Source organism: Dokdonella koreensis DS-123, assembly GCF_001632775.1.
Taxonomy (GTDB): Bacteria; Pseudomonadota; Gammaproteobacteria; order Xanthomonadales; family Rhodanobacteraceae; genus Dokdonella; species Dokdonella koreensis.
Genome location: NZ_CP015249.1, coordinates 805,215 through 1,035,900, shown reverse-complemented (window position 1 = coordinate 1,035,900; position 230,686 = coordinate 805,215). Strand labels below are relative to the sequence as shown.

Sequence of the window (230,686 nt, the reverse complement as noted above, 5' to 3'; positions counted from 1 at the left end):
CTGACCTCCCCGGCCCCGCCCGTCTCCGCCTTCACGACTACCTTTTCCCATGGCACAGATCACCTTGATTGAAGCCGTCACCCAGGCGCTGGCCTGGGAGATGAAGCACGACAGCAGCGTCGTCGTCCTCGGCGAGGACGTCGGCATCAACGGCGGCGTGTTCCGCGCGACCCAGGGACTGCTGCAGCAGTTCGGCGAAGGACGCGTCATCGACACGCCGCTCGACGAGACCACGATCGCCGGCCTGACGGTCGGCCTGGCCGCGCAGGGCATGAGGCCCATCGCCGAGGCGCAGTTCGAGGGTTTCATCTACGCGATGCTCGAACAGATCATCTGCCACGCCGCACGGCTGCGGAACCGCACGCGCGGCCGGATGAGCATTCCGGCCGTGTTCCGCGCCCCGTGGGGCGGCGGCATCCGCGCGCCCGAGCACCATTCCGAGGCCAACGAAGCCCTGTTCACCAACGTGCCCGGCCTGCGCGTGGTCCTGCCTTCCTCGCCGGCGCGTGCCTACGGCCTGCTGCTGGCGGCGATCCGCGACCCCGATCCGGTGATCTTCTTCGAGCCCAAGCGCATCTATCGCCAGTACAAGGAAGAAGTGCCCGACGACGGCGAGGCCCTGCCGCTCGACGTCTGCTTCGTCCTGCGCGACGGCAGCGACGTCACGCTCGTCACCTGGGGCGCCCAGGTCAAGGAAACGTTGGAGGCGGCCGACGCGCTCGCGAAGGAAGGCATCAGCGCCGAGGTGATCGACGTCGCCACGCTCAAGCCGCTGGACTTCGACACGATCGCCGAATCGGTCGCCAAGACCGGCCGCTGCGTGATCGTCCACGAAGCGCCGCGCACCGCCGGCTTCGGCGCCGAGATCGCCGCACGACTGGCCGAGCATTCGATGTACGACCTGCTCGCGCCGGTGGAGCGCGTGACCGGCTACGACACCCACATCCCGCTGTTCCGGCTCGAGATGAAGTACCTGCCCGGTGCCGACAAGATCGTCGCCGCCGCCAAGCGCACGCTCGCCGCCAGCTGATCGACGGAAAGACGACCATGAGCGAAACCAAGACCTTTCACCTCCCCGACCTCGGCGAAGGCCTGCCCGATGCGACCATCGTCGAGTGGTTCGTCAAGGAAGGCGATACCGTCCGCCTCGATGCACCCCTGGTCTCGATGGAGACCGCCAAGGCGGTCGTCGAAGTCCCCTCGCCGTACTCCGGTACCGTCGCCCGCCTCTACGGCGGCAACGGCGACGTGATCGTGACCGGCGCGGCGCTGGTCGACATCGCGATCGATCCGGCCGCACCGCAGCGCGCCGAGGCCGAGGCGACCGGCCATCACCACGGGCCGCCGCCCGCGACACCGCCGAAGCCCGCCACCGGCGCGCCGGCACCGGCCGCACCGGGCCGGGTCGTGGCCTCCGACGAAGGCGGCGAGATCCGCGAGGGCGGCGCCGCGCCACGCGCCGATTCGGGCACCGTCGTCGGCGCGATGGAATCGGGCGACCATGTCCACAGCGAAGCCCTGACCCAGGTCGGCGGCGTGAAGGCCGTACCCGCGGTGCGCGCCCTCGCGCGCAAGCTCGGCGTCGATCTGGCCCGTGTGGCACCCGGTGGCGCCGGCGGCATCGTCACCGCCCAGGACGTCAAGCAGGCCGCTGCCGCCGGCACCGCGCGTGCAGGCGCTGCGCCCGCGCCCTCACGGGCCGCATCGCCGCCGGCAGCCGCCACGGGTTCGGCGCCGCCCCCGGCCACAGCCCCGGCACAGCGTACGACGCTGTCGGCCGCCGGCAAGCCGATCCGCACCACGCCACCGTCCGTCACCGCCACCGGCCAGCCCGAGCAGCTCAAGGGCGTGCGCCGCAACATGGCGCGCGTCATGGCCGACGCCCATGCCAAGGTCGTGCCGACCACGCTGAGCGACGATGCCGACATCCATGCCTGGCTGCCCGGCAACGACATCACGGTCCGCCTGATCCGCGCCCTGGTCCGCGCCTGCAAGACCGTGCCGGCGCTCAATGCGTGGTTCGACGGCGAGAACCTGACCCGCACGCTGCACCCGCACGTGGACATCGGCATCGCCGTCGACACCGACGACGGCCTGTTCGTGCCGGCACTGCGCAACGCCGACGCGCTCGACCCCACCGGGTTGCGCACCGCGATCAACCGCCTGCGCACCCAGGTCGAGGACCGCAGCATCCCGTCCTCGGAGTTGTCCGGCTACACGATCAGCCTGTCGAACTTCGGCGTCTTCGCCGGCCGCTACGCCACGCCGGTGGTCGTGCCGCCGTGCGTCGCCATCGTCGCCGCCGGCAAGGGACGCCACCAGATGACGCCGGTCATGGGGGGTTTCGAATCCCATCGCGTCATCCCGCTGTCGCTGACCTTCGACCACCGCGCCGCCACCGGCGGCGAGGCCGCGCGCTTCCTGAAGGCGATGCTGGACGACCTGGCGCTGGCGAGCTGACGCAAGCGGAAACTGTTCGCCTGGCCGGCGCTCGTTGCCAGCCCGCGCCAGGCGCAGTGGGTCTGGTATTTCCCGATCTGGCGAACGCGTCGTTGAGGCTTGGGCCGCTGGCCGATAGCAGTGGCCCACAGCTTGACCTGCCTGCCCGCGTCAGGCGGCGTGCTCGCCCCAGAAGCAGCGGGGCCTCCAGCGGATCCACCGATCAACGGGAATTCGTTCGTACGCGGGCGCTGCGGACCCTCATGCTGTGAACGACGCGCTGTTCATCGACGGCCTGGAACTCCAGGACATACGGCCGGCACCCGAATGGAGCTCGGCCTCTTGCAGCCCCTGCCAAACCGGGCGGCCAACCGTTTCGACACCGCCTGGGCTTGCGCCTATCATGGGCGGCCTGATTGACACCCATCGAGGAACTTCCATGTTCAAACCGCTGCTGCTGACCGCCTCGCTGCTGATCCCGGCCTTCGCCTTTGCGCAAGGGCCCGCTCCGGCCGCCAAGCCGGCCCCCGAGAGCAAGACGACTGCTCCGGCCGAGAAGGCTGCCCCCCCGAAGGTCCTGTTCAAGACGACGCTGGGCGACATCACCGTCGAGCTCTATCCGGACAAAGCCCCCAAGACCGTCGAGAATGTTCTCGAGTACGTCCGCAGCGGTTTCTACGACGGCACGATCTTCCACCGCGTGATCGGCAACTTCATGATCCAGGGCGGCGGCTTCACGCAAGACCTGAAGCAGAAGCAGACCCGGGCGCCGGTCGCCAACGAGGCCAACAACGGCCTCAGCAACCTGCGCGGCACGATCGCGATGGCACGTACCGGCGACCCGCACTCGGCGACCGCGCAGTTCTTCATCAACGTCGTCGACAACCGCAACCTGGACTACGTCAGCGACCAGAGCCCGATGACCTGGGGCTATGCCGTGTTCGGCAAGGTCGTCTCCGGCCTCGACGTCGTCGACAAGATCAAGGCGGTCCAGACCGGCGCGCAAGGGCCGTTCCGCAGCGACGTGCCGGCGACGGCCGTCGTGATCGAGAAAGCCGAGGTCGTGCAGTAACCCTTCCGTTGACGCAGGCAGGCTGAATCGGCCACTTCTGGCGCTTCGCCTGCCTGCACGGTCCATCGCGGACGACGGGCGGAGATCCGTCCCTCGCAGCAAGCCCCGGCCGGATCTACGGTGCCGGCCGGCAACGGGCCGGGCTCGCGATGCGCCGGATCGTTGTTCGCTTCCAATTCCCCGACGGGAATTCGCACGGAACGTGTCCGCGATGTGCGAAAACCGGTCCGTTGCGGATCCGATCACCTGCCTTCGGACAACCGTACGATGACGTCGCTCTTCATCTCGGACCTTCACCTGGACGCCGCGCGTCCCCGCGTCATCGACCTGTTCGCGGACTTCATCGCGACCGAAGCGAATGGTGCGGATGCGCTCTATATCCTGGGCGATCTTTTCGAGGCATGGATCGGAGACGATGCCGGGGACGAAACCGGCGACCGGGTCGCGGACATCCTGGCCAGGCTCAGGCGATCAGGCGTTCCTTCGTTCTTCATCGCAGGCAACCGCGATTTCCTGCTGGGGGACCCGTGGGCCCGGCGCGCCGGCGTGACCCTGCTCGGCGATCCCGCCTTGATCGATCTCTATGGAACGCCCACCCTCCTGATGCACGGGGACACGCTGTGCACGGGCGATACGCAGTACCAGAAGGTCCGGGCCATGTTCCACGCCCCCGCGTGGCAACGCAGCTTCCTCGAAAAACCGGCCGAGGAGCGTCGCTCGTTCGCGGTGCAGGCGCGCGCCGAAAGCCAACGCTACACGCGCGACCCGACCCATGGCGCGATCATGGACGTCGATGCCGGTGCGGTGCAGGCCACGATGCAGCGGTTCGGGGTGTCCCGGCTCATTCACGGACACACCCATCGGCCGCAGATCCATCGGCTCGACCTGGATGGCCTCGTCGCCGAGCGCATCGTTCTCGGGGATTGGTACGAACAAGGCAGCGTCCTGCGCGTCAGGCCCGATGGCATGTCTTTGGACGTGCTGCCGATCTAGGCGATGTCGGTCGACGCTGGGCGCTCATCACCGGCCATCCAATGACTCGCCGAGGGCGTCCCTGTCGCCACGCCCCCGGAAGGTGGACACCGACAGGGCTGCCTGCGCGCCAAGGACACCGCGGAGCATCATCCCCTCCAAAGCGGATCGGTGCTCGGCTGCTCGCTCACTGACGCTCGCGTTTGCGTCGTCAAGCTCAGGCGCATCGCGACATCGAACGCCTGCGCAGGCCCGCCATCGTCGGACGTAGGCCGGCGTGCGCCAGTGACACCGGCCAGCGCCATTGGTGCACGCACGAACGGCGCCGCGCCTTCGGGTGATGGACGCCTACTTGGCGACGACCCGCTGCGGCCCGGTCAGGCTGTCCTTTGTCCCGTCCTTGTTGATCAGGCCGATCGAGTACCAATAGGTCTGCCCAACCACAGCCGAGGTATCCCGCCATTGGTAGGCGTTGGCATAGCCTGCCTCGAACGTGCCCGCCGGAATCGTCTCCTTGCTGATGCGCACGAACGGGCCCGCCTCGCTGTCCCCGCGGTAGATCACGTAGCCGTAAACGGCCTCTTCGTTGGCGACCGACCACTTCAGCAACGGTCCCCGGCCTGCCGGCGGCGGCGCATTCGTTTCACGCACCTTGGCCTTGAGGATCTCGCGGATGTCATTGGCACCGCGGGCCTTCGGATCGGCCATCAGGCGCTTCTGTTCGTCCGTCAGCGTCTCCTCCGGCTCGGGGGCAGGATCGACGCCGGGCGGCAGCGCGGTGGCCGTCAGGCGAATCGGCAGGTACTGCTTGTGTTCGGGCAGCTCGACCGTGGCCATGGCCTCCAGCGGCCCGAATCCGACGCCCTTGCCGCCAGTGATCCGAATCCGCTTGCAGCCGGCTTGCGCCGGCGCGCAATCGACCAGGTCCGCCTTGCCACCCTTGAAACCTTCGAGCTTGACGCTGCCGCTGCGGAACGGCTTGCCGCTCGGGTTCTTGAGCGGAATGAAGTAGTCGCGATCCGCATCGGTGCGGACGACGCCCAGGTCGAAAGGCTCCTTCTCCGGCGCGATCGCGCCGATGATGTTTGCGCTGATCGTTATCGCCGTCTTCGTCTGCTGCGGTGAACTGAGCGAGACCACGATGCGATCGGCGGAGCGCGCCCCCCAAGGCGCCGAGGCTTTGTAGGCGACGCGGACGGTGCGGCCGTCCTTGCCGATCGCGGCATCGATGAATTCCGGCGCCTCGACGATGCCGGTCGCGCGCAGATCACCTGCTTCACGACTGGAGAGCACGACCTCTCGCGTTGGAAGCGGCCCACTGAGGACGATGTCACCGAAATTGACGGACGGACGCGGATCATCCAACACGCTGCCGACGAAGCCCTGCGCATATGCATACGTAGGCACCTGCTTCGTTTCGCCGGTGTCGAGCAGGAACATGCGATTGGTCAACCCGACTGCCAGATCCGGCTGCACCTGCACTTTCAACTTGACGCTTTCTCCCGCTGCCAGCGAGGCGTTGGACGGAGAGATCGAATCGGTCGCATTGCTCGGCAGAATCCGCGCGATCCGCACTCGCTTGTCGCCGGCGTTTCTGACATCGATCGTGCACTCGGCCGGAGAGAACGCGAAAGTCTCACCGAACTTGCAGTTCTCGACCACCAACTGAGGCGTAGGGGATTCTGCGGCGGACGCCGCGAACAACAGCGGGGCAATCAAAGTTAGCAGCATGGCTCCAACGGTCTCGACGGTAGTGAGCAGGTGGACTGACGTCCGGAAATGGCGGGATTTCGGCAAGCACGAACAACGAAAAAAGCCCACCCGTTTCCGGATGGGCTTTCGTTTCTCTCTGCCCTAGAGCAGTGCGAAACTGCTTACTCGACCGAGAAGCTCTGCAGCGACACCGGCAGCGCGGTGTAGGTGACCGAGAAGTCACCACAACGCGGCGGCGTGGTCGTCGGCAGGCCGGAGTCGGACGTCACGATCAACAGATAGTTCGTGCCATTCTGCAGACCCATCGACTGGATGTTCAGAGGGACACCCGGAGCGCCGCCACCCATCGGCGGGCTGCTGCAGGACGCGGCAACGACGATCTCACGCTCAGCACCGGTGACCGTGATGGGACCGGTTTCACTGTTGTTGTAGGTGAACTGGTAGACCACGCTCGGGTGAGCGGCGACGGCGCCGCCCAGCGGAATACCCGACTGACCACCACACGTGGTGCCGGTCAGGGTCCGGTTCGGGACCTGCGGATGGAGGCTGGTCGGAGTTTCGCAAGTCTGTGCGAAGGCAGCCATCGGAAGGCCGGCCATCACGAGTGCTGCAAGCAGAGCGCGCTTCATTGTCAAATTCCTCATTTTGTTATGTTGACTTAAATCTTAAGTCCGGCAATTACGGCGAGCCGATGAACGTCGAGCGACGCGAATCGAACTGGTCGAAGCTAACGATGCGATTTGCCTGCACCGAACGGAAGTTCGGGGATGCCTGGGCAAGGCCCAGAGCTGCCGAATCGACACCGCCCCAGGTCGTGTTGTTGGCGGAAACCGTCTGGCTCGGCGTGGCTTCGTTCGTATTGTTGACCCACACCTTCACGCCGCCAGCGCCCGACCCGTCACCCGCCAGACCGGCGCCCTTCGACCAATCGATCTCGATGCGGTGCACGCCACCGGTGCCGCCCGTGAGCGGAACGCTCGACGAAACGAAGCCACCGATCGCGGTCGGATTCGACCCGGCGACCAGGATGCCCAGCGACTTGGACGTACCGGCTGCATTGCCGAAGACCGTCAGCTTGACGACTTCGGAAACACCAGAGGCCGGCGTATCCGTGATAGCGGCAAACGCGCGGACCGGCTGGCTCGAGTTCAGGCTGGCCAGTGCATCAACATTGATAAGGAACTGTGCGCGGTAACGCTCTTCACCAGCCGGCGTATCGTCGCGCACGAAAGCCGACGCGGAACCGAGATTGGCGGTGATCTGCGCGTCCAGCTTGCAGTTGGTGCTGGCAAAGCCAGGAGTGCTGGTCGCCAGCGAACCACCAACGGCCGACTGACCGGACCACGCACCCGGAAGCGCCGGACACTGCGCCATCGCGCTACCCGCAAAAGCGAAACCGACCAGACCCGCGACGGCCAGCGACAGCGACTTCATCTTCGCATTGACTTTCATTTGGAGTCTCCAAGGAGTTGTCGGGCGGGGCCCACGCCCCTTCCCCTGATTGATGAAAACCGTCAACCAAGCCCGATCGCTCGCGAGAATAGGAGTTCAGCCTATGTTTCGTCAAGCGCTCGAGCGTGGGTCCGGCAAGTCCTGACCGGTGTTGTGACGAAGTAGGTTTTCCCTCACCCCCGTCTCAACGGCAACCCCGCCAAAGGTTCGCCTCCGGCCCACGTCAATCAGTAACGCAGCGTCGTCACCGTTCCGGACACGCCGGGAGAAGAATTCTTTCGGCGCTTTGCCAGTGCTCGTCCCTGGAGTTGCAGATTCCCTGTAACCGACTGAAAAACAGGAGCTTTCCCATCATGCCCAGTCTGGGCCCACCATTGCCCGCGTAGGGCGCGCCGAGCACGCCGTGTATCCATCCGCGCGTGTCCGTACTGGGAAGCAGGCAGCTCACCCTGGGTTTGCGGGGATCATCGGGCAGCCGTCCTGGTGCCTGAGAGGGCTATCTCTCTCTTCCGACCACTCTGGGATAGGCCGGCGCGGGTGCGCGAGATCCGGCGGTTCGCGGTGGGTGCCGGTGTGGTGCAGCGGCGGTTGGCGATTGGCGCACAACAAAAACCCCCGCCGGTGAGGCGGGGGTCGGCTTTGAGGCCCTTGGCGATGACCTACTCTTGCATGGCTTAAGCCACACTACCATCGGCGCGGGTGCGTTTCACTTCCGAGTTCGGGATGGGATCGGGTGGGACCACACCGCTATGGTCGCCAAGGAACTGGCGGAGACCGCGCCCGAGGGCGCCCGTCTCACATAGGGGACTTGGGACGTAAACAAGCGTTCGGGCCTGCCGGCAGAACATGCCGTTGGGGCTGGAAGCGTCTTGGAGTTATATGATCAAGCCGCACGGATCATTAGTATCGGTTAGCTCGGCATTGCTGCTATACACACCCGACCTATCAACCATGTAGTCTTCATGGGTCCTTCAGGGGGCTCAAGGCCCCGGGAGATCTCATCTTGAGGCGCGCTTCCCGCTTAGATGCTTTCAGCGGTTATCGCTTCCGATCGTAGCTACCCGGCTGTGCCACTGGCGTGACAACCGGAACACCAGGGGATCGTCCACTCCGGTCCTCTCGTACTAGGAGCAGCCCCTCTCAAATCTCCAACGCCCACGACAGATAGGGACCGAACTGTCTCACGACGTTCTGAACCCAGCTCGCGTACCACTTTAAATGGCGAACAGCCATACCCTTGGGACCGGCTACAGCCCCAGGATGTGATGAGCCGACATCGAGGTGCCAAACTCCGCCGTCGATATGAACTCTTGGGCGGAATCAGCCTGTTATCCCCGGAGTACCTTTTATCCGTTGAGCGATGGCCCTTCCATACAGAACCACCGGATCACTAGAACCTGCTTTCGCACCTGCTTGATCCGTCGATCTCGCAGTCAAGCGCGCTTTTGCTCTTACACACACTGCGCGATGTCCGACCGCGCTGAGCGCACCTTCGTGCTCCTCCGTTACACTTTGGGAGGAGACCGCCCCAGTCAAACTACCCACCACACGCGGTCCCCGACCCGGATTACGGGCCTAGGTTAGAACGTCAAGCACATCAGGGTGGTATTTCAAGGATGGCTCCACCAGAACTAGCGCCCTGGTTTCAACGCCTCCCACCTATCCTACACAGACGAACTCAACGTTCAGCGTGAAGCTATAGTAAAGGTTCACGGGGTCTTTCCGTCTTGCCGCGGGAACGCTGCATCTTCACAGCGATTTCAATTTCACTGAGTCTCGGGTGGAGACAGCGCCGCCATCGTTACGCCATTCGTGCAGGTCGGAACTTACCCGACAAGGAATTTCGCTACCTTAGGACCGTTATAGTTACGGCCGCCGTTTACCGGGGCTTCGATCAAGAGCTTCGCCTTGCGGCTGACCCCATCAATTAACCTTCCGGCACCGGGCAGGCGTCACACCCTATACGTCCACTTTCGTGTTTGCAGAGTGCTGTGTTTTTGATAAACAGTCGCAGCGGCCTGGTCACTGCGGCCCCCGATCGCTCAGCTCCGCACGGAGCCACGATCAAGGGCGCACCTTCTCCCGAAGTTACGGTGCTATGTTGCCTAGTTCCTTCACCCGAGTTCTCTCAAGCGCCTTGGGATTCTCACCCTGCCTACCTGTGTCGGTTTACGGTACGGTCCTCGTGATCTGAAGCTTAGAAGTTTTTCCTGGAAGCGTGGCCTCAGTGACTTCGTCCTGATAAGGACTCGTCTCGGTGCTCGGTGTAGAGGATCCCGGATTTGCCTAAGATCCACACCTACCGCCTTTCCCCGGGACAACCAACGCCCGGTACACCTAGCCTTCTCCGTCACTCCATCGCAATCACGAGCGGTGCGGGAATATTAACCCGCTTCCCATCGACTACGCGTTTCCGCCTCGCCTTAGGGGCCGACTCACCCTGCGCCGATTAACGTTGCGCGAGGAAACCTTGGGCTTTCGGCGGGGGGGCTTTTCACCCCCCTTATCGTTACTCATGTCAGCATTCGCACTTCCGATACCTCCAGCAAGCCTTACGACTCACCTTCACAGGCGTACGGAACGCTCCTCTACCGCTCACACCAAAGGTGTGAACCCCGAGCTTCGGTACATGGCTTAGCCCCGTTAAATCTTCCGCGCAGGCCGACTCGACCAGTGAGCTATTACGCTTTCTTTAAAGGATGGCTGCTTCTAAGCCAACCTCCTGGCTGTCTATGCCTTCCCACATCGTTCACCACTGAGCCATGATTTTGGGACCTTAGCTGCGGGTCTGGGTTGTTTCCCTTTTCACGACGGACGTTAGCACCCGCCGTGTGTCTCCCAAGCTTGCACGTGTTGGTATTCGGAGTTTGCAATGGTTTGCTAAGTCTCAATGACCCGCTAGCCATAACAGTGCTCTACCCCCAACAGTGATACTTGAGGCGCTACCTAAATAGCTTTCGAGGAGAACCAGCTATCTCCGGGTTCGATTAGCTTTTCACTCCTAATCACACCTCATCCCCTACCTTTGCAACGGGAGTGGGTTCGGGCCTCCAGTCCGTGTTACCGGACCTTCACCCTGGGCATGACTAGATCACCCGGTTTCGGGTCTACAGCCTGCGACTATGCGCCCTATTCAGACTCGGTTTCCCTTCGCCTCCCCTATACGGTTAAGCTCGCCACAAACTGTAAGTCGCTGACCCATTATACAAAAGGTACGCAGTCACCCCACGAAGGGGCTTCCACTGCTTGTACGCATACGGTTTCAGGATCTATTTCACTCCCCTCTCCGGGGTTCTTTTCGCCTTTCCCTCACGGTACTGGTTCACTATCGGTCGGTCAGGAGTATTTAGCCTTGGAGGATGGTCCCCCCATGTTCAGACAGGGTTTCACGTGCCCCGCCCTACTCACTTTCATGGCACAAGCCCTTTCGTGTACCGGGCTATCACCGTCTATGGCCGGCCTTTCCAGACCGCTCCACTAGAACTTGCACCACTTTTGGGCTGTTCCCCGTTCGCTCGTCGCTACTGAGGGAATCTCGGTTGATTTCTTTTCCTCCAGGTACTGAGATATTTCAGTTCCCTGGGTTCGCTTCCAGACCCTATGTATTCAGATCTGGATACTCCTCGCGGAGTGGGTTTCCCCATTCGGACATCCCCGGATCAATGCTTGTTGCCAGCTCCCCGGAGCTTTTCGCAGGCTGCCACGTCCTTCATCGCCTCTGACCGCCAAGGCATCCACCGTATGCGCTTTGTCGCTTGACCATATAACTCCAAGTCGCCTCAGAGTCCTACAGCCTCGACGTTCGCTTTACTTGCCTCAACGACACATTCTGGATCGGCAGATCCAAAACGCTTGTTTACGTCCCAAGTTGTCAAAGAACACAGACCGACCTCAACGTCGGACTGCTTCAAAATTCTTAAGTGCGCGCTTATTCAGAGAAGCTGGTGGAGCCTGTCGGGATCGAACCGACGACCCCCTGCTTGCAAAGCAGGTGCTCTCCCAGCTGAGCTAAGGCCCCACAAAATGGCCGCTGTACCGGGCTTGCCGAGTGGTGGGTCTGGGAGGACTCGAACCACCGGCCTCACCCTTATCAGGGGTGCGCTCTAACCACCTGAGCTACAGACCCATCTTGATCGGCGTTCTCGTCCGTCAGTCATGCACCGCATGACCGCGAACGGGTGTGCTCTGAATAGGCAGGTGTCTTGTGTGGACGCCTTGGGCGGATCAGTCGTACTCGAAAGGAGGTGATCCAGCCGCACCTTCCGATACGGCTACCTTGTTACGACTTCACCCCAGTCATTGACCACTCCGTGGCAAGCGTCCCCCTTGCGGTTAGACTACCTGCTTCTGGAGCAACCAACTCCCATGGTGTGACGGGCGGTGTGTACAAGGCCCGGGAACGTATTCACCGCGACAATGCTGATTCGCGATTACTAGCGATTCCGACTTCACGGAGTCGAGTTGCAGACTCCGATCCGGACTGGGATCGGCTTTCTGGGATTGGCTCCACCTCGCGGTATTGCAACCCTCTGTACCGACCATTGTAGTACGTGTGTAGCCCTGGCCGTAAGGGCCATGATGACTTGACGTCATCCCCACCTTCCTCCGGTTTGTCACCGGCAGTCTCCTTAGAGTTCCCACCTTTACGTGCTGGCAACTAAGGACAAGGGTTGCGCTCGTTGCGGGACTTAACCCAACATCTCACGACACGAGCTGACGACAGCCATGCAGCACCTGTGTTCCGATTCCCGAAGGCACTCCCGCGTCTCCGCAGGATTCCGGACATGTCAAGGCCAGGTAAGGTTCTTCGCGTTGCATCGAATTAAACCACATACTCCACCGCTTGTGCGGGCCCCCGTCAATTCCTTTGAGTTTCAGTCTTGCGACCGTACTCCCCAGGCGGCGAACTTAACGCGTTAGCTTCGACACTGAGCACCAAAGTGTGCCCAACATCCAGTTCGCATCGTTTAGGGCGTGGACTACCAGGGTATCTAATCCTGTTTGCTCCCCACGCTTTCGTGCATGAGCGTCAGTACTGGTCCAGAAGGTCGCCTTCGCCACTGGTGTTCCTCCCGATCTCTACGCATTTCACCGCTACACCGGGAATTCCACCTTCCTCTACCGTACTCTAGCTCGCCAGTATCCACTGCCATTCCCAGGTTGAGCCCAGGGCTTTCACAGCAGACTTAACGAACCGCCTGCGCACGCTTTACGCCCAGTAATTCCGAGTAACGCTTGCACCCTTCGTATTACCGCGGCTGCTGGCACGAAGTTAGCCGGTGCTTATTCTTTGGGTACCGTCATCCGCACGAAGTATTAATCCGTACGCTTTCTTCCCCAACAAAAGTGCTTTACAACCCGAAGGCCTTCTTCACACACGCGGCATGGCTGGATCAGGCTTGCGCCCATTGTCCAATATTCCCCACTGCTGCCTCCCGTAGGAGTCTGGACCGTGTCTCAGTTCCAGTGTGGCTGATCATCCTCTCAGACCAGCTACGGATCGTCGCCTTGGTGGGCCTTTACCCCACCAACTAGCTAATCCGGCATCGGCTCATCTCGTCGCGTGAGGCCTTGCGGTCCCCCACTTTCACCTCTCGGTCGTATGCGGTATTAGCGTAAGTTTCCCTACGTTATCCCCCACAACGAGGCAGATTCCGATGCATTCCTCACCCGTCCGCCGCTCGCCGCCAGGGTTGCCCCCGCGCTGCCGCTCGACTTGCATGTGTTAGGCCTGCCGCCAGCGTTCACTCTGAGCCAGGATCAAACTCTTCAGTTAGATCTTGCAACCACCAGGTTTCCCCAGCGGCTTGTTCTTTCTGAAAGTCAACCCAAGCATGTAAAGCTTGCTGCTTTGAACTTGCTTGGACGCTTTCTTGGTATCGATGGACTTCTCCATCCCAAGGCGCCCACACAAGTCACCTGCGCGCACTGTCAAAGATCAATCGCTTGCGGAACCTTCTTCGTCCCGCTCCTCATGACGTTTCGTCCGAGGGAGCCGTGCATCATACAACCAAATTCCTTTCCGTCAACACCCGCCGCTCACTTTCTTCGCCCTCCCGGGCGTCGCTTCCTTGTGCGGCCTTCCTGCCACCCCGCCCGGCCTCGCGGCCTGTCCTGCAGGGGGCGCGCATCCTAACCAGACACGATCGTTTCGGGAAGGGGGAAGACGAAAAATTTTTCGACGCGCACCAGAACGGCCGGGCCTGCTGCGTTCCGCTACCGAACCGCTAGTCCTCGCAGCAGGCCAGCTCGGCAGGCACACCGCGCGCTTCGCTCCTGCATCTGCACGCATCGGCCGCCACGGACGCACGCCTGTCCGGCGGCACGGGGCGCGCGCCGGCCACACAGCGCATGCCGACCTGGTAGGGCACCAGCACCGCAAGGAACGGGACCTCGTCGGGAATCTCTTCGAGCGGAACGAATACCTGCATGACCGGCACCTCGCTGAAACCCGGGGACGGGCGCATGTATTCCATTCTTCCCCTGAACCCCAGCCATGGCGCGATCGGGCAAGGCCCGGGGCCAGATGAGGCGATTTGCAGGCTCGGGCTGAACTCAGCCGACTTCGATCATCTCGAAATCGGACTTGGTCACGCCGCAGTCGGGGCAGGTCCATGTCTCGGGCACGTCTTCCCAGCGAGTGCCCGGCGCGATGCCGTCGTCCGGCCAGCCCTCCGCTTCGTGGTAGAGAAAGCCGCAGACCACGCACATGAAGGTGCGATACGGCGGTTCGCCTGAAGGCGGAAGTGCGAGCGAGGACATGAATGATCGAAACCGGAACCGGGAACGGCGGCATTGTGGCAGTGCACCGCAGTCGATCCAAGAGCGATCCGGCGCCGAACGGCCGCACCGTCGCTACACTGGCGCCATGCACATCCCTCTCCCGCGCGGCCTGTACGCGATAACCGACGGCCCCCGGCACGACCTCATCCACGCCTGCGAGTCGGCCCTGGCCGGCGGCGCCCGGCTGCTGCAGTATCGCGACAAGACCGGTGCGTCGGCGCGCCGGCGCGACGAGGCCCGGGCGTTGCGCACGCTCTGCTCGGCCCATGGCGTGGCCTTGGTCGTCAACGACGACGTCGAACTCGCGCGCGAAGTCGGGGCAGACGGCGTGCACCTGGGCGAGGACGACACGGTGATCGCCGCGGCACGCGCGATCCTGGGGCCCGATGCGATCATCGGCGCCTCGTGCTACGACTCGCTCGAACGCGCCCGGCGCATGGCCGCCGCCGGCGCCGACTACCTGGCGTTCGGCGCGTTCTTCCCGTCGCCGACCAAGCCGGCGGCGCGCAGGGCGACGCCCGAACTCCTGGTCGCGGCGCGCAGCCTCGGCCGTCCGCTGGTGGCGATCGGCGGCATCACGCCGGACAATGCGGCGCCGCTGGTGGCGGCGGGCGCCGACCTCATCGCCGCCATCAGCGCCGTGTTCGGCGCGAGCGACGTGCGCTCGGCGGCCAGCCGGTTCGCCTCCCTGTTTTCTCGAACGATGGACACCCCATGAGCTCCAATCACGCACTCTTCCAACGCGCACTCGAGCGGATACCCGGCGGCGTCAACTCACCGGTACGCGCCTTCCGGTCGGTCGGTGGCGAACCGTTCTTCACGGCACGCGCGGACGGCGCCTGCCTGTGGGACGTGGAGGGCAAGCGCTACATCGACTATGTCGGCTCGTGGGGGCCGATGATTGCAGGTCACAACCACCCGCACGTACGAGCGGCCGTGGAGCGCGCGATCCAGAACGGCTTGTCGTTCGGCACGCCCTGCCCGGCCGAGGTCACGATGGCCGAGACGATCACCAGGCTGATTCCGTCGATCGACGTCGTGCGCATGGTCAACTCCGGCACGGAAGCGACGATGTCGGCCATCCGCCTGGCCCGCGGCCATACCGGGCGGGCACGCATCGTGAAATTCGAAGGCTGCTACCACGGCCATGCCGATGCATTCCTGGTGAAGGCGGGATCGGGCGCGCTGACGCTCGGGACACCGACCTCGCCGGGCGTCCCTGCTGCGCTGGCCGACCTCACTCTCACGCTGCCGTTCAACGACTTCGAGGCCGCCACGGCACTCTTCGACGCGTTCGGCGTCGAGATCGCCGGGCTGATCGTCGAACCGGTTCCCGGCAACATGAACTGCATCCCGCCGCGCGAGGGCTATCTGCAGCACCTGCGCGCCCTCTGCTCGCGGCACGGCGCATTGCTGATCTTCGACGAGGTCATGACCGGCTTTCGCGTCGCGCTCGGCGGCGCGCAGGCGCACTACGGCGTGACGCCGGACCTCACCACGCTGGGCAAGATCATCGGCGGCGGCATGCCGGTCGGCGCGTACGGGGGACGCCGCGAGATCATGCAGCAGATCGCGCCGGCAGGCCCGGTCTATCAGGCCGGGACCCTGAGCGGCAACCCGGTCGCGATGGCCGCCGGCCTGGCGATGCTCGAGCTGATCCAGCAGCCGGGCTTCCACGAGGAGCTCGCTCGGCGCACGCGCCTGCTCACCGATGGCCTGCAGGCGATCGCCGACGGCGAAGGCATCGCTTTCAGCACCCAGCGGGTCGGCGCGATGTTCGGACTGTTCTTCACGGCGCAGAAGGTCGAGACCTATGCGCAGGCGACCGCGACCGACACGGCCGCGTTCAACCGCTTCTTCCAGGCCATGCTCGAGCGCGGCGTCTTCCTGGCACCCTCGGCCTACGAGGCCGGCTTCGTTTCGAGCGCGCACGACGAGCAGATCATCGCCGAAACGCTGGAGGCGGCCCGGGGCGCGTTCCGCGCCGTCAAGAACGGCTGATCGCCTCGCCGCGGAAAGAGTTCAGCGCGACGAGGACGTTCGCCACGGCACCCAGCGCCGCCGAGGCGCGTCGCGCGACCCGCACGCGGGGCGCGCCGATGCCCGCAGCTCCCCGTACTGGCGCCGGCCGAACGCCGGCGCCGGCTCTTTTCATTGGATGAACTGGCGGACCGCTTCGTCCAGGCGCCGCAGTCCGTCGTCGAGATCGTCGCTGCCGATCGTCAGCGCCGGCACGAAGCGAAGCACGTCCGCCCCGGCCTGCAGCGTCAGCAGACCGTTCCGGGCGGCATGGTCGAGCAGTTCGCCGGCGCGACCGGCGTAGGCCGGCGCGAGCACCGCGCCCAGCATCAATCCCTGCCCGCGCACCTGCGAGAACACCGCGTGCTCGTTGCCGATCCGCTCGAGGCCGACCTGCAGCGCCACCGACTGGCGCTCGACCTGCGCCAGGAGTTCAGGCGCCGACAGCCGGCGCAAGGCCACGCGCGCGACCGCGGCAGCGAGCGGATTGCCGCCGAAGGTGGTGCCGTGCGCGCCGAACTGCAGTGTCTGCGCGGTGCGCCCGTTGACCAGCATCGCCCCGATCGGAAAACCGCAGCCCAGCGCCTTGGCGATCGTCATGACGTCGGGCTTCACGTCGTGCCACTGATGGGCCCAGAGCCGGCCGGTGCGTCCCATGCCGCACTGGATCTCGTCGAAGACCAGCAGGGCCCCGACCGCATCGCAGCGCTCGCGCAGCGCCTGGAGAAAATCGCTGGTCGCCGGCACGACGCCGCCCTCGCCCTGGATCGGCTCGACGATCACCGCGGCCACGTCGTCGGTCAGCGTGGCGTCGAGCGCGGCCACGTCGTTGAACGCGCCGTAGCGGAATCCGCCCGGCAACGGCTCGTAGCCCTGCTGGTACTTCGGCTGGGCGGTCGCGGTGACGGCGGCGAGCGTCCGGCCGTGGAACGAGCCTTCGAAGCTCAGGATCACGCGCCGCTCCGGCGCACGATCACGCGCCGCGGCAAACCGCCGCACCAGTTTGATCGCGGCTTCGTTCGCTTCGGTACCCGAGTTGCACAGGAAAACGCGCTCGGCGAAACCGCTCGCGGCGACGAGTTCCTCGGCCAGCCGCAGCGGCGGCTCGCTGTAGAACACGTTGCTGGTATGCCAGAGCTTGGCGGCCTGCGCCTGCAGCGCCGCCAGGATCTCCGGGTCGCCGTAGCCGAGCGCATTGACGGCGATGCCGGCGGCGAAGTCGATGTACTCGCGCCCATCGACGTCCCACAGCCGGGATCCCTGGCCGCGGTCGAGGATCAGTTCGCGCTGCCGGTACACCGGCACGAGGTAGTCTTTTCCCTTGCGGATCAGCGCAAGGCTGTCCGCGCCGGGAGCGGCGGTGGTGTTCATCGGTCGGTTCCAGCCCAGGTCCGCGCGTGAGCACGCGCCCGTGCATTATCCGTCAGCGGGAACCGAAAAAAAGACAGCCGGCCCGCACTGCGGACCGGCTGTTGGAAATGCATCCTTGCCCTGTGGCTCCGTTGGAGAACGTTCGCGATCAGAAGCGCACTTCGGCACCGACCGAGACCACGCCCGGATCGAGCTTGAGGCCCTTCTCGTCGACCTTGTAGTAGTCGTAGTTCAGGCCCACGCTGGCGCGGTTGCTGAAGTCGTAGCCGAAGCCGACGCCGGTGTACCAGCCGTTGGACGTGTCATCGACGCGAACCGGCGCTTCGATGCCGTTGTAGCCGCCCTTGAGGTCGGCGCGGAACAGGCCGCCGCGGCCGCTGACGTACCAGTTGTCGTTGATGTTGAAGTGGCCGTTGACGCCCAGCGTCCAGCCCTTCAGATCGGCCTTGCCGACCGGGCGCGACGCGGACTTCGGGGAGAACGTGCCGAGGTCGGTGTAGCCGCCTTCGACGCCGAGGGCGACGGCCGGGTTCAATGCCCAGCGATAGCCGAGGTTGACGCCATAGGCGGTGTCGTCATCGTCGTACACGCCCTTGTCGAGCTGGGCCTGGCCGACCTGACCGTTGATGAAGAATCCGCCCTTGTCCTGAGCGTGGCTGATGGCCGGTGCGGCAACCAGGCCGGCAGCGGTCAGGGCGATGGCAAGAATCGAGGTTTTCATTTTCTGCTCCAACATTTCGAGTGGATGAGCGACATACGTCGGGGTGGGCGTATGCGTCGGAGAGCTTCGACAGGGGCGATGGCTTCGCGTTCCGGGCTGCTCCGTGCGGCCTAAGCTGGGGTTCAGCCCCAGGATTTCAATACCGAACGGTTTACAAATTGTTCAGGCACCGGGCACGAACGCCGAATCGAGCCCGATCGAATCGGACCGAGGGAAGGACGGTCCCGGGTGCGCCCGCCGCTTCACGGGGCGAGCCGCAGCGCGCGGGTGCCCATCAAGCCGCCCATCGAGGGCGACGGGAAAGACATCCGGGAGCTGATCGGCGACAATGCGCGCCCCTTGCGACCCGCCCGCCGGCCAGGTCGCGCATTCCTGTCGAGTCCGATCAATGCCGAGCCGTACAGAACTCGCCAACGCGATCCGCGCGTTGGCAATGGACGCGGTCGAAGCCGCCAAATCCGGTCACCCCGGCATGCCGATGGGCATGGCCGACATCGCCCAGGTGCTGTGGAGCGATTTCCTCAGGCACAACCCGCAGAATCCCAAATGGGCCAACCGCGACCGCTTCGTGCTGTCCAACGGCCACGGCTCGATGCTGATCTACGCCCTGCTGCACCTGACCGGCTATGCCCTGCCGCTCGACGAGCTCAAGCGCTTCCGCCAGCTGCATTCGAAAACCGCCGGCCATCCGGAAGCCAGCGAGACGCCGGGGGTGGAGACCACCACCGGTCCGCTCGGCCAGGGCCTGGCCAATGCGGTCGGCATGGCGCTGGCCGAGAAGGTGCTGGCCGCGCGCTTCAACCGCGACGGTTTCCCGGTCGTCGACCATACGACCTATGTCTTCCTCGGCGACGGCTGCCTGATGGAAGGCATCTCGCATGAAGCGGCCTCGCTGGCCGGGACGCTTCGCCTCGGCAAGCTGGTCGCGGTCTGGGACGACAACGGCATCTCGATCGACGGCGAAGTGCACGGCTGGTTCACCGACAATACGCCGGCACGCTTCGAGGCCTACGGCTGGAACGTCATCCGCGGCGTGGACGGCCACGCCCCGGACGCGATCCGCGCGGCGCTCGAGGCGACCCGCGGCTCGGACAAGCCCACGCTGATCTGCGCCAGGACGATCATCGGCTTCGGCGCGCCGACCAAGCAGGGCAAGGAAGCCTGCCACGGCGCCCCGCTCGGCAAGGACGAGATCGCCGCCGCGCGCGCAGCGCTCGGCTGGCCGCACGCGCCGTTCGAGATCCCGCAGGACATCTACGCCGCCTGGAACGCGCACGCCACGGGCGCCGAGCGCGAGGCCGAATGGAATGCGCTGTTCGCGCGCTACCGTACTGCGCACCCGGACCTGGCCGCCGAGTTCGAGCGTCGCCTGTCCGGCGCGCTGCCGGATGAATTCGCCGTCGCCGCCGATGCCTGGATCGCCAAGCTCCAGGCCGAAGGCCCGGTCGTCGCCTCGCGCAAGGCCTCGCAGATGGCCCTCGACGCGTACGGCCCGCTGCTGCCGGAGCTAATCGGCGGCTCGGCCGATCTTGCCGGGTCGAACCTGACCCTCTGGAAGGGCTCGAAGGACGTCAATTCCGGCGATCCCGCCGCCAACTACGTGCACTACGGCGTCCGCGAGTTCGGCATGAGCGCGATCGCCAACGGGCTGGCGCTGCACGGCGGCTTCATCCCGTACGACGCGACATTCCTGGTCTTCTCCGACTACGCCCGCAACGCGGTGCGCATGAGCGCCCTGATCCCGACGCGCGCGATCCACGTCTACACGCACGACTCGATCGGCCTGGGCGAGGACGGCCCGACCCACCAGCCGGTCGAGCACCTGGCGAGCCTGCGCTACATCCCGAACAACGCGGTCTGGCGCCCCTGCGACGCCGTCGAGTCGGCGATCGCCTGGAAGGCGGCGATCGAGCGCCGCGACGGCCCGTCCTGCCTGGTCTTCTCGCGGCAGAACCTGGCGCACCAGCCGCGTAGCGCCGAGCAGGTGGCCGATGTCGCCCGCGGCGGCTACGTGCTGTCGGACCCGCCGAGCGCCCGCTTCGACCTGATCCTGATCGCGACCGGCTCGGAGGTCGAGATCGCGATGCAGGCCATGCGCATCCTGGCGGACCAGGGCGTGGCGGCCCGCGTCGTGTCGATGCCCTGCACCAGCGTCTTCGATGCCCAACCGCTGGAGTACCGCGAGGGCGTCCTGCCCGGGTGGTGCCGCAAGCGCATCGCGGTCGAGGCCGGCATCACCGATTTCTGGCGCAAGTACGTCGGCCTGGACGGCGCGGTGGTCGGCCTCGACACCTTCGGCGCGTCGGCGCCCGCCGATGCGCTGTACCGGCACTTCGGCATCACGGCCGAGCGCGTCGTCGACACGGCACGCGCACTGGCCTAGGCGTCCCGGATCCCGGCGTGCCGCCGCTGCGGCCGCCGGGAAGCCGGCGCGACGATCGGCCGCGCCTCGGGGGGCGCGAACCGCGGCGATGCTTGATCGCCGTCGGGTCGCCCGGACCTCCACCGCTCGACAATCCGGACGACGGGAAGGCCGGCGCCTTCCGCCTTTCAAGACAGGTGAACCCGTGGCAGCTTTCAATACCGAACGCGTCCTCAGTGTGCGGCACTGGAACGACTTCCTCTTCAGCTTCACGACCACCCGCGATGCCGGGCTGCGATTCGAGAACGGCCAGTTCATCATGATCGGCCTGCCGGTGGACGGCCGGCCGCTGCTGCGCGCGTACAGCATCGCCAGCGCCAACTACGAGGAGCACCTGGAGTTCTTCAGCATCAAGGTGGCCAACGGCCCGCTGACCTCGCGCCTGCAGCACCTTCGCGTCGGCGACGAGGTCCTGATCGGCAGCAAGCCGACCGGCACCCTGCTGCTGCACGACCTCAAGCCCGCCCGGCACCTGTACCTGCTGGCGACCGGGACCGGCCTGGCCCCGTTCCTCTCGATCGCCCGCGATCCGGAGACCTGGGAGCGCTTCGACAAGGTGGTCGTCACCCATGGCGTGCGCCAGGTGGCCGACCTCGCCTATCGCTCGCTGTTCGAGGACGAGCTGCCGGCCCACCCGTACCTCGGCGACCTGGTGCGCGAGAAGCTCGTCTACTACCCGACCGTCACGCGGGAAGCGTTCCGCAACCAGGGACGGCTGGACGAGCTGCTCGAAAGCGGCCGGCTGTGCGCCGATGCCGGCCTGCTGCCGCTGGACCCGGCCGCCGATCGAGCGATGATCTGCGGCAGCCCGGCCATGCTCGCTTCGCTGTCCGGGCTGCTCGATCGCCGCGGCTTCGCCGTCTCGCCGCGGATCGGCACGCCGGGCGACTACGTGATCGAACGCGCCTTCGTCGAACGCTAGGCGTCGATTCCACGCCGATCCTTGCCCGTTCCGAGCGAGTCCGCCCGGCGGACTGGCGCGCGGCAGAGGGCAGGCGCATGCTTCGGGGCCACGCGGGCCCTGCCCGTCCTGTACCCGTCGGCAACAGGAGTGGCGCCATGATCACGCTGAACGTCAACGGCAAGTCCCTGCAACTGGACGTCCCGGACGATACCCCCTGCTGTGGGCGCTGCGCGACGCGGCGCAACTGACCGGGACCAAGTTCGGCTGCGGCATCGCACAGTGCGGCGCCTGCACCGTGCATGTCGACGGCCAGCCGGTGCGCTCCTGCGTGCTGCCGGTCGCCGCGGCGAAGGACAAGGCGATCACGACGATCGAAGGCGTCGGCACCGATCGGGTCGGCCTCGCCATCCAGGAAGCCTGGCGCCGGCTCGACGTCGTGCAGTGCGGCTATTGCCAGTCCGGCCAGATCATGTCCGCCACCGCGCTGCTCAAGGCCAAGCCGGCGCCGAGCGACGAGGACATCGACGCGGCGATGAGCGGCAACGTCTGCCGGTGCGCGACCTATGTCCGCATCCGCGCCGCGATCCACGAAGCCGCCGCCGCGCTGGCCTGAGGACGCGACCATGACCACGACGATCATCAATGCCAGCCGGCGCGACTTCCTCAAGACCGGTGCCGGGCTGGCCCTGGCCGTCTACGTCGGCCCCGCCCTGGCCGCCGAAGCGATCGGTGGCGCCGACACCACCTTCACCCCCAATGCCTTCGTGCAGATCGACGGCACCGGCCTCGTCACGGTGACGTCCAAGCACCTGGAGATGGGCCAGGGTACGTTCACCGGCATCGCGACCCTGATCGCCGAGGAACTGGATGCGGACTGGGCGCAGGTCCGCGTCGTCGGCGCACCGGCCGATGCCAAGCGCTACGGCAACGCCGCCTGGGGCGGCGCGATCCAGGGAACCGGCGGCAGCAGCGCGATGCCCGGCGCCTGGGACCAGATGCGCCAGGCCGGCGCCACCGCGCGCGCGATGCTGGTCGCCGCCGCTTCGCAGAAATGGCAGGTGCCGGCAGGCGAGATCACAGTGGACCGCAGCGTGGTCAGCCATGCCGCCAGCGGCCGGCGGGCCGGCTTCGGCGAGTTGACCGCGCTGGCGGCGAGCCAGCCGGTACCGGCCGAGGCACCGGCGCTCAAGAAACCGGACCGCTACACGCTGATCGGCAAGCTCAAGCTGCCGCGCACCGACAGCCGCGCCAAGACCGACGGCAGCGCGAAGTTCACCCAGGACGTGCAGTTGCCGGGCATGCAGGTGGCCGTCGTCGCGCACCCGCCACGCTTCGGCGCCGCGGTGGCGCGTTTCGACGCCGCCAAGGCCAAGGCCATCCCCGGCGTGACCGACGTCTTCGTCGTTCCGGCCGAGCGCGGCGTGTTCGCCGGTGGCGTCACCGTCCTCGCACGCGACACCTGGACCGCGATCCGCGCGCGCGAGGCGCTCACGGTGGAATGGGACGATACCGCGGCCTTGCGCGCGAGCAGCGATACGCTCCTCACGGAGTACCGCGCGCTGGCCCGGCAGCCCGGCAAGACGGTCGTCAGCCGTGGCGACGTCGATCGCGCGCTGGCCGGCAAGCGCCTGATCGAAGCCACCTACGAGGTGCCGTTCCTCGCGCATGCGGCGATGGAACCGCTCAACTGCGTCGTCGCCCTGGGCGAGGGCCGCTGCGAGCTGTGGAACGGCGAGCAGTTCCACACGGTGGACCAGGCCGCGGTCGCCAAGCGCCTGGACATCGCACCGGACAAGGTCACGATCAACCAGCTCTATGCCGGCGGCAGTTTCGGCCGCCGCGCCAATCCCAAGTCCGACTACATCCTCGAAGCGGTCGCGCTGGCCGTCGCCGCGCGCGAGCGCGGCCATCGCATGCCGGTCAAGCTGGTCTGGACGCGCGAGGACGACACGCGCGGTGGCTACTACCGGCCGCTGACCCTTCACGCCGTCACCGCGGCGCTGGGCGAGAACGGCCGCATCGCCGGCTGGCGCCACCGCATCGTCGGCCAGTCGATCCTCAAGGGCTCCCCGTTCGAGGCGATGATGGTCAAGGACGGCGTCGACGGCACGACGGTCGAGGGCGTGGACGACCTGCCCTACGCGGTCGAGAACCTGCACCTGGACCTGCACTCACCCGATCCGGGCGTGCCGGTGCAATGGTGGCGCTCGGTGGGTCACACGCATTCGGGTTTCGCGACCGAAGCCTTCATCGACGAACTGGCCGCCGCCGCTGGCGCCGATCCCTACCGGTTCCGGCGCGGCCTGCTGGCGGCGCACCCGCGCGAGCTGGGTGTCCTGGACCTGGCCGCCGAGCGTGCCGGCTGGAGCCGTCCACTCGCGCCGGCCGGCGGCAAGCGCCGCGGCCGCGGCATCGCCGTGCACAAGTCGTTCGATACCTACGTCGCCCAGGTGGCCGAGGTCACGGTCGAGGCCGACGGCCGGTTCAAGGTCGACCGGGTCGTCTGCGCGGTCGACTGCGGCGTGGCGATCAACCCCGACGTGATCCGCGCGCAGATGGAGGGCGGCATCGGCTACGGCCTGTCGGCCGCCCTGCTCGGCGCGATCACGCTCAAGGACGGCGTCGTCGAGCAGTCCAACTTCCACGACTACCGGCCGCTGCGCATGCAGGACATGCCGGCGGTGGAGGTGCACATCGCCGCCTCGTCGGAGAAACCCACCGGTGTCGGCGAGCCCGGCACCGCCGTGGTCGCCCCGGCCGTCGTCAATGCGCTGTTCGCCGCCACCGGACAACGCATCCGGCGCCTGCCGATCGACACCACCCAGCTCAAGGCCTGATGCGATGGCCACGCACGATCGATGGCTGAAACTCATCCGGGCCGCCGCCCTGGTCCCGGCCTTGGCGCTCGCCGGTGCCGCCGCCGGCCCGGCACCGGCCCCCGCGCCTGCCGACGAGCACGGCCTGTTCGAGCCGATCCGCAGCGTCGTGCAGCACCCGCGCTGCCGCAACTGCCATGTCGCCGACGGCCGGCCGCGGCAGTACGACGCCGGCTTCGTGCACGGCCAGAACGTGCAGGGCGGTACCGACGGCCGCGGCATGCCGGGGTTGCCGTGCACGACCTGCCACCAGGACGCCAACGCACCCGCCGCGGCCGGACCGAACGCACCGCCGGGCGCGCCGAACTGGCACCTGGCACCGAAGGAAATGGTCTGGGTCGATGTCGGCGCCCGCGACATCTGCCTGCGGCTGCGCGACCCGGCCAGCAACGGCGGCAAGGACCTGGACCAGATCCTGCACCACTTCGCCGAGGACAAGCTCGTGGCCTGGGGCTGGCAGCCGGGCGGCGCTCGTCGCCCGCCTCCGCTCAGTCATGCGCAGACCGTTGCAGCCGTGAAGACGTGGATCGACGCGGGCGCACCCTGCCCGTCGACCTGAGCGCGCCACGGCAGCCGGCCAGACCGGCGAGCCCGGCGCTGCGGACCCGCAGCCCGCCTGCCGGCACGGCCGCTCAACTCGTGCCGGCCGCCTGCAACCGCCCGGCCACCATGTGCAGCCGGATTGCCGGGCGCGCGAATGCGACCGGCCGGTGGCTGACCAGCACCAGCGTGCCTTCGCCGACCCAGCGGTCGATGCCGGTGGCGACGCGCGCCGCCGTCGCCGCGTCCAGGCCCTCGAACGGCTCGTCGAGCAGGACCAGCGGTGCGCCGCGCAGCAGTACGCCGGCCAGGGCCACGCGGCGCGCCTCGCCGCCGGACAGGCCAGCGCCGTACTCGCCGAGCGGCGTCTCCAGGCCACGCGGCAACCCGTCCAGGAAACCGTCCAGCGCCACCGCTGCGAGGACGGACCGCAAACGCGCGTCGTCGATGCCTGAGTCGCCCAGGCGCAGGTTGTCGGCCAGCGACATGGCGAACAGGTGCGGACGCTGGGGCAGGACGGCCACGCTCGCACGCAGCGCCGCCTCGGTGTAGTCGGCCAGCGGCACGCCGTCGAGGGTGAGCCTGCCCGCGGCCGGGTCGAGCGTCCGCGCGAGCAGCGCCAGCAGGGTCGACTTGCCGGCGCCGGACGGCCCGTCCAGCACGACGCGCGCGCCCGCGGCGATCGCCAGGTCGATCGGCCCGATGACGGTCGGGCGTCCTGCGGGCCGGTGGACGACACCGTGCACCTGCAGCCGGCCGCCGGTCGCGGCAGTGCCGATGCTGCCGTGGAAGGCCACCGCCGGCTCCGCGGCCTCGAGCGCGGCGAGCCGCTCCTGCGCCGCCCGCGTGTGCATCCAGGCATGCAGTGCCGCGGCCGCCGGAACGAACGCTTCCAGCGTCGCGAGGGCGGCGAGCACCGTCATGACCCGCCACGGCGCCGCGACCGCAGCGGCCACCGCCGGACCATCGCCGGCGCGCAGCAGGCTCCAGCCGGCCAAGCCGACCAGCAACACCACGAGCGCCTGCGCACCGGCTTCGAGCAAGCGCTGGCGGAAGCGGCCGTCGATCACGGCCTGGTCCAGGTGCCGCCACTCCTCGCGCCGGGACGCGATCGCGCCGCACAGGCACAGCGTCGTCAGCCCGCGCAGCAGATCCACCAGCCGGTCGCGGCGGCGTCCGGCGAGCGCCGCCAGCCGGCCGGCCCAGCGTTGCGCGAGGTGCACCGCCGCCAGCGGCACCGCGATGCCGGCCGCGACCAGCCACGGCCAGGCCGCACCCAGCAACACCGGGGAAACCGAACCGACCAGCACCAGCGCGACGCCGAGCACCAGCAGCGCCCAGCCGAGCGGCAGCCAGGCGCGCAACGGCGCCTCGTCCAGCGCATCGACATCGGCCGTCACGCGTTGCAGCAGTTCGCCCTCGGACCAGCGTGCCAGCGGCTCCGGCGCCAGGCGCGCCAGCACCGCATAGCAGCGTACGCGCAGGTCGGCGAGCACACCGAGCACGACGTCGTGCGACAGCAGCCGTTCGCCGTAGCGGCCGGCCGTCCGCACGATCGCGCACAGCCGGATCAGCGCGCCCGGCCGGAAGATGTCGAAACTGGCTGCGGCGACGCCAGTGCCCGCCACGGCAGCGGCCGTGATGAACCAGCCCGACAGCGCGAGCAGGCCGAGCGAGGCGAGCAGCGTGAGCGCGCCGAGCACGAACGCCAGCGCGAAGCGCCCCGCATGCGGGCGCAGCAACCGCTGCAGTGACCAGCTGCCGGGATCGGAGCGTCCGCTCATGCAGTGCCTCCGGCGGCCGGCTCGCGCAGCGGCGCATCGCCGGCGACCGCGCCACCCGCCAGCACGATGCGACGATCGATCCAGCCGCCCGCACGCAGCGTCTCGTCGTCGTCATGGGTCGCGATCAGCAAGGTGCATCCCCGGCTGAACGCCGCGAGCGAGGTGCGCAACGCGGCAGCCGTCTGCGTATCGAGCTGCGCCAGGGGTTCGTCGAGCAGCCACAGGTCGGCCTGGCGCGCCAGCGCGCGGGCCAGCGCAAGCCGCTGCAACTGGCCGCCGGACAGGCCGATGCCGGCACTGCCGATCACGGTCTCGGCCTGCTCGGGCAGGGCGGCGACATCGGCGGCCAGGCCGGCGGCAGCGAGTGCCTGCGCCAGGCGCGCATCGTCGCCGCGGTCCAGCCCGACCAGGACGTTGTCGCGGAGGCTGGCGCCGAACCATTCCGGCCGCTGCTCGAGCCAGGCCAGCCGGCGCCACCAGGCCGACCGCGGCCAGGCAGCCAGGTCCACGCCGTCGACAAGGATGCGTCCCGCGGTCGGTGCGACGAACCCCGCCAGCAGGGCCAGCACGCTGCTCTTGCCGGAACCGCTGGCACCGGTCAGCGCGACCCGCTGGCCCGCCGCGATCCGGAAGCTCACGCGGTCCAGGGCCAGGCGGCCATCGGGATGGCGCAGGCTGACCGCGTCGAACTCGATCACCGGCGGCCCGGGCGGGCGCGCGGGCACGGTGGCCGCTGCCGGCAGGGCCTGGGCCGGTGCCCGCCGCAGCAGGTCCTGGATCGGTCCCGCCGCGGCCAGCGCCTGCGCCCGCAAGTGATAGTCCGTCCCGAGCTGGCGCAGCGGCGCGAAGAACTCCGGTGCCAGCAGCAACACGAAGAGCGCCGGCTCCAGCGTCATCGGCTGGCCGTAGTGGCCCACCGGGAAGCGGCCGAGCAGCGCCAGTCCCAGATACAGCGCCACCATCGCGATCGCCGCCGAGGCGAACAGCTCCAGCACCGTGGACGACAGGAACGCGATGCGCAGCACCTGCAGGCTGCGCCGGCGGTACCCGTGCGCGCCCTCGCGGACGCCCTCGGCGCCCCACCCGGTACGGCCGGCAAGGCGCAGGGCCGGCAGGCCGCGCACGAGGTCGAGGAAACGGCCGCCGAGTGTCGCCAGCGCGGCCGCCTGCCGGCGGCCGGCCGCGGCGGCACCGTGGCCGACCAGCACCATGAAGGCGGGAATCAGCGGGGCGGTGGCGGCCAGCAGCAGCGCGGCCAGCCAGCTGTGCGGCACGATCGCCGCCACGACCAGCAGCGGCACGCCGGCCGCCAGCAGGCGTTGCGGTCGGTAGCGCGCGAAGTAGCCGTCGAGGGCATCGACCTGCTCGACGATCACGGTCGCCAGCGCGCCATCGCTGCCGGCGGCAGCGCGCAGGGGGCCCAGGTGTTCCAGCGCGTCGAGCAGGCGGCCGCGCAGGCGCTCGCGCAGGCGCAGGCCGGCGCGGCTGCCGGCCCATTCACGGGTGGCCAGCAAGGCGCTGCGCAGCACCAGCAGCGCCGGCATCAGGACGATCGCGCTGCCCGGCGCGGCCTCGCCGGCGATCCAGCGGCCGGCGACCCCGGCCACCGATGCCGCGAACGCGATCCAGGCCGCCGCAGCCGCCAGACCCGCTGCCGCCGCTGCCCATGTCCAGCGCCGCACGCTGCCGACCTGCGCGCCGAGCCAGGCCTGGGCCGACGCTTCGGTGCTCGCCTCGACGCTCACCGCGGACCGGCGCTCACGCGGCGGCGGCGCTCGTGCCGGTTCGCCCGCGCGGCGGCGGGCACGGCGCGGCGGCGCGCGTCATCGGCCGTCCTCGTCCTCCGGATAGCCCTTCAGCTCCAGCCACATCGCATTGATGATGCCGGCGGCGCAGGCCAGCAGCACGCCGAGGATCCAAGCGAAATACCACATCGGCCTCTCCTCAGTAGTGGGCGTCCGAGCCGCGCACGTGCTCGATATGGACCGGCCCGCGCATCACGCGGAACACCCAGCTGGTGTAGGCGACGATCAGCGGCAGGAAGAACACCGTCAGCCAGAACATCCAGCGCAGCGTCAGCAGGCTGGAGGTCGCGTCCCAGGCCGTGAGGCTGTGCGAAGGCACCAGGCTGGACGGCATCATGAACGGGAACATCGCCACGCCGGCGGTCAGGATCGTGCAGGCCACCGCCACCGAGCTCAGCACGAAGCCCAGGCCCGGCCGCGCCGGTGCCAGCCGCCAGGCGGCGAGCGCACCGGCGAAGGCCAGGGCCGGGATCGCCCACAGCACCGGCATCGCCCGGTAGTTGGCGAACCAGGCGCCGGCGGCGCGCTCGACCGTCTTGGCGACCGGATTGGAATAGGCCTCGGTACCGGCGAACGCGACGATGCGGTAGCCGTCGATGCCGAACGCGACCCATACGCCGGCCAGCGCGAAGCTCGCGCAGAACACCAGCACCGCGATGCCGAACCAGCGCTGCGCGCGCTGCCGGACGTCGCCGGTGGTCTTGATCAGGAGGAAAGCCGCACCCTGCATCACCAGCATCGACAGGCTGATCACGCCGGCCAGCAGGCCGAACGGGTTGAGCAGGCCGAAGAAGCTGCCCTCGTAGTGGACGCGCAGGACCTCGTCGTAGCGGAACGGCACGCCCTGCAGCAGGTTGCCGAAGGCCACGCCGAACACCAGCGCCGGTACGAAGCCGCCGATGAACAGGCACCAGTCCCAGGTGTCGCGCCAGCGCCGGCTGGGAAGCTTGCTGCGGTAGTCGAAGCCGACCGGACGCAGGATCAACGCGAACAGCACCAGGATCAGCGCGACGAAGAAGCCGGAGAACGCCGCGGCGTAGATCAGCGGATAGGCCGCGAAGATCGCGCCGCCGCCGAGGATGAACCACACCTGGTTGCCTTCCCAGGTCGGCCCTACGGCATTGAGCAGTACCCGGCGCTCGTCGTCGTCACGGGCGACGACGCGCAACAGCGCGCCGACGCCGAGGTCGTAGCCGCCGGTGATCGCGAAGCCGATCAGCAGCACGCCGAGGAACAGCCACCAGACCGCGCGCAGCGTCTCGTAGCTCATCAGGAAGCCGATCAGCTCGCTCATGCGTGCTCTCCCGCCTGCACCGCCGCCCGTGAAGGGGCCATCTGGACCGGCCCGCCGACCGGCTCGTCGTCCTCCGGCGGTCCCTTCCGCGCGAACTTCACCATCAGGTACATCTCCACCACCAGCAGCGTCGTGTAGAACACGACGAAGCCGGTCAGGCTGAACAGCAGGTCGCCGACGGTCAGCGACGACACCGACATCCAGGTCGGCAGGACCTCCGACACGGTCCACGGCTGGCGGCCCAGCTCGGCGACGATCCAGCCCATCTCCGAGGCGATCCACGGCACCGGAATCATCGCCACCGCCAGGCGCAGCAGCAGCCGGCTGCGGCCGACGCTGCGCCGTGCCGAGGCCAGGAAGGCCCAGGCGAACACGCCCAGCATGAAGACGCCGCAGCCGACCATGATGCGGAACGCCCAGAACAGCGGGCCGACCGGCGGAATGCCGTCACGGGCGGCCTGGGCGATCTGCGCGTCGCTGGCGTCGACGACGCCCGGCGCATAGCGTTTGACCAGCAGGCCGTAGCCGAGGTCCTCCTGGTAGCGCTTGAGGTCCTCGCGCGCGAACAGGTCGGTCGGGTTGGCCCGCACCTTCTGCAGGGCGGCGTACGCCTTGATGCCGTTGCGGATCTTGGCCTCGTGCTCGAGGACGAGCTCGCGGATGCCGACGATCGGCGTGTCGATCGAGCGCGTCGCGATCAGCCCCATCAACCACGGGATCTCGACCGCGTAGTCGGTCCGCATCGCCTTCGAATCAATGATGCCGACCGCGGTGAACGGCGCCGGCGGCGGATGGGTTTCCCACATCGCCTCGATCGCGGCGAGCTTGACCTTCTGCACGTGGCCGACCTCGTAGCCGCTCTCGTCGCCGAGCGTGATGACCGACAGCACCGAGGCGAGGCCGAACGCCGAGGCGATCGCGAACGAGCGCAGCGCGAACGCGCGATGACGGCCGCGCAACAGGTACCACGCGCTGATGCCGAGCACGAAGCAGGCCGCGACCACGTAGGCGGCCGATACCGTGTGGACGAACTTGACCTGCGCGACCGGATTGAAGAACACCTCCGAGAAGCTGGCCAGCTCCATCCGCAGCGTGTCCGGATTGAAGTGCGCGCCGACCGGGTTCTGCATCCAGGCGTTGGCGACCAGGATCCACAGCGCCGAGAAGTTCGAGCCCAGTGCCACCAGCCAGGTGACCATCAGGTGCTGCAGGCGGCTCAGGCGTTCCCACCCGAAGAAGAACAGGCCGACGAAGGTCGATTCCAGGAAGAACGCCATCAGGCCTTCGATCGCCAGCGGCGTGCCGAAGATGTCGCCGACGTACTGGGAGTAGTACGACCAGTTCGTACCGAACTGGAACTCCATCGTGATGCCGGTGGCGACGCCGAGCGCGAAGTTGATGCCGAACAGCTTGCCCCAGAACATCACCATCTGCCGGTAGACCACCCGGCCGGTCATGACGTAGACCGACTCCATGATCGCCAGCATGATCGCCAGGCCGATGGTCAGCGGGACGAACAGGAAGTGGTACAGCGCGGTGATGGCGAACTGCCAGCGCGACAGCTCGACGACGGTATCGGAGATCATCCTGTCACCTCGAAATTCCGGTCCGGGCCCAATCCCGTCCCGCAAGCTGCCGGGCGGGGGACCTGCCCGGCGTTCGGCTGAATTTCTGGGAAGGCCGCGCAGACGCCTGCGGTGGGCCGATCAGATACCGTGAAATCTACGCCCGCCCTCCCCGCAGCCGATAGTGCCATAGGGTCGCAGTGCAGGAGCGCAGCCCCGGTCACGGATCAGGTGCCACCGGCCCGGCCGGTGCAGATTGGCTCCATCCGAGTGGCTCTTAGCACCCCCTTGGAAGGGCCGTTAAACTAGGCGCCCCTTTTTTGGTCCTTCCGGCAATCCCGCCGTTTCCATCCTGAGGAGTGTTCCATGGCAGTCAAGGTCGCCATCAACGGCTACGGCCGCATCGGCCGCAACATCCTTCGCGCGCTGTACGAGGCCAAGCGCAACAGCGAGATCCAGATCGTCGCGATCAACGATCTGGGCAACGCCGAGACCAATGCTCACCTGACCCGGTACGACACCGCCCACGGCAAGTTCCCGGGCGACGTCGCCGTCGAGGACGGCGATCTGGTCGTCAACGGCGACCGCATCAAGGTGTTCGCCGAGCGCGACCCGTCGAAGCTGCCGTGGGGCGATCTCGGCGTCGACGTGGTGCTCGAGTGCACCGGCCTGTTCACTTCCAAGGCCAAGGCCGGCGCGCACATCGCCGGCGGCGCGAAGAAGGTCATCATCTCGGCGCCCGGCGACAAGGACGTGGACGGTACCTTCGTCTACGGCGTCAACCACGACCGCCTCAGCGCCGCGCACCAGGTCATCTCCAATGCGTCGTGCACGACCAACTGCCTGGCGCCGCTGGCCAAGGCGCTGCACGAGAAGATCGGCATCGTGCACGGCCTGATGACGACCATCCATGCCTACACCAACGACCAGGTCCTGACCGACGTCTACCACAGCGACCTGCGCCGCGCGCGCAGCGCCACGCACTCGCAGATCCCGACCAAGACCGGCGCCGCCGCGGCGTTGGGACTGGTGCTGCCCGAGCTCAACGGCAAGCTCGACGGCTTCTCGATGCGAGTGCCGACGATCAACGTCTCGGTGGTGGACCTGAGCTTCGTCGCCGCGCGCGCGACGACCAAGGAAGAGATCGACGCGGCGATCCAGGCCGCGGCAGAAGGTTCGCTCAAGGGCGTTCTGGGCATCAACACGCAGCCGCTGGTGTCGATCGACTTCAACCACAACCCGCTGTCGTCGATCTACGACGCGACCCAGACCCGTGTCATGGAAGGTACGTTCGTCAAGGTGCTGAGCTGGTACGACAACGAATGGGGTTTCTCCAACCGCATGCTCGACATGACGCTGGCCCTGGTCAACGCCAAGTAGGCCCCCTCCGGCGCCGCGCAGCTGCGCGGCGCCGTCTGGCGCGCCGGCCCCTGCCGCCGTCAGTGCGCGACCAGCAACGGCACGTCGCTGTTCTGGAACAGGTAGCGCGTGGAGCCGCCGAGTACCAGCTCGGTGATGCGCGAATGCCCCCAGGCGCCCATCACGATCAGGTCCGCGTCGGCCGCGTGCGCCGCATCGAGCAGGGCCGGACCGCTGTCCTTGCCGCTGGGGCCGAATTCGCGGAACGACGCGGCAATGCCGTGGCGGTCGAGCCAGCCGTGCAGGTCGAAGCGCGGCAGGTAGTTGAGGCCGAACGGGCTGGCAACCGGCTCGCCGACCAGCACGTCCACCTTCTCGGCCTGCTTGAGCAGCGGCAGCGCGCCACGCAGCGCCAGGATCGCCTCGCGGCTGTCGTTGAACGCGACCACGATGCGCTGGCCGACCCGGTCGATGCGGGCGCTGTCGGGGACGACCAGGACCGGTGCCATCGCGCCGAACACGGTGCGCGAGACGATGCCCCAGCCGGTCGGCGCGTCGGGGTTCAGGATCGGCCGCTCGACGACGAGCAGGTCCGACCAGCGCGAGGCGTGGCACAGTGCCTCGACCGGATCGCCTTGCGCGACCTGCCATTCGCCGGTCGCACCGTAGGCACCGAGCCGCGCCTGCCACCAGGGACCGTGCGCCTCGGCGTCGCGGCACAGCTGCTCGGCATCGCGGACATACAGCGCCACGGCGTCGGGCGACGCGAACGCCGCGGGCGCGATCGGCACCAGGTGCAGGCCGAGCAACCAGGCCTTGAGCCGCTGGGCCAGCTGCAGGCCGACCAGTGCGGCTGGCGAGTCCTCGCCGTAGCGGCGCAGATGGACGACGATTTCGAAATGCTGCATGGCTCACCTCGCAAGATTCCGGTTGTTCCCAGGATACGGCTTCGGGCTGTCCGCAGCATGATCGGCATGAACCGTACCCGAGCATGCGGAAGGCGGCCATGACGTTTCGCACGCGACTCCCCGTCACCGCCGGCTGAGAATCGGCTCGTCGCGGCAGCCCTTCCGGAGGATGTGACATGAGCCTGTTCCTTGCCTTGCTGACCCTGGTCGGCGCCTTCGTCGTGATCGGCGGCGGCCTGGCGCTGCTGCCGGCACTCTTCGGGCTGGCCATCGCGGTGGCCGTGCTCTGGCTGGTGTTCTCGCTGCTGGGCCTGGCGCTGCGCCTGATCGGCCTGGTCCTCGGCGGTGTCCTGTGCCTGGCGTTCGGCCTGGCCGGGCTGCTGTTCGCGGCGATGCTCGGCTTCGGCCTGTTGCTGCCGTTGCTGCTGCCGCTCCTGGTCGTGGCCGTGCTGGTGGCGGTGCTGGTGCGCGCCACACGCCCGCCGGTGCCGCGGCTGGCCGCCGGCGTACCGCCGCAGCACTAGGGCGTGTCATCAATCCCCCGGCAGCGTGCGTCCGGGACAAGGAAGAGGGAGGAAGTGGGCGTCGGTCCACGCCCGAGCGATGACGCAGTCCCGGGCGCACGCAAGAACGGCGCGGCCTACCGAGGGATTGATGACACGCCCTAGTCCCCTGCCCGGGGATCGAGACCAGCCACCAGGCTTGGTTTCGGCCGCGGCGGAGAGTACCGTGGCGCCACGCTGCGGCGCAGCACGCCGCGGACCGGATCCCTCATGGCCGCCCACGCCCCGCCGCTCACGTCCGACTACAGCCTGCGCGAAGAGATCGCCTCGAGCCTGATCCACGGCATCGGCATCGTGCTGAGCATCGCGGGGCTCGCGACCCTCGCGGCGGCGGCCTCGCTGCGCGGCGACGCCTGGCACGTCACCAGCGTCTGCGTGTATGGCGCGACATTGGTCCTGCTCTACACCGCGTCCACGCTCTACCACGGCATCCCCAACCCGGGCGCCAAGCCGCTGCTGCGGCTGCTCGACCACGCGGCGATCTTCCTGCTGATCGCCGGCACCTATACGCCGTTCACGCTGATCAGCCTGCGCGGTCCCTGGGGATGGACGCTGTTCGCGATCGTCTGGTCGCTGGCCCTGGTCGGCATCGCGCTGGAGATGCGCCGGGTGCGCAATCGCGTGCTGTCGGTGGGCCTCTACGTCGGCATGGGCTGGGTCGGCATCGTCGCGGCCGGTCCGCTGATCGACAGCGTACCGGTGCCGGGCCTGTGGCTGCTGCTGGCCGGCGGCCTGTGCTACACGTTCGGCGTGCCGTTCTATCTGTGGCGCAAGCTGCCGTACAACCATGCGCTGTGGCACGTCTTCGTGCTGGCGGGCAGCGTCCTGCAGTTCTTCGCGGTGCTGCTGTACGTGCTGCCGGCCGACTAGAGCAGCAGCGCCAGCGCGAAGACGCCGAGCATCGTGAAGCACAGGGCGATCTTGGCCAGCGTTCCGAACAGGAAACCCAGCCAGGCGCCGAGGCCGACCGCCGTGGACTGCCGCAGCGTGCCGCCGGCGAGCAGCTCGCCGAGCAGGGCGCCGACGAACGGCCCCAGCAGCAAGCCCGGCAAGCCGAAGAACAGGCCTACCACGGTGCCGATCGCCGCGCCGAACAAGGCCCATCGGCTCGCGCCGACACGCCGCGCGCCGAGGATGCTCGCCAGGAAATCCACCAGCAGCGCCAGTACCGTCAATACGCCGAGCAGGATCAGCGTCGCCCAGCCGATATGGACGAAATCGCCGGCCCAGGCGGCGACCAGCATGCCGGCGAACACCAGCGGCACGCCCGGCAGGGCCGGAAGGAGGGTGCCGGCGAGGCCGACCAGGATCAGGGCGGCGGCCAGCGCGTAGAGGACGATTTCGGTGGTCATTGCCGGCCGCCGGAAGGGGGCCGCCAGTGTAGCCGGCGCCGTTGCGTGTCGCAGCGCCCGCGGCGCCGGGCTGGACGGCGATGCGGCCGACGACGGCAGATCCTTCGGGCCTGGAGGCGTGCGATCAGCCGGCCGGCGATGCGGCCGACGACGGCGATGCGCCGGCCTGCTCCCGCGCGCGCAGCCACTGTTCCAGCGCCTCCGGCGGAAGTGCCGGCGCGAACAGGTAGCCCTGCGCGGCCTGGTAGCCCTGGCGCTGCAGCAGCGCGCATTGGCGCTCGGTCTCGACGCCCTCGGCGACGACGCACAGGCCGAGGCTGTCGCCGATCCGCTGCACGGCGCGGGTCAGCTCGCGCGAGGCGCCGTCGCCTTCCAGGTCGTGCACGAAGCTCTGGTCCAGCTTGATCTCGTCGACCGGCAGCCGCCGCAGCACGCCGAGGCTCGAGTAGCCGGTGCCGAAATCGTCGACCGAAAGCCGTACGCCCTGCGCGTGCACCGCGTGGATGACCCGCATCGTGTCGGGCCCGGCGTCGAGAAACGCGTTCTCGGTGATCTCCAGCGTCAGGTCCTTTCCGCACAGCGAGGACGCCGCGAGCACCTCGGCGATCTGGCGCGGCAGGTCGAAGTTGCGGAAGCTGGTCGGCGAGAGGTTGACCGAGATCGTCGGGATCGAGAGGCCGCGCCGCCGCCATTCGGCCAGCTGGCGGCAGACCTCGCGCAGCGCCCACTGGCCGATCTCGGCGATCAGGCCGCATTCCTCGGCCAGCGGGATGAAGCGGGCGGGCGAGATCTCGCCCAGCTGCGGATGCCGCCAGCGTGCCAGCGCCTCCACGCCGTGCACGCGGCCATCGCCCAGACGCACCTGCGGCTGGTAGCAAAGACGCAGCGCATCGTTGCGCAGGGCCTCGCGCAGGGCCGTCTCGAGCGCGATGCGCTCCTGCGCGAGCAGGTTCATCTCGTTGCTGAAGAAGCTGAAGCGGTTGCGACCGGCGGTCTTGGCCTGGTACATCGCCATGTCGGCGCGCCGCAGCAGCAGGTCGATGTCGTCGCCGTTGTCCGGGAACAGGCTGATGCCGATGCTCGCCGACGGCATGACGCCGATCTCGCCGAGCGGCACCGGCACGCGCAGGGCGTGCTGGATGCGCTCGACCATGTCGGCTGCGCCGCGCGCGTCGCAGCCGGTCAGCACCACGACGAACTCGTCGCCGGCCAGGCGCCCGACGATGTCCGATCCGGAGACCAGGCCCTGCAGGCGCCAGGCGATCTGCCGCAGCAGGTCGTCGCCGGCGGGATGCCCGAGGGAGTCGTTGACCTGCTTGAACCGGTCCAGGTCGATGAACAGCACCGCCAGCGCATCGCCGCTGCGGGCAGCCCCGGCGATCGCCTGCTCGGCGCGGGCGTGCAGCAAGCTGCGATTCGGCAGGCCGGTCAGGGCGTCGTAGAACGCCAGCTGCTGGATGCGGGTGCGCGATTCTTCGCGCTCCAGCGCCAAGGCGCACAGGTGCACGCTGACGCTGACCAGGCGCTTGTGGAACCGGCTCGGCGCGCATCGCTCGCGATAGTAGAACGCGAACGATCCCAGCACGCGGCCGTTGCTCGCCTTGATCGGGCTGGACCAGCACGCGCGCAGGTTGTGCGGCAGGGCCAGGTGCTTGAAGTCCGCCCAGAGCGGATCGGTGGCGATGTCCTCGACCAGCACCGGCTCGCCGAAGTAGGCGGCGGTCCCGCACGATCCCACGCCGGGGCCGATCGGCACGCCGTCGAGCGCGGCGCTGTAGCTGTCGGGCAGGCTGGGGCCGGCCAGCGGGCGCAGCCTGCCCTCCCCGTCGATGCCGAGGATCGATGCGATCACCTCCGGCGCGATGCGCTCCACCTCGCGGCAGACCAGGGTCATGAGCTCGTGCACCGGCGCCTCGCGGACCATGGCCTCGAGCACCTTGTGCTGCAGCACCTCGTGCATCTTCGTGTCGGTGATGTTGGTCATCACGCTGACGGTATTGGCGAGCGCGCCCTGCGCGTCGTAGATCGGGTTCACGACGATCGAGCACCAGAGCGGATGCCCCTGGCGGTCCAGGACCAGCTCCTCGGAATGGCGGCTGCCCGAGCGTGGCGGGAAGGCCTGGGCCATCGCCGCCGGCGCTTCGTCGCGGTACGGCATGCGCAGCACCTGTCCGTAAAGGAGCCCCACGGCCTCGTCCGCCGGATAGCCGAGCAGGCGGACGAGGCCGGCATTGACGTAGACGATCCTGCCTTCCCCGTCGGTGATGATGACCGCGTTGTCGGTCTCGTTGACACCGAGCGACAGCAGGTGCAGCTGCTCGCGATCGTGGCGCTCGCGGGTGACGTTGCGGATGAACGCGGTGTAGATGACGCGCCCGGCCAGCCGGACGCGGGAGATCGACATCGCGCCCCACAGCACGCTGCCGTTCTTGCGCGTCACCTGCAGCTCGCGGCGGCCGCCGTCGCGGCCGGCCTCGGCGTATGCGTCGTGGAAGCCGCGGATGTCGGTCGGCACCAGGACCGCGACGTCGCGTCCGAGCACCTCTTCGCGCTCGTAGCCCCAGAGCCGTTCGGCGGCGGCGTTGAACAGGATGACCGCGTCGCCTTCGTCGATGGCGACGACCGCGTCGTTCGCCTGCTCGAGCGTCTGGCTCAAGGTCTCGTAGGCGTCATGCAAGAATGGCGACAGCGTCTGCTTGCTCATCCACCGACTCCTGCATCCTGGCCGTCGTCTGTATGCCGGCGGCTGGGGAGCGCCGGTGCACCGTCGCGATCACCGGGCGGCAGCAGCCCGGCGATTCGATGGTACCCATCCGATGAAGAACTTGAAAATACATCAATCGGGGCGGCTCCCCGGCGTCCGCCGGGTCCGGCCCCGGCAAGGCCGCCGCGGATGAGCGCCGCAGCCCTGCCCGCGGTCGCGGCCCTGCCGCTGCTGGCAGGGCCGCGGCTGCGGCTGCGCCAGTTGCAGGCAGCCGACCTGCCCGCCCTGTTCGCGGTGTTCTCCGACCCGGCGGTCATGCGCTATTGGAGCCATCCCCCGTTCGCCACCCCGGACGACGCCCGCTGGTACCTGGCCGACATCGAGGCCGGACGCGTGAACCGGACGCTCTGGCAATGGGGCATCGCCCGCAACGAGGACGACACCGTGATCGGTACCGTCACGGTGTACGCGGTGGATGCCGGCAACCGGCGCGCGGAGATCGGCTATGCGCTGGGCTCGGCCCACTGGCGGCGCGGCTATGCGGAGGAAGCGCTGCGGACCGTCCTTGCCCACGCGTTCGGTCCGCTCGGCCTGGCGCGCATCGAGGCCGACATCGACCCGCGCAACGGGCCGTCCTGCCGGCTCGTGGAGAAGCTCGGCTTCCGCTGCGAAGGCCTCCTGCGCGAACGCTGGTACGTCGGCGGCGAGTTCGCCCATTCGGCCCTCTACGGCCTGCTGGCGCGCGAATTCGCCGGTGGAGCTTCCGGATAGCCGCGGCGGCCGGCGCCGGCCGCTTTTTGCGCACCCGGTCAAGGAATGCGGCCGGCGCCGCCGGTAGCGTCCATACGCCGGCGTCCGGACAGGGACGGCCGGCGATCGCGCTCGTCCTCTGGGGAGAATCCGATGCTTCGATCACTATCCACCGTTGCCCTGCTGGTCCTGCTGGCGCTGCCCGGCGTGGCGTCCGCCGTCACCGGCGTCGCCTTCGTCCACGGCGCCGGCCGCCAGACCGATGCGCTGAACGACTACTGGAAAGCGGAGTTCGTCGACTCGGTGCGCCAGGGCCTGCCGAACCCGGCGAACACCCTGGTCGTCAACTGCGACTTCGAGCAGTACATGTGGGACAGCCGGGCCGCCGGTTGCCTGGCGGGCCAGCTGCACGGCTTCATCACCAGCCGCGGCATCACGGACCTGGTCGTCATCACCCATTCCAATGGCGGCAACGTGATGCGCTGGATCCTGTCGAATCCGACCTACGACAGCCGCTATCCGGCGATCATCCAGCGCATCCGCTGGGTCAACGCGCTGGCACCGTCCAGTGCCGGCACGCCGCTGGCCGACGCGGTGATCGCCGGCAACGTGTTCGAGAACGCATTGGGCTGGCTGCTCGGCTACCAGAACGACGGCGTGCGCATGCAGCAGGTGAGCTGGATGGCCTACTACAACCAGAACAACCTGTTCGGCACCGGCGGCCGGCCGGCGCTGCCGAAAGGCTTCTGGAACGTGGTCGGCACCGACGTCGGCTCCGGCGTCTTCAGCGGCAATGCCTACTGCGGCGGCTACGCGCAGAGCGTGGGACTGGAATTCACGCAGAACTGGCTGGCGGGCTGCTCGGACGGGTTCCTCAATTGCACCAGCCAGAACGCCGCCGGCCGTCTGTGGTTCTACGACTACCAGTCCACCGCAAGCGGCTACGTGCTCAACCACAACCAGAGCCGGCGCGCCTGCTTCGGCCTGGACACGATCCTGCGCAACGACCTGTGAGGACCGCCATGATGAAGACGACCCGCTTTGCATGGCCGGCGCTCCTCCTCGCCGTGGCCGCCCAGGCCCAACCGGCCGCCACCCTGCTGCCGGCCGCGGCCGGCGATCTCGTCGCCGGTCGCGCCGTCGCCGTCGAGCGCAGCGTGCCGGCGACGCTCGAGCGTGCGCCGCTGACGTACGCCCAGCCGCTCGCAGCCGGCGACGCCCTCGCCGGCGTGCCGGCGATCCACGTCGCCGAAAGCCGCGAGTACTGGCAGCGCGTCGACGGCGTGCAGCTTGGCCAGGGCTATGCGCTGGCACTGACTGCGCCGGGGGCGCTGGTCCTGCTGAGTCCGGCCGCCTCCGCCGCCCCGCTGGCCACGGCCCGAATGCGGATCGTGCGCGGCGCCGAACGGACCAGCCTCGACCGTGCCGGTGAAGCACTGGTCGACGCTGCGGCGTTGCGCGAAGCCGGCATGGCGGTCGCCGCCGGCAGCATCGGCTTCCGCCTGCGGCCCGGCTACGAGGCCGATGCCCGGCTGCAGGTCGACGGTGCGCAAGGCGACTACCTGCTGCACGTCACCGAGCCACGCAGTCCCCACCGGCTGACCCTGGCGGCGGCGCGCGATACCGTGCATGCCGGCGACGAGCTCATCGTCGACCTCGCCTTGCTCGGCGGCGCGCAGGTCGTCCAGGCCGCCGGCCTGCTCGTCGCGCCCGATGGCCGCAGCTGGGACCTCGCCGTCTCGCACGCCGGAAACGGTGTCCAGGGCCGGGTGTCGGTCCCGTCGACGGCCGGCGCGCAGCCCGGCCTGTGGGAGGTCCGCACCACGCTCGCCGCGAGCGACGGGACGCGCGCCTTCCAGCGCGATGCGCGCACGGCGCTGGCCGTGACGGTGCCGACCGCGCGCATCGCCGGCGCCGCGCCGGCGCGTGACACGAAGGCCGGACGCAGCGCCACGACGGTGGCCATCGATCTCGACGTCGCCAGCGCCGGCCGCTACGAGGTGCGCGGCATCCTCTACGGCACCGATGCCGGCGGCCGCCTGGTGCCGGCGGCGCTGGCGCAGTCGGCTGCCTGGATGGAGCCCGGCGCCCGGCGGCTGGACCTGGCGTTCCCGCCGTCCGCCGGCGGCCTGCGGGCGCCGTACGAACTGCGCGACCTGCGCCTCACCGACCAGGGCGTGCCGGCACTGATCGAACGGCGCGCGCGCGCGCTGGCGCTCGACCGCTAGGAAAGCACCGCCGCCGGCCCGGCGCGACCGCCCGAGGCGGTCCGCAAGGACGGCGGCGGCCTGTTCGACACGCACGAAGCGCAGTCCCGGGCCGGTGCCGCAGCGGCACCGGCCGCAGGTTCCGCCGGGCCGGTCAGCCGGCGACCGGCCCTCGCGCGGACGTCGCGATCAACGCCGTCTCCGCCCGCTCATGGAGCGACGACGGTCAGCGTCGCGGTCGCGGCCTCCGCATGGCTGCCGGCGTCGGTCACGAGGCCGCCCGCGGGGATCGTGTTCGTGAGATCCCCCACGGCCAGGGCGGCGACCTGGACACTGATCGCGCACGACCCCGCGGCCGGTATCACGGCTCCCGCGCGCAGGGTCACCGACGTGCCGGTCTGTGCCAGGCCCGGGCCGCCGGTGCAGGTCGTCGACGCATTGGCCGCCGACACCAGGCCGTCCGGGAACGCATCGACCAGGTCGGCCGTCAGCGTGGCCGCCGCCGCAGTGGCGTTCGTCAGCGTGATCGTCAGCGCCGTCGGCGTGCTCGTGGCGACGGTCGAAGGCGAGAAGGCCTTGGCGACCGTGGGAGCAACGACGGTCGAAGCCGCCTCGAAGTCGTCCGCGAAGATCGCCTCGCTGCGTCCGACGAGCAGCGTGTAGTCCTCCACCTGGCCGCTGCGGTAGCGGCCGCAGGCGCCGTCGGGCCAGAACATCGCGAACGTGGACGGCGAATACACCTTCAGCACGCGCATCCGCGTCGGGCCGGGCACGGCGTCCTCCGGCACGGTGATGTCGTAGACCACTTCCATGCCGTCCTGTCCGGTCGAGCCGACCAGCGCGCCGACCCAGTAGATCTCCTGCGCCTCGTCGAGGATGCCGTTGCGGTTCCAGTCGATGAACACCGTGTACGTATTGGCGTTGAACGACCAGCGCGCGCGGCCCTGCAGGCGGATCGTATGGGTCTGGCCGATGGTCACCTGGCCGGTGAGACCGGTGAAGTCCTCGTAGCCGTCCGCCGCGTCGGCCGCGGAGGGATTGTCGATGCCGGCGAAGCCGACCCGCGTGATGGGCTCGGCCGCATTCATGCTCACCGCGCAGTAGTGCTCGGTGCTGGGATTGTCCGGCAGCATCCGGAACTCGGCCGAGCCGCGGTGATCGTTGCCCGAGAAGTCGCTGACGCTCAGCGACCAGAGGCCTTCGGTCGGCACCACGGCGCCGACGCCGGCGCCGGATATCTGCGTGTCCGGGTCGAGGACGAACTCGAACACGCCGTCCGCGTCGGCGAACAACTGCCGGTCGTTCATCAACTCACCGGTATTCTCGGCCGGATCGCCGAGGTTGATCCTCACCCGCCCGCCGGGCGCCAGGTCCTGGATGCGGACCTCGACACCGGACGCCGCGAACTGCGCGATCGGCAGTTGCACGGGTTCGGTCTTCACCACCACCACTTCGTTCGGGTCGCGGATCACCGCCAGCGGCGCCGTGGCGACGTTGCCTTCGCCGTCGGTGGCCGAGACGACGTGCTCGCCCAGCACGGAACGGAGCCTCAGCGCGTTGATGCGGAAGGAGAACGCACCACCGGCATCGGTCGTCGCTGCGAAACGCCGGATGCCCCCTTCCGGATCGGTGGCGACCAGGTCGACGGCCGCAGCCGCCGCGAAACCGCTGCCGGATACCTCGACGCCGCCGGCCCAGTACCAGTATTCGACGATCTCGCTGACGTCCAGGACGATCGCCGGTGCCGCCGGCTCGCCGGCCCGCACCGGTGTCCCGACCGACAGCCAGCCGGCGAGGGCCAGCAGCAGGAGCGCGAGCGCCTGCGCGGGCCGGGTGCGCGCGACGGGCCTGCCCGATACGGCGGCGGCCCCTGCCCGCGCGGGCGTCGCCCGCCCTGAAACGATCGCCCGTCGATTCACTGTTGTTGCCATGATTTCCACGATGTCTGCCCCGTGCTGATGGAGAACCGGATGAGTCGCCGCGAACGCCGGCGCGCCGATCGGACGCGACGCATCCGCGGCCGGTTCCATTGTCCCGAGACGGGCGGCCCTGTCCCTCGCGCACGGTTGCAGCGCGGTTTCGGTCTCCTAACCGGACGCCAACACGACGCCAACCCCATGGTTGGCGGAACGATTCACCCGCCGCCGGGGAGATGGGCGGCCAGCGGCGCCGACTGCAGATCGGGCGGAATCGTCCGCCCGCCGGCCAGCGCACGCGCGCGCTGCAATGCCTCGGCCCAGGCCTGGCCGCGCCCGAGCGCCTGGTGCAACCGGACCTGGAGCAGGACGCCGTCGAAACTCTGCCCGGCCGCCGTCGGCAGGCGGCCGACCACGGCGCTGGCGGCCTCGGGACGGCCCTGCGCCACCAGGTACGGGACCATCGACACGGCCACCTGCAGCATCTGCGCCGGCACCTCGCGCGCTTCGGCGTCGGCCAGGGCCGCCGCGAATTCCCGCTCGGCCGCCGCCTCGCCGGCGCTCGCCACCAGTTCGGCGCGCGCCAGGCGCAGGCCGAGCGGCATACGGCCGTCCAGCGTGGCCGCCAGCTCCGGCGGAACCGCACCGAGGGCCGCCACGGCCTCGCTTCGGCGCTCCAGCGCGAGCAGGGCCCGCTGGCGCAGCAGGACCGTCTCGGCGGCACTGTCGGGCTCGAGCGCCGCCAGCTTGCCGATCGCAGCGGCGGCCGGCGCCAGCACGGCGCTTGCGTCGCCCCGGGCCCAGGCGACCTGTGCGCGCACGCTGTCGCGGCGGCCGTCCAGCCGGGCATGGGCGGCCAGGTCGAGCGTGTCGAGTTCGGCGAGCACCGGCGCCACGTCCGCATGGCGCCCCTGGGCGAGCAGCAGGGATACGCGATCGATCACCGTCTCGGCCCGGTTGAGCGGATCGCCGATGCGCGGCAGCAAGGCCCAGGCGGCCGTGCTGGCCTGCGCCGCGCGGTCGTAGTCGAGCAGTGCCAGCGCGGCATTGACCAGGGCCGAATAGCCGTGCGCGCGCTCGTTGACCGCGCCGAACGGTTCGAGCTGCGTGATCGCTTCGGCGAGCAGGGACACCGCCGTCCCCGGACGGTCGCGCAACAGCTGCGCGGTGCCGTAGGTCAGGTTCATCCGCGCCAGGGCCAGGCGGTCGCCGGACTGTTCCAGCAGCACACGCGCCGCGCCGAAGTCGTCCAGCCCCTGCTGGACCCGGCCGAGCGTGAGGCGGGCGCCGCCGCGGCCGCCCAATGCCTTGCCGTATTCGAGCAGGTGCTGGCGGCGATCCAGCGATTGCAGCGCGGCATCGAACTCGGCCTCGGCCTCGGCGGCCCGATCGCGCATCATCGCGATCGCCCCCAGGCCGTAGTGCAGGCGTGCGCGCAGCAACGGCGTGGTCGCGGCCGACTCGTCGGCGAGCAGGCCACGCAGCTCGCGCCCGGCCTCGTCCAGCCGGCCGGCGCGGAACGCCAGCATCGCGAGCTGGTAGCGCAGCTCCGGCTGCGCCGCGGCCAGGGCCGGCGCGCCGGTCAGGATCCGCTGTGCGGTCGCGAGGTCGTTCTCGAGCATCGCCGCCTGCGCGCGCTGGATCGTCTCCTCCACCGCCGGGTCGCGCGGCGGCGCCGCCGGTGCGGCCAGGCCCAGCCGCGAGAGCAGGCCGTCGGCGCTCGCGCGGAACGCCGCCAGCACTTCGTCGGCCTCGCTGGTGGCGGTGTGCTCGGTGCCGGCGGCGTCGACCGCCTTCAGGCTGACGCGCCAGCCGCGCGCGCTGCGATCGGCACGACTGGCGACGACCCAGCGGGCGCCGGCCTGGCGCGACAGGCTGCCCGCGTCCGCACCGGACGCAGCCGCGCCGAGCAGGGCCAGCGTGGTCTCGCTCGGCGCCACCACCAGGCCGGCCGCGCGCAGGCGCTCGGCGACGACGTCCATCGCCCCGAGCCGGACCCAGGCGTGGTCGCCGCCGCTGCCGACCTCGACCGGCAGCACCAGGATGCCGGCCGTGGCCGCGGCCGGCGAAGCCGCCGGCTGCGGCCACGGCGACGGCCGCATCACCAACCAGGCGGCAACGACCAGGACCGCCAGTGCGGCCGGCAGCAGCCAATGGCGGCGCAGTGCCGACGGGCGCGCCGGCGGCCGGCGATCGACGACGGGCGGCTCGCCGGCGACCGGCCCCACGGCCGGCGGCACCGGCGGAGCACCGGCCGCGGCCGCCTCCACCGGGTCGGCCACGACCTCGCAGGCCCAGTGATAGCCGAACTTCGGGATCGTGCGGATGCAACTCGGCGCGCCGCTGCCTTCGCCGAGCAGGCGGCGCGCGCGCAGGATGGTCTGGGTCAGCTGCGCTTCGGAAACGTCCGCCCGCCCCCACACCGCCGCGCCCAGCTCGTCACGTCCGACCGCGCGCGCGCGATGCTCGACCAGATAGGCCAGGCAATCGAACACGCGCGCCGCCACCGTCAGCGGCATGCCGCCCTGGTGAAGCTCGCGCGTGGCGGGGCACAGCAGGAAGTCCCCGAATCGATAGGCGGTACGTATGGTCATGCCCGCTCGGCGACGGCGTCGATGCAGGCGATGACTTTAGCCCAAGGGCGCCGTCGCACGCGAAGCCGGTCCGGCCGGTCCCGCGCGCCAGCGACGCGTCAGGCGACCGCGCGCAAGGGCGCGCCCGCCGGCATCTGCCGCAGCGGCTCGACCGGCTGGTGGCGTGCGATCACCTCGAGCAGGTCGGCGAACACGCCGGCCGCCGTCAGGTCGATACCGGCACCGGGCCCGGCCACCGTGAGCGGCGCCGCGCGGTAATAGCTGCTCGACAGGCGCAGCGCGTTCTCGCACGGCAGCAGCCGCGCCAGCGGATGGCTGAGCGGCACGCGCTCGGCGCGCAGCTGGGCGATGCCGCCCTGCCAGCTGGCGCGGTAGATCCAGCACTCGCCGGCCGCACGCGCAGCCTCGGCGGCCCGCTGCCAGGGCGCGTCCTGGTCTTCCAGCGTATCGAGCAGGCGGCCGGCATCGGGCTCGCGCAGCCGCTCGGCGTCGACCAGCGGCTGCAGGTGGATCTCATCGAGATCGATCGCGACGCCCAGCGCGCGCAGCAGGATCACCAGCTTGCGCGCCGCATCGGCGCCGGAAAGATCGGCCCCCGGATGCGGTTCGGCGTAGCCGAGTGCCACCGCCTCGCGCACCGCCGCCGAGAACGGCACGTCCTGCTGCAGGCGGCCGAGCACGTAGGAGAGCGTGCCCGAAAGCACCGCCTCCAGCGTCTCCACCCGGTCCCCGGCCGAGGTCAGTTCGCGTAGTGTCCGCAGCAGCGGCAGCTGCGCGCCGACCGTCGTCTCGTGCAGCAGGCGCGCACCGGATTGGCGCTGCGCCTCGGCGATCGCCCCGGCCAGCGGCGCCGCCGCGGACGGGCCGTGCTTGTTCGGCGTGACGATGTCGATGCCGGCGGCGAGCCAGTCCGGATAGCGCGCGGCCACGTCCGCACTGGCGGTGCAATCGACCAGCACCAGCGGACGCTCCGGGCGCGCCAGCAGGTCGTGCGACCACTGGGCCAGCGTGGCCTCGTTCGCGGCGGCCAGGCGCGCGCCGACCGCGGCCGGCTCGATACCGGCCGCATCGACCACCGCCTTGCGCGAATTGACGGCGGCGACCACGCGCAGGTCGAAGCCCCGCGCGCGCAGCGACGGGCGCTGCTCGGCGACCAGCTCCAGCAGCCGGCGGCCGACCCGCCCGCTGGCACCGATCACCGCGAGATGGATCGGTACCGGCGCATCACCCGCGATCAACAGCCGGTGCAATGCACGCAATGCCGGCTGGCCGTCCGCGGCCGCCAACGCGATGCGCACGCAGCGCTCGCGGCGCGACCACCACAACGCCAGCGGTACCAGGTCGCTGGCCGCCAGGGCCTCGCGACAGCGGTGCGGCAGCGACGCGCCGGCCGTATCGTCGAACACGCTGAGCAGCGCCACCGGCACCGCGGTCTCGGCGCCATCTTCGGACACGGCGACCACCGCGGCAGGCGCGTCGGCGTAGACGTCGTCGCCCTGGTCGAACGCCGCGGCGGCGGTCAGCGCGCGCGCGCCGCGCGCCAGCGACAGATCGTGGCGCAGCGCCAGCCCGCGCAGCGGCTCGCTGACCTCACCACCGATCCGCGTGCTCTGCGCATCGCTCGCGAAGCTGTTGACGATCGTCAACGGCACCGGCCGTTCCAACAGCGGTTCGAGGGTGCGGGCATGGATGACGCTGGCGCCGGCATGGGCGAAGCGGTTGGCATCGGCCAGCGACAGGTGCCGCAGCAGCCGGGCGCCGGCCACCAGGCGCGGGTCGGCGCTGTAGCAGCCGGCCACGTCGGTCCAGATCTCCAGCGGCCAGCCGAGGGCGGCGGCGAGCAATGCGGCGCTGTAGTCCGACGCGTTGCGGCCGAGCGTCGTGGTCCGGCCGTCCGGCGACGCGCCGGTGAAACCGGGCACGATGCGCAGCAGGCCCTGCCAGAAGCCGGCGCCGCGCGCCGCGATCGCCGCCGACGTCGCCGTCCGGTCGACCTCGGCGTTGCCGTGGCGGCCGCTGGTCCGCACCAGCACTTCCGCCGGCACGATCGCCGCGGCGACGCCGCGCGCCTGCACGACGCCCAGCAGCAGCCAGGCCGCCAGCTTCTCGCCGCTGGCCAGCAGGATGTCGCGCGCCGCGGCGTCGCCGGCGGCGAGCGCGGGCAGGCTTTCGTCGAGCTGCCGGCCGATGCGTGCCGGCGTCCACGGCAGGTCGCCGTCCGGGGCCGCGCCGAGCTCGGCGGCGATGTCCGCGTGGCTGGCGACCAGCGCGCGCGCGGCAGCGGCGGCGGCCGCGGCGTCCTGGACGGCCAGCTCGGCGATCCCGGCCAGGCGGTTGGTGACGCCGGCCATGGCCGACACCACCACCGCCACCGGGCCTTCCGAACGGGCCACGACCACCGCGTCGGCCGCCCGCGCAATGCGGGACGCGTCGCCGAGCGAGGTCCCTCCGAATTTGACCACCTTGCCGACCATCCGGGAGCCTCGCATCGTTCGAATAAGGACGTTTAGACGTCTATACGTCCAAAACGAGGCGCGCATTCAAGCACCCGCGGCGGCCCAAGTCAACAAAACCCGGGGCGAGCGGCCACGGCGGCGCCACGGCCGTCGCCGCCGGGACACAGGAAACCGCGGGTGGGAGCGGGGTGCCGGCCGGGCCGGCGGGGCGATCAGCCGGCGGCGGCGAAGGCCGCCAGGGCCTGCCGGTGCAGGGCCGGCGGGCCGGCGAGCGCGCTGCGCGTGTCCAGGCCGACCGGGGCGCCGTCGAGCGCGGTGAAGACGCCGCCGGCCTCGCGCACGATCACGACCAGGGCGGCGATGTCGAGGATGTTGAGGTCGGACTCGATCACCAGGTCGATCGCGCCGCGGGCGAGCAGGTGGTAGTGCAGGAAGTCGCCGTAGCCGCGGATGCGGCCGCTGCGGCGGACCAGGTCCGCCAGGACGTTCCAGCGCGCGTCGGCGGCCAGCGACTTGAGGTTGCCGGTCGAAACAGCCGTCTGCGGCCCGAACGCGTCGGCGTCGCCGACACGCAGCGGCTGCGGTGCCGACGCGGCCAGCCGCGTGTCGGCCAGGAAGGCGCCGCCGCCGCGCAGCGCCCAGGCGCGCTCGCCGTACTCGCCGGCGTCGGAAACGCCGAGCACCAGCTCGCCGCGATGCATCAGCGCGATCTGCGTCGAGAAGAACGGATAGCCACGCACGAAGGCCTTGGTGCCGTCGATCGGATCGATCAGCCAGAGCCAGTCGCCCTCGCCTTCGCGCCCCTCTTCCTCGCCGTAGAACGCGTGGTCCGGGAAGCGCGCGCGCAGCACCCGCTTGATCGCCGCCTCCGCCTCGCGGTCGGCCTCGGTGACCGGCGTGAGATCTTCTTTCGTGACGACCGCGAAGTCGCGCCGGCGATAGCGCGGCCCGATCACGGCCGCGGCCGCGTCGGCGGCTTCGAGGGCCGCGGACAAGGCCTGTTGCAGGAAGGAATCGGCCGGCATCGGCGACGGGGCGCTACAGCAGCGGGAACAGGCGGCCCTGCACGACCAGGTGCGAGGACCCGTCCGGCTGCGCCTGGCCCACGTAGCGCAGCGCCTCCTGGACACGGACGTCGTCGTTGCGTGCCGCCAGGCGCGCCTCGGCACCGAAGCGGTCGCTGCCGACGTCGAACATGCCCTCGACCGCGAGGTTTCCCTGCCCATCGTCGCGGACGACACCGCCGATGCCGCCGTCGGGCTTGGACGAGAAGTCCACCAGGATGTCGGAGAACCGGGCCTCGGCATGGCCCGAGACGCCCGCATCGCTCCAGCGCCCGGCGCCGTTGGCACCTTGCAGCCGGCCCTCGGCGATCCGCGCCTGGTTGAGGACGCCGTTGAAGGTGCCCAGCAGGTTCAACGCCGGGATGTCCAGCGCGGGCGCGGCCAGTTGCGCGGCGAAGCGGAAGCGCACGTCGCGCAGGTCGATGCTGCGATCCGGCAGGCGGGTCACCAGGCCGGCGGCCTCGACGTCGGCGCCCTTGATGCGGATGTCGGCCGCCACGCGGCCCCGCAGCAGCGGCCCCTTGGCGATCGTCCAGGACAGCTCGCCGAGGTCGCGGCCGAAGACGCTGACGCCGTCGGCGTGCCCGTCCCAGACGCTCCCGCGCACACCGCTCAGCACCACCGGTGCGAACCGGTGCCCGCCCCAGCGCCAGGCCAGCTCCGCCGGCATCGTCCAGACGAACACGCCGGCGACGACGCACAGCAGAACCACCAGGAGGATCAGGACTTTGAAGATGCGCATGGGAATCGGGCAAGACGAACGATGGACGAAGAAGACCGCGGGCCGGAGATCCCGCCGCAGCGATCCGGTGACCTTACCTCAGGGGGCGTCCTGCAATGTTACCCGCGCGTTCACGAGACCGACGCCCTCGACGCGGTCGGCCGAGAAATCGCTCGCCTGGATCCCGTAGTCGCGCGCCAGCCGCTCCAGCCAGGCGACGACGTCGTCGAAGGCGGCGTACTCGAAGCTGACGCGCACGCTGCCGCTGGCGACCGGCTCGACCCGGCGCAGGGCGCTCTCGAGGCCGTCGCTGCGCGCGGTGGCGTCCGCCAGCGCGAGCAGCGACTTGCCCTCGCGATCGGCCCGGGTCCGGGTGCCGGCGGCGCGCAGGCTGCCCAGCTCCGCCGCCGCGCCACGCACCTGCACCAGCTGCGCCCGCCCGGCCTCGACCGCCAGCGCCAGCTCGGCATGCTGCCGGCCCAGCGGATGCCAAACCAGCGCCCATACCAGTGCGATCACCGCGACGAGACCGCCGACCGCCAGCACCTGCCGCTCCCGCGATGCGCGGGCACGCCACCAGGCAGCGATCATGCGCCACCTCCGCTGATGCGGATGCGCGCGTCGACGCCGGCCTGGCCGCCCGCGGGATCCTGCCCGGTCTGGCTGGTGCCGGTGATCTCGGCGCGCAACCCCGGCAGCGCCGCCAGGCGCTCGCGCAACAGATCCAGCGTCTGCACGTCCGGTGCGCGCAGGCCCAGTTCCAGGGCGCCGTTGCGGTACTCGAGGCCGCGCGTCTGCACGCGCGTGCCACTGGCCAGCACCGGCGCGATCTTCGCCAGCAGGCCGAGCAGTCCATCGCCGCTACCGCCGCGCAGGCCCTGCAGCCGCAACTGCAGCAACTGGTCCGGCTGGACGCCGGCCAGGGCATCGCCGTCCAGTTCGGGCAGCGCCTGCCGGACGCTCTCGCGCATCGCCGCCTGCAATTGGTCGGACTCGCGTTGCAGGCGCATCACGCCCAGGCCGCGCTCGGCCAGGCCCAGCAGCAGCACTACCGCGGCCAGCGCCGCCGCGAGCCGCCAGCGGCGCCCGCCGGCCGCACCGCGGTGCGCCGGCGCGAAGTCGCCCTCCAGCAGGTTCGCCGGTATCCGCGCCAGCCCTGCGGCGAGGAACGCCAGCACGTCGCGCTGGCGCTCGTGGTAGCGGCCGGCGCCCGCCAGTACCGGCGCGCCGGCGCTGCGGAAGTCGTACACCTGCAGCTCGGACGCCGGAACCCCGGCCTGGCCGAGCCAGTCGGCCAGGCCGTCGGCAGGGCAGGCCATGCCCGCGTCCGGCGCCACGCGCAGCACGGCGCGGCCCGGCTCGACCAGCGCGGTGGCGGGCGCCAGTGCCAGCGTCTCCGGCAACAGCACATCGGGTTTGATGCCGCGCGCGGCGAGCTGGTCGAGCCAGTCGCGCAGGCGCGCCCGCGCGACCACCAGCACACCGAGCCGGTCGGCTTCCGGCCCCGCCAGCGGCACCGGCACGAACTGCTGCTCCTCGACCGGCGCCAGCAGCAGGTCCTCCACCGCGAACGGCAGCGCCCGCAGGAGCTGGGCGCGACTGCGCGCCGACAGCGTCACGCCGGCCAGCAGCACGTCTTCGGAAGGCACCAGCACGACGATCTGGCGCGCCTGCGCGACGATCGCCGGTGGCGGATCGCCGGCCACGCCCGCGCCGGACCTGCCGAGCCAGGACACCTGCCCGTCGGGACTCAAGCGCAGCAGCAGGCGATCGGACGTAGCGGAAGCCATCGGCAAGAGATTTCGGGTGGAGCGGCCGGCGCACCGCACGCGGCCAGACAGGCCGGCATGATCCCACAGGAGGCCGGTCGAACACGATATTGAGGCTTTGGCAGCGATTGCTTGACATCGCCGCGGGCAGACTGCCGCGCCCTTCGTGCCGTGAGAACCCGCAACCGATGACCCGCTCCACAACCGGCGGCGGCCGCGCCGTCCGCCCGGCACCGCCCCTGCGGACCTGGCGACCGGCCGCTTTGGCCGCCGTGCTGGCCGCCGCACCGCTGGCCGGCGCCCAGGTCCCGCCCGACGGCGGACTCGCTCCGCCACCACGTATGGATTCCGCCGAAGCGGCCACGACGACCGCCGCCGCTTCGACATCGCCGAATGCCGGCAGCGCGGCATGCACCGTGACCATCGATCCGGCCAGCCGGACCTCGGTCAGCAATGCCTATTTCGGCGTGTTCCTGCCGCAGTCGCTGGCAGCCATCGGCTGGACCGGCACGATCACGCCCTGCGCCGCCGGCACCACGACGGCGGCCTACCTGGCGGCGACGATCGAGCGCGTGAATTTCTACCGTGCCCTGGCAGGGCTGCCCGGCACCGTGGCGTTGATGGACGCCACGGCGGTACAGGGCGCGCAGGAGGCGGCCCTGATGTTCGCGGCCAACGGCCAGATCAGCCACAGCCCGCCGGACGGCTGGCTGTGCCATACGGCGGCCGGCGCCGGCGCTGCCGGGGCCTCCAACATCGCGCTGGGGCTGGCCGGCCCCGACGCGATGGTCGCGTACATGGACGACTACGGCAGCGGCAACGGCATGGTCGGCCACCGCCGCTGGATCCTCTACCCACCGCAGGCGCAGATGGCGTCCGGCAGCATCGACGGCAGCGCCAGCTGGCCCTCCAATGCGCTGCGCGTCATCGGCGGTTTCGGCAACCGTCCCGCCACGCCCGGCGGCGTGGCCTGGCCGCCGGCCGGCTACGTGCCGTGGCAGCTGCTGCCCGGCCTCTCCAACCGCTGGTCGTTCTCGTGGCCGGGCGCGAACTTCGCCCAGGCGACCGTCACGATGACACGCGACGGCCAGGCGCTCGGCAGCGTGGGCTACGAGCCGCTGGCCAACGACATCGGCTATGCCGACAACACCCTGGTCTGGCTGCCGCAGGGCATGAACTACGGCCAGCCGGCGCGGGATACGGTCTACCGCGTGACGATCAACGGCGCCAGCGGCAACGGCATCCCGGCCAGCCTGTCCTACCAGGTGGTGGTGTTCCACCCCGACGGCCCGCCGGAAACCCTGTTCGGCAACGGCTTCGACGGCTGAGCGCGGCGGCGAGGCCGCAGCGCCGGATGCCGGCCGGGATCAGAACGGGATGTCGTCGTCCTCGAAGGTGTCGGGCGGCTGGTTCGAGGAGGCCGGCGGTGCCGAGCGCGCCGGCGCGGCACCACGGGCCGGGCCGCGCTCGCGGCCGTAGCCGCCACCGCCACCACCCCCGCTTCCGCCGCCACCGTAGCCGCCTTCACCGCCACCGCCGCCGGCACCACCGCCGCCGAGCATCTGCATCTCGTTGGCCACGATGTCGGTGGTGTAGCGCTCGACGCCGTCCTTGTCGGTGTACTTGTTGGTCCGCAGCGAACCCTCGATGTAGACCTGCCGTCCCTTCTTGAGGTACTCGCCGGCGATCTCGCCGAGCTTGCCGAACAGCACCACGCGGTGCCATTCGGTCCGCTCCTGGTTCTCGCCGGTCTGCTTGTCGCGCCAGGATTCGGAGGTGGCCAGGCGGATGTTGGTGATCGCCGCACCGCTGGCGGTGTAGCGGGTCTCCGGATCGGCGCCGAGGTTGCCGACGAGAATGACCTTGTTGATACCACGTGCCATGAACAGAAACCTCCGGGAATGCGGCGCGCAGTGCGCGCTGGACGAGGCGCAGGATAGTACCGCGAAAGCGGCCGGGCACAGAGCGCCGCCTTTTCGCCGCGGGCCGTAGGAAATCGCCCCGGGGCCGCCCGCCGGCGGACAGCACGGCGCCCGTTTCGCCGTTGCGTTCTGCTGCGCCGCACGAAAGAATGCGGCCGCCGGACGCGCACCGGCGCGCCGGCCGCCTCGATGCGGCACGGCGCGTACGGCCGCGGTCGCGCGCCCCTCTCACGCCAGCCCCCCGAGGATTCGACGAACACGTGAACAGCACCCCTGCCCTGCTCCCGGCCGACGCGCCGTGGATCGTGATCAAGTTCGGCGGCACCAGCGTCTCGACGCGGCCGCGCTGGGACACCATCGCGCGCATTGCAGGGACCCACCGAAAACAGGGAAAACGGGTGCTGATCGTGGTTTCGGCGTTGTCGGGCATCACCGACCAGCTCAAGGCGATCGGCGAGGCCTGCGCCGACGCCGCGCGCTGCCGCGCGTTCTACGTCGGCATCGTCGAGCGCCATCACGCGCTGTTCGACGACCTGGAGCTGCGCTCGCGCAACGCCCTGGACGGCTGGCTGGCGCGCCTGGACCAGCTGCTCGGCGATCCGCGGCGACCGGCCGGCGTGCTGTCCTGGCAGGCCGAACTACTCGCGCACGGCGAGCTGCTGTCGAGCACGCTGGGCGCGCTGTACCTCAATGCCACCGACCTGGCCACGCACTGGATCGATTCGCGCGACCACTTCCGCTGCGAGGCGCTGCCGAACCAGAGCGAATGGGGCCGCTGGCTGTCGGCCTCGGTCGAGGCCCGGCCGGACCCGGCCGCCGCCGCTGCGCTGGCCGCGCGCGGCGATGTCTTCATCGCGCAGGGCTTCATCGCGCGCAATGCCGAAGGGATGACCACGGTCCTCGGCCGTGGCGGCTCGGATACCTCGGCCGCCTACTACGGCGCCCTGCTCTCGGCCGAGGCGGTCGAGATCTGGACCGACGTGCCCGGCATGTTCAGCGCCAATCCGCGCCAGGTGCCCGATGCGCGGCTGCTGTCCCGGCTCGACTACGCCGAAGCGCAGGAGATCGCGACCACCGGCGCCAAGGTGCTGCACCCGCGCTGCATCCACCCGCTGCGCGAAACGCGCGTGCCGCTGCGGATCAAGGACACCAACCGGCCCGACCTGCCCGGCACCGCGATCGGCTGGAGCACGGTGCAGACGGCGCCGAGCGTCAAGGCGATCAGCTCGCGCAAGGGCATCACCCTGGTCTCGATGGAGTCGATCAGCATGTGGCAGCAGGTCGGCTTCCTGTCCGACGTGTTCGCCGCCTTCAAGGCGCACGGCCTGTCGGTGGACCTGATCGGCTCGGCGGAGACCAATGTCACCGTCTCGCTCGACCCGTCCGACAACCTGCTCAATTCCGACGTGCTGGCGCGGCTGTGCGCGGACCTGGAACAGTTCTGCCGGGTCAAGGTGATCGCGCCCTGCGCCGCGATCACGATGGTCGGGCGCGGCATGCGCGCGATGCTGCACAAGCTCTCGGCCGTGCTCGCCGAGTTCGGTGCGCTCGACGTGCATCTGATCTCGCAGTCGTCAAACAACCTCAACCTGACCTTCGTCGTCGAGGAAGGCCTGGCCGACACGCTGATCCCGCGCCTGCACGCACTGCTGATCCGCGCCGAGGCGATGCGCGTGGACGACGGCGCCGTGTTCGGCCCGAGCTGGCGCGAGCTGGCCGAAGGCGCGGCCACCGCCGCGCCGGCCGCCTGGTGGCGCCGCCGCCGTACGGCGCTGCTGGAGCTGGCCGCAGCCGGTACCCCGCGCTACGCCTACGACCTGGACCAGGTCCGCACCCAGGCGCGCGGCCTGACCGCGCTCGGCGCGGTCGACCGCTGGCACTATGCGCTCAAGGCCAATCCGCAGGCCGACATCCTGCGCACGCTGCACGCCGAAGGCTTCGCGTTCGAATGCGTCTCCTTCGCCGAGGTGGAGCACGTCCGCCGCACGCTGCCGGATCTCGCACCCGAGCGGATCCTGTTCACGCCGAACTTCGCGCCGCGCGAGGAGTACCGCGCCGGACTGGCCGCCGGCGTGCGCGTCACGCTGGACGCGCTGCACCCGATCACCGAATGGGGTGCAGATTTCGCCGGCCACGACATCCTGCTGCGCGTGGACCTCGGCAGCGGCCGCGGCCACCACGACAAGGTCAAGACCGGGGGCGCCCAGTCCAAGTTCGGCGTCGCGCTGGACGAGATCGAGACCTTCCGCGAGCACGCGCGCCGGCACGGGGCGCGGATCGTCGGCCTGCACGCGCACCTGGGCTCGGGCATCCTGGACGCCGGCCACTGGCGTGGCGTCTGCGCGCAGATGGCGAGCCTGGCCGAGCGCTTCAACCGCATCGAGATCCTCGACCTCGGCGGCGGCCTCGGCGTGCCTTCGCGGCCGGAGGACGTGCCGCTGGACCTGGCCGAGCTCGGCGCCGCGCTGGCCGAGGTGCAGCGCGCCTATCCGCAGTTCCGGCTGTGGATGGAGCCGGGACGCTACCTGGTCGCCGAAGCCGGCGTGCTGCTGGCCCGCGTGACCCAGGTCAAGCGCAAGGGCGAGGTGCACTACGTCGGCATCGACACCGGCATGAACTCGCTGATCCGGCCGGCGCTGTACGAGGCCTGGCACGCGATCGTCAACCTCTCGCGCCTGGACGAGCCGCCGACCGACCTGGTCCAGGTGGTCGGCCCGATCTGCGAGACCGGCGACGTGCTGGGCCACAACCGCCGGCTGCCGCCCTGCCGCGAAGGCGACGTGATCCTGATCGCCGAAGCGGGCGCCTACGGCGCCGCGATGGGCTCGCGCTACAACCTGCGCGAGCCGGCGGCCGAGGTGGTCGTCTGATCGGCGCGCGCGCCCGGCTGCACCTGGTCGCCGCCGCGATCCCGGCCGGCATCGCGGCCCTGTGGGTGCTGCTGCTGGCCGGGGGCCCGCTCGGCGCGGCCCTCCGCCGCGTCGCCCTGGTCGCGGTGCCGGCGGTGGCCGCCACCGGGCTGGCGGCCTGGCTGCGCTGGTCGGCCCTGGAGCGGCGCGCCCGCAGCGGCAGCGGCGGCTGGCAGACCGGCATCGGCATGGCGGCGCTGAGCCATGCGCTGTTCGGCCTGCTGCTGGCGCTGGCCCTGATGCTGGCGACGGGACCGGCCTACTGGATCCACGGCGGCGGCTGGAACCTGCCGCTGCAGGCGCTGTTCTTCTCGCTGGCCTCGCTCGGCGCGGTCGGCATTCCCTCGTTTCTGTTGGCCGCGTGGCTCGCGCAGGACACCGCCGCGCGGCGACGCAAGGAGCTTGCCCGTGACCCTGCCTGACCCGCGCGCGGCGCGTGCGTTCCGCTTCGTCGGCCGCGACTACGTCGACGGCGAGGTGCGCCTGACCTATGCGTTCGACGACGGCCCGGACCTGGTCGAGCGCATCGGCTTCCCCGGCGCGCCGCAACCGGCACCGGACCGGCGCGCGGCGTTCGAGCGCGCGCTGGACCTGCTGCTCCTGGTCGCCGGTGTCAGCTACTACAAGGCCGGCATACCGCGGCAGCTCGCGATCGAGGGGACGCTGCCGGCGACACCGACCGCAGCCCTGCTGGAGGACCTCTACCGGCACGGCCTGGGCGAGTTCGCCTGGCACAACCGCCTGGACCTGCGCGACCGGATCGCCTTCCCGGCCGTCGCCGGCGACGGCGCCGCGGCACCGGCCCTGCACCTGCCGCGCCGTACCCTGGTACCGATCGGCGGCGGCAAGGATTCACTGGTCAGCGTGGAACTGCTCAAGCGGGCCGGCGAGCCGGCCACCGCGGCATGGATCGGCACGTCCCCGCTGATCGAGGCCTGCGCCGCGCGCACCGGCCTGCCGACGCTCAACATCACCCGCCAGGTCTCGCCGCTGCTGTTCGAATACAACCGCGCCGGCGCCTGGAACGGCCACGTCCCGGTGACCGCGATCAACTCGGCGATCCTGGTCGTCGCGGCGATCCTCTACGGCTACGACGCGATCGCGTTCTCGAACGAACGCTCGGCGTCGAGCGCGACGCTCGAGTACGAGGGCCAGGCCGTCAACCACCAGTGGAGCAAGAGCTGGGACTTCGAGCGCGGGTTCGGCGAGGAGGTCGCGCAGCGGATCGCCGCCGACCTGCACTACTACTCCCTGCTGCGTCCGCTGTCCGAGCTGGCCGTGGCCGAGCGCTTCGCGCGCGAGAGCCGCTACGACGCGGTGTTCTCCAGTTGCAACCGCAATTTCCGCCTCCTGGGCCCGAAGCCGGCCGACCGCTGGTGCGGCCAGTGCCCCAAGTGCCATTTCGTGTTCCTGGCGCTGGCGCCGTTCATGCCCAAGCCGCGCCTGCTGGGGATCTTCGGCGGCAACCTGCTGGACCAGCCGGAGCTGGCCCCGGGTTTCGACGCGCTGCTGGAGTATCGCGACCACAAGCCGTTCGAATGCGTCGGCGAGGGCCGCGAGTCGCGCGCCGCGCTGGCGTTTCTCGCACGCCGCGCGGAGTGGCGCGAGGACGCCCTGGTCGAGCGCTTCACCACCGAGATCCGGCCGCAGCTGGCCGCCGGCGAGCTCGCACTCGAACCGCTGCTGGTGCCGTCCGGCGAGCACCGCATCCCGGCCGCCCTGACCGCCCTGGCCGAGTGCGGCTGACGATGCGCATCGCCGACCTCGCCGGCCTGCGCGTGGCGATCTGGGGCTACGGCCGCGAAGGCCGGGCCGCGATCGCCGCCCTGCGCCGGCGCCTGCCGGCGCTGCCGCTGACCGTGCTGTGCCGGGCCGACGAAGCGGCGCAGGTCCGGGCCGACCTGGCGGCGGCACCCGCGCAGCCGCAGGCCGAGCCGACGCGGATCCTCACCGCGGCGCCGGATGCCGCCACGCTGTCGGCCTTCGACGTCGTCATCAAGTCGCCCGGCATCAGCGCCTGGCTGCCGGACCTGCTCGACGCCCGCCGCAACGGCACGCGCTTCACGTCCGGCACGGCGCTGTGGTTCGCCGAGCATCCCGAGGCGCGCGTGGTCGCGGTGACCGGCACCAAGGGCAAGAGCACCACCACCGCGCTGATCGCGCATCTCCTGCGTCGCAGCGGCCGTCGCGTCGCGCTGGCCGGCAACATCGGGCTGCCGCTGCTGGACCTGCTCGACCCCGCCGAGCCACCCGACTGGTGGGTGATCGAGCTGTCGAGCTTCCAGACCGGCGAGGCCGGCGAGGTCGCGGTCGGCCTGGTGACCAACCTGTACGAGGAACACCTGGACTGGCACGGCGATCGCGCGCGCTACGTCGCCGACAAGCTGCGCCTCGCCGATGCCGCGCGCGTGCTGGTGGTCAACGGCCTGCAGCCGGAACTGCAGCGGCTGACCGCGGCCCACCCTGCGGTCCGCTGCTTCGGTACGCCCGAAGGCTGGCATGTCGCGGCCGGCGGCATCGCCTGCGGCTCGCGGACACTGGCCGCCTCCGGCGTGCTGGCGCTGCCGGGACGCCACAATGCGCTCAATGCCTGCGCCGCCCTCGCCACGATCGAGGCCGCCGGCGAGGACGCCGTCGCCGCCGCGGCCCACCTGGGCAGCTTCCGTCCGTTGCCGCATCGCCTGCAGCCGCTGGGCGAGCGCGCCGGCCTGCACTTCGTCGACGACAGCATCGCGACCACGCCGCAGGCCACGCTCGAAGCCCTGCACAGCCTGGCCGATCCCGGCCGCGCGACGGTGATCGTCGGCGGCCACGACCGCGGCCTGGACTGGCAGCCGTTCGCCGCGGCGATGCACCGGCAGCCGCCGCAGGCGATCGTCGTCAACGGCGCCAGCGCGGCACGCGTGGGCGCACTGCTGCGCGAGACCGGCGGCGGCTACCGCCTGCGGATCGTCACGACGCTGGCCGAGGCGGTGGCTGCCGCGCGCGAGGAAACGCCGGCCGGCGGCACCGTGCTGCTATCGCCCGGCGCGCCCAGCTTCGACCAGTTCCGCGACTATGCCGAGCGCGGACGCGCCTTCGCGGCGCTGGCCGGCTTCGACCCGGACACGATCGGCTCGATCGAAGGCCTCGGCATCGCCTAGGTGCGACCGGCGCTGCCACGCCGAAGCAACGAGCAGCCGCAGCATCGGCGCCGGCCAGGGATGAATGCCGCGGGCGCCGATGCGCCCTTCGTCAATGCGGATACCGAACACCACGCCGCCCAAGCGCAGGTGCGGCGCCCCCCGGTTGCAGCGGCGATGTACGCGCGACCAGGCGCGTCCACCGCACGTCGGCGGCTGCCTCGCGCACGCCCGCTCCGCGCGAAACCGCCGGGCTCCGGCTTGACAGGCCCGGCCGGCTGTCGGAGGGTGCGCGCACGAGGCTCGGCCCGGATCGGCCGATCCCACCAGGACGGCCGGGCGTGGATTCCGAGGATTTCCCGACATCGACGGCCGGCGCCGAACGCGCCGGCTATCGCAATCAGCTGGCGATCGCCGATACGTTCTCGCGCTCGGCGACGAGCGGCTACCTGTACCTGATCGGGGCGGTCGCGGCGATCCTGGCCTCGGACATGCACGCCGCCTATCCGGTCGCCGCCGGCGCCCTGCTGGCGAGCTTCCTGCTGCTGGCCCTGGTCCGCCAGTCGATGCGGCCGCCGGCAGCGGACGGCGACGGCGGCGCCTGGGTCCGGCGCTACACCGGCGTGATGGCGCTGAGCGCGCTGCTGTGGGGCGGCATGCAGGTCTGGATCCTGCTGGACGACTATTTCCCGGCGCCGGTCCGGACGCTGTCGCTGTTCGGCACGATCGCCTATGCGACGGTCTTCGCCCACCTGTACACGACGATCCTGCGCATCGCGGTCGCCGGCATCGCCGCGATCTTCCTGCCGCCGCTGATCGTGCTGTGGACGATGCCCGGCCTGCACATGCTGGCGGCCGCATTCGGGCTCTACGGCGGCTACCTGGTCTTCGCGATGCTGCGGTCGCGCCGCGACTACCTCAAGCAGCTGGACCTGCACGAGGCACTGCGCGAACAGCGCGACCGCTACGCGCGGCTCAGCCGCACCGACGCGCTGACCGGCCTGGCCAACCGCCGCCACTTCGCCGCGAAACTGGACGCGGCGATCGCGCAGCCGGGCACCGATGTCGCGCTGCTGCTGCTGGACATCGACCACTTCAAGGCGATCAACGATGCCCACGGCCATGTCGCCGGCGACGCCGCGCTCAAGGCGGTCGCCGAGCGGCTGCGCATCGCGTTCGGCGACCACGACGCGGTACTGGCCCGGATCGGCGGCGAGGAATTCGGCGTCGTGCTCAAGGGCGCCGTGGCGGCCGGCGCGCTGTCCCAGGCCGAGCGGATCCGTCACGCGCTGGCGGGCGATCCGCTGATCTGCGACGGCCGCTCGCTGCCGGTCACGGTCAGCATCGGCGCCGGCCTCTACGATCCGGTGCGGCACGCCGACGGCGATGCGTTCTATCGCGCGGTCGATCTCGCGCTCTACGCCGCCAAGGCCCGCGGCCGCAACCGCGTGCAGCCGGCCGCCGGCGCGACCGGCCAGGAGACGGCGGCCGAAGGCGCGTAGAATCGGCTTCCGCCTGCACGGCATGACGGCTTCAGGTTCCGATGCTGCAACTGATTGGTTTCGACGGCGACGACACGCTCTGGCACAGCCAGGACTACTACGACGCGGCCCAGGCCGAGTTCGAGCGCATCGTCGGCGCCTACATCGACCTGGCCGACGCGCGCGTGCACGAGCGCCTGCTGGCGATCGAGACCGGCAACATCGGCCTGTTCGGCTATGGCGCTAAGGGCATGACGCTGTCGATGATCGAGGCGGCCTATGACGTCACCTGCGGCCGCATCAGCGCCGCCGACCTGCACCGGCTGGTCGGCCTCGGCAAGGAGGTGCTGGCGCATCCGGTCGAGCTGCTGCCGGGCATCCGCGAAGCGGTGGAGGCCGTCGCCACCACGTACCGCGTCGTGCTCATCACCAAGGGCGACCTGATCCACCAGCAGGCCAAGGTGGTGCGCTCGCACCTGGCCGACCTGTTCCACCGGATCGAGATCGTGACCGAGAAGGACCCGCACGCCTATGCGCGCGTGCTGCGCGAGTGCGAGGTCCCGCCCGGCGCGTTCGCGATGGTCGGCAACTCGCTGCGCTCGGACATCGCGCCGGTCGTCCAGCTCGGCGGCTGGGGCATCTACATGCCCTACCACTCCACCTGGTCGCTGGAGATGGACACGGCGTTTTCCGCCGAGGATGCGCGCGTGGTCCAGGTGACCGACGCGCGCGGCATTCCCGAGGCCGTCGCCCTGCTCGACCGCACCGCCGCGACGCCCTGACCGCGACCGGCCACCGCGGCCGCCCGGGATGCCGGCTGCCGGCGGCGGCCGCGGCAGCCGGTCGGCCGCTGCGTCATAATCGGTGCACAAGCCACCGTCCGGGGCGGCTGCAGGCGGTACGGCCGGCCTGCGTGGGGCGCCCGGTGGCAGGCCGTCCATCGTCAGGGGATCTCCATGCTCCGCATACCGAAGGCCGCGCTCGTCGCGTCGCTGCTGCTTGCCGCGCTGCCCGCGCCCGCGATCCAGCCCTACCAGCCCGACCCGGCCACCGAGGCCACGCGCCGGATGCCGGCCCGCAGCTTCCACGACGACGCCCTCGACGTGACGCCGTCGCTCGGGCTCGATGCCGTTCGCGACGCCGTGCTGCAAGCACGCCTGGCCGGTTTCACGCAGCGGCACGGCACGGCGTGGGAATTGCGCTGGGATACGCGCGGCGACCGGCCGAACGTGGTCCAGGGCAGCGGCGTGCCGCTGATCCCGGGGCGCGGCAACACGCTGTCGCCGGCCGCGTTCGGCCTCGCGCCGGACGCGGTGCCGGACCGCGAACAGGTCGCGCGCGAGGGGCGCCGCTTCATCGACGAGACCGCCGAACTGCTCGGCGCGCGCGGCCTGGACCTGCGCCTGGACGAGGCGCGCAGCAGCGCGTTCGGCGACGGCAGCCCGCGCTGGTTCCTCGAGTACGCGCAGTATCACGACGGCGTCCGCGTCGAAGGGGCCTTCGTCTACCTGCGCATCGCGCACGGCAACATCGTGCAGTTCGGTGCCGAGCGGATCGGCGAAGTCGCCCTCGACGCGACGCCGACGCTGACCCGCGACGCCGCCTTCGCGGCGGCCTGGCGCGAGCTGGGCTTTCCCGCCGATACGCGGCTGGCCGAGACGGTCGAGGCCGGCACGCTGGCGATCCATCCGCGCCTGCCGGCCGGCGAGCAGCCGGGCATGGCGTTCTCCGGCGCACGGGGCAGCGGCTACGCCCACCTGCTGGCGTGGCGCTACGTCTTCCGCCTCGAAGGCGACGGGGCGACCTGGCAGGTGCTGGTCGACGCCCATGACGGCCACGTCGTCGAGGCGCGCGACCTGACCGTGTATGCCGACGCGACGGTCACCGGTGGCATCTACCCGAACACCAACACCGATCCGGAGATCGTCGTCCCGTTCCCGTTCACCGCCGTCACCAACAACGGCGCCAAGGTCACCGACAGCGAAGGCGTCTACGACTACACCGGCGGTACGGCCACCTCGACGCTCAACGGCCGCTACTTCCGCATGAGCGATGCCTGCGGATCGATCTCGCTCAGCAACACCAGCACCGGTAACCTCGACTTCGGCAGCGGCTTCGGCACCGACTGCACCACGCCCGGTTCCGGCGGCGCCGGCAATACGCATGCCTCGCGCAGCGGCTTCTACCACCTGACGCGGATCAACGAGAAGGCGCGCTCGATCCTGCCCGACAACAGCTGGCTGCGGACCACGGTCACCGCCAACATGAACATCAGCCAGACCTGCAACGCGTCCTGGAACGGCAGCTCGCTGAACTTCTTCAAGTCCGGCGGCGGCTGTTCCAACACCGGCGAGATCGCCGCGGTGTTCCTGCACGAATGGGGACACGGCCTGGACAGCAACACCGGCGGCGCCGCCAACGAGTACGGCAGCGGCGAAGCGGTCGGCGACACGTTCGCGTTCCTGGAAACCCGCGACAGCTGCATTGGGCCGAACTTCCGGCCCGGCCGGGTCTGCTTAGGCTGCACCACGTGCACCGGCGTGCGCGACGTCAACGATTTCAGCCTGCTCGGCTCGCGCACGCTGGCCACGCCCGCCAACGTCACCGCCTCGTCAGGCATCAACTGCGGCGCCTATGTCGGCCTGACCGGCGTCGCCTGCCCGTACGTCGCGTCCAACGGCGCGCCGTACCGCGGACCGATGGGCTACGAGGGGCACTGCGAGAGCTACATCGCCTCCAGCGCCAACTGGGACCTGGCCCACATGCTGATCGACGCCCACGGCGAGGAGAAGGGCTGGCGGCAGATGGACCAGATCTGGTACGCCAGCCTGACGCCGTCCAAGAGCGCCTACCGGGTGGAAAGCGGCGGCCAGTGCAACACCGCCGCGACGGTCAACGGCTGCGGGGCCACCAACTGGTACACGGTGTTCGTCGCGGCCGACGACGACGACGGCAATCTCGCCAACGGCACGCCCAATGCCTGCCGGATCTGGGACGCGTTCAATGCACACGGCATCGCCTGCGGCACCCGCCCGGCCTGCTCGGCCAGCGCCGCCGATTTCGCACTGGCGGTACCGGCCGCCGCACAGGCGGTGTGCGCCGGCACACCGGCCACCTATCCAGTCGAGGTGATCGCCGAGGGTGGCTTCAACCAGCCGGTGACGCTGGCGGCCACCGGGCTGCCGGCCGCTGCCAGCGCGAGCTTCGCACCGAACCCGGTCTCGCCGGGCACAACCTCGACCCTGACGATCGCCACCGGCACCGCGACGCCGCCCGGCAGCCACGCGATCACGGTCAACGGCACCGCCGCCGGCAGTCCCGGCCACAATGTGGCGGTCGCGCTGACGGTCTCGGCGCCGCTGTCGGCGCCGCCCGTCCTGCAGACGCCGGCCGACGGCGCCAACGGGGTCGCCACGCCAGTCGCCTTCACCTGGTCAGCGGTACCCGGCGCAACATCCTATGCAATCGAGGTCGCCACCGACCCCAGCTTCGATACCTCGGTCGCCAATGCCAGCGGACTGGTCGCGACGACCTGGACGACATCGGCGCTCAGTGGCGGCACCACCTACTACTGGCGCGTGCGTGCCACCAATGCCTGCGGGACCGACGCCCTGTCGAGCGCGTCGCGCTTCACCACCACCAGTCTGGTCTGCCGCGATCTCAGCCTGCCGATTCCGGACGAGGGCCAGGTGAGCGACGACATGACGATCTCCGGTACGCGATTGCTCCAGCGCCTCAATCTGCACATCAAGACGACTCATTCGTACGTCGGCGACCTCACCTACACGCTCAGCCACGGCGGCCACGACGTCGTCGTGATCCATCGCCCAGGCGTGCCGGCATCGACCTGGGGTTGCGATGGACAGGACATCGACGCGATCCTCGACGATCTGTCGACGGAGCCGGCCGAAAACATGTGCAACGCCACGCCTCCGGCAATCGCGGGCGTCCTTCGCCCTAACCAGTCATTGGACCTGGCCTTCGGCGGTCAAAGCATCGGCGGCACCTGGACGCTGACCGTTGCCGACAACGCCAGCGGCGACACGGGCGTGCTCACACATTGGTGCATCAGCCCAGCCTTCATTCCGGACTATACGGTCGGTGGCATGGTCGGCGGCCTGACTGGCACCGGCCTGGCCCTGCAACTCAACGGCGGCACCGCACTGCGAATCGAAGGCAACGGCAGCTTCGTATTCTCGGAGCGGATCAGCACCGGCGGCGCCTATGCGGTGACCATCGCCACCCAGCCGGTCGATCCCGAACAGGCCTGCACGGTCGCCAGCGGCAGCGGCACCATCGGCACCACCGATGTCACCGACGTCGTGGTGACCTGCCGGACCGACGTCACCGACCGCCTGTTCGCCGACGACTTCGAAGCCAGGCCCTGATCGCAGGCACCGGTACGAGGCGGGTCCTCGTACCGGTGCGGCGGACATCACCTCGCGGCGGAACACCGGCCCGCTGCCGGCGTGGTGGCCGATTCGTCGACACGATCACGAAGATCGGTCGAACCGGCACGACGCGTTTAGCCGGTGTTTGCGCAGGCTCGGCCAGGATGCGCCATGCCCCTGCGCACCGACACCGCATTCACCTTCGGTCTGGAGGAAGAACTCTTCCTCGTCGACCCGGACAGCCGCTGCGCGGTCTCGCGCATGCCCAAGCGATTCCTGTCCGACTGCCGGCGTGCGCTCGGCCAGCACATCGGTCGCGAATTGTTGCAGTCGCAGATCGAGATCGTCTCGCCGGTGTTTTCCGATGCCACCACGGCGGCGGCGACGATGACGCGGTTGCGGTGCGAGCTGGCGCAGACCGCGCAGCGGCACGGCCTGCGCGTGCTCGCCGCCGGCACCCAGCCGTTGACCGCCTGGCGCAGTCAGGTCGTCAGTGCGAAGCAGCGCTACGAACGCCTGCTCGACGACTACCAGATCCTCGGCCTGCGCAACCTGGTCTGCGGCCTGCACGTCCACGTCGGCGTTCCCGACGGTATCGACCGGGTGCGCCTGATGAACCGCCTGCTGCCGTGGCTGCCGGTGTTCCTGGCGCTGTCGGCCTCCTCGCCGTTCTGGAGCCGCCAACCGACCGGCCTGCAAAGCTACCGGCAGGCCGCCTACGACGAATGGCCGCGTACCGGCATCCCGGACCTGTTCGAGGACCAGGCCGGCTACGACGCCTTCGCCGACCTGCTCGAACGCGGCGGCGCCATCGACGGCCGGCAGTCGATCTGGTGGGCGATCCGCCCCTCGCACCGCTTCCCGACGCTGGAGCTTCGCATCGCCGACAGCTGCACCCGGCTCGAGGACAGCCTGGCGCTGGCCGCGCTGTTCCGCTGCGTCGTGCATGCGCACCTGCACGGACCGGACCCCGACACGCGCCAGGGCGCCACGCTGCGGCGGCTGGTCGACGAGAACCGCTGGCGTGCCAAGCGCCACGGCGTCGCCGCCGACTTCCTGGACGCCTCCGGGGAACGGCACGGCGTCGGCGCCTGGATCGACCGGGCCAGCCCGGACATCGAACGGTCCGCGCACGCGCTCGGCGCCGGCGACGTCCTCGCGCCGATCCGCCGCATCCTCGCCGGGGGCACCAGTGCCGACCGCCAGCTGGCGCTCTATCGAGCGGCGCGCGACGCCGGTGCCGGGCGGGTCGCGGCCCTGCGCGGCGTCGTGGACTGGCTGATCGAGGCGACGACACCGGCCGCCGGCTTGCCACCGCGCGAGGGCTTGGACGACGATACCGGCCGGGCCGCCCGCGCCGCCGCCGCGCCATCCACCTGTCCATGACCGGATCCGAGACTCCCCGCAAGCTGATCATCGGCGTTTCCCCGCGCATCCTGCGCCAGGTGCCGCAGGAACTGGGCTTCCGCGGCAAGACGCTGCAGTACCTGGAGCAGTCGGTCGCGCAATGGGTCATGGCGCTCGGCGCCATGGTGGTGATGGTGCCGACGGTCGAGCGCGACAGCCTGATCCGGCGCGCGCACATCGACATCCCCGACATCGTCGCCGCGCTGGACGGCCTGATCCTGCAGGGAGGCGCCGACATCGATCCGGCCGCCTACGGCGAGGCGCCGACCCATACCGTGGGCGCGATCGACATGCTGCGCGACCGCTTCGAGCTGGAACTGCTGCGCGGGTTCGCCGCTGCCGGCAAGCCGGTGTTCGGCATCTGCCGCGGCATGCAGCTGATCAACGTCGCCTTCGGCGGCACGCTGTACCAGGACCTGCGCGCCGACGGCGCAACGCGCGCCAACCACGTGCATGCCGATCTCTACGACGAGCACGTCCACGCGCTGCGGCTCGATCCGGGAACCTGGGCCGGCCGCATCTACGGCGACCTGCACGAAGGCCGCGTCAACTCGATCCACCACCAGGGCGTCAAGGCGCTCGGCCGCGGCGTGGTCGCCGGCGCCTGGTCCGACGACGGCGTGGTCGAAGCGATCCGTGTGGACGGCCCGGCCTTCGTCGTCGGCGTCCAATGGCACCCGGAATTCCACGACGGCCGCAATGCGGACCTGCTGCCGGCCGACCCGCTGATGCAGGCCTTTCTCGACGCCGCCGCGCAGGCGCGCCGGTGAACCGGCCCGCGGCGTCGCGGACGGGCCGCCGTCGCGCCCGCCGTGGCCGACTCGGCCGCCGCACGCTATATTGCTTCGCAATGACTTCTGAGCCATGGGTGGCGCCTCGTTGGTGCCGCCCCGATGCCTTGTGACCTGAGCTACCGCAGAGCCCCCTCGTGAGTCCACGCGAACGTCCCCGCTATCGGCCCCGCTACCGGTTCGGCGCGTTCGCGGTCGATCCGGCCACGCGCGAGATGCGCCGCGACGGTACGGTGCTGACGGTCTCGCCGAAGGTCTTCGACTGCATCGTCCACCTGATCGCCAACCGCGACCGCGCGGTTGGGCACGGTGAACTCGGTGCCACGGTCTGGAGCCGGGCCGACGTCACCGATACACAGATCCGCCAGCTGATGCGCAAGGTGCGGCGCATCCTCGACGACGACGGCGAGCAGCAGGCGGTGATCCGGACGATCGCGCACTTCGGCTTCCACTGGGTCGCGCCGACGATCGAAGAGGATGCCGCGCAGGCGGCCCGTGAAAGCGAGCCGCTCGCGGCCGCCCTCTCTCCGCCGCCGCGCAACACCGCGCGCGTACGGCGCTGGTTGGTCCGGGCCGCGCTGGCCTTGGCGGCCGGCACGGTGACGCTCGGCAGCGTACTGTGGCACCGCGATCGCGATCAGTCAGCGCAGGGGCCGGCGTTCGCCCGGGCTGCCGGCGCGACCGGTGTGCTGCCGACCGAAGTGACCAGTCCCGGTGACAGCGCCGACTCGACCTGGATGCGCCTGGGCCTCATGGATTTCGTGGTCGGCCGGCTGCGTCAAGCCGCCGTGCCGGTGATACCGAGCTCCGACATCGTGGCGCTGAGCCGCGACGGTGGCGATGCCGGCGAGCTGGCCGCCCGCGTGCGCGGTGCCACGGGCGCGACGGCAATCGTCGCCACCTCGGCGATGCGGCAATCGAACGGCTGGATGGTCCGGCTGGTGCTGCACGATGCGCAAGGCAGCGAACGTGTCGCCCGGGCTTACTCGCCCGACGCTCTGCTCGCGGCCCAGGCGGCGGCCGATCAGTTGATCGCTTACTTCGGGAAGAACCCGCCGCTTTCCGTCGGCGACGCCCCACCACCCTCCACGGCTCAGTTGCTGCAACGCATCGAGGCGGCACTGCTGGCCGATGACTTCGCCGGAGCGCAAACATTGATCGAAGGCGCTCCCGCCGCCGTTCGCGAGCTTCCCGAGATTCAATTGCAGTTGGCGCGGATCGACAATGCGAACGACCGCGACGCAGCCACGCGCGAACGGCTGACCAAGCTGCTGACCACCGTTTCAGCCGAGGACGATCCGGTCCTGCGTGCCCGCGCACTGAACCTGATGGGCTTTCTCGACACCGTCGACGTCGAGGCCTCGGTCCGCAGCTACGACGAGGCGATCGACCTGCTGGACCCGCTCGACAACCCGGTCTACCTGGGCTCCGCACATCTCGGGCGGGCGATCACCTACGCGATCGCCGATCGCAGCGCGCTCGCGCGCGCGGACTACGAGCGCGCGCGGGTGTTGTTCACCATGGCCAATGATTCCCTCCAGTTGGCCCGGGTCGACAACGCCGAGGCGGGCCTCGACGCTGCCAGCCATCGCGCCGCCGAAGCACTCCCGCTGCTGGAGCGATCGATCCGTACGGTGGAGCGTTTCGGTGCGACCGAACGGCTGATCACACCCGTCATCAACCAGATTCAGGTCCACCTGCAACTCTTGCAGGCCGCGCCGGCGCTGGCCCTGTATGAACGCATGCGGCCGAAGCTGGCCGGCGCCACGAGCAAGGAGTCGCTCAACTACCTCGACTTCACGGGTGCCCTCGGCCTGATCGCGAACGGCCGCCTGACCGAGGCGCGCACGCTGCTGGCAGCAGTCGCATCTGCGGCCGATCCAGTCGAGGAAGCAGGTCTGCGCGCGATGATCGAGGGGCAGCTCGCCCAGCTCGCGTTGGTCCAAGGCCGCTTCGATGTCGCGGCTGAGCAGTCCGCCCGCGCCCTGGACGCGCTGGCGGGCGTGCGCGGCTTTTCCACGACCCGGGTCGATCTGGCATTGACGCGCCTGCGTGCGCTGCGCGGAGCCGGCCGTCGTGCCGAGGCGGAGGCCGAGACGGCCGACCTGACGCGGCGGCTCGGCGCCCAGACCGTGCATGAAACGGTCTTGCGCGTGCACCTGGCCGAAGCCGAGCAGTGCTGGGCCGACGGCCAGCACGAGCGCGCGATTGCGATCTACGACACGGCCACGGCCACGGCCGAACGCGAAGGCACGCCCTACCACATCCGCATGGTGGCCGAGTCCTATGCCGGCGCCCTGCTCGACGCCGGCGATCCGGCCCGCGCCAGCCTCGTCACGGCGCGGCTGGGGCGGTGGGGGGCGGAGGATTTCGACGTCGCCCTGATGCAGGTACGGCTCTACCACGCGCTCGGCCAGCCGGAGGCCTGGCGAACCGCGCTCGGGACCGCCCGCGCCCTGGCCGGCGAGCGACCGATTCCACTGGCCGTGCAGGTGCCGCCGGTCGCCGGGAGCGGCCTGGTCCAGCAACCCTGACGGCGGCGGCGGTGCGCAAGCAACGGGCCTAACGGTCCAATGGCCCGGAAAGCTCACCTGACGGTTTGCTCATCGGTCCCGCCCGACCGCATCCGGCACGCTTCGAAACCTCCTGGAAACAATGCGTTGTAAACGCCAACCACGGCCTGTCGACGGACCGATCATGTCCGCCGCTTGCAGGCCGAGCGTGTCGGCTCCTAGGTTCGATACCCGTCCTACGGCCCGTCCCGCAGGCGACCATCGAACCCACGAGGATCTTCCGTGACTCTTCGCACGCCCTCCCGACGCGCCGCCAGTGGCCCGTCGTCCCTGCCGGTCCTGGCGCTCCTGATCGCGCTGCCGGGCGCGGTGCCGGCCGCGCCGGCCGGCACCGGCCTCACCCTGACGGTGGGCCTGACCCCGCATGGCGACAGCTCGACCTGCGGCAGCGCCAGCCATGCCCAGGTCAATGTCGGCGACGTCGTCGACTTCTGCTACACCGTCACCAATACCTCCCCGACACCGCTGGCCTACTCGACCCTCGAGGACAGCGCCAGCGGCCGCCTGCTCGACCACGCCGCACTGGCGCTGGCTCCCGGCGCCAGTCAGGTCCACCACCATCGGATCGTCGCGCGCACCAGCGCCACCCATACCGTCACCTGGACCGCCCAGGACGACCTCATCCGCTACGCTTACGACGACACCCAACCGCTCGACTTCGTCGACGTCCGCAGCACCGGCACCGCATTCGACATGAACGCCTGGGGCGGTGAGCGCGAGATCGTGCTGCCGTTCGCGTTTCCGTTCTACGGAGTCGCGAGTGACCGCCTGTGCGTCTCCAACGGCGGCTTCATCAAGGCGCTCGGCTCACGCTGCGACGGGCAGATCCTGTTCATCGATGACAACAGCCCGCTGCAGACCGGGCGCGCGCCATTCGACGCCAACGGCTTCATCACGCCGTTCTGGGACCTGCTCAACAACATCCAGGGCGGCGTCTGGTGGCAGGTGCGCGGCCAGGCACCGGACCGCCGGCTCGTCGTGCAGTGGGATCGCGGGCACGTCTTCTGGGGGGTCAACTGGACATCGACCGGCGAGACGCCGGGGCGGCTGAGCGCCCAGGCTGTGCTCGGCGAGGACGGCTCCATCGCATTCCAGTACCAGAACACGATCTTCGGTCATGAATTGCTCGGCAACTACGACCCGGAAGGCTGGGACAACGGCGGCTCGGCGACGATCGGCCTGACCGCCGACCGGCGATTCGGCGCGGCCGCATCGCCGTATTCCTACAACACGCCGATGCCGCGCCCGGCGCCCTCCTCGATCCGCTGGACCCGAGGCGGCGCAGCGACGGTGCTGGCGGCCAGCGCCACGGTGACGCTCGACGTCGGTGGGCCGGTCATCGCTGCTTCGCCCGTCACGGTCGCCGCTACCGCTCCGCTCGGGAGCGGCGCACCGGTGACGGCCACGCTGACGATCGGCAATGCCGGCGACCGCACACTGGACTGGTCGCTGGTCGAGGGCGACTCGGCAACCGGCTACCGGCCACCGCCGATCGCCGCGCCGGCAGCGCGGCCCATCGCCGAGCGGTTGGCCGAGTACCGGCGCCAGCACGACACGCTGGCGGCCGAAGCCGCCGCCCGGCCACCGGTAGCCGTGCCGCCCACGGCCGTCACCGGCGCCGCCGGCTGCGGTCCGGAAGTGCCGGGCCTGATCATCCACGACGACGATTCGGCCGAAGACGCATTTGGCAGCAATTCGACGTCGACCACGCTGCTCGACAAGTTCACGCCGACGTTCTATCCGGCTACGTTCACGACCGTGTGCACCGCCCTGACGCGCGACGGCAGCCCTACCGCGCAATTCGCCTACGAGGTGGCTGTCTTCGACGACAACGGGCCCGACGGCGGCCCGGGCGACCTGCTCGGCACGGTAGCCGCCACCGCCTCCACCCCGACCTATCCCAACTATGCATTCAACCGCGCAGACCTGAGCTCGCTCGGCATCACGCTCGACAGCGGCAGCGTCTACATCGGCGTACGCCTGCCGGCCGGCGGCTATGCGTCCCTGGACCGAAGCGCCAGCGATGCCTTGTCGCGCAACGAGCCCGAAGCGAGCTACTACCGGGTCGCCGACGGCAGCTTCTTCCCGCTCGTCACCAACTCCGGGCCGATCCGCTCGCTGCTGGTTCGCGCCGAGCAGACCGCACCGGGCTGCACGAATCTGGCCGACGTCCCGTGGCTGTCGTTGGCGGCCACGTCCGGCAGCATCGCCGCCGGTGCCTCTCCAACCACGATCGACCTCACGCTGGACCCGACCGGCCTCGCCGAAGGCGTGCACACGGCGAACCTGTGCATCGCCAGCGGCTACGAGAGCGTGGCGGTTCCGGTGGCGCTGGCAGTCGGGAACTTCGTACCGGCCGCGGCGCTGGACACCGCGCCGGTCGACCTTACGCTCGAGATCGGCACCTCCGGCAGCCGCACGCTGACGCTGGCCAATGCCGGTCAACCCGGCAGCCTGCTGCACTACCGCCTTACCGAGACGGCAGGCAGCTGCGACGCGCCGGGCGATGTGGCCTGGCTGCGCGCCGCACCACTGCAGGGCCAGATCGCCGCTGGCGCATCGGCGGCCCTCACGCTCGACGTCGACACCGCCGGTCTTGCGCTCGGCGACCACGCCGCATCGCTGTGTATCGCGACCAGCGATCCCGACCAGCCCCGAATCACCGTGCCGATCGCGCTGTCGATCCGCGTGGTCGACGCGCTGTTCGGCGACGGTTTCGACATCGAACACCACCCGCCCGGCATCTACACCTCGCGCGAGGCGTTCCTGCCGCACGTCCAGACCGGATACTACGAAGAAGGCTTCACCGGTGTGCCGGCCAACCAGGAGATCTTCGCGCCGCTGACGTTTTCCGGCGCCGGCTTTTCCTACAGCATCTACACACAGAGCGGCGCTCACGCCGGCCTCTACAACTTTCCCGGCGTGATCTCGCACAACAACAGCGCCGATCAGATCGTCATCACGTTCACGACGCCGGTGACGGCGGTCGGGGGCTATTTCTGGGAGAGCAACGGCTACGGCGACGGTTCCGGCGGACCGATCTGGCTGAGCTTGAGCGACGGCAGTTTCGTGGCGCTCGGCAACACCAACCAGGCGCTTTCGTTCCGCGGCTTCACCAGCCGCGTGCCGATCACCAGCCTGATTGTCGATTCGCCCAACAGCAACTCGGCGTGGGCGAAGCTCGACAACCTGATCGTTGGCCGCAAGCGATGAACTGAATCCGCCTCCGCCGCATCCCGCGGGGTGCGGCGGCCGATCCATCCGGCCGGCACCCCGCTCCGATCCATGCCCTGTGGCCCTACCGCTAGCGGCGTCGCCGCCGGTTGCCGAGGCATACCCATCAGGCCCTCTTTTCGGAATCCACCATGCCCATATCGCCCCGTCCGTCCCACTCCGCGCCGGCCCGTGCAGCCGCAACGCCCTCGCCGCGCATTCGAGCCCACATCCAGCCGCTGGCCGCCGCCGTGCTGCTGGCCCTCGCGACGCCTGCGGTGCTCGCGGCGACGCTCCCGGTCACCAGCTGCGCCGACGACGGCGGCAGCGGCACGCTGCGCAACGTCGTGGCGGCGGCCAGCGAGGGCGACACGGTGGATCTCACCGGGCTGGCCTGCCCATCGATCACGCTGACCGGCGGCCAGATCGCGGTAGCGCGCAACGCGCTGACGATCATCGGCCCGGGCCGCGATGCACTCGCCATCGACGGCAACGCACTCGGCCGGATCTTCTTCCACAGCGGTAACGGTACGCTGGCCCTGACCGGCCTCACGCTCACCAACGGCCGCGCCGACGCGGCCGTGGACATCGCCGCAGGCGGTTGCGCCGCTTCGGCCGGCGGCGCGCTCGCGCTGACCGACTCGACCGTTACCGCCTGCATCGCCTCCAGCAAGGCCGGCTCCGGCGGTGTGGCCGGGGGCGGCCTCTACGCCCGCAACGGCATCACCGCGCTGCGCAGCACGATCTCGAACAATGTCGCCACCGGCGTCGTGCCCGGCGGCGCTGCCGTCAACGTCGCCGGCGGCGGCCTCGCCACCGGCCTGAGCGGCACGATCACGCTGACCGACAGCATCATCAGCGGCAACCGCGCCGAGACCGGCGGCGCCACGGCACTCACGCAAGTCAGTGGCGGCGGTGTAGTCACGCGCAACCTGACGGCGACCAACAGCATCATCACGAACAACTTCGCCGGCTGCGACACCGCATCGACGGCCTGCATCGCCGCTGCGGGCGGTGGCGTAAGCGTCAGCACCTACGGCGCGCAGATGACGCTGACCGGCTGCACGATCGCCCACAACACGATCCAGGCCTCCGGGCAGGCGCTCGGCGGCGGCATCTACGTCGCCGCCAACGGTTCGAACCGCACCGTCAGCCACTCCCAGATCGACGGCAACACGGCCTTCAGCGAGGCCGGGCAGGCCGCCGGCGGCGGCATCCACAACTTCGGCGGATTGTGGACGCTGAGTGCTTCGTCCGTCAGCGGCAACGCCGCCGACATCGGCGGTGGCGTGTTCGCCGACTACAACGCACTGACGATCACCAACAGCACGATTTCCGACAACACAGCCGGCAACGCCGGCGCGCTATTCCAGGGCAACCGCTCCGGTTACTACATGCAGACGATGCCGCTGCGCGTGAGCAACAGCACGATCACGGCCAATGTCGCCACCGCCGCAACGGCGACCGGCGGCGTCGGCGGTGGCATCGTCGATACACAGGCAGTGGGGGCCAGCCAGTTCCAGAGCACGCTGATCGCGGGCAACCAGGCGCCCAACGCCAACCCGGTGCGTGCCGACCTGATCGCCTTCCGCGGCGAGATCACCGGCGCCAACAACCTCATCGTCAACGCGGCCGGCACGACACTGCCTGCCGGCACGCTCAGTGCCGATCCGCTGCTCGGCCCGCTGCAGGACAACGGCGGCCTCTCGCGGACGCGGGCGCTGCTGCCCGGCAGCCCGGCCATCGACGCCGGCAACAACGGCCAGAACCTGGCGACCGACCAGCGTGGACCAGGCTTCTCGCGCGTGACCGGCCCCGCCGCCGACATCGGCGCCTTCGAGTACCGCCTCTTCCTCGCCCCGACGCTCGGCCTCGCGTTCGCGCCCGACGCGATCCTCGGCGGCGAAACGTCCACGCTGACGATCACGCTGACCAATGCCAACGACGTCGCCGCCCGACTCACCACCGACCTCGTGGGAGCGCTGCCCGCGCCGGTCGTCATCGCCGAGCCGGCCGAGGCCACCACCTCGTGCACCGGCGGCAGCCTGACGGCCACACCCGGCGCCGGCAACTTCGCGCTCGCCGCGGGCGCGACAGTTCCGGCCGAGGGTTTCTGCACGGTCAGTATCGCGGTCACCGTCAACGCCAGTGGCGTATTCACGCAGACGCTCAACGCCGGCGCCCTGCAGACGACCGTCGGTGCCACCACCGATCCCGCCAGTGCGACACTGACCGTCACCGCGCCGAACCTGCCGCCGGTCGCCGCAGACGATGCCTACACGGTCGTTCTCGACAGCGTGCTCAAGGTCGCCGCGCCGGGCGTGCTCGCCAACGATACCGACCCGAACGCCGACCTGCTGACGGCGGCGCTGGTGGCCGGCCCGAACCATGGCACGCTCTGGCTCGATGCCGCCGGCGGCTTCGTCTACCGGCCCGATCCGGGCTTCCTCGGCACGGACGGCTTCACCTATGCCGCCGGCGACGGCCAGGCGACGACGCCGGCGATGGTGACCTTCACCGTCGTCCGGCCGCCCAACGACGCGCTGTTCGACGACGGTTTCGACGCCCCCTGATCCCAGGCGATGCGCGCCCCGCCGGCGACGGCGGGGCGCGCGGTCCGGGGGGCGATGGGGCGGACCGACAGCACGAACGCCCCGCTTCTGGAACAATCGTTCCCCCTGGCGGACGCCGATGCTCCTTTGGCGGGAATGATTCGACACTTCATACCGGGCCCGAAAGGCAGCTCGACGCCCGACCCCGCGAAGTACCGTCGTCGCGCCGGACGGAGCCGTCCCTGATGCGCCGATCCGGCATCGCCGGCACCTCGCTGCTGGCCTGGCGCAACCTGGCGCACGACCGCGCACGGTTTGCCGCGACGATCATCGGCGTGGTCTTCGCGGTGATGCTGATGGGCGTGCAGCTGGGCCTGCTGGTCGGGTTCACGCGCACGACCTCCGGCCTGGTCGACCATACCGACGCGGACCTCTGGATCACCCCGGCCGGCACCACCAACCTCGACATCGCCGGCCGCCTGGAGCTGCGGCGGCGGCACGAGGCCCTGGGCGTGCCGGGCGTGGCGCGCGTCGATCCGCTGATGATGCAGTTCGGCTTCTGGACACGCCCGGACGGCGGCAGCGAGAGCGTCGGCATCGTCGGCTTCGACCCGGCCACGGGCCAGGGCGCGCCGTGGAACCTCGCCGAGGGCGCGATCGCCGACCTGCAGCAGGACGACGCGGTCGTGATCGACCGCCTCTACGCCGGCAAGCTCGGCGTGCGCGCGATCGGCGATACCGTCGAGATCAACCGCCGGCGCGCGCGCGTGGTCGGCTTCACCCAGGGCATCCGCACCTTCACGCAGAGCCCTTACGTGTTCACGCATCACCGCAATGCCCTGCGGCTGGCCGGCTTTCCGGACACGCAGACCACCTACCTGCTCGTCCGCACGACCGCCGGTGCCGATGCCGAGGCGGTGCGCCGCGCACTCAAGCAGCGGCTCGGCGCGGTCGACGTCTGGCACGCGCGCGACCTGGCGCGGCAGGCGCAGACGTACTGGATGATCACGACCGGCGCCGGATCGGCACTGCTGCTGGCGGCCTCGCTGGGCTTGATCGTCGGCATCGTCATCGTCGGCCAGACGCTGTACGCGACGACGATGGACCGGCTGCCCGAGTACGCCACCTTGCGCGCGATCGGCGCACCGAACGCCTACCTCAACCGCGTCATCCTCAAGCAGGCGGCGATCAGCGCCGTGTTCGGCTACACCGGCGGCATGGCGGCCGTGCTCGCGGTCGTCGCGCTGTCCTCGCGGACCAACGTCGCCGTGGCGATGCCGCCGTGGCTGGCGCTGCTGCTGGCGATCCTGACGATCCTGATGTGCGCGCTCGGCGCGGTGGTGTCGGTACGGCGGCTGATCCGCATCGATCCGACGACGGTGTTCCAGTGAGCGGCGGCCACGTCGTGCGCCTGGCCGGTGCCCGGGTCGTCTACGGCCACGGCGCGACCGCGTTCGAGGCGCTGCGCGGCATCGACCTGACGATCCGTGCCGGCGAGCTGACGCTGCTGCTCGGCCCGAGCGGCTCGGGCAAGACGACGCTGCTGCAGGTCATGGGCTGCCTGCTGCGCCCCACCGGCGGCGAGGTCGAGCTGTTCGGGCAGGCGCTCGCCGGCCGCGGGCCGGAGGCCCTGGCCCAGCTGCGGCTGCGCCACGTCGGCTTCGTCTTCCAGCACTACAACCTGTTCCCGACGCTGCGGGCCTGGGAAAACGTGGCGATCGCGCTCGACCTCAAGCAGGTGCCGCGGGCGCGCCAGCGCGCGGTGGCGGGCGACCTGCTCGAACGCCTCGGGCTGGGCGATCGGCAGGCCCATTTTCCGGCGGAACTGTCCGGCGGGCAGAAGCAGCGCGTGGCGATCGCCCGCGCCCTGGCCGGCCGGCCGGAACTGCTGCTGGCCGACGAGCCGACGGCGGCGCTGGATGGGCGCACCGGCCAGGAGGTGGCCGGCGTGCTGCACGCCCTGGCACACCAGGACGGCTGCGCGGTGGTCGTCGTCAGCCACGATCCGCGCATGGAGCGGTTCGGCGATCGTATCCTGCACCTGGAGGACGGCCACCTGAAGGACGACCGCCGTCCGCCCCGGCCGCCCGACCCTCCGCTTTCCCCGCCTTGAACGAACCTCGTCGTCCCATGCGCCCGACCCTCATCGTCTTCCTGCTCGCGCTCGCCGGCTGTGGCGGGGCCCCGGCGCCCGCGCCGGCCACCGCGGACGCCGGCACACGCGTCGCCGCCGGCGGCCTGGTCGAGCCGGCGAGCGAGGAGCGCGTCATCATTCCGCAGCTGTCGGGGCGGCTGGCACGCGTGCTGATCGACGAGGGCGACAGTGTCGTCGCCGGCCAGTTGCTGGCCGAGATCGAGAACAGCGAGTACCGCGCCGCCGTGGCCGCGGCCGAAGCGCAGGTCGCGCTGCGCAGCGCAGAGCACGAGCGCCTGCGCAACGGCGCACGGACCGAGGAGATCGACCAGGCCGCGGCCGTGCTCGCGGCGGCGGCGGCACAGGAGCGGCTGGCCGCGGCCGAAGCGACGCGGCGCCGGTCCATCGCCGAGCGCGGCCTGATCAGCATCGAGCAGCGCGAGCAGGCCGACGCCCAGGCAGCCGCGACACGCGCCGAGCGCGAGCGTGCCGCGGCGGCCCTGGCGCTGCTGAAGGCCGGTGCGCGCCGCGAGGACCTGGCTGCGGCCGAAGCAGCGCTGGCGGCGGCCGTTGCCGACCGCGACCGCGCCGCGGCGCTGCTCGAGAAGAGCCTGATCCGCTCGCCGATCGACGGCACCGTGCTCAAGCGCGACCAGCGCGAGGGCGAGACCGTGGTGGCGCTGGCGCCGATCCCGCTGGCGCGCATCGGCGACCTGCGCCGGCTGCAGGTGCGCGCCGATGTCGACGAACTGGACATCGCCCGCATCCGGGTGGGCCAGGACGCCTACGTCAGCAGCGATGCATTTCCCGGGCAGCGCTTCGCCGGCCGGGTGGCCCATGTCAGCCGGCGCATGGGACCGCGCAACCAGACCTCGGGCGATCCGGCGGAGAAGCAGGACGCGAAGATCCTCGAAGCGCTGATCACACTGGACGGCCAGCCGCCGCTGCCGGTCGGCCTGCGCGTGGACGTGTTCGTCGCGACGCCGGCGCGAACGGCCGGCGAACGGCCGCCGCCCTGACGGACGGCGGCCGCGGTCGTACCCTATCCGCTGCGGCCTACGGCTTGGCCAACTCGACGTCCTGGGTGATCAGCAGGCCCTTCGGCGTCACCCGGACGCGCTGGTCGAAGCGCTTGAACCACTGCTCGTAGAGCGCATACAGGCGCAGCTGGCTGTCGATCGCGTCGCGCTGCTCCTCCGGCATCGCGTCGGCGAAGCGCCGCGTGGCGTCGCCGATCACGCCGTAGAGCCGGCCGCTGTAGCGGAAGCCGAGCAGCTGCGCATCGGTGGCGGCCGGTTCGGCCAGCCAGGTGCCGAGGTCGGTCGCCGCCGCGCCGGTGCCGAACGCCAGGGCCAGCGCCTTGGGTGCCAGCGCCGCCTGCGCGAAATCGACGAAACCGGCCGCTTCCGGCGGCAGCGGCAGGTCGACCGGCGCGCCGCCGGCGGTCAGCTGCACGTCGCGCAGCGTCGGCACGGCCAGTTGGGCCATGCTGACCAGGGTGGCCGGATCGTCGCTGGCGATCAGCAGCTTGCCGGCGAAGTCGGGCTTGTCCTGGCCTTTCCACGTGAAGCGGTCCAGGCTCAGGCGCAGGCCGGTCAGGTCGCTGAGCGGCGGCGGCACGGTCTGGTCGAGCTTCTGCTGGAGGTCCTGCGCGCCTTCGTTGACGAAGGCGAGCGCTTCGCAGCGATACGGTGCGGCCACGATCGCATCGACCTGCTTCTCGACGAAGGCCTTGGCCTTGAGCACCGGCAGCGAGAAGCTGAGGTCGAGCAGCGCATCGCCGGTCGCCGCGGACCCGGGCGGCGACACCGCCAGCCCCTGCAGGCCCTGCACGAGCGCCGGATCGAGTTCGAGCAGGCTGTGCATCGTCATGTGGCCGGCGTCGAGCACGGTATAGCCGAAGCTCGCGCGCGGCGCCTTGGCGACGATCGCGTCGAGCTCGCCGCGGCAGGTCTCGTCGAGTGCCGGCGGTGCTTCCTCGGCCAGGCGCGCAAAGGCCTGGTAGCCCGGATCGCGGTCGATCAGCGCGACGATGCGGCGCAGGTCGACGTAGCCGCTGCCGTACGGCAGGTAGCCTTCGGCCTGGTTCAGCGCGGTCAGGGCGCCGGACGCCGCCAGCGACTGCTCGGGCCGGTCCAGGCCCAGCAGGCGCCGCTTGAGCGCCTCGTCGGCTTCGGCCGGCGCCACCGTCAGCACCAGGTGCGTGCCCTGGATCGCCATCAGGCCCTGCACCTTGCCGCCGTCGACGATCCACAGGTCCTGGTCACCGATGCGGCCGGTACCCAGCGTGGTGCCGGCCTTGGCCTCGACCCGGGCCACGGTCGCGCGGAACGCCTCGGCATCGGCCAGCTCCAGGCGCAGCACCGGCACCAGGCCGACGCCGTAGATCGCCGAGCGGACCTTCGTGCCGAAGCCGATCTCGGCCCATTTCTCCGGCGTGTCGCGCGGCGCGATCTCGTCGAACAGCGCGCGTACCACGCGCGCGGCGTCGGCGTGCTTGGGATCCTTCTCCAGCTCGCCCACGATCGGGCGGACCTGCTCGAACATCAGCGGCCAGAACGCCTTCATCTGCGTCGCGAACACCTCGACCGTGGCGTCGGGCAGGACCTCGACGTTGGCCGCGACATAAGGCGTATCGGCCGGCACGTAGCCGAGCGGATCGGCCGGATCGGTCTTCTTGCCGCAGGCGGCGAGCGCGACCAGCGCACAGGCCAGCGCGAGGCGTTTGCTAAGGATGCCCATGAAGTTCTCCCTGATCGGATGAAAAAAGTGTCAGCGGTCCAGCAGCGTGGCCAGGGCCGCCATGCGTACGAACACGCCGTTGGCGACCTGGTCCAGAATTCGCGATTGCGCCCCGTCGGCGACCTCGTCGGCGATCTCGATGCCGCGATTCATCGGCCCCGGATGCAGCACGATCGCGCCGGCCGCCGCGCGCGCCAGGCGCGCCGGGTCCAGCCCGTAGCGGGCGTAGTAGTCGCGCTCGTCGGCGATCATCGCCGAGGCCATGCGCTCCTTCTGCAGCCGCAGCATGATGACGACGTCGACACCGGCGATCGCCTCGTCGAAATCGTCGTGGAGCGCGCAGCCGGGAAAGTCGGCCGGATCCGGCAGCAGCGGTGCCGGACCGCACAGCCGGATCTGGCGCACGCCGAGCGCGGCGAGCACCTCGGCGTCGGAACGCGCCACGCGCGAGTGGCGCACGTCGCCGCAGATCACCACGCGCAGGTCCCCGACCCGCGGCTTGGCGTCACGGATCGTCAGCGCGTCCAGCAGGCCCTGTGTCGGGTGCGCATGGTTGCCGTCGCCCGCATTGAGGATTGCGGCGCGGCGCGCGTGACGCGCCAGGCGCGCCGGCGTACCGTTCTCCTTGTGGCGGACGACGAACGCATCGCAGCCCATCGCCTCGAGCGTCGCCAGCGTGTCCTCCAGCGTTTCCCCCTTGCTGGTGGACGAGCTGGCGATGTCGAAGTTGACCACGGTGGCGCCCAGGCGCCGCGCCGCCAGCTCGAAGCTGGTGCGCGTGCGGGTGGACGGCTCGAAGAACAGGTTGACCACCGTGCGGCCGTCGAGCAGCGCCGTCGGCGCGGGGCCGGCGGCGAAGCGCTGCCGCAGGTCGGCGGCACGGTCGAGCAGGCCGAGGATCTGCGCCGGTGCCAGATCGCGCAGCGTGATCAGGTGCGGCAGGTCGCCGGCGGTAGCGGTGGATCGGGTCATGGGGCGCTCGGAAGGTCCGGAATGTCGGGGGCGGCCATCCAGGCCTCCAGGATGATCTGCGCGGCCAGCGCATCGAGCGCCTTGGCGTCCTTGCGGCGCGCGGTGCCGCGCGCGCGCTGGTCGGCGAACCGGCGGCTCGCTTCGCGCGAGGTATAGCGTTCGTCGGCGGTGAAGACCGGCCGGCCGTAGCGGCGCTGCAATGCCGCGGCGAAGGCGCGGGCGCCGCGCGTGGCCGCCTGCTCGCCGCCGTCGAGCGTCAGCGGCAGGCCGACCACGAAGGCGTCCGGGGTCCAGTCGCGCACCAGGGCGTCCAGCGGCGCCCAGTCCGGGCCGCCGCTGCCGTTGCCGATCGTCGCCAGCGCACGCGCGCTGGCGGCCAGCCGGTTGCCGACCGCCACGCCGATCAGGCGGCTGCCGTAGTCGAAGCCGAGCACGGTGAGGAAGGATTCAGGCGTTGCCGACATAGCCGGCCAGTTGCACCAGGTCGCTGACGCCGAGAATCGCGGCGGCGGCCTGCCAGCGCCGGTCCAACGGCGTCTCGAACAGGATCTGCTCGCTGGCCGGCGCGGTCAGCCAGGCGTTCTCGCGCAGCTCCTGCTCGATCTGACCGGCGCTCCAGCCCGAATAGCCCAGCGTCACCAGCGACTGGCGCGGACCGTTGCCCTCGGCGATCGCCGCGAGGATGTCGCGCGAGGTGGTCACGCTGATGCGCTCGGAAATGCGGAACGAGGACTCCCATTCGCCGTGCGGGGAGTGCAGCACGAAGCCGCGCTCGGGCTGCACCGGGCCGCCGATCAGGACCGGCGCATCGTTCACGTCGGTCAGGTCCGAGCGCATCGACATCTGGTCCAGCAGGTCGCCGAGCCGGTATTCGGACAGCCGGTTGATCTGCAAGCCCATCGCGCCGTCCTCGCCGTGCTGGCAGACGAACGTGACGCTGCGCGCGAAATTCGAGTCGCGCAGGGCCGGCATCGCGATCAGCAATTGGTTGGCGAGTCCGCTCGTTTCGTGCATGGGCGCATTGTACGGCGCCGCATCGGGGACAACCATGCGCCGGCGAGCCGTTCACGCCCCGGACAGCGGGGCCGCACGGCGCAGCCGCAGCGGCGCCTCACTGCGTGCGCAGGACGTCGCCGGGCAGGAACTGCCAGGTCCGGGTGATGTACAGCTCGTCGATCTTCTCGTCGGTGTCGGGAACGACCGGGAACGGCGCGGCCAGGTGGATGCTGCGTTCGGCCGCCTCGTCCAGCGCCTTGTGGCCGCTGGACTTGATGACGTCGACGCTGCGCAGGCTGCCGTCGCGCCCCAGGCCGACGGTGAGGATCACCTCGCCCTGCAGCTTGTTCCTGCGCGCGTCGTCCGGGTAGTTGAGATTGCCGATGCGCTCGACCCGCGCGACCCAGGCCCGCATGTAGGCGGCATAGGCGTATTCGCGCGTATTGGCCGAGATGTACTTGCGCTTGGGCCGCTTGGCGTAGCGCTGCGATTCGCGCTGCAACTCCTCGGCCAGCCGCGCCATCTCCAGCCGGCGCTGCAGCGCGTCGCGCTGGGCGGCCTCGGGCACCGGCGGCGTCTCGTGCGCTTCGCGGTCGGTGCGCACGCTGAAATCGGACTGCTGGCGCGTCAGCATCTCGTCGGGCCGCGCCGGCGTCGGCCGCGGCGCCGCATCCTCGGTGGGCACCGGCGCGATGCCTTCGGTCGCCTTGGGCACCGGGCTGGACAGGCGCTCGCTGGGACGCAGCGGCTGCTCGGCGTCGCCGCCGCCGCTGTTGCTGGCCTGGGCGAGGAAATCGGCCTTGTCCGGCCGCTCGCCGCTGGCGGACTGCACCAGGATCACGTCCAGCGACGGCAGCCGCGGCGCGGCCTTCTCGTAGTCGAACGTGAGTCCCAGCGCGACCACCGCATGCGCCAGCACCGAGAACAGCAAGGTGACGCCGAGCCGGTCGGCGATGCCGGGCGCGGCCATCAGGGCCAGGTCGCCTCGAGCCGGTCGAACAGCTGGCCGGCGATGTTGATGCCGTATTGCGCGTCCAGCTCGCGGATGCAGGTCGGCGAGGTGATGTTGATCTCGGTCAGGTAGTCGCCGATCACGTCCAGCCCGACGAAGACCAGGCCGCGGCGCCTGAGCTCCGGCGCCACCTGGGCGGCGATCCAGCGGTCGCGCTCGGACAGGGCGACGCCCACGCCCTTGCCGCCGGCGGCCAGGTTGCCGCGGAACTCGTCGCCCTGCGGGATGCGGGCCAGCGCGTACGACACCGGCTCGCCGTCGATCAGCAAGATGCGCTTGTCGCCGGCGTCGATCTGCGGGATGAACTTCTGCGCGATCGCCAGCTGCCGGCCGTTGCCGGTCAGCGTCTCCAGCATGACGTTGAGGTTGGGATCGCCGTGGTGCGAGCGGAAGATGCCGCGACCGCCCATGCCGTCCAGCGGCTTGAGGACGACCTGGCCGTGCTCGGCCACGAAGCGCTTGAGTTCGCCGGCATCGCGCGCGACCAGGGTCGGCGCGATGCACTGGGGGAATTCCAGCGCGAACAGCTTCTCGTTGGCGTCGCGCAGGCCGCGCGGATCGTTGACCACGCGGGCGCCGCCGCGCTGGGCCAGTTCCAGCACCATCGTGTCGTAGACGAACTGCTCGTCCACCGGCGGGTCCTTGCGCGCCAGCACCAGGTCGACCGTGCGCAGGTCGCGCCATTCCCGGTCGCCCAGACGGAACCAGTCGTCCGGGTCGTCCTGGACCACGAGCGGCGCCAGCCGCGCGTACGGAACCCCGGCGCGCAGCGCCAGGTCGCCCTGGGTCATGTACAGCAGCGCCCAGCCGCGCCGTTGCGCCTCGAGCAGCATCGCGAAGGTCGAGTCCTTCTTGACCCGGATCGCGTCGATCGGGTCCATCAGGACGGCTAGGGTCGAGGGCATGGGTGCTCCACGGTGGGCCGTCGGCCGGAAATGGGATGAATACACGGTTTCCCGTCATCACCCCGGGCATATACTACATGGCGCGATCGCGAGGGGGGGACGCCGGCCGGACAGGGCAATGCCCTGCTTTTTGTCGTTCTTTCTTGCGCTTACAAAAGAAACTTGACAGTCTCGCTAAGCGACGGTTAAGAAGATCGACTCGGCTAGGTGGTTGGGGAATCCGCAGGTGGACGAGGCAAGAACTGACAACCTGGGCGGCCTGAAGGTCATGGTCATCGATGACTCCAAGACCATCCGCCGTACCGCCGAGACCCTGCTCCGCAAGGAAGGCTGCAACGTCATCACCGCCACCGACGGCTTCGAGGCGCTGGCGAAGATCTCCGACCAGCAGCCGCACATCATCTTCGTCGACATCATGATGCCGCGCCTGGACGGCTATCAGACCTGTGCGTTGATCAAGAACAACCAGTTGTTCAAGTCCACGCCGGTCATCATGCTCTCGTCGAAGGACGGCCTGTTCGACAAGGCCCGCGGTCGCATCGTGGGGTCCGAGCAATACCTGACCAAACCGTTCACCCGCGAGGAACTGCTGGGCGCGATCCGCCGGCACGTGGACCTCAAATGAGCGTATTGGCCATTCGACGCGATGGGGGCACGCGATGGCACACATTTTCATCATCGACGATTCGCCGACGGAGATCCGTGTGCTCACGGGCTTCCTCGAGAAAGCCGGTCACCGGGTCAGCAGCGCGCCCAGTGCCGAGGAAGGAATCGCCCAGGTGCGCCGCGCACGGCCCGACCTGGTGATCATGGACATCATCATGCCGGGCATGAACGGCTTCCAGGCGACGCGCCAGCTGAGCCGGGACACCGCCACGTCGGACATCCCGATCGTCATGGTGACCACCAAGTCGATGGAAACCGACCGCATCTGGGCGCTGCGCCAGGGCGCCAAGGCGTTCATGACCAAGCCGGTCGGCGAGAAGGAACTGCTCGGCCAGATCGACGGCCTGCTGTCGGCCTAGAGGAACCCACCTACGATGTCCACGCCCGCCAACGCCTTCTTCAGTCCGTTCGAGGCCCTGGCCGAGTACGAGCGGCGCAGCCTGGCCCACGCCGCCGGCGCGCCCGAGCAGGCCGAGGCACCGGGCCTGTGGCGCGGTATCGGCTTCCGCGTCGGCCAGCGCTACCTCGCCAGCACGATCGGCGAGGTCAACGAGATCCTGACGCTGCCGCCGATCGCGATCGTGCCGGGCACCCGCTCGTGGCTGCTCGGCGTGGCGAACGTGCGCGGCAGCCTGGTGCCGGTGATCGACCTGAAGGATTTCGTCGAGGGAACGTCCACCCACCTCACCGAGAACAGCCGCGTGCTGGTCGTGCGCCAGCAGGCCGGCCGCGTCGGCCTGCTGGTCGACGAGGTGCTCGGGCAGCGCAGCTTCGCCGACGAACTGCGCAGCCAGGCGATCGGGGAGGACGATCCGCGCTACGAGCGCTTCGTCCGCGAGCGCGTGCCGCTGGGCGAGGTGCTGTGGGGCATGTTCAGCATGGCCGCGCTGGTGCGCGCACCCGAGTTCCAGCAAGCGGCGGCGTGAAGGCCACGGCGCCAGGCACCGAATACCGGGTTGCGCCGCGGCGGCGGCGGACCATGGCGGGACGTTTTTGCACGACCGGCGGCCGCTGTGCCGCTTCACGGAACGACGGACCGAGCCGGCGGTCCGCGATCGCGCCAGGCAGGGCAAGGGGGCGTACGGATTTCCTGATGACGCTGATCTGGCCGTATCGAGATTCACGTTGAGGTAGAGAATCGATGAGCACTACTAGCGGCACCCTGGCGGCGAAGGAACGGAGCGGCAACTGGTGGCAGATCGTCCTGCTGGGCCTGCTGCTGGCGTTCGTGATCTTCAACTTCGGCTGGATGTACATCAAGAACGGTCAGGACCGCCAGGCGGTGGCCTACACGACCGAGATCCAGGTCAAGTCGCAGGAGCTGGCCAAGTTCGCCTCCGAGGCGGCCGGTGGCAACCTCGACGCGTTCAACCAGCTCGACGCGCGGCGCAAGGAGATCGACGCCCGCGTGCGCTACCTCAACGACGGCAACCCGGAAACGGGCATGCCCGGCTACAAGGACGAGGAAGGCGCATCGGCGGCGCTGCTCAAGCTGACCGAGGGCTGGCGCGTGCTGGCGGCGAAGGCGGCCGGCATCCTGAGCCGCAAGGAACTGGTGCTCGACGCGACCGCCACCGCCGGTGACTTCAACACCCGCATGCCGGTGCTGAACTCGCGCATGAACGAGGTCGTCAACATCCTGACCGACCGCAACGCGCCGGCCTCGCAGGTGTACATCTCGGCACGCCAGATGCTGCTGGCCGACCGCATGATGCGCCGCCTGCAGGAAATCCTGGCAGGCGGTCAGAGCGAGGCGGCGGTCGGCGGCTTCCAGCGCGACGCCCGGCTCTACGGCACGGTCCTCTCCGGCTTGATCAACGGCGCGCCGGAGCTGTCGATCCGTCCGCTCGACAACGCCAACGCGCGCACCATCCTCGACGACGTCAACGAGCAGTGGGGCATGCTCGGCAATCCGGTCCAGCGCATCATCGACGCCGGTCCCGGCATCGACGAGGTCAAGGCGGCCTCGATCGACGCGTCCAACGAGAGCGGCAACGTGCTGCTGCGCGCCGCGGAGCTCGCCACCGCGATCGAGCGGCTGCCGAACGAGCGGATGCTGCCCAATCCGATCATCGGCGCCGTGGCCGGCGTGGCCTCGCTGCTGATGCTGCTCGTCCTCGGCTTCAGCCTGATCCGCGACCAGCAGAAGCGCTACCACGTCACCGCCGAGCTCAACCACCGCAACCAGGAGGCGATCCTGCGCCTGCTCGACGAGATGGGCTCGCTGGCCGAAGGCGACCTGACCGTCAAGGCCACCGTCACCGAGGACATCACCGGCGCGATCGCCGACTCGGTCAACTTCGCGGTCGAGGCGCTGCGCTCGCTGGTGACCACGATCAACGAGACCGCCGTGCAGGTGGCCGCCGCAGCCCAGGAAACCCAGGCCACGGCGATGCACCTGGCCGAAGCCGCCGAGCACCAGGCGCAGCAGATCACCTCGGCCTCGGCCGCGGTCAACGAGATCGCCGTCTCGATCGACGAGGTCTCGCGCAACTCCTCCGAGAGCGCGGACGTCGCCCAGCGCTCGGTGGCGATCGCCACCAAGGGCGTGACCGTGGTGCGCCAGACGATCGACGGCATGGACTCGATCCGCGACCAGATCCAGGAGACCTCCAAGCGGATCAAGCGCCTGGGCGAATCCTCGCAGGAGATCGGCTCGATCGTGGAACTGATCAACGACATCGCCGAGCAGACCAATATCCTGGCGCTCAATGCGGCGATCCAGGCGGCTTCGGCCGGCGAGGCCGGCCGCGGCTTCGCGGTGGTCGCCGACGAAGTGCAGCGGCTGGCCGAACGCTCGGCCGGCGCGACCAAGCGAATCGAGACCCTGGTCCAGACGATTCAGTCGGACACCAACGAGGCGGTCAGCTCGATGGAGCAGACCACCGCCGAGGTGGTTTCCGGGGCCCGGATGGCCGAGGACGCGGGCCTGGCGCTCGGCGAGATCGAGAAGGTGTCCAACGACCTGGCCGAGCTGATCCAGAACATCTCGACGGCGGCGCGCCAGCAGTCGATGGCGGCGACCAACATCTCGGCCACGATGAACGTCATTCAGGAAATCACGACGCAGACCTCGGTCGGCGCCAGCCAGACCGCCGAATCGATCGGCAACCTGGCCGAACTCGCCGCCGACCTGCGGCGGTCGGTCGCGGACTTCAAGCTGCCGGGCTGATCCCGGCGGCCGGGAGAGCCGGCAGCCCCAAGGAGGCATGATGATTGCATCAAGATCGATCATGCGCAGCGAAGGCGACTTCCCTGCCCGTCGCCTAGAGAACGAACGATGAAGCTGCAAGACGACATCGAATTCACGAGCCTCGGCTGGATCAAGCACGAGCTGGACTCGACCCTGCGCCAGGCGCAGGAGGCGCTGGAGGCCTACGTCGACACGCCGGCCGACAGCAGCCTGATGCGCATCTGTGGCGGGCACCTGCACCAGGTGCAGGGCACGCTGCGGATGATCGAGCTGTACGGCGCGGCGCTGGTCGTGGAGGAGATGGAGCAACTGGTCCAGGCCCTGCTCGACGGCACCATCGGCGAGCGCGACGAGGCCTACACGGTGCTGATGCGCGGCGTCGTGCAGCTGCCGGACTACCTGGAACGCCTGCAGGGCGGTCACAAGGACATCCCGATCGTCCTGCTGCCGCTGCTGAACGACCTGCGCGCCTGCCGCGGCCAGAAGCTGCTGTCCGAGTCGGCGCTGTTCGCGCCGGACATGGCGGTCGCGCTGCCCGCCGGCGCTGCCGGTGCGATGCAGCCGCTGCCGCTGGACCAGCAGCGCCAGGCCGCCTCGCGCCTGCGGCTGGCCTACCAGGCCAGCCTGCTGCGCTGGTTCCGCGGCGAGGACGAGGCGGCGGCGCTGCAGCGCCTGCTCGGCGTGCTCGACCGCCTGCGCGAGCTGTCCAGCCGCGTCGAACCGCGCCGGCTCTGGTGGGTGGCGGCCGCGGTCGTCGAAGCGCTGCAGGACCGCGCGCTCGACGTCAGCGTCGCGCTGAAGCTGCTGTTCGGCCGCATCGACCTGGAGATCAAGCGGTTCGCCGATGCCGGCGAGGACGCCCTGCACGAGCGCGCCCCGCGCGAGCTGCTGCAGAACCTCCTGTACTACGTCGCCAATTCCGGCGGCCGCGGCAGCCGTGTCGAGGAGGTCCGCACCACCTACCAGCTCGACGGCCTGCTGCCGAGCGCGCGCGAGGTCGAGCACGCCCAGGGGGCGATGACCGGGCACAACCGCAACCTCCTCGATACCGTCTCGGCGGCGATCAAGGACGACCTGCTGCGGGTCAAGGAGGTCCTCGACATCTTCCTGCGCACGCGCGATGCCGACCCGGCCGCACTCGGCGCCCAGACCGAGATCCTCGATCGCGTCGGCGACACGCTCGGCATGCTCGGCCTCGGCGTACCGCGGCGCGTGGTCGGCGAGCAGCGCCAGATCATCGACGAGATCGCCAGCGGCAAGCGGCCGGTCGACGAGAGCAACCTGCTGGACGTCGCCGGCGCGCTGCTCTACGTCGAGGCTTCGCTCGACGACCACATCGAACGGCTCGGCGCCGGCGGCCCCGGCGAAGAGGACGGCATCGAGGGCAAGGAGCTGCCGCGTGCCGAGGTGCGCAAGATCCTCGACGCGCTGATGCGCGAGGCGGCGATCAACATCCAGCAGGCCAAGCACGACATCGTCGCGTTCATCGAGTCGCCCTGGGACCACAGCCGCGTCGAGCTGATCCCGCGCCTGCTCGAGGAAATCGCCGGCGCCCTGCGCATGCTGGGCCTGGACGCGGCCTCCGACCTGATGCCGGGCGTCGTGCGCTTCGTCGAGGTCGAGCTGATCCGCCACCGGCGGATCCCGACCGTCGAGCAGATGGACAAGCTGGCCGATGCGCTGGCCTCGATCGAGTACTACCTGGAGGCGACCCGCGAGCAGCGCAGCGGCCGCGAGCGCATCCTCGACGTCACCCGCGACAGCCTCGCCTCGCTCGGCTACTGGCCGGTCCCGCCGCCGGCGGACGAACCGGCTGCGCCGGGCACCGGCGTCGAGGATGCCGCGGCCACCGGCGCGGCGCCGGAACCGCATGCGGCGGTCGCGAGCGGCCATGCCGACGGTGCGGCACCGGTCGAGGACTTCGTCGCACTGGAACTCGATACCGCGGTGGAGATCGCGCCCGGCGACGACCTGCGCGACCTGATCCTCGGCGAGACCCACACGCCCGAACCGCACCGCCACGAGATGGCCGGGTTGCGCCTGGTCGACACCGCCGCCCCACCTGCCGCGGACGGGCAGACCTGGATCGAGATCGAAGAGGAAATCGAGGAAGAGCTTCCGGCCGTCGAGCCGCTGGCGCTCGGCTTCCAGAGCATGGCCTCCGAGGACATCGACGACGACATCCGCGACGTCTTCCTCGACGAGGTGCAGGACGAGATCGACAGCCTGCAGCAGGTGCTTCCGACCTGGAGCGGCAACCTAGCCAATCTCGACGCCGTCAAGACGATCCGGCGCTCGTTCCACACGCTGAAAGGGTCCGGCCGCCTGGTCGGCGCACTGACGCTGGGCGAGTTCAGCTGGAAGATCGAGAACATGCTCAACCGGGTGCTCGATCGCTCGATCGAGCCCTCGCGCGCGGTGTTCGCGCTGGCCAGCACGGCGATCCAGACGCTGCCGGACCTGCTCGCCGCGCTGCGCGGCGAGGCGGCCGCGCTGGTCGACCTGGCCGGCATCATGGACACCGCCGACCGCCTCGCCGCCGGCGAGGAAGCCTGGTTGCCGCCGGCCACGACACGACGCAGCGTCAAGCGCACCGTGCGCCGCCGCGTACCCGCGGTATGGCCGCATCGCGACGAGACACCGGATGCGCAGGGCGCTTCCGGCGATGCCACCGCTTCCGCGCCGCCGCCCGCGGCTGCGCCCGCCATCGACCCGGTCCTGTACGAGATCCTGCGCAACGAGACCGATACCCACCTGGAGACGGTGGAGACCTGGCTGGCGGCCGGCGACCCGCCGCGTCCGACGCCGGACGACCCGGTGCAGCGCGCGGTGCACACCCTTCACGGCGCGATCGCGATGGTAGACATCCCGGCGCTGACCGCCGTGCTGGGACCGCTGGAAGGTTATCTGAAGCGCCTCGGCGCCGAAGCCCGGCCGCTGCCGCCGGAAGGCCGCCTGGCGCTCGGCGAGGCCTGCCGCATCACGCGCGAGGTCATCGCGCGGATCGGCGTCGGCAACCTGGCCGTGCCCGATACCGCCGGGCTCGCCGATCGCCTGGCCCGCCTGCGCGATGCCCTGCCGGAACCGAGCTTCGACCTGCTGCATGCCGGCCTCGACGATGTGACTCCCGAGGTCGCGACGACCGCCACCCCGGACGAGGACATCGTCCTGGAAACGGTTCCGGACGCCGACGACGGCGCCGGGGAGGCCGAGCCCGAGGCCGACACGGCCCGGGACGCCGCGGAACTGCATGATTTCACCGACATCCTGATCGCCCAGTTCGGCGATCAGGCCACCCCGGACGCCGGCCCGTCGGCCGAGGCGTCCACCGAGGCACCCGGTATCGGCGCCTCGCAGCTGGAAGCGTTCCTGGCCGCGGATCCGACGCAGGTACACGCCGTCACCCCGCCATCACCGGCCTACGAGGCCGGCGACCGGCCGGCGACGGGCGACACGCTCGCCGACGAGATCCAGCAGCTCCTGGCCGAATCGGCCGAAGCCCCCCTCTTCTCCGACGACCTGCCGGCCGGACCGCCGGTCGCGGCGGCATCCGATGACGCCACCGCAGCGCACGATGACATCGGCACCGCGGCCGATGCGCCGTCGTGGCAGTCGCTGCCCGCGGAACCGCCGATCGAGCCGCAGCCGGACGAGCTGCCGGCCTTCGCGTCCGATCCGGTGGCGGCGATCGAACCGGTGGAACCGCCTGCCGGCGTCGTCGCACCGGCCGAGCCGGTCGCGGACGCGGCTCCCGCACACGCCGGGCGGGCCTGGTGGGATGCCGAGCGCGAGACGCCGGCGATCGCCGAGGACGCGCAGCCGGAAGGCGCGCTCGCGCTGGAGGACACCGACGAGGACCTGCTGGAGATCTTCGTCCAGGAAGCCAGCGACATCCTCGATCATTCCGACGCGCTGGTCGCGCGCCTGCACGAGACGCCCGAGGCGTTCGACCTGCTCTCCGGCCTGCAACGCGACCTGCACACGCTCAAGGGCGGTGCGCGGATGGCCGGCCTGACGCCGATCGGCGACCTCAGCCACGCGATGGAATCGCTGCTCGAGACCATCCATGCCGGCACCCGGCGCATGGACCGCGCGGCGATCGAATCCTTCGAGCGCGGCTTCGACCGCCTGCACGGCCTGGTGCAGCGCGTCGGCCAGCGCCAGGCGATCGCGATGCCGCATCATGCGATCGCCCGCTTCGAGCACCTGGCCGCCGGCCAGCCGCTGGCACCGGCGACGGCGGACGCCCCGGCACCGGCGGTACCCGCTGCGCCGCGGGCACCGGTGCCCGCGCCGGCCGCCGCTCCGTTCGTCGCCGAAGACGACGAGACGATGCGCGCGCCGCAGGAAATGATCCGCGTACGTTCCGAGCTGGTCGACTCGCTGGTCAACTACGCCGGCGAGGTGTCGATCTATCGCTCGCGCCTGGAGCAGCAGATCGCCTCGTTCCGCTTCAACCTGGTCGAGTTCGAGCAGACGGTCAACCGCCTGCGCGAGCAGCTGCGCAAGCTGGAGATCGAGACCGAGGCGCAGATCATCGCCCGCTACCAGCGCGAGAACGAGGAGAGCGGCGCCGCCACCTTCGACCCGCTGGAACTGGACCGCTTCTCGCAGCTGCAGCAGTACTCGCGCGCGCTCGGTGAGTCGGTGTCGGACCTGGTGTCGATCCAGGGCCTGTTCGACGAGCTGACCCGCCAGTCCGAAACGCTGCTGTTGCAGCAGTCGCGCGTCAGCTCGGACCTGCACGAAGGCCTGATGCGCACGCGCATGGTCACGTTCGATTCGCTGGTCCCCACGCTGCGCCGCACCCTGCGGCAGGCCGCGCAGGAACTGGGCAAGCGCGCGCAGCTGCGCGTGGAAGGCGCCCAGGGCGAAATGGACCGCAACCTGCTCGAGCGCATGAAGGCGCCGTTCGAGCACATGCTGCGCAATGCGCTGGCGCACGGCATCGAGTCGCCCGAGCAGCGCCAGGCCACCGCGAAGCCGGCCGAGGGCACCGTCAACATCGCGCTCAGCCGCGAAGCGACGGAAGTCGTCCTGAAGGTGTCCGACGACGGCCGCGGCCTGGACCTGCCGGCGATCCGCCGGCGCGCGATCGAGCGCGGCCTGCTCAAGCCCGACGCGCAGCTCTCCGATCGCGACCTGCAGGGCTTCATCCTCGAGAGCGGCTTCTCGACCACCGACCAGATCACCCAGCTGGCCGGCCGCGGCGTCGGCATGGACGTGGTCGCCAGCGAGATCAAGCAGCTCGGCGGCACCCTGGCGATCGAATCGCAGGCCGGCCGCGGCACCGCCTTCACGATCCGCCTGCCGTTCACGCTCGCGGTCACCCAGGCGATCCTGGTACGGCTGGGCGAGGCCACCTATGCGATCCCGATGTCCTCGGTGCAAGGCGTGGTGCGGATCGACCGCGAGGAGCTGCGTGGGCGGCTGCTGGCCGGCAATACGCGCTACGGCTTCGGCGGCGAGGATTTCCACTTCCACGACCTGTCGCACCTGCTGGGCGTTCCCGGCGGGCGCAACATCGACGACACCCAGTTGCCGTTGCTGATGACGCGCACCGGCGACCAGCGCGCCGCGATCCGCGTCGACGCCGTCATCGGCTCGCGCGAGGTGGTCGTCAAGTCGGTCGGACCGCAGATCAGCTCGATCCCGGGCATCTTCGGCGCGACGATCATGGGCGACGGTTCGGTCGTGATGATCCTGGACCTGGCGCCGCTGGTCCGCCGCGCGGTCGCCCTGCGCGAGGACCTGGGCGCCGACGGCAGCACCGTGCTGCCCGACCTGATGATCCCCGAGGCGCAGGCCGAGGTACGCCAGCAGCCGCTGGTCATGGTCGTCGATGATTCGATCACGATGCGCAAGGTCACCACGCGCGTGCTCGAACGCGCGAACCTGGAAGTCGTCACCGCGAAGGATGGCCTGGATGCGGTCGAGAAGCTGCAGGACCGCGTCCCCGACCTCATGCTGCTCGACATCGAGATGCCGCGCATGGACGGCTACGAGCTGGCCACCTACATGCGCAACGACACCCGGCTGCGCGAGGTACCGATCATCATGATCACCTCGCGTACCGGCGAGAAGCATCGCCAGCGCGCGCTCGAACTGGGCGTGCAGCGCTACCTCGGCAAGCCGTACCAGGAGGCCGACCTGATGCAGAACGTCGTCGAGGTGCTGAGGCTCGATCCGTGATGGCCACCGAAGCGCACGTGCCCGTTGCCCTGCTGTTCCAGACCGACGAGCTGGGACGCCACCTGCGCAACGTGCTGCAGGACCTCGGCACGCCGATCGTCTACGAATCGACCACGCACGCGATCGACCGCGGCTCGCTGGAGCAGTCGGGTGCGCGCGTGGTCGTGGTCAACCTCGATTCGGAAATCGACGGCGACCTCGACCGGGTCTACGAACTGCTCGGCAGCGGGCCGTATCGCGTCCTCATCAACGAGGGGCATGTCTCGAGCCGGCTCTCGGGCTGGGACCAGGCACGCTGGGTGCGCCATCTGGCTGCCAAGATCCTCGATGCGCCCGAAGCCACCGATCCGCCACGCCCGGCCGGTGCCGAGCCGGTGCCCGGCCCGGCCGCACACGCGGTCCAGGACCTGCGCATCGACATCGCTCCCGCAGCTGGTGGCGATCCGTCGCCCGCCGAAGCGCCGGACGACGCGCCGCTGCCCGAACCGACGGCCTGGACGGATGCATCGTCCGGTATCGCCGACACGGCTCTCCTGACCGAAGCGCCCGTTTCGCCGCCGCCAGCCGATCTCCCGCAGCAGCTGGAGGCTTCGGCGCTCGACGAGCCGTTCCTGTTCGAGGACCTGCCGGCGATCGCCGACGCGGCGGCCGAAGAGGAACGGCTGGACGTCTTCCCGAGCCCGGAAGGGTACGAAGACGACGCCACGGCCGAGACCGGGACCGTCGACGCCGCCGGCGAGGCATCGCCATTCTCCGACGAAGACGCGCAGCTGCTCGCCGACTTCACGCTCGACGGCTTCGACGACACCCCCGCATCGCCCGTCGCGCCGCGACAGGAGGACGCAGCGGTCGACCTCGACGATTGGCTGAGCCGTGCGATGGCCGACGAGACCGCCGGCACGATCGAACGCCCGGTGCTCGACGAGGACGACGCCGAAGCCGATTCGGCACCGCTCGCGCACCTGGACACGCAGCCGGTCTACTCGGACAGCTTCCAGGCCGAAGCCGGTGTCCCCGGCACCGACACGGCGGAACTGCCGGCGGTGCCCGACTGGGACCTGGTCTCCTTCGAGGTCGACGACGAGGTGGCGACGGCCGCCCCGTTCGGCATCGAGAAGATCTCCGCGGCCGAGTACATGTCGGCCGCGTCGCCCTATCCGCCGGCGGCCCCCGAAGCCGAATCGGCCGAAGAAGCCTCGACGCTGGAACTGGTACCGATGGAGGACGCGATCGCCCCGCAGGCCGCGCGCGTCGACCACGAGGTGTGGCTGGACGCCGACGCCCTGGCACTGTCCGCCAAGGCGGCGCGGCCGGCCGACGCGAACGCCGCCATCCGCCGCGTCGTCGCGCTGTGCGCCTCGATCGGCGGCCCGGAAGCGATCCGCGAAGTGATCGGCGCGATCCCGCGCGACTACCCGGCGCTGTTCGTGCTGGTCCAGCACATGGGCGAGGAGTTCATCGACCTGCTGGCCCAGCAGCTCGCACGCGCCACCGAGCTGACCATTCGCGTGCCGGGCCACGGCGAGCGCGTCGCGCACGGCGACCTGCTCATCGTCCCGCCGCACCGCGATCTGCGGATCAAGGCCGACGGCACGGTCCTGGTCCAGCCGCAGACCGTACCGACCTCTCACCACCCGTCCATCGACCAGATGCTGGCGGTCCTCGCCGCGGACTTCGGTGCCGACGCCCTGGCCGTGGTGTTCTCGGGCATGTCCGGCGACGGCGTGGCCGGCTGCCGCGCCCTGGCCGAGGCCGGCGGCGAGATCTGGGTACAGGATCCGGCGACCTGTGTCGTCAGCGAGATGGTCGACAGCGTGAACGACGCCGGCCTGGCCGGTTTCCAAGGGTCGCCGACGGCCCTGGCCGAGCACCTGGCCGCGTTGCGCGACGCCGACCCGGCCCCCGCCCAATGACCGCCGCCGCCCCCTTGCATCCCTCCCGTCCGTCGATTGAGGAAATCCGCTCCCATGGCTGACCTGCCCCGCGAGATCCGCGGCGTCATGATCCCGGTCAGCAACGGCCGCGTGCTGTTGCCGAACGCGACCGTCGCCGAGGTCATCACCTATGCCACGCCGGAACGGATCGCCGACGCGCCGGACTGGCTGCTCGGACGCCTGGCCTGGCGCGGATGGCGCCTGCCGCTGTTTTCCTACTCGATGCTGACCGAGGCCAGCCAGGCCGAGGGCTACAGCAACGCCAAGGTGGCGGTGCTCAAGGCGCTCGGCGGCCAGGCGCGCATGCCGTTCCTGGCGCTGCTGACCCAGGGATTCCCGCGGCTGGTCACGGTGACGCAGGATCTGCTGATTCCCAGCGGCGACGCGCGCGAGCGCCGGACCGGCGTGCTGGCCGAAGTGCTGGTCCGCGACGACCATGCGCAGATCCCCGATCTCGAGGCGATCGAGACCCTGGTCGCCCGCGCCCTGGCGGCCTGACCGGCGGCCGCGGCGAGCGGTGGAGCATCGCCCGCTATAATCGCCGGGTCCCGGCCCGGAACCTCCCGCTCTTGAGTTCACTCGCTCCTACCGCCGCCCCCCGCTCCATCCGCGGCATCGCCGACGTGCAGGCCCTGGCCGCACCGGGGATGCAGGCGGTCGACGCGCTGATCCGCGGCCGCCTCGCTTCGGACGTCGTGCTGATCAACCAGATCGCCGAGCACATCGTCGGCGGCGGCGGGAAACGGCTGCGGCCGATGCTGCACCTGCTGGCCGCCGAAGCGGCCGGCTACGACGGCGGCGACCAGGTCCAGCTCGCCGCGCTGATCGAATTCATCCATACCTCGACCCTGCTCCACGACGACGTCGTCGACGAATCGGACCTGCGCCGCGGCCGCAAGACCGCCAACGCACTGTGGGGCAACGCCGCCAGCGTCCTGGTCGGCGACTTCCTGTACTCGCGCTCGTTCCAGATGATGGTCGAGCTGGACAGCATGCGCATCATGCGCATCCTCGCCGACACCACCAACCGCATCGCCGAAGGCGAAGTGCTGCAGCTGCTGAACATCGGCAATGCCGATACCGGCGAGCAGGCCTACCTGGACGTCATCGAGCGCAAGACCGCCGTGCTGTTCTCCGCGGCGACGCGGCTGGGCGCGGTGCTGGCCGGGCTGCCGGCACCGCAGGAAGAAGCGCTGGCGCGCTACGGGCTGGACCTCGGCTTCGCGTTCCAGATCGCCGACGACGTCCTGGACTACGTCTCCGACGCGGCGACGCTCGGCAAGAACATCGGCGACGACCTCGCCGAGGGCAAGCCGACGCTGCCGGTGATCCGCGCGATCGCGCGCAGCGAGCCGCAGCAGGCGGCCTTGCTGCGGGCCGCGATCGAATCGGGCGATACCGGTGCCCTGGAGGCGATCGTCGCGGCGATCCGCGACTGCGGCGCGCTCGACTACGCGCACGCCCGGGCCGTCGACTACGCGCGCTCGGCGCAGGCGGCGCTGGACGTCCTGCCGCCGTCGCCGGCACGCGAGGCGCTGGCGGTGCTGGCCGACTACGCGGTGGACCGCCGCTCCTGAGCGGCCCGCTCGCGGCGGAACGCGCGCGTTCCGCCGCGGCCAAGCCGGCACGCCGACGCACCGCTGAAGGTGCCCGTCGGCGCGGCCCGGCTCCGCTGGGCTATCCTGCCGCGATGGAGACCACGCTGCTCAAGGCCGACGCGCTCGGCCGCATCGAACTGTGCCGCGACGGCGACCGGCGCTGGATTCGCCGTGACACGCGCGCGGTGCATCCGCTGCTGCGCCCGTTCGCGCAGCGTGCCGCCGCCCGCGAAGCGCGCGTGCTGGCCGCGCTGGCCGGCATCGACGGTGTTCCCCAGCTGATCGGCGCGGACACCGGCTGCCTCGACCGCAGCTACCTCGACGGCCAGCCGATGCAGCTCGGGCAGCCGCGCGATCCGGCGTTCTATCGCGCCGCGCACCGGCTGCTCAAGCAGGTGCGCGCCCGCGGCGTCGCCCACAACGACCTGGCCAAGGAACCCAACTGGCTGGTGCTGGCCGACGGCCGGCCCGGCGTCCTCGATTTTCAGATCGCCTGGCTCAGTCACCGGCGCGGCCCCCTGTTCCGCCTGCTGGCGCGCGAGGACCTGCGTCATCTGCTCAAGCACAAGCGCAGCTACTGCCCGGCCGCGCTGACCCCGATCGAGCGGCGGGTCCTGCGCCGGCGCTCGTGGATCACCCGCATCTGGCACGCCACCGGCAAGCGCGCCTACAAGCTGATCGCCCGCAAGGTGTTCGGCTATTGGGACAACGAGGGAAACGGGCGCGTCCGCGACCCGGGGCCGCGCTGACCGTTCCGCTGCGGGCAGCCGTGGACGCCGCCGCGCCCGGCCGTCACCGCGGATCGGCGATTCGCCCGAGCAGGCCCGGTGGGAATCCATTGCGGCGCATCGCCTCGATCAGGTCCTCCGTCGGGTAGCCGGCCGACGCCAGGCGAACCACGCCGGCGGCGGGGTCGAACACGCCGAACTGGCAGCCGCTTGCACCGCCACGCGGCTGCCCGACCGAACCGGGGCAGATCAGGGCCTGCCGCACGCCGGCGAGGTCGATCGTGCCATCCCCGCAGAAGCGGTCGCCGCGACCGTCGCGCAGGTACGCGCCGGCCAGGTGGCTGTGACCATGGAAGCACATCCGGTGCTGCAGGCCCTGCAGGCAGTCGAGCTGCTCGACAGAGGTCATCTGGTAGACGTAGGTCGAGAACGCGCGCGGATCGCCCGGCGCGCCGTGCACGGCCATCCAGTCGCCGTCGGCATGGCGCAGCGGCAAGGCGCCGAGCCAGTCGCGATGCGCCTTCGACAGCCGGTTGCGCGTCCATTCCACCACCCAGCGCGCGTCGTGCGAGAACGGCGTCGGCAGCGTTTCGCCGGCCACCGCCTCGTCGTGGTTGCCACGGATGACGACGGCGTCGAGCCCGGCCAGCAACTCGATGCATTCGGCCGGAAACGGCCCGTAGCCGACACTGTCGCCCAGCACGAGAAAGCGCGTGATGCCGGCGGCCCGAAGTACCGACAAGGCCTGCTGCAACGCCGGCAGGTTGGCGTGCACGTCGGCCAGCAGGCCGATCGGCGCCTGCTGGCGCGGAGCCGCCACCGGCTTCTCGCGCGGGGGACGCAAGCCGGCGGCGAGTGCCGCCAGGCGTCCTGCATGCGCGTCGTTGACGGCCGCGATCGCCTCCACTTCGTGCAGCAGGCCGATGCTTCCTGCCGGGCCGAGACGGGCGATGCAGGCCATGGCGATCGCCTGGCCGACGCCACGCGCCTCGTCAGGATCGCCGCGCCGGCAGAACGTGCGGTCGAGGAAGGCGGCCAGCGGGCCGAAGCCGCTCCACGGGTAGAGGTCGTCGTCCAGATAGCAGACCCGGCCGTCCGCACCGACGCCGAAGTTCGTCAAGTCCTCGTCGAGCCGGTAGCCGTGCTCGCGTGCATCCAGGTAGCGTTCGGCCACACCGGTCCAGGTCCGCTGCAGGGCGGCGGCATCCGATGCACGCCAGTGCCGCAGCGAAAGCAGCCGGGGCGCGGCGTTGACCGCCAGCACCTGCGTTCCCGCCGCAAGCAGATACCAGGCCTTGCCGGGCGGATAGATGCCCAGGGCCCGTTCCCGCTCGATGCGCGCGGCGACCCAGCGCTCGCCCTGGCTGCGCGCGAAGGCATGTTCCGAACGCACCTTGACCACCAGCGTGTCGCTGGCATAGACCTGCGTCGACAGCCGCCCCGTGAACTCGCCGTCGCGCTCCATCGTCTTGCGCGTGCCGAACGCACGCCGTACCTCGGCGGTATCCGGCGCGAGGCCGGATACCGTGCCGGCGAGCTGCAGCCGATCGTCGATCGACGCCATGCCGCCGCTCGCCCTGCGTCGATGCCGGCCTACGGCACCAGCGGCTCGAGCTGCGGGATGGCCGAGCGCACGGCACTCCAGCCCAGGCCGAGGTTCGCCTTGCGGCCGGTGATGAGCACCACCAGCGAGTTGGGCTTGTTCGGCAGGATCATCATGAAATGATAGGTCTTGTCGGTCGTCATCTGCACTTCCTTGAGCAGCCGCACGCTGGCGCCGCCGCGCTGCGAGGCGAGCATGTCTTCCACGGCACGCACGGTCCGGCCGCGGAACATGTCCACCGCTGCCGCCGCAACGGCGTCGAGGTAGCCCTGGGTGAAGTACGGCACCTTGTGCGCAACGGCGAGCAGCAGGCCCGATTCCAGGTCGACCAGCGCACAACCCAGGCCGTTGTCGACGTTGTTGACGATGTCGTTGCAGATGTCGTTGAGTTTGCTCATGAAGCGTCCTCTTGCGATGGCTGGAGGGAAAAGGCTCCGGATCTCCGGAGAAGGATGGGAGCGTCGCCGGCATTCAGCGGCCGGTGACGCCGAGCGTGTTCTCGATGTCGCTCATGCACGAGCGCACCGCGAACAGGATCGAGCCGAGGGCCGCCTCGCTGGTGGTCTGCACACACAGCAGCAGGCCGGCACCGGGTAGCGGGATGTCGAACACCAGCAGCCTGCCGAGGCTGCCGTTGATGATGATGTCGGTGCACTCGCCACTGGCGGTCTCGGCGACCATCGAGCCGCCGAGCGCTTGCAGCGAACTGGCCATCGCCGCGACGCGTGCCGCCGAAATCGCCCCTTGCCGCTGCGCGCAGGCCACCTCGAAGCCGTCGTGGGTGGCGATGACGGCGGCCAGGATGCTGCTCTGGTCGGCGAGCAGCTCCTGCAGGCGACGGGTTATCAGGGCCGCCTCGACCTTGTTCCGGACTTTCATGCGCTCCTCCCCGATGAGCCGGCAGGGAACGCTCCGGCGAAAGGTACCGGGCGACGCCGCGGCGCGAAGCACGGCGCGAGATGCGCAGCGCGCACAGCGGCCGGCCGCGCGCGGCGAATCCTCGATTGCGCGGGAACCGCAGGCATCGGGTATCGACCGAGTGCGCGCGGCGTGGATGCCGCTCGATCAGAGAAGCGCGAACGCGAGGAATCCGCAGGCGGCGCGCCGTGCACGGGCGGTCGGCGATGCGTTGCGATCGGACCGCGAATCGCAAACGCCTGCGTATTCCCTTCGCGAAGGCTCGCCGCCCACGCCCGTCCCATCCACGACCTCATCGACTTGCCGACCTTTCCTCGCACTTCGACCAACCGCGCATCGATCCTCGCGCGCGGCAATTGCGTATCCGAAGTCGGCGCGATCGCCACGCGCATCCGGAGTCCGTGAGCGAATGACGAGCAAACTCCATGCCGGCAGCGATCGCGATGCGCGTCTCACTTGGAAATCCGGGGAACGAGATGGCGTTCGCAGATGCGGCGAAGTGCTGACAGCTTCTGACAATCAACGTCAGGTCGATCGTGTCCGCTCGTGACGAACGCAGTGCGCGCGGCCGGCGCGCACCGATGACGAACGCTGCGCGTCAGCGCCGCTCCGGCAGAGCGAATACGATCGGTACCAGTCCGGAACCTTCCGTTGCGACGCCCGCTTTCTGCGGCGGCCGGAAGCGCCAGAGTTTCACCGCATCGCGTGCCGCGCGATCCAATCGTGGCCAGCCGCTGCTGCGCGCGATCTCGATGCGACGCACGCCGCCGTCGACGGCCACCCATACCCGCAACACCACGGTGCCCTGCTCGCCGCGACGCAGTGCGTCAGGCGGATAGTGCGGCTCACGCACGCGCTCGTAGGCGAGCAGCCCGTCGACGGCGCTGGACGACGCGAGCGATGCCGTCGTGTCGACGACGGCCGGCGATACCGCCGGCACAGGCGATATCGTGTGAGATTCCGCGAGCAGCGGTGCGTCGGCAACGACGATCGGCGCAGCCGGCGCCGCGGGCACCACCGGCGTTGGACGCGGACGTGGGACCGGTTGCGGCGGTGGCGGCAACGGCACGACCGGCGGCGGCGCCACCGGCTCGATCCAGTACAGGACGGGCGCCGCGGCCGACGGCAGCTTGTCGGGCAGCATCGCCGGGATGCAGGCGAGCGCCAATGCCGCCACGTGCAATACCGCGGTCGCGCTCAGACTGCCGGTGCGCGACCAGTCCCATCCGGTCGCCGTCGCTCGTATCGTTGCATGCATCGCCTGCCCCTCCATCGAACCCCGTCAGGCGATTGCAACGCGGGCGGAACGCCGGCGGGGTTGGCGGATGTCGCATGCGCGCGTGGCGGCGCGGCGCAGGCTCCGGCAGCGGCGGCAAAAAAGGTTCTTCACCCATTCGCAGGGCCATACGGCTTTTGCTCCTGCTTTGGATTTGGCCCTTGGCTTTTCCGCCCTAAAGCAAGCCGAGCATCGCAGGGCGGCGAGGCCGCAGAGGCGCCCCGTGTTTGAGCGAAGCGAGTTGGGGCGCCGTGCCTCGTCGTCCGAGAAGCGCAGGGAACCGATCCGGCGTAGCCGGATCGGCTTGCGCCGGGCGAGAGGGCTTTTGGTTCCTTTTGGCCCATTCAAAAGGGACTCGGCCGCGTAGCGGACGAAAGCTCTTGATCTTGCTTCTGCTCCTGCTTTGCTCCGTGCCGGCAATCCTCAAAAGCCACAGCGAAAGCTAAGAGCAAGAGCTTCCGCACGCTGCGCGCGCGGGTGACTTTTGCGGCCCGCCATCCATGGCGGCCGCCCTTCGGGCCGTCGCTGCGCGACGTCAAGAATGTCTCCAGGAAATTCTTTGTCTTGGCAAAAGTAACCAAAACCGTGGTCGCCGGCGCGAGCCGCCGCGGCTGCGCCGCGCCGGTCCCCTGCGCTTCTCGGCCGGCCAGGCACGCTGCCCCAACTCGCTTCGCTCAAACACGGGGCAGCTCTGCGGCCTGGCCGACCTGCGATGCTCGGCTCGCTTTAGGCGCCAACAGCCAAAGCAACGGCAACAGCAACAGCAACAGCAACGAGCGCGGCAGCTGATTGATTCCCGCGCATGGCGAAGAACCAAAAAAAAGGCCCGCTCGAGCGGGCCTTCGGAAACCGGCGGCCGCATCGGCGGCCGACCTCGGAATTACTTCAAGTGCTGCCAGAGGAAGGTATAGGCCAGCGCCTGCATGAAGGCCGCCTGCCGGTTGTCGGCAGCACCGCCGTGTCCCCCTTCGATGTTCTCGTAGTAGGTCACGTCGTGGCCCTGCTCGCGCATCCGCGCCATCATCTTGCGCGCATGGCCGGGATGGACACGGTCGTCACGCGTGGAGGTCGTGAACAGCACCGGCGGGTACTTCACGTCCTTGCGCACGTTCTGGTACGGCGAGAACGTACGGATGTACTGCCACTCCTCGGCCTTGTCCGGATCGCCGTATTCGGCCATCCACGAAGCGCCCGCCAGCAGGTGGCTGTAGCGCTTCATGTCGAGCAGCGGCACCTGGCAGACCACCGCGCCGAACAGCTTCGGGTACAGCACGGTCATGTTGCCCATCAGCAGGCCGCCGTTGCTGCCGCCCTGGATGCCCAGGTGCGCGGGCGAAGTGATCTTGCGCGCGATCAGGTCCTCGGCCACGGCCGCAAAATCCTCGTAGGCACGCAGGCGGTTCTGCTTGAGCGCCGCCTGGTGCCAGCGCGGGCCGTACTCGCCACCGCCACGGATGTTGGCGACGACGTAGACGCCGCCCTTCTCGAGCCAGGCGCGTCCCGCGACCGCGGCGTAGCCCGGCTGGAGCGAGACCTCGAAGCCGCCGTAGCCGTACAGCAGGGTCGGATTGGCGCCGTTCTTGCGCAGATCGCGCGGTGCCACGATGAAGTACGGGATGCGCGTGCCGTCCTTGGACTTCACGAAGTGCTGGGCCACGTCGAGGCGCGAGGCGTCGAAGAATGCCGGCGTGCGCTTGAGGACTTCGGCCTTGGCCTCGCCGATCACGCCGCGATAGAGCGTGGTCGGCTCCAGGTAGCCGGCGACGGTCATGAAATAGTCGTCGCTGTCGTCGGCGTCGATCGCCGTCGCCGACACGGTGCTGAGCTTCGGCGCACCGGGCAGCGTCGAGCGCTTCCACGCGCCGTCCGCCGGCGTGAGCACGGTGAGCACGCTCTTGACGTCGTCGAGCTGGTTGACGATCAGGTGATGCCGCGTCCACGAATAGCCGGCCAGCGACGTCGTCTCGGTCGGCTCGAACAGCACGACCAGCTCGCGCTTGCCGGCCATGAAGTCGTCGAACTTCGCGGCGAGCAGCGCACCGCCGGGATAGGTCTTGCCGTCGACGGTCCACGGCATGCGCGTCTCGACGGTCAGCCACTCGCGATGGACGCTGCCGTTGGCGTCGTCGGGAATCGGCAGCCGGGCCTGCTTGCCGTCCTTGCCGATCACGAAGGTCTGGCTGGAATAGAAATCGATCGTGCGGCGGACGAAATCACGCTCGAAGCCGGGTGTGTCGTCGTGGTACGCATTGATGCTGAGGTCGTCCGCCGTTCCTTCGTACACCACCGTCGCCGACTCGATCGGCGTGCTGCGCTTCCAGCGCTTGGCGATGCGCGGATAGCCCGAGCGCGTCATCGAGCCGGCACCGGTATCGGTACCGACGAACAGCGTGTCGATGTCGATCCAGTTGACCGAGGACTTGGCCTCCGCCAGGCGGAAGCCGTCGGCGACGAAGTCACGCGTCTTGAGGTCGAACTCGCGGACCACCGTGGCGTCCGCGCCGCCGCGCGACAGCGAGAGCAGGCAGCGGCCGTCATACGGGCGCAGGCACTCGGCTCCGTGCCAGACCCAGTTCTCGTTTTCCTTCTTGCCGAGCGCATCCAGGTCCAGGATGGTCTCCCAGGCCGGACTGTCCTTGCGGTACTCGTCCAGGGTCGTGCGGCGCCAGAGGCCGCGCTGGTGCGTCTTGTCGCGCCAGAAGTTGTAGTAGTACGCCCCCATCTTGACGACGCCGGGGATGCGCGCGTCCGAGTCGAGCACTTCGAGGATGCGCTCGCGCGTCTGCTCGAACGCCTTGCTGTCGGCCAGCGCGGCGGTCGATTCGGCATTGCGTGCCTTGACCCAGTCCAGCGCCTTGTCGCCGCCGACGTCTTCGAGCCACAGGTACGGATCGTCGCCGTCCTGCGACGGGGCGGGTGCGGGAGCTTGGGCCATGAGGGAGGTGCTGAGCAGGAGACCGATGGAGAGAAGCAGGCGTTGAGAGAGCATGGAGGCTTCCGACGAGAACGACGAAGCCCCGAGGACCGGGGCTTCGTCTGATTGTGCGCAACCGCAGGCGGCTACAGCAGGGGAACCAGCAACAAGGCGACGATGTTGATGATCTTGATCAGCGGATTGACCGCCGGACCGGCCGTGTCCTTGTACGGATCGCCGACCGTGTCGCCGGTGACGGCCGCCTTGTGGGCCTCGGATCCCTTGCCGCCGTGATGGCCGTCCTCGATGTACTTCTTGGCGTTGTCCCAGGCGCCGCCGCCGGTCGTCATCGAGATCGCGACGAACAGGCCGGTGACGATGGTGCCGATCAGCAGGCCACCGAGCGCCTTGGGTCCGAGCAGGAAGCCGACCAGGATCGGCACCAGCACCGGCAGCAGCGACGGGATCATCATTTCCTTGATCGCCGACTTGGTCAGCAGGTCGACCGCGCGCGAATAGTCGGGCTTGGTCGTGCCTTCCATGATGCCGCTGATCTCGCGGAACTGCCGGCGGACTTCCTCGACGACCGAGCCGGCGGCGCGTCCGACCGCCTCCATCGCCATCGCGCCGAACAGGTACGGGATCAGGCCGCCGATCAGGAGGCCGATGATCACCATGTGGTCGGAGATGTCGAACGTGAAGATCGTGTCGGGATGCTCCACGCCGAGCTTGTGCGTGTAGTCGGCGAACAGCACCAGGGCGGCCAGGCCCGCCGAGCCGATCGCATAGCCCTTGGTCACGGCCTTGGTGGTGTTGCCGACCGCGTCGAGCGGATCGGTCACGGCGCGGACTTCCGGCGGCAGCTCGGCCATCTCGGCGATGCCGCCGGCGTTGTCGGTGATCGGGCCGTAGGCGTCGAGCGCGACGATCATGCCGGTCATCGACAGCATCGCGGTGGCGGCCACGGCGATGCCGTACAGGCCGCCGAGGTGGTAGGCACCCCAGATCGCTGCGCAGACGGCGAGCACCGGCCAGGCGGTCGACTTCATCGAGATGCCGATGCCGGCGATGATGTTGGTGGCGTGCCCGGTGGTGGACGCCTGGGCGACGTGGCGGACCGGCTTGTACTCGGTCGCGGTGTAGTACTCGGTGATGACCACCATCGCGCCGGTGAGGACGATGCCGATGACCGCGCAGCCGAACATGTTCCAGACGCCGTAGATGCTGTCGGCCATCAGCGCCTGCGTGACCGGGATGAAGGCCAGCAGCGCCAGCACGCCGGAGACGATCACGCCCTTGTAGAGCGCGTTCATGATCTTGCCGCCCGGGCTCGCCTTGACGAACCAGGTGCCGATGATCGAGGCGATGATCGAGACGCCGCCGAGCACCAGCGGGTACAGGGCGCCGTAGGGACCGGCATCGGCCGCCATGACGCCGCCGAGCAGCATCGTCGCGATCAGCGTCACCGCATAGGTCTCGAAGAGATCCGCGGCCATGCCGGCGCAGTCGCCGACGTTGTCGCCGACGTTGTCGGCGATCACCGCCGGGTTGCGCGGATCGTCCTCGGGAATGCCCGCCTCGACCTTGCCGACCAGGTCGGCGCCGACGTCGGCACCCTTCGTGAAGATGCCGCCGCCCAGACGCGCGAAGATCGAGATCAGCGAGGAGCCGAACGCGAGGCCGACCAGCGCGTGCAGCGCATCGTTCATCGAATAGCCCAGGCGGGCCAGCGTGACGTAGTAGCCGGCGACACCGAGCAGGCCCAGGCCCACTACCAGCATGCCGGTGATCGCGCCGCCGCGGAACGCGACCGCGAGCGCCGCATTGACGCCGTGCCGGGCCGCTTCGGTGGTGCGGACGTTGGCGCGTACCGAGACGTTCATGCCGATGTAGCCGGCCAGGCCCGACAGCACCGCGCCGATGGCGAAGCCGACCGCCGTGGGCCAGTCCAGCGCGATGCCGATCGCCAGGAACAGCAGCGCGCCGACGACGCCGATGGTCGAGTACTGGCGGTTGAGATAGGCGCGAGCGCCGAGCTGGATCGCCTTGGCGATCTCCTGCATGCGCTCGTTGCCGGCCGGCTTGGCCAGGATCCAGCGTATCGACCAGACGCCGTAGACGAGCGCGATCAAAGCGCAGATCAGCGAAAACAGGATGCCGTGTTGCTGCAGTAAAGCCATGTAGCTTTCCTCCCCGGTGCGTTTCGTGGACGTGCAGGTGGCTCTTGGCGGCCGCTGGACAACGCCGACCAGTATAGCCGCTGACGCCGAAGCAGCCATGCCGCCCTGCAGCGAGCACGCCGGCGCCGCCGATTGGCCCTACACTGGCCGGCCGGACCGGCCCGCTGTGCCGGCGCCGCATCATGGGATGCTCCGCGGTGACCGCACCTACCGACTACTACCCGGCGCTGACCGGACTGCGCGGACTGGCCGCGATCTGGGTCATGCTGCTGCATCTGTGGCTGCTGGCGGTGGCGCCCCCCGTCGTCGTGCTCGGCGTCGACCTGACCGCGCTGTTCTCGTGCGGCATGCTGGGGGTGGACCTGTTCTTCGTGCTGTCGGGCTTCCTGCTCGGCCTGCCGTTCCTGGCCTGGATCGACGGACGCCGGCCGTTTCCGGACCTGATCGTCTTCTTCAAGCGACGCTGCCTGCGCGTGCTGCCGCCGTTCTACGCGCAGCTGCTGATCCTGACCGTCGGCGGCTACCTGGTCAGCGGCGCCTGGCCGATCGACGCCAAGCAGCTGCTGGCCTACCTGAGCATGGAGTTCCTGCTGTACCCGGACATCGGGCCGCTGCTGAACGGCGTGTGGTGGAGCCTGCCCGTGGAATGGCATTTCTACCTGCTGCTGCCGCTGCTGGCCTGGCTGCTGTTCCATGCGCGCGCCTGGCTGGTCGTCACGCTGGTGATGGTCTGGGTGGTCTCCTTCCGCCTGCTCGCCTACGACCGCCTCTTCAGCGGGCAGCCGTCGGACCTGATCTGGTGGACGACTGTGATGCACCTGCCGGCGCGCCTGGACCAGTTCCTGTTCGGCGTGCTGGCCGCCTGGGCGCACCTGCGGCGTCCGGCCGGCCGCTCGGCATGGCCGGCCGCGGCCCTGGTGGCCGGCCTGGCCGGCCTGGCCCTGCTGGTCGCCGAGCTGGGCCGGCGCGGCAACGTGCTCGACACTGCCGACGTGCCGTGGATGTTCTTCCACTGGACGCTGATCGGCATTCCGATGGCACTGATCGTCTACGGCGCGGCCGCCGGCGGTCGGCTGGCGGGATTCCTGTTCGAAGGGCGCCTGCTGGCCTTCCTGGGCCGCATCAGCTACAGCCTGTACCTGTGGCACGGCATCGTCTTCGTCGTCGCCTATCGCACCGGCTTCAGCCAGTGGCCGCCGGCGGCCGGGCTGGCCCGGCTGGCGCTCTGGCTGGTCCCGGTCGTGATCGCCGTCGCGTGGCTGTCCTACCGGCTGACCGAGCGGCCGTTCCTGCATTCGGCGGCCGGCCGGCGCGCCGGCGCGGGCACCGGTGGCCTGGCGACGCGACCGGACGGCGCCTAGGCGGCGATCGAGGCCGCCGCTTCGGCGCGGTCGCCGGACCGGGTTCCGCGCGCGCGCAGCCAGGCGGCGTACTCGTCGAGGTCGCCGTCGAAAGCGTCCACGTGGCCGTCGGCCACACGCCAGAACGTCTCGCAGACCAGGCCGGTGAGGTGGCGGTCGTGCGAGACCAGCACGATCGCGCCGCCGAAGTCGCTGAGCGCTTCGGCCAGTGCCTCGCGCATCTCCAGATCCAGGTGGTTGGTCGGCTCGTCGAGCAGGAGCACGTTCGGCTTGCGCCAGGCGATCAGCGCCAGCGCCAGACGCGCGCGCTCGCCGCCGGAGAAGCCGTCGACCAGCTCGAAGGCGCGGTTGCCGGCGAAGTTCCAGCGGCCCAGGTAGTCGCGGAACTCCTGCGTGGCGGTGCCCGGCGCGATCTCCCGCAGGTGATCGATCGGGCTTTGCCCCTCGTGCAGCGACTCGACCGTGTGCTGGGCGAAATAGCCCAGTTGCAGGTCCGGATGCGCGGTGCGCTCTCCGGCCAGCAGCGGCAGCTCGCCGACCAGGGTCTTGACCAGGGTCGACTTGCCTGCGCCGTTGGGCCCGAGCAAGCCGATGCGGTCGCCGGCCTCCAGGCCGAAGCGGACGTCACCCAGCACGCGCAGGTCGCCGTAGCCGGCGTCGACATGGTTCAGGCGCAGCAGCGAGTGCGGCAGCTTGACCGGCTCGGCAAAGCCGATCCGGATCTGTCGCTCGGCGCGCACCGCCTCGGTGCCGGTCAGCTTGGCCAGGCGCTTGACGCGTGACTGCGCCTGCTTGGCCTTGCTGGCCTTGGCCTTGAAGCGGTCGATGAACGCCTGCAGGTGCGCGCGCTCGGCCTGCTCCTTCTCGAACGCGATCTGCTGCAGGCGCAGGTGCTCGGCGCGCTGGCGCTCGAAGCTGGTGTAGTCACCGGTGTAGAGCTTGGCCCGGCCCTCGTGCAGGTGCAGCGTATGCGTGCACAGCCCGTCGAGGAACTCGCGATCGTGCGAGATCATCAGCAGCGTGCCCGGGTACTTGAGCAGCCACTGCTCCAGCCACAACACCGCGTCGAGGTCCAGGTGATTGGTCGGCTCGTCGAGCAGCAGCAGGTCGCTCGGCATCATCAGCGCGCGGGCGAGATTGAGCCGCACGCGCCAGCCGCCGGAAAAGTCCGATACCGGCCGCTCGTGGGTATCGGCCGCGAAGCCCAGGCCGTGCAGCAGCCGTCCGGCGCGCGCGGTGGCATCGTAGCCGTTGATCTCGGCCAGCGTCTGGTGGGCCGCGGCGACCGCATCCCAGTCCTCCGCCGCCATCGCTGCCGCCTCGGCGCGCAATACGGCGTGCACCTCGGTATCGCCTGACAGCACGAAGTCGATCGCCGGATCGGGCAGCGAGGGGGTCTCCTGCGCGACGCTGGCGATGCGCAGGCGCCCGGGCAGGTCCAGGTCGCCCCGGTCCGGCTCCACCTCGCCCATGATGGCCGCGAACAGGCTGGACTTGCCGCAGCCGTTGCGGCCGACCACGCCGACGCGCGCGCCGGCGTGCAGGGCGAGGTCGATATCGGACAGCAGCAGGCGTTCGCCACGCCGCAAGGCGAAGTTTCGGAAGGCAATCATGATCGGCGTAGTGTAGCCGATCGCCCCGTCGGGGAATTGACGCCCAGGCTACGGCCGCTGGCGCGATCCGGGGAGGGGTCGCCCGCTCAGGCCGTTGAGCCGCGGGACCGGCGACGCGGCGTTGCCGCGACCGTGTGCATCGAGAACGGGCAGGACAGCCCCTTCTCGACCGCGTGCTAGGGCGTGTCATCAATCCCTCGGTAGGCCGCGCCGTTCTTGCGTGCGTCCGGGCCAAGGAAGAGGGAGGAAGTGGACGTGGGTCCACGCCCGAGCGATGACGCAGTCCCGGGCGTACGCAAGAGCGGCCCTACGGGTTGGCCCTGGAAAGCCGCCAGCGTGCGTTGCGCGGCTTGACCTGACGGCCAGTCAGGCGCGGCGCCACACAACACCCCCTGACGACTTTCCAGGGCCAACGCGACCTGCCGGGGGATTGATGACACGCCCTAGTGCGGCACGGCGCCCCGGCGCGCCGCCAGCACGAGCACGAGTGCCGCAAGACCGTTGACGGCCACCTCGCGCACCCGCGCCTCGCTCAGGCCGGTCTCGTCGGCGATCTGCAGGTACTCCATCGCGAACTCGATGCGCAGCACCAGGACTTCGCGCTCGGTCCGCGGCAGCTTCGCCAGCGCCTGCTCGTAGGCGTGTACCTGGTCGCGGCCGACCAGTTGCTCCACCCGCGCCGACACCGGGGCGGCTGGGCGACGCGCCTGCGCCTCTGCCGACGGCGCGACCGACAGCTCGGCCAGCGCGAGGTCGCGCAGGGCGACCAGCGGGTTCACGCCGCGACGAGACGGATCGCGACCGTGCAGTGGATCGGCCAGCAGGCGGCAGGCCATCTCGGCGACGCGGCCGGCGGCTTGCCGGTCCGGCGGCAACCGGTCGCACAGCCAGCGCCGCAGCAGCGGCAGGTAGTGCCCATAGCCCAGGACCGGCCCGAGGACATGCACGGTCCCGGCCTGCGATCCGGTGCCGAAACGGCCGATGTGCTGTGCGACAACCGAAACCTCCGGCATGGCCGTCTCCCGCCCGCAATACCCGCCCGTATCGTTGCCGAGGGCGCGAGCGCCGTCCAATCAAACTTCCTGACGCGCCGATAGCCGCCGGTTATCGCGATCGCCCGCAGGAATCGTTCGATAACCTGCGGCTATGCCGCCGGTGCCGGCGGCGGCGAGAACCTGACGTCCCGCAGGGCATCGTCGGGCAAGGCATAGGCGGTCTCGAGATACTCGCCCTCGTGGATGACCTCCGGGAACCCGATACCCGGCAAGGCCTGCACGGCGAAGATCTCCTGCACGCCGCCGGTGAACTTCAGGAGGCCGACGGTCTTGCCGGTGCCGATGTGCACCGCCCACACGCCCGACAACCGGTCGACGTTGTCCTCGGTGATCGGGATGTCGGTGAACGCGTTGGTCTCGCGCAGCTGCGACAGGCCGATGAACGCCACCGGGCCGAGGAAATCCAGTCCGCGCGCGAAGCCGGGGACGCGGGCGACGTCGGTCTTGGCACCGGTCTTCGGGTCGATCGTGACCAGGGCGCCGCGGCCGGACTCGAGCACCCACAACCGGTCGTCGTACCAGCGCGGCGAATGCGGCATCGACAGGCCGCGCGCGATCACCTGGTTGGACTGCATGTCGAGCAGGAGGCCGCCGTCGCGCTTGTTGGCACGCCAGCCCTGCGGCGTGTTGGTTTCGCCCAGCGCCGTCAGGTAGCGCGGCCGGCCATCCCGCATCCCGAGCCCGTTCAGGTGGCAGCGGTCCTCCGGCGCCAGGTGGCTGACGAACGAAGGACGCCAGCGCGGCACGAAACTGGACTTGTCGTCGAGGGTGCACAGGCACGAGAACAGCGTGTTGACGAACCACAGGTCGCCGTTGCGATCCCAGGCCATCTCGTGGATGTCGATGGCGCCGGTGACATGGCCGCGCCGCGCCAGGTAGACCGCGTCGTGCCGCGGCGGGTCGTTCAACCGGGAGGCCACCGCCGGCATGTTGCGGAACTCGACGATCTCCACCCGCGTGCCGAGCGCGATGCGCTCGCCGTCGGCGGCCATGCCCATCGGGCGATCGAAGGTGCGGAAATGCGTATTGATCGCAGCACCGTCGGGTCGCAGGATCACCAGCTTGCCGGCCTGGTAGGTGCTGACGATCAGGCAGCCCTGCAACTGGCGCAGCAGGTCCGGCAGGTTGGTGGTGTGCACGCTGGCGAGGACGGCGGCCGGCGCGTCGCCGGCGGGCGCCGTACCGGCCGGGCCGGCGGCGGGTTGCGAAGGCGGGCTGCTCATGGACATGGCCTGTTCCGGAAAGGCCCGCATCGTTGACGATCCGGCGGGCCGTTGCAACGCCTGCCCGCGCTGCGGCGCGCGCGGGCGACCCGCTCGCCGCTGCGCCATCGGCGTACAGTGTGGCTATAGTTCGGAAACGGCACCGGAGTCGCCTGCAATGACCACCCGGCTCTCATCGGCACAGCTCGAATCGTTCGTCGTGCTGGCACGCGAGCTGAAGTTCGGGCGGGCCGCGGAGCTGCTGCACATCAGCCAGCCGGCGCTGACCAAGCGCATCCAGAACCTCGAGGAGACCGTCGGCCAGATCCTGTTCCTGCGCCTGCGCGAGGGCCTGGAGCTGACCGAGTCGGGCCGCGTGCTGCAGCGCTATGCCGCCAGCATCGCGTTGCAGGAACAGGACCTCATCGACAACCTGATCGGCGGCAAGAGCGAGGACGGCAACCTGGCCGGCTTCTTCCGTCTGGTCGCGTTCTCCTCGTCGCTGCGGTCGGTGGCGCTGCCGGCGCTGGCGGTCCTGCTGCGCGCCAACCCGCGCCTGACCTGCCAGACGATCAAGGGCGAGGTGCACCAGATCCACGACATGCTGATCGACGGACGCGTCGACTTCTGCCTGTCGCTGTCCGAGTGCGAGCGCATGGGCATCGAGAACGTGCAGATCGGGATCGAGCGCAACGTGCTGATCGAGTCGGTCCGCCATGCCACCCGGCCCGACTGCTACATCGACCACGAGCCGCGCGACAACTTCACCGAGCGCTTCTTCCTGAGCCAGACCGGCGCGACCGTGCCGCGCATGCTGCGCGCATACTTCGACGACATCTACGGGCTGATCGATGCGGTCTCGCAGGGCATCGGCCGCGCCGTGGTACCGGTGCACCTGATCCGGCCCGAGCACGAGGTGCGCGCGGTCGCCGGCTACCGGCCGTTCGAGGTCCCCGTCCTGCTGCAGTTCCACACCCAGCCCCATCCGACCAGCCTGCAGCGCGCCGTGGTCGAGACACTGGTGCGCGAATGCCCGCCGCTGCTGCAGGCCAATCGCATGCACGGCAAGACCGGTGCGGCCATCGCCGACGACGCGCTGCTGCTGGCCCAGCGCCGCCAGCGGCGCAAGCGGCGCGCAGGCAAGACCTGAAGCGGGCGGACGGTTGGCCGGGCCCGGAATCGCGGACGCCACCGGTCCGCGCATCAAGACAGGCTGCCGGCGATCGTCGCGTCCTTCTCGCGCCACAGCCGGTTGATCCAGTCCTGGAAGCGTGCCCGCGCGGCCGCGTCGTCGTAGCCACCCTGCAACAAGGCGAGCGGGACCGGCAGCCGGCGCACCTGGACGCGCACCTCGCGCACGCGGCCGCAGAGCAGGTCCAGGACGGTCGGCCGGCCTTGCGGGTAGACCAGCGTGACGTCGACCACCGCGTCGAGCAGGTCGCCCATCGCCTCCAGCACGAAGGCGACGCCGCCGGCGCGTGGCTGCAGCAGGTGCCGATACGGCGAGCGCTGCTGCGCGTGCTTGTCGGCGGTCAAACGCGTGCCCTCGACGAAGTTCATGACCGACACCGGCATGTCGCGGTACTTGGCACAGGCGCGCCGGGTCGCCTCGAGGTCCTTGCCGCGCAGCTCCGGATGCCGGGCCAGCGTGTTGCGCGAGTAGCGCTTCATGAACGGAAAATCGAGCGCCCACCAGGCCAGGCCCAGCACCGGCACCCAGATCAGCTGGCTTTTCAGGAAGAAGCGCAGGAACGGGATGCGCCGGTTGAAGACGCGCTGCAAAACCGGGATGTCGACCCAGCTCTGATGGTTGCAGACCACCAGATACCACTCGTCGTAGCGGAGTCCTTCCATGCCGCTGACGCGCACCTGCGTGCGGCCCAGGCGGGCCATCAGCCCGCTGTTGAATCCGATCCAGCTCTCGGCCAACACCACCAGCGCCCGCGACAGGCGCCGCCGGAAGGCGGCCACCGGCACGAGCACCTTCAGCATCGCCAGGACGAACAACGGCAGGGCGTGCACCAAGGTGCTGACGCCGATCAGCACCGCCGCCGTCACGGCGCGCACCGCGGTGGCCACTACCCGCATCGGCCTCAGTCGGCCGGCTCGAACGGCGGCAATTTGCGGGCCACCGGCAGGTTCTTCAGCTTCACATAGCGTGGCAGCCCGTCCTTGCCGGTCGGTGGCGGATCCTCGCCGCGGATCAGCGGCGAGAGGTAGCGGCGCGCCCGCTCGGTGATGCCATAGCCGTCACGGCGGATGAAGCCCTTCGGCAGGACCTTTTCCGTGTTGGCGACCTTTGCCAGCGGCACCGGCTCGATCTTCCAGCGATACGGCGCATCGGAGGTCCGGACGATGGCGGGCATCACCGCGTGGCGCCCCGCCAGGGCATAGGCGACCGCGGCCTTGCCGACCGCGATGGCATGCGCAAGATCGGTCCTGGAGGCCAGGTGCCGTGCCGAGCGCTGCAGGTAGTCCGGCTGCGCCCAGTGGTACTTCAGGCCAAGCCTGTCCTTGATCCGCTGGGCCAGCAGCGGCGCCACGCCGCCCAACTGGGCGTGGCCGAAGGCGTCGCGCCCGCCGGCCTCGGACAGGAAACGCCCGTCCGGCGTCCGCACGCCTTCGGATACGACGACGGTACACCAGCCGACCCGCTCGACCGTCGCCTGCACGCGGGCGAGGAACGCCGCCTCGTCGAACGGCACCTCGGGGAACAGGATGATGTGCGGCGGCTCGTCGGGACCGTTCCCGGCCAGGCCGGACGCAGCCGCGATCCAGCCGGCGTGACGGCCCATCACCTCCATCACGAAGACCTTGGTCGAGGACTCGGCCATCGAGGCGACGTCCAGGCTGGCCTCGAGCACCGAGACGGCCGTGTACTTGGCCACCGACCCGAATCCCGGGCAGCAGTCGGTGAGTGCCAGGTCGTTGTCGACGGTCTTGGGCACGCCGATCACCTTGACCGGATAGCCCAGCGCCTCGGCGACCTGGGCGATCTTCAACGACGTATCGGCCGAATCGTTGCCACCGTTGTAGAGGAAGTAGCGGATGTCGTGCGCGCGCAGCACGTCGATCAGCCGCTCGTACCGAGCACGGTCCCGGTCGATCGCACCGAGCTTGAACCGGCACGACCCGAACGCGCCGCCGGGCGTGTGGCGTAATGCCGCAATGGCCGCGGACGTTTCCCTGGACGTATCGATCAGGTCTTCCCGCAGCACGCCGACGATGCCGTTGCGCGCCGCCAGTACCTTGACCTGCCGTCGCCGCGCTGCCTCGATGACGGCACCGGCGGTCGCGTTGATGACCGCGGTCACACCGCCCGATTGCGCATACAGCAAGTTCCCGCGATTCATCGCTCCTCCGATGCCCTCGGCGCGTTTGACACTCCCGGGTGCAGCCGTTAGCGTAGCCCGCGCTCGTTTGAGGGTCTGTCTCGTTGCCGGGGCAGTCTAGCGGATCGCGACGTGTCGGGATCGCACCGCCCCCGTCCAGCCGCCCACATCCAACGGAATACTCTATGCGACTCGTCCTGCTCGGCGCGCCCGGTTCGGGCAAGGGAACCCAGGCGGCCAGACTCAAGACCGCGCTCGGGATCCCGCACATCTCGACCGGCGACCTGCTGCGCGCCGCGGTACGGGCGGGTACGCCGCTTGGCCTCAAGGCCAAGGCGGTGATGGAATCCGGGCAACTCGTGTCGGACGACATCGTCCTCGGCATGCTCGAGGAGCGGCTGGCACAGCCCGATGCCGCCGCCGGCTTCATCCTCGACGGCTACCCCCGCAACGTCGCCCAGTGCCAGGCGCTGGAAGCGCTGCTCGCCCGCATCGGCCAGCCGCTGGACATCGCCGTAAAGCTCGACGTGCCGAACGAGACGATCATCGGCCGCTGCGAGATCCGCTACGCGGCCGAGGGCCGCGCCGACGACAAGCCCGAGACGGTGCGCGAACGCCTGCGCGTGTACGCCGACCAGACCGCCCCGGTGGCCGACTATTTCGCCGGTACCGGCAAGCTGGTCGTCGTCGACGGTGTCGGCGAGCTGGACGACGTGTTCGACCGCATCCTGGCCGCGCTGCCCCGCTGACGGCATCCGCTGTCGGCCGGTCCGGCACGGCCGCGCCGATGGTTCTCGAGGCTCCTGGCCCATGAAACTGCACATCCTCGGCATCTGCGGCACCTTCATGGGCGGCGTGGCCGCCCTGGCCCGTGAGCTGGGGCACACGGTCGAAGGGTCCGACGCGAACGTCTACCCGCCGATGAGCACCCAGCTCGAAGAGCTCGGCATCACGCTCCGGTCCGGCTACGACGCCGCTCACCTGACCCCGCCACCGGACCTGGTGCTCGTCGGAAACGCCCTGTCCCGCGGCAACCCGGCGATCGAGCACCTGCTCGATGCTCGCCTGCCCTACCAGTCCGGCCCGCAATGGCTGGGCGAACAGGTGCTGGCCCAGCGGCAGGTGCTGGCCGTGGCCGGCACGCACGGCAAGACCACGACCACCTCGCTGCTGGCCTGGCTGCTGCAGTCGCAAGGGCTCGCGCCGGGCTTCCTGATCGGCGGCGTGCCGGGCAATTTCGAGCGCTCCGCACGGCTCGGCGACGGCCCGCACTTCGTCATCGAAGCGGACGAGTACGACACCGCCTTCTTCGACAAGCGGTCGAAGTTCGTGCACTACCGGCCGTCGATCGCGATCCTCAACAACCTGGAATTCGACCACGCCGACATCTTCCCGGATGTGGCCGCGATCCAGCGCCAGTTCCACCATCTGGTTCGCATCGTCCCCGGCAACGGACGCCTGATCGTCAACGCGGAGGATCCCCGCCTGGCGCAGGTGCTGCAGATGGGATGCTGGTCCGCGGTCGAGACGTTCGGCATCGACGCCGGCGACTGGCGGGCCGAGCTGATCGAGGCGGACGGGTCGGCCTTCCGCGTCTCTTACCGCGGCCACCTTCTCGGTGAGGCCCGCTGGCCGTTGCTGGGCCGCCACAACGTCATGAACGCACTGGCGGCGATCGCCGCGGCCCACGCAGCCGGCGCATCGGCCGCCGCCGTCCTGCCCGCGCTCGCCGGCTTCGCCAGCGTCAAGCGGCGCCTGGAGCGCATCGACGCCGCGCAGGACATCGCCGTCTACGACGACTTCGCCCACCATCCCACCGCGATCGCCACGACGCTGGACGGCTTGCGTGCCCGTGTCGGCGCGGCCCGCATCCTGGTCGCGCTCGAGCCGCGCTCGAACTCGATGCGCCTGGGTGCACATGCGGACGAACTGGCGCCCTCACTGCGCAAGGCCGACCACGTGGTCTTCCTGCAACGCCCCGAATTGCCGTGGGATGCACAGCGCGTCATCGGCGCCCTGGCCGGGCACGGCGAGGCGGTCGGCAGTGTCGACGCCCTGCTGGCGGCGCTCGCCGGTGCCGCACGTCCCGGCGACCATGTCGTCTTCATGTCCAACGGTGGCTTCGAAGGCGCTCCGCAGCGGTTCGCCGCACACCTGCGTGGGTAGCCACCCGGTGCGGACTCGCCTGCCGTCCTGACCGCTTGCTAGACTCGGTGGTCATGGCCGCCGCCGACTGCACCGACCTGCCGCTGTTTCCGTTGTCGAATGTCCTGTTTCCCGGCGGCACGCTGCGGCTGCGCATCTTCGAGCCTCGCTACCTCGACCTGGTCCGCGAATGCAGCCGCGAGGGTCGCGGCTTCGGCGTCTGCCTGATCATCGAGGGTGCCGAGGTCGGCGAACCTGCGACCCCCGCAGCGATCGGAACGATCGCCCACATCACCGACTTCTACACCCTCGACCAGGGTCTGCTCGGCATCACGGCCGAAGGGCGCAACCGGTTCCACGTCGAGCGCACGCGCGTCCGCGACAACGGCCTCGTGCGTGGCGACATCCGGGCCTGGGACGAGGAGCGCACGATCGCCGTGCCGGCCGAGTTCGGCCTGCTGCCGACCATTCTCGACCGCCTGCTCGGGCAGATGAACCTGCCCGCGCGGCATGCCGACCGCAGCTGCTTCGACGATGCCAGCTGGGTGGGCTTCAGGATGGCCGAACTGCTTCCGCTGGCCGCCGGCGAGCGCCAGCACCTGCTGGAGATCGTCGATCCGCTGCAACGGCTCGCCCTGCTGCGCGATGCACTGCCGCGCTTCCAGCGCGAATAGCGCGCGGCCGGCCCCGGTGCCGCAGGAAGGCGTGCAAACGCACCGCTCCCCGTCCCGACCGGAGCCGGACCGGTACGCATCCGCTGCGCCGGACCGGCAGCTCCGCGCGTACGCTTTCCCGATATCCGGATACCACCCGCTCCCGCTACCCGAACACAAGGAACAGCCATGGCATCGCTAGCCGGAAAGACCCTCTTCATCACCGGCGCCTCGCGCGGCATCGGTCTCGCGATCGCGGTCCGCGCCGCCCGCGACGGCGCCAACGTCGTGATCGCGGCCAAGAGCGAGGTCGCCAATCCCAAGCTGCCCGGCACCATCCACACCGCCGCCGCCGCGGTGGAAGCGGCCGGCGGGCGGGCGCTCGCGCTGAAGGTCGACATCCGCGAGGAGGAAGACGTCCAGGCGGCGATCGAGCGCACCGTGGCCACGTTCGGGGGCCTCGACATCCTGGTCAACAATGCCAGCGCGATCTGGCTGCGCGGCACGCTGGACACGCCGATGAAGCGCTTCGACCTGATGCAGCAGGTCAACGCGCGCGGCAGCTTCCTGTGCGCCCAGCATGCGCTCCCGCACCTGCTCCGGTCCGCCAATCCGCACATCCTCACGCTGGCGCCTCCGCCCTCGTTCGATCCGCGCTGGTGGGCGCCGCATACGGGCTACACGCTGGCGAAGATGGGCATGAGCCTCGTCACGCTGGGACTGGCGGCCGAGTTCGCGGATCGCGGTATCGCGATCAACGCACTCTGGCCGCGCACGATCATCGCGACCGACGCACTGAACATGATTCCCGGCATCCCGATCGAGCGCTGCCGCCGGCCGGACATCGTCGCCGACGCCGCCCATGCGGTGCTGACCACCCCCAGCGCGGAGTTGAACGGGCGATTCCTGATCGACGAGGAAATCCTGCGTGCCCGCGGCATCGAAGCGTTCTCGCAGTACGCGGTCGATCCGACGCAGACGCCGCTGACCGACCTGTTCCTAGACGACTAGGACTCGACGATCTGGGCTCGACGACCAGGGCGTGTCGTCCCCCCCCCCCCGCGGGTTGCCCGGCCCGAGACGCGCCAGTGGCACGGCGCGCGCCTGACGGGCCGTCCGGTCCGGTCGCACGAAGTCATCTGGCGGCCTGCCGGCCCCACCCGGACGGCCGCTCGCGCGCAGGTCCGGGACGGCGCCACCGCTCGCACGTAGACCGACGTCCGCGTCCCGCTCTTCCCTGCCCCGGATACGCGCCGGTGCGCAGCGATCTACCGGGAATCGAACGACACCCCGTCAGCGCAACCAGCGGCGCCAGCCACGCGGCGCCGGCAGTGGTTCCGGTGCTGCCGGCCCGGCGTCCTGGCGCAGGCGGTCCAGCTCCGCCTCGAGTTCCGCGATGCGGGCACCCGCTGCCATGTTCTTGCGCACCTCGTGGTTGTAGTGCGCATAGACCGATTCCTCGCCGTCCCCGAACAGCGAGAGTGCCGGCAGCGGGGCCGGCAGGCCACGGCGACCGCAGAGGGCCACGTAGTACACCGGGGCGTAACCGAGACCCGGCACCGGCGCCTGGCCCGCGGATGGTGACGTCCAGGCCTGGCTGTCGCCGTCCGCGCCGTCGAGCGACCAGAGCGCCGACTGGAACAGCAGCTTCTGGCCATAGAGCCGCAGCTGCGGAAAGTGAGGACGCAGCAAGTCGAGCAGCTCGTCCCGGTACAGCTCACGGACATGGAACTCGTTGTCGAACCCCATCACGTCCGAGTAGGTGCGCTTGTCCGGCGAGGAGATCACCAGCAGGCCATCGTCGGCCAGCACGCGGGCGAAGCCCTCGATCAGCCGTTCCTGCGCATGCAGGTGCTCGAGGGTCTCGAACGAGACCACGACATCGAAGCGCGCGTCCTCGAACGGCAGCGCGGTGGCGTCGGCCTGCACGAACTGGAGATTCGTGCGGCTGCCGTAGCGGTTCCTGGCGTGGTCGACCGCCTGCGCCGAGAGATCCACGCCGACGACGCTCGCCGCCGCGTCCGCCAGCAGGTTCGAGCCGTAACCCTCGCCGCAGGCGGCATCGAGCACCCGCTTGCCGCGCACGAGGTCGAGTGCGAATGCGTAGCGATGCCAGTGCTCGTACCAGATCTCGCGCACGCATTCGGGCGTGAAGCGTTCGCCCGTGAAAGGCAGGGCGGCGGGACTGTCGCTCATGTCGGCAACCTCAAGCTCCCGGCACCCGCGAGGCGGGATGCTCGGATACGTCGTGCCAGCGGTGGGAAAGTCGCACCATCCCGAACTCGCGAGAGCTGCCGCGGATCGTGATGGCGCGCTCGATCGTATCGAACGCGCGGACGCCCTCGGTGTCCATCGAGTGCACCCGCAAGCTGTAGCCGCCGGGCAGCAGCGGCAGTGCGCAGAAATCGACCGCGACCACGTACGTGTCGCCATCGCGCGTCGGCGTCACGGCGTCCATCTCGGTGGTGACGCCGTAGACCGGCGTGCCGTCGGCACGCACCAGCCCGAAGGCGACGATCGGCGGCCGCCCGTCACGGGAGCGGACCCGCACGCGCACGCGCAGGTCGGCCCCGCCGTCGAGAACCAGGGCGCGCTCGTCCGCGCTGCCGTTGACGTCCACCCCCACGACCGCGAACTCCTGCGACGCGTCGGCCGTCTTGGGCCGAGCGGCCTGGTCGCTTCTCCTTTCCTGGTAGGCGAGATAGGCCTGGGTGACGTCGAACACGTCGCCATAGCCAGCGACCGTCCCGTCGCGCAGCCAGCACGCATGACGGCACAGCTTCTGCACGTGGTACATGCTGTGCGAAACCAGCAGCAAGGTTCCGCCATCGGCCAGGTAGTCCTCGATCCAGCGCACGCATTTCTTCTGGAACGCCTCGTCCCCGACCGCGAGCACTTCGTCGGTGATCAGCAAGTCAGGACGCAGGGCCGCCACCACGGCGAAGCCCAGCCGTACGACCATGCCGGACGAATAGTGCTTGACCGGCTCGTCGATGTACCGGCCGATGTCGGCGAACGCGACGATCTCGTCGAGCTTGGTGCGCAGCTCCGCCGCGCTCAGGCCGTAGAGCACCGCACTCATCGCGATGTTGTCGCGGCCGCTGTATTCCGGATGGAAGCCGGCACCCAGCTCCAACAGCGCACCGACCCTGCCGTTCACCGTCACGCCGCCGCTGCTGGGTGTCAGCACGCCGGCGATCAGCTTCAACAGGGTCGACTTGCCGGCACCGTTCTCGCCGATGAGGCCCAGCGACTCGCCGCGTTGCACTCGCAGGTCGACGTCGTGCAGGACCTGGATCGAATCGATGTCGCCCCGGCCGCTCAGCAAGGCTCCGAGCGCCCGCAGGCGGTCCCGCCGCTGGAAGACCTTCGGGTAGCGCTTGCCCAGGCCTTGCGCTTCGACCAGCAACGAGGGTGCCGGCACGCCGTCAGCGGACATCGGACGATCTCGGCAGGGGGCGAAGCGTAATCAGCATGGAACGAGGTTCCTGAGGACCGGACGCACTATAGCGCCGAGCTTTCTGCGGAGGTTCTCCGGAGCGGCATGATTCGACGCCATGGCCTCAGAGGAAATCCTCGAAATGCCGGTTCAGCCGCCGAAAGACGAAGCTGCCGATGGCCAGCACCAGCCCGGCGACCACGATCGCCACGAGCAGTCGGCCAAGGTCCAGGTGACCGTATCCCAGCAGCAGGCTGCGGAAGCTTTCCGCGTAGAACGTGAAGGGATTGAGGTCCAGCCAATGCCGGTACGCCTCGGGCAGCGATTCGCGCGCATAGAAAACCGGCGCCGCGAACATCATCAGCATCAGCAGTTGCCCCAGCGCCTGGATCAGGTCGCGCACGAAGACCTGCAACGCGGAAAGCACCAACGCGATACCGACCGCCAGGGCGAACAGCGGCAGGTACAGGGCGAGTGCCGGCAGCAGGCCCAGCAGGTCGATCCGGTATCCGAGAAGCTTCAGGATCAGGACGATGGCGACGAACCCGGCCGTATGGATGAGGAAGCTGGATGCGGCAGCCGCGAACACGAAGACCTGCCGCGGCAAGGCGATCTTGCCGATCAGCGCGGCGTTCTCCTGGATCGCCGTCGTAGACCGCAGCAGCGCCTCGGAGAACGCCGTCCACGGCCACAGCGCCGTCACCAGGAAAGGCACGAACCCGGGCGCGTCGGCCCCCGGCAGGCGCGCCTTGAAGACGTGCACGAAGACGAACGAATAGACGGCGAGCTGGACGAGCGGTTGTACCAGGGCCCACAGACCGCCGCTGAAGCTGCCCGCGAACCGGTTGCGCAGCTCGCGACGGAGGAACTCGACCGCCAGCGCGAATGTTCGACGATGCACTGCTCTGGGAGCTCCCGATCTGAAAGAGGCCCTGTCAGGGGGGCTGGATCTTCTTCGCTCCGACACGCTCGGCCCAACCTGCACGCGACCGGCTACTGCCCGAGGGCTTGCGCACCATTCGCATAGCGGGTGCGCAAGGAAGCAATCGCTTCCGGATTGAACTCCATGGGCGTCGTGCGCAGGCTACCTAGATACTCGTCGATCCGCTGCTTCACGTACTCGGTGCGCTTCGCTTCGAGGATGGAATCCTTGACCTCATCGAAAGTGAGCTGTCGATCGGGCTCGCGCACGACCGCCTTGAGGATATAGATCCCTCCCACCTCTTCCACCACTGCCGATACATCACTCGGCGCTTTGAGACTTCGCGCCGCGGCCCGCGTCGCGTCTGGATAGTGTTCCGATCCAGCTGCATCTTCCAGCGTCCCAGCCTCGACGCCATGCTGCTCGGGTGTGCCGTAGATCGCGTCGAACTGCCGCACATCGGATTGAATCTGTGCACGAAGGCGGTTCATCGTGGCCTTGGCCGCTGCAAGGCTCTCCGGCTTGGGCTTCCCGCGCTCCTTTTCGGCTTCCACCGAAGCCTTCAGGTACTGCACGTCGATTCGACCGGCGACGACATAGTCGGACCGATTCGCCGCGTACATTTCCTCGGCGAGCACCGTCATATCGGGGACATCCGAGTCCCGAACCCGCTCCAGCTGCCTGCGATAGGTGCCGGCCGGGTCCTTGTCGATCTGACTCAACAGGATGGGATCTGCTTCCTGGCGACGAACGTCCTGGACGACCAGCTTCTGGGTCAGAAGATTCTGCAGGACCTGCTCGATCCGCTTCGGGCTGTCGAAGAAGGCCGCCCGGTCCTTTTCCGGAATCGTCTGGGCGAATTGATCGACATCCTTGACCGTCACTTCGACACCACTCTGCTGGACGATCACATGCGCAGGCAGTGCATGTGCCATCGAGATGCCGGTGGACATTAGCAACAGGAACAGCAGCGTCTTCATTACCTGTATTCCACTCTCGCCGAAAAGCAACGCCGCCCTGAATGCAACCAGGGCGGCGTTGGTCTGTGGAGCTATCCGAAACTGATGAGCGCGTCGCTGCTACGGACTGACCGATCCGCAGTCAACACTGCCCGGGCAGTTGTTCTGATACTGCATGCGGCAACCGCCCGCCGCGCATTCGGATCTGGACTCACTCGTGATCGGCAGCGGCGTGTAGACCATGTTCAGATAGTAGGTCTCACCCAGCTGTAGCTTGCATTCGTAGTTGCCGGTCACGATCGAGTAGGAGATATGCCCCGACGGGCCCAGGTTGTTGAACCAGCATCCCGTCGGAGTCGGTGATGTGGGACCCGGTGTGGACGTGAAGTCGCCGCATCGCTTGCTGATGCTGGCCGAGATGCCGTTTCCGCCACCGCCGTAGTGCTGGAACGCCGTCGAGCTGCCGGTGAGCCAGAAGCTGCCTGTTCTATTGGGCGTGAATTCCAGCGCAACATACTGTTTGCCGCCGAATTCGACGCCGACCATGTTGCCGCCGAGGTACGGCCATGGGTTGAACGTACCCGGCGCGGAGGAACGCTGCCCCAGACATGTCCCCATTGAGTCGTCGGCGATGCCAAGCGCGGGCCATCGCCCGATTGATAGCGAACAAAGCCTTGGGTAACACGCGTCCATCCGGTCGGAGCCGCACACCCTTCCGGCGCAGCCGTGACATTCGCCGAAATCTCCGAGACAGCCGCAGTCTGGACATTCCCGTTATAGGTGCAGTTCAACCGGAAATGGTAGTTTCCCGCGACGGCAGGCGTCAGCGTCAGATTGTGGGGGGTTGCGCAACTCGACGTGGAATTGCAGGCGACACCCGATGCCGGCCACGGCCAACCAGCACTTTGTCCTGCCGGAATGCTGCTGCCGTCGTAGGTACACAGGTCGGCATTAGCCGCCGCCCATTGCACTTGCGCCGAGGCACCGATTGCCCAACCGGACGGCAACACCCAGTTTGCCGGCCCCGGGTTGATCGACGGTACCGGCAGCGGAGCCGTTTGGCAGTTGGTTCCGAACGCCCCGGTCGCCCGCAAGTGTCCCGTCGCCGGATCGGCGGTGACACCGTTTCCATTCGTCGTGAATATGCACGGATTGGCCGGCTGCGAAGGATCGGTCAATTCGATGACCGTCTGAGCGTGAGCCAAGGGCGAAAAGACCAGGGCTAGCGGGAGGAAGGAAAAGGACCAGCGTACCAATCGAGATGTGGAGGGCATTTCAGAAGCTTCCCTGGGCATAAGCGGTGGGATTGTAGTGCGTTCCTATGCACAGAAGTGCAAATTCGTCGTTAAATCCGCGCATTCCAAGCGCGCAATAAAAAAAGAGGGGGCTTGCGCCCCCTCTTTTCTGATACTACACGCACTGTCTCTTACGAGCAGGTGCTCTCGCCAGCCGTGCAGCTCCGGCTTGCACGATGACGGTACACGCCCGAGTAGTTCGACATCACACCGTCGGACACGTTCTCGTTGACGAGGTTGTTCGCCCAGAAACCGGTGACCGGCAGGCCGTGATAGACGTTGCCGTTCAGCGACGCACGCAGAGCATGCGGCTCCGAACCCGGGTTCAGGTTCAGCTTGACCCAGCCTTCCGCACCGACGGTCGGGCGGATGTTGGTGACGAGCTTCGAACCGAGAACGCCGGAAGCGGTCGGGGCGGTCGTGACGTCGAGGAAGCTGATGACGTTGGTTTCACGGCACAGCGACGACGGCGGAGCACCCGGAGGCGGCGGCGACCAGCCCGACGAACCGGCAGTCGTGGTGACTTCTTCGCGGTCGTAGATGCTGATGCCGACCTCGACGCACGAGACGCCCGGCGCGGTGAAGCGCTGGACGAACGGCTGCACCGGAGCAACGGCCGGAGCGACGACCATCAGCGGATCCACGTAGAAGCGCTTGGTCGGGAAGGTGACAACCCAGTCCGAGTTCGCACCGATCGCCGGGGACACGACATACTCGTTGTAGATCGCGTTGGCGGTCAGCGTGGCGCTGACGGCGTCGATGGCGCGGTTGGCAGCATAGACGCTGGTCGAAATCGAGGTACCCAGCGCCACGAACGCCGTGGCGGAGTCGCCGCTGGCATCGATCGCATCGTCGAGCGCCGGACGCAGGTTGTCGGTACCGGTGAACAGCGGAGCTGCACGCCAGCCTTCCAGAGCGTCGGCATTGAACGAGAAGTACGTACCCTGAGCGACGTTGGCGACCGCACCACCACCGAACAGACCACCGGACGGAGCGCTCATGTCGGCGTTGGCCGCATTGAGGTTACGCACCGTGCCGCAACCACCCGGCGTGTTGCCGTTGTTGTGCGTGATGGCGCTGTTGGTCGGACCGGTCAGCGTCGCCATTTCGATGATCTCGAAATGACCTTCACGCGTACGCGTGATCGTCTGCGGGCCGCCGTCACCGGCGTAGGCGAACGAACGGAACTTCGTGTACGGCGCACCGCCCACCGTGCCGTCACCCTCGCTGAACATCGGCGAGGTGCAGCTCTTGTCGCGGGTCAGGATGGCCGCACCGTCGCCCTGGTCGTCGAACACGTCGTCCAGCGCGAAGATCGTCGCGGTCCACACGTCGTAGCGCGACAGCCACAGGTTGAAGTCGAGGACTTCGCGGCTGTTGTAGCCTTCCAGGAAGCGGACCTTGACGGCCTTGCCGGTGCTGGTCGTGTTGACGACCGACAGATAGGTCTGCTGACCCTTCTCGACCGTGTAGTACGGGTAGAGCAGAACCTGGCCGAGACCATCGGGATTCAGGTCGACGGCGTTGGCCAGGCTCGCGAAGCCTGCGACGCCGGCGATGCCGGCGATCACAGCAGTCGTCAAGCTGTTCTTCTTCATCACAACACTCCTAATTAGGACCACAGGGCTTTTTTGCTTTCACCAATCCCGCGCCGGCCATCAGCGACTCCCCGACTGCCGCTATCGGGACTGGGCAACAGCGCTGCCATGTTAAGGCAAAGGAAAGTGGCATGCAATCCCCAGCCGGAACCTTCTCTTATGGCAGCTAAATCAATCAGTTAAGCCAGATCAGTTGGCCGGAAGATAGTACCAACGCCCGCCGGAGCGGATCCACGTTTCGCGTATCGGAGCAAAGGCTTCCTGGGACTTGCCGACACCCAGGCCGGGCAGCCGGATCGTGTGGTCGACGAGCAGAAAGACGCTGCAGCGATCGGCCTCGCATTCCTTCCTGACGAAAGTGACCTTCTTCCAGCCGATCGGGCGCGAGTTCATCGCTGCCGCATAGGCTTCACGCGTACGCGTGCTGCGATACCCGGGCGAGAGGAGGTCGTAGGCCTTGTCCGCCTGTCGCTTGATCAGGTACTCCCAGCGCTGCACCGACAGCGTATCGATCGCGTCGACGGATACGCCGCCCTTGATTCCGGAGGATGCACAGCCCCCGACCAGCAAGGCAGCGATGGCGAGGAGTCCCAGCAAGCCCTGCAAGCGAAGGGTCTTGAAATCAATGCTCATGTACGAGTCCTTTTCTATCGATGATGGCCGGCCGCCGTGAAACACGGCGCACCTGCGCGAAATCCGCATCGCCCCTGCGTGGAGCTCCCGGCGCCGGCGAATGCGAAGCCGACGCTAGGACATCGGCGCGGCGCGCCGGTTCAATCCGGCCGCCTAGGGACGCTCGGGAACCGGCCCCGTCTCGGCTGCCGGCCGCAGCGGCTCCACCGTGACGTTGGACTTGGGCAGCGGCCGCAGCGATTCGAACTGGCGCCGGTACTCGTCCGTGACGGTACGGGCATCCTGGCTGTTGGCGATCACCTGGGGCGTGATCACGACGATCAGCTCGGTGCGCTGACGCCTCTTCTGGGTATTGCCGAACAGTTTTCCGAGCAGCGGGATCTTGCTGAGGCCCGGAACGTTGGATTCGCCTTCCTGCGAGTTCTCCGAGATCAACCCGCCCAGCAGCACCGATTCTCCGCTCTGCACGGCGATCTGGGTCTGCAGCTGGCGCTGGTTGATCGGCGGGTTGCCGTTGGCGGTCGGCGTGCCGGGATTGCTGACCTCCTGCGAGACCTCCATGTAGACCAGGCCGCCCGGATTCACGCGCGGCTTGACCTGCAGGATGATGCCGGTGTTGAGGTACTGCACGGTGCCGTAGCCGGAGTTCGTCGTGGTCGGCGTGTTGTTGGTTCCCGTGGTCGGCACGGTGTAGCCGGTATAGAAGGTCTGCTGGACCGGGATCTGCTGACCGACGTTGATCTGCGCTTCCTGGTTGTTCGTCACGACCAGCGACGGTGCCGACAACACCTTGGCGACGCCGCTGGACTGCAGCGCGCTCAATGCGACCTGGAACTTGCTGTTGAGGTAGGACCAGAAGATCGTCGAGGAGCCGGCGGCCGGACCGGCATCGCCGATCAGGCCACGCTGGCGATCATGGGTGCGCACATAGGGCTCGCCGTTCGGATAGCCCTCGCCCTGCAAGCCCGCGAACCACCACTGCACGCCGTACTGCAGGTCGCCGTCCAGGCTGACCTCGAGGATCTTGGTCTCGATGTGCACCTGCAGCGGTGCGATGTCGAGCTTGCGGATCGCCGCCTGCACCGAGTCCCACTCGGCCGGCGTCGCCATGACGAGCAGCTGGTTGTTCTCCTCGATCGCGGTGATGCGCATCTTGTTCTCTTCGCCGGAACCGCCGGAGCCGGCCGGGCGCGGAGTCGATTCGGCCTTCGGCGCCTCGCTCTGCGCGTTCTGGCGATTGCTGCCGTAGCTCATCGACGAACCGCCGGCGCCGCCGATCGAACCGACCGTGACCGGCTTGAGCCCCGGGGCCACCGAACCGGAGGTGCCGCGCCGGCCGCCGCCGCCACCGCTGGTGCCGAAGATGTCGCTGAGGTAGTCGGCCAGATCGACCGCCTTGATGTTCTTGACGTCGTAGGTATAGAGCTGGGTGGCGTTCTCCGCCGCACCGGTGTCCAGGCGCCGCAGCCACTGCTCGGCCTGCTCGAGATATTCGGGCTGCGGCGTGATGACGATGACCGAGTTGACCGACTCCAGCGGCATGAAGCGGAACATGCCGGCCAGTGGCGACTCGCCCTCGGCGCCGAACAGCTTCTGCAGTTCCGGCAGGATCTTTCCCACCTCCTGGTGCTGCAGCGCGTAGACGCCCATCGACATGCCCTTGAGCCAGTCGACGTCGAAGGTCTCGATCGTGCGCTTGTAGTTGACGAGTTCCGATGCCGTGCCCGCCATGACCAGCAGGCTGCGCGCGGTATCGACGTTGATGACCGCCTCGGGCTTCGCGTAGGGCTTGAGCAGGTTCGCCATCTGCGAAGGCGATACGTAACGCAGCGGGAACACCCGCAGCTCGTAGCCGCGCGCGGCGTCCGGCGGCGCGATGCGCGGCGTGAGCTTGCCGGGAATCGCGTCCTTCAGCTGCAGCACGGTATAGCGGCCGCCTTCGCGGACCAGCGTATTGCCGGTCCATTGCAGCAGCGTCTCGAGCGTGGACATCGCGTCTTCGGGCCGGATCGGCTTGGACGTCGAGAACGTGACGTTGCCGCCGACGTTGGGCGCGATGATGTAGTTCTCCTGCAGCAGATCTCCCAGGATCGCCTTGACGACGGCCTGGATCGGCTGGTTCTCGAAGTTGAAGACGACCTGGCCCTCACCCGCGACCGACGCGCCCGCGCCACGCGCGGCCTGCTCGTTGAAGAAGCGCCCGGTACCGACCTGGATCTCCGGCTTTGGCGGCTGGCGGCTGGCGTCTTCGTCCGGATTGATCGGGATCGCCCCGTCGCCGATACGCTCGGCGTCGACCTCGTGCCTCGGCGACACCGGCGCGATCGCGTTGTCGGCAGTCATCGGACCATCGTCCGGAGCGGTGGCGCGCGGAGTCGGCGTGGTGGCGCAGCCGGCCAGCAAAGCCAGCGACAGCGCGATCAGCAGGGACTTCGGTTTCAACAACACGTCACTCTCCATCAGCTTGACCGCCCCCGGAAACGGATCGGCCATACGGTAGCCTAGACCACGAGGGTTCCGGCGGGTAAGCACCGGCGCGGCGTCGGGTGGGTCCGGCGGCCGGCCTCGCCGGCGCCGTGCCTCGTCATTTCTTCTCATCGGCCTGCTGCCGCAGCTTTTCGGCCTCTTCCCGCATCTGGCGCCGGCGCGCCTCGATGCGCTTGGCCAGGTCTTCGTTGCTGTTGCCGGCCTGCGCCGGCTGCTGCGCCCCCGGTGGTGGCGGCCGGGTGTTCCCCGGCGGCGGCGTGCCTCCGGGAGTCCGCATGTTCGGCGGCGGCGTCACCGTGCCGGCGACTTCCAGCTCGACCTCGCTGCGTTCGTTGTTGATGCTCTGGAACACCACGGAGCGAGGGTTGACCTCGATCAGCGTCCAGCTGGCCTGGTCGCCTTCCAGCGGCATTCCGACCTTGAGCGACAACGACAGGTTCCGTGCCTTGTCGGTAATCAGGGCGATCCGCGTCTCCGGCGTGACGATGACTCCGGTCAGCTGGATGTTCAGCGGGACCTCGGGCGGGGCGTCCGAAGACGCCACGGCCTCGACCGCGGAGGGCCGGCGGTCCTCGTTGAACAGCGGACGCTGGTCGATCGCGGCGAACGTGGTCAGCGGCGGCGGGACGAACGGGGCGCGATCGATCGTGCCGGCGGCCAGCTTGCGCGGGCCTTCGTTGTCGCTCAGCCAGCCGTAGCCGCGGCCGTAGCCGGCGTAGAGCACCAGCAGCAAAGCCCCGAACAGGGCGCAGATGCCCAGCAGGACCCGGGTGGCCATTTCGGCGGCGCGCACGTTCATTTGGCCGCCTTGCCCGGCTGCCGGATGTAGCCGGACAGGTTGAAACGCACGTCGAGCGGCTGCGACGCGGCGCGACCGCCCGGCGGCACGTAGTTCTGCTGCTTGTAGATCATCAACTGGTCGGCAAACAGGTAAGGCTTGCCATTCTCCAGGTCGTACAGGATCGCCGACAACTGCTCCAGATCGCAGCGCATGCGCACGCTGATCGTCACGCGCCGATAGAGCTCTTCTTCGGTGCTGGTATAGGACTGGGAGCTGACGACCTGGCAGCGATTGCTGTCGGGTGCATGCTCGGCGACGACCTGCTTGAGACGCTGGATCAGGTTGGCCGACGCGGCGTTCACGTCCGCCTCCGGCATGAAGGCCTGGTTTTCCTGCTCGTAGCCGCGGATCTCGGTCAGCTTGAGGTCGATCTGCGGCTGCTCGGCAATTGTCCGCGCGAATCGCAACTGCTGCTCGCGCAGGTCCACCATCTGCTCGGTGTACTGCAGGTGCGGCGCCACGAACCACCAGTGGAAACCCAGCAGGTAGACCAGCAACAGGACGATCGCCAGCAGGATCACCGCCAGCAGGCGGCCGTCCTTCGGCGCCTTGATCTCAAGCGCCATCGGTCGCCCCCTTTCCGGCGTCCTCGGTTCCGGCCACCTTGGTCCGCTTGAGTTCGGCGGTGATCTGGAAGCGCTCCTTGCTGGTCCTCGGGTCGGGCTGGATGGCGCCCTGGAAATTCGGATTGGACAGGTACGGCGACTCGCCGAGCAGCCCGATCAGCTTGGCCGCCTCGCGGCTCTGGCCCTGCAGCTGCAGCTGTCCGTTCTCGATGTTCATGCGCTCGAGGAAGGTGTCGTCGGGCAGGCGCTGGGTGAGGTCGTCGAGGACCGCGACCACCAGCGGCTCGTTGCGCTTCTTGTCGGCGAGGAAGTTGGCGCCGGCGATCGAGTCGACCAGGCTGCGCTTGAGGTCCGAGACCTGCCGCGCCTGGGCGTCGGCCTGGTTCACTTTTTCACGCATCGACTCCACTGCCGCCGCGCGGTTGTCGAGCCACTTGGACATCGCCAGCAGCAGCAGTACCACCGCCAGCGCCGCCAGCCCCAGATTCAGCGGCAGCCGCAGGTCGCGGCGATGCGCACGCCGGTCCGGCGGGAGCAGGTTGATATGACTGCGCTGGCCGCCGTGGCCGGCGCGCCAGATGTCGACGCCGTCCAGGGCCAGCGCACCGCCCGCCAGCGTCGTGATCTCGGCATCGAGCTGCGGCCGCGGCAGCAGCACCAGCTCCACATGGATCGTGCGGCCGGACGCGTCGCGGCTGACGATGCGGCTGTCGAAGTAGACCTGGTCGGCCTTGAACGGCGTCTGCCGGTCCATCTCGAACGAGAGCACCTGCCGGAGATTCTCCTCCGCGGCGGCCGGCAGCGAAATCGTCCTGCGCAGCACGCGGCCGGCGTCGATGCAGTAGATCGTGCGGACGGTCGGGTCTTCGATCCGTTCACGCAGCCGGCGGAACTCGGCGACCTGTGCCTCGGGCGGCTGGTCCTGCGCGATCCGGCCGTACTCGGTCGCGGCGGCGCGGCCGCGCGCGCGCCAGACGACCGTCTGGCCCGGCTGCTGCTCGAGCAGCAGCGTCTCGTTGCGATCGGCGATCAGATCCCGCCAGCGTTGCGGCAGGCAGGCGAGCAGGTTCTCGCCCCACCAGGCGAAGAACGCCGGCAGTGGAGTCTTGGCAAGGCGCGTCCGCAGACGCGCCAGCTGTCTGTCCAGCGTTTCGATCAGCACGTTCAGGAATTTTCCCCATCCCGCCAGCGCAGGATTGCATAAGGGCGGCCCGCGGCGCCGGCGCCGCCCATGCGGACCGTGGCGTCCAGTTCGGCACTGGCGCCATTGGACAGCGTTGCACGGCAGCGCACACTATACGTCAGCCCCCCGCCGTCCGCCATGAGCGGCGTCCCGTCGGGCAGGGTGAGGCTCTGCAGCTCGGGGGAGCCGGGCTGCAGCATCTGGCGCTGCTGGATCAGCTGCTGGGCGTAGTCGGTGGTCATCCCCGGCAAGGCGCGCAGCGCCTCGAGCGGTGCATAGGCGGCGCTGGGCGTGTTGCGGCCCGAGTAGATCGTGATGCCCGGCTCCAGCGCGGTGAAGATCTCATAGGTCATCCCCAGGACCTGCTGCAGCTCCGAGACGGTTTCGAACGGGCCGTTGCGCGGCCCGTAGGACAGGCCGATGTCCTTGTAGTCCTTGGCCTCGGCACCGAGCGGCTTGGCCAGGTCGTCCGGATCGCGCCAATCCTCGATCGCATCGGCCAGTTCCTGGGCCTTCTCCAGCTCGATCCCGGTGGAGGCCAGCAGGTTGGTCAGGACCATGATGTCGGCCGTGTTGATGTCGATCTTGCCGGCATCGTCGGTGATGCGGACCTCGACCTCGGCCTCCCCGAAGCCGAACCGGTAGCTGCGGCCGTCGCCCTGCCAGCGCTGCATCGGGTCGTGCATGCGCAGTTGGTAGACCGCCAGGTTCAGGCCGGCCTCGGCGGCATAGCGCGCCTGGGTGGTCTCGAACAGGTGCCGGGACTGCAGGTTCTCGGTGCGGGCGATCATCGAGAAGCTGCCGAGCAGCACGGCCACCATCGCGATGACCCACAGCACCAGGATGAACGCGATGCCTCGCTGCCGGGACCGGAACGGCCGGATGCTCATCGGACCTGCCCCTGGCCGAATTTCTGCGGGACACCGTAGGACTGCTGTCCGGGCTGCCCGGGCTGCCCCGGCAGCGGCGGCGGCTGGGCACCGTCCCGGCCGGTGTACGGACGCCGCATCGAGCCGACGTCGAGGACCAGCGGTATCTCCATGTCCGGAAACACCACCTGGCTGTCGTCGCGCAGCTGGAGCCGGATGCGCACCATGACCGGGGTCAGGCTGGGATCCTCCCAGTCGTCCTGCCAGTCGCCGAGCTCGCCTTCCTCGGTGAAGCCGCGATACTCGAAGCGCCCGCCGCGGATGCGGTCGACCAGCATGACCGGCTCCTGGTCCTCCTCGCGCAGCTGGCGCAGGTCGAAGCCGTTCAGCATCGCATGCGTGAAGAGCAGTTCCTTGCCGCCGCGCACGTTGGCCAGTTCCAACGTCTGCACATAGGGGCCGCCCTTCGACAGGTAGCCGGGCATGGGGGCGACGAAGCGCATGAAGTCGCGCTTGCCCTCGAACACGAAATTGACGCCGGTGCTGTCGTCGCGATCGAAGCCCAGCGGCATGCCGCGGCTGATCTGCCGGCGGATGAATTCCTGGGCGACCCGGATCCGGTTGATCGTGTCGACCGCGCTTTCGCCCGACTGCATCGCCTTGACCGTGGTGCGGATCGCGCCGTAGGTGCCGGCCAGCAGCAGGCCGAGCAGCATCGTCGCCAGCATGACCTCGATCAGCGTGAAGCCGCGCACCGGCCGCCGGTTCATCGCTTGCCCCCGCCGGTGCCCGGCACGGCACTGCTGCGTCCGCCGCCAGCGGCGCCGGTGGGCTGCGCGCTGGTGCGCATGCTGGGCATGTTGATGCCGCCGGGACCACCGCTGCCGTCGTCGGGGTTGGTCGCGCGCAAGGTCGAGAACGTCTCGCTGTGCGGCTTGCTGCGGCTGCCCCAGACCACCGTCAGGTCGAGCTGGAAGATCTCCACCGGCGAGATGGTCAGCGCGCCGCTGTTGCCGACCTGGGCGGCGGCGGCGACTTGCTGCTCGGCGGACAGGCCGGCGATGCCGCCGCCCATCGCCGGCGGCGGCACGATACCCTGCGGGTCGACCTTGTGGACGCGCAGCTCCCAGCTGTACTTGTCGTCGAAGCGGCCCGAGGAATCGCCTTCCTCGATGCGCTCGCCGACACCGACGACGTCGAGCCGGGATTGCGCCCAGAGCGCCGCCTGCGTGTACTCGGCCGAGCGCCGCGTCGTGTGCAGCGACGTGGCGAGGATCTGCATCTGGACGCCGACCGCGATCGCGAACACCAGGAACGCCGCCACCATCTCGATCAGGCTGAAGCCGCGAGCGTGGCGAGGCGCAAAGGGAGCGTGGCGTGGCATGGCCTGTCAGACCGTCCGATCGGGGTTTCGTTCAGTCAGGCGGCTGGTCGAGCGTGATCTCGCCCGTCAGCCAAGCCACGTTGATGCGCCAGACCCGTTCACCCATCAGGACGGCGATGTTGCCGCCGGTGGAGCTGCCGTCCGGGAAGAAGCGGATGCCGCCGGCATTGGCGCCGGTCAGTTCCTGCTCGGCCGTCGTCAGCTGCAGCTTCATGTCCTTGGGCAGCTCGGTCGATCCGCGATTGGGGGCCTGGTAGCTGTTGTGCTCGAGGTCCAGCGTGAGCACCTTCTGCTCGCCTTTCACGATCGCCTGGCCGCGGGTGTAGCGCAGCGCCGCGACCAGGTCACGGCTGGCCGCACGGACCTTGGCACTGGAAAGGCTCTTGGAGAACGAAACCGAGACGACCGTCAGGATGACCGCGATCAGGACCACGACCGCGATCATCTCGATCAGCGTGAAGCCTCTGGGGCGCGAACGGCAGGCGTGCACGGCGATGCTCCGGGCAGGTGCGTGCGGTCCGCGCCGGCCGCTTACTGCCAGTTGCCGTAGTCGGCGTTCAGCTCGGCACCGCCGGTCTGGCCGTCGCGACCGAGGAACACGAGGTCGAAATCGCCGTGCTCGCCCGGGCTCTTGTACTGGAACGGGTTGCCGAACGGATCCTTGAGGTCCGACTCCTTGGCGTACGGCCCGTTCCAGTTCTTGGCGTTGCCGCCACGCGTGACCAGGTCCTCGAGCCGCTGCGGCGGCGAGCCGTTGTCCAGCGCGTAGGCCTCGACCTTGCCGGCGAGCGACTGCACCTGGGCCTTGCCGGCGTTGTACTTGCCGGTGTTGACGCGGTTGCCGACGTTCTGGACGACGATCGTGGCGACGATGCCGATCAGGACGATGACCGCGAGCATCTCGATCAGGCTGAAGCCACCGCTGCGCGGCAGCGGGCGTGCAAGGAACGGAGTTGGCGTGTTCATGAGGGCCTCGTGGCGGGAAATGGGGGCTTACTGTATCGAACCGGCGATATCCATGATCGGCAGCACGATCGCGAGCATGATCATCGCGACGATGACGGTCATGACGACGGTCGTCAGCGGCACCAGGGCCGCCAGCAGGCGATCCAGGGTGTTCTTCACTTCGATGTCGAAGGTGTCGGCCACCTTCATCAGCATCGCGTCGAGCTGGCCGGATTCCTCGCCGACGCTGATCATCTGCAGGGCCAGCTTGGGGAACTGCTTGGACTGCGTCAGCGAATAGCCCAGGCCGCCGCCGGTCTTGACCTCCTCGGTCGCCTGCTCGACGGCCGCGGCCAGTACCGTGTTGCCCATGACGTTGCGCGCGATCGCCAGGCCGTTCAGCAGCGGAACGCCGTTGTGGAGCAGCGTGCCCAGGGTACGCGACAGGCGTGCCGTCTCGAGCTTGCGGATCAGCTCGCCGATGAGCCGGAGCTTCAACAGCCGCTGGTCGAGCTTGAGCCGGGTGACCGGATTGGCCATCTGCCGCCGCACCCAGCTCACCGCGAAGATGGCCAGGCCGATCAGCAGCCACCAGAAGTTCTGCAGGGTCGAACCGACGCCGAGGACGATCCGCGTGATCATCGGCATCTCCACGCCCATGTCGGCGAACATCGGCGCGAACTGCGGCACCACGTACGTCAGCAGCACCAGCAGCGAGAGCAGCACCATGCCGACCAGGAACGCCGGGTAGATCATCGCGTTGATGACACCGGCCTTCAGCAGGCGCGAACGCTCCAGGTACTCGCCGAGCCGCTTGAGCGTATCGTCGAGCGAGCCGCCCGCCTCGCCGGCGCGGACCATGTTGATGTAGAGGCGCGAGAAGTTGCCGGTCTCGTTCTCGAGCGCATCGGACAGCGGCGCACCGCCGCGCACGTGGTCGCGGATGCGCTCGAGCATCTGCCGCGCCTTGTCCGACTCGGGCAGGTCGAGCAGGATCTGCAGCGCGCGGTCGAGCGGCTGGCCGGCGCCGAGCAGGGTCGCCAGCTGCTGCGTGAACAGCACCACCTGCTGCTCGCGCAACGTCGCCTTCTTGAACAGGCCGCCGAACAGGCTGCCGCCGGAGCCGGCATCGGCCTCGCGCACGTCGAGCGGGATGTTGCCGGCATCCTGCAGCTTGAGGATCGCCTCGTCGTGGGACGCGACGTCGAGCTGACCTTCCAGCGTCTCGCCCGCCGGAGTGACGGCCTTGTAGCGGTAGATGGTCATGGCGCGCCGGCTTTCATCAGGTTTCCTGGGTCACGCGCAGGACTTCCTCGAGCGTCGTCGAGCCGCCCAGCGACTTGACGATGCCGTCCTCGTACATCGTGCGCATGCCTTCCTTGCGCGCCTGTTCCTCCAGCTCGCCCATCGTCGAGTGCTGCATGACCTGGCGGCGCAGCGCGTCGGTCATGACAAGGAACTCCATGATCGTCGTGCGGCCGAAGTACCCGCTGGAGTTCAGCGGCGAGGGCATCGGCTTGTAGAGCTTGATCGGGCGCTCGTCGGTGAAGCGGTCGAGATTGAACTCGCGGATCACCTCCGGCGAGGCCTCGTACGGCATCGCCGTGTTGGAATCCAGCCGGCGCACCAGGCGCTGGGCGAGAATGCCGTTGATCGTCGAGGTCAGCAGGTAGTCCTCCACGCCCATGTCGAGCATGCGCGTGATGCCGCCGGCGGCATTGTTGGTGTGCAGCGTCGAAAGCACCAGGTGGCCGGTCAGCGCCGACTGGATCGCGATGCGCGCGGTTTCCAGGTCGCGCATCTCGCCGATCATGATGATGTCCGGGTCCTGACGCACGATCGAACGCAGTGCATGGGAGAAGTCCAGCCCGATCTGCGGCTTGGCCTGGATCTGGTTGATTCCCTCGATCTGGTACTCGACCGGGTCCTCGACGGTGATGATCTTGACGTCGGGCGTGTTGAGCTTGGACAAGGCCGTGTAGAGCGTCGTCGTCTTGCCCGAGCCGGTCGGACCGGTCACCAGCATGATGCCGTGCGGCTGCTCGAGCACCTTGACGAACTTCGGCAGGAACTCGTCGGTGAAGCCGAGCGTGTGGAAATCGAAGACCACCGCCTCGCGGTCGAGGATACGCATCACCACCGACTCGCCGTGCGCGGTCGGCACGGTCGAGACGCGCAGGTCCAGCTCCTTGCCCTGCACGCGGATCATGATGCGGCCGTCCTGCGGCAGGCGCCGCTCGGCGATGTTGAGCTTGGCCATGATCTTGATGCGCGAGATCACCGCGGCGGTCGAGGCCGCCGGCGGCGACTCGACCTCGTGCAGCACGCCGTCGATGCGGTAGCGCACCTTCAGGCGGTTCTCGAACGGCTCGATGTGGATGTCCGACGCGCGCTGCTCGACGGCACGCTGGATGACCAGGTTGACCAGGCGGATCACCGGCGCCTCGGACGCCAGGTCGCGCAGGTGCTCGATGTCGTCCTCGCCGCGACCGCTCTCGTCGCTCAGGTTCTCGACGATCGTGCCCATCGCCGAGCGCCCCTGGCCGTAGTAGCGCTCGATCAGGTCGTCGATCTCCGAGCGCAGCGCCAGGCGCACCTGCACCTTGCGGCCGGTGGCGAGCTTGACCGCCTCAAGCGGGTACGGGTCGGCCGGATTGGCGATCAGCAGGGTGACTTCGTCGTCGGTCTCGGCGATCGGGCAGATGTGCACCTGCTTGAGGAAGCGGACCGACAGCTGCAGGTTCGGCGGCGGCGTCTCCGGGAACTCCTTGGGCGGCAGCAGGGCGATGTCCATCAGCTCCGACATCGCCTCGGCCATGTCGCGCTCGGACACCAGGCCCAGGCGGGTCAGCAGCGAAAGCAGTCCGGAGCCGGTGTTGTCCTCCTCGTGCAGGCGCCGGCCGCGCACGAGGTCGGTTTCCTTCAGCCGCCCGCGGGCGACCAGGAACTGGCATACGCGCTCGTCGAGCGTCTCCTCGACGACCGCAGGGACACCGGCAGCAGGGTCGATCACACTGGCCAAGACAGGACTATCCGCTTCATTCGACATGGCTATGACTCTGATTCCCCGGGTCAGGTTCCCTGCCCTGGCCCACCAGCGACTCGATGAACGACCGGTTGAAGCCGACCCAGAGCGCCACGGGCACCAGGGCCGGGAGGATCAGATAACCGAACTGGTAGGCCAGCGCAATCACATTGGGCTGCAGGCCGGCCTTTTCGGCGGCCGCCTGGCCCGGCGCGCCGGCCTGGAAGGCGACGACCTTGAGGCTTTCGGCGACGACGCCGAAGGTCTGCGCCAGCCAGATCGCCGCGAACGCCACCGCGATCTGGCCCGCCCGGCGCCGGATCGAGGCCGGCGTCGCCAGCGTCAGGCCGGAGAACAGCGGCAGCGCATAGCCGTAGATCATCGGGTTGAGCGTGGTTTCGAGCACACCGAGCCCGACCCGGCCGCCGTCGTCGGCGCGCACCAGGATCTTGGTCGTCAGCTCGAACAGATAGCCGGAGCTGCCGAGCACCTGGCCCGCATGATCGACGACCTGGGCTCCCTGAACGAGTCCGCTGAACAGCTCCGGCCAGAGCGCCAGCAGGACCGCGCGAGCGGCCACGCCGACCGGCCAGACCAGCAGCGGCGCCAGCACGAACCAGATGACGAAACTGAGCGGCAGCCACAGCAGCGCCTTGAGTGCGAACTCGCGCAGCGGCGACAGGGTCATCGTCAGCCGACCCAGGTGCGCGCGTTGCGGAAGATGCGCATCCACGGGGAGTCCTCGCCCCATTCACGCGGTCGCCAGCTCATCTGGGCGCTGCGGAACACCCGCTCCGGATGCGGCATCAGGATCGTCACGCGGCCATCCGCCGCGGTGAAGCCGGTAGCGCCGCCGGCCGAGCCGTTGGGATTGAGCGGATAGCGTTCGGTCGGCTTGCCGCCGTCGTCCACGTAGCGCAGGCACGCCTCCGCCTGTCGCGCATCGGCATAGCGCACGCGGCCCTCGCCGTGGGCGACGACCACCGGCAGGCGCGAACCGGCCATGCCGGCCAGCAGGATCGACTGCGACTCGAGCACCTCCAGCGTCACCAGGCGCGCCTCGTACTGCTCCGAGGCGTTGCGCACGAACTCCGGCCAATGCTCGGCACCCGGGATGATCGGCTTGAGCTGGGCCATCATCTGGCACCCGTTGCAGACGCCGAGCGCGAACTTGCCGGGATCCTCGAAGAAGGCCGCGAACGCCTCGCGCAGACGTGCGTTGAACAGGATCGAGGTCGCCCAGCCGCGTCCCGCACCGAGCACGTCGCCGTAGCTGAAGCCGCCGCAGGCGGCGAAGCCGACGAAGTCGTCGAGGCGGTGACGGCCCTGCTGCAGGTCGGTCATGTGCACGTCGACGGCGTCGAAGCCGGCGCGCGTGAACGCCGCCGCCATCTCGATCTGCCCGTTGACGCCTTGCTCGCGCAGGATCGCCACGCGCGGGCGCTCGCCGGTGGCGATGAACGGTGCGGCGACATCCTCCGCGGGGTCGAAGCTCAGGCGCGGCGCAATGCCCCGAGCGTCCTCGTCGCACCGCCACGTGTGTTCGTCGTCGGCGCTGGCCGGATTGTCGCGCAGCCGCTGCATCGCATGGCTGGTTTCGGACCAGGCGGCCATGAGCTCCGGCCACGACCATTTGACCAGTACCGTGTCGCCCTGGGTCAGCTGGATGCGCAGCTTCTCGACCGGCCGCCCGATCCGATGGGCGATCGTCCCCAGGCCGTGCCGCTCGAGCAGGGCCTCGAATGCGTCCCGGTCCGCCTTGCGAACCTGGACGACGGCGCCGAGCTCCTCGCAAAACAAGGCGCCCAGCGTAGTGTCTCCCCAGCCGTCGAGGCGGATGTCCAGGCCGCAGTGGCCGGCGAGCGCCATCTCGATCAGCGTGACGATCGCGCCACCGTCGCTGCGGTCGTGGTAGGCCAGCAGCAGGCCGTCCCGGTGCGCCTCGGCGATCGCGTCCAGGAACGCGCGCAGGCGCTTGGGATCGTCGACATCGGGTGCCAGCCCACCGGCGCGCAGCGAGCATTGCAGCAGCACCGAGCCGCCGAGCCGGTTGGCCCCGGCGCCCAGGTCCAGCAGCCACAGCTCGCTTTCGCCACGGTCGAGCACCAGCTGCGGCGTCGCCGCGCGACGCACGTCCGCGACGCGCGCGAATGCGGACACGATCAGCGAGACCGGCGAAACGGTGCGCTGCATCTGCCCGTCGCTCGACCATTGCGTCTGCATCGACAGCGAGTCCTTGCCGACCGGGATCGAGATACCGAGCGCGGGGCACAGCTCCATGCCGACCGCCTCGACCGCGTCGTAGAGTGCCGCGTCCTCGCAAGACTGGCCGACGGCGGCCATCCAGTTGGCGGACAGGCGCACCTCGTCGAGCACGATCGGCGCCGCCGCCAGGTTGGTCAGGGCCTCGCCGACCGCCATGCGTGCCGACGCCTTGGCGTCGAACACGGCCAGCGGCGTGCGCTCGCCCATCGCCATCGCCTCGCCGGCATAGCCGTCGAAGTCGACCAGCGTGACCGCACAATCGGCCACCGGCACCTGCCACGGGCCGACCATCGGGTCACGCGCACACAGCCCGCCGACGCTGCGATCGCCGATCGTGACCAGGAACGACTTGCTGCCGACCGAAGGAAAGCGCAGCACGCGCTGCAGCGCCTCGTCGAGCTCGAGCCCGGCCGTGTCGGCGATCAGGTCCAGGCGCTTGGACTTGCGTACCGCCTCGCGCTGCATGCGCGGCGGCTTGCCGAACAGCACCTCGAGTGGCAGATCGATCACATCGCCGCCGAGCAGCGGGTCGGCGACCACCAGGCGCCGTTCGGCCGTCACGCTGCCGACCACGGCATAGACGCACCGCTCGCGCGCGCACAAGGCCTCGAACAGCGGCAGCGAAGCCGGCCGCACGCCGAGCACGTAGCGCTCCTGCGATTCGTTGCACCAGATCTGCATCGGCGAGAGCTGCGGGTCGTCGCACGGCACCTTGCGCAGGTCGATCCGTCCGCCGACGGCCGAATCGTTGAGGATTTCCGGAATCGCGTTGGAAAGACCGCCGGCGCCGACGTCGTGGATCGAGACGACCGGGTTGTCCTCTCCGCGTGCCCAGCAGGCGTCGATGACTTCCTGGCAGCGCCGCTGCATTTCCGGGTTGTCGCGCTGCACCGAGGCGAAATCCAGCTCCGCGCTGCTGGTTCCGGCGGCGACGGACGAGGCGGCGCCGCCGCCCAGGCCGATCAGCATGGCCGGTCCGCCGAGCACGATCACCGCATCGCCTTCCTGCAGGTGCTGCTTGGCGACGTGGCCGCGGCGCAGGTTGGCGATGCCGCCGGCGATCATGATCGGCTTGTCGTAGCCGAAGCGCTTGCCCGGCTCGCCGTTTTCCTGCTCGAAGGTCCGGAAGTAGCCGCCCAGGCAGGGCCGGCCGAACTCGTTGTTGAACGCGGCGGCGCCCAGCGGGGCGTCGCGCATGATCTCGAACGCGGTCGCGAAGCGCGGCGGCAGCGGCCGCTCCGGCTCCCACGGGCGCGGCAGCCCCGGGATGCGCAGGTGTGAAACCGAGAAACCGACCAGTCCGGCCTTGGGCTTGCCGCCGCGGCCGGTGGCACCCTCGTCGCGAATCTCGCCGCCGGAACCGGTGGCGGCGCCCGGGAACGGCGAGATCGCCGTCGGATGGTTGTGCGTCTCGACCTTGATCGCGTACGGCACGTCTTCCTCGACGGCCGCATAGCGCCCGTCGGCCGGGGAAGCGAAGAACCGCTGCGCGCGGCTGCCCTCGATCACGGCCGCGTTGTCGGAATAGGCCGACAGCGTGTGCGCCGGCGAGACGGCGTGGGTATTGCGGATCATCGCGAACAGCGACCGGTCCTGCGCCACGCCATCGACCGTGAATGCCGCGTTGAACACCTTGTGCCGGCAGTGCTCGGAATTGGCCTGCGCGAACATCATCAGCTCGGCATCGCTCGGATCGCGTCCCAGCACGCGGTAGCTGTCGGCGAGATAGGCGATCTCGTCATCGGCCAGGGCCAGGCCCAGGCGCTGGTTGGCGGCCGACAGCGCACCGTGCGGATCGTCGCCGAGCACCACCATGTCCAGCGGCGCGGGAGCGCCGGCATCGAACAGGTGCTCGGCTTCGGCCAGCGAGGTGATCACCGATTGCGTCATCGGATCGTGCAGCGCCTGCACGATCGCCTGCCAGCCGGCCGATCCGGTCGCCGGCGGGCGGTCGAGCTCGATCGCCAGGCCGCGCTCCACGCGCTGCACCGCCAGGCCGCAGCCGCGCAGGATGTCGCCGGCCTTGCTGGACCACGGCGAGATCGTGCCCAGCCGTGGGACGATCCAGAGGGTCGCCGGACGCGGCGACCCGGCGGTGGCCTGCAGCACCTGGTACAGGCGCGCATCCGCCGCGGTGGCCGCGTCGGCGGCTACGAAGTACACGTACCGCGTGTCGCGCAGCCTGCAGTCGCGGACCGTGGCCGCCAGGGCGGCATTGATCCGTTCGACGCGGAAAGGCGACAGCGCACTCTGGCCGTCGATCGCAATCATGAGGGTCGGGAGGGGAGCATCGGGAAGCCGCCTATTCTAGCCGATGCGCGTTCCGATCACCCCCTCGCCCCGGGGCATGCCGTCAACCCGCGGACAGGCCGCGACGCGCCCGCCCGCGTACGCCGGCCAAGGACAACGAGGACGTGGCGCGGCCCATGCCCAGGCGATGGCGCGGCCCTGGGCGCGCGCAAGAGCCGCCCGCGCGACCGAGCCCGGCGTGGCGCCCCAGGCGCGGCGCCACGCAGCAGCCGCCGGCGGCGCCGGGACCGCCATGACCTGCCGGATGGCGGCCCTGGACCGGCCCCGCCGGCCGCGTGGTCAGGTCCCGGACTTGGCGGCTTCCAGCTGCTGCAGGCGCTCGAGCATCTGCGCCGGCGGCAGGTAGCCGCCGATCTTGACGCCGTTGGGCGCGTACACCGCCGGAGTACCGTCCACGCCGACATCCAGCCCCAGCTGGAACTGGGCGGCGATCGGGTTGTCGCAGGTGAGGGGCGCGGGGTCGGCGCCGCCCTTGGCCGCCGTGAACGCCGCCTTCTTGTCCGCGGCGCACCACACCGAGACGGCCTTCTTGAACGACGGCGAATCGATGCCGCTGCGCGGGAAGAACAGGTAGTCGAACTCGATGCCGAGCTTGTTGTACTCGGCCACTTCCTGGTGCAGCTTGCGGCAGTAGCCGCAATCGATGTCGGTGAAGATCGTCAGCTTGTACTTGGGCTTGTCCGGGCCGAAGCTCAACAGCTGGCTGGCCGGGATGTTCTTGAGCTTCTCAACCCGCGCCTTGCCCAGGCGCGCATCGGTCAGGTCGGTGCGGCTGGCGGCGTCGTACAGCTTGCCCTGCATCAGGTAGCGGCCGTCGTCGCTCACGTACACCAGCTGGCCGCCGAGCAGCACCTGGCGGAAACCGGCCATCGGCGCCGGCTCGACCGTGTCGATCGTGGCCTGCGGGACCAGCTTGAGGATGGCCGCACGGGCAGCCTCGTCGGCCTTGTCGGCCGCCACGGAAACCGCCGGCAACAGCCCGGCCAACGCGGCGACGATCGGTAGGGAACGCATCATGGGTCAGCCTCGGCGAAAGAGAATTCTAGGGAGCGGTGGGAGGAGTGGCGGCCAGGCGATCGAGCTCGGCGGCCAGCCGGTCCGGGGACAGCGCGATTTCCGGCGCCACATGCGTGCCGTCGGCGGCGATCAGGGTCGGCGTGCCGTTGATGCCCAGCGACTCGGCCAGGTGCGTCAGCTCGGTCAGCGGGGTCGGGCAGCTCGCCGCCATCGGGTCCTGGCCCGACATCGCGGCATTGAATGCGGCGATGCGGTCCTTGGCACACCAGACGGCCTCGGACTTCTTGTCCGCGCCCGGATGCAGGCTGACCAGCGGGTAGAGGATGTAGTCCACCGCGATGCCGTGTGCGTTGTACTGGGCGATCTGCTCGTGGAAGCGCTTGCAGAACGGGCAGTCGATGTCGGTGAAAACGGTCACCGTGTGGCGCGGATTGGCTGGTGCGTAGACCAGCTTGCGATCGTCCGCGACCTTGGCCAGGGCCGCCCGGCGAACGCCGTTGCGGGCGCTGTCGCCGAGGTCGCGGCGCTGCTCGACGTCGAAGGCGCCGCCTTCGAAGACCAGCTTGCCGTCCTTGCTGACGTAGAGGATCTTGACTCCCGAGAGCACCTCGTAGAAGCCGGGGATCATCGACTCCTGCATCGCGTCGATCGGCAGGCCGGGCACCAGTTTCGCGACCGCCGCGCGCGCGGCGTCATCGGGTGCCGCCTGCGCGAGCGGCAGGCCCGCCGCAATCAGCAGGCCAGCCAGGACCAGACCACGCCGCAGCGTGTCGCGGAAGGACGCGGGAATTGACATGGGCACCTCTGCATGGGAATCCGGCGGGCGGTGTCGGCGACGCGCCGATCGGCACCGCCGGCCCGGTCGGACATGGACCGTTCCGCGGGCGGAAGGTTCCCCGCCGCCGGAGAATCTTCGCATGCCCGGGGCCCGGCGACCAAACCGCCCGCCCCCAACCGCCGTCATCCGCGCGGATGATGGCGCGCGTGCAGGCGCTTGAGCCCCTCCTTGGCGACCTGGGTGTAGATCTGCGTCGTCGTCAGCGAGCTGTGGCCCAGCATCATCTGCAGGGCGCGCAGATCCGCGCCATGGTTCAGCAGGTGGGTCGCGAAGGAATGCCTGAGCACGTGCGGCGAGATCCGCGAAGCCGGGATGCCCGCCACCTGCGCGTGCTTCTTGACGATGTTCCAGAACATCTGGCGGCTGAGGCCGGCACGGCGGGCGGTGACGAACAGCGCCGCTGCCTGCCCGCCCTTGAGCAGCGCCGGCCGCGACGTCAGCACATAGCGCTCCAGCCAGTGGCCGGCTTCCTCGCCCAGCGGAACCAGCCGCTCCTTGCCGCCCTTGCCGACCACCCGCAGCACGCCTTGCCGCAGGTTGACCTGGGCGGCGGTCAGGCCGACCAGCTCGCTGACGCGCAAGCCGGTCGCATACAGCAGCTCCAGCATGGCGCGATCACGCAACCCGAGCGGCGTCTCCACCGATGGCGCCCGGAGCAGCGCCTCCACGTCCGCCTCGCCCAGCGCCTTGGGCAGCGAGCGCGGCAGTTTCGGCGCGTCCACCAGCAGGGTCGGGTCTTCCTCCAACCGCCCCTCGCGCTGCAGCCAGGCATAGAACTGGCGCAGGGACGAAAGCAGGCGCGCGGTCGACCGCGCCTTGTAGCCGCGCCCCGTCGTGCCGCCGTGCAGGCTGCGCTGGGCCAGGTAGTCCTGCAGTTGCAGGCGCGACGCGGCAGCCAGGCCGCTGCCGGCAGCGGCGAGCCAGCACGCGAAGCCTTCCAGGTCGCGCCGGTAGCTGGCCAGCGTGTTGTCCGCCAGCCCGAGCTCGGCCCAGGCGTTGTCGGCGAAACGGCCGATCAGTGCGCGATCGGCTGAGGCCATTGTCGTTTTCCCGACCAAGCTGACACCTGCTGGCACAAAGTGACGAAAAACCATTCCCGCCGGAAGCGCGGGGGCGGCGGGCCGCAGGCTTTTTCACGAAAGCTTGAGGCACCACTCGTTTTGGTCCGGATTGCGCATGGCTAAATCCGCCGCGCAGGACAGCGTGTCAGGAGATGGAGATATGTCAATGCTCACCGGGTGGGTGGAACCACCCGCGGCACCCGGAACCGCCAGCCTACGCGCGGGCACCCAGAGCGAGCGCGAGGACGCGGCCGCCGCCGCGACCGAGGCGACGCTCCCGGCCGAGGATGCGGCCCCGCTGCACCTGGCCGCCCTCGGACTGAGCGCCAAGGAGCTGCACACGCTCGGCGCGATCCTGCACGTGATCAAGGCGCGCACCGAAGCAGCCTGGGAATTCGGCGACCTCGACCAGGCCGACGTCGTGATCGCGCCGCTGGCGCTGGCACGGGACCCCGACCGCGGCGCGCCGCTGCGCGGGCGCACGGTCATCCCGCTGGTCGGCGAGGACGGTCCGCTGCCGCGCGAGGACGACCTGATACTGACGACGCCGATCCGCGTCATGGCGGTGCTCGACGCCCTCAACCTGGCATCCCGGCGGCACCGGCACGGATCGCCCGCGCCACCGTCCGCCGCCAAGTCCGGCGACGCGGCCGTGTCCAGCGAGTCCTGCCTGGCCACCGTACTGCTGCCATCATTGGCGCGCACGCGCGAGGATCACGCGTTGCGCATCCGCATCCTGAGCGCCGGCGCGATCTACGTCTGGCCGGCCGAACGGCTGTTCCACGTCGATTTCCCGCTGTCGCTGCTGCCGCGCATCGTCATGGAGCGCCGCTTCGTCATGACCACCGCGCCGGCACAGGCACCCGAACTGATGACCTTGAGAGACCAGGCGATCCCGCTGGCGCCGCTGCTGTGGAGCATCGGTACCGCCCCCACGCGCTGCGAGACGCTGCCGGAAGCGGCGGCCTATCGCCTGCTGCGCTGGCCCGAGTTCGACCGCCTGCCGCACGAGATGGGGCACCTGCGCCTGTGCGGCGTCATGGCCGGCGCGAGCTGGACGCTCGATGCCCTGCAGGCGCAGAGCGGCCTGCCGCACGCATTCGTGGCGCGCTTCCTTCGCGCCTGCCTCGCCTGTGGCTATGCCGGCGCGGAAGCGCAGGGCACGGCGCCCCCGGCGACCGCGCCGCCCCGCCGCGCGCCATCCGCACCGGGCGGCGCCGGCCTGCTCGAGCGCCTCTGGCGCCGGCTCGGCTTCGGGGCCGCCTGATGGCACGCGAGCACGTCATCCTGTTCGCCGGCCCGATGGGCGCCGGCAAGACCACGGCGATCGCCAGCGTGAGCGAGATCCCGGTGGTCAGCACCGAAGCGCACAACACCGACACCGCCCGCAGCGCCAAGGCCACCACCACGGTGGCGCTCGACTACGGCGAGATCACGCTGGCCGATGGCGACAAGGTCCGCCTGTACGGCCTGCCCGGGCAGGAGCGCTTCGACTTCATGTGGCGGATCCTCGAACCGCGCGCGATCGGCATGGTGCTGCTGGTCGACAACGCCGGCAGCGATCCGCTGGCCGAGCTGGATCGCTACCTGAACGCGTTCAGCCGTTTCCGCGACCGCGCGGCCGTCGTGGTCGGCGTGACGCGCACGGACCTGGCGCGCCAGCCGTCGATCGACACCTACTACGCGCACCTGCGCAACCGCGACCTGTTCCTGCCGGTGCTGGCGGTGGATGCGCGCAATGCCGGCCAGATCGGCGTCCTGCTGTCGTCCCTGATCGTTTCGGTCGAGGCCCGCAGCGAAGAAGCGGTGCCCGAAACCCCGTAAGTGAGCGCGGCTGGCGGGCTCCGGCCGCCGCCCGCATCCGGCAGCCGGGCGGTACCGGTGGGGCGGTACGTGCCTCCTGCCGGCCAGACGGAGCGCCCATCGCTGCCAGGGCGCTTCCTTGCTCCGCCCGCCGCCGTGACCGAAAATGACGGCCCTTGGACCGTACCGCCCCTGATGATCGACCCCAGCCGCTATCCGCGCCTCGCGCGCATCGACAGCCCTGCCGACCTGCGTCGCTTCCCCGAAGCGGAGCTGCCGCAGATCGCACGCGAAGTGCGCGATTACCTGGTCGAGTCCGTGGCGACTTCCGGCGGGCACTTCGGCGCGGGGCTCGGCGTGGTCGAGCTGACCGTGGCCCTTCATTACCTGTATGAAACGCCCGAGGACCGGCTGGTCTGGGACGTCGGCCACCAGTGCTATCCGCACAAGATCCTGACCGGCCGGCGCGACCGCATCACCACGATCAAGAAGAAGGACGGGCTGGCGCCGTTTCCGCGCCGCGAGGAAAGCCCCTACGACACCTTCGGCGTGGGCCACTCCTCGACCTCGATCAGCGCCGCGCTGGGCATGGCGCTGGCCGCGCAGCGCAAGGGCGACCCGCGGCGTATCGTCGCGGTGATCGGTGACGGCGCGATGACCGCGGGCATGGCGTTCGAGGCGCTCAATCACGGCGGCGACGTCGAGCCCGACCTGCTCGTCATCCTGAACGACAACGGCATGTCGATCAGCGAGAACGTCGGCGCCCTGACCAAGATGCTCGCACGGCTGATGACCAGCAGCACGCTCAACAGCCTGCGCGAGCACGGCAAGAAGATGATGAAGCGCGACAGCTTCCTGTGGCGCTTCATCAAGCGATGGGAGGAACATGCCAAGGGCATGTTCATGCCGAGCACGCTGTTCGAGGAGTTCGGCTTCCACTATTCCGGCCCGATCGACGGGCACGACCTGCCGCAGCTGCTGCAGGCCCTGCGCACGCTGAAGGGCCTCAAGGGTCCGCAGCTGCTGCACGTGATGACGACCAAGGGCAAGGGCTACCCGCCCGCCGAGCGCGAGCAGATCGAGTACCACGCGGTCGGCCCGTTCGACCCGCAGGCAGGCGTCGCCCGCAAGAGCGCCTCCAAGCCGACCTACACGGACATCTTCGGCGACTGGCTGTGCGACATGGCGGCCGCGGACGACCGCCTGTACGGCATCACGCCGGCGATGCGGGAAGGCTCGGGCCTGGTACGGTTCTCCAGGGAGCACAAGACCCGCTACTTCGACGTCGGCATTGCCGAACAGCACGCGGTGACGCTGGCTGCCGGCATGGCCTGCGAGGGCGCCAAGCCGGTCGTCGCGATCTACTCCACCTTCCTGCAGCGCGCCTACGACCAGCTGGTCCACGACGTCGCCCTGCAGAACCTGGACGTGCTGTTCGCGATCGACCGCGGTGGCGTGGTCGGCCCCGACGGCGCGACCCATGCCGGCAGCTTCGATCTCTCTTACCTGCGCTGCATTCCGAACATGGTCGTGATGGCACCGGCCGACGAAGACGAGTGCCGCAAGCTCCTGACCACCGGATTCCGCTACGAAGGTCCGGCAACGGTGCGCTATCCGCGCGGCACCGGACCGGGCGTCGCCATCGACCCGGCGCTGAGCACGCTGCCGATCGGCAAGGCCGAGGTCCGCCGCAACGGGCACGGCATCGCCCTGCTCGCGTTCGGCGCCCTGGTCGCGCCCTGCGCGAAGGTCGCCGACGCGATCGACGCGACCCTGGTCAACATGCGTTTCGTCCGGCCGCTCGACGCGGCGCTGGTGCTCGAACTGGCTCGCAGCCACGCGGCGCTGGTGACGATCGAGGACAATGCGATCGCCGGTGGCGCCGGCAGCGGCGTCGCCGAACTGCTGGCCGCGCACGGTGTCTCCGTGCCCATGCTGCACCTGGGCTTGGCCGACAGCTTCCTCGAACACGCCAGCCGCGAGGAGCTGCTGGCCGAGTCGGGACTGGATGCGCCCGGCATCGAAGCCGCGGTACGCGAGCGCTTCGCCCAGCACATCCCGCTGCCGTTGCGCGACGTCGGCTAGAAGCCTCGCCTTCCCGCCTGTCGGCCAGCCGACGGGCGTTTCCTTGTGTCCGCGCAGCGGACGACCCGGCCGCGCGGTCACGGTTGTCGATCCTGGTGCGGTGGCGATGCCGGGAGTCGCCTGCTCGATCGGCCGCTGACGTCCGACCGGACCGCGGTTCGGCGCATCTGGCCTGCCCATGGAAGTCCGTGCCATTGCAGCGGGCCGACGAGGACTGCGCGCCTGCCAGCCGCCTGGCTCGACCACACCGCATGCCCCACCTGCCGACGAATCGCCGCCTCCTGTCCGAGAACAGGGGCGGCGGGTGTCTAGGACATCATCCCTACGGGCAGACGACGGTCGAATCCGTGCCGATCAGGTTGTTGAGTCCGTCGTAGACGGTTACGCCGATGTAGCCCGTCGGGTACAGCGGGCTCGGGCAGGAATAGACGCAGTAGTTGTCCGCATACGCGCACACGGCGGGAAAGTTCACCGCGCCCGATGGCCAGCTGATCCACTCGTACCTGACCGGCGGTGTCGGGAACCCGAGGATGTCGGCGTAGCACACGCCCGAGTCGCAGAGGAAATCGAGCGTCTGGGCACTCGCCCCCGCGCCGATACCCAGTCCCACCATTGCCATTGCCGCCATTGCTGCAAGTTTCATGGTCACTCTCCTTGATTTTCCGGGGTATGAATCGACACCGCATGGGCGTCGCGCAATCCATGCGGCATCCCATGCTACATCCAGATATACATGTATACATATACCCAAAAACGGCGGACTACCCGACCTGCGTCACGGGATCCGTCGTCGTTCGCGCCACGACCAGCCGGCAATCGGCTGCGTCGCTCCTGCACAGCCTTCGTGAAGCCCGCTCATCGCACCGCCTGACCGACACCGCGCCGGATCATTCCGGCCGCTGGCCGAGACTGACCCGATCGCGCGCTTCCAGGTCCTGGGCGGTGGCCACCTGGACCAGTCCGTGTGCCTCCAGCAGCGCACGCACCGCCGCGCCCTGGTCGTAGCCGTGTTCCAGCAGCAGCCAGCCCCCCGGATCCAGGTGAGCCGGCGCCGCCGCGACGATCGCACGGATCGCGTCGAGGCCGTCCTCGCCCGAGGCGAGCGCCGACAGCGGTTCGTGGCGCAGATCGCCCTGCCCCAGGTGCGGATCGTCCGCGCGTATGTACGGCGGATTGGAAGCGATCAGCGCGAAGCGCCGCGTTCCGAGCGCACCGGCCCAGTCGCCGCGAACGAACTCGACATTGGCGATGCCGAGCCGCGCCGCGTTCGTGCGGGCGACCCCCAGCGCCGCTGCGCTCAGGTCGGTGGCGAGGATGCGCGCGCGCGGCCGCTCGCTGGCCAGCGCCAGCGCGATCGCGCCCGAGCCGGTACCGAGATCGGCAACGGCGACATCACTTTCCGGCGCAATCCGTTGCAGGGCCAGTTCGACCAGGCGCTCGGTGTCGGCACGCGGAATCAGCACGTCGGGCGTGACCGCGAGATCCAGCGTCCAGAAGCCGCGCTTCCCGGTCAGGTAGGCCAGCGGCTCGCCGGCCGCGCGACGCGTCAGCAATGCCGCGAAGCCGGCCGCGACAGCCGGCGGCGCAACGTCCCGGTCGTGCGCGTAGAGCCAGGCGCGTGGCCGGTCGAGCACGGCGGCGAGCAGCAACTCGGCCTCCGATCGCGCCGATTCGGCGGCGGCCAGGCACGTGGCCGCCGCAGCCAGCAGCTGGCGGATCGTCGGCGCGGGATCGCTCATGCGCGCGGCGGCACGGCCGGCGGTGGCGGCAGGTCGGTCAGCGGCTCGAATGCGGCCGGCTCGGCCGGCGCCTTCGCCGGCACCGGCGAACGCCAGTAGCCGCCGCGCTGCCAGGCGGCGAAGCCACCACGCAACCAGTCGATCACAACCCACGCCAGCCACAGCGCCCAGGCCAGCATCGCCAGCTTGTAGATCCACAGTGGCAGCGAGATCACGCTCGCCACCGGCAGCGCATCGGTGCTTCGATCGGCGAACCAGCGCAGCTGGTCGGCACTTGAGCCGTTGCCTGTCACGTACATGTCCGGCGCACCGAGTAGGCCGTTGCGGATCGCACCGACCATGCAGACCAAGGCGACCAGGGTCAGCAGCGGCAGGGCGACCTGCACCAGGTTGAATCCCCAGGCGCTGGCCGGCTCGCTGCGCCGGCGCCAATCCAGCGCGAACAGCCAGACCGCGATCACGACCAGCGCCAGCCACGAGAACGTGGAAAAGCCCAGGCCCAGCAGCAGCCATTGATGTGCGCGCAATGGCGAACGGCGCCAGCGCGCCAGCAGCACCGCGGCCACGGCCAGCACCAGCAACTCGCCCCAGACCAGCACCGCCGGCCCGACCGGCGGCCCGAACGCCGCCAGCAGCCAGCGGTCGCGCGGTAGTTGCAACGCCAGGTCGATGTTGGCCGCCGGCAGGCCCAGCGTCAGCGCCGGCGTGGTCACGCGCGTCGCCAGCGGCATGGTCTCGCGAAAGCGGATCTCGTACTGCTGCAGCCCCGGCGCCAGCGGCAGGCTCAGGCGCCCGTCCTGCAGCCGCAGGTTGATCGCTTCGCCGGCACGGCGGACGCCGAGCAGCTCCGCGCCGGCCGGCAGGGTCAGCACCTGCTCGCCGCCCTGGCTGGCCCGGACATCCAGCTGCAAGGCATGACTGGCTGCCCGCTGGCCGATCTCGCTGGACAACGCCACGCGGTCGATCGCGCGCGTGGCGCCGGCGACCGCCGACGGCCGCGCGACCCGCAGCGTCAACGACTCGCCGGGCAACGGATGGAACTCGAACACCCGGTAGTCCTCGGCCAGGCCGCGGTCGGCATCGAAGCCCGCCTCCGGGACGCCTTCGAACGTCACGTGCCAGGTCGGGTTGACGACGATGCGCCAGACCTCCGCGTGGCCGGTCAGTGGCGGCGCCGTCAGTGTCAGCGCGTCGCTCTTGTCCAGTGTCGCGACGTAGCGTGCCTCGTCGGCGCCGTCGGGAATCGGCAGCTCGACCGCGCCGGCGCGCAACCGGACGCCGGGCGAGGTGATGCGCTCGCCGGCCAGCGGCGGTACCGTCACGACCAGGCCGCCCTCACGCGGTGCCAGCCGGCGAACCGTGGTGTCGACGCGCCAGTCCAGATCGAGCGCCAGCCGGCGCTCCACCTCGACGAACGGCGGGAACTGCTGGCCGCCGCCGGTCTCGCCCGCAGACCGTTCCCCGTCCCGCAGCCGCACCAGGGTCAGGGTCTCGGTCAGCAGCCGCTCGTCGGACAGTCCCGTGGCCTGCCAGCCGGTGCCGGAGAACTGCACGCGCCGGGGCGCCAGCGGAAACGCCAGCGCGACCTTGTCGACCAGCACCTGCCAGCGCAGCTCGACGCGATGCACGCCGCGCGGCACGACGATGCGGGCTCCGCCATCGTCACCGGCGATGCCGTCGACGGCCGCGCCATCGAGGCTCGACGACCGTAACGCCAGAGCCTTGTCGTCGGTCGGCAGCGGCACGGCGCTGCGCTCGAGCGCATGCACCTCGAACACCGCAACGAGCTCGTCGCCCTGCGCCGACACCTGCAGCGCCGCGATACCGGCACAGGCGGGCGCGCAGCGCGGTGGCTCGGTCAGGCGCCCGCGCAGCTCGCCCAGCAGCGCATCGGACGGGAACGCCTGCGCCTGTGCCGGCGGCACGAAGCCCAGCACGGCCCCGGCAGCCACCAGTGCGGCCACGCCGGCGATGGCCGGCGACGGCCGCCGCGGCAGCAGCGGTGCCTGCTGGCCAAGGCGCCAGATCAGCAGCACCAGCAAGGCGACCAGCACACCCTTGAGCGGCCGCACGACCCAGGGCGGCGCGACCAGCAGGCGCACCTGCTGGCTCGGCAACACCGGGCCACTCCAATCCAGTTCATAGGTCCGGCCGAGGCGCCAGCCCGGTTCGCCGGCGCCGGTCTGCACCACGGTGGTCTCGGCGTAGCGGCCCATCAGGTCCGAGTAGCGGGTGCGCGAACCGGTGACCGTGACGCTCTGCAGCGTGTCCTTCTTTTCGACCTGCGCGCGCTCGGCCGCCGGTGCCGCCGGCGGCGGTGGCGGCTCCGGCGCCATCATCGGCACGGCTTCCTCGTGGACGACGCTGCCTCCCAGCGGCGCGCCGGGATAGCCTTCGAGTGCGGTGGCGCCCTCCAGTTGCGGATAGAGCGCGGTGCGCAGTTGCGTGACCGCGAACGGCAACGCGGCCAGGACCAGCAGTGCCAACGCGGCGATGCGCAGGCCCCCGGCCACGCCGGCGAGACGGCCCGGCGGCAGCGCGCGCACGATCAGTCCGAGCGCGAGCGCCAGCATCAGCGTCCATACCGGTGCCCCGGCTTCCTGATAGCCGAGCAGCAGATACGCGAACGCCAGCGCCCCGCCCGGCCAGCCGAGCAGGCGGGCCGCCAACAGGACCAGGATCGCCGCGATGAAGACGTCGAGCAGGGTCCAGCCGGCGATCCAGCTGCCGGTCGCGCGATCGGTCCCGGGCGCCGCCAGCAGCCGGTAGCCGTACGGCAGGTGCAAGGTCGTGGAGATCCGGTCGAACACCTGCTGCCAGCCGGCGATCGGCATCGTGCCGGCGCCGGTCTCGATGCGCAGGCCGGCTTCGAGCCCGACCTCGGGCGTGCGCCACTCGACGCCGGTCAAGCCCGGCTGCAGGCCGTCGGTCACCAGCAAGGGCTCACCTTCGGTACGCGCCTGCGCGCGCTGCACGGCGAACGGCGCCGCGGCATCGAAGCGCCAGCCGCTGTTCATGCGTCCGTCGATGCGGTCGCGGCTGAACCAACCGCGGCCCTCGAAGTCGAGCCAGGCCTCGCGCCGGAGATGCAGCCGGTTGGCCTCGTCCCCGGCGGCGCCCCGTGAATGCTGCTCGATGGCCAGCGTGCCGCCGTCGGCCAGCGCGAACGCCGGCAGGGTGCGCCATTCCGGCGGCACGTTGGCCTGCTGCGGATCCACCTGGGTCTGCCCGCCGGCAGCGGTGACGCGCAGGCGCGGCGCCGGTTCGTAGCTCCAGACCTCCTGCGCCGGCCAGGGCTCGGCCGCCAGGCGCGCGGTGACGGCGGTCAACGGTGCGGTCGCCCGCGCCGTCAGCGTCAGTACGTCCGAACCCGGTTGCACCTGCACGCGCAGCCGGCCGTCCTCGTCGAGCCGGACCGGCCAGCCGTCCTGGCTCTCCAGGGCCAGTGCCACGAATCCGTCCGGCAGCGCCGGGCCGATGCGTTCCTCGCGCGCCTGCCCGGAGACCCAGATCTCCACGCGGGTCGTCAGCCGCGCGGGAATCCCGTCGGCAAGCTTGCGATGGACGCGCAGTTCGAGGCTGTCCTCCTCCGCCGCCGCCGCGGTGCCGCGGCCCAGGGTCAGCGCATCGGCGTCGCGCTGCACCGGCGCGATCGTGCGCCCGTCCACCGTCAGCGCCACCAGCGCGATCTGCCGCGGCACGCGCAGGGCCTGCGGCCGCTGCGTCCACGGAATCCGCGCGCGAACCTCGTGGCTGCCGGCCTGGAGCCACAGCATCGGCCCGTCGCGATCGACGACCGGGGCCGGCTGGCCGTCGACGGTGACCTGCTGCGGCCAGTGCTCGTCATCGCCGGGCAGCGGAACCCAGCCGTCCGTTTCGAGCTGCCAGCGCTGGCCCAGCTGCGCACCACCGGCGTCGGCGGCGATCGCGAGCGTACCCGGCCAGGCGCACAGGTAATCGTCGGCGGACTGTCCGGCCCGGCCGGCGATCAGCGCGCACGCGCGAAACTCCTGGTCCTTGAGGGCCCAGGCACGCCAGTCCCGCAGCTGCGGCGGTATCGCCTCCTGCGCGACGGCGGCGAGCGACAACAGGCAGGCGGTCAAGGCCAGGCAGATCCGGTGCATCGTAAGTCCCCTCGAAGGCGGTGGCAGCGCAGTCAACGGCGGCCGGCGGTCGTCGGGGTCGATCCGCGTCGCCGTGCCGGGCGGCGTGCCGGCATCATGACATGCACCCGCCGGCGGGCCTGCGATCGGTTCGGCATTCGTTGCGCAAGGCGCCGGGCGGCGCGCGCGATCGTCCGACGCGCATGGCCGCGCCGTGCAGCGGTGCCTTCGCACACCGCGCTAGCCCAGCAGGTGCCGGCCGATCTGCTCGAGGCTCGCCAGCACGAAGCCGGCCAGGAAGAACAGGTAGCTCCAGCGCAGGTACCGATACTTGTGGTGGGCGAGATAGACCCCCAGCGCGTAGATGTCCGACGCCCAGGTCGCGTACGGCGATCCGTCCGGCGCCAGCACGCGCGCGACCTCGGCTAGGTAGCGTTCGCGCGGAAGACCGGCGAAGTGGCCGAAGAACAGCAGGTTGAAATGCGGCGGCAGCTCGCCGCCGTCGAACGACACCGGGCGGTACTTGGGCAGCACGGCGAGAATCGCCAGCAGCAGGGCGAGCAGCGTGAAGCCGGCCAGGATCAGCACCGCCACGCGCAGGTCCGGGTCGGACAGCCGCCCCAGCGACAGCGTCAGCACGATCGAGGAGACCGTGATGATGATGTTGGCCTTGGTATCGGCCATGTTGGACAGCAGCACGTGGTGCTGCTGGGCGGTCCGCAGCAGGTTGTCGGTGGTGTTGCGCTCGGGAACCCGCGCGAACGCGTCCTGGGCTTCAGCGGCATCGCGCATTGCACGGCCTTCCGTCGGCTGGAAAGGCGGCATTCTATCGAGGCGCGGGCCCGGCGGCTTGCCGGCGGCCCGGCTGGAGCAGCCGGGCCGCCGACGCAAGAGGTGGGCGACGGAAGCGGGGAGGGAATCCGTCGCCCGGGCGGCATCGTGGGGAGGGGGGATACGATGCCTGCCGAGCGTGAGGAAGCAAATCCTCGAACGCCTGGCGAGCAGATGGGGCTCGGCTTTCGCGGTTCAAGGGCTGCGCCCGATTGCCGCACCGGCCGCCCCGGAAACGAACGGGCGCGCCGGCTAGGCATCACACAAGCGGATCGATAACAAATCAACGATAGCCATGATCTATAGTTCCGCGCCATGAACCTGCGCGATCTCCGCTACCTCGTCGCCCTCGCCGAGCACAAGCACTTCGGCCGCGCCGCCGAAGCCAGCTTCGTCAGCCAGCCGACCCTCTCGACCCAGATCCGCAAGCTCGAGGACGAGCTCGGCGTCGCACTGGTCGAGCGGACGCCGCGCAAGGTGCTGCTGACCGAGGTCGGCCACGAAATCGTGGCGCGCGCACGCGACGTGCTCAACGAGGTCGAGCAGATCAAGGCGATCGCCCGCCGTACCGTCGACCCCGAATCGGGCACGCTGCGACTGGGCATCTTCCCGACGCTCGGCCCGTACCTGCTGCCACACCTCATTCCGCGGATCCGCGAGCGCTTTCCGCGCCTGGAACTGCTGCTGACCGAGGAAAAGACCGAAGCGGTGCTGCGGCAGCTGCGCGAAGGCCGGCTCGACGCCGGCATCCTCGCCCTGCCGGTCCACGATCACCAGTTGCATGCGGAGTTCCTGTTCGAGGAGCCGTTCGTGCTGGCCGTTCCGGACGGCAACCCGCTGGCCACGCGCACCGCGCTGCGCCTGCAGGACCTGGCCGACCAGAGCGTGTTGCTGCTGGAAGACGGCCATTGCCTGCGCGATCAGGCGCTGGAGGTCTGCCAGCTGGCCGGCGCCGGTGAAAAAGCCGGCTTCCGCGCGACCAGCCTGGAAACGCTGCGCCAGATGGTGGCGGCCAATGTCGGCATCACCCTGCTGCCGGCACTGGCGGTCAAGCCACCGGTGCCGCAGGCCGACAACGTGCGTCTGATCGCGTTCCGGAAGCCGGCGCCGAGTCGCCGCATCGCCATGGTCTGGCGCAAGAGTTCGGCGATGGCCGGCTTCCTGAAGCTGCTCGCCGGGCTGTTCCGCCAGCTTCCGCCGGAGCTGCTGGATCCCCATGCGGACGTGCCGGCCGGCACTGGCGTCCCCGCGTCGGCGCCGATTGAGAAAGCCGGCGCGATCGGCTAGCGTTGCCGGATCGACGCACGGAGCGAGGGGTTCGGCTGACTCGCCGCCCGCTGCGTCCCTTCGACCCTTTCTTGGAGTTTCCGTGGCCAGCACCTCTTCACCGATCACCGTCTCCAGCCTCGATCTGGAGCGCATCGAGCAATTGCTCGAGCTTCCCGTTCATCGCGCCTTCGCCGGTGCCGATGCGCTGCGCAGCGAGCTGGCACGCGCGGCCATCGTCGAGCCGGAGCAGATGCCGTCCGACGTGGTCACGATGAACTCGACGGCCCTGGTGGTGGACGAGGAGCGCGGCGACTCGCACCAGCTGACGCTGGTCTATCCGCGCGATGCGGACGGCTCGCCGGGCAAGGTCTCGATCCTGGCGCCGATCGGCAGCGCCATGCTGGGCCTGCGGGTCGGCCAGTCGATCGACTGGCCGCTGCCGGGCGGGCGCCGCCTGCGCCTGCGCGTCACCGGCATCGCCTACCAGCCCGAGGCCAGCGGCCACCTGCACCGCTGATGCAACGGCGCCGCCGCTGCGCTGCGCGGCGGCGCCGGGGTTCCGGGTTTTCGGCCTAGGCGGCGGAAGCCGCGCGCGCCGAGCCGACCACCGCTTCGACGCGACCGAGCGCGGCCTCGACGTCGCGCGCCAGGTCGCCCTCGTCCTCGATGCCCACCGACAGCCGCAGCAGGCCATCGGCGATGCCGGCACGGGCCCGCGCTTCAGGCGCCATCGCCGCATGGGTCATTCCGGCTGGGTGACAGACCAGGCTCTCGACGCCACCGAGCGATTCGGCCAGCGTGAAGCACGCCAGTCCTTCGACGAAGGCGCGCGCCGCGGCCACGCCGCCTTCGAGTTCGAAACTCAGCATCGCGCCGAACCCGCTCTGCTGGCGGCGCGCGAGCACGTGCCCGGAATGGCTCGCCAGGCCCGGATAGTGGACGGCGCGAACCGCCGGATGCGCCTGCAGGCGCTCGGCCAGCACGCGCGCGTTCGCTTCGTGGCGATCCAGGCGCACCTTCAACGTGCGCAGGCCGCGCAAGGTGAGGTAGCTGTCGAACGGCGCGCCGGTCAGCCCGAGGCAGTTGGCCCACCACGCCAGCCGCTCGGTCAACGCCGCATCGCGCCCTATCACCGCGCCGCCGACCACGTCGGAATGGCCGTTCAGGTACTTCGTCGTCGAGTGCACGACGGCATCGGCCCCCAACGCGATCGGCTGCTGCAGCAGGGGTGACAGGAAGGTGTTGTCGACGACCACCAGCGCGCCGGCCTCATGCGCGGTCTCGGCGACGTGGCGGATGTCCGTGATGCGCAGCAGCGGGTTGGACGGCGTCTCGATCCAGACCAGCTTGGGACCGTCGGCCAGTGCGGCGGCGAGCGCGCGCGGATCGTGGAAATCGACGAACTGGACGCGATAGAGACCGCGCTGGGCCTGGGCGTTGAACAGGCGCCAGGTACCGCCGTAGCAATCGTGCGGCGCAACCAGCAGATCCCCCGGCTCGAGCAGCGCGGCAGCGACCAGCGCCACCGCGGCCATGCCGCTCGCCGTCACCACGGCGCCCTGCCCGCCCTCCAGCTCGGCCAGGGCGCCGGCGAGCGTGTCTCGCGTCGGATTGCCCGAACGGGTGTAGTCGTAGGCGCGCTTCTGGCCGAATCCGGCGAAGCTGAAATTGGTGGACAGGTACAGCGGCGGCATGACCGCGCCGTGGGCGGTGTCGCTGTCGACGCCGGAGCGCACCGCGATCGTATCGAGAGACAGGGAACTCATGCGCATTCCTCCGCAACCAGCGCCTGCCGGAAAATCCCGGCGATGGTCTCGTCCTCCTTCAAGAAGGCGTCGTGACCGTAGATCGAATCGAACTCCACCAGCGTGCAGGCCGCGCCCAGCCGGTCGGCGAACGCACGCAGCGACTGCACCGGCACCAGCAGGTCGTCGCGCACGCCGACCAGGGTGACCGGAACGGCGATCGCCTCGGGCCGGCAGCGATGCGCGTCGAGCGATGCCGACAGCGTCAGGAAAGCCTGTGCCGGGAAGCGGGCCGCGAACCGCTCGCCGTGCGCGTCGAGCCAGCCATGGATGCCCCGTTCCGGCTCGGCCTCGCCGAAGCGCGCCTCCAGCTCCCGCGGCGTGCGGTAGCTCAGCATCGCCAGCTGCCGGGCCTGGGCCAGCGCCGCCTGCTGCCGCTCCGGTGCCGCTTCGGCCACCAGCGCGCGCTGCAGCGCGCGCAGGCCCTGCGCCCAGGCGCCGGCCCGATGAGCGGCGCTGATCACGACAGCACGCCCGATCCGTTCGCCGGCCAGGCGTGCCAGGTGCTGCACGACGCAGCCGCCGTACGAGGCGCCGATCGCAAGCGCGATGCGCGCGATGCCGAGGTGGTTGAGGACGGCCAGGATCGCCGACGCCTGGTCGACGCTGTCGATCGCCGGGAACGTCGCGGCGCCGGCGACCGGCCCGCTCGAGGCATCGGCACCGCCCAGCCAGTCGATCGAGACGATGCGCAGCACGCGCGGGTCGAGCGCCCGGCCTGGACCGCACTGGGACGCCCACCAGCGGCCCGGATCGCGCCCCGCCGAGATGCCGCCCAGGACCACGACGACCGGCCCCGCCGGTGCGCCCCAGGCCTGCCAGGCCAGCTGCGCATCGGCCAGCGTGATCCCGCCGGCCAGCCGGAACGCCGGCAGCCGCAGGACGCCGCGCTCGGGCGCGGGACACCCGGCGATATCGGCTGGAACGTCGAGGGAAAGCACAGCGGCCACGCGAGGCTCCTGGATTCGGGCTGCGCGACCGGAGCAGCGCGCACGAGGCGCGGCCGCTCATCTCCCGGGGCCCGGCCCATGCCGGACATCCCCGCTGGAATTGGCACCATGCGACATAGGTCGCGGTTGCCCCGGCGTCTCAGACCCAGTGTCTCGACCGGTCGCGATGAGTGGGCGCACTCTACGCAGGCGACGACGTCCCGTCAATAGGCGTATAGACGTCTATACGCCCAATCCGGAAGACCATGCCGGTATCGGCAGGTTCAGGTCCTGGGCGATGCCGGCCGCCAGGAGCCGATGAAGATGCCGAGCAGCGAAAGCCCCACGCCCAGCCAGTCCATGCCGCGGGTCGGGCGCGCGAACACGATCACGTCGAACACGAACGAGAGGCCCGGCTGCAGCAACAGCAGCAGGCCGACCAGCGAGGCGGGCAGGCGCGGCATCGCCCGCACCAGCAGGATCCAGCCCAGCACCTGCCCGAAGAAGGCCAGGCCCAGCAGCGCGCCGAGCGAGCCCAGGTCCGGGATCGCGAAGCTCTCGCCGTTGGCGAGCATCGACGTGCCGAGCACGCCGGCGCAGATCCACGAGGTCACGCAGATCAGCTGTGCCGGTGCCAGCGTCACCTGGCCGCTGCGTTGCAGGTGGCGCGTCGTCAGCAGGTAGACCGCGTAGGCCACGCCGGTCAGCAGGCCGAACACCACGCCCTGGCGGTACTCGGCGCCGAACCGGGACCAGTCCAGGCCGACCAGCAGGTAGAGACCGACCAGCGCCAGCGCGGTGCCGGCAGCGAAGGCGGCGCCGATCCGCTCGCGGTAGATCAGCACGCCGGCCAGTGCCATCAGGAACACCTGGAAGTTGCCCAGCAAGGTGGCCAGACCCGGCCCGACCTGGTGGATGCTGCGGTGCCAGAGCATCAGGTCCACCGCGAAGGCGACGCCGGGCAGCAGCAGCCAGCCGGCCTCGCGCAGCTTCACCGGCCGCCACTGCCGCAGGACCAGCAGCCCGGCCAGCAGCATCACCGCACCGAACAGCATCCGGTAGAACGCCGAGACATTCGGGCCCACGTCCGCCAGCCGGACGAAGATGCTCGTCGTGCTGATCAGCGCGGCACCCGCGCCCATCTGCCAGACCGCGTCGCGCGGAACGGCCGGCGTCGCGGTCAAGCCAGCAGCTCGGTCAGGTCGTCATCGTCCGCCGGCAGATCGCCGGGATCACCGTCCAGCTCGGCCAGCAACCGTTTCGCCGAGGCCAGGTCGGCGTCGTCCACCCACACGACGTAGAGACCGCAGGCCGGCATCTCGCCGAGCGCGCCGGAAAGGTACTCGCCGCCGACGTGGGCGCGGACACCGCCCGCCTCGAGCACCCCCTTGCGCAGATGGGCATCGATCAGCGAATCGGAGCGGCAGGCGATCTTCACGCACGCACTTTGCCGCAAAGCCGGCCGGGCGGTCCAGTCGACGCCGGCACGATCTGGACGCCATCGGAGGATCGGCGCATGATCCGCCGCGCCGATCCGCCACGCCAGATCCCGGTCTTCATGGTCCAGCTTCCCGACGACGAGCTTTCCGACACGATCCGGGCCTGCGTCTTGCAGATGCTCGGTGCTCGCGGAACCGGGACCACGATCGACATCCACGATGCAGCCCGCAGCGTCGCCTTGCGCATCGGCTGCGACTGGCGCGACCTGATGCGGCCGCTGCGCACTGTCGCCACGACGATGATCGAGGCCGGCATCCTCGATGCCACGCAGGGCGAGGCCGCCGTGGACATCCGCCATGCGCGCGGCCCGGTCCGGCTGCGCCTGCGCGAAGCGGCCCCGGCCTGGCCCGACTGATGCGCCCGGGTCCGGATGCGCGGGCGCCCGATGCCATCCCGCACACCGACGACGCAGCCCCGCGATCCGTTCCGCCTGCCGCCCCCGCTGGCGCGATCCCCGCCCTGGACGGCCTGCGCGGCTTCGCCGCGCTGTGGGTCCTGCTGTTTCACGTGTGGATGATGACCGGCCTGCCGAGCCTGCGCCTCACCGAGACGGCGCCGTTCGGACTCGAGGCCTTCCTGATGATGGGGTGGGCCGGCGTGGACGTGTTCTTCTGCCTGTCGGCCTTCCTCCTGGTCCTGCCCTATGCGCGCTGGCGCTATGCCGGCGCTCCGAAGCCGGACACGGGGCGCTACCTGGTGCGGCGGGCGCTGAGGATCTACCCGGCCTATCTCGTCCAGCTGGCCGTTCTGCTGCTGCTCGCGCTCGTGCTCGGCCACGGCCGCCTGCTGAGCGGCCGCGAGCTGCTGGGACATCTCTTCCTCTGGTTCAACATCGGAACGGATTGGATCGCGCCGCTGGTCGGCGTCTGGTTCACGCTGCCGATCGAGTTCTCGTTCTATCTCGTCCTGCCGCTGATCGCCCCTCTGATCGATCGCAGGCGCTGGCCCTGGCTGCTGCTCGCCGCGCTGGTCATCGCGATCGGCTACCGCCTGTGGGCCTCCGCGGTGAACGCTTCGGCCCCCATCCCGATACGCATCGCCGAAATCGAGCGGCTGCCCGGCCGCATCGACCAGTTCGTGATCGGCATGCTGGCCGGCGCGGCATTCGTAGCCGCCGCGCAGCGCAACTGGCGCCCGCGATACCCGGCCGCGTGGTTCTGGGGCGGCGTCGCCGGGATGGTGCTGCTCGGCGGCGCGATGATCCGGGTGGCCGACAGCTACTGGTCCGGCCATCCCTTGCTGTACGTGTGGCATGGGCTGTTCAGCGCCTGCCTGGTTCCGGTGCTCCTGGCCGCCGCCTGGAACGCACGGCCGGGCAGCGGCCTGCTCGACAACCGGCTCTTGAGATACCTCGGCAAGACCAGCTTCGGCATCTACCTGTGGCACATGCCGATCCTGATCCCGATCCTGCCGCACATCCCCGAATCGATGCCTCCGGCCGCCCGATTCTGGGCGCTGCTGGCACTGGTCCTGCCGGCGACGCTTCTCGTCGCGCACCTGTCCTACGCCTGGATCGAGCGGCCGTTTCAACGCCGGCGCAGTCGCAAGAGCACGTCGATGCGGCACCCGGCGTCCGGACCCGGCGCGGACCGGCCCGAGCCCGCCCGTCAATCCGGCGACGCCCGCGAGCCCAGCGGGTAGACTTGCGCCTTTGCCCGTCGACCCACGCGCATGAGCGAATCGCCTCCCCCCAACCACTTCATTCGCCAGATCGTCCTGGACGACCGTACCGCCGGCAAGCACGGCGGACGCGTGGCCACGCGCTTTCCGCCGGAGCCCAACGGCTACCTGCACATCGGCCACGCCAAGTCGATCTGCCTGAACTTCGGGCTCGCCCGCGAGTTCGGCGGTGCCTGCAACCTGCGCTTCGACGACACCAACCCGGTCAAGGAAGACGTGGAGTACGTCCAGGCGATCCAGGACGACGTCCGCTGGCTCGGCTTCAGCTGGGACGAACTGCGCCATGCCTCGGACTATTTCGAGGTGTTCTACCGCTGCGCCGAGAAGCTGATCCGGAACGGCAAGGCCTTCGTCTGCGACCTCTCGGCCGAGCAGGTGCGCGAGTACCGCGGCACGCTGACCGAGCCCGGCCGCGACTCGCCGTACCGCACCCGTTCGGTGGAGGAGAACCTCGACCTGTTCCGGCGCATGCGCGCCGGCGAGTTCCCGGACGGCGCGCGAACCCTGCGCGCGCGGATCGACATGCGCAGCGGCAACATCAACCTGCGTGACCCGGCGCTCTACCGCATCCGCAAGGTGACCCACCAGAACACCGGCGACGCCTGGCCGATCTATCCGATGTACGACTACGCGCACTGCATCTCCGATGCGGTCGAGGGCATCACGCACTCGCTGTGCACGCTGGAGTTCGAGGACCACCGGCCGCTGTACGACTGGTGCCTCGACCAGCTCGACCTGCCGGGCGATCGGGACCTCACCGAGCCGCTGCGCGCGGTCGGTATCCGCTGCGAGCCGAGCCGGCCGCAGCAGATCGAGTTCTCGCGCGGCAATCTCGACTACACCGTGATGAGCAAGCGCAAGCTGATGGCCCTGGTACAGGACCGGCTGGTCGACGGCTGGGACGATCCGCGCATGCCGACGCTGGCTGGCGCCCGTCGCCGGGGCTTCCCGGCCGCCGCGATCCGCGCGTTCTGGGAGCGCGTCGGCATCAGCAAGCAGAACAGCGTGATCGATGTCGGCGTGCTCGAAGGCTGCGTCCGCGAGGCGCTGGACACGCAGGCACCGCGGCGCCTGGCGGTGCTCGATCCGGTGCGGCTGGCCATCACCAACCTGGCCGACGACCACGTCGAAACGCTGAGCTTTCCCAACCACCCCAAGAACGAGGCCGCCGGCAACCGCGACGTGCCGTTCTCGAATACCGTGTGGATCGAGCGCGAGGACTTCATGGAGACCCCGTCCAAGGGCTTCCATCGCCTGGTGCCTGGCGGCGAGGTGCGCCTGCGCGGCGTGGGCATCGTCCGCTGCGAGGAGGTCGTCAAGCAGGACGACGGCACGGTCGTCGAGCTTCGCTGCACGCTGGACGCCGACACCCGGCCGGGCCGGCCGGGCGCCGACCGCAAGGTCAAGGGGACGATCCACTGGGTCAGCGCGCGGCACGCGCTCGCAGCCGAGGTGCGCCTTTACGACCGCCTGTTCGACGCGCCGGCGCCCGACGACGACAGCGGCGGCAAGACCTACCGCGACCATCTCAACCCGGCGTCCAAGCGCGTCGTGCGCGGCTGGCTGGAGCCTTCGCTCGCGCGCGTCACGAACGAATCCACCTACCAGTTCGAGCGCCTGGGCTACTTCGTCGCCGATCGCCACGACCACGGTGCCGCCACGCCGGTCTTCAACCGCGTGGTCACCCTGCGCGACACCTGGGCCAGGACCGCGAAATGAGCCTCCGCCTGGCCGTGCTCGCCGTGTGCCTGGCCGGCCTGGCAGGCTGCGCGCATGCGGTGGCGCCGGCGGCGACGGCCACGCCGGCGCCCGCGGCCGAGGTCGACTACCGCTGCAAGGTCGACGCCGACTGCGCCGTGAAGGACGTCGGCAACTGCTGCGGCCACTATCCGGCCTGCGTCAACAAGGACAGCCCGACCTTTCCCGAGCGCGTCGCCGCCGAATGCGCGCGGACCGGCATGTCCGGCGTCTGCGGCTACCCGGTCATCAGCGGCTGCCGCTGCGTCGCCGAGCGCTGTACCCACGTCACCGACGGCGGCGAGGTGCGCTGATGCTCTACCTCCAGGTCCACCTGACCCTGCCCGCCTGGATCACCGATGCGGTCGATCTGCAGCAGACCTATGCCGGCGACGAAGCCCAGGTCGGGCTCGCGATCGCGCTGTCGCGGCTCAACATCGACCATCGGACCGGCGGCCCGTTCGGCGCGGCAGTGTTCGATGCGAACGGCCGCGTGGTCGGCGTCGGCGTCAACCGGGTCGTGCCGCAGGCCTGCTCGGTCGCCCATGCCGAGATGATGGCCTACATGACCGCGCAGCAACGGCTGCAGCGCAAGCGCCTCAACGAGGACGGCAGCCGCTACGTGCTGGCCACCAGCTCGCAGCCGTGCTGCCAGTGCTACGGCGCGACGGTCTGGGCCGGCGTCGACGCGCTGCTGATCGGCGCGCGGTCCGAAGACGTCATGACGCTGACCACGTTCGACGAAGGCCCGTTGCCGGCCGACTGGATCGGCGAGCTGCAGCGCCGCGGCATCACCGTCCACCGCGACATCCTGCGCGACCAAGCCCGCGAGGTGCTGCACCGCTACGCGCGCGATGGCGGAGCGATGTACTGACCCGTGGCGGGCCTCGCCATGCCTGGCCGCGATGCATGAACGATAATCCGGCCACTCCTCCGGATCCTGCAGCCTCCATGCCCGACACCGCGCTTCCCCGTCGCCCCATCGACGGCTTCCTGGCCTGGTGCCGCCCCGGCTTCGAGAACGACTGTGCGCAGGAGCTGGCCGCCCGCGACGCCGCCCTGGCGACCGGCGGCTACGCCCGGGCCCGGCGCGACAGCGGCTACGTGGAGTTCATCCTGGCCGACGAGGCATCGGCCACGCGCTACGACCGGGCCTTGCGCACGGACGCGCTGATCTTCGCCCGGCAATGGCTGCGGCTGCACGCGCGCGTCGATCGATTGCCGGCCACCGATCGGCTCGCCGTTCTGATGCCGGCCATCCGTGCCACCGGCCTGACGTTCGCCGACGCCTGGATCGAATCGCCCGACAGCACCGAAGGGCGCGAACTCTCCGGCCTGTGCCGGGCGCTCAACACCGCCCTGATCGTGGCGATGAAGCGCGAGCGTCTGATCGCGGCCGACTCGCGCTGGCGGCTGCACCTGGGCCTGCTCGATCCGGCCACCGCCCTGGTGGCGGTGGCCGATGTCGCGCACAGCGCCCCCTGGCCCGGCGGCATCCCGCGCCTGCGCTTCCCGCGCGGCGCGCCGAGCCGCTCCACACTGAAGCTCGAGGAAGCCTTCTTCGTGTTGCTCGACGCCGGCGAGCGCGAGCGCTGGCTGCGGCCCGGCATGAGCGCGGTCGATCTGGGGGCCGCGCCGGGCGGCTGGACCTGGCAGCTGGCCCGGCGTTCGATCCACGTCACCGCCGTCGACAACGGGCCGATGGATGCCGGCCTGCTCGAATCGGGCCTGGTCGACCACCGGCGCGAGGACGGCTTCCGCTATCAGCCGGCGCGCCCGGTCGACTGGCTGGTCTGCGACATGGTCGAGCAGCCGCGACGGGTGGCCGCGCGCATCGGCGACTGGCTGGCGGCCGGCTGGTGCCGGCACGCCGTGTTCAATCTCAAGCTGCCGATGAAGAAGCGCTACGACGAGGTGATGCTCTGCCGCGAGCGCGTCGCGGAAGCCGCCGCCGGCGCCGGCAAGCGCCTGGACTGGCGCGCACGCCAGCTCTACCACGACCGCGAGGAAGTCACCGTCTACGCGACGCTGCGCTGATCGCCGTTGCAATCGGGCACCGGAGCGCGATCGACGCGGAACGGCATCGCGCGGCGGGCGCGACGTCGAGTCCGGCCGGCAAAGCCGGTATCCTCGACGGCCGCTGCGCGGCGTCCCGCGCCACGTCCCGCCTTCCCTGTCCCGATTCCGATGAAGCGCCTGCGCTCCGCCCTGCCCTTGTTCCTGCTGATCGCCGCCGGCGTCGCCTTGTACGCGTCGGGCATGCTGGACCGGTTCCATCCGACGGGCCTGCTCGATCGCCAGGGCGACCTGCACCGGCAGATCGCCGCCCACCCGGTCGCGGCCGGCCTGATCCAGGTCGCGGCGATGACGGTCGCGGCGGCGACCGGCCTGCCCGGTGCGGTGCTGATCGTACTGGCCGGCGGCATGCTGTTCGGCGTGCTGCAAGGCACGCTGCTCTCGACGATCGGCCTGATCCTCGGCACCAGCGTGCTGTTCCTCGCCAGCCGGCACGCCTTCGCCGGCGCGGATCGGCCACCGCCACCGCTGATCGCACGCATTCGCACGGGCTACCATGCCCACCCGGTCAGCTACACGCTGTTCCTGCGCCTGGTGTCGTTCTTCCCGTACGGGGCGGTGACGGTCGCGCTGGCCTGGCTGCGCTGTCCGCTCGGGCTTTTCCTCGCCACCAGCACCGTCGGCGGAGCGGTGATGACGGCCGTGGAGACCAGTCTCGGCGCCGGCATCGCCGCTTCGCTGGCGCGTGACGGCCGCCTCGGCCTGGGCCTGGTCGCCCAGCGCGACGTGGTGCTGCCGATGCTCGGCATGGCGACGCTGGCGCTGGCGCCGATCCTGGTCGACCGGATCCGCACGCGGAACCGCCGCCCGGCGCCCGCCACCGACTGAGCACGCCGCCGCCGTGCTTTCCGGCCGAGCCTCCAAAACGACGATGCGCGCGCACCGGCGCCGCGGCGCCTGCAGGCCCTCGTCGGCATGCAAGGGCCGAGACGGCGCAGGCACCCCGGTGATGGCCGGCCGGTTCCACGCTGATATGGGGAGACGCGCATGACCTCGGTGGCGCGGCCGGACGCCGGGCATCCATGGCCTGCCGGCCGGCTCGTCGTCGTGCTGGCGGCCGTCCTGTTCACCTGCGCCACGCTGAGTGCGGGCTACGTGACCGGTCTCGGGCCGTTCTGGCAGCAGCCCTCCGGCGATGCTGCGCAAGGCCAGATCGGCTGGTTCTACTACGCGCGCGACAGCTGGCGCTGGCCGCTGCTGGCGATCGGCAACTATCACCTGCCCGAAGGCGGCAACGTCCTGCTGTCGGACAGCCTGCCGCTGTTCGCGGTGCCGGCCAAGGCGCTCGTCGGCCTGCTGTGGCCGCCCGAGGCACTGCCGCCGATCTATCTCGGGGCCTGGGTCGCGCTGTGCTTCTTCGTGCAGGTCGTCGCCGCGTCCCGCCTGCTGGCGGCGCTGGACGTGCGCCGGCCGCTGCAGCACCTGGCCGGCATCGCGCTGCTGAGCTACCTGCCGATGCTGTTCCTACGCTTCGGCCATGCCACCTTGCTCGCCCACTTCCTGATCCTCTTCGCCTTGACCGGCTACGTCCAGGCCAAGCGGGATCGCCTGGCGCGCGCGGGCTGGATCGGCCTCTGCGCGATTCCGGTCGTTTCCCTGTGGATCAGCCCCTACATCGCCGCGATGACCGGCATCCTCGTGCTGGTGACGCTCCTGGACGGTTGGCGCGAGGGCCGTCTCGATCTTCGCGGGATCCTGCTGCGCCTGGCGGCGATGCTGCTCACCGGCCTGGCCGTGCTCGGCGCCAGCGGCTTGCACGCGCTTCCGACCGAGAATCCCGGCGACTACGGCCGGTACTCGCTCAACCTGCTGTCACCCTTCGTGCCATTCCCGGGCACCACCACCGGACACTGGCTGCAGACCGCGCACCCCAGTCCGCGGGACCTGCACCAATGGGAAGGCGGCAGCTATCTCGGGGCAGGCGTCGTGCTGCTGTGCCTGGCGGCGCTGCCGGCGCTGCGCCGATGGCGGACCGGCCTTCGTCGCCACGCGGTGCTGGCGATCGCGCTCGTCGTGACGCTGCTGTTCGCGATCTCCCATCGCATCGGCTTCGGTGCCTGGGAACTGGTGCATCTGCCACTGCCCGAGGTCGTGCAGTCGGCGCTGTCGAACCTGCGCGGCTCCGGCCGCTTCGTCTGGCTGGCCGTCTATGCGCTGGTGGCCGGCTGCATCGTGGCGGTCGCGCGCCACTATCGACCGCCGGCCGCAACCGCCCTGCTGGCCCTGGCCGCCGTGCTGCAGATCGCCGATGTCGCGCCGATGCAGCGGGAGGTGCGCACCGCCTCGGCGACGGCCGCCGGGCCCCAGATCGACGTCGCCGCCTGGGAGGACCTGATCGCCCGGCACCAGCGCTTGTTCCAGTTTCCGTCGTTCGAGTGCGGCGGGCTCTATGGCCTCGGCGTACCCGGCACCCGCTGGCGCGAACTCCAGATCGACTGGGTCGCGGCGCGCCTGAACAGGCCGACCAACAGCGCCTATCTCGCACGCAAGGCCAAGGACTGCCGACACGAGCGCGAACAGGCCACGCGCGGCATCCGGGAGCCGGGAACGCTCTACCTGTTCCGCAGCAGCGAGGACATCGGCCGCCTGCTGGCCGCGCACGGCGAGCGCTCGGCCGGCTGCGGCTACCTGGACGATGTCGTCGTCTGCTCGGCCGACCAGGACCTCTCCTGGATCGACCGGTCGACGCTGGAATAGCCGCGCCGGTGGCCGGCTGCGGCCGTCCGCCGTTCCGATCCGAACCGCTCGATTGAGGGTATTCAGGCGCTTGGGCTATCCTGACGCCCTTTGTGTGGCGCGGCATCCGCGCCTTCGCTACGCCGAGGCCGCCGCTTGACCCCGACCGCCCAGACCGCACCCGTGCAGAAATCGTTCTGGCGGGCGCTGGCGCTCAGCCTGACCATCGCGGTGCTGAACTTCGGCCTGTGGGCCTGGCTCAACCGGCCCACGCCGATCGCCGACTGGAACGGCCAGGTCGGCGGCTTCGCGTTCAGCGCGTTCCAGCGCTACCAGGATCCGACCAAGGACATCTACCCGAGCGAGGCGGAACTGGCCGGCGACATCCGCCTGATGGCGCAGTACACGCGGCGCATCCGTACCTACGCGTCGCTGGAAAGCCCGCAGATTCCGCGCCTGGCGCGGCTGTACGACATGAAGGTGATGGCCGGCGCCTGGCTCGACCGGCGCGCCGATCACAACGACCGCGAACTCGAAGCCCTGGTCACGCTGTCGCGCAAGTACGACAACATCGAGCGCGCGATCGTCGGCAACGAATCGGTGCTGCGCGGCGACGTCAGCGTCGACCAGTTGATCGGCTATCTCGACCGGGCTCGCGCGCAGCTCGACATCCCGGTCTCGACCGCCGAGCCGTTCTTCGTCTGGGAGCGCAATCCCGAGCTGGCGCGCCACGTCGACTTCATCACCGTGCACCTGCTGCCGTACTGGGAGCGGATCCCACGCAAGGACGCGATCGGCTTCACGCTGGGCCAGTACCAGCAGCTCAAGCGGCTGTTCCCCGACAAGCCGGTCGTCATCGGCGAGATCGGCTGGCCGTCCAACGGCGACCGCAAGGAGTACGCGCGCCCGACCCTCGCCAACGAGGCGCAGTTCCTGCGCGAGTGGTTCAACCTGGCCGCCCGGGAGAACATCGACTACTACGTCATGGAAGCGTTCGACCAGCCGTGGAAGGAGGCCAACGAGGGCCGCGCCGGTGCCTACTGGGGCGTGCTCAACGCCAATCGCCAGCCGAAGTTCGCGTTCACCGGCTCGGTCGTGGAGGACACCACCTGGCCGTGGAAGGCGGCCGCCGCCTCGCTACTGGCGCTGCTGCCGATGTTCTGGTTCGCCCGCCACTTCATGCGGTTCCGCACGGCGGGCCTGTGGTTCTTCCTGGTCCTGATCCAGCTCGGCGGCACCCTGCTGGTCTGGTCGGCGACGCTGCCGTACGACTTCTACCTGAGTCCGCTGGACTGGACGATGCTGACGCTGTTGCTGCCGGCGCAGTTCGCGATCATCCTGGTCCTGCTGATCAACGGCTTCGAGTTCACCGAGGTGATCTGGCGCCCTCGCTGGATCCGGCATTTCGGCCTGCTGACGCCGCAGCCCGGCGATCCGCAGCCGTTCGTGTCGATCCACCTGGCCTGCTACAACGAGCCGCCGGAAATGGTGATCCTCACGCTCGACTCGCTGGCCGCGCTCGACTACGAGAACTTCGAGGTGCTGGTGATCGACAACAACACCCGCAACCCGGAGGTCTGGAAGCCGCTGGAGGCCTACTGCGAGAAGCACGGGCCGCGCTTCCGCTTCTTCCACCTGGAACCCTGGCCCGGCTTCAAGGCCGGCGCGCTCAACTACGGCCTGACCGTGACCGATCCGCGCGCCGAGGTCATCGCCGTGGTCGACGCCGACTACGAGGTGCGCAAGGACTGGCTGCGCGCGCTGACCGGCTACTTCCGCGACCCGAAGGTCGCCGTCGTGCAGTGCCCGCAGGCACACCGCGACTGGGAGCACAACGCGTTCCGGCGCATGTGCAACTGGGAGTACGACGGCTTCTTCCGTATCGGCATGCACCACCGCAACGAGCGCAACGCGATCATCCAGCACGGCACGATGACGATGGTGCGCAAGGCCACGCTGGTGGACACCGGCTCGTGGTCGGAATGGACGATCTGCGAGGACGCCGAGCTCGGCCTGCGCCTGATGCACGCCGGCTACGACCTGGTCTACGTCGACGAGGCGATCGGCAAGGGCCTGACGCCGGCCGACTTCAAGGCCTACAAGTCGCAGCGCTACCGCTGGGCGTTCGGCGCGATGCAGATCATGAAGGCGCGCTGGGACTGGATGGTCTCCGGCGACAGCCCCCTGAGCCGCGGCCAGAAGTTCCACTTCCTGACCGGCTGGTTCTCGTGGTTCGCCGACGCGCTGCACCTGGTGTTCACGCTGATGGCGATCGCCTGGACGGTCGGCATGGTCGGCTGGCCGCAGTACTTCGCGCTGCCGCTGCAGCTGTTCCTGGTGCCGATCATCGGCTTCTTCGTCTGCAAGGCGGTGTTCGGCATCGTGCTGTACCGGGTACGCGTGCCGTGTTCGTGGAAGGACACGATCATGGCCTCGATCGCCAGCATGGGCCTGTCGCACGCGATCGCGCGCGGCATCTTCCAGGGGCTGTGGCAGAAGAAGGGCGAGTTCATCCGCACCGCCAAGAGCCGCCGCCTGGGGGTCAAGCCCAGCCCGTTCACCGCCGTGCGCGAGGAGGGGCTGATGCTGGTCGCGCTCGCCGCCTGCATCGTCGGCATGGTCCACTCGGTCGGCTTCAACTACGTCGAAGGCAAGCTGTGGATCGCGATCCTCGCCGCGCAGTCGATCCCGTACGTTTCGGCGCTGATCGGCGCCTGGGTCGCGCACCGCTCCGGCGACGCCGCTGGCTGAACGGCCCGGCGCGCCGCGGCCGCGACCTGCAAGCAATTGAAACGGTGCGCAACGCCCAGCACCATCGGGCCGCCGCGTTTGCTATAAGGTCCGGACCCGGTCCCGATGGCGCCCTGCATGACCTACCCACGCCACCCCGGTTGCGCGGCCGCCCTGGCCGCCACCACCCTGCTGCTGGCCGGCCCCGCTGCCGGCGCGCGGCTGGCCGTGCAGCTCGAAGGCCTGGACGGTCCGCTGCGCGAGGCCGCCCTGGCACGCCTGGAGCTGCAGCAGTACGCCACCCGCGACGTCAGCCCGGCGCAGGCGCGGCGCCTGTACAACCGCGCCGAAGGCCAGATCCAGGCCGCGCTGGAGCCGTACGGCTACTACAACGTGTCCGTCCAGGGCGAGCTCAAGCAGGCCGGCGACACCTTCACCGCGGTCATCGAGATCAAGCCCGGCGAGCCGGTCCGCGTGACCGATGTCGACCTGCGCATCGACGGCGAAACCGAGGGCATCCGCGCGATCGACCGGGCCCGTGCCGGCTTCGAGCCCGGCATCGGCCACCCGCTCGACCATGCCGCCTATGAGCGCAGCAAGGCGACGATCTCCTCGGCCCTGTTCGGCAGCGGCTACCTGGACGCGACGATCGACACCCATCGCGTGGACGTCACCCGGTCCAGCAATACCGCCCAGATCCACCTGGGCTGGAAGGCCGGCGACCGCTACCGCTTCGGCGAGACGCGCTTCGAGGGCGGCCAGTTCGCCGACGACTTCATGACCCGCTACATCCCGTGGGAGCCGGGCAAGGACTACTACTCGCAGGACCAGTTGCTGGCGTTCCAGCAACGGCTGGTCGATGCGAACTATTTCGCGATCGCCCAGGTGCAACCGAATGTCGAGGCCGCCGCCGACGGGGTGGTACCGATCGACGTCATGCTGGCGCCGGCCAAGCGCACCGTCTACACCGGCGGTGTCTTCATCGGCACCGACACCGGGCCGGGCGTGCGCGGCGGCGTCGAGCGCCGCTGGGTCAACGACCGCGGCCACAAGCTCAACTTCGAGGCGCTGCTGGCGCAGCGGCTCAGCACGATCACCGGCCTCTACCAGATCCCGCTGCCGGGGCCGGACAACCACGCCTACAACTTCGGCGCGACCTACCGCGACGAGGATACCGACACCAGCCAGTCCAAGACGCTGCGCCTGACCGCCAACGATTCCCGGATCTGGCACGGCTGGCTGCGGACGGTCGGCGTCAACTTCCTGACCGGCGACTTCAAGGTCGCCGACGTCAAGGGCTCGACCACCCTGCTCTATCCGGAGATCTCGTTCTCCAAGAAGCGCGCCGACGACCTCAACTTCCCGCGCCGCGGCTGGTCGCTGACCTTCGCCGGCCGCGCCGGCACCGAGTCGCTGCTGTCGGACACCAGCTTCGCCCAGGTCACCGCCGACGCCAAGTGGATCCGCGGGCTCGGCGACAACAGCCGCTTCATCGCGCGCGGCTCGCTCGGCTATACCCAGGTCAGCAACTTCGACCGCCTGCCGCCGGAGCTGCGCTTCTTCGCCGGCGGCGACCGCTCGATCCGCGGCTATGCATTCCAGACCGTCGGCCCGCGCAACGACGAGGACGACGTGATCGGCGGCAAGCAGCTGGTGGTCGCCAGCGCCGAGTACGAGTACTACTTCTCGCCGAACTGGGGCGCCGCCGCCTTCGTCGACAGCGGCGATGCGTTCTCCGGCGGCAACTTCGACCTCAAGGTCGGCGCCGGCTTCGGCCTGCGCTGGCGCTCGCCGGTGGGCATGGTGCGGGTCGACCTCGGCACCCCGATCGGCGACAAGCACGCCAGCGGCGTGGAGCTGCACATCATCATCGGGCCCGACCTATGAAATGGTTCAAGCGGATCGGAATCGCGCTGCTGATCGTGCTGGTGCTCGTGCTGCTGGCCGTGCTGTGGCTGCTCAACACCGGCGCCGGCGCACGGTTCGTCCTGGCTCGCGCCGAGGCGGCGCTCGACGGCAAGCTCATCGTCGAGCGCAGCAGCGGCACGCTGGCCGGCCTGCTGCGGCTCGAAGGCGTGCGCTATCGCGATGCCGAGGCCGGCGTCGATGCCCACATCGGCACGCTCTCGGTCGACCTGGCACTGACCGCGCTGCTCGGCCGGCGCGTCGTCGTCCAGGACCTCGCCGTCGAGGCGGTCGACGTCGCGCTGACCACGCTGCCGCCGAAGCCGGAGGAGCCGGCCGGCACGTTCTCGCTGCAGCCGCCGCTGGACATCGCGCTGGAACGATTCGCGCTGCGCGGCGCGAAGATCAGCCAGGACGGCCAGCCGCTGTTCGCCGCCGACAGCCTCGACCTGGCTGCCGCCTGGACCGGCGCGGGCATCACGGTGCGCCAGCTCGCGCTGCGCGCGCCCGACGGCAGCGTCGACCTCGACGGCACGCTGACCACCCGCGAAGGCTATGCCGGCAAGGGCCGCACGACGTTCCGCTGGCGCGCCGGCGACGCCGAGTACGCCGGCACGCTCGACGCCGACAGCGACGGCAAGCAGGCGCGTCTGGCACTCCGGCTCGACACGCCGATGGCGGCCACGCTCGATGCGACACTCGGCCAGGACGCGCGCTGGCCGTGGACGCTGGCCCTCGACGTGCCGCGCTTCGATCCCAAGGTGCTGGCGCCCGAGGCCGGCCTGGCCGGCGTCGCGGTGGCGCTGCGCGGCGAAGGCGATCGCGGACAGGGCAGCCTCGCGGGCGACGTGACGCTCGACGAACGCCGTCTGCACATCGAGCCGCTGCGCTACGCGTTGACCGACGAGCTGCTGCGCATCGAGGCGCTCGGCATCACCAGCCCCGACTTCGAAGGCCGCCTGGACGCGAACGGCGAGGTTCGGCTCAAGGCCGATCCGGTCAGCGCGACGCTCACGCTCGACTGGAAGGACGTCGTACTGCCGGCCGAGCTGGCCGGCCAGGTCCTGGCCAGCCACGGCAGGCTCGACGTGGAAGGCAGCGCGGCGGCCTATGCGGCGCGCGGCAGCCTTTCGGTCGGACCGCCGGGGCAACTGGCCGACATCACGCTGGATCTCGATGGAACGCCCGAGGCCGTCGCGCTGAAGACGCTGGCCCTGGTCCAGCCCAAGGGCGGGCTCGATGCCAGCGGCACGGTCACGCTCAAGCCGGCGATCGGCTGGGACATCCGCGCCAAGGCGCAGCGCCTCGATCCCGGCGCGTTCGCCGCCGACTGGCCCGGCGCGCTCGACTTCGACCTCGCCAGCACCGGCACGCTGACCGACCAGGGCCCGGATACCACCCTGCGCATCGACCGCCTCGGCGGCACGCTGCGGCAGCGGCCGGTCGGCGGGCAGGCCGACCTGACGATCAAGCCCGACTTCATCGTCGACGGCAACCTGACACTGCGCTCGGGCGGCAGCACGGTCGAGATGACCGGCCGCGGCGGCAACCAGACCGATGCCAGCCTGCGGCTGGCCATCGCCTCCCTGGCCGACTGGCTGCCCGACGCCGGCGGGCGGCTCGGCGGCGACTTCCGCATCCGCGGCCGCTGGCCGGCACTGAACGTGGACGGGCGCGCCGACGGCACCGCGATCGCGTTCGGCGACCTGCACATCGACACGCTCGGCGTCACGGCCAACGTCGCCAATCTCGAGGATCCGTCCGGCAAGGCCACGGTGACGATCGCCGGCCTGACCCAGGGCGACCTGCGTTTCGACAGCCTGGCAGTCGAGGCCGAAGGCAACCAGGCCAGCCATCGCCTGCGCCTGGCCGGCGCCGGCAAGCCGGCCGACATCACGCTCGCGCTGTCCGGCGGCGCCAAGGACGGTCGCTGGAACGGCAGCCTGGGAACGCTCGGTCTTTCGATCGCCGGCCCGCGCGAAACCACCCGCTTCGATCTGGCGGCGCCGGCCGCAATGGGCTGGGACGGCCAGCGCTTCACGCTGGCCGACAGCTGCCTGACCGGCGCCGATGCGCGCCTGTGCGTCGGCGGCAACGGCGCGGCCGACGGCAGCCTGGCCGCCCGCTACCGGATCGAGAAGCTGCCGCTGCGCACCGTGGTACGGCTGGCCGCGCCCGACGCGCCGGTGCGCCTGCGCGGCGAGATCAACGGCGAGGGCGACATCCGCCGCGACGCCGCCGGCGCGCTGAACGGCCAGGCCACGCTGACCTCGGCCGAAGGCAGCGTGATCTACGTCGAGGCCGGCGCCCAGCCGCTGCTGAGCTACACCGGCTTCGCGCTCGACGCACGGTTCTCGCCGTCGGCGACGGTCGCCACGGTCAAGGCCGGCCTCGACCACGACGGGCGCCTCGACGGCCGCGTCGAGCTCGGCGGCGCTCCCGGCAGCGACCAGAACCTCGGCGGCCGCGTGACGCTCGACCTCAAGAGCCTCGCCTTCCTGGAGCTGCTGACCACCGAGGTCGCCAACACCAAGGGCAGCCTCGCCGCCGACTACACCCTCGGCGGCACGCTGTCGGCACCGCAGCTGGCCGGCGCACTGACGCTCAAGGACTTCGCGACCGAAGTGCCGATCGCCGGCCTCAAGCTGCACGACGGCCAGGTCACGCTGCGCGCCGAGGGGGCGGACCGCTTCGTCCTGCAGGGCGGCATCGGCTCCGGCAAGGGCCGGCTGACGATCGACGGCAACGGCGGGCTGGCCGCCGCCGCGCCGCTGGCGATCACCATCCGCGGCGAGGACTTCCTGGCCGCCGACATTCCCGCCGCCAACGTGCTGATCTCGCCGGACCTCAGCATCGAGCGCAACGCCAGCGGCACCTACGTCAACGGCAAGGTCGCCGTGCCGAAGGCGAACGTCGACGTCAGCAAGCTGCCGGGCGGCGGCGCCAGCGCGGCCTCGCCCGACGTGGTCGTCACCGATGCCGAACGGGTCGAGCCGGGCCAGGCGCCGCCGGTCGTCGTCAACGTCTCGGTCGAACTCGGCGACCAGGTCAAGCTGGCCGGCTTCGGCCTCGACGGCACGATCGCCGGCAACCTGCGCATCAACCAGCGGCCCGGCCGCGCGCCCACCGGCACCGGCACGCTCAACGTCGGCGGCACCTACAAGGCCTATGGCCAGGATCTCAAGATCGAGACCGGCCGGGTGCTGTTCGCCGGCACGGCACTCGACAACCCGGGCCTGGACATCCGCGCGGTGCGCAAGATCGAGGCCGACGACGTCACCGCCGGCCTGATGGTCCGCGGCACGGCGATCCTGCCGGTGCTGACGGTGTTCTCCGAGCCGGCCATGGAGCAGTCGCAGGCGCTGTCCTACCTGGTCACCGGCAAGCCGCTGTCGGCACTGGGCAGCGGCGAAGGCGACATGCTCGGCACCGCCGCGCGCGCACTCGGCACCGCCGGCGGCGACCTGCTGGCCAAGAGCATCGGCAAGCGCATGGGCGTGGACGACATCGGCGTCGCCGACAACGCCGCGCTGGGCGGCGCCGCGTTCACGGTCGGCAAGTACCTGTCGCCCAAGCTCTACCTGAGCTACGGCGTCGGCATCTTCGAGCCCGGCGAGGTCGTCACGCTGCGCTACCTGTTCCACCGTCGCTGGAACTTCGAGGCGCAGAGCGCCACCAACGGCAACCGCGCCGGCATCAACTACCGCTACGAGAAGTAGCCTCGCGGCCGCACGCGGACGGGTCCCCGCGCCGGTCCCGCGGGCCCCCGCCCGACGACGCCGGGGCACTGCCGGCGGAGCCGGCGTCACCGTCGCCAGGCTGCCCGGCGCGGCGGCAGCGCGCGGCGCACCGGATGAAACCTGTCGCGCGCGCGCCAAGATGCGATCATGGCGCATGACCGACTTCTCGACACTGCCCCTCCCGCCTGCGTTGCAGCAGGCCCTCGCCGCACTCGACTACGCGCAGATGACGCCGGTGCAGGCACAAAGCCTGCCGGCCATCCTGGAAGGGCGCGACGCGATCGTCCAGGCGCGCACCGGCAGCGGCAAGACCGCCGCCTTCGGCCTGGGCCTGCTGGCCGCCGTCGACCCCGCCATCACCGCCGTGCAGGCGCTGGTGCTCTGCCCCACGCGCGAGCTGGCGGATCAGGTCAGCAAGGAAATCCGCCGCCTGGCCCGCTTCATCCCCAACCTCAAGCTGCTGACCCTGTGCGGCGGCATTCCGCTGCGGCCGCAGCTGGCCTCGCTGACCCATGCACCGCATGTCGTCGTCGGCACGCCCGGACGCATCCAGGAACTGATCGACGCCGGCGCCCTGCTGCTGGACGGCGTGCGCGTGCTGGTGCTGGACGAAGCCGACCGCATGCTCGACATGGGCTTCCTCGACGCGATCAACGCCATCGCCGTCAGCCTGCCGCGGCAGCGCCGCACGCTGCTGTTCTCGGCCACCCTGCCGCCGCCGATCCGCACGATCAGCGAGCACCTGCAGCGCGACCCGGCCGAAGTCACGGTCACCGATGCCGACGACACGATCGAGCAGCGCTTCCACGAGATCGACGCGACCCGCCGCTTCGAGGCCCTGGTCCAGGTGCTCGGCGCGCAGCGCCCGGCGTCCGTGCTGGTGTTCTGCAATACCCGCCGCGACACCGAGGACGTCGCCGAACGGCTGCGTGGCCTGGGCCACAGCGCGCTGGCGCTGCACGGCGACCTGGAACAGCGCGAACGCGAGGACATCCTGGTGCGGTTCGCCAACCGCAGCTGCGTGATCCTGGCCGCCACCGATGTCGCCGCGCGCGGGCTGGACATCGACGACCTGCCGCTGGTGGTCAGCTACGACCTCGCCTCCGACGCCGACAGCCACGTCCACCGGATCGGCCGCACCGGGCGCGCCGGCCGCAGCGGGCTCGCCATCAGCCTGGTGGCGCCCGCGCAGATGCCGCGCATCGGCGCGATCGAGGCACGCCAGGGCGCGCGCGTGCGCTGGACGCCGTTGCCGGCCGCAACGGCCGCCGCACCGCTGCGGGCGACGATGCGGACGCTGTGCATCGACGCCGGCCGCCAGGACAAGCTGCGTCCCGGCGACGTCGTCGGCGCCCTGACCGGCGATGCCGGCCTGGACGCCGAGGTGATCGGGAAGATCGCGGTGTTCGCGACGCGCACCTGCGTGGCGATCCGTGCCGATACCGCCGCCACCGCCCTGCAGCGCCTGCGCGCCGGGCGCATCAAGGGCCGCAGCTTCCGGGTGCGCACGCTGGACTGAAACCCCGCGCGGCCGCGGCGGACGCCGGAACGGTCCGCCGCCGGGCCGGCGCGCCTAGCGCCGGTCGATCGGCACGAAGGCGAGGTCCTCGGGACCCGTGTAGTTGGCGCTGGGCCGGATGATCTTGCCGTCGATGCGCTGCTCGATCACGTGGGCGCTCCAGCCGGAGGTCCGCGCGATCACGAACAGCGGCGTGAACATCGCGGTCGGCACGCCCATCATGTGGTAGCTCACCGCGCTGAACCAGTCCAGGTTCGGGAACATCTTCTTGATCTCCCACATCGTCGATTCCAGCCGCTCGGCGATGTCGAACATCTTCAGGTTCTTCTGGTCTGCCGACAGCTCGCGCGCGACCTCCTTGATGACCTTGTTGCGCGGGTCGCTGACGGTGTAGACCGGATGGCCGAAGCCGATCACGACCTCCTTGCGCTCGACGCGCGCGCGGATGTCGGCCTCGGCCTCGTCCGGCGTCGCGTAGCGCTTCTGGATCTCGAACGCCACCTCGTTGGCGCCGCCGTGCTTGGGGCCGCGCAGCGCGCCGATCGCGCCGGCGATGCACGAGTGCATGTCGCTGCCGGTGCCGGCGATCACGCGCGCCGTGAAGGTGGACGCGTTGAACTCGTGCTCCGCGTAGAGGATCAGCGAGGTGTGCATCGCCCGCACCCACAGGTCCGACGGCTTGCGGCCGTGCAGCAGGTGCAGGAAATGACCGCCGATCGAGTCGTCGTCGGTCTCCACGTCGATGCGCTTGCCGTTGTGGCTGTAGTGGTACCAGTACAGCAGCATCGGCCCGAGCGAGGCCATCAGCTTGTCGGCGATGTCGCGCGCGCCGGGATGGTTGTGGTCGTCCTTCTCCGGCGCCACGCAGCCCAGTGCCGAAACCGCCGTGCGCATCACGTCCATCGGGTGCGCCGACGGCGGCAGCTGCTCGAGCACCGCCTTGACCGCGGCCGGCACGCCGCGCAGCGACTTGAGCTTGGCCTTGTAGCCGGCCAGCTCCGCCACCGTGGGCAGGGTGCCGTGGACGAGCAGGTAGGCGATCTCCTCGAACTCGCAGGCGGTGGCGACGTCGAGGATGTCGTAGCCGCGGTAATGCAGGTCGTTGCCGGTGCGGCCGACCGTGCACAGCGCCGTGTTGCCGGCGGCGGTGCCGCTCAGCGCGACGGATTTCTTCGGTTTGAACGGGATGGCGGTTTCGCTCATGAGGGTTCTCTTTCGCTGTCGTGGGGTGGGGTAGGTCCACCGGTGCCGATGCCCGCCTGCGCCTCGATCAGGCGCTGCAGCATCTGGATCTGGCGGTTCTGCAGTTCGACGAGCACCGCCCAGTCGCGCTCGCGCAGCGCGTTGAGCTTCTCGTGCACCTGCATGATCTCGAGTTCCGATTTGACGTTGACTTCGTAGTCGTGCTGCGCGCCGAGGCGATCGGTCGCCGCCTGGCGGTTCTGGCTCATCATGATGATCGGCGCCTGGATCGCGGCCACGCACGAGAGCACCAGGTTGAGCAGGATGTACGGATACGGATCGAAGGCCTCGCGCGCGAGCACGAAGGTATTGAAGATCATCCAGACGACCAGCGCGGCCAGGAAGGCGAGGATGAACGCCCAGCTGCCGCCGACCGCCGCGACGCGATCGGCGATCCGGTCGCCGAGGCGGCGCCCGCTCTCGAACTCGCGCACGATGTTGCGCGAGACGCTGCGGCGCGCGATGAAGCGCTCGATCACCGCGCGCTCGTCCGCCGGCAGCCCGTCCAGTTCGGTCTGCAGCAGCTTGCGTGCGGTCTCGCGCGGATCGATCCGCGGCGCCGCCGATGGCTTGTCGCTATGCGATGTACTCATCTCGCCAACCTCGATGGAGGCCTGACAGCAGGGTGCTCGCTACCCGGCACCCGTCCTCGCCGCGGCCGCCCGGAGGCGCGCCGCCACGGCGTACCGCTCAGTCCTTCGTGGCGGTGGGGTAGCCGAACCACGACTCGTCCTTCCAGCCACGCTGCGTCAGGACCAGCGCGGCCGACGCGCGGCGCGGCGCGGCGATCGTACCGGCGTCCCGATCGAGCAGGCCGGCCTCCAGCAGCGGCTTGCTCCAGGCCGTCGGCTGGACCGCGACCCAGTGGTAGACCACGCGCACGATCCAGAAGCCGCCGCGCTCGACCGGCGGCGTGTACAGCGCGATGTCGTGCAGCTTGCGCTTGGCGTAGCACAACCGGCCCGGCCTGCCGACGTTCCAGCCGAACACCTCGCGTCCGGCCTCGGTCAGCGTCAGCGTCTGCCACGGCGTACCGTTCGTGTTCGGCTGCTCGCCGGTCGTCGCGTACTTGAGGCGCACCAGCGTGTCGATCTGCCGGCGCGTATCGGGGCCGGAGTAGGCCTGCGTGTTCGCGAGGACCGCGTGGCCGTCCTCGTCGAAGCCCGGCAAATGCTTCGGTGCTACGCATACGTCCGTTCCGTCGATCTGCTCGCCGACCGCCCGGGCCACCTCGGTCTCGTCCGGCATCGGTACTTCGGCCGCCCTCACAGGGCCCGCCAGCATGCCTGCCGAGAGCACCACCACCAGCGCCCAGGATCTTTTCATCGGATCAGCCTCCTTTCGTCGCGTTCCTGAAAAGCGCATCGAGCTGCTGCTCGTAAGCGTGGTAGCCGATGCGGTCGTAGAGCTCCTCGCGCGTCTGCATGAGGTCGATCACGTTCTTCTGGTGGCCGTCGCGGCGGATCGCCTCGTAGACGGTCTCGGCGGCCTTGTTCATCGCGCGGAACGCCGACAGCGGATAGAGCTGGATCGCGACGCCGGCCGATGCGAGTTCCTCGCGCGTGAACAGCGGCGTCTTGCCGAACTCGGTGATGTTGGCCAGCACCGGTACCTTGACGGCATCGACGAAGCGCCGGTAGGTCGGCAGGTCGTAGGCCGCCTCGGCGAAGATGCCGTCGGCGCCGGCCTCGACGCAGGCGATCGCGCGCTCGATCGCCGCGTCCACGCCTTCGACCTGGATCGCATCGGTGCGCGCGATCAGGAAGAACGCCGGATCGGTCCGGGCATCGGCCGCCGCCTTGACGCGGTCGGCCATCTCGGCCGCCGGTACGATTTCCTTGCCGGGCCGGTGGCCGCAGCGCTTGGCGCCGACCTGGTCCTCGATGTGGCAGGCGGCGGCGCCGGCCTTGATCAGCGACTTGACCGTGCGCGCGATGTTGAACGCGCTCGGCCCGAAGCCGGTGTCGATGTCGACCAGCAGCGGCAGCTCGCACACGTCGGTGATCCGGCGCACGTCGACCAGCACGTCCTCGAGCGTGTTGATGCCCAGGTCCGGCAGGCCGAGCGAACCGGCCGCGACGCCGCCACCGGACAGGTAGATCGCGCGGTAGCCGGCACGACGGGCCAACAGCGCATGGTTGGCGTTGATCGCGCCGATCACCTGCAGCGGGGCTTCTTCGGCCAGGGCGGCGCGGAAGCGCGCGCCGGCGGACGCAATGGATGTCATCGATGGTTCCTCGGGCGGGATTCTAGGGGGACCGGGCGGCAGCCTGCAGCGTCAGGCCGCTCTCCGGTTATCGGTCGCGGTGAAATCTGGCACCATCGGATGCATTGATCAATCTTGATCGTATCGATCAACCTATCGTGAGCGACGGCGACTACATCCCGGCCGGCGAGGCGACGGCCCTCCTCGGCATCAGCACGGCGACGCTGTATGCCTACGTCAGCCGCGGCCTGGTCGAGTCGCGACCGGGCGAGGACCATCGCAGCCGCGTCTACCGGCGCCAGGACGTGGAGCGCCTGGCATCGCGCAAGCGTGCCGGGCGCGGAGCGGCGCGCGGGGCGGCGCAGAGCCTCGACCGCGGCCTGCCGGTGATGGAGACGCGCATTTCGCTGATCCGTCCCGACGGTCCCTACTACCGCGGGCAGTCGGCGATCGGCCTGGTCCGCGACGGCGCCGGCCTCGAGGACGCCGCACGCATCCTCTGGGATTGCGGCGACCGCGACCCGTTCTCGCATGCACCGGCGGAGGACTGGCCGGCATCGGTCGCCGCGATCGTCGCCGACACGCGCCTGCCGCCGCTGGAGCGCACGCTGGCGGCGATCCCGCTGCTGGCCCTGGCGTCGCCGCATTCGTTCAACGCCTCCCCGATCGTCCGCCGCGAAACCGCTGCGCTGCTGTTGCGGCAGAACGCGGCCTTGCTGGTCGGCGGCCGCGCCGGCACGCGTCCGGTCCATCGCGTCCTGGCCCAGCGCTGGAAGCGCGGCGACGCACGTCTGGACACGCTGGTGCGGGCCGCGCTCGTGCTCTGCGCCGACCACGAACTCAACGTCTCGGCGTTCGCCGCGCGCGTGGTCGCCTCCACCGGTGCGCACCTGCACGCGACCGTCTGCGCCGGCCTGGCCGCGCTGTCGGGCCCGCGGCACGGGGGTGCCACGACGCGCGCCTACGTCTTCATCCGCGAATCGCTGCAGGCCGGCGCCGTCGCGCGCTTCGTCTCCGAGCGCTGGCGGCGCGGCGACGACCTGCCCGGCTTCGGCCATGCGCTGTATCCCGACGGCGATCCGCGTGCCCGCGAGCTGCTCGCCCTGCTGCACGCGGCCACGCCGCGGCCGCGCCTGCTCGATTCCGTGGCCGCGCTGGCCGCCTGCGTCGAGGAAACCAGCGGCCAGGCGCCGAACATCGACTTCACGCTGGCCGCGATCTGCCTCGTGCACGAGCTCGCGCCCGAGGCGGCGCTGACCCTGTTCGCCGCCGGCCGCGTCGCCGGCTGGCTGGCGCATGCCCTGGAGCAGCAGGCCTTGGGCGCCCTGATCCGGCCCCGTGCGCGCTATACGGGGCGGATGCCGCCGGCCGGCGATCCCGCGACGTAGCGGGCCCGGGCCCGCCGGTACGACGACGCAATAGCGGTGAGCGGGCCTGCCTGCGGACGGACGTGCGCGGCGTCGCCGGCAGCGATGAAACGGCTGCCCGCCGCGCGCGCGGATCAGCAGATCATCGCGCCGAGACCGGACAGGAAGATCGCCCCGCCGTGCCGCGCCCAGAGCGCCAGCGACGCCAACAGCACCGCCAGCACGACCGCGACCACTGCGATCCGGCGCGCGCTCATGTCGCCGCGCCGAGCGCGGCCTGCGGCGCCCGCGGAAAGGCCGCGGTATCGCGGGTGGCCAGGCTGAGCACCGCGGCGAGGATGCCGAGCACGATGCTGACGTTCCAGATCGTCGCGTAGCTGCCGGTGCGATCGAACAGCAGGCCGGCCCACCAGGCGCCGAAGAACGCACCGACCTGGTGACTCAGGAAGACCACGCCATTGAGGGTCGCCAGGTGCTTGAGGCCGAACATCGACGCCACCGCACCGCTGGTCAGCGGCACCGTGCCGAGCCACAGGAAGCCGAAGGTCGCCGCGAACACCAGCGCACTCGCCGGCGACAGCGGCAGGAGCACGAAGGCGGCGATCGCCACCGCGCGCGCGGCATACAGGCCGGCCAGCAGCCGCGGCCGCGAATGCCGGCCGCCCCAGACGCCGAACAGGTAGGAGCCGGCGATGTTGAACAAGCCGATCAGCGCGAGCGACCAGGCACCGATCGCCGCGGGGATACCACGGTCCACCAGATAGGCCGGCAGGTGGGTACCGACGAACGCGATGTGGAAGCCGCAGACGAAGAATCCGCCGTTGAGCAGCCAGTAGTGCCGGTGGCGGCTCGCCCGCACGAGCGCGGCGCCGAGGCTCCAGTCCGGCTCGCCGGGTGCGCGCGGCGCGGTGCCGGCCGCGGCGCGTGCGCCGCGAAAACCGAACGCCGCGACGATCACGCTGCCGACCAGCACGGCCAGCAGGATCAGCGACGAGCGCCAGCCGAACGCGCCGATCAGCGCCTGCGCCAGCGGCACCACCGCGAACTGGCCGAGCGAGCCGCCGGCCGTCACGATGCCGAACGCCACGCTGCGCTGTTCGGGCGCCACCAGGCGGCCGACCGCGCCGAGCACGATCACGAAGGTGGTACCGCTCAGCGCCAGGCCCACCAGCACGCCGAACGACAGCACCAGCCCGTCGCCGGTATGCACCGCCGAGGCGGCCAGCAGGCCCGCGATGTAGACGATCGCGCCGGCGATCAACGTACGCCGTATGCCGAATCGCTCCGACAGCGCCGCCACGAACGGCTGCACCAGGCCGAACAGCAGGTTCTGGACCGCGATCGCGAAGCCGAAGCTCTCGCGCGCGATGCCGAGGTCGCGGCCGATCGGCTGCAGCAGCAGGCCGAAGCTCTGCCGCACGCCCATGCTGATCGTCACGATGAATGCGGCGGCCGCCACCGCGACGATCGCACTGCGGGTCCAGTCGGTTCGGGAACTGCTCATCGCGCACCTGGCGGGAATGGAAACCGGACCTGCCGTCGCGGCGGGTAACGGGCCGGCTGGATTGTATGATGACCGTCATTTAAGATGTCAAGCCTTCCGTTCGCTCCGGAGCCGCCATGAGAGTCAGCAGGGAACAAGCCGCGCTCAACCGCGAGCGCGTCATCGAGCACGCCTCGCACCTGTTCCGCCAGCACGGCTTCGACGGCATCGGCGTCGCCGACCTGATGAAGAGCGCCGGCCTGACGCACGGTGGCTTCTACGGCCATTTCCCTTCGAAGGAGGCCCTGGCCGCGCTGACCTGCGAACATGCCTTCGCCCAGGCGCAGGCGCGCTGGTCGCGCCTGCTGGCCGATGCCGGCGGGGACCCGCTGCCGGCGCTGATCGAGCACTACGTCAGCCCGCGCCACCGCGACGACCCCGGCCACGGCTGTGCCCTGTCCTCGCTCGGTGCCGAGGCCCATCGCCGGTCGCCGGCGGTACGCCGCGCGTTCCAGCACGGACTGAGCGGACTGCTCGATCTGCTCACGCGGGCCGTTCGTGGCCGCTCGGCCGCCGCGCGCCGGCGCAAGGCGCTGGCGACGCTGGCCGGCATGGTCGGCGCCGTCGTGCTGGCGCGTGCGGTCGAGGACCGGGCGCTTTCCGACGAGATCCTCGCCGCCACGGCCGAAGCGCTGGTCTCCTGATCCCGGCCGCCGCACCGGCGCGCGGCCGCGCCGCACCGGGACGCTGGAGCGTGTTGTGGACGTTGGGCTGAGTGCGAAGGCCTCTGGCGTGGTGATCCGGCAAGGCGCAGCCCGCCGGTCAGACCGGCCGTCTGGCCAAGAGCGGCAACGCCGCCGGGCGCCGCGCCAGGGGCCTTCCCGAAGGGGTGTGCAGCGGCACCGCTCCGGCCGCATTGCCCACCTTGCCCGCCTTGCCCTGGGCACCACCCAAGGCAGCGACGGGCGCCTTGCCGGAATGGCGCGGCGGCTCAACGCAGCTCACCTCAACGTCCACAACACGCGCTAGGCACCGCCGCTTGGTCCGCGCTCGAGTGCACGGCGGCACTCGTCGAGCGCGCCGGGATCGTCCAGCGTGGACAGGTCACCCGGATCGCGATCCTCGGCCAGCGCCTGCAGCGACCGCCGCAGCAGCTTGCCGGAGCGGGTCTTGGGCAAGGCGTTGACGACGTAGACCCGCGCCGGTCGCGCCACGCCGCCGAGCTGGTCGACGACGCACTGGAGCATCCCGCTGGCCGCGCTCTCCGGCGTATCGGCCGTCGCCTGCCTGAGCGTGGCGAAGACGACCGGCACCTGGCCCTTGAGCGCGTCGTGCACGCCGACGACAGCCGCCTCGGCGACGCTCGGATGCGTCGCGACCGACTCCTCGATCTCGCGCGTGCCGAGCCGGTGGCCGGCCACGTTGATGACGTCGTCGGTGCGGCCGAGGATGAAGGTGTAGCCGTCCTCGTCGCGGACGGCCCAGTCGAGCGAGCTGTAGAGCAGTTCCTTGAAGTGGCTGAAGTAGCTGCTCAGGAAGCGCTGGTCGTCGTTCCAGACCGTGGTCATGCAGCCGGGCGGCAGCGGCGGCTCGATCACCAGCACGCCCTTCTGGCCGGCTGCCGCATCGGCGCCGGTGACCTCGTCGATGACGCGCAGCTTGTAGCCGAGATTCGGCAGGCCCGGCGATCCGAACTTGACGGGCTTGAGGTCCAGCCCCGGCAGCAGCGTCAGCACCGGCCAACCGGTTTCGGTCTGCCAGTAGTTGTCGATGATCGGCTTGCCGAGCCCGTCGCTGATCCACTGCGCGGTCGGCTCGTCGAGCGGCTCGCCCGCCAGGAACAGCCACTTCAGCGCGGTCAGGTCGTGCTTCTTCAGCCACGCCCCATCCTGCTTCTTCAGCACGCGGATGCCGGTCGGCGACGAGAACATCGTGCGCACGCCGTAGTCGGCACACAGCTTCCACCAGATGCCCGGATCCGGATTCGTCGGCAGCCCCTCGTAGAGCAGCGAGGTGGCGCCGACGATCAGCGGGCCGTAGACGTTGTACGAATGCCCCACCGCCCAGCCGACGTCCGAGGTGGAAAACATGACCTGGCCGGGACCGACGTCGTAGACGGCGCGCATCGACAGCGCCATCGCCACCGCGTAGCCGCCGACGTCGCGTTGCACGCCCTTGGGCTTTCCTGTCGTGCCGGAAGTGTAGAGCAGGTAGCTCGGCTCGTTCGACTCGAGCCACTCGACCGGAACCTCCGCGTCCTCGTACCGTGCGCGCAGCGGCGCGTAGTCGACGTCGCGCCCCTGCACCCATGCCGGGTCCGGATCGAGCCCGCGGCTGACGATCAGCACGTGCGGCGGGGGCGATACGGCCGCCGCCAGCGCCTGGTCGACCAGCGGCTTGTACGGGATCACGCGACCGCCGCGCATGCCCGCATCGGCGGCGATCAGCAGCTTCGGCTTGGCATCGTCGATCCTCAGCGCGAGGTTGTGCGCGGCGAAGCCGCCGAACACGACCGAGTGCACCGCGCCGATGCGCGCGCAGGCGAGCATCGCGAACACGGCCTCGGCCATGTTCGGCATGTAGACGACGACGCGATCGCCCCGGCCGACACCGAGCGACTTCAGTGCCGCGGCGAAGGTGTTCACTTCCCGATGCAGCTGGCGGTAGCTGATCTTGCGGGTCGTGCCCGTTTCGGACGACACGGCGACCAGGGCGAGCTGGTCGCCGCGCGCGGCAAGGTGGCGATCGACCGCGTTGTGGCACAGGTTGGTCAGCCCTCCCGCAAACCAGCGCCGGAACGGCGGATCGGTGTATTCCAGTATCCGCTGCGGCGGCACGTGCCAGTCGATGGCGCGTGCCTGCTCGGCCCAGAAGCCCTCCGGATCCTCGATCGACTGGCGGTAGACATCCTCGTAGCGCATGACCGGCTCCCGTATCGGCGACTGCCGTGAAGACTAGGGCAAGACCCCGTGGGCAGCGGTTGGACTTTGGTCGAACACGCGCAGCCGATGCCCGACCGGTAGCGCGTGGCGGATGCATCGCCGCCGCCCGCGGAACGTGGAGCACGCCCGGCACGAACGCGAGTACGGAGCAGATCCGGCCCCTGCGGCGAAGCGGCCGATGCGCTTCGGGCCGGGAGCCGCATGGAACGCACGTGCCGGCGTACCGGATGGGCAGCGTGCGCCGGCAGGACGTGGGCGGATCGAGGGAGTGGAACAGAGGAGTGGCGGCGATGCCGCCCGGCGCGCTTCCGAAATGCTCCCCCTGCGCTGGGCAACCGCAGGGAGAGTAATTTCGGTGGGCTCTTTCTTACAGCCTTATGCGACTTCAGCGGCGATCCGCGAGGGTTGTCGCCGCGTCTTGCAGGTACTTCTGGAAACGAACAGGTCCGCTTACTTCTTCGCGGCCTTCTTGACCGCTGCCTTCTTCACGGCGGTCTTCTTGGCGGTCTTCTTCGCGGCCGGCTTCTTGGCGGCTGCGGTCTTCTTCACGGTGGCCGACTTGGCCTTGGCTACGGTCTTCTTGGCCGCCTTCTTGACCGCGGTCTTCTTCGCAGCGGCCTTCTTGGCGGGTTTCTTTACGGCTTTCTTTACGGCTTTCTTTGCAGTTGCCATATCGCGTCTTAGCTCCTCGTCAGTTGGCAGTTTTTGCCCAGTAAAAGCGTGAAGGAATGCTTCGCACAGCAGATCGCTGTTGGTGGCGTGGCGCAGGTTCTTGACCTGGCGGCGAGTCCGCTCGTCGGACAGAAGCTGAAGAATGTGGAGCGGGATCGACACCGTGATTTTTTTTACCGACCCCGACTTGAGGCCGTGAAGGACATAGGGGTCGACGAACCGGGATGCAGCCATGATTCCTTAAATCATCGTTGTCACCGGCGCAGAAATTATTCCTGTCTTGCAGTCGTGTCAACAGATTTTTTATGCGAAACAAGGGCTTCGGAATACCCCGAAAATGGGCGCCGAACCACCCTCCGGAATGCCTCGGGCACCCAAATGGAGTCCACGGACATATGGACGTCCATACGTCTATACGTCTCATGCGCGCGACAGCCGTGTGACGTCGTTTAGGGCAAAAACACCGGGAAATACGCGATTTTCGTGCGGCTGCGCGACGCATGCGCCTGCGTCGCTTCGCTCACGCGAATGCCTCGGTACGACGTCGTTGGACGACCCCTGGCCTGGCGGCCAGGGGTGCCGAGAGCTTGACTGCCGTCTGAACGGAAAGGCCGCAATCGGGTCGCGATTACCCCAACGCGGCGGCCAACGCCCCGGCGAAACGCTCGATGTCGGCCTCGTTCTTGGTCTCGGTCGCGCAGACCAGCAGCGCTTCGCCGAGCTCCGGATAGTCCTCGTCGAGCGCAAATCCGGCGACGATGTGATCGCCCGCGAGGCGATCGACGACGCCGGCGACCGGCCGCGGCAGGCGCAGCGCGACCTCGTGGAACACCGGCCGATCGAACAGCACCTGGACGCCTTCGATCGCACTCAGCCGGTCGCGCAATGCGCGCGTGTTGTTCATGCTCGCGCAGGCGACGCGGCGCAGACCTTCCGGTCCGAGCAACGACAGGTAGATCGTCGCCGCGGTGACCAGCAGGCCCTGGTTGGTGCAGATGTTCGACGTGGCCTTGGCGCGGCGGATGTGCTGCTCGCGCGCCTGCAGCGTCAGCGCGAAGCCTTCCTTGCCGTCCAGATCGGTCGTGCGGCCGACGATGCGGCCCGGCATCTGCCGCACCAGGTCCTGGCGGCAGGCGAGAATCCCGAAATACGGACCGCCCGACGACAGCGGCACGCCCAGCGGCTGGCCGTCGCCACAGACGATGTCGGCACCGTCCGCACCCCATTCACGCGGCGGCTTGAGCACCGCCAGCGACATCGGGTTGACCACCGCGATCACCAGCGCGCCGCGGGCATGCGCCCAGTCGGTCAGCGCGTCGACGTCCTCGAGCGCGCCGAAGAAGTTCGGCTGCGGGATCACCAGCGCGGTGAACGCTCCGAAGTCCTGGGCGGCCAGCCAGGCCGGATCGACGCCGCCGGCGCTGGCGCCGTCGCGGCTGTAGTCGAACTCCACGACTTCGATGTCCTGCAGCTCGACGATCGTCCTGAGCGTCTTGCGATACGCCGGGTGCACGGTGCGCGGCACCAGGATCCGGCGCGGTCCCTTGCGGGCGCAGCGCTCGGCCATCAGCGCCGCCTCGGCCAGCGCGGTCGCGCCGTCGTACAGCGAGGCGTTGCTGACGTCCATGCCGGTCAGCCGCGTCAGCATCGTCTGGTATTCGTAGATCAGCTGCAGCGTGCCCTGGCTGGCCTCGGCCTGGTACGGCGTATAGGCCGAGTAGAACTCGCCGCGCGAGACGATCTGCCAGACCGCCGCCGGGATGTGATGCTCGTAGGCACCGGCGCCGGCGAAGCACAGCGGCGTGCCGTCCTGCGCGGCGCGCTCCTTCATCAGGCGCACCACGTCCATCTCGCTCAGGCCGTCCGGCACCCGCTCCAGCGACGCGATCTTGAGCGACGCCGGAATCTCGTCGAACAGGTCCTCGATGCTGGCGACACCAATCGCCTGGAGCATCGACCGGACATCGGCTTCGGAGTGGGGAATGAACGGCATGATGGAATTCTCGATCTAGGCCGGAAGGCCGCAAGGGGATTTCGATGAGGCCTCGAACGGAAACGGCCCGCGCCGGGCGCGGGCCGCTCGGGGAGGCCGATGGCGCGGAATCAATGTTCTTCGTTCTCGACCAGTTCGGCGTAGGCGTCGGGATCGAGCAGCTCCTGCAGCTCGTCGCGGCTGCTCAGCTTGACCACGAACAGCCAGCCGTCGCCGTAGGCGTCCTCGTTGATCGTCTCGGGCTTGTCGGCAAGCGACTCGTTGATCGCGACGATCTCGCCGCTCACCGGCGTATAGACGTCCGAAGCCGCCTTGACCGACTCGACCACCGCGCAGGCATTGCCGGCCTGCACCTCGTCGCCGACGCTGGGCAGCTCGACGTAGACCAGGTCGCCGAGCAGGCCCTGGGCATGGTCGGAAATGCCGACCGTCACCGTACCGTTGTCCTCGACACGGGCCCACTCGTGGGACTTCATGAACTTCAGATCGCCGGGGATCTCTTGCATGGCTCGAATCCTGGGGTTGGGCTGCGGGCGCATTCTACCAGCGGCCCGCAGCGAAGCTGTATAGGGAACGAGCGCCGCCTGCGGCGCCCGGAAAACACGCTCTTCGCAGCGGTCAGACGCCCTCGGCGGCCTTGCCGTCGCGGACGAACGGATACTTGACGACGCGCACCGGCACCAGGCGGCCGCGGATGTCCACCTGCACGCCCTCGCTGCCGGCGCCGGCCGGCACGCGCGCGAACGCGATCGCCTTGCCGAGCGTCGGCGAGAACGTGCCCGAAAGGATCTCGCCGTCGCCGGCCGTGGTGGCCACGCGCTGGCCGTGGCGCAGCACGCCCTTCTCGTCCATCACCAGCCCGATCAGCACGCGCGGAACACCGGCGGCCTTCTGCGCCTCGAGCGCGCCGCGGCCGATGAAGTCGCGTCCCTCGTCGAGCGCGACGGTCCAGGCCAGCCCGGCCTCGAACGGCGAGACGCTCTCGTCCATGTCCTGGCCGTACAGGTTCATGCCGGCCTCCAGCCGCAGCGTGTCGCGCGCGCCGAGGCCGGCCGGCCGCACGCCGGCGGCGAGCAGCCGGTTCCACAGGTCGACCGCCCGGTCCGCCGGCACGATGATCTCGAAGCCGTCCTCGCCGGTGTAGCCGGTGCGGGCGATGAACAGGTCGTCGCCCTCGCAGGCGACGAACTTGCCGATCTTGGCGGCCTTCGCGCGGGTCGCCTCCGACAGCAGCCCGAGCGTCTTCTCGCGCGCGTTCGGGCCCTGTACGGCGATCATCGCCAGGTCCTTGCGCTCGGTGACGGCGACGTCGAAGGCGGCCGCCTGCCGTCCGATCCAGGCCAGGTCCTTGTCGCGCGTGGCGGCGTTGACGACGACGCGGAACCAGCTTTCGTCGAGGTAGTAGACGATCAGGTCGTCGATGACGCCGCCGCGCTCGTCGAGCATGCAGGTATAGAGCGCCTTGCCCGACACCTTGAGCTTGTCGACGCTGTTGGCGACCAGGTGGCGCAGGAACTCGCGCACGCGCGCGCCGCGCAGGTCCACCACCGTCATGTGCGAGACGTCGAACATGCCGGCGTCGCCGCGCACCGCATGGTGCTCCTCGATCTGCGAACCGTAGTTCAGCGGCATGTCCCAGCCGCCGAAGTCGACCATCTTGGCGCCGAGCGCGCGATGGGTTGCGTTGAGGATCGTCTGCTGGGTCATCGCCGCGTCCGGGAAAAGAAGGCGCGCATTATCGGCGCCACGGCGGCTGCGGCCAAGGGCCTGCGCGACAACGGCGCCGTGCCGGCGGCGCCGGGGGCGTCGGCTACTTGAAGATTTCCTTGTTCTTGGCGTACGCGATCGCCTGCTGGCGGGTCACCAGGCCGCGCCGGACCAGGTCCTGCAGGCACTGGTCGAGCGTCTGCATGCCGTGCTGCTGGCCGGTCTGGATCGCCGAGTACATCTGGGCGACCTTGTCCTCGCGGATCAGGTTGCGGATGGCCGGTATGCCGACCATGATCTCGTGCGCCGCGATGCGTCCGCCGCCGACCTTCTTCAGCAGCGTCTGGGAGATCACCGCGCGCAGGCTCTCCGACAGCATCGAGCGCACCATCGGCTTCTCGCCGGCCGGGAACACGTCGATGATGCGGTCGATCGTCTTCGCCGCGGAGCTGGTGTGCAGCGTCGCGAACACCAGGTGGCCGGTCTCCGCCGCGGTCAGCGCCAGGCGGATCGTCTCCAGGTCGCGCAGCTCGCCGACCAGGATGTAGTCCGGGTCCTCGCGCAGCGCCGAGCGCAGCGCCTCGTTGAAGCCGTGGGTGTCGCGGTGCACCTCGCGCTGGTTGATCAGGCACTTCTGCGAGGTGTGGACGAACTCGATCGGGTCCTCGACGCTGAGGATGTGCGCGTATTCGTTCTTGTTGACGTGGTCGACCATCGCCGCCAGCGTGGTCGACTTGCCCGAGCCGGTGGGCCCGGTGACCAGGATCAGGCCCTGCGGCTGCTCGATCAGCTCCTTGAAGACCTTCGGGCAGCCCAGGTCCTCCAGCGTCAGGACTTCCGAGGGAATCGTACGGAACACCGCACCCGAGCCGCGGTTCTGGTTGAATGCGTTGACGCGGAAGCGCGCCAGGCCGGGGATCTCGAACGAGAAGTCGACCTCGAGGAATTCCTCGTAGTCGCGGCGCTGCTTGTCCGACATGATGTCGTAGATCAGGCCGTGGATCTGCTTGTGGTCCAGCGCCGGGATGTTGATGCGGCGGACATCGCCGTCGACCCGGATCATCGGCGGCAGGCCGGCCGAAAGATGCAGGTCCGACGCCTTGTTCTTGACCGAGAATGCCAGCAGTTCCGCGATGTCCATCGAACACTCCCCCGCACGGTACGGCAATCGTGGTTGCCGGGCCGCGGCAGTATAGAGCGTGTCACGAGGTTTGAAATGAGATGCGCTGCGCCCCTTGGCCGCCGCTGCGGCGGTGCCTTCCGCGCCCTTCGCACGCCGGCCAGCGGCGCCGGTCCGCGCCCTCGGGACGCCCGCCCGTGACGCACGGCCAAACCGCCCATGCCTCGATCCTGCGGCGCATCGACGAGGCCGCCACGGCGGCCGGCCGGCCCGGCGGCGCACGCCTGCTCGCCGTGACCAAGGGCCAGCCGGCCGCGGCGATCCGCGTGCTGGCGGGCGCCGGCCAGCGTGCCTTCGGCGAGAACTACGTGCAGGAAGCCCTGGCCAAGCAGGCGGTACTCGCCGACCTCGACCTCGAATGGCACCTGATCGGCGCGCTGCAGTCGAACAAGTGCCGCGAAGCGGCCGAGCGCTTCGACTGGCTGCAGACCCTCGATCGCGCCAGGCTGGTCGAGCCGCTGGCGCACTACCGGCCGCCCGGACGGCCACCGCTGAACGTGCTGATCCAGGTCGACATCGACGCCGAGGCCAGCAAGTCGGGCTGCCGGCCCGACGAGGTCGGCGCGCTGGCGCAGGCCGTCGCCGCGCAGCCGCGCCTGCGCCTGCGCGGACTGATGGCGATCCCGGCGCCGTGGCCGGATGCCGGACGGCGCCACGCGGCGTTCGCACGCATGCGGACCTTGTTCGTGCAGCTGCGGCAGGACCACCCCGGCGCCGATACGCTCTCGCTCGGCATGTCCGGCGACTTCGAGCAGGCGATCGGCGAAGGCGCGACGCTGGTGCGCATCGGCACGGCGCTGTTCGGCGCACGGCGGTGAGGCCGCCGGCGGGCCGCGCGAACGGCGCGTAGGACCACGGGAAACGGTGCGGACTTGCTATCCTTGCGCTCCGCAACGACCGGTAGCTCCCGCATGTCCCACACCGACCCGGCCGTCGCCTTCGTCGGCGGCGGCAACATGGCGCACAGCCTGATCGGGGCGATGACCCGCACCGGCACGGCCCCGGCCCGGATCCAGGTGGCCGAGCCCGATGCCGCCCGGCGCGCGCAGCTTGCGCGCGACTTCGGCGTCGCCGTGCATGCCGAGGCCGTCGACGCCGTCGCCGGTGCCGACCTGGTGGTGCTCGCGGTCAAGCCCCAGGTGCTCGGCGCCGTCTGTGCCGCGCTCGGTCCGAGGATCGCCGCACGCCGGCCGCTGCTGGTCTCGATCGCCGCCGGCGTCCGCATCGACCAGATCGACACCTGGCTCGGCGGCGGCTTCCCGATCGTGCGCGCGATGCCCAATACGCCCGCGCTGATCGGCGCGGGCGCCACCGGCCTGATCGCCAACGCCGCCGCCACGGCGGACCAGCGTGCGCAGGCCGAGGCCCTGCTCACCGCCGCCGGCCGTACCGCCTGGATCGCACGCGAGGACCTGATGGATGCCGTGACCGCGCTGTCGGGCTCGGGGCCGGCCTATTTCTTCCTGCTGGTCGAAGCGCTGGAAGACGCCGCGGTCGCCCACGGGCTGCCGCGCGAGACCGCACGCGCACTGGCGACCCAGACCTGTCTCGGCGCCGGCCGCATGCTGGTCGAGAGCGGCGAGCCGCCGGCCACGCTGCGCGAGCGCGTGACCTCGCCGGGCGGCACCACCCAGGCCGCGCTCGAGGCCTTCGCCGCCGGCGACTTCCGCCGCCTGGTCGGCCAGGCGGTCGAGGCCGCCGTGCAGCGCGGCCGCGCGCTGTCGGCCGCCCATTGAACGGACCTTGACCCATGAGCTACTTCGCCGACGCCGGCCAGATCCTGATCCGCTTCATCTTCGGCGTGCTGATCGCCCTGGTGGTCCTGCGCGTGCTGCTGCAATGGGTCCGCGCGAACTTCTACAACCCGATCTGCCAGTTCCTCTACAAGGCGACCAATCCGGTGCTGATGCCGCTGCGCCGCCTGATCCCGGCCTGGCGCACCATCGACATCGCCGGCATCGCACTGGCCTGGCTGCTGTGTGCGATCAAGCTCGCGCTGCTGTTCGCGCTGGCCGGCATCGCGCCGGCGATCGCGGGCCTGGCCGTCATGGCGCTGGCCGACCTGATCGGTTTCGTGCTGCTGCTGTACCTCGGCCTGATCCTGGTCCGCATCATCCTGAGCTTCTTCGCCGGCAACACCCACCATCCGATCGTGCCGCTGGTCTACCAGCTGACCGATCCGGTGCTGCGCCCGCTGCAGCGCGCGCTGCCGGCGTTCGGCGGCATCGACTTCTCGCCGATGATCGCCTGGCTGCTGATCACGCTGGCCCGCGTCCTGCTCGTGCAGCCGCTGCTCGACCTCGGCTCGCGCCTGGCGCAGGGCGGCTGAGGCCATGACGCGCACGATCGCCCTCGCGGCGTGGCTGTTGGCCCTGCTGCCGGCCGCCGCCACCGCCCAGCAGCACGAAGCCGGCGGCTACACGATCCTCTACAGCGTGCTGCCGGCCGATCGCCTGCATCCGGAGGTCGCACGTCGCTACGGCGTGGAACGCTCCGAGCGGCGTGCGCTGCTGACCGTCATCGTGCGCCGCACGCAGGGCGACGGCAGCGACCCGGCGGTTCCCGCGCGGATCGAGGGCACGGCGCAGAGCCTGCTCGGCGAACCGCTGCCGCTGCGCTTCCGCGAAGTGCGCGGCGAGGACGCGATCGACTACCTCGCCGAAATCCCGTTGCGCCGCCCCGACACCTGGCGCTTCACGCTGCAGGTACGCCCGGAAGGCGGCAGCACCGAGACCGTGCGCTTCCAGCGCGAATTCCCGGCCGACTGACGCCCACGCGGCGTGCGGGTCGACGACCGGCCCGCCGTGGTTCAGTGCACCAGCCGCGCGTCGAGCAGGCGGAATGCCAGCGCGCGCTCGTCGCCCGAGCTGCCGTCGGCGCTCGGCGTCCAGGTGCGCACACTGCGGATCTCCAGCAGCGCCTCGCTGCCGGTCGCCACCTTCAACGGCAGGCGCAGCGTCGTCCTCGCACCGGGCCGCAGCGTGGCCGCGTGCTGTTCCGCGCCCAGGCGGATCGCCAGCTCGGTCCCTTGCGCCAGTTGCGGCGGCGCCCAGACCTCCAGCTCCAGCGCCTTGGCGGCCCGCACCGGTACCAGCGCCGCGCTCAGGTCCGGCCCGACCCAGCCGTCCGGCCACAGCCCGCTGACGCCCCGCGGCTGCGTCGCATAGCCCTGCAGCGGCAGGCGCTGGGCGGCCCGCGCCTCCGCGAGCGCCCGCTCCAGCGCCTGGATCTGCGCGCCGAACTGGCGCTCGCGATCGTAGAGGTAACGCAGTTGCGTGCGCAGGCGGCTGAACCGGCGTCTGGCGTCGCCGACGTCGGCTTCATCGAGCCGGCGCCCGACCTCCCACGTCGCCGGCATCGCGTCGGGCACGTAGATCGTCCCGTGCGGCGGCGCGGTCTCCTCGGCCGGCCGCTCGCGCGTGTACAGGTAGATCGCGAACGATTTTCGCGAGCGCGCCCGTGCCGCCTCGGGCAACCGGATCGCCGAGAAGCCGTGCCAGGAGTGCTCGGTGGTCTCGAACAACGCGCAGGTATTGAACGTCGGTGCGATCCGCACGGCCTGGCCGGAGCCCTCGGCCCACGGATCGGCATGCAGTTCCAGCGCGCCGCCCCACGCCTCGTGCCAGTCGTGATTGAGGTAGACGATCAGGTTGATCCGCCGGTGCCAGCGCGTGCGAGGGTGGTAGTTGAAGTCCACATGCGCATCGAGCCCCTGGCCGTCGCGGTTCTCGTGCGTGCCGCCACCGATGTAGTCCGGATCGTAGAGCAGGTCCGGAATGCCGGTGATGCGCGAGATCAGTCCGAGGAAGGCCTCGGTCTGCAGGAGCGCATCGAGCGCGCGGTAGCTGTCGGACAGGTCGCGCACATCCATGCGCACCGCCTTGCCGCCGACCTTGCCCATCTCGTTGAGGGCATGGCGTGCCTCGAAGTCCGGGAAGTCGGCCAGCAGGCGCTCGCAGAGCGCACGATCGAGGAAATCGGGAATCACCGCATGACGGAACGGCCGCGCCGCCGCAAAGGCCGCCGCCAGCTCGCCGCTGCGCGCCTGGACCCCGGCACCGACCAAAGGCACGTCCGCCTCGATCGTATCGAACCGCCCCGCTTGCGGCGCGCCGAAGCCGCCCCCGTCGTGCCGTGACTTCATGCCATTCGCCCAGCTTGCTGAAAACCTGCGTGGAAAGACCTTCCGGCGCCGTCCAGGTTCCCTCACGCGGCCGGTGCGCCCTCGTCCGCCGCTGCCGCGATCAGCCGGTGCAGGGCGTCGAGGCCGTCGAACAGCGCGGCCGGGCCCGGCTGCAGGATGATCGGCGACTTGATCTCGTGCACGCGGCCGTGACGCACGGCCGGGATCGTGTCCCAGCCCGGCCGGGCTGCCACCTGCTCGGGACGGAAGCGCTTGCCGCACCACGAGCCGATGATGAGATCCGGCGCGCGGCGGATCACCTCGGCCGGGTCGGCCAGGATGCGATCGCGCGCCAGCGACTTCTCGGCGCGCTCGGGGAACACGTCCTCGCCGCCGGCGATGCGGATCAGCTCGGCGACCCAGCGGATGCCGGTGATCGGCGGATCGTCCCATTCCTCGAAGTAGACGCGCGGCCGGCGCGGCAGCTGAGCCGCCGCCCGCCGGACCTGCGCGATGTGTGCTTCGGCACGCGCTGCCAGCGCCTCGGCCGCGGCGGCAGCACCGACCAGGCCGCCGAGCCGGCGGATGTAGTCGACGATCCCCTCGACGCTGCGATGGTTGCTGATCCAGACCTCGACGCCGGCACGGATCAGCGCCTGGGCGATGTCGGCCTGGATGTCGGAGAAACCGATCGCCAGGTCCGGTTCGAGGGCCAGGATCGCATCGATCTTCGCGCTGGTGAACGCCGATACCTTGGGCTTCTCGCGCCGCGCCTGCGGCGGCCGCACGGTGAAGCCGGAAATGCCGACGATGCGGTCCTGCTCGCCGATCGCGTACAGGACCTCGGTCGGTTCCTCGGTCAGGCAGACGATGCGCCGCGGACCGGCCATCACGGATAGAGGTTGCGGCGCGACCAGCGGCCGTCGGCGCCGCGCTCGTAGAGATCCCGGTCGTGCAGGCGGTACTGGGCGCCGAACCAGAACTCGATGCGGTCCGGCACCAGCCGGTAGCCACCCCAGTGCGGCGGCCGCGGGACCGGCATGTCGGCGTAGCGGTGCTCGAGCTCGGCGTAGCGCGCCTCGAAGGTCGCACGGTCCGGCAGCGTCTGCGACTGCAGCGATGCCCAGGCACCCAGCTGGCTGCCGCGCGGCCGGCGCGCGAAGTATGCATCGGACGCCTCCGCCGGCAGCCGCTGCACGCGCCCCTCCACGCGCACCTGCACCTGATCGCGCAGGCGCTTCCAGTGGAAGCACAGCGCCGCCTGGGCATGGGCCGCCAGTTGCTGCGCCTTGGCGCTTTCGTAGTTCGTGAAGAAGCGGAAGCCATCCGCGCCGACACCCTTGAGCAGCACGATGCGCGCCGACAGCCGGCCGTCGGCATCGCAGGTCGCCAGCGTCATCGCGGTGGGCTCCGGCTCACCGGCGGCCTCGGCCTGCGCGAGCAGGTCGGCGAAGCCGGCGATCGCCTGCTGATAGAGTGGATCGTCGTCGGTGCGGGGAAGCGATTCGGTCATGGCGCGAGATGCTAACACCTGGGATGCGGCCTTCGTCGGGGCGCTGCTGGACCGGTTGACGCAGCCGCGCAGGGCCTGGACGGTGGTCGGCCTCAGCGGCCTGCAAGGCAGCGGCAAGAGCACCCTGGCCGCGCAGCTGGCCGCGCTCGCGATGCAGCGGGGCATCGCGGCGCGGGCGCTGGCCCTCGACGATTTCTACTTCGGCCGGCGCGACCGCCATCATCTCGCCGGCGCGGTCCATCCGCTGTTGTGCACCCGCGGCGTGCCCGGCACGCACGACATCGCGCTGCTGCTGCGGACGCTGGCCGCCCTGCGCCGCGCGTCGCCGGCCCATCCGGCCCGGTTGCCGCGCTTCGACAAGGGATCGGACACGCGCCTGCCGCCGTCGCGCTGGGCGGCGGTGACCGCGGCACCGCGGCTGGTCGTGCTCGAAGGCTGGTGCATCGGCGTGCCGCCGCAGGCGCCGGCGGCACTGGCACGGCCGGTCAACGCGCTCGAACGGCGCGAGGACGGCGACGGCCGCTGGCGCCGCCACGTCAACGCGCAGCTCGCCGGCGACTACGCCCGGCTCGCCGCGAGGCTGGACCGGCTGGTGATGCTGCAGGCGCCCGGATGGACCATCGTCGAGCGCTGGCGCACCGAGCAGGAACAGGCCCTGCACCGCCGTGGCGCTCCCCATGCCATGGACCGGGACGCGCTGCGGCGCTTCCTGATGCACTACGAGCGCATCAGCCGGCACGCGCTGGCGGTGCTGCCCGCTTGCGCGGACCTGGTCGTGCCGCTCGACCGCCGGCGGCGTCCCGGCCGGATGATCGAACGGCGGTGAGCCGCCGCCGGCGATCAGCCGGCCTGCTGCAATGCGCGCTGGATCGTGTGGATGAAGCGCGACAGCTCGATCGGCTTGGTCAGGAACAGGCTGGCGCCGGCCTTGAGCGCCGCATCGTGCGATTCGCGCGAGGCGTTGGCCGACAGCGTGACGATGGCGCCGCGGTAGCCTTGCGAACGCAGCCGGAACACCAGCGCATTGCCCGAGGCACCGGGCAGGTGCACGTCGACCAGCAGCACGTCGGGCACGCTCCTGAGCGCAGCCGCCTCGCCGTCGGCCGCCGTGCCGTGCACCTCGACGCGGAACCCCAGGTCCAGCAGCAGCGACTCGAGCAGGTGCGCGATGTCCGGATCGTCGTCGACGACGATCGCGGTCCGCGCGCGCGTCCACAACTCCGCCTGCTCGCGCGGCGCCTCCGCGGTACCGTCGGCCGGCACCTGCTGCGGCAGCACCACGCGGAAGCGGCTGCCCTGGCCGGGTGCCGATTCCAGCTCGATCTCGCCGTTCATCTGCTGGACCAGCCGGCGCACGATCGACAGCCCCAGGCCGGCGCCCTTGCGCCCACCGGGACCGCCGCGGTTGAACGGCTCGAAGATCCGCTCGCGGTACTCGGGCGGGATGCCCGGCCCGCTGTCGCTGACCTCGATCGTCAGGCGATCGTCGGCGAAGGCCAATGCCGCGCCGATGCGGCCGGCCACGGTGTAGCGCACCGCATTGGACAGCAGGTTGATCAGGATCTGGCGGACGCGGACCTCGTCGTAGACCGGCCGGTCCTGCTCGCGCACGCGGATGTCGAAGACCAGGTCCAGCCGCTTGTCGTCGGCGAGCGGCCGGATCATCGCCTCGACGTCGCTGGCCATCGACAGCAGGTCGATCTCCTCCGGATGCAGCAGCGCGGAGGTGGTTTCGCCGCGGCCGTACTCGAGCAGGTTCTCGGCCAGCGTGAACAGGTAGGTGGCGTTGCGCTGGATCGCGCGCAGCGCCTGCATGCCGCCGGCATCGCGGCCGACGATGCGCTCGAGCAGGTGCAGGTAGCCGAAGATCGAGGTCAGCGGCGTGCGGAACTCGTGGCTCAGTGTCGAGATCAGCGCCGACTTCAGTGCGTTGGCCTCTTCCAGCTCGCTGCGCTGGGTCTCCAGGTCCGAGCGGATGCGCTTGAGCAGGCCGATCGCCTTGCTCTTCTCGTGGCCCGCCAGCGTCTCCTCGTTGGCGATCTGCTGCTGCACCTGCTGGCGCGCATGCTCGTCGCTGGCGTCGAGCAGCACGATGTGGAAGCCGGCGCCGTCGGCCAGGCGATGCACGTGCGCGCTGCGGCCGTTCGGCAGCACGATGAACGGCAGCTCGCAGACCGCCTCGTCCGGCATGCCGACGAACAGGTCGACCAGCAGCTCGGCGCTGGCGGCCCGGTCCGCCGCGGCGATGCCGTAGGCTTCCGGCTCGCCGCTGCAGCCGGCGAACCGGCCGTCGCTCCCGTAGCTGAAGACGGCCGGCCGCAGCCGTGCCAGCACGTCCTGCTCCAGGTGGTGCACGACCGGCGTCGGCAGGCTCACTCGGGTATCTCCCGCGCCAGGGTGGCGAACGCCTGGACGACGCCGTCGCCGGTCAGCGCGCTGGTCTCGAAGACCGGCAGGCTGTTGCGCAGCTCGGCGACGGTCAGCGGCTCGACCTCCCAGTGCTCGATCAGGTCCAGCTTGTTGACCATCAGCACCGCGGCGGCGGCGGGCACGACCGTGCGCGCCTGCATCAGCAGGTTCAGTGCCGTGCGCAGGGTCGCGGCGCGGGTGCCGTCGACCACCAGCAGCAGGCCGCTGGCGCCGCGCAGGTAGCTGGCGCCGAGCGTGTCGATGCCGTTGCGGCCGGCCATGTCCCAGACCACCAGCTTGCGCGGTTCGCCGTCGGTCCGCGCGACCTCGCAGGTGTCGACCTTGACGCCGACCGTGGTCAGGTACTTCTCGGAAAAGGTGTTGTGGACGAAGCGCGCAACGAGACTGGTCTTGCCGACGCCGAAGTCGCCGAGCATGCAGATCTTGCGGGCAGAGGAGCGGATCATGGGTGAGACGTAATGTCCAGGTGGAGGAACACGCTGCGCTCGAGCGGACGGTCGCGGAACTGCGGGTCGGCATCGTCGGCGACGCGGATCAGCGCCGCCGGCACGCCGCGCTCGATCAGCGCGTCGCGCAGCCATTCACCGCGCCGGCCGCGCAGGCCGGCATTGGTGCTGTCCGCCCCGGTCGCGTCGTTGCAGCCGACCGCGACCAGATCGATACCGACGCCGGCCGTCGCCGCCTTCTGCCCGATTCCGCGCAGACGCTCGGCCAGCGCATCGACGAACGCCGCCGATTCCGGCGCCGCCGCCTCGCCCCGTTCGAAACGTCCCCGCAGTTCGGGCAGTTCACGGACCAACGCCTCAAGTTCAGCACGGGCGATCGCTTCCGGCCGCTGCGACGCTTCCACAGTGAGACGCAGGTCACGAACTCCGGCGACCAGCGGCGCGCGCAGCCGGGCCTGCTCGACCCAGGCTTCCGGTGCCACGCCGTCGAGCGCGAGCACGCCGTCGGTCACCGCGATCCGGACCGACGGCGGCGGCTGCAGCAGGCGCTGGGCACGGCGCTGCACGATCGCATCGGCCGTGGACAGGTAGCCCTGCACGAGCAGCTGCGGCTGCGCGCCTGCGGCGATCGCCGGCTGCAGCAGCGGCTGCAGCGGGTCGGCGTCCGGATCGAGCAGGCCACGCACCACCAGCCGTGGCCGGTCGCCCGCGTCGATGCCGGTCAGCACGAAGCCGGGGTGGTCGGCCAGGCGCCCGCGCAGCGCCTCCACGCGCGTTTCCCAGCCGCGGTCGCGCAGCATGAACCAGGCCAGCACGCCGACCAGGGCCAGCACGATCAGCAGCAGCGGCCACCACGCGGTCGGCCGGCGGGGTTCCTCGCTGGCGGCGTCGGCGGTCAGGGCCTTGAGGTCGAGATTCTCGGCGGACACCGAGGCGACGAGCGCCGGATCGGCATCGTCCGCGCCCAGGGCCGCGTGGATCCGCTCGAGGCGCTCCTGCAGCCGCGCATGCAGGCCGGTGCCGGGAACGCCACGGATGAAGCACGCCAGGTTCGCGCGCGGCCCCTGGATCAGCCACAGCAGGTGTTCGCCGACCCGGGCCGACTCCAGCGTGTCGCCGCCCTCGCGGCCGACCGAGTCGCTGACGAAGTCGCCGATCGCGGTCAGCATGCCGGCGATCGCGTCGGCATCGAGCGCGGGCAGCGCCGGTGCCGACGCGCGATCGAGTACCAGGCCCGACTCGCGCTCGATCAGGAACAGGTGGTCCACCTGCCAGGCCAGCGTGTGCTTGAGCACCACTTCCGCATACGGCACGCCGCTGCGCCAGGCCTCCACGCGCCAGGCCAGGCCGCGCAGCGTGAAGCTGCTTTCCAGCGCGCGGTTGATGTCGGTCACCAGGCTGCGCATCGCTTCGCCGACCGCCTTGCGGATGGTCGGGCCGATGATCGGGAACAGCGCGTCGATGATCAGGTGGCGGCTGCTGCGCACGGCGGTGCCGAGCGCGCCGGCGACCGGCGCGGCCATCACGCGCGCGAAGCGCTCGCCGTGCGGCCCGTGCTGGACCTCTTCCAGCGCCTGCGGCAGGCGCTCGGCCAGCGTGAGCTGGCGTTGCTCGGCGGCCTCGATGCGGCGGCGTGCTTCGTCCAACGCGCGCCGGTCGCCGTCGAGCAGGATCTGCCGGAGCCGCTCCAGGTCGTTCACGGCGCTGGGCTGCCGGGTTTACTTGCTGCCCGGCAGGTCGAAATGGCCCTTGAGCCGCAGCGCCACTTCGGTCATCAGTGCCGCCAGGTCCTCGCGGCCGACCTTTTCCGCGCGCAGGTCGCCGCTGCTCTTGGCCAGCGCCGTGTCGATCTCGCCGGCCCGGCGTGCCAGCGCGGCTTCGAGTTCGGCCAGGGCCGAGCGCAGGCGCTCGTCGGTGGCCGCCAGCTCGCCCTGCAACGCGTCCATGCCGGCATTGATCTCGCTGCGGGCGGTACGCGCCGCCTGCTGTACGCGCGATTCGAGATCGTCGACCGCGCTGGTGCGGTCCTGGATCTCCTTGCGCAGTTGCTGGGCGAGCTTCTCGAACTGCTCGTCCAAGCGCCGCTCCAGCCGCTTGATCTGCTCGCCCTGCGCTTCCTGGAGACGCGCCATGTCGGTGGCGAGGCGCTGGTCGAGCTCGACGAAGCGACGCTCGTAGTCGCGCATCTGGCCACCGAACAGGATGTCGCGGATCTGGTCGACGTTGCGGTCGGCTTCGGCGGAATTCTTGGTGTCGGACATGACGCTTTTCCCTGACTGGCCGGTGGTCGCTGCGGATTTCGTGCCGGCGCGCGGCGGAGCCGCGGCGGCGTCCTCGATACGAGTGCCGGCGCCCGTGGCGCGCCGGTTGCGTGCGTGCTTTCCCGCTGGTCTGGACATGCGGCAGCCCTTGCGCCTGAACCCGTCGTGCGCCGGCCCCGGCTGCCCGCGCACAGCGCGCATCCTACGCGTCGCCGGGCGATTCGGCCATCCTGTCCGCGTGTCGTCCGTCCCCGGATACACCGTGTCGTTCGCGCGCAGGTTCGGGACGAGCAAGCGCGCTGGCGCGGACGCCGGTCCACGGCCGCGGTGACGCGGCCCGGGGCACGTGCGCCGGCGGCCGTCTCGGGCCGGGCCTGCTGGCGACGGACGACGCGTGCTTGCGCGTGCGAACCGCCGCCGTCCGTTGCGTCAGAGGATGTAGCGCGACAGGTCCTGGTCCTGCACCAGGCCGGCCAGGTGCCGGTCGACGTAGGCCGCGTCGATCACGTAGGTCTGTCCGCTCTTGTCGGCCGCCTCGAACGAGATGTCGTCCAGCAACCGCTCCAGCACCGTGTGCAGGCGGCGCGCGCCGATGTTCTCGGTGCGCTCGTTGACCTCGAAGGCGGTCTCGGCCAGGCGCCCGATGCCGCTGTCGGTGAACTGGACCGTGACGCCCTCGGTGGCCAGCAGCGCCGCGTACTGCTTGGTCAGCGCGTGGTGCGGCTCGCCCAGGATGCGCTTGAAGTCCTCGGCGGTCAGCGCCGCCAGCTCCACGCGGATCGGGAAGCGGCCCTGCAGCTCCGGGATCAGGTCCGACGGCTTGGCCAGCGAGAACGCGCCGGACGCGATGAACAGGATGTGGTCGGTGCGCACGATGCCGTACTTGGTCGACACCGCCGAGCCTTCCACCAGCGGCAGCAGATCGCGCTGCACGCCCTCGCGCGAGACGCCGGCGCCGCTCCATTCGCCGCGCTGGGCGACCTTGTCGATCTCGTCGATGAAGACGATGCCGTTCTGCTCGCAGTTGGTGACCGCCTGCGTCTTGATCTCCTCGTCGTTGACCAGCTTGCCGGCCTCTTCCTCGACCAGCAGCGGCAGCGCGTTCTTGACCGTCAGCTTGCGCTTCTGGCTGCGCTGGCCGGCCAGCGAGGAGAACATCCCGCGCAGCTGGTTGGTCATCTCCTCCATGCCGGGCGGCGCGACGATCTCCAGGCCGACGTTGAGCGCCACGTCGATCTCGATCTCGCGCTCGTCGAGCGCGCCCTCGCGCAGCTGCTTGCGCAGCTTCTGGCGCGTATCGGCGTCGCGGCCGTCGGCCGCGGCCGGCTCGTTGGCGAAGCCCACGCCCTGACGGCGCGGCAGCAGCGCGTCGAGCACGCGATCCTCGGCCCGGTCCTCGGCCTGCGAGCGCACGCGCGCCTTGGCCTGCTCGCGCGCCATCTTGAACGCCGCATCGGCCAGGTCGCGCACGATCTGCTCGACGTCCTTGCCGACGTAGCCGACCTCGGTGAACTTGGTCGCCTCGACCTTGATGAACGGCGCGTTGGCCAGGCCCGCCAGGCGCCGGGCGATCTCGGTCTTGCCGACGCCGGTCGGCCCGATCATCAGGATGTTCTTCGGCGTCACCTCGTCGCGCAGCGGCGCTTCGAGCTGCATGCGTCGCCAGCGGTTGCGCAAGGCGATGGCCACGGCGCGCTTGGCCGCCTGCTGGCCGATGATGTAGCGGTCGAGTTCGTTGACGATTTCGCGGGGAGTCAGTTCGGACATGGGCTCTGGAAGACGCACGCTAACGGTGGAAGGGGCTCGCCGGCGGATCGCGGCGGATGGGGCGGGGCGGGCAGGACCGGCGGTCGGCGCCTACAGCTCCTCGACCGTCACGTTGTGGTTGGTGTAGATGCAGATGTCGCCGGCGATCTTCAACGCCTGCTCGACCACGCCGCGCGCGTCCAGGTCGGTGTTCTCCAGCAGCGCCCGCGCGGCGGCCTGCGCGTACGGGCCGCCGGAGCCGATCGCGATCAGGCCGTGCTCGGGCTCGACCACGTCGCCGTTGCCCGACAGCAGCAGGGATACGTCCTTGTCGGCCACCGCCAGCATCGCCTCCAGCCGGCCCAGGCGGCGATCGGTGCGCCAGTCCTTGGTCAGCTCGACGGCGGCGCGGGTCAGGTTGCCGCCGAAGCGCTCGAGCTTCTGCTCGAACAGCTCGAACAACGTGAAGGCGTCGGCGGTGGCGCCGGCGAAGCCGGCCAGCACGTCGCCCTTGCCGAGCCGGCGGATCTTGCGGGCGTTGGCCTTCATGACCGTATGGCCGAGCGTGACCTGGCCGTCGCCGCCGATGACGACGCGACCGTTGCGGCGGACCGAAACGATGGTAGTGGCGTGGAACGATTCCATGGGCTTTCCCGAGAAAACGCGAACCGTCCACGTGGGGGCCCCCACGGGGTTTCCAATAGGGATGCGCCGCGCAGACCGCTGCGGCCGGCCGCCCAGCGCGTTCAGGCGTTTCCCGCTACGGTGACACCTTTCCCGTTTCGAACAGGGTCCGCTATGCTCCCCCGATCGCTCCCGCCGTTCGCCGTCCTCGCCGCTGTGGCACTGATCGCCGGATGCCGCGACGCGGCACCGCCGTCCCGCGTGCCGGACCCACCCCCCGCCGCCGGAACGGCACCGGTGACCTCCGCGACGGTCGCCGCCTGGACCGGCCAATGGACCGGGCCGGAAGGCACCTTCCTGCGCATCGAGCCGGCACCCGACGGGGCGGACCGGTACACCATCACGATCCGTGATCTCGACCAGGCGCGGACCTATGCCGGCCGCGCGGCCGATGCCGAGCTGCACTTCCTGCGCGACGGCACCGAGGCGACGATCCGCGCCAGCGACGGCGCCGGCACCGGCATGAAATGGCTGGCCGACAAGCGCGACTGCCTGGTCATCCGTACCGGCGAGGGCTATTGCCGCGATTGAGTGGCGCGGTGCGCGCCGGTCACGTAACGGCGTGATGCCGCCAGACTGCCGGGGCACCACCCGCTGGCGCAGTCCCGGGCTGGACCGCTCACGTGCCGGCAGCGCCGGCCTCTGATCCGCGCCCCGGCGACGCGGCCTTGCCGCGTACGCGGGTCGAGGATGGGCGCGACGCCTTCGGCTCAGTCGCGCGCGCGCCGCCGCGCGCGCGGATGCGCGGCGTCGTAGACCTTGGCCAGGTGCTGGAAATCCAGGTGCGTATAGATCTGCGTCGTGCCGATGTCGGCGTGCCCGAGCAGTTCCTGCACGGCGCGCAGGTCGCCCGAGGACTCCAGCAGGTGGCTGGCACAGGAGTGCCGCAGCAGATGCGGATAGACGCGCTTCCAGACGCCCTGCGCCTTGGCCCGGCGGCGCACCCGCGCGCGCGCCGCGCCGGTGGACAGCGGGCGGCCGTGGCGGCCGTGGAAGATCGTCGCCTCGGCCGGAGCGGCGTCCTGCGCCCGCAGCGCGGCCAGCGCCGCCAGCGCGTGGCTGCCGACCGGCACGATGCGCGTCTTGGAGCCCTTGCCGACGACGGTCAGCTGCCCCTCCGCGGCGTCCAGGTCGCACCAGCGCACCGAGACCAGCTCGGCCACGCGCAGGCCGCTCGAATAGAGCAGCTCCAGCAGCGCGCGGTCGTGGACCGCCTCGGGCGAATCGGGAGCGACGTCGACCAGGGCGCCGACCTCGTCGGCGTCGAGCACCTGCGGCAGCTTGCGGCGGAGCTTGGGCAGGCGCACGCCGACCGCCGGATTGGCCGTCACCTCGCCCTCGCGCGCCAGGTAGCGGAAGAAGCTGCGGCAGGCCGACACCAGGATGCGCAGGGAGCCCGGCGAACGTCCACGCCGGTGCTCGGCGGCGACCAGGCTGCGGATCGTCGCGGTGTCGGCCTCGGCCCAGCGCGTCCGGCCGGAAGCGACCATGGCCGCCTCCAGCCGCGTCAGTTCGTCGCGGTAGTTGACGATCGTGCCGGGCGCGTAGCGGCGCTCGACGCGCAGGTAGTCGAGGAAGCGGCCGACGCAACGGGCCAGCGGCTCGCTCATCTCACGGCGTCTTCGGGAACCGCGCCAGCGACACCGCCACCGCCTCGGCGATCAGCTTCAGGAAGATCGTGCCCATGCCCGGATGGAAGCGGTTGCTGTCGCTGCTGCCGATCGCCAGCAGGCCGCTGTCGCCGATCGGCAGCAGCGCGGCCGAGGCGATCTCCGGCGCCCTGGCACCGAACAGCACGTCGAGCTTGTCCTGCTGCAGGCGCCCGCACAGCGGCTCGGCGCGCTTGAAGAACTCGGCGAAGGCCGGCAGCGCGGCCGCCCCGCCCGGCTCGGTGATCAGCCACTCGACCGCCGGCAGGTCGCGGGCGGCGCGGAACAGCACCAGGCGCACGTGCTCGGAGTGGAAGTCCTCGGTCAGGCTCGCGGCCACGTGGCTGACGGTCTCGGCCGGCGTCGTCGCACGCATCAGCGACAGCGTCAGCATGTGCACGCGCACGGTCAGCTGCTCGTTGTCGTGGGCGATCTCGACCAGCTCGTGCAGGCGCCGGTTGAGATCGCGGTTCTTCTCGCGCAGCACCTCCAGCTGGTAGCTGGCCAGCGAAGCGGCATCCCCGTGCTCGCGCGGCAGCCGCAGCGCCAGTGCGATGTCGGGAAACTCGGCCAGGAACTCCGGATGGCGGCGCAGGTAGCTGGCGACCTCCATCGCGGCCAGGCCGTCCTTGACGCTGAGTTCAGACATTGCGTGCTCCTCGTCGTTGTTCGCAGGGTACGGGCGGGCGTGGCGGCACCGGCCCGCGTGAAGCCATGCCGGGCGCCGTCGGGCGGGACAGGGCGCGCGGCGGATTCAGGGCGTCAGCTCGCCGTCGAACACGAATGCCGTCGGCCCGGTCATCCACAGCGATGCGCCCGGACCGGTCCAGTGGATGTCGAGCTCGCCGCCCGGCAGCGTCACGCGCACCGCGGCATCGACCCGGCCGCGCCGGCGCAGCACCGCGACCGCCGCGCAGGCGCCCGAGCCGCAGGCCAGCGTCTCGCCGGCCCCGCGCTCCCAGACGCGCAGGCCGATCGCGGCGCGCCCGCGCAGCTCGGCGAAGCCGACATTGCAATCCCTGGGAAACAGCGGGGCCTGCGCGATCCGCGGGCCGATCCGCGCGACCGGCGCCGCGGCGGCATCCGCCACTTCGATCACCGCGTGCGGGTTGCCCATCGAGACCGCGCCCAGCGCGATCGTCTCGCCGTCCAGTTCGAGCAGATAGGTGTCGCTCTCGGCATCCACGGCCAGCGGGACGGCCGCCGGCGCGAACCGTGGCTCGCCCATGTCCACGCGGATCCGCCCGTCGTCCAGCCGCTCGACGGCGACCGGGCCGGCCGGTCCTTCCAGGCGCAGCGGGCCGGCCGGCAGGGCGCCGTCGCGATGCAGCCAGGCGGCGACGCAGCGCACGCCGTTGCCGCACTGCAGCGCCGGCGTGCCGTCGCTGTTCCAGATGCCGTAGGCGAACGCGCAGCTGCCGTCGCGCGCCGGTTCGATCGTCAGCAGCTGGTCGAAGCCGACGCCGCGATGGCGGTCGCCGAGGGCGCGGATCGCCACCGCGTCCAACGGCAGCGGCGCCGCGCGGCAATCGATCAGGACGAAGTCGTTGCCGATGCCGTGCATCTTGGTGAACGCCAGGCCGCGCCGGGCCTTCGCCGGGGCGGCCACCGCCGCGCTCATTGCGCGGCCGGCGTCGGCGTGCCGGGACGCACCAGGTCGCCCTTGTTGCCGCAGGCAGCCAGGCACAGGACCAGCAGCGACGTCGAAAGCAGGAAGATGAGGCGCGACTTGCGCATGAAACGGACCCGCGGCGTGAAGACGGCGCCAGTATAGCGGCGCGCGCCACGACCGCACCGTCGGGATCGGGCGGCGCGGCACGTCGGCCGCGCGACCGGCTATGCTGCGCCGATGTCGCTGATGCCGCTGATCGTCACGCTGTTCGTCATCGCCGCCGTCTGCCTGGCGCTGGGTCTCGGCCAGGCGGTCGCCGCCCGCCGGCGCTGGAGCGCCCGGCGCCGCCTGCGGGCGGGCGCACGGGCGGTCTGGAGCGTCTCGTTCCTGGCCATCGGCCTGGCCGGGCTGCTGTCCGGACTGGCCCTGCTCGGCTACCGGCGGCTCACCGACGAGGCCCTGGTCGCGCAGATCGCCACGCAGCGGCTGGGCGACCAGCGTTATGCCCTGCGCATCGAGCTGCCGGACGGGAACGCGCGCACCGCCGAACTGACCGGCGACCAGTGGCAGCTCGATGCGCGCGTGATCAAGTGGCGGCCGGCCGCGGTCATGCTCGGCGCGCCGCCGCTGTACCGGATCGACCGCCTCACCGGGCGCTACCGGCTGGCCTCCCAGGCGACGGAACGGCCGCCGGCCGTGGTCGACCTGGCACCGCGCAATCCGCTGGACCTGTGGAGCCTCAAGCACCGTTACCCGCGCTGGCTGCCCTGGATCGATGCCGACTTCGGCAGCGCCGCCTACCTGCCGATGGTCGACGGCGGGCGCTTCGTGGTGACACTGGCGCCGACCGGCGGCCTGGTCGCGCGCCCGGCCGATGCGGCCACCGAAGAACGCCTGCGCGAAGCCGGCTGGTGAGTGCCGCTCAGCCGGCGCCGGCGCGCGACAGCGTCTTCTCGTAGCGCCAGCCGTCCTCGCCGTCGGCGTAGTACGCCGGCAGCCGCGCGATGCGCTGGTAGCCGTTGCGTTCGTAGAGCCGCTGGGCGGCGGCGTTGCCGTCGCGCACTTCCAGGCGCAGGCGCCGGCAGCCGCTGCGCTGTGCCGCGGCCTCGGCCGCTTCGAGCAGCTGTTCGCCGACGCGCTGCCCGCGCAGCTCCGCCGCTACCGCCATCGAGTACAGGCGGGCCAGGTCGCTGCCCTTGCGGAAGAACATCACGCAGGCACCCACCAGCCGGCGCTCGTGCAGCGCGACCAGCACGCGCGCGCTGTCGCTTTCCAGATGCCAGCGCCATTGGCGCGGGCTGATCCGGTCGGTGGCGAAACTGCGGGTCTCCAGGTCGATCAGGGCCTGCAGATCACCGTCGATGGCGCGGCGGACGCGCAACTGGGCGTGGGGCATCGGAGGGGGGCTTGCGAACACGGCGCGCAGACTAGGGGCGCCGCCCTCGAAGCGCAACCGGTTTGTGTGCGAACCGGACACGCCGGCCGCGGTCTGAACGGCGTCCGCGCCCCCGCTCCCGCGCGCCGCCGGCTTGTGTCAGACTTCGCCGCCGCTCCGAAACCGACCCGTTCCCTTCCACTTCGCGCAGCCGCCCGAGCGACGGCCCCAAGGCCCTCCCACGCATGAGCCGGCTCGTCATCGTCGTCGAAAAAGCCTCGGACTGGGGCTCGTACTACCCGTCGGACAACGTGGTCTCGGCACAGGACTACCTGAAGCAGCCGCTCAGCGACGACGATGAGCGCACGCAGGTCATCAACCTGTGCCGCAGCTACAAGTACCTGGGCACCGGCTACTACGTCTCGCTGCTGGCCGAGGCGCGCGGCCACAAGGTGATCCCGTCGGTGCGCACGATCAACGACCTGCGTCGCCGGTCGCTGTACGGCCTGGACATCGAGGACCTGAACGGCAAGCTCGGCAAGTTCCTGCCGGCCGGCGGCCGCGACACCACCGATTTCGGCATCCTGGTCTACTTCGGCGAGACCTCCTACCCGGCGCTGGAGGATCTGGCGCGCCAGTTGTTCGAGACGTTCCCGTGCCCGATCCTGCGCATCGAGTTCGAGCGCGAGCGGGTCTGGCAGATCAGCGCGATCAAGCCCACCGGCCTGCATTCGCTGTCCGACGAGCAGGAAGACGCCTTCGCGCAGTCGCTCGACAAGTTCTCGCGCAAGCTCTGGCGCAAGCCGCGCGCGCGCCGCAAGTTCCGCTTCGACCTGGCGATGCTCGTCGACCCGGCCGAGGCGATGCCGCCGTCGAACAAGCGCGCGCTCAAGCAGTTCGTCGAGGCCGGCAACGAGCTGGGCATCGAGGTCGACGCGATCGGCCGCAACGACTACCAGCGCCTGGCCGAGTACGACGGCCTGTTCATCCGCGAGACCACCGCGCTGGACAACCACACCTACCGCTTCGCCAACAAGGCGGAGAAGGAAGACATGGTCGTCATCGACGACCCCGGCTCGATCCTCAAGTGCACCAACAAGATCTACCTGCACGACCTGATGCTGTCGCGCAAGCTGCCGATTCCGCGCACCGAGATCCTGTACCGCGACGAGGCCAAGCGGCTGGACGAACTGGCCGGCCGCATGGAATTCCCGCTGGTGCTCAAGATCCCGGACGGCTCGTTCTCGCGCGGCATCGTCAAGGTCGAGACGCCGGCCGGCCTCAAGGAGGCCGCCGATGCGCTGTTCCAGCACACCGCCCTGGTGCTGGCGCAGGAGTTCATGTTCACCGAGTTCGACTGGCGCATCGGCGTGCTCAACCGCGAGCCGCTCTACGCCTGCAAGTACTTCATGTCGCGCGGCCACTGGCAGATCTACAACCACGCCGCCAAGGGCACCGCCAAGTCCGGCGGCTTCCAGACGCTGCCGGTGCGCGAGGCGCCGGCCGACATCGTCAAGCTGGCGCTCAAGGCCACCGCGCCGATCGGCGACGGACTGTACGGCGTGGACATCAAGAAGGCCGGCGACCGCCTGGCGCTGATCGAGGTCAACGACAATCCCTCGATCGACGCCGGCGTCGAGGACGCCTACCTCGGCGAGGACCTGTACCGCCGGATCATGGCCGAGTTCCTGCGCCGCATGGAGCGCAAGCGGCTCGGTGTGCGCGGCTGACGCGACGATCGCGGCCGGCAGGCCGTCCCTGTTGGCGCCCGCGCGGCGGGTGCCCAAGGACGCTGCGCCGAAGCGGCAGCGGAACCCGCGGGGCCGGCCGGGCGCGGCGGCCCGCGGCGCCTTGTCCGAGCGGCATGCCGCGCCGGCGCGATGCAGCGCCCCGTAGAATCGACAGCCCGCTCTGGAGCGTGCTCCAGACTTCCCGGCTTCCCCGAGGCGCATGAGGCGCCGGATGCATCGATGTTGACGACCGACGCCGCAGACTCCCGGACTTCCCTGCTGCTGACCGTGCTGGCGATCGCCGGCGCCGCGGCCTTCATCGGCATCACCGGCTGGCAGCTGACCTGGGGTGGCGGCCCGTTCCTCTGGCATATCAGCCAGCCCTCGTCCTGGCAGGGCGCGCTCGAGGTGGGCGGGCTCGGCGTGCTGATCGTGGCCGGCGTCCTCCTCAACCGGCGCTGGGCGCTGCTGGTGTTGGTCGTCCTGCCGGCGCTGCTCGTCCTGCGCCGGCACGGCACCGACATCCCGCTGGTGCTGGACCTGATCCAGTTCGAGATCGTCATCGGCCTGGGAATGGCGCTGCGCCGGCTGCTGCGGCTTCCCGCCGCCACCGGCTCGGCCGACTACCTGCTGGCCTTTCTCGGCGGTTTCGCGCTCTGGAGCGTGGCCGCCTGGACCGTCTCGGCACTGGACCTCGGGTCGATCAAGGCGCTGCGCTGGCTGACGCTGCTGCTGGCGCTGCCGGCCGTGTTCGGCGGCCAGCGTCCGCTGACGGTCTTCCTGTGGCAGCGCCTGCGCGCCCAGCCGGCCGCCGGCCGCTTCTGGGGCGCCGTGCTGCTGGCCTGGCTGCTGTCGCTGTTCGTCCGGGGCCGCTACGCGATCGGCTACGACTCGCTCTGGTACGGCCTGCGCGCGGAATTCGTGCTGGCGCCCGGCGACTCGCTGTTCGAGCCGCTCGGCCTGGTCTCGCCGGTGTACTACTTCCCGAAGATCTACGAGGCGTTCCTGCTGCCGTTGAGCGGCCTGGGCTCCAACAGCGTGGTCGGCGGCATGAGCGTCCTGCTGCTGGTGCTGCTGTTGCTGACCTGCCGGCAGCTGATGCGCGCCGTCGCGGTGCCCGAGCGCGCCCAGCTGCCGCTGCTGGCGGTCATCGCCACACTGCCGGCGCTGGCCAATTTCGCCTTCGACGCCAAGCCGGAGGTGTTCGCCACCCTGCTGGTAATGCTCAGCGCGCTGTTCGGCATCGACTGGCTGCGCACGCGGCGCTGGCCGGCGCTGGCGCTGATGGCCGCGGCGGTGGCCCTGGCCTGCTCGGCCAAGATGGCCGCGATTCCGTTCGCCGGCGTGCTGGTACTGGCGACGCTGGCGGCGGCACTGCGACCACGCCCGGCGACGCCGGGCCTCGCGACCGGCCCGGCCGTCGATGCGCGGCTGGCCGCCGCGACCCTCGCCCTTGCGCTGGCCGCCGCCGTATTCGTGCTGGCGCGCACCTGGCTGCTGACCGGCCTGCCGACGATCGGTCCCGACCCGCTGTTCAAGCTCTGGCTGGCCCTCGGCTTCGAGCTGCGCGAGCCGGCCGGCACGCTGAACTGGACCCAGGCCCAGGACTGGCGCGAGGTGCCGCCGCTGGTGCTGGACTGGCTGCTGCGGCCGCAGCGCCTGCCGCACATCGTGGTGTCGTGGACCGGCAACGTCTGGCTCTGGCTGGCCGTGCTGGCGCTGGCCGCGGCGGCGCTCGGCCGGCAGCGCGTGGCAGCCGTGCCGCAACGCCCCTGGCCGCTGCTCGCGCTGGTCGCGATCGGCCTCGTCCTCGCCGTCGGCAACCGCTATCTCGTGCGCGGCGGCGACGGCAACTACTTCCTCTATGCCCTGCTGCCGGCGATCATCCTGGCCGGCGGCGCCGCGTTCGGCCGGCTCGCGACGGCACCGCGCGCCTTCGCGGTGGCGCTCGCCTGCCTGCCGGCCTTCGCGCTGTTCCAGGCCGGCTACAGCTTCATCAGCGGGGCCTGGACACCCGGCACGCGTGCGTTCGACCTGAACCTCGACACCAGCTGGCGCGACATGCGCCGCAGCCGCGCCGGCCAGCTCGAGTGGGCCGGCCTGATCCGGATCAGCGGCCATCTGCGCGAGGCGGACGGCGTGCCGCGCGTCACCGGCGCGGTCGAGGAAAGCGCGATGAACTGGTTGCCGGCCCGGTTCGAGGACGTCGGGACGATCAGCTACTCGCGCCCGGACTACATCCGCAGCGCGGACGGCTTCCGGCGGTTCCTGGACACCCAGGGCATCGACTACCTGATCCTGCCGCGGCCGGACATCGACCGCCAACCGCCGCGTGTGCCGCCCGCCGTCGCCCAGGTGGCGGCGGACCTGGCGCAGGCGCCCGGCGTGCAGCGCATCGTCGACCGCCGCTACGAATTGCTCGACCTGTCCGGACTGGACGCCGCCGCGCGCGACCGCCTGCTGCGCGTCACCGCACGCTGACCGGACGGCTGCCCGGCCCCGCGCCGCGCGATGCGGCGCGCCGCCGGCCGGCGCATGCGCGCCGCGCGAAACCGCGTGCCGAGCACCGCCAGCCAACGATGCCGGGTCAGCCAGGCCAGGTTGATCGCCGGCGCCAGCACCAGCCAGAACGGCAACGATCCACCGAGCAGCGGACCGCCGCGCACGGCCGGCAGCAGCGCGACCGCCAGCAGGCCGCCCAGCAGCCAGACCATCAGGACGCGGCGGCGAACGGCATCAGCCATGGGCGGGAGAACCGGCGGGACGGGCCGCGGCGCCATGGCGCGGGCGGAGCGGATCGGCGAACGGGCCGGCGCGGGCCCGGCGGTCCGGGGCGGCAAAGGAAGTGGGGCGAACAACATGGCGAAACCCTCCGAGAGGACACTCCGACAGGAGCGTCCAGCCTCGCACCGGCACGTCTCAGCGCCTGAGAAAAGTCACGATCGTTCAGCATTTCGTCCGGAACACGGCAAACCTGCGTGCAATAATCGCGGCCCGGCGCGCGCCCTCCCCGATCGTGCCCCGCCGCGTCGAGCCCGGCCGCGTTTCGGCCGGCGCCATCCGCTGGAGCCCGCGTGCCGTCCCATCCGTTTCTGCAATATGCCGTCGTGCTGCTGCTGGTGGCGGTCATCGCCGTCCCGCTGGCGCGGCGCTGGCGGCTCGGCGCGGTCGTCGGCTATCTCGCCGCCGGCGTGCTGATCGGGCCGGACGGCCTGCGCCTGCTCGGCGAGAACGCGATGATCGCCGAGATCTCCGAGCTGGGCATCGTGCTGATGCTGTTCGTGATCGGCATGGAGCTCTCGCCGCAGCGCCTGTGGGTGATGCGGCGGCAGGTGTTCGGCCTGGGCAGCCTGCAACTGCTGCTCACCGCCGCCGCGCTCGGCGGCATCGCCGTCGCGTTCGGGCTCACCTGGAAGCCGGCGCTGATCATCGGCCTGGGACTGGCCCTCTCCTCCACCGCGATCGCGCTGCAGGTGCTGGCCGAGCGCAAGGAGCTCAACAGCGAGCACGGGCGCCTGGGCTTCTCGATCCTGCTGTTCCAGGACGTCGCGGCGATCCCGATCCTGGCACTGATTCCGGTGCTGGCCGCCAAGAAGATCGCCGCCGACGCCGGCCTGGCCGCCGACCTGCTCGACATCGGCCGCATCGTGCTGGTCATTGCGGCCGTGGTCGTCGGCGGGCGCTACCTGCTGCGGCCGCTGTTCCGCGCCACCGCAGCCACGCAGATCCCCGAGGTCTTCACCGCCAGCGCGCTGCTGGTGGTCATGGGCACGGCCTGGATCATGGAAGCAGCCGGCATGTCGATGTCGCTGGGCGCCTTCCTTGCCGGCGTGCTGCTGGCCGACTCGGAGTACCGCCACGAGATCGAAGCGCAGATCGACCCGTTCAAGGGCCTGCTGCTCGGCCTCTTCTTCATCAGCGTGGGCATGTCGGCCGACGTCCAGGTCGTCACCGGCCAGCCGGGCACGGTCCTGGCGCTGCTGGCGATCCTGATCGCGGTCAAGGCGGCGTTGCTGTTCGGCCTCGCGCGCGGTCCGGCCCGGCTGGGCAACACCCAGGCCGCCGCGCTGGCCGCCGTGCTGTGCCAGGGCGGCGAGTTCGCCTTCGTCGTGTTCACGCTGGAGGCTGCCAACGGCATGATCAGCGCCGCCCAGCGCGACCTGCTGGTCGTCGTCGTCACGCTGTCGATGGCGCTGACGCCGCTGCTGGTGTCGGCGCGCGCGCGCTGGATCGACGGCCACGAGCCGCAGCGCGAACCGGCGTTCGACCCGATCGAGGTGCCGTCGCCGCGCGTGGTCATCGCCGGCTTCGGCCGCGTCGGGCAGATCGTGGCCCGCGTACTGCGCGCCAACCACATCCCGTACACCGCGATCGAGCATTCGATCGAGCAGGTCGAGTTCTCGCGCCGCTTCGGCTCGCCGATCTTCTACGGCGACCCCACCCGCAGCGACCTGCTGCGCGCGGTTCGGGTCGACAAGGCCGAGGTCTTCGTCGTCGCCACCGACGACCCCGAGGCCAACATCCGCACCGCCCGGATGGTCAAGCGCCTGTTTCCGCACGTGCGCGTGTTCGCCCGCGCGCGCAACCGCCAGCACGTGTTCCGGCTGATGGACCTGGGCGTCGACGTGGTGCGCGAGACCTTCCATTCCAGCCTGGTGCTGTCGCGCGACGTGCTCGCCTCGCTCGGCATGCCCGCCGAGCAGGCCGAGCGGCGCGTCGGGCTGTTCCGCGAGCACGACGAGGCCCTGCTGCGCGCGCAGCACCTGGTCTACGACGACGACGCGGCGGTCCTGCAGACCGCCAACGAGGCCCGCGAGGACCTCGAACGGCTCTTCGAAGCCGACAGCAGCAAGGAGACTTCATGAAGGAGAACCGCGGGTTCGCCGTCGGCGAACAGGCGCTCACCAGCTTCGACCGGCAGTTCACGATGCGCTGCCGCGTGCAGCGGCCGGACCGCTATCGCCTGCTCGACGCGCTGCCGGCCGGCGCGCCGCGCATCGCGCGCGGCTCGGGCGTCTCGTACGTCGCCGCCAGCTTCGGTGTCGACGCCGTCAGCCAGGAGATGGCCGCCTTCGACCGGCTGCTGGCCTTCGACGGCCAGCACGGCCTGCTGCGCGTGGAGGCCGGTGCGCGGATCGGCGACGTCGAGCGCTTCGCGCTGGGCCACGGCTGGTACCTGCCGGTCGCGCCCGGCCATCCGGCAGCGACGATCGGCGGCTGCATCGCCGCCGACGTGCACGGCAAGAACCCCGCGCGCGACGGCACGTTCCGCGCGCACGTCGCCGCGCTCGAACTGTGGCGCGACGGCGCCAGCGTCACGGTCGCGCCCGATCACGGCGGCGATCTCTTCGCCGACACCTGTGCCGGCTTCGGCCTGACCGGCACGATCGTCTCGGCCACCCTGCGCCTCGCGCGCGCGCCGGCCGCGCTCGCGGTGCGGCGCATCCCGGTCGCCGGCCTCGCCGAGGCCGCGCAGGTGCTGCGCGACGCCGTCAACGTGCCGCTGCTCTACGGCTGGCACGACGGCCGGCCCGGCCGGTTCGGCCGTGGCGTGATCCGCATCGGACTGGACACCGCCGATGCCGCCGCCGCTCCGGCCGGCCGCACGCCGGACCTGCCGGCGGTGATCGCGCCCTCGCGCATCCCGACCTGGAACCGGCTCGGCATCGCCGTCGCCAACGGCATGATCCAGCGGCGCTGGTGCCGCCCCGGCCAGACCGCGGTGGCCCTGGCCGATACGCTGTTCCCGCTCAATGCCGCCCGTCCCTATTTCGCCGGCTTCGGCGCCGCCGGTTTCGTCGAGGCCCAGTGGCTGGTGCCGCACACGCGCTTCGCCGCGTTCGCCGAGGGACTGGAGAACGCCGTCGCCCGCGGCCGTCCGCGCATCAGCCTGATCTCCAGCAAGCTGTTCGCCGGCGAGCCCGACGGCCTCGCCTTCGACGGCAACGGCATCTCGCTCGCCCTGCACCTGCCCTCGCCGGCCGAGCCGTCGCAACGCGCCTTCCTCGACGCGCTGACCGAGCTGGCCCTCGCCCACGGCGGCCGGCCCAACCTGATCAAGGATTCCACGCTCGACGCCGCCACCGTGCGCCGCGCGATCCCCGGCTTCGACGCGATCCGCGACCGGCTGCGCCAATGGGATCCCGACGGCCACCTGCGGTCCGAACTGACACGGAGGCTGGGCCTGTGACCGCATCCGCCACCGTGCCCGCCACCGCGTCGCCAGCCGACACCACCGCCACGACCGCCGTCGTCGTCGGCGCCTCCAGCGGCCTGGGCCGTGCGCTCGCGGCCGAGCTGGCACGCCGCGGCCATGCCCTGCTGCTGGTCGCGTCCGACCGCCGCGACGTCGATGCGCTCGCTGCCGACCTGCACCTGCGCCACGGCATCGCGGCCCGCGGCCTGGCACTCGATCTCGCACGCAGCGCCGACCCGGGTGCCGCGATCATCGCCGCGCTCGACGCGCTGCCTCCGGTCGCCGCCGTGCTGGTCCCCGCCGGCTGGTCGCGGCACGACGACGACGGCACGCTCGACACCGCCGCCATCGGCCCGCTGCTCGCGATCAACCTGCATGCGCCGCTGGCGATCGCTCACGCGCTGCTGCCGCGGCTGCAGGAACGCCGCGGCGCGCTGGTGCTGTTCGGCAGTGTCGCCGCCGAACGCGGCCGCGGCCGCAACATCGTCTATGCCGCCGCCAAGCGCGGCCTGGTGTCGTTCGCCGAAAGCCTGCGCCACCGCCACGCCGACGGCACGCTGCGCGTGCAGCTCTATCAGCTCGGCTTCCTGCGCAGCAACCTGACCCACGGCCTGCGCCTGCCGCTGCCGCTGGCCGAACCGGCCGAGATCGCGCGCGACGTCGTGCAGGGCCTCGGCAGCCGCTCGGGCACCTACTACCGGCCGCGCTGGTGGTGGCTGGTCGCCCTGGTCGTGCGCAGCCTGCCGTGGTTCGTGTTCCGGCGCATGAAGGACTGACGGCGCCAGCGGGGCCGTGCCGGCGGCATCCGGCCGGCCCCGCTGCGTCAGCTCGCGTCCGTCAGCCGAACAGCTTGTTGGTCACCTCGGCCACGTGACGGCCCTGGAAGCGCGCGCCGTCCAGCTCGATCGCGCTCGGCTGGCGCGCGCCGTCGCCGCCGGTGATCGTGGTCGCGCCGTACGGCGAGCCGCCGGTGATCTCGGCCAGCGTCATCTGCGGCTGGTAGCTGTACGGCAGGCCGACCGTGACCAGCCCGAAGTGCAGCAGGTTGGTCAGGATCGAGAACAGCGTCGTCTCCTGCCCGCCGTGCTGGGTCGCCGTCGAGGTGAAGGCGGCACCGACCTTGCCGTTGAGGACGCCGCGCGCCCACAGGCCGCCGGCCTGGTCGAGGAAGTTGGCCATCTGCGAGGCCATCCGGCCGAAGCGCGTACCGGTGCCGACGATGATCGCATCGTAGTGTTCCAGGTCCGCGATCGTCGCGATCGGCGCTTTCTGATCGAGCTTGTAGTGCGACGCACGCGCCACGTCCTTGGGCACCAGCTCCGGCACGCGCTTGATGTCGACCGTGGCGCCGGCCGAACGCGCGCCCTCGGCGACCGCCTCGGCCATCTGTTCGATATGGCCATAGGCCGAGTAGTACAGGACCAGAACCTTGCTCATGGGTTTCTCCGGGCAGTGGACGGGGGAAGGTCATGGAATGACCGCCGCGGCGCCGGTTGCGCCGCGATACGGACGGCAGCGTAGGCGGTGCGACGCCGGCCACCTAGGCGGCCGTGCGCACAAGACTTTTCACGCGCTGCGAACACTGCCGGGGCACGGCGCCAGCGCCACGCCCTACAATCGGCGCCTCTCCCCCCGCTGGACCCGCGCGATGGACGACCTTCCGCATCGGCTGTCGATGACGATCCTGATGACGCCGGACATGGCCAACTTCACCGGCAACGTCCACGGCGGAACCATCCTGAAGTACCTCGACCAGGTCGCCTACGCCTGCGCCAGCCGCTACGCCGGGCGCTACGTGGTCACGCTCTCGGTCGACCAGGTGATCTTCCGCCAGCCGATCCACGTCGGCGAGCTGGTTACGTTCTACGCCGCCGTCAATTTCACCGGTCGCACCTCGATGGAAGTGGGCATCAAGGTGGTCGCCGAGGACATCCGCAAGCAGCTCGTACGGCACGCCAATAGCTGTTACTTCACGATGGTCGCCGTCGACGACGGCGGCACGCCGGTGGACGTGCCGCCGCTGGTTCCGCGCGATGCGGAAGAGCGCCAGCGCTTCGAGGCCGCGCAGCTGCGCCGCGCGCTGCGGCAGGAAATGGAAAGCCGCAGCCAGGCGATCCGGGTGCGTCAGCAGGCCGAAGGCACCACGCCAGCATGAGGCGCGTCGAAGCGACGCTCGTCCTCAACGAGGTACTAACGCAGGCACGAACACGCGATAGCTGGTCCGGCCTCCAGAGACGGGCACCTCGAATAACCCGTTCACGGCAGTGCGAACTCGCCGAAACGACGATTCGTAAGGCGCCACAGAGCGCGACTGCGTGAATCACCGCCGCTCATCCGCCGCAATGCGGCGGTGGCCCTGCCTCACGCAGGTACGATCCTGCGTTGTCTCAACCGCGCCAGATGCATCACGTTGTGCGTGATTACTTTCAACGCGATCATCATCCGCGCTCGCGCCAACCCGATCGTGCGGATGCATTTGCCACCCATCTGCGCCAAGCGTGCAAACGGGTGCTCGCCGAACGCCCTCTGACGCGCAATACGTCGGTTGCGACGCTGCTGGGCTTGACTCAGCGGTCGATCCGCCTGGCCCTTGCGCTGGATCCGATCTCGATAGCCCGCCTCGCCAAGCGCCTGTTCGCGCGCCGCCTTCGCGTAACCGCGATCAGCGTAGACCGCCCGACTCGTGTTGGTCGCATCCAGAATCGACTCGAACACCGTCGTGTCGTTGGCCGAGGCGGTCGTCACCTCGATGCGGCGAATGAAGCCCCAGCGCCGATCCGTGTTCGCGTGCAGTTTGTAGCCGTAGTAGCTTTTGCCGTGCTTGATCGTCCAACGCGCATCGACATCCTTCTGCTCGCGCTTGGCCTCGTTCCAGCCCGCTGGCACCTCGCCGCGGCCGATCGCCTCGTTCTCGTCGCGCCGGTTACGCTGGATCGGCACCGTCACGATGCTCGCGTCGATGATCTGGCCGCCGCGGGCAATGAACCCTGCCTGCGCCAATTGCCCACCTACCGCTTCGCTGATGTCGCCGATCAGATCTTGCTTCTTGAGCCGCTCGCGCCACACCCACAACGTCTTGGCGTCCGGCACACGGCCGCTTTGCTCAAGACCGGCAAAACGCTGGAAGCTGGCCCGATCCAGCAACTGATACTCCATGGCATCGTCGGACAAGTTGTACAAGTTCTGCACGACCAGCAACCGGATCATCAGCTCCGTCGGATACGGCGGACGTCCGCCGCGACCGGCATCGCCGATCACCAACTTCGCGTCGACCGCCTTGGCTAGAGCGGCGAAGTCGATGTGCCGATCCAATACCTGCAGCGGATCTCCCAGCCGCTCGCGCTTAGCCGAGCGTTCTTCCCCGGCAAACAGGCTGATCATCGACTTGCACCTCGTCCTCGGCTTCGCCTACGAACCTACGACAATGTGGGAGGTTTTTCGAGGTGCCCACTTCTTCCTCAAAATCCGCTCGGCATTCCCCGGTATTTAGCGAAGAGCCTTATTTGACGGAGTCATATTCGTGAATCAGCATATTTCGCCATTCCGTCGATAAGGCTTCAGGAGAGAATCCATACGATATCGGCTTGCTAACAGCGTCCCTGATCCGCACCGCCTTGAGCCCCGACAGAGGCAAGCTATAGCGGTCGAATGCAAACTGCGATCGGATGGCAATAACGGCGATCTCACTGCCTCGCTCGCAGTAGACAGCCCATTGACATAGGTTTGAAGCACAACCAAAACGATCGATACTGTGTATCCACCCTTGCCCTGGCCGCTCTCCTTTTATAAAATCTTTATAGGAATTCGGTGCCGTGCTGCGATCGATAAAGAACCTCCGGTGGCTGCTTGCTGTCTCGGCCGACGCATCTAGGTTAACCAGACAAGCGCACGAAGAGCCTTCGATATGAAGGAGCATTTTCACTTGATTTACGAATGCGCTTTCAAATATTCGGTCGGAGTCAAAGAAGAAGTAGTAGCCCCACGGGCCAACGAATACATTTCTCGGAAAGCGGACCGCTGGCGCTAAACACTCATCAACGCCCAGAAGCGCGCTTCCGCACTTGCGACTAATTTCGCTCTCTTCCATCAGTCAGCTCATATCTGTGTCTAGGGTTCGGAAAGACGTATCTTGCTCAGAATTTCGCCGGCCGCATTGGTCACTTGAGCGCTTGCTGCTCCAGTGCTCGTCCCCGTATAGATTGTGTAAGTCTTCGCTCCATTGCTGAGAATGGTTACTGGGCCGTTTGAGCCCACTGTTTCTCCGATGACGTTATATCCATTAGAGATAAGGTTGGCTTGGAAGTCTTCCGGCGTCAATTTCGCTGCAATATTTGCGTATCGAGATCCTGCCTTAGTAACGTCTGCGACTTCCGTTGCCGTGCCCATTGTGGCTTTCAGCGCTTTAAGCGCCTTCAACGGTTTCAGTACCGGGATTGAGGTTGCAGCCTCGAAAATTCCTTCTCCAACAGAGCAGCCATTGTTGTAGCAACCCAGCCCCGGCACCACTTCTTCGGCAACCGCCTTCCCGCCTGCCTTAAACGCTTCAGCAGTTGCTTTGGTGCCGGCACTACTCGCGGTTTGTTCAGTCGTTCTTCCCTGGGCGGGGACGTACACCGTCCGCCAATTCAAGCTCTTGTGCTCAACCTGCCGTCCATCCGGATCAACATATTTGTACGGATTATTGTTGGCATACCAGTACCGATTGAAGCTGCCCGGACTCGCGGCCACTGGATCGACCGCCAGGAACCGCCCGGCATAGGGGTCATAGTAGCGCTGCTGCATGTAGGTCAGCCGCGTGGTCCGGTCCTGGTAGTGACCCGTGAACTGCAACCCACCCCAGAACGCGCCACCCGCCGGCGCACCGTACGGCTCCCAGATCGGATTGCTGTTCACCAGCGTCGCCGGCACCGGGGTGGTCTCCGACAACGGGCTGCCCAAGTGGTCGGTGTGCACGTAGGCCAAGCTCGTCATGTGCTTGCGCGCAATCCACTGGTTGCCGAGGTAGAGGTTGTACTGCCGCGTCTTGATCTCGTTGCCTGGCGTCTCCCACAGCAGCAGCTGCCCGGGCTGGCTGTAGAAGTGCATCTGCGTGCTGAAGCCGGTCGTCGTGCGCGTGCGTCGACCGAGCCCGTCGTAGGTGAAGGTTTCCGTGTCAGCACCGACTGTTGCTGACCGCACCCGGCTGGCCTCATCCACGACGATCGAGGTCGCGTTCGGCACGAAGCCGGTTGCACTGGTGCGCGAGGTGGCGTTGCCGCGAGCGTCGTAGGTGTAGCCAATGACGGCGGTTGAAGACGCGGCCGGATCGACGATTCGTGTCAGGCGGCCGTCGGCCGCGTATTCGTGCCGGTGGTTGCGGCCGACGGGCGTCTCGCGGGTCGTACGCAGGTTGTCCAGCAGGTCGTAGCCGTAGGTGAACGTGCGCCCGTTGTAGGCGTAGGTGGTCGTCTCCACCCGGTCGCGCGCGTCGTAGGTCATGCTGCGCGTGCGCGGCTGCAGCACCGGGGTGCGCGTGTCGGTCAGATTCGTCAGGTTGCCGTTCTTGTCCCAGACATAGCTGTCCTTCACGAAGATTCCGTGGCTGACCTGTTGCGGCAGCCCTCGCGCGTTGGGCGTCATGCTGTACGCCACCCCGTTGCCGTAGGTGAAGCCGGCGATCTCTCCCGTCGGGTGGTAGGTCACGTTGTTCGCATAGGCGAGTTCGGTACCGCCAGGACCGCCGACGGGATCAACCACCTTCGTCGGCTGACCCAGCCCGTTCGGCACGTAGTTCAGCTTCATGCCATCCGGATAGGTCAGGCTTGCCGCATAGCCATTGACGTGCCAGCCGTGCGTGATCATCCAGCTGCCGGCCGCCAGGCCCGTAAGCGTCAACTGCTCGGTGTTCGGCAGCCGCCGCCGGTTATAGGTATACGCCCGTGTCGAACCGTCCGAACTCACCGTCTCCAGCAGGCCATCGGGCGTGTAGGTGCGGAAGATGTTCGGTGTCGACGCGCCGCTATAGAGCGTGTTCTGCAGCCGGTTGCGGTCGTCGTAGGTCAGGTTCGCGACGCCCGGCAGGGTGCTGGGGCTTGTATTGTCGCAGGCGCCCCCGGTCAGGGTCTGGCCGGTGGCCCGCCACTGGACATTGTCCGCAAGATCGTAAGCCATGATCGTTGCGCCGGACTCCGGCTCCACCGTCTTGCACAGCCGCTGGGCTGTGTCATAGACATAGCTGGTCGTGCGGTTCAGGGTGACCGAGCCGCCACCACTGCCAACGGGATAGGCATAGGTGCCAGTGCGGACCATCGAGATCGGTGCACCCAGCACGTTGCGGTTGATCGTCGTCGTGCCAAAGGCATCATCGATCTGGTAGGGGGCATCCTCGCTCGGCGTGTCGAATACCTGGTACCGGGTCGTCGTTACGAAATCGCGCGGGTTGGTGACCTCTTTCTCGAAGCCGGACAGGTACCTGATCTTGGTCACCAGGGTCAGCAGACCCAGCTCGCTGTCCGACCGGATGAACAGCGGCCGCCCCAGCGCGTCGTACTCGGTCAACGTCCCCTCCGCGCTGATGCCCGTGCTCGGATACGAAACAAACGTCTCGCGCCCGGCATGGTCGAAGTCACGCGTCACGTAGCGTCTGGTCAAGGCATTGCTGGTGTCTTCTTCCAGCGTCGTCACCGGCCGCCAGAACGCGTCCAGATCGACCGTCTTGCGACCGGTGCCGGTCGTGACCGTCTGCCGCCAGTGCGTGCCGCTCACGCCCAGGCTGCTGTCGGTGGTCGGCACGAAGGCGACCGTGGTCGGCGTCCAGGCCACCGTGTCGCCGGCTGGATAGCTGATGCCCGACAGACGCCCGTCGTTGGTGTAGCTGTAGCTGGTCGTGTAGCCGGCCTCATTCCTGACGGAGGTGATCTGCCCGAAGGCGTTGAGGGTGGCTTCCTGATAGGTTCCGTCGGCGTAGGTGATCGTGCGCGGCACGCCGCGGTAATAGTTCGTCAGCGTCGTCTGCTGGCTGGCGCCGTCCTGCACCCAGTGCAGCATGCCGTCCGCGTGCCAGCCCAGCGTGCGCTGCGGCGTGCCGAAGCGCGTCTCGGTATTCCGGTCCAGCGTCGCGGCATGGTAGGTGTACGACTCGGCAGCCGCCCCGAACCCGCTGATCGTCTTCGTGCCGATGCGGCCCAGGATCCACACGTTGGCCGCGCCACCGGCCGTGCTCGTCTTGTCAACGTAGGTGATCGTTTCCGTCCGCGTGTAGCCCAGGCCGCTTGCGCGGGTCACCTGCAGCGGCCGCGCGAAGCGGTCGAACTGGCCCACCGGCGTGGACGCCGTGAACGTCACCCCCTGGCGCGTCTCCGAGCGCGACGTCACCGGCCGGATCAACTGCTGGATGTCCTCGTTGGTGCCGCTGGGAAAGCCGTAGCGGTTCGGAAACGGGCTGGCCGTCCCGGTGTAGTAAACCGTGTCCGTGCTGGCGAGCAAGGTACCGGTGGTGCCGGCCGCATGGGTCTCGGTCCCCAGCAACCGGCCGAAGTTCTCCTTGTACTTGATCCCGAAGCGGTACCGCTTCTTCGTCGCGTCCGGCTCGGTCACCTGCACCCAGCGCTCGGCCGGCTGGGCACTGCAGGGCGCCGTGGTGCTGTTGCACATGCCCGGCCAGCCCACGGTCGGGGTGCCCGCGTCATAGAAATACTGCCAGGTCAGCGGCAATAACCCGGCGCCGCTGAGCGTCTTGGTCTGCAGCGCAAAGTTGTCCGCGAAGTACGGAATCAGCAGCTTGAACCTGGGAACGGGCCCGCCGGGGTTGAGGCAGCCCAAGCCCACATCGACCCCCGTCCGCGCCAGCCGGTGGTAGTCGAATACAAAGTCCCCATGGGCACCGCCCGGATGGTCGATCTTCACCTCGTAGTAACCGGTGTCATTCGGCGGACCCGTGCAATTGGTGGTGCTGCCGTCCCAGATCTGAGGCTGGATCACCCGGTCGCCGACGTACTCGTAACTCCAGCGCGGCCGCAGGCCGGTGGGAATGTCCACGTCGGTCGGCAGGTAGACGTACCGCAAGCCGGACGTGTACTCGTAGGTCCACGTGCGGCCGTGCGCCGTGGCGCTGGTGACGCGGTTGTCGGTGTAGGTCAGCGCGATCTGGCGATCGGGGATCGTCGTTTCTCCGACCGGATAGGAGCGGATCAAGGTCGGATAGCCGCTGCCGTTGTAGCTGTATTCCACCCGGTTGCCGTAGCGGTCCTCCACCTTCGAGGCCAGCAGGTAGCGCCGCTGGCGGGTCTGGTTGGTGAACCCGTACGTCGTGATCCACGGGATCCGGAGCGTGGTTATGGTCCGACTGACCAGGGTGTCGAAGGTGTACTTCGTGCCCTCCGGCGTGATCATGTGGAACGTCTCGCCGCTGGTCCCGACACTGCAATGGAAGACGCTGTGGTCGCTGGTGGTCCAGCGGTAGGTCGTCCCGTCGGTCGGATGGAGCGTCGAACCGCTGCCCGGCAGGTAGTACAGCTCGCTGTCGATGCCGCCGGGCACGTGCACCGACACGCCCGACCAGAAGTCCTCCAGCCGGATATCCCCCGTGACGACCGGCTTGAAGGGGG

The 230,686-nt window shown here is 69.9% G+C and carries 182 protein-coding genes, 2 tRNA genes, 3 rRNA genes, 1 pseudogene and 1 riboswitch (2 of these 189 only partly in view); of the genes and pseudogenes, 81 read left to right on the top strand and 107 right to left on the bottom strand.

The annotated features are described in order from the left end of the window. The 5 genes from pdhA to I596_RS04025 all read left to right on the top strand — a co-directional run. Positions 1 to 4 carry the 3' portion of a pyruvate dehydrogenase (acetyl-transferring) E1 component subunit alpha gene (gene pdhA, locus I596_RS04045; RefSeq protein WP_067644553.1) on the top strand. It extends 1,073 nt beyond the left edge of the window, so only the last 4 of its 1,077 coding nucleotides appear in the window; its start codon lies beyond the left edge, outside the window; the stop codon is at positions 2 to 4. 45 nt (positions 5 to 49) lie between these two features. Then, positions 50 to 1,030 carry an alpha-ketoacid dehydrogenase subunit beta gene (locus I596_RS04040; RefSeq protein WP_067644551.1) on the top strand — a complete coding sequence of 327 codons (981 nt, stop codon included), beginning with the start codon at positions 50 to 52 and terminating at the stop codon, positions 1,028 to 1,030. Positions 1,031 to 1,047: 17 nt separating this feature from the next. Next, positions 1,048 to 2,460 (top strand): dihydrolipoamide acetyltransferase family protein, encoded by a 1,413-nt coding sequence (locus I596_RS04035; protein WP_067644548.1) that lies wholly within the window; start codon positions 1,048 to 1,050, stop codon positions 2,458 to 2,460. 418 nt (positions 2,461 to 2,878) lie between these two features. Continuing rightward, positions 2,879 to 3,511, top strand: coding sequence for a peptidylprolyl isomerase (locus tag I596_RS04030; protein WP_067644539.1), 633 nt, complete (start codon positions 2,879 to 2,881; stop codon positions 3,509 to 3,511). A 267-nt stretch (positions 3,512 to 3,778) separates the two neighbouring features. Further along, complete coding sequence (locus tag I596_RS04025) at positions 3,779 to 4,504, top strand: UDP-2,3-diacylglucosamine diphosphatase (protein WP_067644536.1); 726 nt, start codon at positions 3,779 to 3,781, stop codon at positions 4,502 to 4,504. Between the two features lie 327 nt (positions 4,505 to 4,831). Here the strand turns inward: I596_RS04025 and I596_RS04020 are convergent, their stop codons facing one another. From I596_RS04020 to I596_RS03975, 10 genes are all read right to left on the bottom strand, one after another. Further along, positions 4,832 to 6,214 (bottom strand): hypothetical protein, encoded by a 1,383-nt coding sequence (locus tag I596_RS04020; RefSeq protein WP_150132003.1) that lies wholly within the window; start codon positions 6,212 to 6,214, stop codon positions 4,832 to 4,834. 143 nt (positions 6,215 to 6,357) lie between these two features. After that, positions 6,358 to 6,825 carry a hypothetical protein gene (locus tag I596_RS18390; protein ID WP_150132002.1) on the bottom strand — a complete coding sequence of 156 codons (468 nt, stop codon included), beginning with the start codon at positions 6,823 to 6,825 and terminating at the stop codon, positions 6,358 to 6,360. Between the two features lie 49 nt (positions 6,826 to 6,874). Beyond that, on the bottom strand, positions 6,875 to 7,648 hold the full coding sequence (locus I596_RS04010) for a hypothetical protein (RefSeq protein ID WP_067644529.1): 774 nt from the start codon (positions 7,646 to 7,648) through the stop codon (positions 6,875 to 6,877). A gap of 646 nt (positions 7,649 to 8,294) precedes the next feature. Then, positions 8,295 to 8,409: ribosomal RNA gene (gene rrf / locus I596_RS04005) — 5S ribosomal RNA — on the bottom strand. Between the two features lie 118 nt (positions 8,410 to 8,527). Next, a 23S ribosomal RNA gene (locus tag I596_RS04000) occupies positions 8,528 to 11,409 on the bottom strand. Positions 11,410 to 11,590: 181 nt separating this feature from the next. Beyond that, positions 11,591 to 11,666, bottom strand: a tRNA-Ala gene (locus I596_RS03995). A gap of 31 nt (positions 11,667 to 11,697) precedes the next feature. Next, positions 11,698 to 11,774, bottom strand: a tRNA-Ile gene (locus I596_RS03990). A gap of 111 nt (positions 11,775 to 11,885) precedes the next feature. Then, positions 11,886 to 13,424 (bottom strand): 16S ribosomal RNA (locus I596_RS03985). The 16S, 23S and 5S rRNA genes sit together here with 2 tRNA genes alongside, the layout of an rRNA operon. Positions 13,425 to 13,875: 451 nt before the next feature. Next, entirely contained in the window at positions 13,876 to 14,115 is a 240-nt protein-coding gene (locus I596_RS03980) for a hypothetical protein (protein ID WP_150132001.1), read from the bottom strand. Positions 14,116 to 14,203: 88 nt separating this feature from the next. After that, entirely contained in the window at positions 14,204 to 14,410 is a 207-nt protein-coding gene (locus I596_RS03975; protein WP_067644523.1) for a rubredoxin, read from the bottom strand. 106 nt (positions 14,411 to 14,516) lie between these two features. Between I596_RS03975 and thiE the strand changes: the two genes are divergently transcribed. Both thiE and hemL read left to right on the top strand, forming a co-directional pair. Further along, positions 14,517 to 15,149 (top strand): thiamine phosphate synthase, encoded by a 633-nt coding sequence (gene thiE, locus I596_RS03970; RefSeq protein WP_067644520.1) that lies wholly within the window; start codon positions 14,517 to 14,519, stop codon positions 15,147 to 15,149. Further along, positions 15,146 to 16,432, top strand: a complete 1,287-nt coding sequence (gene hemL / locus I596_RS03965) for a glutamate-1-semialdehyde 2,1-aminomutase (protein WP_067644518.1) — start codon at positions 15,146 to 15,148, stop codon at positions 16,430 to 16,432. Before thiE ends, hemL begins: the two co-directional genes overlap by 4 nt. A 150-nt stretch (positions 16,433 to 16,582) precedes the next feature. Here the strand turns inward: hemL and I596_RS03960 are convergent, their stop codons facing one another. Together I596_RS03960 and I596_RS03955 are read right to left on the bottom strand one after the other, a co-directional pair. Next, positions 16,583 to 17,821: an aspartate aminotransferase family protein gene (locus tag I596_RS03960; protein WP_067644515.1), complete on the bottom strand. Its 1,239-nt coding sequence runs from the start codon at positions 17,819 to 17,821 to the stop codon at positions 16,583 to 16,585. 148 nt (positions 17,822 to 17,969) lie between these two features. Next, positions 17,970 to 18,542, bottom strand: a complete 573-nt coding sequence (locus I596_RS03955) for a porin family protein (RefSeq protein WP_067644512.1) — start codon at positions 18,540 to 18,542, stop codon at positions 17,970 to 17,972. Between the two features lie 388 nt (positions 18,543 to 18,930). Between I596_RS03955 and tkt the strand changes: the two genes are divergently transcribed. The 5 genes from tkt to I596_RS03930 all read left to right on the top strand — a co-directional run bounded on the left by tkt (position 18,931) and on the right by I596_RS03930 (position 25,303). Further along, on the top strand, positions 18,931 to 20,925 hold the full coding sequence (gene tkt, locus I596_RS03950) for a transketolase (RefSeq protein ID WP_067644510.1): 1,995 nt from the start codon (positions 18,931 to 18,933) through the stop codon (positions 20,923 to 20,925). A gap of 184 nt (positions 20,926 to 21,109) precedes the next feature. Beyond that, positions 21,110 to 21,886, top strand: a complete 777-nt coding sequence (locus I596_RS03945; protein ID WP_067644508.1) for a ferredoxin--NADP reductase — start codon at positions 21,110 to 21,112, stop codon at positions 21,884 to 21,886. Positions 21,887 to 22,163: 277 nt separating this feature from the next. Then, the gene (locus I596_RS03940; protein ID WP_269465538.1) at positions 22,164 to 22,481 is read left to right on the top strand and encodes a (2Fe-2S)-binding protein; all 318 of its coding nucleotides are present in this window, start codon (positions 22,164 to 22,166) and stop codon (positions 22,479 to 22,481) included. A gap of 10 nt (positions 22,482 to 22,491) precedes the next feature. Beyond that, the gene (locus tag I596_RS03935) at positions 22,492 to 24,705 is read left to right on the top strand and encodes a xanthine dehydrogenase family protein molybdopterin-binding subunit (RefSeq protein ID WP_083965729.1); all 2,214 of its coding nucleotides are present in this window, start codon (positions 22,492 to 22,494) and stop codon (positions 24,703 to 24,705) included. Between the two features lie 4 nt (positions 24,706 to 24,709). Next, positions 24,710 to 25,303 carry a hypothetical protein gene (locus I596_RS03930; RefSeq protein ID WP_223303912.1) on the top strand — a complete coding sequence of 198 codons (594 nt, stop codon included), beginning with the start codon at positions 24,710 to 24,712 and terminating at the stop codon, positions 25,301 to 25,303. 73 nt (positions 25,304 to 25,376) lie between these two features. Here the strand turns inward: I596_RS03930 and cydC are convergent, their stop codons facing one another. The 5 genes from cydC to I596_RS03905 all read right to left on the bottom strand — a co-directional run bounded on the left by cydC (position 25,377) and on the right by I596_RS03905 (position 31,753). After that, positions 25,377 to 27,068: a thiol reductant ABC exporter subunit CydC gene (cydC, locus tag I596_RS03925; RefSeq protein ID WP_067644500.1), complete on the bottom strand. Its 1,692-nt coding sequence runs from the start codon at positions 27,066 to 27,068 to the stop codon at positions 25,377 to 25,379. After that, positions 27,065 to 28,813, bottom strand: coding sequence for a thiol reductant ABC exporter subunit CydD (gene cydD / locus I596_RS03920; RefSeq protein WP_067644495.1), 1,749 nt, complete (start codon positions 28,811 to 28,813; stop codon positions 27,065 to 27,067). Before cydD ends, cydC begins: the two co-directional genes overlap by 4 nt. A gap of 78 nt (positions 28,814 to 28,891) precedes the next feature. Next, the gene (cydX, locus tag I596_RS03915) at positions 28,892 to 29,002 is read right to left on the bottom strand and encodes a cytochrome bd-I oxidase subunit CydX (protein WP_067644492.1); all 111 of its coding nucleotides are present in this window, start codon (positions 29,000 to 29,002) and stop codon (positions 28,892 to 28,894) included. A 10-nt stretch (positions 29,003 to 29,012) separates the two neighbouring features. Next, the gene (gene cydB, locus I596_RS03910) at positions 29,013 to 30,167 is read right to left on the bottom strand and encodes a cytochrome d ubiquinol oxidase subunit II (protein WP_067644489.1); all 1,155 of its coding nucleotides are present in this window, start codon (positions 30,165 to 30,167) and stop codon (positions 29,013 to 29,015) included. Then, the gene (locus I596_RS03905) at positions 30,164 to 31,753 is read right to left on the bottom strand and encodes a cytochrome ubiquinol oxidase subunit I (protein WP_067644486.1); all 1,590 of its coding nucleotides are present in this window, start codon (positions 31,751 to 31,753) and stop codon (positions 30,164 to 30,166) included. Before I596_RS03905 ends, cydB begins: the two co-directional genes overlap by 4 nt. A gap of 345 nt (positions 31,754 to 32,098) precedes the next feature. On the opposite strand from I596_RS03905, the gene gap reads away from it, so the two are divergent. After that, positions 32,099 to 33,112 (top strand): type I glyceraldehyde-3-phosphate dehydrogenase, encoded by a 1,014-nt coding sequence (gene gap, locus I596_RS03900; RefSeq protein ID WP_067644483.1) that lies wholly within the window; start codon positions 32,099 to 32,101, stop codon positions 33,110 to 33,112. Positions 33,113 to 33,171: 59 nt separating this feature from the next. Here gap and I596_RS03895 read toward each other — a convergent pair whose 3' ends face one another. Beyond that, positions 33,172 to 33,999 carry a universal stress protein gene (locus tag I596_RS03895; RefSeq protein WP_067644480.1) on the bottom strand — a complete coding sequence of 276 codons (828 nt, stop codon included), beginning with the start codon at positions 33,997 to 33,999 and terminating at the stop codon, positions 33,172 to 33,174. Positions 34,000 to 34,175: 176 nt separating this feature from the next. Here I596_RS03895 and I596_RS03890 point away from each other — a divergent pair, with 176 nt between their 5' ends. Both I596_RS03890 and trhA read left to right on the top strand, forming a co-directional pair. Beyond that, entirely contained in the window at positions 34,176 to 34,523 is a 348-nt protein-coding gene (locus tag I596_RS03890; protein WP_067644477.1) for a hypothetical protein, read from the top strand. Between the two features lie 249 nt (positions 34,524 to 34,772). Beyond that, complete coding sequence (trhA, locus tag I596_RS03885) at positions 34,773 to 35,432, top strand: PAQR family membrane homeostasis protein TrhA (RefSeq protein WP_067644471.1); 660 nt, start codon at positions 34,773 to 34,775, stop codon at positions 35,430 to 35,432. Here trhA and I596_RS03880 read toward each other — a convergent pair. Both I596_RS03880 and I596_RS03875 read right to left on the bottom strand, forming a co-directional pair. After that, positions 35,429 to 35,914 carry a DUF456 domain-containing protein gene (locus I596_RS03880; protein ID WP_067644465.1) on the bottom strand — a complete coding sequence of 162 codons (486 nt, stop codon included), beginning with the start codon at positions 35,912 to 35,914 and terminating at the stop codon, positions 35,429 to 35,431. The genes trhA and I596_RS03880 overlap by 4 nt on opposite strands. Before the next feature lie 124 nt (positions 35,915 to 36,038). Next, the gene (locus tag I596_RS03875; RefSeq protein WP_067644462.1) at positions 36,039 to 38,618 is read right to left on the bottom strand and encodes an EAL domain-containing protein; all 2,580 of its coding nucleotides are present in this window, start codon (positions 38,616 to 38,618) and stop codon (positions 36,039 to 36,041) included. A 189-nt stretch (positions 38,619 to 38,807) separates the two neighbouring features. On the opposite strand from I596_RS03875, the gene I596_RS03870 reads away from it, so the two are divergent. The 3 genes from I596_RS03870 to I596_RS03860 all read left to right on the top strand — a co-directional run bounded on the left by I596_RS03870 (position 38,808) and on the right by I596_RS03860 (position 41,596). Continuing rightward, on the top strand, positions 38,808 to 39,389 hold the full coding sequence (locus I596_RS03870) for a GNAT family N-acetyltransferase (RefSeq protein WP_083965353.1): 582 nt from the start codon (positions 38,808 to 38,810) through the stop codon (positions 39,387 to 39,389). Between the two features lie 132 nt (positions 39,390 to 39,521). Next, positions 39,522 to 40,382, top strand: a complete 861-nt coding sequence (locus tag I596_RS03865; RefSeq protein WP_067644459.1) for a hypothetical protein — start codon at positions 39,522 to 39,524, stop codon at positions 40,380 to 40,382. Between the two features lie 11 nt (positions 40,383 to 40,393). Next, complete coding sequence (locus I596_RS03860) at positions 40,394 to 41,596, top strand: DUF4785 domain-containing protein (RefSeq protein WP_223303911.1); 1,203 nt, start codon at positions 40,394 to 40,396, stop codon at positions 41,594 to 41,596. Positions 41,597 to 41,784: 188 nt separating this feature from the next. Here I596_RS03860 and I596_RS03855 read toward each other — a convergent pair whose 3' ends face one another. The 7 genes from I596_RS03855 to gspL all read right to left on the bottom strand — a co-directional run bounded on the left by I596_RS03855 (position 41,785) and on the right by gspL (position 52,116). Further along, positions 41,785 to 43,506: a DUF7933 domain-containing protein gene (locus I596_RS03855; protein ID WP_150132000.1), complete on the bottom strand. Its 1,722-nt coding sequence runs from the start codon at positions 43,504 to 43,506 to the stop codon at positions 41,785 to 41,787. Between the two features lie 203 nt (positions 43,507 to 43,709). Continuing rightward, positions 43,710 to 46,085 (bottom strand): winged helix-turn-helix domain-containing protein, encoded by a 2,376-nt coding sequence (locus tag I596_RS03850; RefSeq protein ID WP_067644447.1) that lies wholly within the window; start codon positions 46,083 to 46,085, stop codon positions 43,710 to 43,712. A 98-nt stretch (positions 46,086 to 46,183) separates the two neighbouring features. Next, a complete protein-coding gene (locus I596_RS03845; RefSeq protein ID WP_190278979.1) occupies positions 46,184 to 48,547 on the bottom strand; it encodes an aspartate kinase in 2,364 nt (787 codons plus the stop codon). 206 nt (positions 48,548 to 48,753) lie between these two features. Further along, a complete protein-coding gene (locus I596_RS03840; RefSeq protein ID WP_067644441.1) occupies positions 48,754 to 49,566 on the bottom strand; it encodes an inositol monophosphatase family protein in 813 nt (270 codons plus the stop codon). 13 nt (positions 49,567 to 49,579) lie between these two features. After that, the gene (gspN, locus tag I596_RS03835; protein WP_067644439.1) at positions 49,580 to 50,347 is read right to left on the bottom strand and encodes a type II secretion system protein N; all 768 of its coding nucleotides are present in this window, start codon (positions 50,345 to 50,347) and stop codon (positions 49,580 to 49,582) included. Positions 50,348 to 50,425: 78 nt separating this feature from the next. Then, positions 50,426 to 50,917: a type II secretion system protein GspM gene (gspM, locus tag I596_RS03830; RefSeq protein ID WP_067644437.1), complete on the bottom strand. Its 492-nt coding sequence runs from the start codon at positions 50,915 to 50,917 to the stop codon at positions 50,426 to 50,428. Continuing rightward, a complete protein-coding gene (gspL, locus tag I596_RS03825; RefSeq protein WP_067644435.1) occupies positions 50,914 to 52,116 on the bottom strand; it encodes a type II secretion system protein GspL in 1,203 nt (400 codons plus the stop codon). The genes gspM (I596_RS03830) and gspL overlap by 4 nt, the downstream gene beginning before the upstream one ends. A gap of 167 nt (positions 52,117 to 52,283) precedes the next feature. On the opposite strand from gspL, the gene I596_RS03820 reads away from it, so the two are divergent. Next, the gene (locus tag I596_RS03820) at positions 52,284 to 53,423 is read left to right on the top strand and encodes a CAP domain-containing protein (RefSeq protein WP_067644431.1); all 1,140 of its coding nucleotides are present in this window, start codon (positions 52,284 to 52,286) and stop codon (positions 53,421 to 53,423) included. Positions 53,424 to 53,462: 39 nt separating this feature from the next. Here the strand turns inward: I596_RS03820 and ssb are convergent, their stop codons facing one another. Then, positions 53,463 to 53,978 carry a single-stranded DNA-binding protein gene (gene ssb, locus I596_RS03815; RefSeq protein WP_067644428.1) on the bottom strand — a complete coding sequence of 172 codons (516 nt, stop codon included), beginning with the start codon at positions 53,976 to 53,978 and terminating at the stop codon, positions 53,463 to 53,465. Positions 53,979 to 54,277: 299 nt separating this feature from the next. Between ssb and I596_RS03810 the strand changes: the two genes are divergently transcribed. The 15 genes from I596_RS03810 (at position 54,278) to I596_RS03740 (ending at position 79,609) form a co-directional block, all read left to right on the top strand. Beyond that, positions 54,278 to 56,887, top strand: a complete 2,610-nt coding sequence (locus I596_RS03810) for a bifunctional aspartate kinase/diaminopimelate decarboxylase (RefSeq protein WP_257722436.1) — start codon at positions 54,278 to 54,280, stop codon at positions 56,885 to 56,887. Between the two features lie 65 nt (positions 56,888 to 56,952). Next, complete coding sequence (locus I596_RS03805) at positions 56,953 to 57,348, top strand: hypothetical protein (RefSeq protein WP_067644425.1); 396 nt, start codon at positions 56,953 to 56,955, stop codon at positions 57,346 to 57,348. After that, a complete protein-coding gene (gene murL / locus I596_RS03800; RefSeq protein WP_335340375.1) occupies positions 57,335 to 58,672 on the top strand; it encodes a UDP-N-acetyl-alpha-D-muramoyl-L-alanyl-L-glutamate epimerase in 1,338 nt (445 codons plus the stop codon). The genes I596_RS03805 and murL overlap by 14 nt, the downstream gene beginning before the upstream one ends. 2 nt (positions 58,673 to 58,674) lie before the next feature. Beyond that, the gene (murD, locus tag I596_RS03795; protein ID WP_067651394.1) at positions 58,675 to 60,069 is read left to right on the top strand and encodes a UDP-N-acetylmuramoyl-L-alanine--D-glutamate ligase; all 1,395 of its coding nucleotides are present in this window, start codon (positions 58,675 to 58,677) and stop codon (positions 60,067 to 60,069) included. A gap of 320 nt (positions 60,070 to 60,389) precedes the next feature. Then, positions 60,390 to 61,550 carry a GGDEF domain-containing protein gene (locus tag I596_RS03790; RefSeq protein WP_067644416.1) on the top strand — a complete coding sequence of 387 codons (1,161 nt, stop codon included), beginning with the start codon at positions 60,390 to 60,392 and terminating at the stop codon, positions 61,548 to 61,550. Positions 61,551 to 61,591: 41 nt separating this feature from the next. Continuing rightward, a complete protein-coding gene (locus I596_RS03785) occupies positions 61,592 to 62,311 on the top strand; it encodes an HAD family hydrolase (RefSeq protein WP_067644413.1) in 720 nt (239 codons plus the stop codon). A 174-nt stretch (positions 62,312 to 62,485) separates the two neighbouring features. Continuing rightward, entirely contained in the window at positions 62,486 to 65,917 is a 3,432-nt protein-coding gene (locus I596_RS03780; RefSeq protein WP_067644411.1) for a hypothetical protein, read from the top strand. Between the two features lie 174 nt (positions 65,918 to 66,091). Further along, the gene (locus tag I596_RS03775; RefSeq protein ID WP_067644410.1) at positions 66,092 to 67,306 is read left to right on the top strand and encodes a carboxylate-amine ligase; all 1,215 of its coding nucleotides are present in this window, start codon (positions 66,092 to 66,094) and stop codon (positions 67,304 to 67,306) included. Further along, on the top strand, positions 67,303 to 68,097 hold the full coding sequence (locus tag I596_RS03770) for a gamma-glutamyl-gamma-aminobutyrate hydrolase family protein (protein ID WP_067644407.1): 795 nt from the start codon (positions 67,303 to 67,305) through the stop codon (positions 68,095 to 68,097). The genes I596_RS03775 and I596_RS03770 overlap by 4 nt, the downstream gene beginning before the upstream one ends. A 158-nt stretch (positions 68,098 to 68,255) precedes the next feature. After that, positions 68,256 to 70,652 (top strand): winged helix-turn-helix domain-containing protein, encoded by a 2,397-nt coding sequence (locus I596_RS03765; protein ID WP_067644404.1) that lies wholly within the window; start codon positions 68,256 to 68,258, stop codon positions 70,650 to 70,652. Positions 70,653 to 70,913: 261 nt separating this feature from the next. Continuing rightward, positions 70,914 to 73,904 carry a hypothetical protein gene (locus I596_RS03760; protein WP_150131998.1) on the top strand — a complete coding sequence of 997 codons (2,991 nt, stop codon included), beginning with the start codon at positions 70,914 to 70,916 and terminating at the stop codon, positions 73,902 to 73,904. A 152-nt stretch (positions 73,905 to 74,056) separates the two neighbouring features. Beyond that, positions 74,057 to 76,477 (top strand): DUF7933 domain-containing protein, encoded by a 2,421-nt coding sequence (locus tag I596_RS03755; RefSeq protein WP_150131997.1) that lies wholly within the window; start codon positions 74,057 to 74,059, stop codon positions 76,475 to 76,477. 224 nt (positions 76,478 to 76,701) lie between these two features. Next, positions 76,702 to 77,847 (top strand): ABC transporter permease, encoded by a 1,146-nt coding sequence (locus tag I596_RS18385; RefSeq protein WP_067644395.1) that lies wholly within the window; start codon positions 76,702 to 76,704, stop codon positions 77,845 to 77,847. Continuing rightward, on the top strand, positions 77,844 to 78,569 hold the full coding sequence (locus I596_RS03745) for an ABC transporter ATP-binding protein (protein ID WP_067644393.1): 726 nt from the start codon (positions 77,844 to 77,846) through the stop codon (positions 78,567 to 78,569). The genes I596_RS18385 and I596_RS03745 overlap by 4 nt, the downstream gene beginning before the upstream one ends. A 17-nt stretch (positions 78,570 to 78,586) precedes the next feature. After that, positions 78,587 to 79,609, top strand: a complete 1,023-nt coding sequence (locus I596_RS03740) for an HlyD family secretion protein (RefSeq protein ID WP_067644390.1) — start codon at positions 78,587 to 78,589, stop codon at positions 79,607 to 79,609. A 37-nt stretch (positions 79,610 to 79,646) separates the two neighbouring features. On the opposite strand, the gene I596_RS03735 is transcribed toward I596_RS03740, so the two are convergent. From I596_RS03735 to gshB, 6 genes are all read right to left on the bottom strand, one after another. Continuing rightward, on the bottom strand, positions 79,647 to 81,332 hold the full coding sequence (locus I596_RS03735; RefSeq protein WP_067644387.1) for a hypothetical protein: 1,686 nt from the start codon (positions 81,330 to 81,332) through the stop codon (positions 79,647 to 79,649). 30 nt (positions 81,333 to 81,362) lie between these two features. Beyond that, positions 81,363 to 82,304 (bottom strand): aspartate carbamoyltransferase catalytic subunit, encoded by a 942-nt coding sequence (locus tag I596_RS03730; RefSeq protein ID WP_067644386.1) that lies wholly within the window; start codon positions 82,302 to 82,304, stop codon positions 81,363 to 81,365. Further along, on the bottom strand, positions 82,301 to 82,768 hold the full coding sequence (gene ruvX, locus I596_RS03725) for a Holliday junction resolvase RuvX (RefSeq protein WP_067644381.1): 468 nt from the start codon (positions 82,766 to 82,768) through the stop codon (positions 82,301 to 82,303). The genes I596_RS03730 and ruvX overlap by 4 nt, the downstream gene beginning before the upstream one ends. Next, on the bottom strand, positions 82,752 to 83,318 hold the full coding sequence (locus I596_RS03720) for a YqgE/AlgH family protein (RefSeq protein ID WP_067644378.1): 567 nt from the start codon (positions 83,316 to 83,318) through the stop codon (positions 82,752 to 82,754). Before I596_RS03720 ends, ruvX begins: the two co-directional genes overlap by 17 nt. 97 nt (positions 83,319 to 83,415) lie before the next feature. Beyond that, complete coding sequence (locus I596_RS03715) at positions 83,416 to 84,270, bottom strand: cell envelope integrity TolA family protein (protein ID WP_067644375.1); 855 nt, start codon at positions 84,268 to 84,270, stop codon at positions 83,416 to 83,418. Continuing rightward, positions 84,270 to 85,217, bottom strand: a complete 948-nt coding sequence (gene gshB / locus I596_RS03710; protein ID WP_067644372.1) for a glutathione synthase — start codon at positions 85,215 to 85,217, stop codon at positions 84,270 to 84,272. Before gshB ends, I596_RS03715 begins: the two co-directional genes overlap by 1 nt. 268 nt (positions 85,218 to 85,485) lie before the next feature. Here gshB and I596_RS03705 point away from each other — a divergent pair, with 268 nt between their 5' ends. The 9 genes from I596_RS03705 to I596_RS03665 all read left to right on the top strand — a co-directional run bounded on the left by I596_RS03705 (position 85,486) and on the right by I596_RS03665 (position 99,549). Beyond that, a complete protein-coding gene (locus tag I596_RS03705) occupies positions 85,486 to 85,842 on the top strand; it encodes a response regulator (RefSeq protein ID WP_067651391.1) in 357 nt (118 codons plus the stop codon). Positions 85,843 to 85,876: 34 nt separating this feature from the next. Next, on the top strand, positions 85,877 to 86,242 hold the full coding sequence (locus tag I596_RS03700; protein ID WP_067644370.1) for a response regulator: 366 nt from the start codon (positions 85,877 to 85,879) through the stop codon (positions 86,240 to 86,242). A gap of 15 nt (positions 86,243 to 86,257) precedes the next feature. Then, complete coding sequence (locus I596_RS03695; RefSeq protein WP_067644368.1) at positions 86,258 to 86,809, top strand: chemotaxis protein CheW; 552 nt, start codon at positions 86,258 to 86,260, stop codon at positions 86,807 to 86,809. A 215-nt stretch (positions 86,810 to 87,024) separates the two neighbouring features. Next, on the top strand, positions 87,025 to 89,055 hold the full coding sequence (locus I596_RS03690; RefSeq protein WP_067644365.1) for a methyl-accepting chemotaxis protein: 2,031 nt from the start codon (positions 87,025 to 87,027) through the stop codon (positions 89,053 to 89,055). Between the two features lie 108 nt (positions 89,056 to 89,163). Continuing rightward, on the top strand, positions 89,164 to 95,268 hold the full coding sequence (locus tag I596_RS03685) for a hybrid sensor histidine kinase/response regulator (RefSeq protein ID WP_067644362.1): 6,105 nt from the start codon (positions 89,164 to 89,166) through the stop codon (positions 95,266 to 95,268). Beyond that, a complete protein-coding gene (locus I596_RS03680) occupies positions 95,268 to 97,181 on the top strand; it encodes a chemotaxis protein CheB (RefSeq protein ID WP_067644359.1) in 1,914 nt (637 codons plus the stop codon). Before I596_RS03685 ends, I596_RS03680 begins: the two co-directional genes overlap by 1 nt. Positions 97,182 to 97,235: 54 nt before the next feature. Next, positions 97,236 to 97,700 (top strand): chemotaxis protein CheW, encoded by a 465-nt coding sequence (locus I596_RS03675; protein WP_067644355.1) that lies wholly within the window; start codon positions 97,236 to 97,238, stop codon positions 97,698 to 97,700. Between the two features lie 149 nt (positions 97,701 to 97,849). Beyond that, the gene (locus tag I596_RS03670; RefSeq protein ID WP_150132263.1) at positions 97,850 to 98,779 is read left to right on the top strand and encodes a polyprenyl synthetase family protein; all 930 of its coding nucleotides are present in this window, start codon (positions 97,850 to 97,852) and stop codon (positions 98,777 to 98,779) included. Positions 98,780 to 98,892: 113 nt separating this feature from the next. Next, positions 98,893 to 99,549: a protein kinase family protein gene (locus I596_RS03665; protein WP_067644349.1), complete on the top strand. Its 657-nt coding sequence runs from the start codon at positions 98,893 to 98,895 to the stop codon at positions 99,547 to 99,549. Positions 99,550 to 99,592: 43 nt separating this feature from the next. On the opposite strand, the gene I596_RS03660 is transcribed toward I596_RS03665, so the two are convergent. The 6 genes from I596_RS03660 to I596_RS03635 form a co-directional block, all read right to left on the bottom strand. After that, positions 99,593 to 101,092 (bottom strand): metallophosphoesterase family protein, encoded by a 1,500-nt coding sequence (locus I596_RS03660; RefSeq protein WP_067644344.1) that lies wholly within the window; start codon positions 101,090 to 101,092, stop codon positions 99,593 to 99,595. Between the two features lie 29 nt (positions 101,093 to 101,121). Then, a complete protein-coding gene (locus tag I596_RS03655) occupies positions 101,122 to 101,529 on the bottom strand; it encodes a hypothetical protein (protein WP_067644341.1) in 408 nt (135 codons plus the stop codon). A 73-nt stretch (positions 101,530 to 101,602) separates the two neighbouring features. After that, complete coding sequence (locus tag I596_RS03650; RefSeq protein WP_067644338.1) at positions 101,603 to 102,010, bottom strand: roadblock/LC7 domain-containing protein; 408 nt, start codon at positions 102,008 to 102,010, stop codon at positions 101,603 to 101,605. A 637-nt stretch (positions 102,011 to 102,647) separates the two neighbouring features. Then, complete coding sequence (locus I596_RS03645; protein ID WP_067651388.1) at positions 102,648 to 103,307, bottom strand: energy transducer TonB; 660 nt, start codon at positions 103,305 to 103,307, stop codon at positions 102,648 to 102,650. A gap of 898 nt (positions 103,308 to 104,205) precedes the next feature. Then, a complete protein-coding gene (locus I596_RS03640) occupies positions 104,206 to 106,314 on the bottom strand; it encodes a prolyl oligopeptidase family serine peptidase (protein ID WP_067644335.1) in 2,109 nt (702 codons plus the stop codon). Between the two features lie 71 nt (positions 106,315 to 106,385). Further along, positions 106,386 to 108,419: a sodium-translocating pyrophosphatase gene (locus tag I596_RS03635; protein ID WP_067644332.1), complete on the bottom strand. Its 2,034-nt coding sequence runs from the start codon at positions 108,417 to 108,419 to the stop codon at positions 106,386 to 106,388. A gap of 197 nt (positions 108,420 to 108,616) precedes the next feature. Between I596_RS03635 and I596_RS03630 the strand changes: the two genes are divergently transcribed. Continuing rightward, on the top strand, positions 108,617 to 109,780 hold the full coding sequence (locus I596_RS03630; protein WP_067644330.1) for an acyltransferase family protein: 1,164 nt from the start codon (positions 108,617 to 108,619) through the stop codon (positions 109,778 to 109,780). Between the two features lie 23 nt (positions 109,781 to 109,803). On the opposite strand, the pseudogene I596_RS03625 reads toward I596_RS03630, so the two are convergent. The 3 genes and pseudogenes from I596_RS03625 to I596_RS03615 all read right to left on the bottom strand — a co-directional run. Continuing rightward, positions 109,804 to 111,393, bottom strand: a pseudogene (locus I596_RS03625) (ABC-F family ATP-binding cassette domain-containing protein); the annotation flags it as partial. A 443-nt stretch (positions 111,394 to 111,836) separates the two neighbouring features. Continuing rightward, positions 111,837 to 112,406, bottom strand: coding sequence for a sigma factor-like helix-turn-helix DNA-binding protein (locus tag I596_RS03620; RefSeq protein ID WP_067644327.1), 570 nt, complete (start codon positions 112,404 to 112,406; stop codon positions 111,837 to 111,839). A gap of 131 nt (positions 112,407 to 112,537) precedes the next feature. Then, on the bottom strand, positions 112,538 to 113,677 hold the full coding sequence (locus I596_RS03615; RefSeq protein WP_067644324.1) for a TIGR03032 family protein: 1,140 nt from the start codon (positions 113,675 to 113,677) through the stop codon (positions 112,538 to 112,540). Positions 113,678 to 113,828: 151 nt separating this feature from the next. Between I596_RS03615 and I596_RS03610 the strand changes: the two genes are divergently transcribed. Further along, a complete protein-coding gene (locus I596_RS03610; protein ID WP_067644321.1) occupies positions 113,829 to 114,800 on the top strand; it encodes a LysR family transcriptional regulator in 972 nt (323 codons plus the stop codon). Between the two features lie 53 nt (positions 114,801 to 114,853). Here the strand turns inward: I596_RS03610 and I596_RS03605 are convergent, their stop codons facing one another. After that, positions 114,854 to 115,738, bottom strand: coding sequence for an acyltransferase (locus I596_RS03605; protein ID WP_067644319.1), 885 nt, complete (start codon positions 115,736 to 115,738; stop codon positions 114,854 to 114,856). Between the two features lie 5 nt (positions 115,739 to 115,743). After that, positions 115,744 to 117,003: a 6-phosphofructokinase gene (locus I596_RS03600; protein WP_067644317.1), complete on the bottom strand. Its 1,260-nt coding sequence runs from the start codon at positions 117,001 to 117,003 to the stop codon at positions 115,744 to 115,746. Positions 117,004 to 117,167: 164 nt separating this feature from the next. Between I596_RS03600 and I596_RS03595 the strand changes: the two genes are divergently transcribed. From I596_RS03595 to I596_RS03580, 4 genes are all read left to right on the top strand, one after another. Beyond that, entirely contained in the window at positions 117,168 to 117,731 is a 564-nt protein-coding gene (locus I596_RS03595) for an adenylate kinase (RefSeq protein WP_067644315.1), read from the top strand. 61 nt (positions 117,732 to 117,792) lie between these two features. Continuing rightward, positions 117,793 to 119,148 (top strand): UDP-N-acetylmuramate:L-alanyl-gamma-D-glutamyl-meso-diaminopimelate ligase, encoded by a 1,356-nt coding sequence (mpl, locus tag I596_RS03590; RefSeq protein WP_067644314.1) that lies wholly within the window; start codon positions 117,793 to 117,795, stop codon positions 119,146 to 119,148. A gap of 53 nt (positions 119,149 to 119,201) precedes the next feature. Continuing rightward, positions 119,202 to 119,801 carry an LON peptidase substrate-binding domain-containing protein gene (locus I596_RS03585; protein ID WP_067644312.1) on the top strand — a complete coding sequence of 200 codons (600 nt, stop codon included), beginning with the start codon at positions 119,202 to 119,204 and terminating at the stop codon, positions 119,799 to 119,801. A gap of 168 nt (positions 119,802 to 119,969) precedes the next feature. Further along, on the top strand, positions 119,970 to 120,791 hold the full coding sequence (locus tag I596_RS03580; protein ID WP_067644309.1) for an SDR family oxidoreductase: 822 nt from the start codon (positions 119,970 to 119,972) through the stop codon (positions 120,789 to 120,791). A gap of 282 nt (positions 120,792 to 121,073) precedes the next feature. Here the strand turns inward: I596_RS03580 and I596_RS03575 are convergent, their stop codons facing one another. The 23 genes from I596_RS03575 to xerD form a co-directional block, all read right to left on the bottom strand. Next, positions 121,074 to 121,976, bottom strand: a complete 903-nt coding sequence (locus I596_RS03575; protein WP_067644306.1) for a class I SAM-dependent methyltransferase — start codon at positions 121,974 to 121,976, stop codon at positions 121,074 to 121,076. Between the two features lie 10 nt (positions 121,977 to 121,986). Beyond that, positions 121,987 to 123,219 (bottom strand): ABC transporter ATP-binding protein, encoded by a 1,233-nt coding sequence (locus tag I596_RS03570; protein WP_067644303.1) that lies wholly within the window; start codon positions 123,217 to 123,219, stop codon positions 121,987 to 121,989. Between the two features lie 124 nt (positions 123,220 to 123,343). Then, positions 123,344 to 124,120 (bottom strand): ABC transporter permease, encoded by a 777-nt coding sequence (locus I596_RS03565; RefSeq protein WP_067644300.1) that lies wholly within the window; start codon positions 124,118 to 124,120, stop codon positions 123,344 to 123,346. A 92-nt stretch (positions 124,121 to 124,212) separates the two neighbouring features. Next, positions 124,213 to 125,121, bottom strand: coding sequence for a peptidylprolyl isomerase (locus tag I596_RS03560; RefSeq protein WP_067644297.1), 909 nt, complete (start codon positions 125,119 to 125,121; stop codon positions 124,213 to 124,215). Positions 125,122 to 125,220: 99 nt separating this feature from the next. Further along, positions 125,221 to 125,646: a hypothetical protein gene (locus tag I596_RS03555; protein WP_067644294.1), complete on the bottom strand. Its 426-nt coding sequence runs from the start codon at positions 125,644 to 125,646 to the stop codon at positions 125,221 to 125,223. A gap of 880 nt (positions 125,647 to 126,526) precedes the next feature. Continuing rightward, on the bottom strand, positions 126,527 to 127,993 hold the full coding sequence (locus I596_RS03550) for a hypothetical protein (protein WP_067644292.1): 1,467 nt from the start codon (positions 127,991 to 127,993) through the stop codon (positions 126,527 to 126,529). Between the two features lie 189 nt (positions 127,994 to 128,182). Further along, on the bottom strand, positions 128,183 to 128,626 hold the full coding sequence (locus tag I596_RS03545) for a hypothetical protein (RefSeq protein ID WP_067644288.1): 444 nt from the start codon (positions 128,624 to 128,626) through the stop codon (positions 128,183 to 128,185). Between the two features lie 153 nt (positions 128,627 to 128,779). Next, positions 128,780 to 131,074 (bottom strand): type II secretion system secretin GspD, encoded by a 2,295-nt coding sequence (gspD, locus tag I596_RS03540; RefSeq protein WP_223303909.1) that lies wholly within the window; start codon positions 131,072 to 131,074, stop codon positions 128,780 to 128,782. A 136-nt stretch (positions 131,075 to 131,210) separates the two neighbouring features. Further along, positions 131,211 to 131,912 (bottom strand): hypothetical protein, encoded by a 702-nt coding sequence (locus I596_RS03535; protein WP_067644285.1) that lies wholly within the window; start codon positions 131,910 to 131,912, stop codon positions 131,211 to 131,213. After that, a complete protein-coding gene (gspM, locus tag I596_RS03530) occupies positions 131,909 to 132,520 on the bottom strand; it encodes a type II secretion system protein GspM (protein ID WP_067644282.1) in 612 nt (203 codons plus the stop codon). Before gspM (I596_RS03530) ends, I596_RS03535 begins: the two co-directional genes overlap by 4 nt. Next, positions 132,510 to 133,682, bottom strand: a complete 1,173-nt coding sequence (locus I596_RS03525; RefSeq protein WP_083965345.1) for a PilN domain-containing protein — start codon at positions 133,680 to 133,682, stop codon at positions 132,510 to 132,512. Before I596_RS03525 ends, gspM (I596_RS03530) begins: the two co-directional genes overlap by 11 nt. 2 nt (positions 133,683 to 133,684) lie before the next feature. Further along, positions 133,685 to 134,593 carry a type II secretion system minor pseudopilin gene (locus I596_RS03520; RefSeq protein WP_067644276.1) on the bottom strand — a complete coding sequence of 303 codons (909 nt, stop codon included), beginning with the start codon at positions 134,591 to 134,593 and terminating at the stop codon, positions 133,685 to 133,687. Beyond that, on the bottom strand, positions 134,590 to 135,342 hold the full coding sequence (locus tag I596_RS03515) for a prepilin-type N-terminal cleavage/methylation domain-containing protein (RefSeq protein WP_067644273.1): 753 nt from the start codon (positions 135,340 to 135,342) through the stop codon (positions 134,590 to 134,592). Before I596_RS03515 ends, I596_RS03520 begins: the two co-directional genes overlap by 4 nt. Continuing rightward, positions 135,339 to 135,956: a type IV pilus modification PilV family protein gene (locus I596_RS03510; RefSeq protein WP_150131995.1), complete on the bottom strand. Its 618-nt coding sequence runs from the start codon at positions 135,954 to 135,956 to the stop codon at positions 135,339 to 135,341. Before I596_RS03510 ends, I596_RS03515 begins: the two co-directional genes overlap by 4 nt. A gap of 31 nt (positions 135,957 to 135,987) precedes the next feature. Beyond that, a complete protein-coding gene (locus I596_RS03505) occupies positions 135,988 to 136,446 on the bottom strand; it encodes a GspH/FimT family pseudopilin (RefSeq protein ID WP_083965344.1) in 459 nt (152 codons plus the stop codon). Between the two features lie 41 nt (positions 136,447 to 136,487). Beyond that, positions 136,488 to 136,922: a type II secretion system major pseudopilin GspG gene (gene gspG, locus I596_RS03500; RefSeq protein WP_067644264.1), complete on the bottom strand. Its 435-nt coding sequence runs from the start codon at positions 136,920 to 136,922 to the stop codon at positions 136,488 to 136,490. Between the two features lie 27 nt (positions 136,923 to 136,949). Beyond that, entirely contained in the window at positions 136,950 to 138,167 is a 1,218-nt protein-coding gene (gene gspF / locus I596_RS03495; protein WP_067644261.1) for a type II secretion system inner membrane protein GspF, read from the bottom strand. A gap of 16 nt (positions 138,168 to 138,183) precedes the next feature. After that, a complete protein-coding gene (gene gspE / locus I596_RS03490; protein WP_067644258.1) occupies positions 138,184 to 139,923 on the bottom strand; it encodes a type II secretion system ATPase GspE in 1,740 nt (579 codons plus the stop codon). Positions 139,924 to 139,939: 16 nt separating this feature from the next. Continuing rightward, positions 139,940 to 140,659 carry an exosortase H-associated membrane protein gene (locus tag I596_RS03485; protein WP_150131994.1) on the bottom strand — a complete coding sequence of 240 codons (720 nt, stop codon included), beginning with the start codon at positions 140,657 to 140,659 and terminating at the stop codon, positions 139,940 to 139,942. Next, a complete protein-coding gene (gene purL, locus I596_RS03480) occupies positions 140,617 to 144,462 on the bottom strand; it encodes a phosphoribosylformylglycinamidine synthase (RefSeq protein WP_067644253.1) in 3,846 nt (1,281 codons plus the stop codon). The genes I596_RS03485 and purL overlap by 43 nt, the downstream gene beginning before the upstream one ends. Before the next feature lie 318 nt (positions 144,463 to 144,780). Further along, a complete protein-coding gene (locus I596_RS03475) occupies positions 144,781 to 145,518 on the bottom strand; it encodes a disulfide isomerase DsbC N-terminal domain-containing protein (RefSeq protein WP_067644250.1) in 738 nt (245 codons plus the stop codon). A 25-nt stretch (positions 145,519 to 145,543) separates the two neighbouring features. Beyond that, a complete protein-coding gene (locus I596_RS03470; RefSeq protein ID WP_067644247.1) occupies positions 145,544 to 146,314 on the bottom strand; it encodes a DsbC family protein in 771 nt (256 codons plus the stop codon). Positions 146,315 to 146,478: 164 nt separating this feature from the next. Next, a complete protein-coding gene (xerD, locus tag I596_RS03465; protein WP_067644244.1) occupies positions 146,479 to 147,396 on the bottom strand; it encodes a site-specific tyrosine recombinase XerD in 918 nt (305 codons plus the stop codon). Positions 147,397 to 147,577: 181 nt separating this feature from the next. Here xerD and I596_RS03460 point away from each other — a divergent pair, with 181 nt between their 5' ends. From I596_RS03460 to dxs, 3 genes are all read left to right on the top strand, one after another. Continuing rightward, positions 147,578 to 148,684 (top strand): hypothetical protein, encoded by a 1,107-nt coding sequence (locus tag I596_RS03460; protein WP_150131992.1) that lies wholly within the window; start codon positions 147,578 to 147,580, stop codon positions 148,682 to 148,684. Beyond that, entirely contained in the window at positions 148,684 to 149,241 is a 558-nt protein-coding gene (locus tag I596_RS03455) for a GTP-binding protein (RefSeq protein ID WP_067644238.1), read from the top strand. Before I596_RS03460 ends, I596_RS03455 begins: the two co-directional genes overlap by 1 nt. Positions 149,242 to 149,415: 174 nt before the next feature. Continuing rightward, the gene (gene dxs, locus I596_RS03450) at positions 149,416 to 151,305 is read left to right on the top strand and encodes a 1-deoxy-D-xylulose-5-phosphate synthase (protein WP_067644235.1); all 1,890 of its coding nucleotides are present in this window, start codon (positions 149,416 to 149,418) and stop codon (positions 151,303 to 151,305) included. Positions 151,306 to 151,627: 322 nt separating this feature from the next. On the opposite strand, the gene I596_RS03445 is transcribed toward dxs, so the two are convergent. The 4 genes from I596_RS03445 to I596_RS03430 all read right to left on the bottom strand — a co-directional run bounded on the left by I596_RS03445 (position 151,628) and on the right by I596_RS03430 (position 157,939). After that, the gene (locus I596_RS03445; protein ID WP_150131991.1) at positions 151,628 to 151,948 is read right to left on the bottom strand and encodes a hypothetical protein; all 321 of its coding nucleotides are present in this window, start codon (positions 151,946 to 151,948) and stop codon (positions 151,628 to 151,630) included. A gap of 244 nt (positions 151,949 to 152,192) precedes the next feature. Continuing rightward, positions 152,193 to 153,044, bottom strand: coding sequence for a peptide chain release factor N(5)-glutamine methyltransferase (gene prmC / locus I596_RS03440; RefSeq protein ID WP_067644230.1), 852 nt, complete (start codon positions 153,042 to 153,044; stop codon positions 152,193 to 152,195). Next, complete coding sequence (locus I596_RS03435; protein ID WP_067644227.1) at positions 153,041 to 157,168, bottom strand: hypothetical protein; 4,128 nt, start codon at positions 157,166 to 157,168, stop codon at positions 153,041 to 153,043. Before I596_RS03435 ends, prmC begins: the two co-directional genes overlap by 4 nt. A gap of 219 nt (positions 157,169 to 157,387) precedes the next feature. Then, a complete protein-coding gene (locus tag I596_RS03430) occupies positions 157,388 to 157,939 on the bottom strand; it encodes a Pycsar system effector family protein (protein WP_067644224.1) in 552 nt (183 codons plus the stop codon). A gap of 354 nt (positions 157,940 to 158,293) precedes the next feature. Between I596_RS03430 and oxyR the strand changes: the two genes are divergently transcribed. Further along, positions 158,294 to 159,265: a DNA-binding transcriptional regulator OxyR gene (oxyR, locus tag I596_RS03425; protein WP_067644221.1), complete on the top strand. Its 972-nt coding sequence runs from the start codon at positions 158,294 to 158,296 to the stop codon at positions 159,263 to 159,265. Positions 159,266 to 159,347: 82 nt separating this feature from the next. Continuing rightward, positions 159,348 to 159,764, top strand: coding sequence for a nucleoside diphosphate kinase regulator (rnk, locus tag I596_RS03420; protein WP_067644218.1), 417 nt, complete (start codon positions 159,348 to 159,350; stop codon positions 159,762 to 159,764). Positions 159,765 to 159,819: 55 nt separating this feature from the next. Here the strand turns inward: rnk and metB are convergent, their stop codons facing one another. The 4 genes from metB to I596_RS18685 form a co-directional block, all read right to left on the bottom strand. Beyond that, positions 159,820 to 161,013, bottom strand: a complete 1,194-nt coding sequence (metB, locus tag I596_RS03415; protein ID WP_067651382.1) for a cystathionine gamma-synthase — start codon at positions 161,011 to 161,013, stop codon at positions 159,820 to 159,822. Continuing rightward, the gene (locus tag I596_RS03410) at positions 161,010 to 162,002 is read right to left on the bottom strand and encodes an alpha/beta fold hydrolase (RefSeq protein ID WP_190278978.1); all 993 of its coding nucleotides are present in this window, start codon (positions 162,000 to 162,002) and stop codon (positions 161,010 to 161,012) included. Before I596_RS03410 ends, metB begins: the two co-directional genes overlap by 4 nt. A gap of 54 nt (positions 162,003 to 162,056) precedes the next feature. Further along, positions 162,057 to 162,175: riboswitch (SAM riboswitch) on the bottom strand. Between the two features lie 90 nt (positions 162,176 to 162,265). Further along, positions 162,266 to 163,165: a DMT family transporter gene (locus I596_RS03405; RefSeq protein WP_223303908.1), complete on the bottom strand. Its 900-nt coding sequence runs from the start codon at positions 163,163 to 163,165 to the stop codon at positions 162,266 to 162,268. Further along, positions 163,162 to 163,419 (bottom strand): putative signal transducing protein, encoded by a 258-nt coding sequence (locus tag I596_RS18685; protein WP_190278977.1) that lies wholly within the window; start codon positions 163,417 to 163,419, stop codon positions 163,162 to 163,164. The genes I596_RS03405 and I596_RS18685 overlap by 4 nt, the downstream gene beginning before the upstream one ends. A 78-nt stretch (positions 163,420 to 163,497) precedes the next feature. Here I596_RS18685 and I596_RS18680 point away from each other — a divergent pair, with 78 nt between their 5' ends. The 12 genes from I596_RS18680 to dbpA all read left to right on the top strand — a co-directional run bounded on the left by I596_RS18680 (position 163,498) and on the right by dbpA (position 181,544). Beyond that, positions 163,498 to 163,836: a DUF3253 domain-containing protein gene (locus I596_RS18680; RefSeq protein ID WP_190278976.1), complete on the top strand. Its 339-nt coding sequence runs from the start codon at positions 163,498 to 163,500 to the stop codon at positions 163,834 to 163,836. Continuing rightward, positions 163,836 to 165,122, top strand: coding sequence for an acyltransferase family protein (locus I596_RS03390; protein ID WP_067644204.1), 1,287 nt, complete (start codon positions 163,836 to 163,838; stop codon positions 165,120 to 165,122). The genes I596_RS18680 and I596_RS03390 overlap by 1 nt, the downstream gene beginning before the upstream one ends. Positions 165,123 to 165,152: 30 nt before the next feature. Further along, complete coding sequence (locus I596_RS03385) at positions 165,153 to 166,880, top strand: glutamine--tRNA ligase/YqeY domain fusion protein (protein WP_067644201.1); 1,728 nt, start codon at positions 165,153 to 165,155, stop codon at positions 166,878 to 166,880. Next, positions 166,877 to 167,212 carry a hypothetical protein gene (locus tag I596_RS03380; RefSeq protein ID WP_067644198.1) on the top strand — a complete coding sequence of 112 codons (336 nt, stop codon included), beginning with the start codon at positions 166,877 to 166,879 and terminating at the stop codon, positions 167,210 to 167,212. The genes I596_RS03385 and I596_RS03380 overlap by 4 nt, the downstream gene beginning before the upstream one ends. Beyond that, a complete protein-coding gene (locus I596_RS03375) occupies positions 167,212 to 167,772 on the top strand; it encodes a deaminase (protein ID WP_067644196.1) in 561 nt (186 codons plus the stop codon). Before I596_RS03380 ends, I596_RS03375 begins: the two co-directional genes overlap by 1 nt. Before the next feature lie 107 nt (positions 167,773 to 167,879). Continuing rightward, the gene (rlmM, locus tag I596_RS03370) at positions 167,880 to 168,935 is read left to right on the top strand and encodes a 23S rRNA (cytidine(2498)-2'-O)-methyltransferase RlmM (RefSeq protein WP_067651374.1); all 1,056 of its coding nucleotides are present in this window, start codon (positions 167,880 to 167,882) and stop codon (positions 168,933 to 168,935) included. 150 nt (positions 168,936 to 169,085) lie between these two features. Then, the gene (locus I596_RS03365; RefSeq protein WP_067644193.1) at positions 169,086 to 169,802 is read left to right on the top strand and encodes a TVP38/TMEM64 family protein; all 717 of its coding nucleotides are present in this window, start codon (positions 169,086 to 169,088) and stop codon (positions 169,800 to 169,802) included. A 159-nt stretch (positions 169,803 to 169,961) separates the two neighbouring features. Beyond that, a complete protein-coding gene (locus I596_RS03360) occupies positions 169,962 to 171,671 on the top strand; it encodes a DUF6311 domain-containing protein (protein ID WP_067644190.1) in 1,710 nt (569 codons plus the stop codon). A gap of 135 nt (positions 171,672 to 171,806) precedes the next feature. Beyond that, the gene (locus I596_RS03355; protein WP_067644187.1) at positions 171,807 to 174,401 is read left to right on the top strand and encodes a glycosyltransferase family 2 protein; all 2,595 of its coding nucleotides are present in this window, start codon (positions 171,807 to 171,809) and stop codon (positions 174,399 to 174,401) included. Between the two features lie 117 nt (positions 174,402 to 174,518). Further along, positions 174,519 to 176,267, top strand: coding sequence for an autotransporter assembly complex protein TamA (locus I596_RS03350; RefSeq protein WP_067651371.1), 1,749 nt, complete (start codon positions 174,519 to 174,521; stop codon positions 176,265 to 176,267). Continuing rightward, on the top strand, positions 176,264 to 180,004 hold the full coding sequence (locus I596_RS03345; RefSeq protein WP_067644184.1) for a translocation/assembly module TamB domain-containing protein: 3,741 nt from the start codon (positions 176,264 to 176,266) through the stop codon (positions 180,002 to 180,004). Before I596_RS03350 ends, I596_RS03345 begins: the two co-directional genes overlap by 4 nt. A gap of 175 nt (positions 180,005 to 180,179) precedes the next feature. After that, a complete protein-coding gene (dbpA, locus tag I596_RS03340; RefSeq protein WP_067644181.1) occupies positions 180,180 to 181,544 on the top strand; it encodes an ATP-dependent RNA helicase DbpA in 1,365 nt (454 codons plus the stop codon). 54 nt (positions 181,545 to 181,598) lie between these two features. Here the strand turns inward: dbpA and prpC are convergent, their stop codons facing one another. The 4 genes from prpC to prpB form a co-directional block, all read right to left on the bottom strand. After that, the gene (prpC, locus tag I596_RS03335; RefSeq protein ID WP_067644178.1) at positions 181,599 to 182,747 is read right to left on the bottom strand and encodes a bifunctional 2-methylcitrate synthase/citrate synthase; all 1,149 of its coding nucleotides are present in this window, start codon (positions 182,745 to 182,747) and stop codon (positions 181,599 to 181,601) included. Next, a complete protein-coding gene (locus tag I596_RS03330) occupies positions 182,744 to 183,379 on the bottom strand; it encodes a DUF1003 domain-containing protein (RefSeq protein ID WP_067644175.1) in 636 nt (211 codons plus the stop codon). The genes prpC and I596_RS03330 overlap by 4 nt, the downstream gene beginning before the upstream one ends. 97 nt (positions 183,380 to 183,476) lie before the next feature. Beyond that, positions 183,477 to 184,112, bottom strand: a complete 636-nt coding sequence (locus I596_RS03325; RefSeq protein WP_150131989.1) for a hypothetical protein — start codon at positions 184,110 to 184,112, stop codon at positions 183,477 to 183,479. Positions 184,113 to 184,116: 4 nt separating this feature from the next. Next, entirely contained in the window at positions 184,117 to 185,013 is an 897-nt protein-coding gene (prpB, locus tag I596_RS03320) for a methylisocitrate lyase (protein ID WP_067644170.1), read from the bottom strand. A gap of 137 nt (positions 185,014 to 185,150) precedes the next feature. On the opposite strand from prpB, the gene I596_RS03315 reads away from it, so the two are divergent. Beyond that, the gene (locus tag I596_RS03315) at positions 185,151 to 186,380 is read left to right on the top strand and encodes a citrate/2-methylcitrate synthase (protein WP_067644168.1); all 1,230 of its coding nucleotides are present in this window, start codon (positions 185,151 to 185,153) and stop codon (positions 186,378 to 186,380) included. A gap of 113 nt (positions 186,381 to 186,493) precedes the next feature. On the opposite strand, the gene I596_RS19170 is transcribed toward I596_RS03315, so the two are convergent. Further along, on the bottom strand, positions 186,494 to 186,616 hold the full coding sequence (locus I596_RS19170) for a hypothetical protein (RefSeq protein ID WP_257722435.1): 123 nt from the start codon (positions 186,614 to 186,616) through the stop codon (positions 186,494 to 186,496). Beyond that, positions 186,613 to 187,863, bottom strand: coding sequence for an MFS transporter (locus I596_RS03310; protein WP_067644165.1), 1,251 nt, complete (start codon positions 187,861 to 187,863; stop codon positions 186,613 to 186,615). The genes I596_RS19170 and I596_RS03310 overlap by 4 nt, the downstream gene beginning before the upstream one ends. A 116-nt stretch (positions 187,864 to 187,979) precedes the next feature. On the opposite strand from I596_RS03310, the gene I596_RS03305 reads away from it, so the two are divergent. Next, positions 187,980 to 188,546 (top strand): TetR/AcrR family transcriptional regulator, encoded by a 567-nt coding sequence (locus I596_RS03305; RefSeq protein ID WP_067644162.1) that lies wholly within the window; start codon positions 187,980 to 187,982, stop codon positions 188,544 to 188,546. Positions 188,547 to 188,867: 321 nt separating this feature from the next. Here the strand turns inward: I596_RS03305 and prpE are convergent, their stop codons facing one another. From prpE to I596_RS03275, 6 genes are all read right to left on the bottom strand, one after another. Next, positions 188,868 to 190,763: a propionate--CoA ligase gene (prpE, locus tag I596_RS03300; protein WP_067644159.1), complete on the bottom strand. Its 1,896-nt coding sequence runs from the start codon at positions 190,761 to 190,763 to the stop codon at positions 188,868 to 188,870. Between the two features lie 471 nt (positions 190,764 to 191,234). After that, a complete protein-coding gene (gene metJ / locus I596_RS19165; RefSeq protein WP_083965338.1) occupies positions 191,235 to 191,690 on the bottom strand; it encodes a met regulon transcriptional regulator MetJ in 456 nt (151 codons plus the stop codon). Positions 191,691 to 192,084: 394 nt separating this feature from the next. Further along, positions 192,085 to 193,449, bottom strand: a complete 1,365-nt coding sequence (gene gcvPA / locus I596_RS03290) for an aminomethyl-transferring glycine dehydrogenase subunit GcvPA (RefSeq protein ID WP_067644153.1) — start codon at positions 193,447 to 193,449, stop codon at positions 192,085 to 192,087. Positions 193,450 to 193,559: 110 nt separating this feature from the next. Then, a complete protein-coding gene (gcvH, locus tag I596_RS03285; RefSeq protein WP_067644150.1) occupies positions 193,560 to 193,955 on the bottom strand; it encodes a glycine cleavage system protein GcvH in 396 nt (131 codons plus the stop codon). Between the two features lie 112 nt (positions 193,956 to 194,067). After that, on the bottom strand, positions 194,068 to 195,156 hold the full coding sequence (gcvT, locus tag I596_RS03280; protein WP_067644147.1) for a glycine cleavage system aminomethyltransferase GcvT: 1,089 nt from the start codon (positions 195,154 to 195,156) through the stop codon (positions 194,068 to 194,070). 103 nt (positions 195,157 to 195,259) lie between these two features. Continuing rightward, positions 195,260 to 196,297 (bottom strand): type IV pilus twitching motility protein PilT, encoded by a 1,038-nt coding sequence (locus tag I596_RS03275; RefSeq protein ID WP_067644144.1) that lies wholly within the window; start codon positions 196,295 to 196,297, stop codon positions 195,260 to 195,262. 176 nt (positions 196,298 to 196,473) lie between these two features. Here I596_RS03275 and I596_RS03270 point away from each other — a divergent pair, with 176 nt between their 5' ends. The 4 genes from I596_RS03270 (at position 196,474) to I596_RS03255 (ending at position 199,104) form a co-directional block, all read left to right on the top strand. Further along, positions 196,474 to 197,154 carry a YggS family pyridoxal phosphate-dependent enzyme gene (locus I596_RS03270; RefSeq protein WP_223303907.1) on the top strand — a complete coding sequence of 227 codons (681 nt, stop codon included), beginning with the start codon at positions 196,474 to 196,476 and terminating at the stop codon, positions 197,152 to 197,154. Between the two features lie 93 nt (positions 197,155 to 197,247). Further along, on the top strand, positions 197,248 to 198,072 hold the full coding sequence (gene proC, locus I596_RS03265) for a pyrroline-5-carboxylate reductase (RefSeq protein ID WP_067644142.1): 825 nt from the start codon (positions 197,248 to 197,250) through the stop codon (positions 198,070 to 198,072). A gap of 14 nt (positions 198,073 to 198,086) precedes the next feature. Next, positions 198,087 to 198,665, top strand: coding sequence for a YggT family protein (locus I596_RS03260; protein WP_067644139.1), 579 nt, complete (start codon positions 198,087 to 198,089; stop codon positions 198,663 to 198,665). A gap of 4 nt (positions 198,666 to 198,669) precedes the next feature. Further along, positions 198,670 to 199,104, top strand: coding sequence for a DUF4426 domain-containing protein (locus I596_RS03255; protein ID WP_067644136.1), 435 nt, complete (start codon positions 198,670 to 198,672; stop codon positions 199,102 to 199,104). Between the two features lie 41 nt (positions 199,105 to 199,145). On the opposite strand, the gene I596_RS03250 is transcribed toward I596_RS03255, so the two are convergent. The 3 genes from I596_RS03250 to pdxH all read right to left on the bottom strand — a co-directional run bounded on the left by I596_RS03250 (position 199,146) and on the right by pdxH (position 201,972). Beyond that, positions 199,146 to 200,480, bottom strand: a complete 1,335-nt coding sequence (locus I596_RS03250; protein WP_067644133.1) for a 2OG-Fe(II) oxygenase — start codon at positions 200,478 to 200,480, stop codon at positions 199,146 to 199,148. A gap of 62 nt (positions 200,481 to 200,542) precedes the next feature. After that, positions 200,543 to 201,349 (bottom strand): cobalamin-binding protein, encoded by an 807-nt coding sequence (locus I596_RS03245; protein WP_067644130.1) that lies wholly within the window; start codon positions 201,347 to 201,349, stop codon positions 200,543 to 200,545. Continuing rightward, positions 201,349 to 201,972, bottom strand: coding sequence for a pyridoxamine 5'-phosphate oxidase (gene pdxH / locus I596_RS03240; protein ID WP_083965336.1), 624 nt, complete (start codon positions 201,970 to 201,972; stop codon positions 201,349 to 201,351). Before pdxH ends, I596_RS03245 begins: the two co-directional genes overlap by 1 nt. On the opposite strand from pdxH, the gene I596_RS03235 reads away from it, so the two are divergent. Then, the gene (locus I596_RS03235; protein WP_067644127.1) at positions 201,971 to 202,798 is read left to right on the top strand and encodes a kinase; all 828 of its coding nucleotides are present in this window, start codon (positions 201,971 to 201,973) and stop codon (positions 202,796 to 202,798) included. The two genes, pdxH and I596_RS03235, sit on opposite strands and share 2 nt — an antisense overlap. Before the next feature lie 14 nt (positions 202,799 to 202,812). On the opposite strand, the gene I596_RS03230 is transcribed toward I596_RS03235, so the two are convergent. The 6 genes from I596_RS03230 to hslV form a co-directional block, all read right to left on the bottom strand. Beyond that, the gene (locus tag I596_RS03230; protein WP_067644124.1) at positions 202,813 to 204,348 is read right to left on the bottom strand and encodes a hybrid sensor histidine kinase/response regulator; all 1,536 of its coding nucleotides are present in this window, start codon (positions 204,346 to 204,348) and stop codon (positions 202,813 to 202,815) included. After that, positions 204,345 to 204,848 carry a Rab family GTPase gene (locus tag I596_RS03225; RefSeq protein WP_067644121.1) on the bottom strand — a complete coding sequence of 168 codons (504 nt, stop codon included), beginning with the start codon at positions 204,846 to 204,848 and terminating at the stop codon, positions 204,345 to 204,347. The genes I596_RS03230 and I596_RS03225 overlap by 4 nt, the downstream gene beginning before the upstream one ends. After that, positions 204,845 to 206,548 carry a hypothetical protein gene (locus I596_RS03220; RefSeq protein ID WP_067644118.1) on the bottom strand — a complete coding sequence of 568 codons (1,704 nt, stop codon included), beginning with the start codon at positions 206,546 to 206,548 and terminating at the stop codon, positions 204,845 to 204,847. The genes I596_RS03225 and I596_RS03220 overlap by 4 nt, the downstream gene beginning before the upstream one ends. 18 nt (positions 206,549 to 206,566) lie before the next feature. Next, the gene (locus I596_RS03215) at positions 206,567 to 207,109 is read right to left on the bottom strand and encodes a hypothetical protein (RefSeq protein WP_067644115.1); all 543 of its coding nucleotides are present in this window, start codon (positions 207,107 to 207,109) and stop codon (positions 206,567 to 206,569) included. Between the two features lie 429 nt (positions 207,110 to 207,538). Further along, the gene (gene hslU, locus I596_RS03210; protein WP_067644112.1) at positions 207,539 to 208,876 is read right to left on the bottom strand and encodes an ATP-dependent protease ATPase subunit HslU; all 1,338 of its coding nucleotides are present in this window, start codon (positions 208,874 to 208,876) and stop codon (positions 207,539 to 207,541) included. Between the two features lie 90 nt (positions 208,877 to 208,966). Next, the gene (hslV, locus tag I596_RS03205) at positions 208,967 to 209,500 is read right to left on the bottom strand and encodes an ATP-dependent protease subunit HslV (RefSeq protein WP_067644109.1); all 534 of its coding nucleotides are present in this window, start codon (positions 209,498 to 209,500) and stop codon (positions 208,967 to 208,969) included. Positions 209,501 to 209,776: 276 nt separating this feature from the next. Between hslV and I596_RS03200 the strand changes: the two genes are divergently transcribed. Then, positions 209,777 to 210,070 (top strand): hypothetical protein, encoded by a 294-nt coding sequence (locus I596_RS03200; protein WP_223303906.1) that lies wholly within the window; start codon positions 209,777 to 209,779, stop codon positions 210,068 to 210,070. Positions 210,071 to 210,249: 179 nt separating this feature from the next. Here the strand turns inward: I596_RS03200 and I596_RS03195 are convergent, their stop codons facing one another. The 4 genes from I596_RS03195 to lptM all read right to left on the bottom strand — a co-directional run bounded on the left by I596_RS03195 (position 210,250) and on the right by lptM (position 212,925). Further along, the gene (locus I596_RS03195) at positions 210,250 to 211,149 is read right to left on the bottom strand and encodes a tyrosine recombinase XerC (protein ID WP_067644103.1); all 900 of its coding nucleotides are present in this window, start codon (positions 211,147 to 211,149) and stop codon (positions 210,250 to 210,252) included. 1 nt (position 211,150) lies between these two features. Further along, positions 211,151 to 211,837 (bottom strand): DUF484 family protein, encoded by a 687-nt coding sequence (locus I596_RS03190; RefSeq protein ID WP_067644100.1) that lies wholly within the window; start codon positions 211,835 to 211,837, stop codon positions 211,151 to 211,153. Positions 211,838 to 211,942: 105 nt separating this feature from the next. Further along, on the bottom strand, positions 211,943 to 212,752 hold the full coding sequence (gene dapF / locus I596_RS03185) for a diaminopimelate epimerase (RefSeq protein ID WP_223303948.1): 810 nt from the start codon (positions 212,750 to 212,752) through the stop codon (positions 211,943 to 211,945). Between the two features lie 53 nt (positions 212,753 to 212,805). Next, positions 212,806 to 212,925: an LPS translocon maturation chaperone LptM gene (lptM, locus tag I596_RS18905; protein WP_223303905.1), complete on the bottom strand. Its 120-nt coding sequence runs from the start codon at positions 212,923 to 212,925 to the stop codon at positions 212,806 to 212,808. Between the two features lie 121 nt (positions 212,926 to 213,046). Here lptM and I596_RS03180 point away from each other — a divergent pair, with 121 nt between their 5' ends. After that, positions 213,047 to 213,715, top strand: coding sequence for a hypothetical protein (locus I596_RS03180; RefSeq protein WP_150131988.1), 669 nt, complete (start codon positions 213,047 to 213,049; stop codon positions 213,713 to 213,715). A 7-nt stretch (positions 213,716 to 213,722) separates the two neighbouring features. Here the strand turns inward: I596_RS03180 and I596_RS03175 are convergent, their stop codons facing one another. Next, complete coding sequence (locus tag I596_RS03175) at positions 213,723 to 214,196, bottom strand: GNAT family N-acetyltransferase (protein WP_067644092.1); 474 nt, start codon at positions 214,194 to 214,196, stop codon at positions 213,723 to 213,725. A gap of 224 nt (positions 214,197 to 214,420) precedes the next feature. Here I596_RS03175 and I596_RS03170 point away from each other — a divergent pair, with 224 nt between their 5' ends. Together I596_RS03170 and I596_RS03165 are read left to right on the top strand one after the other, a co-directional pair. After that, positions 214,421 to 215,905: a RimK family protein gene (locus I596_RS03170; protein ID WP_067644089.1), complete on the top strand. Its 1,485-nt coding sequence runs from the start codon at positions 214,421 to 214,423 to the stop codon at positions 215,903 to 215,905. A gap of 240 nt (positions 215,906 to 216,145) precedes the next feature. Next, complete coding sequence (locus I596_RS03165; RefSeq protein WP_067644086.1) at positions 216,146 to 218,386, top strand: hypothetical protein; 2,241 nt, start codon at positions 216,146 to 216,148, stop codon at positions 218,384 to 218,386. On the opposite strand, the gene I596_RS03160 is transcribed toward I596_RS03165, so the two are convergent. Continuing rightward, entirely contained in the window at positions 218,314 to 218,649 is a 336-nt protein-coding gene (locus tag I596_RS03160) for a hypothetical protein (RefSeq protein WP_150131987.1), read from the bottom strand. The genes I596_RS03165 and I596_RS03160 overlap by 73 nt on opposite strands. 330 nt (positions 218,650 to 218,979) lie before the next feature. Here I596_RS03160 and I596_RS03155 point away from each other — a divergent pair, with 330 nt between their 5' ends. Genes I596_RS03155 through I596_RS03145 form a run of 3 tightly spaced genes read left to right on the top strand, consistent with a single transcriptional unit; the run spans position 218,980 to position 222,877 of the window. Further along, the gene (locus I596_RS03155; RefSeq protein ID WP_067644080.1) at positions 218,980 to 220,770 is read left to right on the top strand and encodes a monovalent cation:proton antiporter-2 (CPA2) family protein; all 1,791 of its coding nucleotides are present in this window, start codon (positions 218,980 to 218,982) and stop codon (positions 220,768 to 220,770) included. Beyond that, positions 220,767 to 222,095 (top strand): FAD-binding oxidoreductase, encoded by a 1,329-nt coding sequence (locus tag I596_RS03150; protein WP_067644076.1) that lies wholly within the window; start codon positions 220,767 to 220,769, stop codon positions 222,093 to 222,095. Before I596_RS03155 ends, I596_RS03150 begins: the two co-directional genes overlap by 4 nt. Beyond that, positions 222,092 to 222,877, top strand: coding sequence for an SDR family NAD(P)-dependent oxidoreductase (locus I596_RS03145; protein WP_190278975.1), 786 nt, complete (start codon positions 222,092 to 222,094; stop codon positions 222,875 to 222,877). The genes I596_RS03150 and I596_RS03145 overlap by 4 nt, the downstream gene beginning before the upstream one ends. A 61-nt stretch (positions 222,878 to 222,938) precedes the next feature. Here the strand turns inward: I596_RS03145 and wrbA are convergent, their stop codons facing one another. Beyond that, positions 222,939 to 223,538 carry an NAD(P)H:quinone oxidoreductase gene (gene wrbA, locus I596_RS03140; RefSeq protein ID WP_067644070.1) on the bottom strand — a complete coding sequence of 200 codons (600 nt, stop codon included), beginning with the start codon at positions 223,536 to 223,538 and terminating at the stop codon, positions 222,939 to 222,941. Between the two features lie 211 nt (positions 223,539 to 223,749). On the opposite strand from wrbA, the gene I596_RS03135 reads away from it, so the two are divergent. After that, positions 223,750 to 224,256 (top strand): acyl-CoA thioesterase, encoded by a 507-nt coding sequence (locus I596_RS03135; RefSeq protein WP_067644067.1) that lies wholly within the window; start codon positions 223,750 to 223,752, stop codon positions 224,254 to 224,256. 206 nt (positions 224,257 to 224,462) lie between these two features. Here the strand turns inward: I596_RS03135 and I596_RS03130 are convergent, their stop codons facing one another. The 3 genes from I596_RS03130 to I596_RS03125 form a co-directional block, all read right to left on the bottom strand. Beyond that, positions 224,463 to 225,482 carry an IS5 family transposase gene (locus I596_RS03130; RefSeq protein ID WP_067644064.1) on the bottom strand — a complete coding sequence of 340 codons (1,020 nt, stop codon included), beginning with the start codon at positions 225,480 to 225,482 and terminating at the stop codon, positions 224,463 to 224,465. A 118-nt stretch (positions 225,483 to 225,600) separates the two neighbouring features. Continuing rightward, positions 225,601 to 226,188, bottom strand: a complete 588-nt coding sequence (locus I596_RS18380; RefSeq protein WP_150131986.1) for a hypothetical protein — start codon at positions 226,186 to 226,188, stop codon at positions 225,601 to 225,603. 20 nt (positions 226,189 to 226,208) lie between these two features. After that, positions 226,209 to 230,686, bottom strand: partial view of an RHS repeat domain-containing protein gene (locus tag I596_RS03125; protein ID WP_083965334.1) — the 3' portion only. Its footprint extends 511 nt past the window's final position; 4,478 of the gene's 4,989 nt are visible here — the last part of the coding sequence; its start codon lies off the right edge, out of view — the gene reads right to left on this strand; its stop codon occupies positions 226,209 to 226,211.

Bases quoted from the DNA above. Each gene is read 5' to 3' on its own strand.
- I596_RS04040 (WP_067644551.1), top strand. From the start codon at position 50: ATGGCACAGATCACCTTGATTGAAGCCGTCACCCAGGCGCTGGCCTGG.
- I596_RS04035 (WP_067644548.1), top strand. From the start codon at position 1,048: ATGAGCGAAACCAAGACCTTTCACCTCCCCGACCTCGGCGAAGGCCTG.
- I596_RS04030 (WP_067644539.1), top strand. From the start codon at position 2,879: ATGTTCAAACCGCTGCTGCTGACCGCCTCGCTGCTGATCCCGGCCTTC.
- I596_RS04025 (WP_067644536.1), top strand. From the start codon at position 3,779: ATGACGTCGCTCTTCATCTCGGACCTTCACCTGGACGCCGCGCGTCCC.
- I596_RS04020 (WP_150132003.1), bottom strand. From the start codon at position 6,214: ATGCTGCTAACTTTGATTGCCCCGCTGTTGTTCGCGGCGTCCGCCGCA.
- I596_RS18390 (WP_150132002.1), bottom strand. From the start codon at position 6,825: ATGAAGCGCGCTCTGCTTGCAGCACTCGTGATGGCCGGCCTTCCGATG.
- I596_RS04010 (WP_067644529.1), bottom strand. From the start codon at position 7,648: ATGAAAGTCAATGCGAAGATGAAGTCGCTGTCGCTGGCCGTCGCGGGT.
- I596_RS03980 (WP_150132001.1), bottom strand. From the start codon at position 14,115: ATGCGCCCGTCCCCGGGTTTCAGCGAGGTGCCGGTCATGCAGGTATTC.
- I596_RS03975 (WP_067644523.1), bottom strand. From the start codon at position 14,410: ATGTCCTCGCTCGCACTTCCGCCTTCAGGCGAACCGCCGTATCGCACC.
- thiE (WP_067644520.1), top strand. From the start codon at position 14,517: ATGCACATCCCTCTCCCGCGCGGCCTGTACGCGATAACCGACGGCCCC.
- hemL (WP_067644518.1), top strand. From the start codon at position 15,146: ATGAGCTCCAATCACGCACTCTTCCAACGCGCACTCGAGCGGATACCC.
- I596_RS03960 (WP_067644515.1), bottom strand. From the start codon at position 17,821: ATGAACACCACCGCCGCTCCCGGCGCGGACAGCCTTGCGCTGATCCGC.
- I596_RS03955 (WP_067644512.1), bottom strand. From the start codon at position 18,542: ATGAAAACCTCGATTCTTGCCATCGCCCTGACCGCTGCCGGCCTGGTT.
- tkt (WP_067644510.1), top strand. From the start codon at position 18,931: ATGCCGAGCCGTACAGAACTCGCCAACGCGATCCGCGCGTTGGCAATG.
- I596_RS03935 (WP_083965729.1), top strand. From the start codon at position 22,492: ATGACCACGACGATCATCAATGCCAGCCGGCGCGACTTCCTCAAGACC.
- I596_RS03930 (WP_223303912.1), top strand. From the start codon at position 24,710: ATGGCCACGCACGATCGATGGCTGAAACTCATCCGGGCCGCCGCCCTG.
- cydC (WP_067644500.1), bottom strand. From the start codon at position 27,068: ATGAGCGGACGCTCCGATCCCGGCAGCTGGTCACTGCAGCGGTTGCTG.
- cydX (WP_067644492.1), bottom strand. From the start codon at position 29,002: ATGTGGTATTTCGCTTGGATCCTCGGCGTGCTGCTGGCCTGCGCCGCC.
- cydB (WP_067644489.1), bottom strand. From the start codon at position 30,167: ATGAGCGAGCTGATCGGCTTCCTGATGAGCTACGAGACGCTGCGCGCG.
- I596_RS03905 (WP_067644486.1), bottom strand. From the start codon at position 31,753: ATGATCTCCGATACCGTCGTCGAGCTGTCGCGCTGGCAGTTCGCCATC.
- gap (WP_067644483.1), top strand. From the start codon at position 32,099: ATGGCAGTCAAGGTCGCCATCAACGGCTACGGCCGCATCGGCCGCAAC.
- I596_RS03895 (WP_067644480.1), bottom strand. From the start codon at position 33,999: ATGCAGCATTTCGAAATCGTCGTCCATCTGCGCCGCTACGGCGAGGAC.
- I596_RS03890 (WP_067644477.1), top strand. From the start codon at position 34,176: ATGAGCCTGTTCCTTGCCTTGCTGACCCTGGTCGGCGCCTTCGTCGTG.
- trhA (WP_067644471.1), top strand. From the start codon at position 34,773: ATGGCCGCCCACGCCCCGCCGCTCACGTCCGACTACAGCCTGCGCGAA.
- I596_RS03880 (WP_067644465.1), bottom strand. From the start codon at position 35,914: ATGACCACCGAAATCGTCCTCTACGCGCTGGCCGCCGCCCTGATCCTG.
- I596_RS03875 (WP_067644462.1), bottom strand. From the start codon at position 38,618: ATGAGCAAGCAGACGCTGTCGCCATTCTTGCATGACGCCTACGAGACC.
- I596_RS03870 (WP_083965353.1), top strand. From the start codon at position 38,808: ATGAGCGCCGCAGCCCTGCCCGCGGTCGCGGCCCTGCCGCTGCTGGCA.
- I596_RS03865 (WP_067644459.1), top strand. From the start codon at position 39,522: ATGCTTCGATCACTATCCACCGTTGCCCTGCTGGTCCTGCTGGCGCTG.
- I596_RS03860 (WP_223303911.1), top strand. From the start codon at position 40,394: ATGAAGACGACCCGCTTTGCATGGCCGGCGCTCCTCCTCGCCGTGGCC.
- I596_RS03855 (WP_150132000.1), bottom strand. From the start codon at position 43,506: ATGGCAACAACAGTGAATCGACGGGCGATCGTTTCAGGGCGGGCGACG.
- I596_RS03850 (WP_067644447.1), bottom strand. From the start codon at position 46,085: ATGACCATACGTACCGCCTATCGATTCGGGGACTTCCTGCTGTGCCCC.
- I596_RS03840 (WP_067644441.1), bottom strand. From the start codon at position 49,566: ATGCCGGCCGATTCCTTCCTGCAACAGGCCTTGTCCGCGGCCCTCGAA.
- gspN (WP_067644439.1), bottom strand. From the start codon at position 50,347: ATGCGCATCTTCAAAGTCCTGATCCTCCTGGTGGTTCTGCTGTGCGTC.
- gspM (WP_067644437.1), bottom strand. From the start codon at position 50,917: ATGATCGCTGCCTGGTGGCGTGCCCGCGCATCGCGGGAGCGGCAGGTG.
- gspL (WP_067644435.1), bottom strand. From the start codon at position 52,116: ATGGCTTCCGCTACGTCCGATCGCCTGCTGCTGCGCTTGAGTCCCGAC.
- I596_RS03820 (WP_067644431.1), top strand. From the start codon at position 52,284: ATGACCCGCTCCACAACCGGCGGCGGCCGCGCCGTCCGCCCGGCACCG.
- ssb (WP_067644428.1), bottom strand. From the start codon at position 53,978: ATGGCACGTGGTATCAACAAGGTCATTCTCGTCGGCAACCTCGGCGCC.
- murD (WP_067651394.1), top strand. From the start codon at position 58,675: ATGCGCATCGCCGACCTCGCCGGCCTGCGCGTGGCGATCTGGGGCTAC.
- I596_RS03785 (WP_067644413.1), top strand. From the start codon at position 61,592: ATGCTGCAACTGATTGGTTTCGACGGCGACGACACGCTCTGGCACAGC.
- I596_RS03780 (WP_067644411.1), top strand. From the start codon at position 62,486: ATGCTCCGCATACCGAAGGCCGCGCTCGTCGCGTCGCTGCTGCTTGCC.
- I596_RS03775 (WP_067644410.1), top strand. From the start codon at position 66,092: ATGCCCCTGCGCACCGACACCGCATTCACCTTCGGTCTGGAGGAAGAA.
- I596_RS03770 (WP_067644407.1), top strand. From the start codon at position 67,303: ATGACCGGATCCGAGACTCCCCGCAAGCTGATCATCGGCGTTTCCCCG.
- I596_RS03755 (WP_150131997.1), top strand. From the start codon at position 74,057: ATGCCCATATCGCCCCGTCCGTCCCACTCCGCGCCGGCCCGTGCAGCC.
- I596_RS18385 (WP_067644395.1), top strand. From the start codon at position 76,702: ATGCGCCGATCCGGCATCGCCGGCACCTCGCTGCTGGCCTGGCGCAAC.
- I596_RS03740 (WP_067644390.1), top strand. From the start codon at position 78,587: ATGCGCCCGACCCTCATCGTCTTCCTGCTCGCGCTCGCCGGCTGTGGC.
- I596_RS03735 (WP_067644387.1), bottom strand. From the start codon at position 81,332: ATGGGCATCCTTAGCAAACGCCTCGCGCTGGCCTGTGCGCTGGTCGCG.
- I596_RS03730 (WP_067644386.1), bottom strand. From the start codon at position 82,304: ATGACCCGATCCACCGCTACCGCCGGCGACCTGCCGCACCTGATCACG.
- ruvX (WP_067644381.1), bottom strand. From the start codon at position 82,768: ATGTCGGCAACGCCTGAATCCTTCCTCACCGTGCTCGGCTTCGACTAC.
- I596_RS03720 (WP_067644378.1), bottom strand. From the start codon at position 83,318: ATGCACGAAACGAGCGGACTCGCCAACCAATTGCTGATCGCGATGCCG.
- I596_RS03715 (WP_067644375.1), bottom strand. From the start codon at position 84,270: ATGGCCGCGCCCGGCATCGCCGACCGGCTCGGCGTCACCTTGCTGTTC.
- gshB (WP_067644372.1), bottom strand. From the start codon at position 85,217: ATGCCCTCGACCCTAGCCGTCCTGATGGACCCGATCGACGCGATCCGG.
- I596_RS03705 (WP_067651391.1), top strand. From the start codon at position 85,486: ATGGTCATCGATGACTCCAAGACCATCCGCCGTACCGCCGAGACCCTG.
- I596_RS03700 (WP_067644370.1), top strand. From the start codon at position 85,877: ATGGCACACATTTTCATCATCGACGATTCGCCGACGGAGATCCGTGTG.
- I596_RS03695 (WP_067644368.1), top strand. From the start codon at position 86,258: ATGTCCACGCCCGCCAACGCCTTCTTCAGTCCGTTCGAGGCCCTGGCC.
- I596_RS03690 (WP_067644365.1), top strand. From the start codon at position 87,025: ATGAGCACTACTAGCGGCACCCTGGCGGCGAAGGAACGGAGCGGCAAC.
- I596_RS03685 (WP_067644362.1), top strand. From the start codon at position 89,164: ATGAAGCTGCAAGACGACATCGAATTCACGAGCCTCGGCTGGATCAAG.
- I596_RS03680 (WP_067644359.1), top strand. From the start codon at position 95,268: ATGGCCACCGAAGCGCACGTGCCCGTTGCCCTGCTGTTCCAGACCGAC.
- I596_RS03675 (WP_067644355.1), top strand. From the start codon at position 97,236: ATGGCTGACCTGCCCCGCGAGATCCGCGGCGTCATGATCCCGGTCAGC.
- I596_RS03670 (WP_150132263.1), top strand. From the start codon at position 97,850: ATGCAGGCGGTCGACGCGCTGATCCGCGGCCGCCTCGCTTCGGACGTC.
- I596_RS03665 (WP_067644349.1), top strand. From the start codon at position 98,893: ATGGAGACCACGCTGCTCAAGGCCGACGCGCTCGGCCGCATCGAACTG.
- I596_RS03660 (WP_067644344.1), bottom strand. From the start codon at position 101,092: ATGGCGTCGATCGACGATCGGCTGCAGCTCGCCGGCACGGTATCCGGC.
- I596_RS03655 (WP_067644341.1), bottom strand. From the start codon at position 101,529: ATGAGCAAACTCAACGACATCTGCAACGACATCGTCAACAACGTCGAC.
- I596_RS03650 (WP_067644338.1), bottom strand. From the start codon at position 102,010: ATGAAAGTCCGGAACAAGGTCGAGGCGGCCCTGATAACCCGTCGCCTG.
- I596_RS03645 (WP_067651388.1), bottom strand. From the start codon at position 103,307: ATGCATGCAACGATACGAGCGACGGCGACCGGATGGGACTGGTCGCGC.
- I596_RS03640 (WP_067644335.1), bottom strand. From the start codon at position 106,314: ATGCTCTCTCAACGCCTGCTTCTCTCCATCGGTCTCCTGCTCAGCACC.
- I596_RS03635 (WP_067644332.1), bottom strand. From the start codon at position 108,419: ATGGCTTTACTGCAGCAACACGGCATCCTGTTTTCGCTGATCTGCGCT.
- I596_RS03620 (WP_067644327.1), bottom strand. From the start codon at position 112,406: ATGCCGGAGGTTTCGGTTGTCGCACAGCACATCGGCCGTTTCGGCACC.
- I596_RS03615 (WP_067644324.1), bottom strand. From the start codon at position 113,677: ATGTCCATGAGCAGCCCGCCTTCGCAACCCGCCGCCGGCCCGGCCGGT.
- I596_RS03610 (WP_067644321.1), top strand. From the start codon at position 113,829: ATGACCACCCGGCTCTCATCGGCACAGCTCGAATCGTTCGTCGTGCTG.
- I596_RS03605 (WP_067644319.1), bottom strand. From the start codon at position 115,738: ATGCGGGTAGTGGCCACCGCGGTGCGCGCCGTGACGGCGGCGGTGCTG.
- I596_RS03600 (WP_067644317.1), bottom strand. From the start codon at position 117,003: ATGAATCGCGGGAACTTGCTGTATGCGCAATCGGGCGGTGTGACCGCG.
- I596_RS03595 (WP_067644315.1), top strand. From the start codon at position 117,168: ATGCGACTCGTCCTGCTCGGCGCGCCCGGTTCGGGCAAGGGAACCCAG.
- mpl (WP_067644314.1), top strand. From the start codon at position 117,793: ATGAAACTGCACATCCTCGGCATCTGCGGCACCTTCATGGGCGGCGTG.
- I596_RS03585 (WP_067644312.1), top strand. From the start codon at position 119,202: ATGGCCGCCGCCGACTGCACCGACCTGCCGCTGTTTCCGTTGTCGAAT.
- I596_RS03580 (WP_067644309.1), top strand. From the start codon at position 119,970: ATGGCATCGCTAGCCGGAAAGACCCTCTTCATCACCGGCGCCTCGCGC.
- I596_RS03575 (WP_067644306.1), bottom strand. From the start codon at position 121,976: ATGAGCGACAGTCCCGCCGCCCTGCCTTTCACGGGCGAACGCTTCACG.
- I596_RS03570 (WP_067644303.1), bottom strand. From the start codon at position 123,219: ATGTCCGCTGACGGCGTGCCGGCACCCTCGTTGCTGGTCGAAGCGCAA.
- I596_RS03560 (WP_067644297.1), bottom strand. From the start codon at position 125,121: ATGAAGACGCTGCTGTTCCTGTTGCTAATGTCCACCGGCATCTCGATG.
- I596_RS03555 (WP_067644294.1), bottom strand. From the start codon at position 125,646: ATGGTCGGCGTCGAATTCGGCGGCAAACAGTATGTTGCGCTGGAATTC.
- I596_RS03550 (WP_067644292.1), bottom strand. From the start codon at position 127,993: ATGAAGAAGAACAGCTTGACGACTGCTGTGATCGCCGGCATCGCCGGC.
- I596_RS03545 (WP_067644288.1), bottom strand. From the start codon at position 128,626: ATGAGCATTGATTTCAAGACCCTTCGCTTGCAGGGCTTGCTGGGACTC.
- I596_RS03535 (WP_067644285.1), bottom strand. From the start codon at position 131,912: ATGAACGTGCGCGCCGCCGAAATGGCCACCCGGGTCCTGCTGGGCATC.
- gspM (WP_067644282.1), bottom strand. From the start codon at position 132,520: ATGGCGCTTGAGATCAAGGCGCCGAAGGACGGCCGCCTGCTGGCGGTG.
- I596_RS03520 (WP_067644276.1), bottom strand. From the start codon at position 134,593: ATGAGCATCCGGCCGTTCCGGTCCCGGCAGCGAGGCATCGCGTTCATC.
- I596_RS03515 (WP_067644273.1), bottom strand. From the start codon at position 135,342: ATGAACCGGCGGCCGGTGCGCGGCTTCACGCTGATCGAGGTCATGCTG.
- I596_RS03510 (WP_150131995.1), bottom strand. From the start codon at position 135,956: ATGCCACGCCACGCTCCCTTTGCGCCTCGCCACGCTCGCGGCTTCAGC.
- gspG (WP_067644264.1), bottom strand. From the start codon at position 136,922: ATGAACACGCCAACTCCGTTCCTTGCACGCCCGCTGCCGCGCAGCGGT.
- gspF (WP_067644261.1), bottom strand. From the start codon at position 138,167: ATGACCATCTACCGCTACAAGGCCGTCACTCCGGCGGGCGAGACGCTG.
- purL (WP_067644253.1), bottom strand. From the start codon at position 144,462: ATGATTGCGATCGACGGCCAGAGTGCGCTGTCGCCTTTCCGCGTCGAA.
- I596_RS03475 (WP_067644250.1), bottom strand. From the start codon at position 145,518: ATGATGCGTTCCCTACCGATCGTCGCCGCGTTGGCCGGGCTGTTGCCG.
- I596_RS03470 (WP_067644247.1), bottom strand. From the start codon at position 146,314: ATGTCAATTCCCGCGTCCTTCCGCGACACGCTGCGGCGTGGTCTGGTC.
- xerD (WP_067644244.1), bottom strand. From the start codon at position 147,396: ATGGCCTCAGCCGATCGCGCACTGATCGGCCGTTTCGCCGACAACGCC.
- I596_RS03460 (WP_150131992.1), top strand. From the start codon at position 147,578: ATGTCAATGCTCACCGGGTGGGTGGAACCACCCGCGGCACCCGGAACC.
- I596_RS03455 (WP_067644238.1), top strand. From the start codon at position 148,684: ATGGCACGCGAGCACGTCATCCTGTTCGCCGGCCCGATGGGCGCCGGC.
- dxs (WP_067644235.1), top strand. From the start codon at position 149,416: ATGATCGACCCCAGCCGCTATCCGCGCCTCGCGCGCATCGACAGCCCT.
- I596_RS03445 (WP_150131991.1), bottom strand. From the start codon at position 151,948: ATGAAACTTGCAGCAATGGCGGCAATGGCAATGGTGGGACTGGGTATC.
- prmC (WP_067644230.1), bottom strand. From the start codon at position 153,044: ATGAGCGATCCCGCGCCGACGATCCGCCAGCTGCTGGCTGCGGCGGCC.
- I596_RS03435 (WP_067644227.1), bottom strand. From the start codon at position 157,168: ATGCACCGGATCTGCCTGGCCTTGACCGCCTGCCTGTTGTCGCTCGCC.
- I596_RS03430 (WP_067644224.1), bottom strand. From the start codon at position 157,939: ATGCGCGATGCCGCTGAAGCCCAGGACGCGTTCGCGCGGGTTCCCGAG.
- oxyR (WP_067644221.1), top strand. From the start codon at position 158,294: ATGAACCTGCGCGATCTCCGCTACCTCGTCGCCCTCGCCGAGCACAAG.
- metB (WP_067651382.1), bottom strand. From the start codon at position 161,013: ATGAGTTCCCTGTCTCTCGATACGATCGCGGTGCGCTCCGGCGTCGAC.
- I596_RS18680 (WP_190278976.1), top strand. From the start codon at position 163,498: ATGATCCGCCGCGCCGATCCGCCACGCCAGATCCCGGTCTTCATGGTC.
- I596_RS03390 (WP_067644204.1), top strand. From the start codon at position 163,836: ATGCGCCCGGGTCCGGATGCGCGGGCGCCCGATGCCATCCCGCACACC.
- I596_RS03385 (WP_067644201.1), top strand. From the start codon at position 165,153: ATGAGCGAATCGCCTCCCCCCAACCACTTCATTCGCCAGATCGTCCTG.
- I596_RS03380 (WP_067644198.1), top strand. From the start codon at position 166,877: ATGAGCCTCCGCCTGGCCGTGCTCGCCGTGTGCCTGGCCGGCCTGGCA.
- I596_RS03375 (WP_067644196.1), top strand. From the start codon at position 167,212: ATGCTCTACCTCCAGGTCCACCTGACCCTGCCCGCCTGGATCACCGAT.
- I596_RS03365 (WP_067644193.1), top strand. From the start codon at position 169,086: ATGAAGCGCCTGCGCTCCGCCCTGCCCTTGTTCCTGCTGATCGCCGCC.
- I596_RS03360 (WP_067644190.1), top strand. From the start codon at position 169,962: ATGACCTCGGTGGCGCGGCCGGACGCCGGGCATCCATGGCCTGCCGGC.
- I596_RS03350 (WP_067651371.1), top strand. From the start codon at position 174,519: ATGACCTACCCACGCCACCCCGGTTGCGCGGCCGCCCTGGCCGCCACC.
- I596_RS03345 (WP_067644184.1), top strand. From the start codon at position 176,264: ATGAAATGGTTCAAGCGGATCGGAATCGCGCTGCTGATCGTGCTGGTG.
- dbpA (WP_067644181.1), top strand. From the start codon at position 180,180: ATGACCGACTTCTCGACACTGCCCCTCCCGCCTGCGTTGCAGCAGGCC.
- prpC (WP_067644178.1), bottom strand. From the start codon at position 182,747: ATGAGCGAAACCGCCATCCCGTTCAAACCGAAGAAATCCGTCGCGCTG.
- I596_RS03330 (WP_067644175.1), bottom strand. From the start codon at position 183,379: ATGAGTACATCGCATAGCGACAAGCCATCGGCGGCGCCGCGGATCGAT.
- I596_RS03325 (WP_150131989.1), bottom strand. From the start codon at position 184,112: ATGAAAAGATCCTGGGCGCTGGTGGTGGTGCTCTCGGCAGGCATGCTG.
- prpB (WP_067644170.1), bottom strand. From the start codon at position 185,013: ATGACATCCATTGCGTCCGCCGGCGCGCGCTTCCGCGCCGCCCTGGCC.
- I596_RS19170 (WP_257722435.1), bottom strand. From the start codon at position 186,616: ATGAGCGCGCGCCGGATCGCAGTGGTCGCGGTCGTGCTGGCGGTGCTG.
- I596_RS03310 (WP_067644165.1), bottom strand. From the start codon at position 187,863: ATGAGCAGTTCCCGAACCGACTGGACCCGCAGTGCGATCGTCGCGGTG.
- I596_RS03305 (WP_067644162.1), top strand. From the start codon at position 187,980: ATGAGAGTCAGCAGGGAACAAGCCGCGCTCAACCGCGAGCGCGTCATC.
- prpE (WP_067644159.1), bottom strand. From the start codon at position 190,763: ATGCGCTACGAGGATGTCTACCGCCAGTCGATCGAGGATCCGGAGGGC.
- metJ (WP_083965338.1), bottom strand. From the start codon at position 191,690: ATGGCTGCATCCCGGTTCGTCGACCCCTATGTCCTTCACGGCCTCAAG.
- gcvPA (WP_067644153.1), bottom strand. From the start codon at position 193,449: ATGCCGTTCATTCCCCACTCCGAAGCCGATGTCCGGTCGATGCTCCAG.
- gcvH (WP_067644150.1), bottom strand. From the start codon at position 193,955: ATGCAAGAGATCCCCGGCGATCTGAAGTTCATGAAGTCCCACGAGTGG.
- gcvT (WP_067644147.1), bottom strand. From the start codon at position 195,156: ATGACCCAGCAGACGATCCTCAACGCAACCCATCGCGCGCTCGGCGCC.
- I596_RS03275 (WP_067644144.1), bottom strand. From the start codon at position 196,297: ATGGACATCGCGGAACTGCTGGCATTCTCGGTCAAGAACAAGGCGTCG.
- proC (WP_067644142.1), top strand. From the start codon at position 197,248: ATGTCCCACACCGACCCGGCCGTCGCCTTCGTCGGCGGCGGCAACATG.
- I596_RS03260 (WP_067644139.1), top strand. From the start codon at position 198,087: ATGAGCTACTTCGCCGACGCCGGCCAGATCCTGATCCGCTTCATCTTC.
- I596_RS03255 (WP_067644136.1), top strand. From the start codon at position 198,670: ATGACGCGCACGATCGCCCTCGCGGCGTGGCTGTTGGCCCTGCTGCCG.
- I596_RS03250 (WP_067644133.1), bottom strand. From the start codon at position 200,480: ATGAAGTCACGGCACGACGGGGGCGGCTTCGGCGCGCCGCAAGCGGGG.
- I596_RS03245 (WP_067644130.1), bottom strand. From the start codon at position 201,349: ATGGCCGGTCCGCGGCGCATCGTCTGCCTGACCGAGGAACCGACCGAG.
- I596_RS03235 (WP_067644127.1), top strand. From the start codon at position 201,971: ATGGCGCGAGATGCTAACACCTGGGATGCGGCCTTCGTCGGGGCGCTG.
- pdxH (WP_083965336.1), bottom strand. From the start codon at position 201,972: ATGACCGAATCGCTTCCCCGCACCGACGACGATCCACTCTATCAGCAG.
- I596_RS03225 (WP_067644121.1), bottom strand. From the start codon at position 204,848: ATGATCCGCTCCTCTGCCCGCAAGATCTGCATGCTCGGCGACTTCGGC.
- I596_RS03215 (WP_067644115.1), bottom strand. From the start codon at position 207,109: ATGTCCGACACCAAGAATTCCGCCGAAGCCGACCGCAACGTCGACCAG.
- hslU (WP_067644112.1), bottom strand. From the start codon at position 208,876: ATGTCCGAACTGACTCCCCGCGAAATCGTCAACGAACTCGACCGCTAC.
- hslV (WP_067644109.1), bottom strand. From the start codon at position 209,500: ATGGAATCGTTCCACGCCACTACCATCGTTTCGGTCCGCCGCAACGGT.
- I596_RS03195 (WP_067644103.1), bottom strand. From the start codon at position 211,149: ATGAGCGAGCCGCTGGCCCGTTGCGTCGGCCGCTTCCTCGACTACCTG.
- I596_RS03190 (WP_067644100.1), bottom strand. From the start codon at position 211,837: ATGTCTGAACTCAGCGTCAAGGACGGCCTGGCCGCGATGGAGGTCGCC.
- dapF (WP_223303948.1), bottom strand. From the start codon at position 212,752: ATGCACGGCATCGGCAACGACTTCGTCCTGATCGATTGCCGCGCGGCG.
- lptM (WP_223303905.1), bottom strand. From the start codon at position 212,925: ATGCGCAAGTCGCGCCTCATCTTCCTGCTTTCGACGTCGCTGCTGGTC.
- I596_RS03180 (WP_150131988.1), top strand. From the start codon at position 213,047: ATGCCGCTGATCGTCACGCTGTTCGTCATCGCCGCCGTCTGCCTGGCG.
- I596_RS03175 (WP_067644092.1), bottom strand. From the start codon at position 214,196: ATGCCCCACGCCCAGTTGCGCGTCCGCCGCGCCATCGACGGTGATCTG.
- I596_RS03170 (WP_067644089.1), top strand. From the start codon at position 214,421: ATGAGCCGGCTCGTCATCGTCGTCGAAAAAGCCTCGGACTGGGGCTCG.
- I596_RS03165 (WP_067644086.1), top strand. From the start codon at position 216,146: ATGTTGACGACCGACGCCGCAGACTCCCGGACTTCCCTGCTGCTGACC.
- I596_RS03160 (WP_150131987.1), bottom strand. From the start codon at position 218,649: ATGGCTGATGCCGTTCGCCGCCGCGTCCTGATGGTCTGGCTGCTGGGC.
- I596_RS03150 (WP_067644076.1), top strand. From the start codon at position 220,767: ATGAAGGAGAACCGCGGGTTCGCCGTCGGCGAACAGGCGCTCACCAGC.
- wrbA (WP_067644070.1), bottom strand. From the start codon at position 223,538: ATGAGCAAGGTTCTGGTCCTGTACTACTCGGCCTATGGCCATATCGAA.
- I596_RS03135 (WP_067644067.1), top strand. From the start codon at position 223,750: ATGGACGACCTTCCGCATCGGCTGTCGATGACGATCCTGATGACGCCG.
- I596_RS03130 (WP_067644064.1), bottom strand. From the start codon at position 225,482: ATGATCAGCCTGTTTGCCGGGGAAGAACGCTCGGCTAAGCGCGAGCGG.
- I596_RS18380 (WP_150131986.1), bottom strand. From the start codon at position 226,188: ATGGAAGAGAGCGAAATTAGTCGCAAGTGCGGAAGCGCGCTTCTGGGC.